At 49.2% G+C, this 206,413-nt stretch carries 177 protein-coding genes, 5 tRNA genes and 1 riboswitch; of the genes, 9 read left to right on the top strand and 173 right to left on the bottom strand.

Annotated features, from left to right (window positions below):
* Window positions 1-249 precede the first annotated feature (249 nt).
* A complete protein-coding gene (locus NTY76_07230; protein MCX5678882.1) occupies window positions 250-1,698 on the top strand; it encodes a recombinase family protein in 1,449 nt (482 codons plus the stop codon).
* Here NTY76_07230 and NTY76_07225 read toward each other — a convergent pair.
* From NTY76_07225 to NTY76_07035, 39 genes are all read right to left on the bottom strand, one after another.
* Window positions 1,684-1,773: transfer RNA gene (locus NTY76_07225), tRNA-Ser, on the bottom strand. The genes NTY76_07230 and NTY76_07225 overlap by 15 nt on opposite strands.
* A 7-nt stretch (window positions 1,774-1,780) precedes the next feature.
* Entirely contained in the window at window positions 1,781-2,437 is a 657-nt protein-coding gene (locus tag NTY76_07220) for a hypothetical protein (GenBank protein ID MCX5678881.1), read from the bottom strand.
* Window position 2,438: 1 nt separating this feature from the next.
* Window positions 2,439-3,716, bottom strand: coding sequence for a serine--tRNA ligase (gene serS / locus NTY76_07215; protein MCX5678880.1), 1,278 nt, complete (start codon window positions 3,714-3,716; stop codon window positions 2,439-2,441).
* 72 nt (window positions 3,717-3,788) lie between these two features.
* Window positions 3,789-5,168: an RtcB family protein gene (locus NTY76_07210; protein ID MCX5678879.1), complete on the bottom strand. Its 1,380-nt coding sequence runs from the start codon at window positions 5,166-5,168 to the stop codon at window positions 3,789-3,791.
* A 150-nt stretch (window positions 5,169-5,318) separates the two neighbouring features.
* Window positions 5,319-5,735 (bottom strand): archease, encoded by a 417-nt coding sequence (locus NTY76_07205; GenBank protein ID MCX5678878.1) that lies wholly within the window; start codon window positions 5,733-5,735, stop codon window positions 5,319-5,321.
* A 124-nt stretch (window positions 5,736-5,859) separates the two neighbouring features.
* The gene (locus NTY76_07200) at window positions 5,860-7,890 is read right to left on the bottom strand and encodes an ATP-dependent helicase (protein ID MCX5678877.1); all 2,031 of its coding nucleotides are present in this window, start codon (window positions 7,888-7,890) and stop codon (window positions 5,860-5,862) included.
* A 15-nt stretch (window positions 7,891-7,905) separates the two neighbouring features.
* On the bottom strand, window positions 7,906-8,292 hold the full coding sequence (locus NTY76_07195) for a hypothetical protein (protein ID MCX5678876.1): 387 nt from the start codon (window positions 8,290-8,292) through the stop codon (window positions 7,906-7,908).
* Between the two features lie 17 nt (window positions 8,293-8,309).
* A complete protein-coding gene (locus NTY76_07190) occupies window positions 8,310-8,819 on the bottom strand; it encodes a PilZ domain-containing protein (GenBank protein MCX5678875.1) in 510 nt (169 codons plus the stop codon).
* Window positions 8,820-8,823: 4 nt separating this feature from the next.
* Window positions 8,824-9,168, bottom strand: a complete 345-nt coding sequence (locus NTY76_07185; protein ID MCX5678874.1) for an exosortase system-associated protein, TIGR04073 family — start codon at window positions 9,166-9,168, stop codon at window positions 8,824-8,826.
* A gap of 46 nt (window positions 9,169-9,214) precedes the next feature.
* Window positions 9,215-9,847, bottom strand: coding sequence for a protein-L-isoaspartate(D-aspartate) O-methyltransferase (locus NTY76_07180; GenBank protein MCX5678873.1), 633 nt, complete (start codon window positions 9,845-9,847; stop codon window positions 9,215-9,217).
* Between the two features lie 20 nt (window positions 9,848-9,867).
* Complete coding sequence (locus NTY76_07175; protein ID MCX5678872.1) at window positions 9,868-10,803, bottom strand: cation diffusion facilitator family transporter; 936 nt, start codon at window positions 10,801-10,803, stop codon at window positions 9,868-9,870.
* 2 nt (window positions 10,804-10,805) lie between these two features.
* Window positions 10,806-11,846 carry a TIGR00730 family Rossman fold protein gene (locus tag NTY76_07170; GenBank protein MCX5678871.1) on the bottom strand — a complete coding sequence of 347 codons (1,041 nt, stop codon included), beginning with the start codon at window positions 11,844-11,846 and terminating at the stop codon, window positions 10,806-10,808.
* Window positions 11,847-12,626, bottom strand: a complete 780-nt coding sequence (locus tag NTY76_07165; protein ID MCX5678870.1) for a DUF4239 domain-containing protein — start codon at window positions 12,624-12,626, stop codon at window positions 11,847-11,849.
* Window positions 12,627-12,665: 39 nt separating this feature from the next.
* Complete coding sequence (locus tag NTY76_07160; GenBank protein MCX5678869.1) at window positions 12,666-13,772, bottom strand: ATP-binding protein; 1,107 nt, start codon at window positions 13,770-13,772, stop codon at window positions 12,666-12,668.
* 19 nt (window positions 13,773-13,791) lie between these two features.
* Complete coding sequence (locus tag NTY76_07155; protein ID MCX5678868.1) at window positions 13,792-14,598, bottom strand: class I SAM-dependent methyltransferase; 807 nt, start codon at window positions 14,596-14,598, stop codon at window positions 13,792-13,794.
* A 24-nt stretch (window positions 14,599-14,622) separates the two neighbouring features.
* Window positions 14,623-15,123: a nuclear transport factor 2 family protein gene (locus tag NTY76_07150; GenBank protein MCX5678867.1), complete on the bottom strand. Its 501-nt coding sequence runs from the start codon at window positions 15,121-15,123 to the stop codon at window positions 14,623-14,625.
* 60 nt (window positions 15,124-15,183) lie between these two features.
* Window positions 15,184-15,414 carry a BrnA antitoxin family protein gene (locus tag NTY76_07145; GenBank protein ID MCX5678866.1) on the bottom strand — a complete coding sequence of 77 codons (231 nt, stop codon included), beginning with the start codon at window positions 15,412-15,414 and terminating at the stop codon, window positions 15,184-15,186.
* A complete protein-coding gene (locus tag NTY76_07140; protein ID MCX5678865.1) occupies window positions 15,401-15,682 on the bottom strand; it encodes a BrnT family toxin in 282 nt (93 codons plus the stop codon). Before NTY76_07140 ends, NTY76_07145 begins: the two co-directional genes overlap by 14 nt.
* A gap of 450 nt (window positions 15,683-16,132) precedes the next feature.
* Window positions 16,133-16,756, bottom strand: a complete 624-nt coding sequence (locus tag NTY76_07135; GenBank protein ID MCX5678864.1) for a hypothetical protein — start codon at window positions 16,754-16,756, stop codon at window positions 16,133-16,135.
* Window positions 16,757-16,769: 13 nt separating this feature from the next.
* Window positions 16,770-17,567 carry a hypothetical protein gene (locus NTY76_07130; GenBank protein MCX5678863.1) on the bottom strand — a complete coding sequence of 266 codons (798 nt, stop codon included), beginning with the start codon at window positions 17,565-17,567 and terminating at the stop codon, window positions 16,770-16,772.
* A gap of 4 nt (window positions 17,568-17,571) precedes the next feature.
* On the bottom strand, window positions 17,572-30,099 hold the full coding sequence (locus NTY76_07125) for a cysteine peptidase family C39 domain-containing protein (GenBank protein MCX5678862.1): 12,528 nt from the start codon (window positions 30,097-30,099) through the stop codon (window positions 17,572-17,574).
* A gap of 224 nt (window positions 30,100-30,323) precedes the next feature.
* Window positions 30,324-34,229, bottom strand: coding sequence for a 4-alpha-glucanotransferase (locus tag NTY76_07120; GenBank protein ID MCX5678861.1), 3,906 nt, complete (start codon window positions 34,227-34,229; stop codon window positions 30,324-30,326).
* Between the two features lie 131 nt (window positions 34,230-34,360).
* Window positions 34,361-35,134 (bottom strand): sulfide-dependent adenosine diphosphate thiazole synthase, encoded by a 774-nt coding sequence (locus NTY76_07115; protein ID MCX5678860.1) that lies wholly within the window; start codon window positions 35,132-35,134, stop codon window positions 34,361-34,363.
* 162 nt (window positions 35,135-35,296) lie between these two features.
* Window positions 35,297-35,405: riboswitch (TPP riboswitch) on the bottom strand.
* Window positions 35,406-35,458: 53 nt separating this feature from the next.
* Entirely contained in the window at window positions 35,459-36,484 is a 1,026-nt protein-coding gene (gene pyk, locus NTY76_07110) for a pyruvate kinase (protein ID MCX5678859.1), read from the bottom strand.
* A gap of 11 nt (window positions 36,485-36,495) precedes the next feature.
* Window positions 36,496-36,900, bottom strand: a complete 405-nt coding sequence (locus NTY76_07105; protein ID MCX5678858.1) for a DoxX family protein — start codon at window positions 36,898-36,900, stop codon at window positions 36,496-36,498.
* Complete coding sequence (locus tag NTY76_07100) at window positions 36,897-38,102, bottom strand: FAD-dependent oxidoreductase (GenBank protein ID MCX5678857.1); 1,206 nt, start codon at window positions 38,100-38,102, stop codon at window positions 36,897-36,899. Before NTY76_07100 ends, NTY76_07105 begins: the two co-directional genes overlap by 4 nt.
* The gene (locus tag NTY76_07095) at window positions 38,081-38,968 is read right to left on the bottom strand and encodes a polyprenyl synthetase family protein (GenBank protein ID MCX5678856.1); all 888 of its coding nucleotides are present in this window, start codon (window positions 38,966-38,968) and stop codon (window positions 38,081-38,083) included. Before NTY76_07095 ends, NTY76_07100 begins: the two co-directional genes overlap by 22 nt.
* Window positions 38,965-39,876: a prenyltransferase gene (locus NTY76_07090; protein MCX5678855.1), complete on the bottom strand. Its 912-nt coding sequence runs from the start codon at window positions 39,874-39,876 to the stop codon at window positions 38,965-38,967. The genes NTY76_07095 and NTY76_07090 overlap by 4 nt, the downstream gene beginning before the upstream one ends.
* A gap of 1 nt (window position 39,877) precedes the next feature.
* On the bottom strand, window positions 39,878-40,690 hold the full coding sequence (locus NTY76_07085; protein MCX5678854.1) for a hypothetical protein: 813 nt from the start codon (window positions 40,688-40,690) through the stop codon (window positions 39,878-39,880).
* Window positions 40,690-41,415 (bottom strand): ABC transporter permease, encoded by a 726-nt coding sequence (locus tag NTY76_07080; GenBank protein MCX5678853.1) that lies wholly within the window; start codon window positions 41,413-41,415, stop codon window positions 40,690-40,692. Before NTY76_07080 ends, NTY76_07085 begins: the two co-directional genes overlap by 1 nt.
* A complete protein-coding gene (locus NTY76_07075) occupies window positions 41,408-42,148 on the bottom strand; it encodes an ABC transporter ATP-binding protein (GenBank protein ID MCX5678852.1) in 741 nt (246 codons plus the stop codon). Before NTY76_07075 ends, NTY76_07080 begins: the two co-directional genes overlap by 8 nt.
* Window positions 42,149-42,305: 157 nt before the next feature.
* A complete protein-coding gene (locus NTY76_07070; GenBank protein MCX5678851.1) occupies window positions 42,306-43,037 on the bottom strand; it encodes a metallophosphoesterase family protein in 732 nt (243 codons plus the stop codon).
* 22 nt (window positions 43,038-43,059) lie between these two features.
* Entirely contained in the window at window positions 43,060-43,482 is a 423-nt protein-coding gene (locus NTY76_07065) for a hypothetical protein (protein ID MCX5678850.1), read from the bottom strand.
* Window positions 43,483-43,550: 68 nt separating this feature from the next.
* Window positions 43,551-43,626, bottom strand: a tRNA-Lys gene (locus tag NTY76_07060).
* Window positions 43,627-43,646: 20 nt separating this feature from the next.
* Window positions 43,647-44,204 carry a ribosome recycling factor gene (gene frr / locus NTY76_07055; protein ID MCX5678849.1) on the bottom strand — a complete coding sequence of 186 codons (558 nt, stop codon included), beginning with the start codon at window positions 44,202-44,204 and terminating at the stop codon, window positions 43,647-43,649.
* 9 nt (window positions 44,205-44,213) lie between these two features.
* On the bottom strand, window positions 44,214-44,930 hold the full coding sequence (gene pyrH / locus NTY76_07050; protein MCX5678848.1) for a UMP kinase: 717 nt from the start codon (window positions 44,928-44,930) through the stop codon (window positions 44,214-44,216).
* A 32-nt stretch (window positions 44,931-44,962) separates the two neighbouring features.
* The gene (tsf, locus tag NTY76_07045; protein MCX5678847.1) at window positions 44,963-45,550 is read right to left on the bottom strand and encodes a translation elongation factor Ts; all 588 of its coding nucleotides are present in this window, start codon (window positions 45,548-45,550) and stop codon (window positions 44,963-44,965) included.
* Between the two features lie 24 nt (window positions 45,551-45,574).
* Window positions 45,575-46,450, bottom strand: a complete 876-nt coding sequence (gene rpsB, locus NTY76_07040) for a 30S ribosomal protein S2 (protein MCX5678846.1) — start codon at window positions 46,448-46,450, stop codon at window positions 45,575-45,577.
* Between the two features lie 104 nt (window positions 46,451-46,554).
* A complete protein-coding gene (locus NTY76_07035) occupies window positions 46,555-48,375 on the bottom strand; it encodes an ABC transporter ATP-binding protein (GenBank protein ID MCX5678845.1) in 1,821 nt (606 codons plus the stop codon).
* Window positions 48,376-48,472: 97 nt separating this feature from the next.
* On the opposite strand from NTY76_07035, the gene NTY76_07030 reads away from it, so the two are divergent.
* Together NTY76_07030 and lpxB are read left to right on the top strand one after the other, a co-directional pair.
* Entirely contained in the window at window positions 48,473-49,396 is a 924-nt protein-coding gene (locus NTY76_07030; protein MCX5678844.1) for a Gfo/Idh/MocA family oxidoreductase, read from the top strand.
* Complete coding sequence (lpxB, locus tag NTY76_07025; protein MCX5678843.1) at window positions 49,396-50,532, top strand: lipid-A-disaccharide synthase; 1,137 nt, start codon at window positions 49,396-49,398, stop codon at window positions 50,530-50,532. The genes NTY76_07030 and lpxB overlap by 1 nt, the downstream gene beginning before the upstream one ends.
* 7 nt (window positions 50,533-50,539) lie before the next feature.
* On the opposite strand, the gene NTY76_07020 is transcribed toward lpxB, so the two are convergent.
* From NTY76_07020 to hisG, 54 genes are all read right to left on the bottom strand, one after another.
* Window positions 50,540-52,366 (bottom strand): TonB-dependent receptor, encoded by a 1,827-nt coding sequence (locus tag NTY76_07020; protein ID MCX5678842.1) that lies wholly within the window; start codon window positions 52,364-52,366, stop codon window positions 50,540-50,542.
* Between the two features lie 98 nt (window positions 52,367-52,464).
* Entirely contained in the window at window positions 52,465-57,021 is a 4,557-nt protein-coding gene (locus NTY76_07015; protein ID MCX5678841.1) for a macro domain-containing protein, read from the bottom strand.
* Window positions 57,022-57,191: 170 nt separating this feature from the next.
* Window positions 57,192-58,040, bottom strand: coding sequence for an aminodeoxychorismate lyase (gene pabC / locus NTY76_07010; protein ID MCX5678840.1), 849 nt, complete (start codon window positions 58,038-58,040; stop codon window positions 57,192-57,194).
* The gene (gene pabB, locus NTY76_07005; protein MCX5678839.1) at window positions 58,037-59,425 is read right to left on the bottom strand and encodes an aminodeoxychorismate synthase component I; all 1,389 of its coding nucleotides are present in this window, start codon (window positions 59,423-59,425) and stop codon (window positions 58,037-58,039) included. Before pabB ends, pabC begins: the two co-directional genes overlap by 4 nt.
* Before the next feature lies 1 nt (window position 59,426).
* Entirely contained in the window at window positions 59,427-59,921 is a 495-nt protein-coding gene (locus tag NTY76_07000; protein MCX5678838.1) for a hydrogenase maturation protease, read from the bottom strand.
* Complete coding sequence (locus tag NTY76_06995) at window positions 59,911-60,528, bottom strand: 4Fe-4S dicluster domain-containing protein (GenBank protein MCX5678837.1); 618 nt, start codon at window positions 60,526-60,528, stop codon at window positions 59,911-59,913. The genes NTY76_07000 and NTY76_06995 overlap by 11 nt, the downstream gene beginning before the upstream one ends.
* Before the next feature lie 11 nt (window positions 60,529-60,539).
* Complete coding sequence (locus tag NTY76_06990; GenBank protein ID MCX5678836.1) at window positions 60,540-61,142, bottom strand: hypothetical protein; 603 nt, start codon at window positions 61,140-61,142, stop codon at window positions 60,540-60,542.
* 7 nt (window positions 61,143-61,149) lie between these two features.
* Window positions 61,150-61,485, bottom strand: a complete 336-nt coding sequence (gene mnhG / locus NTY76_06985; GenBank protein MCX5678835.1) for a monovalent cation/H(+) antiporter subunit G — start codon at window positions 61,483-61,485, stop codon at window positions 61,150-61,152.
* Window positions 61,478-61,837: a cation:proton antiporter gene (locus NTY76_06980; protein MCX5678834.1), complete on the bottom strand. Its 360-nt coding sequence runs from the start codon at window positions 61,835-61,837 to the stop codon at window positions 61,478-61,480. The genes mnhG and NTY76_06980 overlap by 8 nt, the downstream gene beginning before the upstream one ends.
* 4 nt (window positions 61,838-61,841) lie before the next feature.
* Window positions 61,842-62,348, bottom strand: coding sequence for a Na+/H+ antiporter subunit E (locus NTY76_06975; GenBank protein MCX5678833.1), 507 nt, complete (start codon window positions 62,346-62,348; stop codon window positions 61,842-61,844).
* A complete protein-coding gene (locus NTY76_06970; protein ID MCX5678832.1) occupies window positions 62,345-63,838 on the bottom strand; it encodes a proton-conducting transporter membrane subunit in 1,494 nt (497 codons plus the stop codon). The genes NTY76_06975 and NTY76_06970 overlap by 4 nt, the downstream gene beginning before the upstream one ends.
* A 2-nt stretch (window positions 63,839-63,840) precedes the next feature.
* A complete protein-coding gene (locus tag NTY76_06965; GenBank protein ID MCX5678831.1) occupies window positions 63,841-64,179 on the bottom strand; it encodes a sodium:proton antiporter in 339 nt (112 codons plus the stop codon).
* An 11-nt stretch (window positions 64,180-64,190) separates the two neighbouring features.
* The gene (locus NTY76_06960; protein ID MCX5678830.1) at window positions 64,191-64,601 is read right to left on the bottom strand and encodes a hypothetical protein; all 411 of its coding nucleotides are present in this window, start codon (window positions 64,599-64,601) and stop codon (window positions 64,191-64,193) included.
* On the bottom strand, window positions 64,588-65,124 hold the full coding sequence (locus tag NTY76_06955; GenBank protein ID MCX5678829.1) for a DUF4040 domain-containing protein: 537 nt from the start codon (window positions 65,122-65,124) through the stop codon (window positions 64,588-64,590). The genes NTY76_06960 and NTY76_06955 overlap by 14 nt, the downstream gene beginning before the upstream one ends.
* 10 nt (window positions 65,125-65,134) lie before the next feature.
* On the bottom strand, window positions 65,135-66,940 hold the full coding sequence (locus tag NTY76_06950; GenBank protein MCX5678828.1) for a proton-conducting transporter membrane subunit: 1,806 nt from the start codon (window positions 66,938-66,940) through the stop codon (window positions 65,135-65,137).
* Between the two features lie 4 nt (window positions 66,941-66,944).
* Entirely contained in the window at window positions 66,945-68,135 is a 1,191-nt protein-coding gene (locus NTY76_06945) for a nickel-dependent hydrogenase large subunit (GenBank protein MCX5678827.1), read from the bottom strand.
* Window positions 68,132-68,599 (bottom strand): NADH-quinone oxidoreductase subunit C, encoded by a 468-nt coding sequence (locus tag NTY76_06940; GenBank protein ID MCX5678826.1) that lies wholly within the window; start codon window positions 68,597-68,599, stop codon window positions 68,132-68,134. Before NTY76_06940 ends, NTY76_06945 begins: the two co-directional genes overlap by 4 nt.
* The gene (gene nuoB, locus NTY76_06935; GenBank protein ID MCX5678825.1) at window positions 68,596-69,033 is read right to left on the bottom strand and encodes an NADH-quinone oxidoreductase subunit NuoB; all 438 of its coding nucleotides are present in this window, start codon (window positions 69,031-69,033) and stop codon (window positions 68,596-68,598) included. Before nuoB ends, NTY76_06940 begins: the two co-directional genes overlap by 4 nt.
* Window position 69,034: 1 nt before the next feature.
* Window positions 69,035-69,973 (bottom strand): NADH-quinone oxidoreductase subunit H, encoded by a 939-nt coding sequence (locus tag NTY76_06930; protein ID MCX5678824.1) that lies wholly within the window; start codon window positions 69,971-69,973, stop codon window positions 69,035-69,037.
* A gap of 2 nt (window positions 69,974-69,975) precedes the next feature.
* Window positions 69,976-70,482, bottom strand: coding sequence for a 4Fe-4S dicluster domain-containing protein (locus NTY76_06925; protein ID MCX5678823.1), 507 nt, complete (start codon window positions 70,480-70,482; stop codon window positions 69,976-69,978).
* A 4-nt stretch (window positions 70,483-70,486) separates the two neighbouring features.
* The gene (locus NTY76_06920) at window positions 70,487-71,317 is read right to left on the bottom strand and encodes an FAD/NAD(P)-binding protein (GenBank protein MCX5678822.1); all 831 of its coding nucleotides are present in this window, start codon (window positions 71,315-71,317) and stop codon (window positions 70,487-70,489) included.
* Window positions 71,310-72,338: a 4Fe-4S dicluster domain-containing protein gene (locus NTY76_06915; GenBank protein ID MCX5678821.1), complete on the bottom strand. Its 1,029-nt coding sequence runs from the start codon at window positions 72,336-72,338 to the stop codon at window positions 71,310-71,312. The genes NTY76_06920 and NTY76_06915 overlap by 8 nt, the downstream gene beginning before the upstream one ends.
* 104 nt (window positions 72,339-72,442) lie before the next feature.
* Window positions 72,443-73,759 carry an AAA family ATPase gene (locus NTY76_06910; protein ID MCX5678820.1) on the bottom strand — a complete coding sequence of 439 codons (1,317 nt, stop codon included), beginning with the start codon at window positions 73,757-73,759 and terminating at the stop codon, window positions 72,443-72,445.
* On the bottom strand, window positions 73,738-74,256 hold the full coding sequence (locus NTY76_06905) for a DNA-deoxyinosine glycosylase (GenBank protein MCX5678819.1): 519 nt from the start codon (window positions 74,254-74,256) through the stop codon (window positions 73,738-73,740). The genes NTY76_06910 and NTY76_06905 overlap by 22 nt, the downstream gene beginning before the upstream one ends.
* A 3-nt stretch (window positions 74,257-74,259) precedes the next feature.
* Window positions 74,260-74,667 carry a 4Fe-4S binding protein gene (locus NTY76_06900; protein MCX5678818.1) on the bottom strand — a complete coding sequence of 136 codons (408 nt, stop codon included), beginning with the start codon at window positions 74,665-74,667 and terminating at the stop codon, window positions 74,260-74,262.
* A 563-nt stretch (window positions 74,668-75,230) separates the two neighbouring features.
* The gene (locus NTY76_06895) at window positions 75,231-75,953 is read right to left on the bottom strand and encodes a UPF0280 family protein (protein ID MCX5678817.1); all 723 of its coding nucleotides are present in this window, start codon (window positions 75,951-75,953) and stop codon (window positions 75,231-75,233) included.
* 3 nt (window positions 75,954-75,956) lie between these two features.
* Window positions 75,957-76,964 (bottom strand): hydrogenase expression/formation protein HypE, encoded by a 1,008-nt coding sequence (hypE, locus tag NTY76_06890; GenBank protein ID MCX5678816.1) that lies wholly within the window; start codon window positions 76,962-76,964, stop codon window positions 75,957-75,959.
* Window positions 76,961-78,043: a hydrogenase formation protein HypD gene (gene hypD / locus NTY76_06885; protein MCX5678815.1), complete on the bottom strand. Its 1,083-nt coding sequence runs from the start codon at window positions 78,041-78,043 to the stop codon at window positions 76,961-76,963. Before hypD ends, hypE begins: the two co-directional genes overlap by 4 nt.
* Entirely contained in the window at window positions 78,040-79,704 is a 1,665-nt protein-coding gene (locus NTY76_06880) for a hypothetical protein (protein ID MCX5678814.1), read from the bottom strand. The genes hypD and NTY76_06880 overlap by 4 nt, the downstream gene beginning before the upstream one ends.
* Window positions 79,705-79,714: 10 nt before the next feature.
* Window positions 79,715-79,921, bottom strand: a complete 207-nt coding sequence (locus tag NTY76_06875) for a HypC/HybG/HupF family hydrogenase formation chaperone (protein MCX5678813.1) — start codon at window positions 79,919-79,921, stop codon at window positions 79,715-79,717.
* The gene (locus NTY76_06870; GenBank protein MCX5678812.1) at window positions 79,912-81,042 is read right to left on the bottom strand and encodes a hypothetical protein; all 1,131 of its coding nucleotides are present in this window, start codon (window positions 81,040-81,042) and stop codon (window positions 79,912-79,914) included. The genes NTY76_06875 and NTY76_06870 overlap by 10 nt, the downstream gene beginning before the upstream one ends.
* Window positions 81,043-81,692: 650 nt before the next feature.
* Window positions 81,693-82,496, bottom strand: coding sequence for a UDP-2,3-diacylglucosamine diphosphatase LpxI (gene lpxI, locus NTY76_06865; protein MCX5678811.1), 804 nt, complete (start codon window positions 82,494-82,496; stop codon window positions 81,693-81,695).
* Between the two features lie 5 nt (window positions 82,497-82,501).
* On the bottom strand, window positions 82,502-82,972 hold the full coding sequence (fabZ, locus tag NTY76_06860) for a 3-hydroxyacyl-ACP dehydratase FabZ (GenBank protein MCX5678810.1): 471 nt from the start codon (window positions 82,970-82,972) through the stop codon (window positions 82,502-82,504).
* 2 nt (window positions 82,973-82,974) lie between these two features.
* Window positions 82,975-83,820 carry a UDP-3-O-acyl-N-acetylglucosamine deacetylase gene (lpxC, locus tag NTY76_06855; protein ID MCX5678809.1) on the bottom strand — a complete coding sequence of 282 codons (846 nt, stop codon included), beginning with the start codon at window positions 83,818-83,820 and terminating at the stop codon, window positions 82,975-82,977.
* 65 nt (window positions 83,821-83,885) lie between these two features.
* Window positions 83,886-84,389: an OmpH family outer membrane protein gene (locus NTY76_06850; GenBank protein MCX5678808.1), complete on the bottom strand. Its 504-nt coding sequence runs from the start codon at window positions 84,387-84,389 to the stop codon at window positions 83,886-83,888.
* A gap of 30 nt (window positions 84,390-84,419) precedes the next feature.
* Window positions 84,420-86,729: an outer membrane protein assembly factor BamA gene (gene bamA, locus NTY76_06845; protein ID MCX5678807.1), complete on the bottom strand. Its 2,310-nt coding sequence runs from the start codon at window positions 86,727-86,729 to the stop codon at window positions 84,420-84,422.
* Window positions 86,726-88,096: a replicative DNA helicase gene (gene dnaB, locus NTY76_06840; protein ID MCX5678806.1), complete on the bottom strand. Its 1,371-nt coding sequence runs from the start codon at window positions 88,094-88,096 to the stop codon at window positions 86,726-86,728. Before dnaB ends, bamA begins: the two co-directional genes overlap by 4 nt.
* A 6-nt stretch (window positions 88,097-88,102) precedes the next feature.
* Window positions 88,103-88,546: a 50S ribosomal protein L9 gene (gene rplI / locus NTY76_06835; protein MCX5678805.1), complete on the bottom strand. Its 444-nt coding sequence runs from the start codon at window positions 88,544-88,546 to the stop codon at window positions 88,103-88,105.
* A gap of 4 nt (window positions 88,547-88,550) precedes the next feature.
* Window positions 88,551-88,826 carry a 30S ribosomal protein S18 gene (rpsR, locus tag NTY76_06830; protein ID MCX5678804.1) on the bottom strand — a complete coding sequence of 92 codons (276 nt, stop codon included), beginning with the start codon at window positions 88,824-88,826 and terminating at the stop codon, window positions 88,551-88,553.
* An 88-nt stretch (window positions 88,827-88,914) separates the two neighbouring features.
* The gene (locus tag NTY76_06825) at window positions 88,915-89,394 is read right to left on the bottom strand and encodes a single-stranded DNA-binding protein (GenBank protein ID MCX5678803.1); all 480 of its coding nucleotides are present in this window, start codon (window positions 89,392-89,394) and stop codon (window positions 88,915-88,917) included.
* The gene (gene rpsF, locus NTY76_06820) at window positions 89,395-89,676 is read right to left on the bottom strand and encodes a 30S ribosomal protein S6 (GenBank protein MCX5678802.1); all 282 of its coding nucleotides are present in this window, start codon (window positions 89,674-89,676) and stop codon (window positions 89,395-89,397) included. It abuts the gene before it with no gap.
* Window positions 89,677-89,750: 74 nt separating this feature from the next.
* On the bottom strand, window positions 89,751-90,329 hold the full coding sequence (pth, locus tag NTY76_06815) for an aminoacyl-tRNA hydrolase (GenBank protein MCX5678801.1): 579 nt from the start codon (window positions 90,327-90,329) through the stop codon (window positions 89,751-89,753).
* Between the two features lie 9 nt (window positions 90,330-90,338).
* Window positions 90,339-91,061, bottom strand: coding sequence for a 50S ribosomal protein L25 (locus tag NTY76_06810; GenBank protein ID MCX5678800.1), 723 nt, complete (start codon window positions 91,059-91,061; stop codon window positions 90,339-90,341).
* Window positions 91,062-91,080: 19 nt separating this feature from the next.
* The gene (locus NTY76_06805) at window positions 91,081-92,022 is read right to left on the bottom strand and encodes a ribose-phosphate pyrophosphokinase (protein ID MCX5678799.1); all 942 of its coding nucleotides are present in this window, start codon (window positions 92,020-92,022) and stop codon (window positions 91,081-91,083) included.
* Window positions 91,991-93,292, bottom strand: a complete 1,302-nt coding sequence (locus NTY76_06800) for an NTP transferase domain-containing protein (GenBank protein MCX5678798.1) — start codon at window positions 93,290-93,292, stop codon at window positions 91,991-91,993. The genes NTY76_06805 and NTY76_06800 overlap by 32 nt, the downstream gene beginning before the upstream one ends.
* 86 nt (window positions 93,293-93,378) lie before the next feature.
* Window positions 93,379-93,452, bottom strand: a tRNA-Gln gene (locus NTY76_06795).
* A gap of 15 nt (window positions 93,453-93,467) precedes the next feature.
* Window positions 93,468-93,971, bottom strand: a complete 504-nt coding sequence (locus NTY76_06790; protein ID MCX5678797.1) for a septation protein SpoVG family protein — start codon at window positions 93,969-93,971, stop codon at window positions 93,468-93,470.
* A 39-nt stretch (window positions 93,972-94,010) separates the two neighbouring features.
* Entirely contained in the window at window positions 94,011-94,886 is an 876-nt protein-coding gene (ispE, locus tag NTY76_06785; GenBank protein MCX5678796.1) for a 4-(cytidine 5'-diphospho)-2-C-methyl-D-erythritol kinase, read from the bottom strand.
* A 1-nt stretch (window position 94,887) separates the two neighbouring features.
* Window positions 94,888-95,841, bottom strand: a complete 954-nt coding sequence (locus tag NTY76_06780) for a transketolase family protein (protein MCX5678795.1) — start codon at window positions 95,839-95,841, stop codon at window positions 94,888-94,890.
* A gap of 2 nt (window positions 95,842-95,843) precedes the next feature.
* Complete coding sequence (locus NTY76_06775; GenBank protein MCX5678794.1) at window positions 95,844-96,824, bottom strand: hypothetical protein; 981 nt, start codon at window positions 96,822-96,824, stop codon at window positions 95,844-95,846.
* On the bottom strand, window positions 96,821-98,539 hold the full coding sequence (locus tag NTY76_06770) for an AAA family ATPase (GenBank protein MCX5678793.1): 1,719 nt from the start codon (window positions 98,537-98,539) through the stop codon (window positions 96,821-96,823). Before NTY76_06770 ends, NTY76_06775 begins: the two co-directional genes overlap by 4 nt.
* Window positions 98,540-98,561: 22 nt before the next feature.
* On the bottom strand, window positions 98,562-99,398 hold the full coding sequence (locus NTY76_06765) for a transketolase (GenBank protein ID MCX5678792.1): 837 nt from the start codon (window positions 99,396-99,398) through the stop codon (window positions 98,562-98,564).
* A gap of 9 nt (window positions 99,399-99,407) precedes the next feature.
* Window positions 99,408-100,955, bottom strand: coding sequence for a tetratricopeptide repeat protein (locus NTY76_06760; GenBank protein MCX5678791.1), 1,548 nt, complete (start codon window positions 100,953-100,955; stop codon window positions 99,408-99,410).
* A 187-nt stretch (window positions 100,956-101,142) separates the two neighbouring features.
* Complete coding sequence (hisG, locus tag NTY76_06755; GenBank protein MCX5678790.1) at window positions 101,143-102,027, bottom strand: ATP phosphoribosyltransferase; 885 nt, start codon at window positions 102,025-102,027, stop codon at window positions 101,143-101,145.
* Window positions 102,028-102,155: 128 nt separating this feature from the next.
* Between hisG and NTY76_06750 the strand changes: the two genes are divergently transcribed.
* Window positions 102,156-103,169, top strand: a complete 1,014-nt coding sequence (locus NTY76_06750) for a peptidylprolyl isomerase (GenBank protein ID MCX5678789.1) — start codon at window positions 102,156-102,158, stop codon at window positions 103,167-103,169.
* Here NTY76_06750 and amrS read toward each other — a convergent pair.
* The 13 genes from amrS to purB form a co-directional block, all read right to left on the bottom strand.
* Window positions 103,166-104,017 carry an AmmeMemoRadiSam system radical SAM enzyme gene (gene amrS / locus NTY76_06745; GenBank protein MCX5678788.1) on the bottom strand — a complete coding sequence of 284 codons (852 nt, stop codon included), beginning with the start codon at window positions 104,015-104,017 and terminating at the stop codon, window positions 103,166-103,168. The two genes, NTY76_06750 and amrS, sit on opposite strands and share 4 nt — an antisense overlap.
* Before the next feature lie 65 nt (window positions 104,018-104,082).
* Window positions 104,083-104,532: a transcriptional regulator NrdR gene (gene nrdR / locus NTY76_06740; GenBank protein MCX5678787.1), complete on the bottom strand. Its 450-nt coding sequence runs from the start codon at window positions 104,530-104,532 to the stop codon at window positions 104,083-104,085.
* 13 nt (window positions 104,533-104,545) lie between these two features.
* The gene (locus NTY76_06735) at window positions 104,546-105,415 is read right to left on the bottom strand and encodes an SPFH/Band 7/PHB domain protein (GenBank protein MCX5678786.1); all 870 of its coding nucleotides are present in this window, start codon (window positions 105,413-105,415) and stop codon (window positions 104,546-104,548) included.
* 114 nt (window positions 105,416-105,529) lie between these two features.
* A complete protein-coding gene (locus tag NTY76_06730; protein ID MCX5678785.1) occupies window positions 105,530-106,012 on the bottom strand; it encodes a cytidine/deoxycytidylate deaminase family protein in 483 nt (160 codons plus the stop codon).
* The gene (locus tag NTY76_06725) at window positions 106,012-107,271 is read right to left on the bottom strand and encodes a serine hydroxymethyltransferase (GenBank protein ID MCX5678784.1); all 1,260 of its coding nucleotides are present in this window, start codon (window positions 107,269-107,271) and stop codon (window positions 106,012-106,014) included. Before NTY76_06725 ends, NTY76_06730 begins: the two co-directional genes overlap by 1 nt.
* 1 nt (window position 107,272) lies before the next feature.
* On the bottom strand, window positions 107,273-107,725 hold the full coding sequence (rpiB, locus tag NTY76_06720; protein ID MCX5678783.1) for a ribose 5-phosphate isomerase B: 453 nt from the start codon (window positions 107,723-107,725) through the stop codon (window positions 107,273-107,275).
* Window positions 107,722-108,186, bottom strand: a complete 465-nt coding sequence (locus NTY76_06715; GenBank protein MCX5678782.1) for a low molecular weight protein arginine phosphatase — start codon at window positions 108,184-108,186, stop codon at window positions 107,722-107,724. The genes rpiB and NTY76_06715 overlap by 4 nt, the downstream gene beginning before the upstream one ends.
* Window positions 108,183-108,806 (bottom strand): L-threonylcarbamoyladenylate synthase, encoded by a 624-nt coding sequence (locus NTY76_06710; protein MCX5678781.1) that lies wholly within the window; start codon window positions 108,804-108,806, stop codon window positions 108,183-108,185. Before NTY76_06710 ends, NTY76_06715 begins: the two co-directional genes overlap by 4 nt.
* Complete coding sequence (purE, locus tag NTY76_06705) at window positions 108,806-109,303, bottom strand: 5-(carboxyamino)imidazole ribonucleotide mutase (protein MCX5678780.1); 498 nt, start codon at window positions 109,301-109,303, stop codon at window positions 108,806-108,808. The genes NTY76_06710 and purE overlap by 1 nt, the downstream gene beginning before the upstream one ends.
* Window positions 109,304-109,309: 6 nt before the next feature.
* Window positions 109,310-110,605 (bottom strand): phosphoribosylamine--glycine ligase, encoded by a 1,296-nt coding sequence (gene purD / locus NTY76_06700; GenBank protein ID MCX5678779.1) that lies wholly within the window; start codon window positions 110,603-110,605, stop codon window positions 109,310-109,312.
* The gene (purM, locus tag NTY76_06695; protein MCX5678778.1) at window positions 110,602-111,591 is read right to left on the bottom strand and encodes a phosphoribosylformylglycinamidine cyclo-ligase; all 990 of its coding nucleotides are present in this window, start codon (window positions 111,589-111,591) and stop codon (window positions 110,602-110,604) included. The genes purD and purM overlap by 4 nt, the downstream gene beginning before the upstream one ends.
* A 21-nt stretch (window positions 111,592-111,612) precedes the next feature.
* The gene (locus tag NTY76_06690) at window positions 111,613-112,317 is read right to left on the bottom strand and encodes a phosphoribosylaminoimidazolesuccinocarboxamide synthase (protein MCX5678777.1); all 705 of its coding nucleotides are present in this window, start codon (window positions 112,315-112,317) and stop codon (window positions 111,613-111,615) included.
* Window positions 112,318-112,333: 16 nt separating this feature from the next.
* Window positions 112,334-113,626 (bottom strand): adenylosuccinate lyase, encoded by a 1,293-nt coding sequence (gene purB, locus NTY76_06685; protein MCX5678776.1) that lies wholly within the window; start codon window positions 113,624-113,626, stop codon window positions 112,334-112,336.
* Window positions 113,627-113,788: 162 nt separating this feature from the next.
* On the opposite strand from purB, the gene NTY76_06680 reads away from it, so the two are divergent.
* Window positions 113,789-115,243 (top strand): saccharopine dehydrogenase NADP-binding domain-containing protein, encoded by a 1,455-nt coding sequence (locus NTY76_06680; GenBank protein MCX5678775.1) that lies wholly within the window; start codon window positions 113,789-113,791, stop codon window positions 115,241-115,243.
* A 23-nt stretch (window positions 115,244-115,266) separates the two neighbouring features.
* Entirely contained in the window at window positions 115,267-116,418 is a 1,152-nt protein-coding gene (locus NTY76_06675) for a type III PLP-dependent enzyme (GenBank protein ID MCX5678774.1), read from the top strand.
* 433 nt (window positions 116,419-116,851) lie between these two features.
* Here the strand turns inward: NTY76_06675 and NTY76_06670 are convergent, their stop codons facing one another.
* From NTY76_06670 to rsxC, 17 genes are all read right to left on the bottom strand, one after another.
* Window positions 116,852-117,295: a group I intron-associated PD-(D/E)XK endonuclease gene (locus NTY76_06670; protein ID MCX5678773.1), complete on the bottom strand. Its 444-nt coding sequence runs from the start codon at window positions 117,293-117,295 to the stop codon at window positions 116,852-116,854.
* A gap of 103 nt (window positions 117,296-117,398) precedes the next feature.
* Entirely contained in the window at window positions 117,399-118,097 is a 699-nt protein-coding gene (locus tag NTY76_06665; GenBank protein MCX5678772.1) for a hypothetical protein, read from the bottom strand.
* Between the two features lie 96 nt (window positions 118,098-118,193).
* Entirely contained in the window at window positions 118,194-118,763 is a 570-nt protein-coding gene (locus NTY76_06660; GenBank protein ID MCX5678771.1) for an arginine decarboxylase, pyruvoyl-dependent, read from the bottom strand.
* Between the two features lie 12 nt (window positions 118,764-118,775).
* Complete coding sequence (gene speB / locus NTY76_06655; GenBank protein ID MCX5678770.1) at window positions 118,776-119,690, bottom strand: agmatinase; 915 nt, start codon at window positions 119,688-119,690, stop codon at window positions 118,776-118,778.
* 31 nt (window positions 119,691-119,721) lie between these two features.
* Window positions 119,722-119,997, bottom strand: a complete 276-nt coding sequence (locus NTY76_06650) for a septum formation initiator family protein (GenBank protein ID MCX5678769.1) — start codon at window positions 119,995-119,997, stop codon at window positions 119,722-119,724.
* 21 nt (window positions 119,998-120,018) lie between these two features.
* A complete protein-coding gene (gene eno, locus NTY76_06645; protein ID MCX5678768.1) occupies window positions 120,019-121,308 on the bottom strand; it encodes a phosphopyruvate hydratase in 1,290 nt (429 codons plus the stop codon).
* Entirely contained in the window at window positions 121,305-121,904 is a 600-nt protein-coding gene (gene purN, locus NTY76_06640) for a phosphoribosylglycinamide formyltransferase (GenBank protein ID MCX5678767.1), read from the bottom strand. Before purN ends, eno begins: the two co-directional genes overlap by 4 nt.
* 12 nt (window positions 121,905-121,916) lie before the next feature.
* Complete coding sequence (locus tag NTY76_06635; GenBank protein MCX5678766.1) at window positions 121,917-122,078, bottom strand: DUF5989 family protein; 162 nt, start codon at window positions 122,076-122,078, stop codon at window positions 121,917-121,919.
* Between the two features lie 15 nt (window positions 122,079-122,093).
* Window positions 122,094-122,516 carry an SxtJ family membrane protein gene (locus NTY76_06630; GenBank protein MCX5678765.1) on the bottom strand — a complete coding sequence of 141 codons (423 nt, stop codon included), beginning with the start codon at window positions 122,514-122,516 and terminating at the stop codon, window positions 122,094-122,096.
* Window positions 122,509-124,326: a carbamoyltransferase gene (locus NTY76_06625; GenBank protein ID MCX5678764.1), complete on the bottom strand. Its 1,818-nt coding sequence runs from the start codon at window positions 124,324-124,326 to the stop codon at window positions 122,509-122,511. The genes NTY76_06630 and NTY76_06625 overlap by 8 nt, the downstream gene beginning before the upstream one ends.
* A gap of 1 nt (window position 124,327) precedes the next feature.
* Window positions 124,328-124,645, bottom strand: coding sequence for a thioredoxin (gene trxA, locus NTY76_06620; protein ID MCX5678763.1), 318 nt, complete (start codon window positions 124,643-124,645; stop codon window positions 124,328-124,330).
* 4 nt (window positions 124,646-124,649) lie between these two features.
* Entirely contained in the window at window positions 124,650-125,450 is an 801-nt protein-coding gene (locus NTY76_06615) for an RnfABCDGE type electron transport complex subunit B (GenBank protein ID MCX5678762.1), read from the bottom strand.
* A 13-nt stretch (window positions 125,451-125,463) separates the two neighbouring features.
* Window positions 125,464-126,072 (bottom strand): RnfABCDGE type electron transport complex subunit A, encoded by a 609-nt coding sequence (locus NTY76_06610; GenBank protein MCX5678761.1) that lies wholly within the window; start codon window positions 126,070-126,072, stop codon window positions 125,464-125,466.
* A gap of 1 nt (window position 126,073) precedes the next feature.
* Window positions 126,074-126,667, bottom strand: coding sequence for an electron transport complex subunit E (locus tag NTY76_06605; protein ID MCX5678760.1), 594 nt, complete (start codon window positions 126,665-126,667; stop codon window positions 126,074-126,076).
* On the bottom strand, window positions 126,664-127,206 hold the full coding sequence (locus NTY76_06600; GenBank protein ID MCX5678759.1) for an RnfABCDGE type electron transport complex subunit G: 543 nt from the start codon (window positions 127,204-127,206) through the stop codon (window positions 126,664-126,666). Before NTY76_06600 ends, NTY76_06605 begins: the two co-directional genes overlap by 4 nt.
* A complete protein-coding gene (locus NTY76_06595) occupies window positions 127,203-128,165 on the bottom strand; it encodes an RnfABCDGE type electron transport complex subunit D (protein MCX5678758.1) in 963 nt (320 codons plus the stop codon). Before NTY76_06595 ends, NTY76_06600 begins: the two co-directional genes overlap by 4 nt.
* A gap of 61 nt (window positions 128,166-128,226) precedes the next feature.
* Window positions 128,227-129,585, bottom strand: coding sequence for an electron transport complex subunit RsxC (gene rsxC, locus NTY76_06590; GenBank protein MCX5678757.1), 1,359 nt, complete (start codon window positions 129,583-129,585; stop codon window positions 128,227-128,229).
* A gap of 93 nt (window positions 129,586-129,678) precedes the next feature.
* On the opposite strand from rsxC, the gene NTY76_06585 reads away from it, so the two are divergent.
* A complete protein-coding gene (locus tag NTY76_06585) occupies window positions 129,679-129,852 on the top strand; it encodes a hypothetical protein (GenBank protein ID MCX5678756.1) in 174 nt (57 codons plus the stop codon).
* Here the strand turns inward: NTY76_06585 and NTY76_06580 are convergent.
* The 10 genes from NTY76_06580 to NTY76_06535 all read right to left on the bottom strand — a co-directional run bounded on the left by NTY76_06580 (window position 129,839) and on the right by NTY76_06535 (window position 137,983).
* Window positions 129,839-131,110 carry an MFS transporter gene (locus NTY76_06580; protein ID MCX5678755.1) on the bottom strand — a complete coding sequence of 424 codons (1,272 nt, stop codon included), beginning with the start codon at window positions 131,108-131,110 and terminating at the stop codon, window positions 129,839-129,841. The genes NTY76_06585 and NTY76_06580 overlap by 14 nt on opposite strands.
* Before the next feature lie 33 nt (window positions 131,111-131,143).
* Window positions 131,144-131,219: transfer RNA gene (locus NTY76_06575), tRNA-Thr, on the bottom strand.
* An 82-nt stretch (window positions 131,220-131,301) separates the two neighbouring features.
* Complete coding sequence (locus tag NTY76_06570) at window positions 131,302-132,474, bottom strand: ATP-binding protein (protein ID MCX5678754.1); 1,173 nt, start codon at window positions 132,472-132,474, stop codon at window positions 131,302-131,304.
* 25 nt (window positions 132,475-132,499) lie between these two features.
* Window positions 132,500-132,670 carry a hypothetical protein gene (locus tag NTY76_06565; protein MCX5678753.1) on the bottom strand — a complete coding sequence of 57 codons (171 nt, stop codon included), beginning with the start codon at window positions 132,668-132,670 and terminating at the stop codon, window positions 132,500-132,502.
* 97 nt (window positions 132,671-132,767) lie between these two features.
* On the bottom strand, window positions 132,768-133,157 hold the full coding sequence (locus NTY76_06560; protein ID MCX5678752.1) for a response regulator: 390 nt from the start codon (window positions 133,155-133,157) through the stop codon (window positions 132,768-132,770).
* The gene (locus NTY76_06555; GenBank protein ID MCX5678751.1) at window positions 133,141-133,518 is read right to left on the bottom strand and encodes a response regulator; all 378 of its coding nucleotides are present in this window, start codon (window positions 133,516-133,518) and stop codon (window positions 133,141-133,143) included. The genes NTY76_06560 and NTY76_06555 overlap by 17 nt, the downstream gene beginning before the upstream one ends.
* Window positions 133,519-133,528: 10 nt before the next feature.
* Window positions 133,529-135,397 (bottom strand): sensor histidine kinase, encoded by a 1,869-nt coding sequence (locus tag NTY76_06550; protein MCX5678750.1) that lies wholly within the window; start codon window positions 135,395-135,397, stop codon window positions 133,529-133,531.
* A gap of 70 nt (window positions 135,398-135,467) precedes the next feature.
* A complete protein-coding gene (locus NTY76_06545) occupies window positions 135,468-135,827 on the bottom strand; it encodes a hypothetical protein (protein ID MCX5678749.1) in 360 nt (119 codons plus the stop codon).
* 102 nt (window positions 135,828-135,929) lie between these two features.
* The gene (locus NTY76_06540; protein ID MCX5678748.1) at window positions 135,930-137,600 is read right to left on the bottom strand and encodes a GH3 auxin-responsive promoter family protein; all 1,671 of its coding nucleotides are present in this window, start codon (window positions 137,598-137,600) and stop codon (window positions 135,930-135,932) included.
* A complete protein-coding gene (locus NTY76_06535; protein ID MCX5678747.1) occupies window positions 137,597-137,983 on the bottom strand; it encodes a hypothetical protein in 387 nt (128 codons plus the stop codon). The genes NTY76_06540 and NTY76_06535 overlap by 4 nt, the downstream gene beginning before the upstream one ends.
* A gap of 398 nt (window positions 137,984-138,381) precedes the next feature.
* On the opposite strand from NTY76_06535, the gene NTY76_06530 reads away from it, so the two are divergent.
* Complete coding sequence (locus NTY76_06530) at window positions 138,382-140,151, top strand: carbon starvation protein A (protein MCX5678746.1); 1,770 nt, start codon at window positions 138,382-138,384, stop codon at window positions 140,149-140,151.
* A 3-nt stretch (window positions 140,152-140,154) separates the two neighbouring features.
* Here the strand turns inward: NTY76_06530 and NTY76_06525 are convergent, their stop codons facing one another.
* The 23 genes from NTY76_06525 to NTY76_06415 all read right to left on the bottom strand — a co-directional run bounded on the left by NTY76_06525 (window position 140,155) and on the right by NTY76_06415 (window position 164,109).
* On the bottom strand, window positions 140,155-140,643 hold the full coding sequence (locus tag NTY76_06525) for a hypothetical protein (protein ID MCX5678745.1): 489 nt from the start codon (window positions 140,641-140,643) through the stop codon (window positions 140,155-140,157).
* 15 nt (window positions 140,644-140,658) lie between these two features.
* Window positions 140,659-141,411: a tRNA threonylcarbamoyladenosine dehydratase gene (locus tag NTY76_06520; GenBank protein ID MCX5678744.1), complete on the bottom strand. Its 753-nt coding sequence runs from the start codon at window positions 141,409-141,411 to the stop codon at window positions 140,659-140,661.
* Window positions 141,389-142,150, bottom strand: a complete 762-nt coding sequence (locus NTY76_06515) for a TatD family hydrolase (GenBank protein MCX5678743.1) — start codon at window positions 142,148-142,150, stop codon at window positions 141,389-141,391. Before NTY76_06515 ends, NTY76_06520 begins: the two co-directional genes overlap by 23 nt.
* A gap of 23 nt (window positions 142,151-142,173) precedes the next feature.
* Window positions 142,174-143,733: a serine hydrolase gene (locus NTY76_06510; GenBank protein ID MCX5678742.1), complete on the bottom strand. Its 1,560-nt coding sequence runs from the start codon at window positions 143,731-143,733 to the stop codon at window positions 142,174-142,176.
* Window positions 143,734-143,743: 10 nt separating this feature from the next.
* Complete coding sequence (locus NTY76_06505) at window positions 143,744-145,366, bottom strand: hypothetical protein (protein ID MCX5678741.1); 1,623 nt, start codon at window positions 145,364-145,366, stop codon at window positions 143,744-143,746.
* Window positions 145,367-145,382: 16 nt separating this feature from the next.
* Window positions 145,383-146,123, bottom strand: coding sequence for a ribonuclease Z (locus NTY76_06500; GenBank protein ID MCX5678740.1), 741 nt, complete (start codon window positions 146,121-146,123; stop codon window positions 145,383-145,385).
* Entirely contained in the window at window positions 146,120-147,250 is a 1,131-nt protein-coding gene (gene gguB / locus NTY76_06495) for a sugar ABC transporter permease (protein ID MCX5678739.1), read from the bottom strand. The genes NTY76_06500 and gguB overlap by 4 nt, the downstream gene beginning before the upstream one ends.
* The gene (gene gguA, locus NTY76_06490) at window positions 147,247-148,758 is read right to left on the bottom strand and encodes a sugar ABC transporter ATP-binding protein (GenBank protein MCX5678738.1); all 1,512 of its coding nucleotides are present in this window, start codon (window positions 148,756-148,758) and stop codon (window positions 147,247-147,249) included. The genes gguB and gguA overlap by 4 nt, the downstream gene beginning before the upstream one ends.
* A gap of 9 nt (window positions 148,759-148,767) precedes the next feature.
* Window positions 148,768-149,784: a sugar ABC transporter substrate-binding protein gene (chvE, locus tag NTY76_06485; protein MCX5678737.1), complete on the bottom strand. Its 1,017-nt coding sequence runs from the start codon at window positions 149,782-149,784 to the stop codon at window positions 148,768-148,770.
* A 24-nt stretch (window positions 149,785-149,808) separates the two neighbouring features.
* Complete coding sequence (locus tag NTY76_06480; protein ID MCX5678736.1) at window positions 149,809-151,386, bottom strand: carbohydrate porin; 1,578 nt, start codon at window positions 151,384-151,386, stop codon at window positions 149,809-149,811.
* Between the two features lie 33 nt (window positions 151,387-151,419).
* Entirely contained in the window at window positions 151,420-152,550 is a 1,131-nt protein-coding gene (locus NTY76_06475) for an ABC transporter permease (protein MCX5678735.1), read from the bottom strand.
* An 8-nt stretch (window positions 152,551-152,558) separates the two neighbouring features.
* The gene (locus NTY76_06470; protein ID MCX5678734.1) at window positions 152,559-153,689 is read right to left on the bottom strand and encodes an ABC transporter permease; all 1,131 of its coding nucleotides are present in this window, start codon (window positions 153,687-153,689) and stop codon (window positions 152,559-152,561) included.
* Window positions 153,686-154,654 (bottom strand): ABC transporter ATP-binding protein, encoded by a 969-nt coding sequence (locus NTY76_06465; protein ID MCX5678733.1) that lies wholly within the window; start codon window positions 154,652-154,654, stop codon window positions 153,686-153,688. Before NTY76_06465 ends, NTY76_06470 begins: the two co-directional genes overlap by 4 nt.
* Window positions 154,651-155,421 carry an ABC transporter ATP-binding protein gene (locus NTY76_06460; GenBank protein MCX5678732.1) on the bottom strand — a complete coding sequence of 257 codons (771 nt, stop codon included), beginning with the start codon at window positions 155,419-155,421 and terminating at the stop codon, window positions 154,651-154,653. Before NTY76_06460 ends, NTY76_06465 begins: the two co-directional genes overlap by 4 nt.
* Window positions 155,422-155,443: 22 nt before the next feature.
* Complete coding sequence (locus NTY76_06455) at window positions 155,444-156,334, bottom strand: efflux RND transporter periplasmic adaptor subunit (GenBank protein ID MCX5678731.1); 891 nt, start codon at window positions 156,332-156,334, stop codon at window positions 155,444-155,446.
* A complete protein-coding gene (locus NTY76_06450; GenBank protein MCX5678730.1) occupies window positions 156,318-157,685 on the bottom strand; it encodes a TolC family protein in 1,368 nt (455 codons plus the stop codon). Before NTY76_06450 ends, NTY76_06455 begins: the two co-directional genes overlap by 17 nt.
* A gap of 497 nt (window positions 157,686-158,182) precedes the next feature.
* A complete protein-coding gene (locus NTY76_06445; GenBank protein MCX5678729.1) occupies window positions 158,183-158,977 on the bottom strand; it encodes an FkbM family methyltransferase in 795 nt (264 codons plus the stop codon).
* Between the two features lie 205 nt (window positions 158,978-159,182).
* Window positions 159,183-160,361 (bottom strand): class I SAM-dependent rRNA methyltransferase, encoded by a 1,179-nt coding sequence (locus NTY76_06440; protein MCX5678728.1) that lies wholly within the window; start codon window positions 160,359-160,361, stop codon window positions 159,183-159,185.
* A 4-nt stretch (window positions 160,362-160,365) separates the two neighbouring features.
* A complete protein-coding gene (locus NTY76_06435; protein MCX5678727.1) occupies window positions 160,366-160,866 on the bottom strand; it encodes an NUDIX hydrolase in 501 nt (166 codons plus the stop codon).
* A gap of 62 nt (window positions 160,867-160,928) precedes the next feature.
* Window positions 160,929-161,003 (bottom strand) — tRNA-Phe (locus NTY76_06430).
* A gap of 58 nt (window positions 161,004-161,061) precedes the next feature.
* On the bottom strand, window positions 161,062-162,012 hold the full coding sequence (gene trxB / locus NTY76_06425) for a thioredoxin-disulfide reductase (GenBank protein MCX5678726.1): 951 nt from the start codon (window positions 162,010-162,012) through the stop codon (window positions 161,062-161,064).
* Between the two features lie 8 nt (window positions 162,013-162,020).
* Window positions 162,021-163,115, bottom strand: coding sequence for an LptF/LptG family permease (locus NTY76_06420; GenBank protein ID MCX5678725.1), 1,095 nt, complete (start codon window positions 163,113-163,115; stop codon window positions 162,021-162,023).
* Window positions 163,116-163,131: 16 nt separating this feature from the next.
* A complete protein-coding gene (locus NTY76_06415; protein ID MCX5678724.1) occupies window positions 163,132-164,109 on the bottom strand; it encodes a metallophosphoesterase in 978 nt (325 codons plus the stop codon).
* Window positions 164,110-164,193: 84 nt separating this feature from the next.
* Here NTY76_06415 and NTY76_06410 point away from each other — a divergent pair, with 84 nt between their 5' ends.
* Window positions 164,194-164,517, top strand: coding sequence for a hypothetical protein (locus NTY76_06410; protein MCX5678723.1), 324 nt, complete (start codon window positions 164,194-164,196; stop codon window positions 164,515-164,517).
* Window positions 164,518-164,586: 69 nt separating this feature from the next.
* Here the strand turns inward: NTY76_06410 and pilO are convergent, their stop codons facing one another.
* Genes pilO through NTY76_06325 form a run of 17 tightly spaced genes read right to left on the bottom strand, consistent with a single transcriptional unit; the run spans window position 164,587 to window position 206,283 of the window.
* Window positions 164,587-165,132 carry a type 4a pilus biogenesis protein PilO gene (gene pilO, locus NTY76_06405; protein MCX5678722.1) on the bottom strand — a complete coding sequence of 182 codons (546 nt, stop codon included), beginning with the start codon at window positions 165,130-165,132 and terminating at the stop codon, window positions 164,587-164,589.
* 12 nt (window positions 165,133-165,144) lie between these two features.
* A complete protein-coding gene (pilM, locus tag NTY76_06400; GenBank protein MCX5678721.1) occupies window positions 165,145-166,662 on the bottom strand; it encodes a pilus assembly protein PilM in 1,518 nt (505 codons plus the stop codon).
* Complete coding sequence (locus tag NTY76_06395) at window positions 166,659-167,687, bottom strand: type II secretion system protein GspK (GenBank protein ID MCX5678720.1); 1,029 nt, start codon at window positions 167,685-167,687, stop codon at window positions 166,659-166,661. Before NTY76_06395 ends, pilM begins: the two co-directional genes overlap by 4 nt.
* The gene (locus NTY76_06390; protein MCX5678719.1) at window positions 167,674-168,420 is read right to left on the bottom strand and encodes a type II secretion system protein; all 747 of its coding nucleotides are present in this window, start codon (window positions 168,418-168,420) and stop codon (window positions 167,674-167,676) included. Before NTY76_06390 ends, NTY76_06395 begins: the two co-directional genes overlap by 14 nt.
* The gene (locus NTY76_06385; GenBank protein MCX5678718.1) at window positions 168,407-168,910 is read right to left on the bottom strand and encodes a prepilin-type N-terminal cleavage/methylation domain-containing protein; all 504 of its coding nucleotides are present in this window, start codon (window positions 168,908-168,910) and stop codon (window positions 168,407-168,409) included. Before NTY76_06385 ends, NTY76_06390 begins: the two co-directional genes overlap by 14 nt.
* Window positions 168,885-169,304 (bottom strand): type II secretion system major pseudopilin GspG, encoded by a 420-nt coding sequence (gene gspG, locus NTY76_06380; GenBank protein MCX5678717.1) that lies wholly within the window; start codon window positions 169,302-169,304, stop codon window positions 168,885-168,887. Before gspG ends, NTY76_06385 begins: the two co-directional genes overlap by 26 nt.
* A 1-nt stretch (window position 169,305) precedes the next feature.
* The gene (locus NTY76_06375) at window positions 169,306-170,082 is read right to left on the bottom strand and encodes a peptidase MA family metallohydrolase (protein ID MCX5678716.1); all 777 of its coding nucleotides are present in this window, start codon (window positions 170,080-170,082) and stop codon (window positions 169,306-169,308) included.
* Window positions 170,079-171,344, bottom strand: coding sequence for a type II secretion system F family protein (locus NTY76_06370; protein ID MCX5678715.1), 1,266 nt, complete (start codon window positions 171,342-171,344; stop codon window positions 170,079-170,081). The genes NTY76_06375 and NTY76_06370 overlap by 4 nt, the downstream gene beginning before the upstream one ends.
* Window positions 171,345-171,357: 13 nt before the next feature.
* Window positions 171,358-173,064: an ATPase, T2SS/T4P/T4SS family gene (locus NTY76_06365; GenBank protein MCX5678714.1), complete on the bottom strand. Its 1,707-nt coding sequence runs from the start codon at window positions 173,062-173,064 to the stop codon at window positions 171,358-171,360.
* Window positions 173,065-173,103: 39 nt separating this feature from the next.
* Window positions 173,104-174,507: a F0F1 ATP synthase subunit beta gene (atpD, locus tag NTY76_06360; protein MCX5678713.1), complete on the bottom strand. Its 1,404-nt coding sequence runs from the start codon at window positions 174,505-174,507 to the stop codon at window positions 173,104-173,106.
* Between the two features lie 3 nt (window positions 174,508-174,510).
* Complete coding sequence (locus NTY76_06355) at window positions 174,511-175,398, bottom strand: F0F1 ATP synthase subunit gamma (protein MCX5678712.1); 888 nt, start codon at window positions 175,396-175,398, stop codon at window positions 174,511-174,513.
* Entirely contained in the window at window positions 175,395-176,897 is a 1,503-nt protein-coding gene (locus NTY76_06350) for a F0F1 ATP synthase subunit alpha (protein ID MCX5678711.1), read from the bottom strand. The genes NTY76_06355 and NTY76_06350 overlap by 4 nt, the downstream gene beginning before the upstream one ends.
* 14 nt (window positions 176,898-176,911) lie before the next feature.
* Window positions 176,912-177,124: an ATP synthase F0 subunit C gene (locus NTY76_06345; protein MCX5678710.1), complete on the bottom strand. Its 213-nt coding sequence runs from the start codon at window positions 177,122-177,124 to the stop codon at window positions 176,912-176,914.
* Window positions 177,125-177,136: 12 nt separating this feature from the next.
* A complete protein-coding gene (locus NTY76_06340) occupies window positions 177,137-177,853 on the bottom strand; it encodes a F0F1 ATP synthase subunit delta (protein MCX5678709.1) in 717 nt (238 codons plus the stop codon).
* 45 nt (window positions 177,854-177,898) lie between these two features.
* Window positions 177,899-178,132 carry a hypothetical protein gene (locus tag NTY76_06335; GenBank protein MCX5678708.1) on the bottom strand — a complete coding sequence of 78 codons (234 nt, stop codon included), beginning with the start codon at window positions 178,130-178,132 and terminating at the stop codon, window positions 177,899-177,901.
* Between the two features lie 11 nt (window positions 178,133-178,143).
* A complete protein-coding gene (locus NTY76_06330) occupies window positions 178,144-179,505 on the bottom strand; it encodes a hypothetical protein (protein MCX5678707.1) in 1,362 nt (453 codons plus the stop codon).
* Between the two features lie 21 nt (window positions 179,506-179,526).
* Window positions 179,527-206,283 (bottom strand): hypothetical protein, encoded by a 26,757-nt coding sequence (locus tag NTY76_06325; GenBank protein ID MCX5678706.1) that lies wholly within the window; start codon window positions 206,281-206,283, stop codon window positions 179,527-179,529.
* Window positions 206,284-206,413: the final 130 nt, after the last annotated feature.

Raw genomic sequence — 206,413 nt, 5'->3', positions numbered from 1 at the left:
CCGCCCCTTGTAGCTGTTGCACTACCTTGATTTACTACGGCGTGGTGATGGCGGGACGCCGAGCCGGCGGTTAACGGTTTAGGTTTTTTCTTCAGGGGTACCCCTGAAGATCGTTCGAACGCGGTGAAGCACACACCGCCAGTTTTGATAGGGAGCGTTCGATAGATATGGTCGGAAGGTACCTTCCGACGAAAAACTTATCCGGCTCAGCTTTAATATAAAGTTCGATGAAAGGAGCTTTGCCCTTATATGCGCTGCTACTTATACGCTCGTAAGTCCACTGACGATGAGGATAGGCAGATATTATCTATAGAAGCCCAGCTTGTTGAGTTACGACAGTATGCCGAGCGAGAGAAGATATGCGTTGTTAAGGAACTCATCGAGGCTAAGACCGCCAAGAAGCCAGGGCGCCCCATATTCAATGATATGCTAGCACAGATAGAGCGAGGGGCCGCTGACGGTATCCTCGCATGGCATCCCGATAGGCTCGCTCGCAACAGTGTCGATGGTGGGAAAATCATATATCTCGTAGACCAGGGCATTATCAAGGGCCTCCTCTTCCCTACTTATCGCTTCGATAATAACGCGCAAGGCAAATTTATGCTATCCATAGCTTTCGGGCAGAGTAAGTACTATATAGACGCACTATCGGAGAATATTAAGCGGGGCATGCGCTTGAAACTCAGCAAAGGTATCTGGCCGCAGTGGGCGCCCATAGGGTATCTGAACGATCCCAAGACACGTGGTATCATCAAAGACGAGGGCAAAGCTCCTTTCATAACGAAATCTTTCGCCCTATATGCTACCGGTAGATACACGCTCGCTGATATACGGGATAAGATAACCTCACTCGGCATGGCAGGCCGCTGCAGGAAAGGCCGCCCACTCTCAGCCAGCCAATATCAGCATATCCTGCAGAATCCTATCTACTACGGAGTGTTCAGATATAACGGTGAGAGTTACGAGGGAACTCACGAACCAATTATCACAAAGAAACTTTTTGACCAGTGTCAGGAAGTTATGGCTCGCAGGGGTAAACCCAAGAAAGCTGAAAGGTACTTTGTCTTTAGAGGGCTTATGAAATGCGGTGAGTGCGGGCGAATGATCACAGCAGAAACACAGAAAGGTTATACCTACTACAGATGCACCAAGCGACTGACTAACTGCACTCAGAAATACGTCCGAGAGGAAGAGCTCGCTACTCAGATACAGTCCATCCTTCAAAAAGTTTCTTTGTGTGATGATTGGACTACGAAGATTTTACGAGAGCTAGAGAAGGATAAGGCATGCGATGTCCAATCATCACGCCCCCAGCAGCAAAATATGCAAGACAATATTACAGATATAGATCGTAAGATAAACCGACTTATAGATGTATATCTAGAGGGTAACATCTCGCTCGAAGAGTATCAGCGAAAGAAAGAGGCATATCTGAATGAAAAGAAGGATTTACAGGAGGCTCTAAAGGATTTTGCTGCTGGGGGCGATAATTGGTTCGAACGGGCGAAAGATTTCGTAACCGATTTAAACAGAATAGGTTGCATGTTACGGGAAGGAAATCTCGAGTCACAGCGTGAATATCTCGAGAAAATCGGTTCGAACTTTATATTAAAGATGAGCCGGATAAGTTTTTCGTCGGAAGGTACCTTCCGACCATATCTATCGAACGCTCCCTATCAAAACTGGCGGAGGAGGTAGGATTCGAACCCACGGTGGGCTTGCGCCCACAACAGCTTTCAAGGCTGCCGCGATCGACCACTCTGCCACTCCTCCGCGAAACCTAAAAGAACAATTGCCTCACTATCGCGCCGTAGATCTCTTTCGAAAAGGTGAAGCTGTCCATAAAGAATTTCTTCGACGAGAACGATGGAAATAACAGGCTGAATAGCATTGCTATTATGACGATATTAAGAACATATACGGCGACTATCGAGAAGAAATACCCCGACTTCACCATGTCGGGCTGTCTCATCTTCATGACCTCGATCGTCATGACTATGTGAAGCGTCAATGTGAAGCCTATCGCGAATATGAAAGCGGCGCCGTTGATCTTATAGGAATAAGCGACCACGAAATACACCGCCATCAGGATTATCGCGTATATCGGGATGAAATACGGGCTCAGCTCGATCACGGCATTCGTCTTCGTCGTCGATACACTGCCGCCCTCTTCCGTGACCTTAAACGACTGGATCTTCCCGCCCATCACCCATGACGTTATCGCATGGACCGCTTCATGGCCCAGCACATAAAAGAACGTCGGCTTGTAAAATAATAGGTGCAATGCTATATATGAGCCCACGCCCCACATGAAATATTTCAATATGCCGGAGAGTTCGGTGACGGCGATGATGTTCACGTAGAACGCGCGGGTCACGGCGACCATTACAGGTATCGCGAGAATCCCTACAAGGAATTTAATGATTTTCTGCCACATGTTAGGCGCCTTTCTCTATCTTCTTTACCCCATCCATGTACGGCACAAGAGCCTCGGGGATATTTACGGTACCGTCCTCATTCTGATAATTCTCCAATATCGCCACAACGAGCCGGGCCAGCGCTACGCCCGAGCCGTTCAATGTATGCACGAACGCCGTCTTCTTAGTCTCCTTCTGCCTGTAGCGGATGTTCGCACGCCTGGCCTGAAAATCGGTGAAGCAGGAACAGCTCGAGACCTCCAGATAAGCGTCGACGCCCGCGGCATAGATCTCTATATCGTAACATTTCGCGGCGGCGAATGACATGTCGCCTGATGCCAGAAGCTTTACCCTGTAAGGGATCTTCAGTATCTGCAGGACCTCTTCGGCATCGGCTAGTAATTTCTCCAGCTCATCGAATGAAGTCTCAGGTTTCACGAATTTCACAAGCTCCACCTTATCGAACTGGTGCACTCTTATAAGGCCCTTCGTGTCTTTGCCATATGATCCGGCCTCGCGCCTAAAACAGGCCGAATAAGCTGTATAGCGTATCGGGAGCTTCTCTTCTTCCAGAATATCACCCGAATGAATATTGGTCACCGGCACCTCGGCTGTCGGGATTAAAAAAAGATCCTCGTCTTTCAATCTATACATATCCTCTTCCAGCTTTGGAAGCTGCCCCGTGCCTGTCATACTGCGCCTATTGACCAAAAACGGCGGGAAGACTTCCCTATAACCGTGTTTTTTGGTATGCAGATCGAGCATAAAGTTAATAAGCGCCCTCTCGAGCCTGGCGCCCGGCCCTGTGAATAGCACGAAATTCGATCCCGTTATCTTGGCTGCAACACCAAAACTTATTATATTCAATAATTCTGCTATCTCCATGTGGCTCTTAGGTTTAAAGCTAAATTTCGGGGTATCTCCCCATGATTTCACTATCTTATTGGCTTCCGGGCTGCCAATTGGGACCGATTTATCGGGTAAATTTGGGATTACATATAGTATTTTCTCTAATTTTTGGTCTAGTTCACCCACTTTTATGTCTAATTCGGCTATTTTTTGGGAAACAGCCTTCATTTTGTCAATAATCTCTTTAGGGTTCTTCTTTACCTTCATCAGCGCGGATATCTCATTATTGGCCTTATTGCGCTCGGCCTTCAGAGTCTCTACCTCTGTCATGAGTTTTCGGCGCTCTTCGTCTATAGCGAGGAGCTCATCAATATCGATCTTCTGGCCCTTACTCTTAATGCCTTCCTTGACCTGGTCCCTGTTCTCTCTTATGAATTTTAGATCTAGCATGGAGCTCCTTTAAAAATGGGGACTGTCCCAACGTGTTTTTTAAGCATGGAATGGGACTGTCCCCATTTTTTCTCATCCTTTTATTACACCTATCGGGCGCATACGGCATACTTTTTTCGATATACCGGCGCCATCCACGACACCCACAACCTGATTAATGTCCTTATAGGCTTCTGGGGCCTCTTCTGCCAATGTGCCTCTCCCGCTTGCCATTACTATTATACCTTTATTCTCAAGCTCTTTGGCAATAGACCTGCCTCTGCATGCGCTTACCGCAGCGGTTCGTGAGAGCCGTCTGCCTGCGCCGTGGCATGTCGAGTAAAATGTCTCCTCTGCGCCCTTCGTCCCTACCAGGAGATACGAGTTCCTGCCCATATCGCCCGGGATTATCACGGGCTGGCCTATCTCACTGTATTTTGCCGGAAGATCCGGATGCCCCGGAGGAAAGGCTCGCGTCGCGCCCTTCCTGTGAACGCACAAGGTCTTCTCTTTTCCGTCTATACTGTATTTCTCGAGCTTCGCAATGTTATGGGCCACATCGTATATAAGGTCCATGCCGAGATCTTTAGGCCCTCTGCGGAATACTTTCTCAAATACGCCTCTGGCCAAGTGCATCAGGCATTGCCTATTGGCCCAGGCGTAATTGGCCGCGCACTTCATCGCTCCTAGATATGCCTTGCCCTCTTCGGAGTTAACCGGCGCGCAGGCAAGCTGCCTGTCCGGCACGCTGATATTGTATTTCGCGAGGCACCTTATCATGCCCTTAGCGTATTCGTCACATACCTGATATCCGAGGCCGCGAGAACCCGAATGGATCATGAGCATTATCCGGCCTTTTTCGATGCCGAATACTGCCGCGGCGGCTTCATCGTATATCTCGTCGATAACCTGGACCTCGAGAAAATGGTTCCCTGAGCCGAGCGTTCCGGACTGGTGCAATCCGCGTTCATAGGCTCTATCGGATACAGCGTCCGGGTTAGCGCCCTTTATCGCGCCATGATCTTCGGTATATTCCAGGTCTTCCTTGACGCCGTAACCATGCGCCACCACCCACCCTGCACCTTCGGCTAGAAGCTTCCTCTCTTCCTTGGCGCTTATCTTAATATCACCCTTGGAGCCCACTCCCGCCGGTATATCATTATAAAGAGCAGTTACTAAATCCTTCAGCCTCGGCTTAACGTCTTTCTCTTCTAGGTTCGTCTTAACGAGCCTTACGCCGCAATTTATATCGAAGCCCACGCCGCCGGGCGAGATCACTCCGCCTTCTTCCACGTCCGTCGCTGCCACCCCGCCGATTGGGAAACCGTAGCCCCAATGAATGTCGGGCATCGCAAGCGAGTGTTTTACTATGCCAGGAAGAAATGCCACGTTCGAGACCTGGCCGAGCGATTTGTCGGAGACGATATCCTTTATCATCTCCTCGGAGGCGTATATCACTCCGTCGACACGCATCCCGCTCTTAGTGTTTCTCGGCAGGCGCCACCTGAACTGGTCGATCCGCTCGAGTAACCCCAGGGCGTTCATGCTTTGCTCCTCAGACTGGGAAAAGTAGGGACTGTCCCCGACCGTAATCTCACTGGGATAGGGACTGTCCCACTTTTCCTAAACATCAAAAATTATCTCTACCTCGCAGCCTTCGCCAGACTTCTTTATCTTCAGCCCGCTGTATGTCGCGGCTTTAATCTCTGTCTTCAGGCGGTTTCTATTAGCGCCTATGGGCCTGCCCGTGGCTTTTACCTTCAGGCGCTTTTCGGTCAATTCCTCGACCTTGAATTTAAAGAATATCAGCTGTTTTGTGTAAAAATTGTAAAGAAGCTCGTCGAGCCATGCTACCAGAAGCTCTTCCTGGTCCTCGGCCTCCAGTTCAAAAGTCTCTACGGTATCGCCGGAGAGATTCTCGAGATCGGCGATTATATCGAACATCGCGAATGCGGCGTTCTCGAATAATTCCTTCGGGTCTTTACCGTATACGCGCACGCCGATATCCGCTGTGTGCGGGAACTGCTCATAGCGTTTCATGTGGGTATTTTACACTCACTAAGGGGCGCTATCAAGAGAAAAGTAGGGATTAGGAAAAGTAGGGGAAAAGTTGGGACTGTCCCCGACCGTAATCTCACTCGGATAGGGACTGTCCCACTTTTCTCTAGTAATATCGGTCGATTACTCGCTTCAGGAGGGAGCTTTTATTGTAAGCGGGCATTATGCCATCACTATCGTCCAGGTCTATATCGGGGTCTTCTGTCGGCTCGAATATCACTTTCTGGTCGAGCCCTGCGAGGACATTGGCGGCGTCCAGAAAGCGGGATATCTTATTGAATTGAGTTATGCCGCCTCTCGAACCTTCGTGACTCATCGAGAGGAAGAGCCTGTTCTTTGCCCTCGTCACAGCGACATAGAAGAGGCGGCTCTCTTCCTCTATCTCTTCCTCGCGCTCCAGGGCAAAGCTCGAAGGCAATACTCCGTCGATAAGGCTTATCAGAAATACCGAATCCCATTCTAGGCCCTTCGAAGAGTGGATCGTAGAGAGCGTCAAAGGCTTCTCCTCATTCTTCGGTGTGGCCTCGACCTTCCATACGCTCCTGTCCGGCGGCTCTATCGCGAAATCCGCCAGGAGCTGTTCTAACTCGTCATAGCGCGCGGCTATTTGCCTTAAGGTCTCGAGATCGTTAATGCGGATATGCCAATCGTCGAACTTCTCCTTCATGAGCGGCAGATAATAGTCGAGCGAAATATCATAGAGCGAACCCGGGCTGAGCTTAGCGCTTGCGGCCGACTTAAGGAAGGACTTTAATTTCCAGAGATTCTTGGATGATTTACCGAACCTGTCACTACCCTCGAATGTCTTTCCTATCACGTCCTGTAAGGACGCCTTCGCCATTATATCTTCTGCGATCCTGTCGGCGGTCTTGGGCCCGATACCTTCGATCAAAGTCAATATCCTATGCCAGGCGATCTCGTCCTTTATGTTCAATACGATCTTCATATGCGCGAGAAGATCTTTGACATGAGCGGTCTCATAGAATTTAAGCCCGCCGAAGACCTGATAATCGATACCGTTCTTACTGAGCTCGGCCTGCAGAGGTATCGAGACGTACGCCGAACGAAATAGCACCGCCTGATGGTGCACATCGATACCCTCATCCCTCAGCTCTTTTATCTTATCCACTATCCACGCCGCCTCGTCGTAAACATTCTTAAAGAAACTCAATTTCGGCTTCTCTACGGTGTCGGTCCGGGTCGATCTCAGGCACTTCGAGTACTTATTGTCCATATTTGCCAGGACCGAGTTCGCGACATTGAGGATATCCTGGGTGCTTCTGTAATTGTCCTCGAGCTTTATTATTTTACAATCGTCGAACTTCTTGGGGAATTCCATTATATTCTTATGCGATGATCCCCGGAAACCGTATATCGACTGCGCGTCATCACCCACCACCATTATATTTTTATGCTCCTTCGCCAGAAGGTAAGCGATGTCACCCTGGAGCATATTCGTGTCCTGATATTCGTCGACCATCACGTACTTGTACTTTTCGGAAAGCTTTATGCGCGCCTCATCGACCTCGAGGAGCATCTTCAGATATACCAGGAGATCATCGTAGTCCATATAGTTCTTATGAATCTTATACGCGGCGTATTCTTTTCTCAAAAGATCGATCTCACCGGCGAACTCGAGAAAATGCGGGTAATCTTTTTCCAGGACCTGGGTAATCGAGAGGCCTTTATTGACGGTCATGCTGATCACGCTGCGCAGGGTGTCTTTCTTAGGCACCTTCTTATCCTTATTGACGAGGCCCACCTTCAGAGCGCACCTGTGGATCGCCTCTTCAGCGTCAGACTCGTCGAGTATCGAGAATAGATTGGAGAGGCCGAGGACCTTCGCGTACTTCTTCAGGGTCTTAAAAGCGAATGAGTGAAAGGTGCCGCCGTCGATGTGCCTGCAGCGGCTGTCGTGCTTGGTGGCGCGGGAGAGCATTTCATGGGATGCTTTTCTGGTGAATGTGAGAAGGAGGATCGATTCCGGCTTGATGCCGCTCTCCACCATGTGGAGGACGCGGTACTCGATGGCGCGCGTCTTACCGGAGCCCGCGCCGGCTATGACGAGGACGGGGCCGTTTATTGTGCTGACAGCTTCATACTGTGAGGGATTGAGTTTACGCCTTAGGTCTTCCACTTATATGATCAGATCTTACTTAAGTCTGGCCTTATTTTGCTGATAAAGTTTATCGCCGAGGAACTGGCGGGCGAGCTGGTCCTTATCCACGCCCTTCTGGACCCAGTCGTATTCCATGATGATCAATGTCTTCAGGACTATCGCGAGGTCGCGGCTCTTCATATCCGGGTGCTTAGCGTAGAACGCGTCGAGTTTCATGCAATATGATACGGGTGTTTGTTTGATCGTCACGCCGCCTTCTTTAGCGCCATTGATCAAAGCTGTGACAACCTGCACCCTGCTCTCTTTCGTCATCGCCAGATAATTGTTTCCTGTGGGCGCCGCGCCCGCGACATTGCCCCAGGCAAATACAAACGATGAAACCAGGAGAGTCATTACCATTAAACCTAATATTTTTTTCATCACATCGTCACCTTTCATTACCAATAAAGCCTGCGGAATCTGCTCGAATAGCGTTTTATCCATTCCTTCGAGGCTTTTTCCAGCGATATCTGCTTGCCGAGCTCGATGCTTCTTATATCACGGAATTCGCTGATCAAACAGAGTTGTTCAACCAATTTAACCTTATACGCGGCGCTGAGTTTTTGGAAAGCCGCGCCTATATTATACAGCTTCGTCTCTTTGTTCTTACTGCAGTGGGCGACCATTGCCCGCAGGTTAAATATCTTGTCCTGGAACGGCATCTCTATCAGAATAACCGAGCCTGCCTTCACGGGATGCTTCGCGGAGAATAATATCCCGCCTATACTTATGTCTATCGACGTCGAATGCGTCTTTTTACCTAACTCTTTGGCCTGGACCTTCTCATCCTTTGTGAGAGAGCCTTCTTTCACGACCTTGTAGTTAAGAGGAAAGCACATCTGATGACGGATGAATCTTCTTCTCTCGTCTACCGGAATCGCTTTTTCGAGTTTTTTAATATTCTTCATTTATTTAAAGGCTGTTTACCAGATTTTCGCCCACAAACTCAGGCTCTGTAAGTATGGGCATATAATCTTTCGGTATGGGAAAAGGGAAAGTTATCGTTTCATACACGCCTACCGCTAATCTCAAAGCGCTCATGCCGACACCTTTTATGATACCCCACGTAGCGGCCGCAAATACGCCGTCATTATCATTGGTTTCCTTAAACTGAAAATACAGTTCGGCGGGGAATGTAACCATATTGGACAGTCCGCGGCCCAATTTCTTCGCCGGATCGTTACAATATGCCGGCACAGCAAATGCAATCGTAAGCAAAGATATAATTAATATAATTAAAACAGTTCGTCTGGCCATAACTACCCCCTTTCGAGCTAAACTATATCACGAAACCGCGAGTAATTCAATGCTTTGAGGGCCGATGTATCATAGGGACAAATCTCACCGGCAACAAACTTTTCCTCTCAAATCCCGATTCTTTCCTGGTGATAAGGCACAGCTCCTGAAAGAAATCGCCGATGGGGACGACCATCCTGCCGCCCACATTAAGCTGGCCGGCGACCACATCCGGGATATCGGACGGCGCAGCGGTAATTATCACAGCGTCGAAAGGCGATTTTTCCGGCCAGCCCGCATAGCCGTCGCTTGATCTAAAATGGACATTCTTATAACCGAGATCGGATAAGCGTTTGGCTGCCGACAGGGAGAGCGCTTCGCTCACTTCTATCGTGTATACTTCCTTCACTATATCGGCGAGCACAGCCGCCTGATATCCGGAGCCTGTGCCTATTTCGAGGACCCGGTCGCCGGGTTTCAAGGCTGCGGCCTCTGTCATATACGCTACTATGTAAGGCTGTGAGATCGTCTGGCCGTGCCCTATCGGGAGCGGCTCGTCGGCATAAGCTATCGCCTGAAGATCGGAGGGAACAAATAGATGGCGCTCGACTTTGCGCATGGCCTCGAGCACTTTGGTATCGCTTACGCCTCTGGCAACGATCTGCTCGGCCACCATGTTGTCGCGTTTAGCTGTAAACATATTGTTATACCAGGTTTATTTTATAAATACGGGCAGGGCTTTTTGTCCTGTATCAGGCCGCAATTCTTAGCGCATGGTGTCATGGCGACCGTCACTTCACTATTGGGAACCCCCGAAGCGATATCCCCTTCGATCTTGGAGACGATCTCATGCGCTTTGGAAAACGGCATATCTTTGGGCAGGATTATTTTAACCTCTATGAACTTCTTATGGCCGGCTGTACGCGTCTTCAGGTCCTTAAAATTGCAGTAGCTCTCCGCATGCTGGGCGAGCCTCACCACGGCCTCCATCTTGCTCGGCTCCTCGATCGAGACGTCGAGTAGGTTCACGAAGGCCTGCTTTGCAAGCTTTAATGAAGGCAGGGATATCGCAAGGCTCACGAGTATGGTCACGGTGGGATCGATATACGGCTCTATGCCCGCATACGGACCGCTCTTTACCATTATCGTGACTATGAAAGCGCACGCGATGGCCGCCGATATGAACCCTTCCAGCGTATAGTGAACTCCTTCCGCCTTGACCGCCGGGGACGAGCTTTTACGGGCCAATTGAAATATAAAGAAAGCCCCTACAAAATTCAATGTCAGACTGAGCGTGCTAGACGCAAATCCTATCCATGGAAAGGTGACATGAGTGGGATGGAAGAACGTCGCGAACGCCTGAAAGGACATGATGACGGCTATCCCCATCAGGACTATACCCTCCATCGCCTCGCACACATGCTCGACCTTGCCGTAGCCGTAATTATGCAAAAGATCGGCGGGTTTCATCGAGAGCTTCAGCGAATTATATAGAATAACGGAGATGGTGAGCCCGACCACCGTTATTGCGAAATCCGTGGCGATCGCGAGCGACCTGACCACGATGAGCGCCGTGAGTTTAAAGATAAAGAGCACCACATTGAACCAAAGGCTGATGCCCGCGGCCCTCATCATGTACTGTTCTTTAGTGTTCATAATTAAGCGCTCCTGTTAATAATATGGATCATCTGATAGAGCCTGCCGTAGTCGCGCATATTGAAGCTCATTACGAGCCGGGGCAGGTCGACATACTCTCTGTTACGGATCTCTTTTTCCATCGGAGGTGAAAGCAGTATCTCGCCTTTTGTCAGGATATCCTTAAATTCTTTATTTAACAGCGCCAGGGTCTTCGCGGAGATCTCTCTATTCAGCCTTATCACGGTCCGGCCCGAAATGTATCTTATCGAGTGATATATCCTGTAAAAATCTTCAATGTATTTTACCGCCTCATCGACGGTTTTCATAATACGGAAGAGTTTAAGGTCCTCTTTTAAGATGAAGCCGTTCTTAAGCAAGTGATCCGTCACAAAACGTCTCCACGCGCTCCAATACGTCAAGCCCGGAGGCTCCATCAGGACTATCGGCCGGGGCTTGGATTTGCCGGTCTGGATCAGGGTGAGCATCTCAAACCCCTCATCATGCGTGCCGAACCCTCCGGGGAAAAGAGCAGTAGCGTCGGTCTCTTTTACAAAGATCAGCTTCCTGGTAAAGAAATATTTGAAATTGATTATTTTGTCTTTTTCATCAATATACGGATTCGGCTTCTGCTCGAATGGAAGCCTGATATTCAGCGCGAATTCCTTGCCCGCTGCGGCGCCTTTATTCCCCGCCTCCATGACCCCTGAGCCGGCTCCGGTCACGATCATGTAGCCTTTGGCTGTCAGCTTTCGCGTGAACTCCTCAGCCATTATGTATTCGGGCGATGTGCTCTTCGACCTTGCCGAACCGAAGATTATGACCTTCTTAACGTCTCTATAGGGAGCAAACACCTTAAAAGAATACCGTAATTCTTTAAGCGCGTTATTGACGAGCTTCAGATCCCCTTTATCACTCGATTCCTTCCCAAGCTTCACGGCAGTCGTGAGCATTTCGCGGATCAGATTTTCGGTCCCGACGGAGCTGTATTTCCTGGCGATCTCTTCTATTAAGCCGTCTATCGTCTTATTGCCGATCTCGTATTCTTTACATTTTCTTTTCATTTAATAACCTATAACCTGCTGGAACGTTTTCGGCTCTATGCGCACGCTTCCGGTGAACGGAAAGCTGAACGATAATATCGTAAGCAATATAAGCGCTATCAGCACGCTCAGTATAGAGGCCATTACCACATGGTTGATAAATTTATCCGAACCAAAAAAGAACGTGAAACTTATGGTCGTTATCGCGCCCACTATCAGGACAAACCATAATACCGGGTGCACGCCCTTCCTCGAATCCATAATGCGCAATCTTCTCATCTCGCGAAGGTCGTCGAGCTTACGCACCGATTCGGCAAAAAATATCTTCTCCTTCTCCGTCTTTGGTTCGTAGCTTTCGTAGAGCTTCCAGATGTTTCTCAATGTGGTGCGAGCTTTCATGTTCTCCTCGCCGCGGGCGAGAGATACCCATTCTTCATTTATAACAACGTCCACGTATTCCTTTATGAGAGAACGAGCCTCGTCTCCAAATGATTGCCCGAGAGCGCCGCTGGTCCTGTAAAGGTCCACCAGGCAATTGGCTTCTGTCTCTGTGTGTCCTTCGGCTCTATCGAAATTTTGCCATGCTATAACCACTACAAATGCCAGTAATACCGTATAGGCCAGCGCGATCGCGTTAAATATTGCGGCAGTCAGATCGTTGTGCGCCTTCAACATCTGGCGCGGAACAAACCGCCATATAATCTTAAGCCCTATTATGGACAACGCCACTGCAAGAAAAACCATAATCGCGCCCAAAGGGATTATGTGCACGTATAACAATATTCTCTGAACCAGCGGCATTAAGGCCTCCTTCGCAAGTTACTTGTATTATAACCCGAATCAGTTCCTGGGCAGAGTGAAAATAAATTTGCTGCCTTTACCGACTTCACTCTGGACCCAGATCTTTCCTTTGTGCAGTTTTATGATATCTTTGGCTATGGAAAGCCCCAGACCCGTACCTTCCTGCCTTTCCGCGGTAATACGCTCGAATTTATCGAATAATTTATTAAAATCTTTCTTCGCGATGCCCGGCCCGGTATCGGATATCTCGAACCGTATCTCTTTTCCTGTCCCTGAAAGCTTAACGGTTATACTGCCTCCGGAGGGCGTATATTTTACGGCATTGCTCAAAAGGTTGATAACGACTTCCGTCAGCCTGTCTTTATCGGCCCGGATAAGGCCCGCGGTTTTCGAGATATCTTTTTTCAGGGTAAGTTTCTTTTTGGAAATATCGGCACTATTGTCCACCGCTATCTCATCTATTAACGAACCCACATCCACATCCTCTTTATTCAGCTTCATCTTCCCCGCTTCGATCTTCGCGATATCCAGGAGATCGGTCACCAGCCTGATGAGCCGGAATGTATTCCGCCTCGTTATCTCGAGTATCTCTTTCTGCTTCGGCCCGACCTCTCCGGCCATGCCTTTAATGAGAATGGTCAGCGACTCCTTCATGATGCATAGAGGGTTTTTGAACTCGTGGGCCACATTGGCGACAAAGGCCGACTTTCTATCGTCCATCTCCTTTAAGAGTTCCTGCGCTTTCTTTATCGCGCTGATATCGTTGCCGACGCAGAGTATCTCTGTCGGGCGATCATCTTTATCGAGGACAGCGCTGTTAGTCCAGGATATCCACACCCGCCGGCCGCCGCGCAGCATGTTCTCATTCTCATTGCTGACGTACTTCGCGGGATTGAGCATGATATCGCTTATCATCGCCTTAAGATCGCGCCCGGCGCTGTCCGTAACAGGCGTTATCGTCCCGATCACGCTTTTGCCCATTATCTCGCTCTTCTTATATCCGAAAAATTTTTGCGCGAACTTATTTAAAAAGGTCACCCTGCCTTCCGTGTCCATGCGCAGGATGATGCTGTTAACGCCCTCGACGAGCCGGCGATACTTCTTTTCACTCTCTCTTAACGCGCTCTCCGCCTGTTTTTTACTCATAACGCCGGTTCCTTATGCGTCATTGCTTCTTTCTCGCTATCACAACGATCTCTCTGCCGCACCATTTTTTAGCGATAAGGCTCATGGGATTAACGGAAGGATCGATACATTCTATTTGGACATCGAAATCACTCAATAATTTACGCAGCATGCCGGGCGTAGTAATATTGACATGCATTTTCTTGTTAAGCTCTCCCCTGTCGGGAGCTATCCTGAATATTTTTTTAAAACCCGCCCATGCGCTGCCATTTTTATACTTTCCTCTTATTATCCTCAGAGGCCATTTTATTAAATTTGAAGGGATATCCACTATTCTTTTTAATGGAGAAAGGAATTTTTCATAATAATAATTAGGGGTCATCATTATCAGGCGGCCGTTATCTTTCAATATACTGCGTATTCTTTTAAACGCTTCTTTTAGCTGCCAGTCATGCATATGTTCGGCAACTTCGATCATGAATACAATATCATATTTATCCTTAAAATCAAATGTTCCTATATCGCCCACTTCGGCCTGGGCCAGTTTGCGCAAGTCGGGCGGAAGTCTGAGTATAACCTCTCTCGCCAGTGCTATGCCCTCTGCGCTATAATCGATACCCAGAATTTTAGCGCCTCGCTTAGCGCAGTAGTAAATCAATTCGCCGCGGCCGCATCCCAAATCCAGTATAGCGTCGCCTCTCTTTGGGTTTCCGTATTTTAGGGCTTTTTTGAATTTATCATGGATGTTGCTGTCGAGGCCTTTAGTCCATTCATTAAAACCCTCATTATCGGTCAAAAAATAATCTTTTGAATACAGCCCCGGGTCTACGATCGTCTTATCTGGCATCGATACTCCTAAGCGGATCCAAGTTTACTTATCACTATTTTTGGGCGTCAAAGGGGGAACGGTCACCGACTCATTGTAATGAACTACACGCCATATGCCGGACTGCTTCTGCCAAATCCAGGTTTCAGTAAGCATTTCCGTATAGCTCTCGCCGGATTTACCGACAGAGTCTGCCCTGCCTGTAGCGGTCCATACGGCGGCGTCAGCTCCCAGCACCTCCACTTTGGGCGCGTTCATACTGATCTTCATGGACTTGAGCTTACCATAGGCCTCGGCGAGGGTCCTCACCAGCTCCGCCTTGCTGTACGGTTTTGAGCCAAAAAAGAAGACCGCGTCCGGGTCGTCGCTCAAGACCGAAAGGGTCTTTGCCGCATCGAGCGTCTCCGCTGTACTAGTAACTCTATTCATTAGTTCGCAGATCGTTGCTTTTATCTCCTCTTTCGCCGTATCTGCTTGCTCACTAGAAAACGCCGGCATGATCAAGATAAGACAGAATACAAACACTAAAAACACGCTTCTTTTCATAGGCAGCTCCTTTTTCTTATTCTTTATTATAACCCAGACCCGTCCCTGCGACAATCCCATTTATGTATATCGTTCCACATATTTGTCCACCAGGAACCTCAGCATCTTCTGATACTTGGTGTTATACCTCTTAGCTTGCTGTTTGAAGAAGTCAACGCTCTTCTCGCTTAGCCGCAAAGTGACCATAATGGTCTGTTCCGGAACAGCCAATTCTTTAGGCGGCGGCAAGAAATCATCTACTCTCTTTAACTCGCCTATCGGCATATCCTGATCTGTCTTATGTTTTCTCATAATATCTTATCCCCTTTCTCCAGTAACCCGCACCGATCATCCTGATCTTACCGTTTCGATATGTAAATCGTATGGTTATGATTCTATCGCCTACTTTCCCTATACAGAAATATCTATCTTCACGTTCGCTATGTTTAGAATCGATAAATATCTTTCTCTTTGGGTCCTCAAATGCCTTGGCTGCGGTAATAAAATCTATGCGGTGCTTATAAACATTCACTCTTTCCTTCCTCGGATCCCATATGAAACTGCCATGCTCTTTAAGCATATTAAGGATACCTCATATATGTATTTTTGTCAATATAATTATAAATATAACACGCTTTTTGTATTAGATCAGGCGATTGCGTTTATACTCACCTATTATATAAGACGCTAAAATAGGCCAAATTGTTGCAAATTATTTTAAAATATATTAAGGAGGGGTAACAAAATGTGCGCACAAAAATGGGGCCATCCTGAAAAGGGGCACCCTACTAAATTATATCTTATAAATAGGGCGCTGCGCCCTATTTATTGAATTATAAAGGTTATAAGCACGGCACAAGCTATTCTGAAATAAAAAAGCAACTCTCTCGCTGAAGAGTTGCCCCCATATTCGTATCTTCCTATCTTCATCGACCATCCTTATTCGCTAAGACGGTTATCTCACTCCACAAATAGGGCGCTGCGCCCTATTTATTCTTATTCCCAATAAGTATATATCAGAGAATCTTGCCTATCGTGTAAAAAATAGCGAGTTTATCATCTTTTCAAAAATATCTTTATATAGATTATATTCTTGAGGAGGAGACTCAAAGGTCATCATTAAAAGATGCACACCTACCTGCACATATATGACAGTGACTCTCACGGCTTTCGATTCAAACTCAACTCGCAGGGCAGGCTGCCCAGAAACTTTTATATCCGATTGGGAAATAATAGTATTTCCTGCTTCTTTCAAACCTTCAACAAATTGCTTTTTGCTTTCTTTCCAATCCCTAATTCTTACCACAAGATCGGCAGTTTGTCCCAAAGCTGAGCTGGAAGACTCTCTGCTGGAAAAATAACCTACGTTATACAATAAACTCACGCCAACTTTATATTTGTCTGTATCATTTTTAATCGGCTCCTGGCTTAAAATGAGAGCCGGCATATTACCCGTAAGCTCTTCCCTAACATACCATTTTGCCGGATACTTGATTTCAAATGGAAAATTTATCTTCTGGGGAATAAAATCAACCAGGTTCACAGTATCGCCTTTTGGCTCTTGAACAGCATAGGAGGCGCTATCAGCGCAGTTACTGCAATTAACAGATACAATTGAAATCGCAAAAAAAATGAAAAGTATTTTTCCCACCATGCAAACCCCTCCTTTATTTTTTGTTCTGAGCGGCCTCTATAAATGCTATGGCACGGTTAGCTTCTCGTCTGTATTCCGGCTTCTTCTCAGCTATATTTTCTAACACGGGGATGGCTTTAGGATCTCCCAATGATGTTAGTCCTAAAATAACATTATCTTTCGCTGGACTTGATGATATCTCTAAATTATCAAAAAAATATTTTTCATACATAGGAATTATTTCCAGTGAGTGTGCCTTATAATAATGTAGGCATAAGGTGAAAACCCATGCTTTTTCCCAGCGACTGCCATTTTTTGCTAACTCTAAAATGAGTAGATAAGCTTTCTCTGATTGAACTGAAGATAAAGCCTGCAATATGGTTCGATATTCATCGATATCTTCGGACTTGGATTTGTCGTAAAAATTCAAATTCATCTGTTTGTATGCGTATGCTTTCCCCATAAAATGATCCATAGATTCTTTATCATCAAAATTCACTAATCGGAATATAGCCACGCGCTTAATATTCGAGCTTGCTTGACTATTCAAAATAGCTCTTAATGGCTTGATAGCTCTTTTTTCTTTTCGTTCGGTTAATATGACTGCTGCCGTAGAAAATCTTGGCTCATCGCTAAAAATGTTTAACTGCGACAGGAGGAAACTCGATGTTTTATTTTTCCATCCGTCGTACATGGCCTGATAATAATTTTCATGCGTAAACGCCATAAAGCTGTCACAAAACCATAAAACATGTTTTTGCAAAAGAAAAATATACCCTACTGATAATATCAAGCATAAAATTATAGTTAAAGCAATTAATTTTATTTTCATAATATTATTTTTTTATAAATTCTTTTATTACCTTTGTCATTGTAGACGGCTCGTCTTGCATTACACCGTCTTTGTAGATATTGAAATAATCTCCATCGGCCGTCGCGCCGTCAACCCAATAGTTAATGGCCCAGCTATGACGCGCATTAAAATCATATAGATTTACTTCTTTACTCACGTCATTTTTAATATAAACGTTTTCCCATGTATATTTATACCCATTGGGACACTGCTCCCAATAATTCTGGTTACCGCTCCAATTTGGGATATCACCTTCTGAATTTATTATCATTATATTGCGCAGGTCTATTCCATTCTCTGTGGCTATTTTATAAATAGCGTATGCTTCCGATCTCGGGGATATAAAAACATACTTATCGGCTTTTGCATATTTCATAGAACGTACAGCCGCATCAACCCCGGCGCTATGAGCAATAACAACGGTTTTGTTAACGCTATCCATGCCTAACATATCACTTATTTTTTGCACCATGCTCAAATCATTTACTGCCGTATTAATTCCCGGCACATACACGAATCTTGCGAGTCCGCTATTTATAACGCTACCCACCTCAATAGCCGCGTCATTAACAGACATTTCCCAAACCGAATTTTCGTAACCTATTTTTTGGAAAAAGCCTTCTATCGTGAAAGCATATTTCAAGTACTCTTCCGGCTTGAATACTTCCAAATTAAGCATATCAACGGCAGATATACCTTTCTCTGTGTCAATCAGCGTCCGTGTGTTTTTTGTATAACTTGTCACATCAAGCAATTCATTGCTTACATGATTGAAAATATTTACATCCAATTTTAAGCTGTTTAGCCATTCATTTCCAAGCGCTCCGCTTACGTTAATTAGTTTCTGAATGTCAGATCCTATGCTGTATTGTAACATAGTTTTTCCAGAATCATCGATAACCAACCCTATTTCCAAAGAAATTTTATCTATCTCAGCATCGCTATATCCTATCCGCTTCAGTATATCACGCTGCTCTTCCGTAAGCCAATTCATAGTGGTTGAAAGATATCGCACTGTTTCGCTGTTTTTAATACTTATGTCATACCCTATGGAAAATTCTTTTATATTAGCATCCACGTACTCCCCATCTTCGCTGTATATGTTCCAACCTCCAACATCCTTTGGCGTTATGGTAAGCAGGACGTCTCCACTATGTAAATCGCACACATCCGCATAAACCTGCAATCCATTATCTATGGTCTGACTCTCCCTTCGTATACCATCATAAGTCGTCGCGAGCTCTGCGTCGGTGAAACCCACTTTACCGTAAACGTCAACTCCGAGGTTACCAATGCCGAGAAATGATCCATCAGTTGTGGTTTCGCGCTTACCCACTAACTCGCTCACCTCTTCACCGCTTGGGAGTTTTATGGTTTCGAACATGCCACTGGAACCTATCAGATTGCCATTCTTGTCACGTATCTCTACAGTTTTATACGTCTTACCATTTATGGTTTCTGAATAAAATCGATTCTCGCCAAGAGCCTTGGCAAAGTATTGGCCAATGGACATACCAGATTGCACGATTGAATTGACAGCCACGCTATTAAAGAAGCTGGCTCCATATGTATTCAATGCCTCAACAAAGCCTTTCTCCGTCACTATCTTTGTGAAATCCTGTATCTGGGCTATATACGCTGCCTGCTGCCACGCATTTGAAGGATCGCCATAGCCCAGGAAGGTTAAGGCATTATCCGTATAGGTCTTAAATAGGCTCTGGAATATATCCTTACTATCGCCTGTGGCAGCCTGTATGCCCGCATTTATAGCCCCGGATATAGCCGAGAAGCCTATGTTGGCCAAAAGCGGATTCAGCCCCAACTCCTGCGTAGCGTAATTTATTCCGATTGAAGTAATCCCCTGCAACAACCCCTGCTGCACTCCACTCCATGCATCCTTCCAGTCGAATATTCCATCTGATCCATAACCTATATTAATACTTGACCGTATCCCCACCCCCGCCAAGTAGGATATTCGCGAATCGATACCGAGGAGTTCACCCACATCTGTTACACCAATATACGCACATTCGCTGTATATGTATGGTGAGATACTTTTTATAAGGTCCTGATATGATATTTCCCCTGTTCCGGTATATACGGAACCTCCTATAATAGAGCCAGCCATCATACCGGCGAGACTGGTGATGTTAGGATCGAGCTTTAAAGCAGTACCAAGTTGGTCGACGCCGGAAATAACACCGGACTGTAAAATACCACCGACAATCCCTATATTGGGATTGCCCAAACCAGCAATGGCTCCGGAAATCAATGCGCTGCCTATGCTTGCTAACGTCGGGTCAAGGCCCATACTCTTAAATAAATAGTTCGCACCGAGACTAACACCTTGCTCAATGATCCTTGTTCCTATGCTCAGAACTACATCTTTTACCGTTTCAGTAAATCCTGTGGTGCTCCATATTCTTGTCGCTATATCGGTAGCCGCTCCGGAAAGGCTTTGAAATATTTCCATCGGCGCACCAAAAACTTTGCCAAGGATCGGAATTGCCTGTCCTATAGAACTAAACGCACTGCTAAATGCGCTTCCTATCGATTGAAAAGCACCCCTCACCGCATCGAATATGTTCGGGAGCACTGTAGAACATATCGCGGAACCTACAGCATTTACAACCGACCAGACTACATCCATTAAAGTGCCTGTATGCACAACAAAAGATATGGTTTGCACTACAACATTGATACCTATTAATATGGCTCCTACAGAAGCAAGGGGTGTAAATAGAAGAATTGCGCCTATAGGCGCTATTATCCTCTGGAAGAAGTTGACAATGCCTCTCCAGAAGTCACTCCACCAGCCGCTTCCCCTTATATTCTTCTCCTGAGTTACATTTATCTCTTTGGAGGGATTGCTGGGCAGATCCTTATTATAGGAGAGCTCCTTCGACAGAGAATAGCCTCTCCATTTCTCCATGAATTCGGCCCTTGAAAGGGTCATCGCCTGGCCATTATGTCCGACGGTGAGGTCTATATAGGTAATGGTGCCGTCCGCGTCATTGATACTTGTCACTAGCACATAATGCTTACCGTCGATATGAACTATAACGCTATTTCTCGAAACCTGGTCCTTCAGGTCGTCATAGGATATCTTCTGGGAAGACAAGGTAAGGCCATTGGCTTCGGCGGCCTTCCGCATGGCATACATCGATATAAGAAGATCGCCTTCGGTGTCTTTAGTTATTACGCCCGTCAATATATCGACCTTAAGCGCATCTTTACCTATATCTTCGAAGGACTTTTCTATGCCGTTATCTTTCAGCATCGCAATAATAGTTTCAAAAGCGCTGTCCCCAAAGTGCAGGGATTGGCCGGAGAGCCAGGAAATAATGCCGGAGATTGCTTCGGTGCCTTCGGCACCTCGCAATGACGTAGCTACATCATCCAAGGTAAGGCCTAATGACGAGAGTATGGACTCTTTATCGGCATCGGATGCGGATAGATACTGGGCGAAGAAATCTGTAAGGCTCGTTATTATATTCTGCTTTCTAGCCTCCCGATCCGCATACTCCGGGAGATCCTTCAAATACTGGGTTATTTCAGAGGCAGTAAGCGGCCTTAATTCAGTCTTCGCGATATTCGCCCAATATAAGAGGTCTTCATCACCAGGATCCCGGCCCAGTATCTTTCTGTAATATTGATAAATCAACGGTGAAGATTCCTTTTGGACTATATCTCCCAGGATCTTGTTGTAGTCGTTATCGATAAGGTCCCACATCGCGGTCGAGGCGTCGAATTCTATTCGTGCCTTGGCAGAGGCGATTTGATTGTCTAAATCCGTGTAGGCGTCCTGAGTCTGCTGATGAAGACGTGTTTCATAATCGTCTATTTCCCTGAATGCTCTGTCAAACTCGGAGAGGTCATATACACCAGAATCATATTTAGCCTTTTCCTGGATTAAACGCGACCTTTCACTATCTATCTGTTTTTGAATATCCGCTGATTTGGCGAGTATATCGGCCCGGGCGGCGGCATCCGCCTTTACGAGCTTGGCAAGCGCCGCATCCTTCTGGGTAACTATCTCAGTCAGGGCTTTCTCGTAATTCTCTTCGAGCTTCTGCCGAGCGTCGACAAATTCAACCTTTATAATATTTTTGTCTTCATCATAAGTATAGGTAACTTGCGTAACTCCATTCTTATCGACAACTTTGGTGGCAAAACCTTCATCAAAATAAGTGATCGATTGACCTGCGGTTATTACCTCCACGGGAGTGTCGTTCCCTTGGTCATAGACGGTTATCACTTTCTGCGAGTCTGAGAGTTTAGAGGAAGGAAGATCCTGGGTGAGAGAATCCGTGTATGATGAGTCGAACTTAAGGAGCGCGAGGTCAACGGTGCCTTCAGAATTCGCCGGATCATAATCAGTTCTTACGCCGGCGGCGTCTTCGGTCCAGATCAAGACTCCTGATTTATTGTATGCAGAGGTGGTGTTATTTTCTTTCACTTTCACATAAGGATCCAGAGGGTTGTCAGAAACCTTAATATAGCTGATCGATATGCCATGAGTGCTATAGAGAAGTACCTTAGGCGTTACTGAAGGGTCGGCAGTTGACAGATTTATCTTATACTGGAAATATTTTTTACCAGGAGATAATATGTCGGATCCTTTAGAATCTGTCAGGCTTTCGGACCATTCGCTCCAAGTGGAATCGGGAATAGCCGTATCCCCCGTTCTCGTCTGGAACGCGATATTTGTGCCTTCGGGAAGTTCCTGGTTCCACGATATAGATCCAAGGTCAAGCGCATTAAGCTCTATCACGCCGGATTCGAAGGAACCTGATGATGGATAATCGTACGCTTTAATGTTAACGGTGGGCCTGGACGGTGTGGTATTGACTATGCCGGGGTTGCCGCTCGTATACTCTATCGTGGATTGGCCGATAATGGCCTGCATTTCATACAGGTTATATACAGAACATACGCAATCGCCGTTAAGTGACTGCCCTGTCATCATCATGCCCGTCACATTGGACCAACCGGTTGTATTGTTCACCTCTCCGGAATCACCGGCTCCTGCATAACTTGCTATGCAAGTCCACGATCCGTTAACGCATAGATAAACATTGGCATATGCGGGAAGGCCATAGCTGCCAAGCGAAGCCCTGTATCTGGCCTTTGAGATGTTACAACTTGGAAATGTCACAGCAGCGCTGCCGCCGGCCCCGTGAGAGCCGCTTATGCAAGTGCCGAAATTATCATCTGTGGTAGCGCCAGATCCGCCCGCTCCCGTCAGGCAGACATTGCCGGTGATAATGCCGGCGCTGCTTATTGCGTCGCATTTAATATTCACGCTGCCGGTAACGGACCCGGAAGAGCTGACATTGAAAACAGGGGTGCATATATCTAAGGAACCGCCGCAGAATACAGCGCCATTTACGGTGACTGTGTCCAGCACTTTTATTATGGTGTTGGGGCCGACTATTAAAGTCGTCCCTGGATCGATAATAAGCGATTCGAAGTTATATGTGCCTGCCTCGAGAGTCTCATTCGCGGTTACGTGCTTCACGCCGTCAGAACCTGTGCCGAACCGGAGTGAATCCTTCGAGAGCTGGAGATAGGTGGTGGAGCCATGTCCTAAAATGGATGCGCTGGTAAAAGATCCATCCTGGAATATCGATCTTGTCGTGTAATTTTCAGTGGTCTGTATGCCATATTCGTATTCCTTTTTAGAGCCTGCAGCCTCGGTGCTCTCGATCAGTCCGTATGAATAGTACTTTACGCTCTCGCCTGAGGCGGTTACTACGGTATCGATCTTCCCGTCTTTCACTATGTATGTACTGCCGTCTTTAGAATAGGTAAAATCCTTCGCGTTATTATCGGCATCGAAAGAAACGCTCTTAATTATGGTCCCGTCAGATCTGGTGGTCTTCGAGATCTGTCCCTGGCAATATTCCGTGGTCGTCCCGTCTATATTCGTGATCGCGGTGAGCTCCGATATGATAACTGAATCCTTCAAATACAGCTCTTTCTGAGTGCCGTTTAATAAATAATCGGGGATCTCGTCCGTGATAGCGCCCATGTAGTCGGGGTTAAAGATGAGGCTTGCCAGGCTGTTCTTATCACAATCGGATGTGACGCCGCCTTTAGACATCGTAGCGCAATATATGCCGGGCAGCTCGCTCGACCCGGATGGAGCACGGCTGTAACCAAATGTTATCGGGCTATTCTCTCCGAGCTTCAAAAGCGGCGTCACAGCCGGATTAGTAGTGGATAGATTAATTCTGTATTGGATATATTTGCCTGTCGGAGAGGTTATTTGAGAAGAGGCCGGACTGGTTAGTTTAGTCGACCACTCACTCCACGTAGAATCAGGCGTAGCCGTATCCCCTGTCCTCGTCTGAAATGTGATATTTGTGCCTTCAGGCAGTTCCTGGCTCCATGATATAGAGCCAAGGTCAAGCGCATTGAGCTCTATAACGCCGGATTCGAAGGAACTGGAAGATGGGTGATCGGATTGTTTGATACTGGCGATGGGCCTGGACTGTGTAGTATTAACTGTGCCGGGGCTGCCGCTAATATACTCTATCGTAGGGGTCCCAATAAAAGCCTGCATCTCGTATCCATAAGCTCTAGCCACACCTATAGTTGAATCCGTCTCGATATAATACTCAATGCCGGTAACATTATTCCAGGATCCGTTTATCGTAGCGACGCCTGTATTAAAACTGCCGGGGCACCTTCCCCAATAGTATGTCGGTGAGACTTGGGTCTTAACTCCGTCTATATAAAGATAGAGAATACCGTATCCCTGGCTATCTCCGCTTCCGCCGCCACCTGCTTGCCACTTTACAGAGCTAATGGTGCATGAAGGGAATGTTATGCGCGGCGAGAGCGCCCCAGAGCCCGGATTATAATCAAGGTAATGGGCCCAGCCGCTAAAACTATCGTCTCTATCCAATTCATTCGCGCCGTTACTAAGCGTTCCTGTTATCGAGGCGTTACCGGTTATAATACCGGCGTTATTTATTGTATTACACTTGATATTTACTGCGCCTGTGACGGATCCGGAAGCGCCTACATTGAAACTGGGGGCGTATATATCTAAAGAACCGCCGCAGAATATGGCGCCATTCACGGTAATTGTACCCAGCACCTTTATGATAGCGCCGGAAGCAATCGTTAAAGTCTTCCCCGCATCAATCATAAGCGATTCAAAGTTGTATGTGCCGGCTTCCAATGTCTCATTGGCGGTTACGTGCTTCACACCGTCGGTCCCGGTTCCGAACCGGAGCGAATCCTGAGATAGCGTGAGATAAGTGGTGGAATTTGAATTAAAAAGACTGACCTGGTTAAAATCACCATCCAAAAGCGCGGATGAACTGTTAAACACCTTACTGTCTTTCACGAAATATTGATATTCTGTCAGATCCCCGGCTTCTGTCTCAAACGATTTCACAAAACCGTTATCGTAATATACGGTCTTTACGCCATCCTTCGATAGCATCTCCCCTATCTTCCCCTCTTCCACCTTGTATGTAGCGCCGTCCTTAATATAGGTGAAGTTTCGCGGAGTATTATCGCTATAAAAGGTAATGTCTTTTATCACCGTGCCGTCGGATTTTGTGATCTCGATGATATTGCCGCTTAAGTCATACTTCGCCTTATTTCCCGATGGGAAATATACTTCTACATAACCTTCGTTCTTGCCGACATAGGTATAGGAATATTTCCGACCCTTGGAATCGATTATATAGGATAGTTTTTTATCTTTGGTGTAGGCCTGGACATTGCCATCCTCATCGCGAACGAGAGTAAGGCCGTCTTCATATGTATAAGTGTATGTGTAGAGAATTTCATTATTCCGGCATATCTCCGATTTAGTAAGATCTCCTGAGGTGCCATCATAATAATATCGTGTAATTAGCTTAGAGCCCGCTAATTCCTCGAGACTGATAAGCTTGCCTTCGAGATATGTCCTCTTCTCGCTTTTAGCGTTATCTAAGATCACTATATTATCGCCACTATAAGACCAGTCGTATACGGTGCCGTCTTCGAGCGTAACTTTGCGGATCTTCCCATCGCTGTAATCTGTTATATCGCCGGACGCGCTGATGGCTTGAAGGAGTTTCGCGTCATCGTAAAGGGCGAGGCTTCCGTCCGGATAAGATACGAGCGCGCTATCAAGCTCTCCGGAGTCGCGGAACGTCATATTCTTTAGCGTCGTGCCGTCGGCTTTCTGGATCTCTTTGACCTTGCCGTTTTCATATACGATCTTAGTCGCGTCATCGAGGCTTAAGCTCTTTATATTGCCGTATTTGTCGTAAATGCGTTTTATGCCGTCGCGGTCGACCGTTATCTCATCCACGTTACCAAGACCGCTTAAACGATAGCCATAAGAAGTCGTGCTGGAAGAGCTTAAAATATTATCTACCAGCCCGTCTCTATATGATATCTTCTCGCCACTGGGCTTCAGGATCTCTTTCAGGACTCTATTCTGATCATATTTTATCGTATCGAAATACGGGTTATTGTCCGGATCGCCAGCCGGCAGGCTTATTGAAAAATCCATATTCGGATTAACGGCATTTATGATATCAGTTCTTCCGTTTGGAAATACCATGGGGGCATCAGAGAGGAGCGCATACTCTGGTATCGCGCTATATGGGTCGTCGATAACGATATTCTTATTCCTTAAACGCGCTTCAGCGTCTTGATCGAGCATAATGCCGGCGGTGGTATTGTACTCGTACGTCTCCAGATGGTCGCACGCCTCTACATTCATATCACCGCCGGAGATACTGGCGTAAACTTGAGGATCCCACGACACGTTTTCTATCGTATATACGGGATCCGCCGGCGCAGTGAGCGCCTCATATATGTAAAACTTGAGCGTATTATTTTCGATCTTGGTCTTAAGGGTGTAGGCGGTATTATCTTTAATTTTGATATTTAACGGGATAGTGGTATTGGTGTACTTATAGGTCTTATAGTCATAGTGATATGCCCACAGAGTAAGAGTATTATTATAGTAATTTAAATATAGCGAATCGCTGGATGAGGATGAGTAACCGTAAACACCGTAGTAAAGCGATTTATAAGCGGCATTCGAATCAAATGTGAATGTGGCCGTATGTATCGGACTATTCTTTAACGGATTATTATAATCCGTCGATACACTCTTCGAGTTAGTATAAGTTCCGCTTGAAGTCGGGTCAAAAATAATATTAGCGTTACTGCCGCTTAATGAGAAACGCGGGTTCCAGTTCGAATTAGCTATCGTATAGACGGGATCGGACGGTCGGCCTTCGGACGCTTCATACAGGTATATATTAATGCCATTCTGGCTCCATGCAAATTCTATGCTATAAACGACATTCCTATTTACAGTTATATTCAGTTCTTTATTATCACTTACGGTCTTCCTGGTCTTGTAATCATAATAGTAATAATATAGGGTTGGTTTTTGGCCGTAGATATTTAATGAAAGGCTCACAGACTTATCGTTGTAGTTATAATAGTAAGCGCTCATGTAGATCGAGGAGTATGTTTTTAAACTGTCCAATTTAAACGAGGCCTTTATGGCGGGGTTTATGGAAGCCGGTATGTAATTATTAGAATAAATGCTCTGATAAAGGTTAGATTTGTCATATGATACTCTTTTATATACCTGGAGATTGCCGTTTTCATTTACGGCATAATCGTAGTATACGACTTTTCCATCGGGAATGGCCGCGGATTTGAGCTTGCCCTGGAAGGCCCCGGAATCGTAATATGTGTAGCCGGTGCCGTCCGGAAAGCGGGGAGTTATAGATATGACGTTACCTGAAGCGTCGTATTCATATGCCGCGATCTCACCATTCGCTTTTGTCTCGGTCAAGAGTTTATTATACGCATCATATATCTTTTTTGTGCCGTCTTCCAGGGCGAGCTTCTTCCCTATCACCTCTCTCGCGTCATCGTATATATAGGTAAGGAGGGCCTTGTCCGCGTAGCTATTGCGCTCAAGTAAGGTCCCATCTGCATCGCCATATTTATACACTTCCAGGTTATCGTACGCCTCGACATTCATCCGGCCGCCGCTTATCGTCGAATAGACTTGCGGGTTCCAGACGGCGTTCTCGATAGTATAGATGGGATCGCCCGGCGCGGTACCTTTCTCGTAGATATAAAGTTTTAGAACATTGTCTTCCATCTTTGTCTGCATGACATAGGTCGCGCCCTTATTAAAGGCGACATTTACGGGAATAGTCTTATTTGTGTACTGGTAGGTCTTGTAGTCGTAGTGATAGACGCTTAAGCTCGGAGTATTATTGTAATAATTAAAGTATATAGAATCGTAAGAAGCGCTGTTGTTGCCATAAACACTATAATATAAGGACCTGGAGGCGGCATTCTGGTCGAAGGTGAATTCAGCGGCGTACATAGGGCCGCCCTTTAGCGGATTATTATAATCCGTGGAGACGCTTTCGCTTCCTGTGTATGTGCCGCTCGAGGAAGGGTCTAGTGTTAAATGGGCGTTGCTGCCGCTTAAGGAGAAAACCGGGTTCCATTTATTATCGGCTATCGTGTATAGAGCAGTCCCGGGCCTCGTTCCGGAGGATTTATACAGATATATATTAACACCCGTAGAGGTCCATATATATTCTACGGTGTAATCCGTGTCTTTATTTATGGTTATATCCAGCTGCTTATAGTCGTAAACATATTGTTTGGTTTTGTAATTATAGGAATAGTAATAGAGATAGGGTTTTTCATTGTAGAAGCTTAAAGAGAGGCTTACCGATTTATCATTGTAGTTATAATAGGACGCGCTCGCATAGGCGGAAGAATATGTCTTGTCGCTGTCTAAATTAAAACTCGCTTTAAGCGTGGGATTTGTAGTGTAATTTACGTTGTCGGTAGCATAATAGCTTTTGTAGGATGAGCTCTTGTCATATGACGTTCTTTTGTAAACGACGAGATCACCTTCAGGCGTTATCTTATAGTCGTAAATGATGCTTTTGCCGTCAGGGGACACCTCCTTCTGAAGCTTCCCGGCAAATTTGCCGCTTTGATAATATTCATAAGCAGTGCCGTCAGTAAGGATTGTTTTTATCAGGCTCTTATTATCGTTATATTCCTTAATGGTGCCGTCACTTAATGTGAAGGTCGATCCCGCATAAACGGCAAGGGGTGAATAGTGATGCTTTATGGCCCCCTCACTGTCGCTGAAACTTTCCAGGACCCAGGCGGAGTTATATTTCCATGTCCTATCGCCGTTTGTTATGGTGACGCCGAGCGTCTCTTCGTCCTTCGTGTAAGTGTATGTTTCTACGGCGGAGGAGCCGTCGTCTATCTCGATGGTAGCGTTTACGATATCCCCTGCCTCATTAATCCGGTCGTAACGATACGTGGTCCTGACGCCATTTACATCATTTACTTCTTTGACCCTTTTATTCTCGACCAGAATGGACCGGAGCGTCGGGTTATCTTTATATATTATATTTCCGGAGACCAGGTTACCGGAAGAATCAAGCTCGAAGTTTCTTAATATGGTGCCATCTGAGAGCTCTATCTCCGTGATATTATTATCTTCAAGCCGGAATGTATTCCCTTCGCCGTCTCTTATCTCCTTCAATTTAACGGTGTACACCGTCTCTCCGTCAATGGCATCTTCGCTCTTCTCATAAATGTATATCTTCCCATCTTCGGTAATGACTTTCGAAAGAATGCCGTTATCGGTATCGTCGTTTTTATCGCTATCGTATTCAATTACTTTCCCGGTATTAAATTCGACTCTTATAAGCGCGCCGTTTTTGTCATAAAAAGATGATTTTTCAGAATCTTTAAGCTTTGTTTCAATGATATTATTGTCATTATCTACAGAGTAAAAATAGTCGACAACATTTCCTTCCGGATTGTCAGGGTCCGGATAGGTCGCCCTCGTGATCAGTTCACCACTGTATTCGAAGACCGTGCCATCGGGTTTTGTTAGCCTGGCCACTTTACCGTTTGCGACGATCTCATTGGTATCATCCTTATATGTTATATTCGCGGCGATAAGCTCGTTATTCTCGCCTATTACGAGATCACGTAATACCGTACCGTCTTTCTTCTCAATGGAACTTATCGCGCCATCCGCATAATGCACGATATCGCCATCTCCTGTAGTCACGGAAAGTATCGCGCCGTCGCCTTCAGGCGCATTCGCAGCTTCCTCTATTATAGTGGAAGATGAGGTTGCCCCGGCCTGGCCGGAAGAGGCCGATTTCGGGCCCTGTAATTCTATAGAGTTATCGGAGGATTCTTTTGTATTGCCGGAGATATTGTTTGCGGTTTGGGCCTGCGAATTGATGGTATCTTCCACATCCTGCTTCTGGGTTATCATGCTCTGGCTGGCCGTCTGCTGATTTTGAAGATAGTCGGGCGCAAAGGTTTGGGATTGTTCTTGATTCAAGTTTTCGAGGGTGGTGGCTGCCAGATCACCGGCCCATAAGATCTGCTGCCATAGAAAAGAAAAGGCTATGGCGAGCGCCATAGCCTTAAAAGGTGCTTTAGTCTTCAGTGTGGTTATCATGTCCTGTCTCACTTTTCATTGCAAGACAAGCATACCACATTATTTACTTTTTGTCAAGAATAATTTGATTATTTATCAAATCGGCCATTTAGGCATTAAAAAGCCCGTCTATCGTAAATCGTCTTAATTTATCCGATAGACGGGCGAACTTCTTTGACGCTCATAAGCGTCTTAACTAAAGTATAGCACGGTTTATAGGAAAAACAAGGGGTGCGGCTAAACAATTATGCGGCTTGCGCGAATTTCCGGGCCGCCTCATGGAGAAGCTCCAGCCTCTCGCGCTCCACTATGCCGCTGACTTTGCCTATAGCATCTATTATCTTCTTAACTATGTCCGTTATATCGAATGTAGTGACGTTATACAAATCCGTATCAGGATCGCCATTAACTTTAAAGTAATAATACCTTGCCGTTTTGGCCTTTATTCTTGCCTCAATGATTGTGTCAGCATAAATTATTCTTTCATCATCAGGTTTATTTTGATTTAACTCGTCGATCAACGCCCTCTCCTTGTCATTGGTAGCTATTACCGCCACTTTCATACCGGATTTAACTAATTTCGGTAAGAGCACCCCCAAGCCATTAGCGAAGGTGACGTTTTCTGAAAATATAAATGCTGTTTTATCTTGTTCGAGGATTCTATTATTATTGCGAGGAAGGCTGGATAGATATTTAATGAATTCGGCGGCATTGAATTTATTCCCATCATTTAGCCATTCCTGCGGAAGCGCCCCTATAACTTCTTTTGTGGCACTGGCCGGCTTCGGGAAATAACCGAGGTGCTCCATTTTTAAAAGTTCTTCCACCGGCGGCGCCCGCCACGACCAGTTATGCGGCCCTACTTCGCCAGGTACATTTACTTGCGCATCTCTTTCTCCCACTATTGTCTGCAAAGTGAGGCAATAAAAACTCTCCCTTTCCATTGCCGCGATAACTTGCTCTTCCATATGGTTTGCGTCTTCGGAAACCGGTTGAATGCCGTGCACATCTAAAAAGTCTCTCACCTGACCGCGGTCCCCATCATGCAATCCGTCATAACGCTCGGCAAATGTGGCCGGCGTGTCATGTGTCGCGTCCACGACCATGGTATGGGGCCTATTAGCCATATGTTTTTGCCGCCAGCCAACGGGATTATATAAAAATAGATTCGGCAGTTCCAGCGAGAGGTTATCTATCATCTCCCTTATAATATGGTCTCTATAGCCTATATCTTCGCCGATAAGCAGTATATTTTCTTCTTCGGCTGCTTTTGCCAGGTGGCGGAGGATCTTCTCGCCCATCGCAGCCCCTGCTTCCAGAGATTCAGGATAAAATTTTCCTGTCTTAGGATGCTGGCCGACATCTATAAGCCACTCCGAGCACAAACCGAGCAGATGATCTATTCTTATTCCATCATAGAATCGCGCCATATATCTTATGCGCTTCTCCCAGAATCCGATCACTTTATAGTAGTTTTCGTCCCATCTGTAAGGATGCGTTCCCCAATTTTGTCCGTCGGGAGCTATGGGCTCGGCAGGCGCGCCTGCGTTCTTGGCCATATCGAAGATATCCTGATTCACCCAGACATCCGCGCTATTAGGCGCAGGATATATAGGCGCATCGCCTATAATAAATTTGTTTTTCTCGCGGGAATACGCGCGTACCTTCTGCCAGCGTGAGTAATATAGCCACTGGAGATATTGATAAAATAGGATCTCTTTCTTATTTTTTTGACTATACGCCTTAAGCGCTTCAGCATCCCTTTCCTTATATTGACGATCCCACTCCCACCATGCCCGGCCGTTGTGATAATTTAATAAGGAGTGGAAGAGAGAGTAATCTTCTATCCAGTCTTTATTCTCTTTCACGTAAGCATTGAATCCCGAATTATCGCCTAGGGCGATGCCGGGATACAACTTCTCAAATTCCTGGCGCAGACAATATTCTTTATACGGCACGATAATCGCGTAGTCTATTTTCTGGGCGGATAGAGCGGAGTTTAACTTTTTTGCCATATCCGCATCGGCGGACATCTTCACAAACTCTTTCTGATAATTACTCATTTCTTTAGCTGAAATAAGTTCGTCGAGAGGGAGATAACAGATAGCGTTATTGGCAAATAAGCTTATGCTGACATATGGGCAGGAATCGGTCGGATTTATCTGTGTGGTCGGCAGCTGCACAAGAAAATCGGCGTCCTGCTTCGACATGAAATCGATGAAAGATTCAAGCCACTTCAGATCGCCAATCCCCTGGTCGCCTTGCCGCTTCCCAGAAAAGAGAGGGCAGAGTATCCCGCCCATCTGCCTCTTTAACCACCAGTCCGGCGCCGCTTTGGTTCCGACTACCTTGGATAGCTGCACCGGCCCTTCAGGCACTCGAATGCCGGTGAGGCTGTCGAATCCGCCTATCTTTAGCCCTTCCCGGCCGACCTTGAACTGCATATATCCTCTGATCGTTCCGGTTTTTATAAACCCTCTTATTATCTTCTTGGCCTCTTCGGCTTTTTCAGCCGTAAACTGCCATATGCCCTCCCGCTCCAGGAAACTCTTCAGGTGAGCGCTTCCACGGGCAGATATCGCGACAAGATTGGCTCCGGGCCCGCCGGCGCCCAGAGGCATGATAGCTATCCCCTCTTTCCTGGCTTTCTGCACGAGAACGCCTGTGCCTTCGTAAGTATAAAAACTTGTATTCTTCGCTATTGTCTCATAGTCTTGCGCGCCTTCTGCCCTGCGCTCGTCCATCTTATTTATTACATTCCTTACCACATCGTAGAACTCATAATATTCGTTCGATCTATCAAAAACCTTCGGCGCAAAATATTTTTTCACATATTCTGGCGCATCTCTACCGAGATGATGATCTATCACCAGGCCCATCCATCGGCGGCACAGTTCATCCCTGATATCAACATATCTATTCACGGCAGTTACCGCATCTTCGAATTTCCCTTCCTGCAGAGCCTTTGTGTACTGCCCGGCGAGCGCTATCTTCTGCTGATGCAGTCTTAAACCTTCCGCATCGTTATACCTCAATAAGTCGGTCCACATATAATTGATCAGGGATGCCGTCCGCTTGACCTTAGGTTCGCCGTTCTCGAATTCTTTTCCGGCCTGCACGAGGAACATGTGATCCTCGATCGCGCTAAGCTGACCCTCGGATAGAAATGGCACTGAAAGCGCAGCATAAGGATTAACCAACTCACCCGCATTGTCGGTCAGGCCCGAAAGCCATAAATGCCTGTAAGCGCCTCCGAGCATACAGCAAAGATGTCCCTGACCGCCCGTCAATCCTTTAAATTCATTATTTTCAAGCTTCACTGCGAGGCTGAATATATCTGCCTGCGATAGATTAGCGCCGCTTAACATACTCGCGGCGGCTATCAGAGCGACATTAAATACATTGGACGACTCCATACCGCCGGCTAAAGCCATCGCGTCAGTATCCGCGCAGATTATGCGTATACCGCCGAGGCCGAATACGTTCCGGAATATAAACGCAGGTCCGTCCTTTTGGCCGTTCGGCGTCGTCTCCCATGGTGTATCCTCAGTGGCAGTATTAAGTTTGACGCCGCCTTTAACCCTGTAGGGCTTCTCCTGGGTAATGCCATAGTCCGGAGCTACGTATTCGATCACATCACTATCATCTTTGTCCGGCAGAAGCTCAAACTGTACCGTAACACTGAATTCGCTGGCAAGGGTTGGAGTGGAGGGGATCTGTTCTATTAATACACTACCCTGGGGCGTAAGTTTTATCTGGAATTCCGGCAAATCAAGAGATGAGCCGGGGCCGTCAACGCCTCTGAGATGGCCCTTAATAAAGAGCTTCGTGCCTCGCGGCATATTTTTTAAAAGCGCCCGCACTTCTTCTGCAGAACGCGTTGTATTAATAAGGGTGGTGTCCAAAGACTTACCCTGGACGAAGTTGAGCTTTGGGTTAAATATAACTGCGCCGGGCTGATCGATTTTAATGATCGGCAATTTGAGCGCAAATTCTGGCTGAAATGGCTCACTTGCCGGTTTCTGCTGGACAGCAAGCCGCTCTTCCATCATGCCCTGCATCGCTTTGTAGACTTCTGGATTTCCGACGATAGGAGCGAGGATATCTGTGTTGGCTAGGACAACTATGTTCGTGCAGAATAGGCACACCATGCCTATTGCTATAACTTTTAGTGATATGCTATGCGTGGTTCTATAGGCAAACATGTGTGATAAATTTTACCACACATGTTTGTTAAATTAATAGAAAGAAAGCTGTCTTTTTCCTACCTAACATTTTTGAACTACAGTAACTTGATCAGGTCTTTAGCCACCTTCCTGCCGGAGAGGAGCATGCCTCCGAATATCGGGCCCATTCTCGGTCCGCCGAATACCGCGTTGGCGGCCATGCCGCAGACGTAGAAGCCCGGTGCGGCTTCCTTGGAATTCTTCAATGTCATATTTTCGGCGACATCCGCCCACATAGAGCCCTCGCCCATGATCTTGCCTGTCTTGGTCTTAAGGCTTATGCCGGACTTTCTCTCGATGATGCGCGCGACTTCGGTGGCGTGGCCCGTAGCATCTACGACATATTTCGCCCTCATCGTGATGGGGTCCACGTGAAGCTTTGCCATCTCGACTGCCGTCCAGTTCAGGACGAGCCCGCATACCCTCTTCTGTCTGATCATGATGTCTTCGGCACTTATAAGATTGAAGATCTGGGCGCCGGCCTTTACCGTCTTCGAACAGATGGTGGACACCGCTTCGATCGAATCCGACAGATAGTAATCGCTGTCATACTTCCGAGTCCTGACGCCGAGCTCATCCAGGATCTCTTTAGCCTCTTCCTGGACAACTATCTCATTGAACATTATGCCGCCGCCCCACATGCCGCCGCCCACCGACAGCTTTCTCTCGAACATGACGACGTGCTTCTTCGCCTTCGCCAGATAGTATGCGCAGACCATGCCTGCCGGCCCGGCGCCCACGATGGCCACATCGACGTCCAGAGCCTTTATAAGCTTGTCATTATAGGTCTCTATTATCGCCTTAGAAATCTTGATCTCATCCAGTTTCATGCCTGCCTCCTAGTTTATTCAGCCATATTGTCGGCTAAGTGCCGATATCTCTGATATCGGCCTAGTTTATTCAGCCGCATTACAGGCTAAGTGCCGATGTCTCTGACATCGGCCTTTTGGTTTGATGCAATAAAAAACCCCCATGCCGTGAGCACAAGGGTATATAAAATTACTTCTACTCCCTACGCTGGCATTATCCAGGTCAGGTTCATCGGGTAATCCGCTCTAGCGGAACTCTCAGGCCGTAACGCGACCTCCCCTATATGTCATAGATCAGATATTAACCATCTACAGTAATCAGTATAAATCGCGGATGGGCCGATGTCAAGCCTTACTAATTTGGTGCTTCTCGGTGAAAGTGATTATTTTGTTCATCATGTCAACACATTCCGACGGATATAAGCCGACGGCGGTTTCCCCGGAGAGCATCACGTAGTCCGAGCCGTCCAATATGGCGTTAGCGACGTCGGAGACCTCAGCTCTCGTAGGACGACGGTTTTCGGTCATGCTCTCAAGCATCTGCGTAGCGGTGATCACAAATTTCTTCATCCTGTTGCACCTTTTTATTATCTCTTTCTGCATTATGGGCACTTCGTATATCGGAATGGAGACACCCATATCGCCTCTTGCGACCATGATCCCTTCGCAGACATCGATTATCTTATCGATATTCCTGATGCCTTCCCAATTCTCTATCTTCGCGATAATTCGGAACTTATTGGAGTTACTTTTAAGATATTGCCTTAAGGCGAGAATGTCGTCCGCGCTTCTCACAAAAGACTGGGCGATAAAATCGATCTTATTCTCCACACAAAAATCGAGATGCGCTTTATCCTTCGAAGTGAGTCCCTTAAAATCGATCCGGACATCCGGCATATTAACACCCTTATGCTCCTTAAGCACCCCCGGGATTATTACCTTCGTCTTCAGCCTATTCTTTTCGCAAATCTCGGCCATAAGAGCAATATTACCGTCATCGATATAGATATGCTGGCCCTTTCCTATCCTATTTAAAGAGCCCACATAATCGAATGGTATTAGATCGCCTTCTCCTAATATATTCTCCTGGGTCAACCAGATGGTCTGGGCTTTCTTTATCTGAATGGGCTTGCCGCCTTTAAGCCTGCCGAGACGTATGCGATAGCCCTCCAGATCTCCCAATATCCTTATATGCCGGCGATATTTCCTATTAAGTTCCCTTACCAGGCGTATCCGCGACAGATGTTCCGGTAGGCTGCCGTGAGAAAAATTCAGCCTCACCACATCCATCCCGGCACGCATCATCTTCAGTAGAACGCCCGCCTTACTTGAGGCGGGACCTAAGGTGCATATTATCTTAGTCTTTGTCATTTATGGAAGCCTTAGAATTTATTGAATATCGAAAACTTGCCGGCGCCCGTTATTACGAGAGAGAGCGTCACCATGAGTATCAGGAACGGGTATTCGAAACCTCCCTGCGCGGCGAATAGCCCCTTCGGGCCGTGGACCTTCACTATGGCCACGATCATTGATATGCTTATTAAAGCCGCTCCTACTCTCGGCAATACCCCGAGCAGCGTGAATATACCTCCCGATAACTCCGAGAGCGCGAGAATCCACGCCCAGACGATCGGCGGATTGAAACCCAGGCTTTGCACCATTCCGACGAGGCCCTGGACTCCCTGACCCCCGAAGGCTCCAAATGTCTTCTGCATGCCATGCCCGATGAATATAACGCCTATACCGATCCTCAATAAGAGAATAGCTATATCAGATAAAGCGCTCATTGTACCCTCCCTCTCTTTTTGACGGCCGACCCGGCCATTTTCGCTGTCAGGTCCTTCACTATTCCGAACATATTCTTCCATTCCGACCTGTAGATACACATACAATAGTGAAGCAGATAACCTAAAAGGCCGTGAACCCTCCTACCCAACACTATACCCGTGGCCTTTCCGTGAGCCATCGGTATAAGGTATCCGAGATCTACTGCCCTGTATTCGATGAGCCGTTTATTCGAGATAGATCTTACGATATTTTCAGCGGCGACTTTACCCTGGCCCATGGAGAACATGACCGCCATCCTGATCGCCAGGGCAGTATCGTTATCCTGAAAATTCGCGGTATCTCCCGCTACAAATATATTGTCATACTTTGGTTCCTTTATCTTCAGAGTAGGTGTGACTTTTATCCTGGTCCTTTCCTTCTCCGCCTTAAGGCCGTCGAGATAAGGCGATAGTTTTACGCCCGCCGTCCACAAACAGATATCCGCCTTTATCGAGCGGCCGGATTCAAGGTTTACGGTACGGCCGTCATAGCTCTTTAGGGAATCTCCGCAGATCATGATGACTCCCAAGCCTTCCAACTCTTTGTGCGCCTCTTTGCGCATCCATTCAGGGACAGCCATGAGTATATCCGGCGCTTTCTCGACCATCGTCACATGACAGCGCACCGTTCCTTCTCTGCGAAAAAGCCATCTTATATTAGTGGCGCTTTCAATACCCGTATAACCGCCGCCGATCACAACGACATCGACTTCCCCCTTCTTCGAGGCGATAGCTGAGAGCTCTTCCTTTATATTTAACGCGTCGGCTATCGTATCGACCTTACGGCAGGAGGCCTGAACAAGCTGATTATTGAAAAAATTCGTGCATGAGCCCGTGGATATAATAAGATATTCGTAATTTATATTCTGGACACCTATGCTGACCATCTTTCTTTCAGGGTCGAGCGCATCGATCCTCCCCTTTATGAAGGAGCATCCATACTGCGATGCCAATTCACTATTAGAGCTCCGCAGCCTTGCGGGATCCAGCCAGCCGCCGATCAGGTCGGGCAGCATCGGGATAAATTCAAAATCATCCTTTTCATCGATAAGGATGATCTCATAGCCGTATTTGACCAGCGTGCCCCTATATCTGTTCAGGCGGCGAAAGGCGCTGGTGCCTGCGAACCCGCTTCCCGCTATTACAATATTCTTCTTCTGCATAATTTATCTTCTTCCGCCTCATCAAGCATCTCCTGCGCGAGGGCGCAGCAATCGGAGATAACCCCGTAACGCTTCATGAGCTCCTTTATCTTCTTAAAGTCCGCCGGGCAGGCCTTCGAGCCCTTTAGCTTCTTTATGATAAAACTTCTTTCGCTTCTGGAACACCTCTTAAGTAAATATATAAGCGGAAGGGTGATCACTCCTTCTCTGAAATCGTTAAATCTTCCTTTGCCGCCGTTATGGCCGAAATAATCGCTGCAATCATCCAGTATCTGATACGCAGACCCCACCTTTAAACCGAACTTATACGCCCTTTCCGCAAGCGGGCTCTCCCTATCCTTCAGGATGAGGCCTGTTTTACATGCCGCCCCGAAGAGGGTTCCCGACTTCTTTTCTATTATGGAAAGATATTCTTCCTCGGTCAATGATACATCTCCGCGCCGATACTGCTCCTCTATCTCGCCCTTGAGAGTCTCGGAGAGTGAGCGCGTCATCTCCTCCCAGATGCGGGGGTTCCCTGCCTCCGCAAGCATGGAAAAGCTCTCGGAAAAAAGATAATCCCCGTAAAGGATGCTTAAAGGTATTCCCCGCTTTACATGAAGGGCCTGACGGCCGCGGCGCATGGGAGAAGCGTCCAGGACGTCATCGTGGATGAGAGTAGCGGCATGCAGGAGCTCTATCGCCGAAGCTATCTTTACGGCATCGTTTCCGTAGCTTTGCGAAAAATTAAAGAATAGTCCGGCCCTGAGCCGTTTTCCGGCGTCTAGAGAAGCATCCTCGAACAGGCCCCGCAAAGCGGGACCCCTTCTATCCACTATCTCCCTGATCTTTTTATTTACGGCCCCTAAGGCCCGGGCGGTTTTCATAATTTGACCAACAATGTCAATATCATCGCGGCTCCTACAATGGTATGAAGCGCTATGGTAAGCATGCTGGCATGTATAAAGTCATTCATGCCGCTTACCCTGTCTTTCAATATAAGCGTGACCTTTACGCCTATAGCGTAGAATAATATTATGAGAGCTGAGATATGCGGGATATTGCCGGATAACACATTTACTATAAGAGTCAGGGCGGAAAGGATAATAAGAAAAGCGTATATTATATATCCTCTCTCCCGGCCTACGATATATACAAGATTATGCTTTCCGGCGGCTACGTCGGAATGATAGTCGGGAACCTCGTTACAGACAATGATGGCGCCGACGAGAAAAGATATCGGCAGCGATACAAGAAATGCGCCAATCGTGAAAGTCCCGGTAAATAGATAGAAACTTCCCATGACCAGTAATACGCCGAAGAGAAGAAATATATCCAATTCACCGAGCCTATTATAAGACAGGCGCAGAGGCGGAGCCGTATATTCGAATGCCAGGATCGCGGCTATTAACATAAATAGCGGGAAGACAGGATCCTCCGTAATAATGTATATACCCATGCCGCATAAAAACGCGAGCGCCGTAAAGAATAACGAGAGCGACAGGACATCCGAAGAATTCAAAAGGCCCTTCTGGATAACCCTTGAGCCGCCGAAAAACGGGCTCTCTTTGCCGCTCATATTATCCGCTCCGGACTTATAGTCGAAATAATCGTTAAAGAGATTCCCCGCAAGATGCATGGAACCGACGCCTAAAAACGCCAAGATAAACCTCGCCGGGGATACATTGTGGCCCAGCCTGAACGCGTAGAAGGCCCCTATCAGGAAAGGCATCAGGCTGGCGGGAAGAAAATTCGCTCTCGCGGCCTTTATCGCGTATTTAATTTTTTGTTCCATGCTATAATTGCCTTCTTAACCTGGTTATCTTCTCCAGCATAGCCTTATTCGGCCGGAGAGCGAATATCTCCTTATACACTTTAAGCGCTTCGACGTACCTTCCCTCTTTTTCATACAGGCTGCCCAGGAGATCAAGGGCAAAATATCTATCGCTCATAGAATAGCTGTCTTTGGTATTATTGGGATATTGCCCCATCGCCCACAGTTTTCTTGCCCTGTCGAGATAGGTGATAGCGTCACCTGATTTTCCGGTCTTGAAATAGAGATTGCCTATGGCGGCGGATATCGCGGCGCTCGTCGGATTGGCCTTGAGCCCCTTCTTCATAAAGTCCATGCTCTCGAGCGGCTTATCCATCCTCTGTAGCCAGTAACCGCCGAGCACGTAACCTCTTATATCATTCGGATCGAACGCCACCTCCACGTAAAACCACGGCAGGGCCTCCTTCTCTTCGGCGGGCTTCAGATGCGAATCCTCTGTAACCTTTACCGCGGAATATATCTTCTGGAAGAAATCTTTCTTTACCGCAAGCCCAGCCCGTCCATCTTCATGGTGGTGCTCTTCCACCGATGTAAACGGCGACTCATTTTCATGATAAGCCATCGCTTTAAGAAAAGGCAGCCCGCGGTGGTGATACTCTTCGGCCTTCATAAAGGCCCAGTCGCCGATAACGCCCCTCAAGCCCCCGAATATTCTCTCTATGATGTCCTGCTCTTCATTCGTCCGAAGGGTATTATGCTGGAAATAGTAATTCAGGGGTACGGTGGAGACGTAGAGAATAATGATAGATATCGGCAGGATCATAGCTCTTCTCATTACAGGTCCCGTTTTTTAAATACCAGGCAAGCGGAAAATAAAAATATGGAGGTGTAAATCGCCGCGTAGGCCCCGAGGAAAAGAAGCACCCATCCTGGCACAAGGTCCCATGTATGTACTATCTTCTCTTTTATATCGAATAGTTCCGGGTGCGGCAGATATATATATCCGGGGAGCGAGGCGCCGAACCAATTGGTCGACAGGTAAATGATAAGCGACAATCCGACGTTCGCGGCGGCGCTTAGGAAGAGCGATAATAATATCGTGAGAGCCGTAAAAAATGACAATAGGAAAATATGCAGAAGATACCCTTCGGCGAGAAGGAGCGACGGAGATGAAAAGTCGCCCCGTAACAAGGATGAGACGATGAAGACCGCGTAGAATAGCGTAAAACTTATTACGGAGACGAGTAGAACGCCCGCAAATTTACCTATTAAAAATACGGCGCGCGAAACAGGGCGAGCCAGGATCGGATATATGGTCTTCGATTCCACCTCCTGAGGGACCTGGCGCGAGGCGAAGGTCACGGCGATTATCACCGAAAAGATATATGCGAGCGATATCCCTATCTCCTTAAAATATCTCTGAAATCCCTGTTCTCCGCCGAATGATATCAGGCCCGCGTAAATGATCATCACTATAAGAAGGACGAATATAAGGTAAAAATCCTTCCGCCTTAAAAGCTCCTTTATTACGCATCCGCTTAAGATGATGATCTTACGCATCTTCGCCTATGATCCTCATGAAATAGGTCTCCAGGCTGTGGTCGCCCTTTTCATCAAGCAGCTTCCTTAACGGCCCCTGCTTCAACACTTTGCCGTCTCTCATCACGCAGACGGTGTCGCATATGAGTTCAGCTTCCGAAAGTTCATGCGACGACAGGAGTATCGTCTTATTCTGCTTTTTAAGCTTCTTTAATATATTTCTTGTATGGCTCCTGCCCAGCGGGTCAAGCCCCGAAAACGGTTCATCCAGGATCAGGAATTCCGGGTCATGCAGAAGCGCCTGCGCGATATTGAGCCGTTCCTGCATGCCTTTGGAAAATGTGCTGACAAGATCGTCCCGCTCGGTCTTGAGGCCCACCAGTTCCAGTGTGCTGTCTATCTTATCCCTGAGCAAGGTTTTCTTCATCCCGGAAAGAGCGCCCAAGGCGCCCAGTATTTCCCCCGGTGTCATAAACCAGTAATAGTTCGCGACCTCCGGCATATAGCCGAGCTTTGAGCGTATGCCTCCGGAGAACGAAGATCCGCCGAATATCGAGATAGCGCCTTCCTCGATACCGATCAGGCCTATTATCGACTTTATCAGGGTCGTCTTGCCGGCTCCGTTAGGGCCGAGCAGGCCAAAGATCTCTCCCTTATGTATCTCCAGATCCAGTCCGCGCAGAACGGTCTTTTTATCTTTAAAGCCGCGGCTGTATGAGACGGTTAGTCCGGATATCTTTAATGTAGTTTCCATAATGAATGCCCGCGTGCATATATTCAGTAGGTTAGCTTATTGAACCGCCCTCTAGCCATATGATAACATAGAGGGCGGGTAAAGTAAAATATTGACGTTTGATCAAAATGCCGGGAGATTTTTAAACCATAAGCAGGCTGTGAGCTTCATGGCCTGCTTATTCTTTCACTATTCTTTTTATGGCTATATTTATCGAGGCATCTCCATGGAGAGATAACTTAAGATAATTGTGCGCCTTAAGTTCTTCTCTCGGCAGATCATAAATCATGGCCGCTCCCCCGCCGGCAGTGATAAATATATTATAACCGTCGAGCCGATAATTGTAATACCCGTGTATATGGGCGCATATAATACATTCTATCTTTTCTTTATGAGCGTCAAGAACTCTTCGCAACTTCCCCCACTCATCGGCGCCCATACAGCTGCGGTTAAAGCTGACCGGCGGCGGAATATGAAAAAGTATGATAAATCTTTTTTCCTTATATTTTTCTAATTCTTCTTTCAAAAACTTCAAATCTCTTTCCTGAAAATGCGCCTTCGAATTATCCAGGAAGAGGCATGCGGCGTGATCGAATATGAGAGCGTAAGAAGACCGTCCAAAATATCCGGCATAACCCGGAATATCATGGTTGCCGCACAGCGCGAATGCCGGAGCAGTCAGGCGTTCATTACAAAAAGTTATAAACTCATCAAATTGCGGATTCTTTCCTGAAAACGCGATATCCCCCATGATAAAGAAGAGGCTGGCCTTAATGCGCAATATCTCGTCGAATATTTTTTTACTATCTTCGTTAAAACCGGTGCATCCCACATCGCCTAATACGACGATCTCCTTTATCCCTTTCAGCCGCAATTCTTTCTTATCGACACGCTGTAAAGATGTCTTCAAATTATATCCTTCTGATTGAAAATTATTTCTTTATCACCTTAAAGGATGCTGTGCTTCGTCTGCTCTTCTGCATGCCGTCATAGACCTGTCTCAGGGACCAGGTATATACTTCGCCGTCGCTGAAGGTATCCGACTTTACGCTGAACTCATAGGTATTCGGATCGACCTCTTTCTTCATAAGGAGTGACTTTTCCAGCATATCGTATCCTTTATACAACCTGAAGTCGTAATATTTTCTGAATCCGCGCCTGGCCTCATGCGAACTCCACTTAAACTCCAGGCCTGTCTTGCCCGTCAGGTCGACCTTCTCGGTTGTGGGGGATATCAGGGTGGGTTCGGGCGTAAAATCACCATCGTGGCCGGCATGTTCGATCCCGCCTCCCATGGCCGGGCCGGGGAGCAATAATGATAAAACAATCATTATCAATATCGCTGTATCTCGCACGATCTCCTTCCTATTGAAAATTTTAAGAAAGGCCATCTATAGTTTTACCTACAGATGGCCTTACAACATGGTGAGCCGCGCAGGACTCGAACCTGCCACAACCACATTAAAAGTGTGGTGCTCTACCTGATGAGCTAGCGGCCCTAAAGATTTTTGGGATTAAATTATCCCTGGATATCTTTCTCTTTTGCGGCGAGGATCGTGTCTATCTCTTTGATGTATTTATCGGTGAGCTTCTGGATATCTTCATGAGCTTTAAACCTGTCATCTTCGGTGATCGCCTTGTCCTTCTCGAGTTTCTTGATCGTCTCCAGAGCCGCATGCCTTCCGGTCCTTATCGATATATGGCCGTCCTCGGCTATTTTTTTTAGCACCTTATCCAGTTCGGAACGTCTTTCCTGAGTTAGCGGCGGCATGGCCAATCTTATAACTTTACCATCATTGGTCGGCGCTATGCCCAAATCGGACTTCAGGATCGCCTTCTCGATATCTACCAGCGAGTTCTTGTCCCATGGCTGGATCATCACCAGGCGCGCATCCGGAGTCGTCACCGCCGCCAGCTGCTTTAGAGGCGTGATAGCTCCGTAGTAATCGACCTTTATGCCATCGACAAGCGCGCTGGACGCTCTCCCGGTCCTTACCGCCGAAAAATCCCGCTGAGTGGCTTCCACTGTCTTCTTCATTTTCGATTCAGCATCATGCAAAACTTCTTTAACTGTCATGGCCTCACCTCACCCCTTTACGATAGTGCCTATCTTCTCACCCAATATGACTTTTTTAATATTACCTTCCTTGAAAAGGTTCAATACGATTATCGGCAGCTTATTATCCATGCAGAGACTTATCGCGGTCGCATCCATCACCTTCAACCCCTTCTTCAGGACATCTATGTAGCGCAGGCTGTCGTATTTACGGGCCCTCTTATTTTTAATGGGATCGGATGAATAGACGCCGTCGACTTTTGTGGCTTTGAGAATAACTTCAGCGCCTATTTCTATCGCGCGGAGGGCAGCTGTAGTATCTGTGGTAAAATACGGGTTACCGGTGCCTCCTACAAATATCACGACACGCCCCTTCTCCATGTGTCTTATTGCGCGTCTTCTTATGAAAGGCTCCGCCATCTGCTGCATCTGTATCGCCGTTTGGACGCGGGTGAAGACGCCGTTCTTCTCAAGGGCATCCTGCAGGGCCAATCCGTTAATAACCGTGGCAAGCATACCCATATAATCGGCGCTTACCCTGTCGATACCTTTAGCGGAGCCCACCACTCCTCTGAAGATATTGCCGCCGCCTATAACTATAGCGACATCGACGCCGAGCGCGCGAACCTCTTTTATCTGCTTAGCTATAGCGCTGGTCACATCGCAATCTATGCCATAGCCAAGGCGGCCCTGCAAAGCTTCGCCGCTCAGTTTTATAACCACTCTCTTAAATATGGGTTTTGTCATTTTACTATGTATGTGTGGGACGTAATCGGAAACTACTTCAACTCTTCGCCTACCTGATACCTCACAAACCGGCGCACTATTATATTCTCGCCTATCTTGGCGATCATCGACGTAAGCATATCTTTCACCTTCATGCCGGAATCTTTGATGAAAGGCTGTTCCAGGAGGCAGGCATCCTCGTAAAACTTCGCAAGCTTGCCTTCGACGATCTTGTCGATCGCCCCGGCGGGCTTGCCTGTGAGCTGCGCCTTGATTATCTCCGTCTCTTTCTTCACCGCCTCGGCCGGGACATCTTCCTTCTTAACATAGATAGGGTTGAATGCCGCCACCTGCATCGCTAGATCCTTGACGAAAGCCTTGAAATCATCGTTCCTGGCCACAAAGTCGGATTCGCAGTTCACCTCGACGAGCACTCCGATCTTGCCGCCCATATGTATATAGCTCTCGACCTTCCCCTCTTTGGCCGAGCGCCCGACTTTCTTCGAGGCGAGCGCCACTCCCTGCTTCCGCAATACTTCTACCGCTTTATCCACATCACCGCCGGCCTCCTGAAGCGCCTTCTGGCATGCGACGATGCCGGCATTGGTCTTTTCCCTCAATTTCTTGATAGCCTCTGTCATAAATTACTATATCTCCCTCAAAATTTATTTAATAATCTTCTTCTTTTTCTTTATAGGGATATTCTTCGGAAGCTCTTCGTCCTCTTTAAGTTTTATATCCCCTTCGACTATCTCCTCGACCTTCTCATCGACGACTTTTATATCTTCACCTTCGGCCTCTTCTTCAGCGGCTTCGGCCGCGGCGTCTTCTATGGCTTTTTTTACTCCGGCCTTGAATGCCTCCTTGCCCGCAAGGACAGCATCGGCCATGATGCCCGTCACCAGCTTGATCGAACGTATGGCATCGTCGTTACCCGGTATAACATATTTGATATTGTCCGGGTCGGAGTTAGTGTCCACGAGAGCCACTATCGGTATCTTAAGAGTGACCGCCTCTTTTACGGCGATATCCTCTTTCTTAGCATCGACCATGAAGACGGCCTTGGGCAGCTTATCCATATTCCTTATGCCTTCGAGGTTCTTATTGAGCTTCAAAAGCTCCTTGTTCAGCGCCGAAACCTCTTTTTTGGAAAGCTTCGCCATCGTGCCGTCTTCTTTCATCCTCTCGATATCGAAAAGCCTCTTTATGCTCTTTTTTATCGTCTGGAAGTTGGTAAGCATTCCGCCCAGCCATCTGTGATGCACATAGAACATGCCGCATCTGGAGGCCTCTTCTTTTATTATATCCTGCGCCTGCTTCTTGGTGCCGACGAATAGTATATAACCGCCGCTTGAAGCGATGCTCTTCAGGAAATCGCAGGCTTTCAGTATCAGGTTTTGGGTCTTCTCAAGGTCTATTATATAGATCCCGTTTTTAGAACCGAAGATGTACTTCTTCATCTTCGGATTCCACCTCTTAGTTTCATGTCCGAAATGCACACCCGCCTCTAATAAGCTCTTCATCAGTGTAGATTCAACCATATTAGTCTTAATTCACCCTCCCTTTTTCTACGTTTATCTAATCTTACCCTATTTTCAAAGCTAGGATATTATAGAGGTTTGCCCTCTCTTTTTCAAGGATTTATTTAAATTATATTATCCTTAAACTGCATATCGTAAAGCCGCTTGTAAAGGCCGCCTTTTTTAATTAATTCATCGTGCGCGCCAAACTCTATGATTCGGCCACTATCCATTACATAGATAGTGCTAGCATGCTTTATTGTGCTAAGCCTATGAGCCACAACAAATACCGTTCTTCCGGACATCATCCTGTCTATCGCTTCCTGCACCAGCATCTCGCTCTCCGTATCAAGCTGCGATGTGGCCTCATCAAGTATAAGTATCGGAGGGTCTTTAAATACGGCTCTGGCTATAGCCAGCCTCTGCTTTTCTCCCCCCGATAGCCTGAAACCTCTTTCGCCGACTACCGTGCTGTAGCCCTGAGGCATCTTCATTATGAAATTGTGCGCATTGGCTATCTTTGCGGCCTTCGTGATCTCTTCTATATTATCGCTTCCTGAGCCATAGGATATGTTAGCGGCTACTGTATCATTAAATAATATCGTCTCCTGCGTCACTATACCTATCTGCCCCATAAGGGATTTAACCGCGCAATCGCGTACATCTATGCCGTCTATCAGGATCCGGCCTCCGGTAACATCGTAAAAACGGGGGAGGAGGTTCAATATGGTGGTCTTCCCCACTCCGCTGGGGCCCACAAATGCCGCGACATTGCCCACAGGGACATTGAAACTTATGCCCTTAAGGACATCTTTATCGTCATATTTGAAACGGACATCCTTAAACTCGACGCCCTTGTTGATCCTGGGCAGTTTTACCGCGCCAGCCTTCTCCTGGACGGATGGTTCAGTGTCCAGAACATCGAATATCCTGTCGGCGGCAGCCATGGCCTGCTGGTTTATGGTATATACGTTGGTCAGGCGCTTCATCGGCCGCATTAAAGATAACATGGCCGCGAGAAACGTTACAAATGCGCCTGCCGAAAGAGCGCCGGAGACTATCTGTTTGCCTGCCATTAACATGATTATCGCTATGCATAGTATCCCGACGAATTCGGTAATGGGGCTCACCACCGTCATCCTCTTTACGGACTTCATCGAAAGCTTGTAGAAAGTCTGATTCTGGTTCTCGAATTTTTTAGCTTCGTAATCCTCCATAGAGAAGGCCTTGACGACCCTGATGCCGGATATGGTTTCATGCAGGGTGGTCGTTATGTCGGCTATCTTTTCCTGAGACTGCCTCGAAATAGACTTAAGGCGCTTCCCGATCTTAACTACGGGGTAAATCACAAGCGCGAATAACAAAAGGCTTATCCAGATCAACGTCCATGGAATGGAAAAATATACCTTTATGGCCAGAAGCATCACGGTGTATATAACAAGCTGTATAGGCTGATAGATCAGGTCCGTAAGCCCCGTCGAGATCGAATCTCTTACGATGGCCGAATCATTGGTGATACGCGCCATCAGCTTCCCAGTAGAATTCCTGGAGTAGAAATCCATAGAAAGGGTAAGTATCTTTTTATATATGATGTTCTTTATGTCCCTTATCACACGCTGGGCTACGTCGTTCATCAGGTATGTCTGGCAAAATTCGAAGAAACTCTTAAGGAGCCACAGGATCACTATAATAATGGTCATACTGCTCAAAAGCTGTGAGGCGCTCATCGAGTTCACTTTATCGATGAGGGTTTGCAGGAGCCCGGGTATAGGCACCCCTCCCGGTATGGATATCTTCTTGCCCGATATGACGTTATCCACAAGAGGTATTATCATGCCTATGGAAACACCGCTTAAGGCAGATGTGGCCACCATGCACACCCCTGCCGCGGCAAGCACCCAGGCATGCGGAAAGACGAATCTTATTAATCTGCGGTATTTATCCATATATTATCTATTTTCACGGTATATTATCACAGCGTTTTTGCCTTGTCGAGGGAAATCGCTTGATACGTATTTTGCTACATGTTATAATTATATTTCTATGGAGACGATAAGGGTGGGTGTGGTGGGGGTCGGGCATCTGGGCTCCATACATGCCAAGATGTACTCAAGTCTGGATAGCGTAAAACTGGCGGGGGTCTGCGACTGCAATATAGAGCGGGCTCTTGAGGTCGGAAAACGCTTTAAGGTCGCCAGTTACTCCGATTATGAGGAATTATTCGATAAAGTGGACGCCGCCAGCATAGCCGTTCCCACAAGCCTCCATTATAATGTGGCCAAGGATTTCCTGCGGCACGGCATACACGTATTGATAGAAAAACCTATCACCAAAACACTCTCTGAGGCGGACGAACTCATAGAGATAGCCGAACAGAATAAGCTTATCCTGCAGGTGGGACATATAGAGCGTTTTAACTCCGCAGTGCTCGCGCTAGAGCCGTACATAAACAGGCCCAAGTTCATAGAGTGCCAGAGGCTGGGGCCCTTTCACTCAAGGGTAAAAGACGTCGGCGTCGTGCTGGACCTCATGATACACGATATAGATATAGTCCTTGGCCTGATACAGCAGGATGTCGTAAGTATAGAGGCTGTCGGGCTTTCCACGATATCGAATTTCGAGGATGTGGCGAACGTCCGGCTGATGTTCCAGGACGGCACTATCGCGGATATCACCGCGAGCCGCGTAACAAAGGACGTGGTCCGGAAGATGCGCATATTCCAGGAAGAGTCCTACCTCTCCCTCGACTATGTCACTCAGGACGTGATGTTATTCGAGAAGACCGGCGAGAAGATAGTGCAGAAGAAGATAAAGATCAGAAAGAAGAATCCCCTCAAGAAAGAGTTGAAATCCTTCATCGATCGCGTCCATACCGGAAAACGGCCCATAGTATCGGGCGTCGAAGGAAGACGTGCGCTCGCGGTAGCGTTAGAGATAATAAAGAAGATAACTCCGGTCAAACAATAATGGCCAATAAAAAGATCCTCATAGTCGCCGGCGAACCTTCCGGGGACCTCCATGCCTCGAATCTCGTAAAAGACCTTAAGTCCCTCGATCCCACACTGCAATTTTATGGCATCGGAGGAGAGCTTTCGAAGAAGGCCGGTGTCGACATAGTATTCGACATAACCAAGCTCGCGCTCATCGGCGTGATCGAGGTGCTAAAACACATATTCGTCGTAAAGAAAGCGCACGATGTATTGATCGCCAGATGCAACCGTGACCGGCCTGACATCGCCATCCTCGTCGACTATCCAGGGTTTAATCTCAGGTTAGCAAAAGAGCTGGCTGAAAAAGGAATCCCGGTGGTTTACTACATAAGTCCTCAGGTCTGGGCGTGGGGCCGGAAGAGGGTCTACGCTATAAAAAAATATGTCAAAAAGATGCTGGTCTTCTTTAAGTTCGAGGAAGATCTGTATAAACAATACGGTATCGACGCGAAATTCGTAGGACACCCTCTCGTGGACGTAGTAAAGGTCACAGCATCCAAAGACGAGGTATACAAAAAATATTCACTTTCGAAGGATAAGAAGACGATCGCCCTATTACCGGGCTCAAGGGAACTCGAGATAAAGATCCTGCTGCCGATAATAGCCAGGGCCGCTCGGCTCATGAGCGGCAAAATGGACGATGTGCAATTTATAATATCGAAACATCCGCACCTGGACCTTTCGATCTACGAGACCGCCTTGAAAGGCACATCGTTCGATCACAGATTCGTCGAGGGCGACACGCATAATATCGTGGGAGCCGCTGACTTTGCCGTCGTAGCCTCAGGCACAGCTACGCTTGAGACGGGAATGCTCGGGACGCCCTTAATAGTCGTGTACAAAACCGCCTTCATAACGTCTCTCTTCTACTATAGCGTAGTCGATATCCATTTTCTCGGCCTCGTCAATATAGTAGCCGGAAAAGAGGTGGCGCCGGAGCTCCTGCAATACTGCGTGACGCCGGAAAATATCGCCGACAAGGTCATCGGGGCGCTATCCGACCCTGCCGGACTTGCCAGCACACGTAAAGAGCTCGCCGCGGTGAAGTCGTCCCTCGGCCCCGGCGGAGCAAGCATGCGCGCCGCCAAAGCCATCCTGCTGCTACTGGGTTAACGAATATTCAAAATTCCAGAGAGACTCCGGATTTGATCCATCTGCCCGGCATCGGAATACCGGATTGTTCGGTATAGTCCACGCCGAATAAATTAGAAACCTCTATATAGGCGTTAAATGATACTTTCCCTTTACGAACTATCTCTTTCGATATCTTCGTGTCCACAACGATAAAATCCGGTACACCCACCCTCTTCTTATAATTCAATATCCAGGAATTCTTAAATCCCGATGCTTCCAGCTCCACGCCGGCCGAGAGATGCTCTTTCAGGTAATCGAGCGCGTATTTGGAAAGATAATCATGTTTCGCGAATATATCGAGCATAGTATTTGTTACATACACTTTTTTAACCGGAATGCCTTCATAAATCTTCTCCGGAAGCACAGAGAAAGAGAGCTCCAGGCCATTGGCTTTCGCGGTGCCAATGTTGGTTGCCTGCCATGGATCATTCGTAGAAAACCGTATCCAGTCTATAGTGTTAAAAGAGTCTCTATGGAAATATGCGGCATCGATGGAATATGCCTCGTAATTAAATTCCGCGCCCGTCTCATACGACCAGGAGCTCTCTGAGGATAGAGACGATCTGCCTCTATTGGCCGCGTCATTGTAATATAGGTCGGTAAATGTGGGTATCCGGTACGCTCGGCCTATGGAGCCGCGCAGCGTAACGTGTTCAAGCATTTTATAATTCGCGCTTATGGTCGGCGAGGCCTCCCACCCAAAATCACCGTAATAGTCCTCCCTGAATCCGACATTCAGATGCAGGTTTTCTGTGAGGTGCGGGGCGATCTCCATATAGAATCCGTCTTTGGTGCGGCTATGTGTCTCGAGGTTTGTCGAATCTATGGTGTCGCGCGATAATTCATAACCCCATGATACATCAGAGAACGCGTTTTCGAGCGAGAAGTTCAATTCTCCGCCGTAGCTATAAGTGGTGCTGTAGTTCGTCTGCCATCCGGTGCGGTTCTGGTCGAGCACAAATTTATCCCCGTGCCTTCGCAGGAAGAGCTTGGGCTCTATACTTAAAGCCCCGGCCTCGGTTTTACCTTCGATCTTGAAGAACCTGGTATCGGTGCGCTCGTATTCATTAGGAAAGAGATTCGAATAGAAACTGTCGGCTCCGAAATCCTTATTCAGATAACCGAAGAGAAAATTATACACTCCTATGCCGGTCTCGACCAGCGTGCTGTTTGTAAGAGACAATATGTCGAACTGGGTCTGCGGCATATATCCCGTGGACCGGCTCTGTTCAAAAGAAAAGCGGTTCTTAACAGGACCCACCGGTGTCGTAACCGAAAGACCGCCGTTGAAATAGTCATTAGAACCGCCCTCCGCGTACACCGTTACTTTTTTTTCATCCGTGGGTTTTTTGGTTATGACGTTTATGGCGCCGCCAAACGCGTTTGCGCCGTATAGACTGGAGGCGGGGCCCTTCAATATCTCTATCGTATCCACATCCATCATCGTAATTGGAATATCCATGCTGAAATGGCCGGTCTGCGGGTCGTTCACATTTATGCCGTCTATCAACACGATATTCTGCTCGAACGTGGCTCCCCTGATATTAACATCAGCTTGCACATTCTCAGGCCCCCTGCGCCTGATATCGATGCCGCCAATCTCTCCGATTAGATCAGGTATGGCGTTATCATAAACCGAACTCTCAAGGGCCTCCTGGTCCAGTATCGTTAGAGATCTCGAATTTTCGCTTAAAGTGGTAGCCAGGCGGGAAGGCGTAACGACTATCTTTTCCAGTTTCTGCGTCTCCTCGGCGGCGCATGCTGTAACGGATATGAAGAATATTATAAGAACGCGGCAGATTATTCGCAGCATGATTAGCATAATAACAGAGGGGCGGGCTATTGTCAACCGCTTAATAACTAGTGGTTTACAATATTATGTTAAAAATAGGGACTGTCCCTATTTTTTAATTACGCTGACGTGTAGGCCTTTTTAGCCAGTTCGTATAGTTTCCTAAGCTGTCCAGCATCAAGTTTGGTAGCTTTAGGCAGAATATAGATTATTCTATTCTTTATCATGTCTTGCAATTCGCCTGGGCTTTTTGACTCACCTGATATCGCATCATAGAAATTCTTGATGGCAGTTAAATCGGCATTAAGATATGCCATCATATTCAAGGTTATAGCTTCGAATACGGGCAGATAATCACCTTCTCTTAATAAATCATCTATTGCCGAAATCCATGCCCTGCCTTCTCCTTCTATAAGGTAGTATAATTTATTCTCTACGCTGGCTTTTTTAGCACAAATGAACGCATTATTGAGTTTTAGCTTTCCTTCTTTATTAAGATCGTTTACCATAGCCGTAAGATCTTTTGCGCTTGATCTTTTTACCATAAGATTAGGAAAGAGGGGTTTTTCGCTAGCATCTTTCATGTCTCGAATCTCATCGATAGCATGATATATCGGCATGATTTGCGCCTTTTGTGATTCTCCTATGTCGTTTTCAATCCCTATGAAAAAGAGCTGATCGGGATGATCGGCTAATATTTTGGTAAGATTAAATTCAAACTCTTTGGCGCGGACAGGCAGATCTTCGGAAATTCGAACAAAACTATCGGCAGCTTCTATATGCTTCTCATCTATGCCTTCTTTGGCTGATAATACCGCTGGATTTACTTTTTGCGGCTTTAACAGCTTGATCACTGTTAAGGCGCCCTGCTCCATATCCACAGCTTGCAATTCAAATATTTTTTTATCGAAAATAATCTTTTGGAGAATATCTTTTACCATATTCCAGTCTTCGGACTTATATTCATATGAGGGAAGTTGACAGCCTCTCGCCTTATAATATTTCTCGAGGCGGGTGTAAAATTGGCTGTATAAACTCTCTGGTGATGCGCGTGACAAATCTATCTTTTCAAAATCTTCCAGTGACTCTTTCCATGTCATAGGCATATGACAGAATACGGCACCGCCACTTTTTAAAACTCTGTGAAATTCTTTTAAATTTCGAAGAAAAAGCAAAAAAGCTCTTATCTCATCGGGATATTTGTCATCTTTTTCATTACGCCCGAAGGGGGGATCAGCGATAATTTTATCGACAGAGGAATCCGGCAATGCCATATAGGCGGAATCCTGTTTTAAAATAGTAATATCTCTTAAAATAGGCCTTAATGTTTGGGGTAAAAAATCAAATAAATGTTTTACTCCTTCAAGGTTTTTATTTATCGCGTAGGTTTTTTCCCCTTCTTCAGGCGTTCCATATTTTATGTCCGCGGCGATAATGGTTTTGGGCGCCATTTCCAAACTCAGGAAGCTAAGGATACCGCCAGAGCCACTGAAAGCATCCAGAATAACATCCCCCTTCTGTAAATTCGCGGCTCTTAATATATAATATATACTACTGTTATTTGTGACGTAAAGTACGGAATCCTCATCTTTTTCAATAATTATTTCATTTTGTTTTTTCACATACCAGTATCTGGGCCGGGAAAGGGCGCCATTGAATAACACGATCCTCGCAATTGCCTGAGCAAGAGCCGCTTTACTAGCATCCAAACGTTGCTTCGATTCATCTTCCACGCCTTGATGACTTGCTGCGCTCTTTCCGGCCAGTAGGTCGCTATAGAGTCGAAGTGCGTCAAGATACCCCCGCTTGCTTAAGTTATATTGCTTTCTATAAATATCGAATATCTTGCTGGATTGCATCTGTCCACCGGCTATTTTTTCGTCTTCTGTTCGCAGATGCGAAAGCATTGTCTTTAATAGCAAGCGCTGTTGTAACATTGCACCTATTTCTCCTGCACGTTCTTCCGACAAAACAGGGAAGAGCTTTCTTTCCATCGCGTCAAAATCTATTTCGAAATCACCTTTTTCTTTAACATCGTTATATGACACTGTCGATGTTGTTTCGGAATAATTAACTGGGAAAGGACCCGGTAATTCAAAAGGTTCGGAAGACAAACGGTCATATCGTTCATCGTCTGTCCAAAAATGTTTCGCGTAAATTTCCTCAAGCATTATCAAGGACTTCTCAGCAGCCGGCATTTTCCCATACTTTGTCCCCAGCTCATTTAAAATATCCATCGAATCATGTTTTAATTCTTTTCCCGACCATTCATCGATATCCCGAAAAAACAAAAGCGCAGCCTTAAGACGGGTTAATCTAAAAATACTGTCGCCCGGCATTTGCTTCGGGTTCGCGTATAAGAATTGATATTCCATAAAATTCAGAAAAGCAAGGTATGCCAATTCTTCCTGCCCATCGGCTATATGTTTCTTCATTTCCGCGATAGCCCCGCCGAGCATGGCCGAATATTCTATTACGGTTCGCAAGCTTACTTGCCAATCTAATTCGGCGGCCGCCTTACTGCCCGCAACTTGTTGGTCTAAATGATTTAATGCTCTCTCTTTTAACAGCGAATCCGGTTTTAATATTTTCGAAACTGTCTGTCCGTCTTTATCAAGATCGAATCTGTTATCCCTCCCTAATCTTTGGGCCGCATATGCCTTGTCCTGGGCGCGCCTGATCGCTTCCTGGCGCGCATGTTCTACATAAATACCCTCGACAAAGTCATCTTCTTCGATTCGCGCCGTTTGCACGAGCGGTATCATTACCATCTCGTAAGGGCTCGTATAGCTTCCGCCTGAACTAAGTGTCGATTGCTTAAAATGCTGCCGGTACCATTCCTTACCGGCCTCCCTGAAACAATCGACGTTAACAATGGCAAACCAGCCTGCTTCTAATCCGAGAGATGAGTAACCCTCTTCGGTCGGCGAACTTTCAGCGATCCATATTTTTGATTTTGACTTTAAATAACCCTGCTCCCGCCAAAGCCCTCCCTTGATTCTCCCCCTGACTACGTCAGGCATTTCAGAAATTCGCGCTATTTCGAATATTTCATTATTGGGCAGATAAACCTGATACTTTAGCGCTAAATTCAAAATAGTAAACATTTTCGGCGTAACAGATGGCCATTGGCTCTCAGATATGTGGGAATCAAAATTTGGATATATTTGCCGCGCTAATTCAATAATTGGCCTTACATCCGCCTTACCATCTCTTGCCATCACTTTTACTATTTCGATTGTCTTGTTTTTTAGAGAAGCTGATTTTAATTTAATTTCAGCTTGCTCCGGCGATATATTCTTTGCGGATTCCGCAAGCTTCATCAGTTCCTGTCTGAACGGCGCCACAGCGGGAGCGTCAGAAAGCACTATCTTAATATCTCTTAAGCTTGTTTCCGGGTTCTCTGCCAGGAATTCCCTGATTCCAGCGTACATCGATCTTGCCGATGTATTAAAATCCATTCGTAACGCACCCGCGCCAAGAGCAGGAAATGTTATTGATTGAACTTTTCTTTTACTGGCTTCTATCAGGGCATTCTTAGTCGAAGCTCTGATACTTTCTTCGGTCGGATAACTCCATGGCCGGCCACTATGGATTATAGCGCTGATAACATATTTCCATCCGGCTGCAGTCTGTATATTTCCAAGAGGGGCCGCATACACATCCCCTACTCTAAAGGCGCTCTTTCCTGTCACAGCTTCTGGTGATGGGAACACTTCACCTTCGTTCTCATACCCTATGACTCTACTAATTGCGCCGGTAACACCTATCCCGACATTCATGATATTATTAATTCCCGGAACAACCGCTTCAGCAGGCACTTGCGTGATATCGCCTTGAAGGATACCGATGGTTGCGCTGCCAATTCTTATTTGACCCGCGGATATTTTGTTTAATGCTTGACCCGCTCCAATTGCAGGCATTTCACTGACTTTCTCATTTATAAATTCCCGCAAATCTTTCTTTAGAGCAAACACCTCATCCTTCCCAAATATATCAGACTGAATCTCATTATATACAGCCCTGTGGTCGTCTCTTTCGGTTATTATGCCTTTTTCGGGAACGCATTCATGAAATATATATTGGGCGATTAAACGCGCGGCGAGGCCTACATCTGGAAAATGTTTTTCTTCAACCCATTCCATAAAATCAAGCGATAAACCACAATACTCCTGAAAATTAAATCCCAGCAAATAATCTTCGGGACCCATAATATCAGCGTTATATAAATAGAGTCTTTGTGAAAGCCTATTCCGCAAATCGATTAAATTATCCAGAGCCCCTTCGAATCTTTTCCGATGTATGTCGCGGACCTGGGCTTTATCTTCAACGCATCTATCTATGGCCAGCTGTATCCTTTTATATATTATTTTCTCAATAGCCGTACGTTCCACCATGCCATCCGGTGCCGGAAAAACTATTCTAGGCGGTAATGCCCCTTCCGCTAATTTCAATAACGGGATACCGTTTCCGATAGCTCCCGGCTTAGCTGTTCCGGCAACAGCTTTTTTGACATCGGCGCTTCTTGCAGGATCTATATCACCTGATACAACTGGGGCAGCAAGCGTATTATTGGAAGAATTTGACGAGATTTGACCAGCAGAAACCTGACCTGTAATAAAGGTTGCGGCCAAAACAATGGATACTAATCTGATAGATATGGAAGATCTTGTCATAATTTTACAGTATTTATGCTCCTGATATTGGATTAAGTTAGTTTAATAGAAATGTATTAATATTATTGTATATTATAAGATGATTATGTCAAAACAAATTATCTTACTTTTTTATACCCTAATTTTTAAGGGTCCTTCTCCGATTGGTAGAGGACCCGGTCCTTATTTTATTATTTTATCTGGTTTTGATAGGAGATGCGCAGGAGATTTGTCACATGCCCGGGGATACCCGCACCGATCGGTTTACGGTCGATCTTCGTGACAGGCAGGACCTCGGCAAGTGAATTAGTGAGGAATATTTCGTCCGAATTCATTAACTCTTTAGGTGAGAGGCTCTTCTCTATAACTCTAAAGCCCAGTTTCTTTGCAATTTTTATTATAACGGCCCTTGTGACGCCGGGCAGCGCTCCATCCGTGATAAGCGGGGTCACGATGGCATTCCTTTTAACGATAAAGATATTGCTCGTCACGGCCTCTACTATGCGGCCTTTCGTATTAAGGATGATCGCTTCTTCGCATCCGCTCTTCTTTGCCTCGAATCGCGCCATGATATAGTTCAGATAATTAAGGCTCTTTACGCCGGCTAACGGCGAAAGGTCGTTCTGTCTCGTGCTTACAATGTGTGCGCTTATACCTTTCTCGAACATCCAATCCGGGTAGCGGTCGAATTCTTTCGCTATAATGACCACGCTTGGCTTAAACACATCCTTATGCTCTACGCCGAATCTACCTTCTCCCCTGGTTATTGTAAGGCGGATATAGGCGTTCTTAAGATTATTGACGCCGAGCAGTCTGTATATCTCTTTCTTCAGATAACTATTCGAATAAGGAGACTTTATCCCTGTTGTCTTCAGGCTTCGCGCGAGCCTGCCGAGATGCTCATCTATCTTGGAGACTACGCCGGCGTAACTGCGCATCGACTCGAATACGCCGTCGCCGTACATAAAGCCTCTGTCGAATATCGAAACTCGCGCTTTATCCATGTCGAATAGTTTTTTATTTATCCAGACTTTTTTCATACGAAGACTGGCTCCCTATTTTTCGATCCCGCATTAAGCGCCTGCATGAGCCCCGCAGCCTTATGAAGCGTCTCTTCATATTCTTCCTCGGGCTCAGAATCGGCCACGATGCCACCGCCCACCTGAAAATAGACGTCTTTACCCTTTACTATGAAGGTCCTTATCACTATCGACGTATCCATATTCCCGTCGAAACCTATATATCCGATAGCGCCGGTGTAGGCAAACCTTCTCACACTTTCCAGCTCATCTATTATCTCCATCGAGCGTATCTTCGGCGCGCCTGTTATAGAGCCTCCCGGAAATGTAGCAGCCAAACAATCGACGGCATCCATGTTTTGTTTGAGAGTGCCCGCCACCGTAGATACCATATGGAAGACATTGGCATACTTTTCGATTATCATGGATTCCGCAGGATGAACCGAACCGTATTTACATACTCTTCCCAGGTCGTTACGCTCCAGGTCCACTATCATTATGTGCTCGGCCATATCCTTAGGGCTATTCTTTAATTCTATCTCCAGCGCTTTGTCGCTTGCGGCGGATCGCCCGCGCGGCCTCGTTCCCTTTATAGGACGGGCCTCAATATAATCTCCCCGCTTTAATAAAAACCTCTCAGGTGATGAGCTAAGAAACTTTACATCACCAAAATTTAAGTACGCCCCGAACGGCGCCGGACTGCAGGCCCTGAGCCTCACATATAGATCGAACGGATCTCCGAAGAGCTCTGCCTGAAACCTCTGGGAAATATTGACCTGATATATATCTCCCTTCCTGATATATTCTTTTGCCTTCCTGACAGCCTCGATATACGACTGTTTTGAAAAATTGGATCTCAAGTTTCGATATGTTGCGCTACCGGCGGGGGGGCATACCATATCTTTTAAATTTACTGAAGGCCTTTTTGATATGCCGAGATTTGAGGCATAACAACGCTTCTTCAGATTATCATATATTATTATGGAATCGTAAAAACCGAGAATGCAGTCGGGCAGCTTAAGATCGTCTTTCGCTGTGCCGGGTAGATCCTCTATAAAGCTCTTCAGGTCGTAAGAGAAATATCCGACGGCGCCCCCGATAAACGGGAGCTCTTTCGAATAATTGACGGCCTTATATTTTTTCAATAGCTTCTTCAGGACCAGAAATGGATTTGCCTTCAGCTCTTCTGTCCGGCCATCGTGCTCTAAAATTACATAATCGCCTTTAGATTTTAATACCAGAAACGGATCGCATCCGATGAATGAGAAGCGGCCGAGTTTTTTGGGATCGCACGTGCTGTCCAGGAAAAAGCTATATGGACGGCGCCTTATCGATCTGAATATATCGAGCGGTTCCGACGGGTCAGGTATCTCTTCTATAACGCGTTTCGGTATGGCATGCGGCATATCAGGTTAAGGTTTCTAAAATAACGCCCGTCAGTGCTTCGAGCCCCTTAAGCACCTCTTCGCTCAACGGGATCCCTAAAGACGTATTTTTGGGCTGAACGGATATTATGAAGATATTAAGGTCTTCCCTGCCCATCTTCAGAAGGTCTATGAAGAGCCTGGGAGACGGGCTGTGAGTGGAGAAACTGATATTCACGATATTATCTACGTCGAGAACTCTGGAGGCGCCCGGCTCGAGAGACATATCAGCGGCATCCACGAGTATAAGCGTGTCGCACAGGCTCTTAAGCATCGGGAATATATAGTTCTCAGGCGCCGTACCGCAATCGAAGAGGCCCGCGTTGACGTTGCGGGCCTTTAATAATTCGATGAGCTTCGGGCCCAGCCCGTCATCGCCGCGCATTATATTGCCTATGCCGGCTATCGTGACCCTGCCCTTTATCCGGTTATTTAGTTCCGCTTTTAGATCGTGGAGTTCGGGTTTACTATCGTTCAATGGTCGTTACCCTTCTGCATTTTGAGCAGAGGATCTTGATCCTGTCGGATCTTAAGACATATTCTTTAGCACCTTGAGCGACATCTTCGGCAAATCCCATCCCTTTAAGGGACGATATGAATAGAGTGGGGTTCGAGAACGCGAGCGGGCCGAGTTTTTTGGCGATCCAGGCCAGGTGGGCCTTAGCGGTAATGACATCGCCGCATATTTCACATAACGCCAGCTCTTTTTCATCGGTAGCCGAGATCATCGAGGCGCGGTCGAAACCCGCAAGATCGAACTCGGTGGTATGCTTTATACCGGGTGGGACATCCTCACGCGTGGTGCAAAGAGCGCTGCACTGGCCGCAGTAATGGCACTCGTCCAGATGCAGCATCATCTTCCTTGTAGCCTTATTTTTAGTAACGACATCCCGGAATTCGATTGCCCTCACCGGACATACGGCGGCGCAGGCGGTGCAGGCTATGCAGCCTTCATTCGAATATTCCGGCTTTCCGCGAAATCTCTTCGCGGGGTGATGCGGCTCCGAAGGATAATCGGAGGTGTAGGGCCCTTTCACAAGCGCGATGATCGCCTCTTTCAATTCCCTCAGCTTAGGATACTTCATATATTACCGCCTTAGAATAATTTAACGATTGCCGAAGCGTGCCGCGCCAGGTTACCGGTGAAATCCAGCATGTCGAAATACATGTTGGCCGCTATCGGCGTGCATATACCCCTTACAAGACGTTCCATATGTTCTTCCCTGTAGCGCTGGACAAGCGCCTTGACCTGGAATCCATTATCCACCACGCGGTCCTTTAATTCCTCGCTCCTGCCTTTCAAAAAGGTGCGCATCATATCGGCGGACTTTTTCATAACGCCATATGTCTCATTGAACTGCGCCACGCCCAGGTCGCTAAAAAGGAGGTGCTCGGCGTTCTTTATCTCGATCCTCTCCACCAGGTTCGCGGCCTCATCGCCCATCCTCTCAAGCGTCTCGGTAACCTGCTCCAAAATAACGAGCTCTTTCTTCTCTTTATCGGATTTGGCTGACTTCGAAAGATCGAGCACATTCTGGGTGAGGGACTTCTCCATCTCATTGAGCTCCCTCTCCCGCTCCATCGCGCCGGTCAGAAATTCGGTCTTATGCTCCATAAATCCCTTCTCCACAAACTCCAGCATCTGATAAGCCTTATCCGCCATAACTATGACCTGTTCGCGTATCTCTTCTTTATTCATAGTCACCTCACCCGATTTTATCCATATCCTTACCGTACTCGTCAACGACCGTACCCGCCCAGGGTTTCACGCCGGAGCGGTATGCCGCTCTCGCAAGCGCATGGGCAGAGACCGGAGCGGTAAGTATTATGAATATGAGACAGAGCAGCGCTTTTATGCCGGTGGCGGAAAGCCCTTTAAAGCATACCAGCCCTAAGAGTATACCGCACGTACCGAGAGTAATACACTTGGTCGCGGCCTGAAGGCGATTATAGACATCAGGAAAGCGTATCAGCCCCAGGCATCCGAAAAAATCGAATATAAGCCCGACAACGATCAATATAATGCCTGCTGTATTATTCATCGAAATCTTTTCCTTCCAGGTATTTGGATAGGGCCATTATACCGATAAAACTCTGAAGCGCCCACGCTATGCCTATATCCAGATACCAATCCCTCCCGGTAGCGATGCTTAATAGCGCGCAAAATCCCACGATCAGAATGCCCAGTATATCTATCGCCACGACCCTGTCCGGAGCCGTCGGGCCCCGCATAACCCTGTATAAGCACAGGCTTGCGGAAACCAGTAGCCATAAAAACGCGCGGCCCAGGAATCCCGACTGCCACCTGAGGCTCGATCCGATCGGACAGAAGAGTATGACGGCCGTAACTATGATAATGGCTATCAGCCCCGCAAAGTAGTGAAGCCTCTTCATAAATTTATTCGAATATCCTCTTTAGTATATTTTCAAATTTATCTACTATCTTAAGCCTGCCGCGGTCTTCCTTCACACATAACATATGTACATAGAGGTAACCCTGTTCCTTATCCACATCGACGCTTGTCGTACCGGGAGTGAGCGTTATGGAGTTTGCCAGGAATGTCAGGCCTATATCGCTCTTGAGGGCGACTTTGACTTTTATCGTGCCGGGGGATATGGGAAGATCCGGATGTATAACCCTGTAAGCGACATCGATATTAGCCTTAAAGCATTCCCATAGGAAGACAAAGATGTAATAGATGAACCACCCCAGACATGCCAGACGCCCTAAAAAAGTTATAGCTCTTCTCTCTTTGGCGCTCCCTACATGCATGATATCGCTCGTCATGAATGTAACAAATAATGAAACCAGGACGCCTGATATAATATTTTTCGCGTCGGGCGGCCACGATAGCAGCATCCATACAGCGAACCAGAGAATAAATAGAATACCGTTAAATATCATTTAATCGCTCCAAGCATCATATCCGCGTAAGCCCTTCCGTTTACGAGGACCGAGACCGCGCCGTCAATCAATATCTTTTTAACATCCGGAAGAAGCGCAAGCGGCGCAAAGAGCACTATAAGGGCCATGGCAATGACACCGGCCTTCATCGCCGGATGGATCTTATTCACGAAACCTGCGGCATCCGCTTTGACTCCGAAAAGGACGCCCGTCATCGAGACAAAATAATAAGCCAGTGTCATAACGCTTACCAGAACGGCGATGAGGGCAAGAAACGGATGGCCCGCCTGGATACAGGCGAATATTATTATGAGCTTCGACCAGAACCCGCCGAATGGCGGCACGCCTGAGATCGATAGAGCTCCCAAAAGCGTCGTATAGCCGGTAACCGGCGCGTTTTTAACCACACCCGATATCCTGCTAAGCTCCCTGGTCCCTGTCATGTGTTCTATCGAGCCTGAATTCAGGAACAGAAGAGATTTGACCGCACTATGGTTAAATAGGTGGAAGATCGCCCCGACGAACGCGAGCGGCGTAGCCACTCCCAACGCCAGAGAGATATATCCTATCTGGCTCACTGTAGAATACGCGAAGATTTTTTTAATATCCGACTGGCCGAACGCGAGTATGGCCCCGACGATCATAGAGAGCACGCCAAGCGCAATGAGTATCTGGCAGATCTCGGCGCTCATACCGAAGACGCTGAAGAATATCCTCGCTATGGCATATATACCGAGGGCTTTTATCAGGACGCCCGACAGCATCGCGGATACCGGTGCCGGAGCAGATGAGTGCGCATACGCAAGCCATGCGTGGAATGGCACCAGCGCCGCTTTAAGGCCGAAGCCCATAAGAAAGAGCACACTGATAAATTGTATGGTCCGCACCTGGGGCAGCGTCGATATCACAGAAGCCATATCCATCATATTAAGCGTCGAAGTGTAGCCATAGAGGAAGGCTATGCCCAGCAATATGAACGCGGAGGCGACGGTGCCCATTATCGCATACTTGAATGAGGCCTCGAGTTCCTCCGCCCCTGTGCCGAACGCCACAAGGAAGTACGCCGCTATAGCCGCGATCTCCATAAATACATACAGGTTGAATATATCTGAAGCTATCAGGACACCGTTTATTCCGGAGATCATCATGAAGAATAACGCATAGAATTTCCATTTGTCGGTATACTTCTTCATGTAGCCGGACGAATAGACGATCACAAAGAGCGCGACCGAGTTCACGGTGACGAGCATGAAGGCCGAGAGGCCGTCGACGACAAAAGCTATCCCTGCCGGCGGCATGAAACCCGACATCCTATGGACAAGAACGGAGCCCGCAGGTATTGCCACCTTCATCAATGTTAATATGGACAGCACCGGAAGTGAAATAGCCACAAGGATAGCAAAAACGTCCCTGATGCGCTCGTCCGTCCTTGATATAAGCGTCATTATGAACGCTGCAGCAAGAGGTATTATTAGAAAAAATGGTGCCATCGCTATCCTTTTAGCCTGTTTATCTTCGTTATGTCAAATGTGCCGTATCTCTCATAGATCCTTATCGCGACAGCCACCAGCATCAGCGTAACGGAAAGGCTGATCACGATCGCTGTAAGCGCCACCGACTGCGGCAGGGGATCGACCATATTGGTAACCATCTGGTCGCGCGCGAATATCGGCGAGCGGCCATGAGTGCGATAGCCCACCAGGACGAAGAAGAGATTGATGGCATATTCCATGATACCTATACCTATGATTATCTTTATAATATTCCTCTTCCTGACAACGCAGAATAGCCCTATCGCAAAGAGGACCAGACATAAGAAATATGTGATCATATCTTAATTCCCTACTCCGCTTGTTTATCCGTTTTTGAAGCCAGCACCAACGCTACGAATATGGCAAAAAGCCCCGCGCCCACAATGACCATCTCGCAAAGAGGCAGAACAAATTCATTCTTAAATATCCATTTCGGATATCCCAGCATGACCCCGCATAAAAATAAGAGTACCGCGGCAGCCATGGTTATCCGCAAGGTATAAGCATGCAGCCATTTCAGAGATATCTCCTTGCCGAAAGCGAGCATTATATGGACGAGCGCGAGCGCCATTATAACTCCTCCGACAAACCCGCCGCCGGGAGCTATATGGCCGTTCAACGTTATATATATGCCGTATAGGAGGATGAAACCGAGCGTAAGCTTCGTCACCGCCTTTACTATCAGCGTCATCCCCTTCTCAGGTGATTTAACGGGATTCATATTTAGCGTCTTCCCTTCGCCAGATTTTACGCGCAACGGTCAGAACGCCGACAACTGCCGTAAAGAGCGCCGCAGCCTCGCCGAGCGTATCGATCGCGCGGTAATTAAGCGTTATCGCCGCTATAACATTTTGGATCCCCGTCCTCGCCTGAGCCTGGCTCAAATATTCCTGTGATACCCTCATAAGCGGGCTGCCGAACTTATGTATGCCGGCAAATGAAAAATACGCGAAGGCCAGGAAGACCGCCAGAAAAATAACCGTGGAGACCGTATTAAAGGCCCATCTGCCTGACGTGCTGAAAGGAAGGTCCTTTCTTATGGTAGCGCGGATAAGTATTATCAGGCTGAGGATCTCGACGACGAGCTGCATGATGGCCAGGTCGGGCGCCTTCATTACAAGGAATGCCATCGATAGTCCTATGCCGACCGCCCCCACCGCTATAACGCTCGAGAGAAGGTCCTTAACCGCGACCGCGATCACAGCCGCTGCTATCATGAATAACAGTAAAAGATTTATCTCCACTTGATATCCTCTATCTTACTACTAGAAACAGAAACATCGCTATCATGCCCAGGAAACACCAGACCAGATAAGTCGGCAGCACTCCGTTATGCAGGCGCCGGAGCGGCGCTGTGAAAAAGTTAACCGCTTTAAGGCCGACGTTATAAAGATCCAGATTCCCGGACTCTTCTTCCTTATATATCCTGCCTATGGGCGCTATATCTTTTATCGTATTATAAAACTCCGTTCCGGAGATGCGGGGCAATTTTTCCGAAGGCGTCCCGCCCACGAAGTTATCGACAACCCGGAAGCTTCCGGACTTCAACAGCCAATATATAAAGAGACCCAATACCAATCCCGCTAAGATAAGCACCGTGGCGAGTATCGAGCCCCACGTCCCTATATATGCTAAGCTCCCTGCTATGGAAGGCACTATGAATAACGGGATCGGCAGCTGGAAAGCGAATACGCCGAAGAGGACGCATATCGCGGCCAGCATAAGCATCGGAATATACATCGACGGCGAGACTTCACGGACATCCTTAACACCGTCCGAGCAGCGCCCCAGGAAGGCCGCATGCAGAAGCTTCATGAAACTTGCTATCGTGAGCGCGCTTCCGAACATTGCCGCGCTTAGCCACACCACCCAGAGTTTACCGCCGGATCCGGCAGATTCGATAATACCCTGATATATCATCCACTTGGAGACGAAGCCGTTGAACGGCGGTATGCCCGATATGGAAAGCGACGCTACAAGACAAGCTATAAACGTCAGCGGCATGAATTTCGCAAGTCCGCCCAGCTTATCAAGGTCCATAGTCTTCGTTCTCTTTTCTACTGCGCCGGCTGTAAGGAAAAGGCAGGATTTATAGATCGCGTTATTGAGCATGTGAAAAAGTCCGCCCGCAATACCTACCGCCGTGCCGGTGCCTATGCCGAGGATCATGTATCCTACCTGAGAAACAGCATGATATCCGAGCAGCCTCTTATAATTATGCTGAACTAGCGCCATCATTACAGCCATTATTATCGTGAATGCCCCTACCATCACGAGCACAAGGTTAGACGCTTTCGTCGTGATAAAGAGATCAAGTGACGCACGCGCGAGAAGGTATATACCCAGTAGCTTATCGAGCGAAGCCGGCAGGTACGCGGATACGGAAGCTGCTGCATCCTCTGCCACATCGGGAAGCCATGAGTGGAACGGCATCGCTCCCGCCTTCGCGAAACTCGCCATCACTATCGAAAAATACGCGATGTAGGTAAGCGCGTTTGTCATAGGAAGACGCACCTTATCCATCGAGAGAGTCCCCGTGACAGACCATATCAGCGCTATACCTAATATCATTACAGCGTCTGTCCCGCCGATGATGACGAGCGCCTTGCGGCTTGAGAGGGCCGCTTCTTGCGTCCCCTCCAGGTTGACCAGCAAGTAGAGCATCAACGCCAGAAATCCCCAGAAGACGATCATGACAATAAAGTTATTGGCGAATAAGACACCCAATGACGCGCCCAATGTCATCAAGAGATAACCGAAATATCTGCCGAACAATCTCTCCGTAAAACCGAACGAATATACCGTTATAAGAAAGGCAAATAAGCTGACCGCCATAGCGATGAAAGCGGAGAGATTATCGGCGCGTAAGATGACCGCGTCGAGACAATACCAGCTGACCGGTTTTTTAATGAAAATGTGTATACTGCCGGCAAGGCAGGCGGCCGTGACGATACCCGCCAAAAGTTTCGCGGCAGTCTTAAACCTGTCAGTCGCAGCGAGGGCGAGAAAACCTGCCGCGATCGGCGCCGTTACCAGTATTAAAAGCGGGTTGTTGAACATTCTCTTATTTTACCCCGAGCTTTTCTTTTATCCTGCGCGTCTTCTCCTGCGAAAGCCTGATCAGATCTTCTGCTTTCAGCAGCTCTTTATCATTTGTATCCACGATAGCCATTCTCTCCGTACAGCAATAGCAAGGGTCTATCGACGCCATTATTATAGTGGCGTCCGATACCGTCTGGCCCACGACCGTCTCCCTGAATGTCGGAAAGTTCATATAGGTTGGGGCGCGGATCTTGTGGCGGACAGGCGAGTTTGTGCCGTCGCACTTTACATAATGGAAACATTCGCCTCTCGGGGCTTCTATCACTCCGATGCCCTCGCCCGGCGTTATATCCTTCGGTTTCGAATCTATCGGGCCCTCCGGCATCTTATCGAGGCACTGTCTCACGATACTGGCGGATTCGAACATCTCGAGTATCCTCACTACCGCCTTAGCGAAAACGTCGCCTTCGTCTTGCGTGATAACGTTCCATTTCAATTTACTGTATACGCCATACGGATGGTCGCGCCTTACGTCTATGTCGACGCCTGAGGCCCTGGCCACCGGGCCAAGGGCTGAATACTCTATCGCGGCTTCTCTCGTCAGTATCCCGACGCCTTTTAACCGCGCGTGGAGGACGGGATCATCCAGGATCGCGCCCTTCAGCATATCCAGCTGTTTTAAAAATTCATCGAGCCTGGTCAATATGTAAGATACGTGCTCCTTTTCAATATCGCGCCTGACCCCGCCGACTTTGTGCATAGCGTAATTCTGGCGGTTGCCGGTTATGGTCTCCATGATATCGCATATCGGCTCCCTGTACTTCCACCCCCACATAAATACCGTATTATATCCGATGAAGTGGCCCGCTAATCCCAGCCACAGCATATGCGAATGTATCCTCTCGAGCTCCTGCGTGATCGTCCTTATGTATAGCGCTCTTTCGGGCACCTCGATATTACAGATGTCCTCTATCGCCTGAGCGCAAGCGATCGGATGGCTCGAAGAACATATCCCGCATATCCTCTCCACTATGAAGAGCGACTGGTCGAAGCTCTTCGACTCCGAAATCTTCTCTATGCCGCGGTGATTATAGCCGATCCTGACATCTACGTCGACCACAGTCTCGCCGTCCACGATGAGTTTCCAGAACTCCGGCTCTTCCTGGAGCGGATGGTATGGTCCTACAGGTATCGTCGATCTATTATCGCTCATGCTTTCCTCGAATCTCTCTTAGGCACAACGAAGCTCTTCCTCATCGGATAAACGCCTTTCGGCCAATCGTCGGGCAAGAGGAGCGTCCTCAGGTCCTCGTTACCTTCAAATTCCACGCCGAATAGCTCATGTATCTCCCTCTCTATCCACCACGCCGCCTTAGTGACATGGGTGATGGTATCGATGGACGGGCTGTCTTTATCATTCAATATTGCCCTTACCGATATTATTACGCCGGAGGGATCGTACGCGAAGTGGTAGAGTATCTCTATTCTGTCGAAATCATCCACCGCGCTGGCTATATTGAACCGAAGGCCGAGTTCTTTAAATATGTATCCGGCCATATCCACTATATCCTTAGGATATATGTCGAGATATGCCCTCTTCGAGGACTTCTTCTCCGTCTTCAGCACCCTGTCGCCAAAATGGTCGTTTATATTCTTCAGGATATCGTCTATCGTCATATTTTTTTGGCCTTATTCGATTTTATCTTACTTATCAATTTGACAAGTGCCGCAATGGTTGCCTCAGGCTTCGGAGGGCACCCAGGTATATACGCATCGACCGGTATTATTTCGTCGAGAGGAGCGCCTGTATTATAGCTGTCTTTAAATAAGCCTCTTGAACACCCGCAGGCGCCGTACACTATAACGAAGCCGGGCTTGGGCATCTGCTCATATAATTTCTTTATAATAGGTATCGTCAGGCGATTGGCGCTCCCGGTGCAGAGCATAGCGTCCGCATGCTTTATGCTGCCGACCAGCGTCACCCCGAAACGCTCCAGATCGAAACGCGGCGTAAGGCTGTCGATGATCTCTATATCGCAGTTATTGCAGCTCCCGCTCGATACATGGAATATATTTATCGATCTTGTAAGTATGTTCTCTTTTAGTCCCATTCTATCTTCCTATAAGCGCCAGCGCCACCGATAAAAGAGCCCCCACTGTTACTGTGCCCCAAAAAAACTTCACCGCATGGTCTATCCTGACGCGGGGATTCGTATTCTTTATCACAATGATCAATACCAGTATCGATACGTACTCTACCACGGTCTTGAGCAGGCCTCCAAGGCTTAACTTTATGCCGCCAAAATAGAGTGTTATCAAAATAACGGGGATGACAAATAAGAGCATTGCTTTAGCCAATTTGAATATGGCGAGCGCCTTACCTGAGTATTCTATGTATGGCCCCGACATGATCTCCGTTTCGGCCTCGGGCATATCGAACGGGACAAAACCGAGTTTCGCCTGCACACATAGGAGCATTACAAAGAATGCTATGAACCCCGATGGGCTCGCAAAGATATCCCCATGCATGCGCTGGTATGTAATGATCTCGCCCAGCCTTATCGCGTAACCGCTCTTAATGATTACCGTCACCAACGTCAATATAAACGGCAGCTCATATGAGAGCATCAGCTTCATCTCTCTGGAGGCTCCCAGGGAAGCTACGGAGTTCGCCGACGAGAAACCTCCGAGCATAAGCGCGACAGGCGGTATAAGTAAAAGATAGATGACGACTATGATATCCCCGATGAAACCCGTTATGGGAAAAATGTTCGCTACAAGGACTACCGTAGATACGAGAGTCGTAGCGGCGAGGGCCAAAACGGGCATCCCTAAGAACATGACCTTCGATACACCCTCGGGTATCAGCGTCTCCTTATATAACCCCAGCTTCGCTATATCGAGAAAGTTCTGATACCACGGCGGACCGGATCTCCACTGAAGCCTGGCCGTGACTTTCCTGTCAACCCAGCCCACAAGGAGCCCCATGATTCCGGAGAATAATAACCCCGGAAATACCAGAAAAGCTAATATATATAACAATGCGTCCATATCTATTGTTTTTTCTTCGGGAGCTCGAGGACCCGCTCCCATTTATAGTTCGTCTTGATCAATAAGTATTCCGATGCCTTAAATATGTTCTCTTCCTTGTTCTCCTCGAACTCGCCGTATTTTATTCCGCCGTGACTGCACGACTGCAGGCATACAGGATACTCGTCCGCCCTCAGCCTGCCCAAACAGTAATCGCAGCGTGATGCCACCAGCGGTATCGTCTCCGGATATATGACTCCGAACGGACAGGCCCTGGAACAGGATTTGCAGGAGGTGCAGCGCATCAGATAGCGCTTTATCATATTGTACTCTTTCTGCAATTCCAGCGCTTCCCACGGGCATGAGGCCACGCACGGGGCATCGTCGCACCTGCGGCAGACGATAGCGAAATGTCCGAATTCACGCAGGGACGTTATACCGTTATTGCCGGGATGCTGTATATAACTGCAGAGCATCCCGCATTCATCGCATCCGGAGCATGCATCCAAATCTATGAGTAGTCTCTTCATATGGTCAATCCCAAATATTAGGGAGCCCTTTTATCTTGTCATAAGAAAATACGGGGCCGTCCTTGCAGGCGTAGTATGGCCCTATCCTGCAATGGCCGCATTTACCGATCCCGCATGACATATTCTTTTCCATCGAAAGGTATATCTGGCTGTCCTTGAACCCGAGGTCCAAAAGTTTGAATGTGGCAAACTTCATCATTATGGGCGGGCCGCACACTATCGCGACAGCGTTATTTACGTCCAGCCCCTCGGTCTTAAGTATAGTGGTGACCAGTCCGACATGGCCGTTCCATGACGGGTCTCCGACGTCGCAGCTGACCATGATGTCGACGTGGCCCGCCTTAGTCTTCCAGGAATCTATTTCGCCCTTATAAACTATATCGCTCGGCGACCTGGCGCCGTATCTTAAGATTATCTTCTTATAATCGTTCACGTCGTTGAATAACGCATATAGCAGTGCTCTCAGTGGCGCCAAGCCCACGCCGCCGCCTACTATGAATACCTCTTTGCCTTTGAATACATCCAGAGGGTACTTCGCGCCATACGGCCCGCGCAGGCCTATTACATCGCCCGCCTTCGCCTGGTGCAGGAGTTTTGTGACACGGCCGGCGCTCATTATCGTGAAATCAAGCGTCTCCTTAAAATTATGGTTCGAGGACGGAGTAAACGGCGCCTCTCCTATGCCCGGAAGCGTCACTTCCATGAACTGCCCGGCCCTGAAAGAGATGTCGGCGCGTGGCCTCAGAGTGAACGTCTTTATGTTCGACGTCTCATCGGTCACCTTCAGCACTTCCGCGTCGATAAACGCGTATGGATTCTTCGCGCAGCTAATCATGCGGAGGTTTGCTCCATTTTCCCACTACCAGGCCTTTCAAGACTTCCCTTATATCTATATCTCCCGGGCACGCTTCGATACAGCGGCCGCAGCCCGTGCACGCGAAATAGTTCAGCACTTCCGGAAAGAATTCGAACTTCTTATCGAACCTGTTGCGCAGGCGCTCATGCAGATGCCTCCTGGGATTATGATTTCCGGCCACTCTGGCGAACGTACCGTAAAGACAGGCGTCCCAGGACCTGAAACGCTTCGCTCCGGAGGTATCTTTCTCGTCGGATAGCAGAAAACAGTGACATGTCGGGCAGACCAGATTGCATGCCCCGCACTCCACGCAGGTCGACGCCATATCCTTCCAGAATTCCGTCAGGTCATAATTTTTCTTTACCGTCCCTTTGATCTGTGAGGTGTTCTGAGTGCCTCTCTTATCTATGAAGCCCTGCACCTGCTTCGACACTCTGTCGCGGAGCGTCTGCCTTATATCTACCATGTGTAAAGACGGATTCTTAAAGAATGGCCTGAAATCATCGACTATCTTCTGTCCCTTCGGGCTAGCGGCCTCTACAAGGAAATGGTTATCTATGGCCGATAGCGAAAGGTCGAAGAACTTTCTCGGGTAGGGGGCGCCGTCCATCGCGATGCAGAAACATGTCTCCTTGGCGTAAGTGCAATCGACAGCTATGATAGTCGTATTATTCCTATTCTCCGTATAGAACGGGTCCTCGACGTCTCCGCCCTGGAAAACGAAATCCTGCAAAACAAGGCTTGAGAGGTCGCATGCCTTTACTCCGGCTATTATGAGGGGTTTTTTATCCTTGCCGCAAGGGGTCATCTTCTCTCTCGCGGGATTGATAAACGATTTGAACGGCTGGCTCTGCCTGATACCACCGAGCTCAATGACATCCTCTTTTTTGGGATCAAAGTCGCCGAAATGCAGCCTCTCGCCTTTCACATACGGCACGACAACCCTATTCTTCGCGGCAAGCCGGCCGAAGAGGTCGGAGAGGTCTTTTTTGGATATCATATATAGATTATTATGCATATAATTTATTTGATTAAGAGAATATATTGTAGACCAATAACAAACTCCAGTCAAGGCGGAATTATGCCTGTTTTGCCGGGAAATTACTAAAGTAAAGAGGCAAAACGGTCTTTGAATTCGTAGATGCGAGGATCGAATATAATGTCGCTGTCCATTACCGGGCGCCTAAGCCTTATGCCCTCCAGGCGGGTGCATCTGCTGAGTGCCACGTATAATTGGCCGTGGGTGAACGCGCCGTTTCCCAGGTCGAGTATAACCTTATCGAACGTCTGCCCCTGGCTCTTATGAATCGTTATGGCCCAGGCCAGCTTAATGGGATATTGCTCAAATGTCCCCACGATCTCGTCTTCTATCTTGTCCTCATCTTCATTATAACTATATTCGATCTTCTGCCATTTCACTACCGGAATAGAGCATAGGCGCCCTTTGATATCGACCGTTATCGAATCGTCCGACAGGGCGAATATTCTGGCAAGCGTGCCGTTCACCCATTGCCGTGCGGGATCGTTCTTTATCAATATCACCTGCGCGCCCTTCTTTAACTTTAAGGCTCCGTCCGTCGGATACGCGGACTCGTCGAATTTACCGGAGGCGATCGCTTCATATATAAATTCTCTCCCGGGAAGCTTCGCCAACCTGTCGCGGTTAATCGAGTTCGCCAGGACATTCGTAGTCGTCAGGATCACCGTATCATCTTTCGCTGAAAATGAGGCATCTCTCTGGACCCTCGCGTTTAATGTGTCGAGATCTTCCTCGGTATGTTCCTTGTTCCTGACCCTGTTCAATAGCTCCATAAAACTGTCGTCTTTTTGCCTGTATATCGTGGAGAGTTCGATGGGTTTTACATAAAAATCGTTAAAGACTTTGGCGCTGAAAAAATACGGGCTCGAGTATCGTTCTTCCAAAAGCGCCTTCGCCTCCTGTTCGACTACGGGACAGAGTTGGAAGAGGTCTCCGAAAAACACCATCTGGACCCCTCCGAACGGCTTCCTCATCTCGTCGCGATTGATCCGTAAAGCGTAATCGATCCCGTCCATCAGGTCCGCGCGAACCATCGACACTTCGTCTATTATCACCATATCGAGATTTCCTACCAGGCTCTTATCGCGCAAGCGCCGTATCGTCTCCTTCTGGATGACCCGCGGAGGGAACTTAAAGAAAGAATGGATGGTCTGGCCGTTGATGTTGACGGCGGCAACGCCTGTCGGGGCCAGGACTATCACCTTCTTACCCGTGTGGGCCTTGAAATATTTGAGAAGCGTCGATTTGCCTGTGCCCGCCTTGCCTGTGATGAATAGAGAGTCGCTTGTATTCTCCATAAGGTCAAAAGCCGCCCGGAATTCGGCATTTACATCCAGGTCCGCTGGAAGATCGTCTTTTATTATCTCTTGCTCGGACAACACTTATTATTTATCCTTATTATTTTTTCCCATTCGGATTTTTTAGATCCCAGAGATTGCCCCGCGTTGGCGGGGCTTGTAGATGGCAAGCATTCACACGGCACTTTTAAGGCCGGATATCGTCTTTTAAAAAGGCTGTATGCTTTTTTACCTCCTAAGAATACGGCTTTAATATTCGGGTATTTTATTAACAGCCCGGCGATATCATTTAATGCCGGGCCCCTTATCATGCTGTCCTGTGTGCCTTCCAGGTAACAGGACCCTACTATATCCCAAAGACCTATCTTATGCTTCTTCAGTAATGCTTTCTTCCGCCTATAGGTAACGGGCGTTCTCTCGCCCACAACTCCGGCGATAATCTCCCAGAAATAATTACGGGGATGGGCGTAGTATTCTCTCTTCTCTCTCGATATTATGCTCGGGAAAGAACCCAGGACCAGCACCCTTGATGAACGATCGACGATCGGCGGTAATCCTTTAAGCGGCGCCTTCTTAGCCATGATCTATAGCTTGACCATCATGGCTCTGGGGGGGCAGGCTTTTACGCAGAGTTCGCAGGCTATACATTTCTCGGGATCGAATATCACCTTCATCGTCTTCTTGTCCGTATACAGCGCTTCGGACGGGCATATCGTAACGCATGCGCCGCAGTGAGTGCATCTGTCTTCGTCCCTGGTCACATCCTGGGAAAGAGGCTGTATCTTTACGCCGAGCAATGTAAGATATTTTATGCCCGCGGCGTAATTTTCCTTCTTTCCCTTCAGCTCCAGTACCATGACGCCCTCTTCCTGCGGCGTGATCTTGGCCTGCAGTATATTGAAGACCAGGTCATAGTCCTTAACGAGCTTATATACGATAGGCTGGCCAACGTTGTCATGCTTAAATGTCAAAACGATCTTCTTGGATACCATGGTAACCTCCTATGTTAACAGTCAATAATATCTACGGCGAAAATATCCTTCGGATGCTTACTACCTATCCGCCTCTCCTGCAGCATCGAAACTTCTGTGGTAAGCCTTTCGCTTGTCGCAGATTTACATTAGGCATGTAAATCTGCTGTTGTAAAATCTTGATGGCCAATGAACCTGCCTATAGATAAATAACCGTATTTTGCAGTTTCATTGTCCTGGTATATCGCCTAGAAGTATCAAGATTTTACGAAAGTCGCTCCAGGCTTCCCTCAGAAGTTCCGCTGCCTGAGGATATCATCTGGGGCATCACACATGATATTTTCGCCTCCGCTCCCTGCCCCAATCTCACTCTCTGCTCACCCCACCAGTAAATTTTTCGGCCTCGTCAGATGGCGGAACTTTCGGGCGATGCTGGAGCGACTTTCTAAAATTTCGATACCTATAGGCGGTATAGGCTTCATCATCGAAATTTTAGCAACAGCGAGCGAGGAAGCCTATTCCGAGCGAGCGGCAAGCGGAAGCATTGACCGAAAGTAAACGCCGGATTGCTGCCGCCGAAAAATCTACTCTATCAGTTTTATATCCCCCCAGCTCCCCATCTTATCCTTCATTATAACCAAAACCCCTGTTATGCCTTTTATCGACTTCGCGAAATTTATGGCCTTCTCTATGTCGCCGGGAGCTTTTAAGATATTTCCCGTAGCCGTAGCTACCGCATCCGCCAGAGAGGCCTCTTCTGATATTATAACAACTGCATCCGATTTTCCAAAGCTTAAAGAATGGCTGACCGTGCCGCTCGAAGTACAGACGCCGAGGCCGTTATCTCCGGGGGCAACCTCCAGGGCGATCTTTCCGGTGAATGGTGAGGAGGCGCCTGCATAAATACCTATCACGGTCTTCTTGTCCGTCTTCATAAATATATCGCCGCCGTTCTCGACTATCACCTCACCGGAGTATTTCAATAGTTCTCTGCCGACCATCTCCGCTACAGCTCCGGCCACGGCCGCCATCGGGCCGACGCCGGCCCTGAAGGCGGCATCCGCCATCATTTTAACAATAGCGGGAGCGTCGGGCCTGACATCGACAGGCGCAAGCGACGTTAAAAAGGACCGGTCCATCTTTATATAATTCTCCAGGTCCTGTCTAAAGGTCAATACCGCGGCCCTTGCCTGAGCCTCTAAAACTTTCGAGGCAGAGATAGCCAGATCGGTCTCTTTTTCGATGACCTCGAAAGGGACGAGCCCTTTAGGCTCAACCCATCTTCTGTATGTTCGCGCTTTGTACATAATTCAACAGATCCTGGGTAATTGTTCTCCCGAAAGCATATCGAGGATCCTCTTGCCGCCGGATATCGTATTAAGGTGAACTCTCCCCGAATGATCACCGGTTACATTTCCTATTATCTTAGCTCCACGGCCGCACTTTTCGGAACGTAATGCCTTTAATATCCGCGGCCCATCTTCTTTCGCGGCTATTATGATCACTCTGCCCTCACACGCAAGATATAACGGGTCGAATCCGAGGAGTTCACAGGCCTGCCGCACGCCTTCGGCGACCGGCACTTTCGCCTCTTCTACCGCGATACCCGATTTCGCGCCCGACGCTATTTCGTTCAACGTAGTCGCCAGTCCTCCCCTGGTGGGATCGCGCATAAAACGCACCTTCTTTGACGCGCGTAATACCTTACTGATTAATTTGTCGAGAGGGGCCGAATCGCTCCTGATCATAGTATTGAATTCTATGCCCTCCCTCTTCGAGATCACGCTTATCGCGTGATCGCCTATGGGGCCGCTCACTATTACGGAGTCGCCTGTCATTATATTATCAGTCGAAAGCTTATCGTAATATACCTCTCCTATGCCGCTGGTGTTAATAAATATCCTGTCGCACGCGCCCTTCTCAACCACTTTCGTGTCGCCTGTAACGATCTGGACGCCTGTTTTCCGGGCGGCCTCAGCCATCGAGCGGACTATTTTCTCTAATACGCTTGTCTCAAGGCCCTCTTCAATTACCGCTCCGACAGAAATATAGAGCGGCCGGGCTCCGCACACAGACAGGTCATTGACGGTGCCGTAGATCGCCAGGCTGCCTATGTCCCCTCCGGGGAAAAATATCGGGTTCACTACATATGAGTCGGTAGTGAAAGCTATCTTCTTATTCCCGATATTCAATATGGCAGAATCTTTCTTCTCTCTTAAGATAGGGCCGGAGAATTCCTTCATAAATACGGAATCTATAAGCTTGTGCATCTCCCTGCCGCCCGCGCCATGGCTCAAAGTTATCTTATCCATAATCATCTTCTTCCGTATTTATAGTAGGCGGCGCATGTGCCTTCGGACGAAACCATGCATGAGCCGACGGGGTTATCCGGAGTGCACCTCTTACCGAAGAGCCTGCACTCGAGCGGCGTCTTTACGCCTTTCAGGACCATATTGCAGATACATACCTTGTTCTCATGCGCGGGCGTTACCTTGACCTTAAATTTCAACGCCGCGTCAAAGCCGGAGAATTCCCTTCTTATCTTAAGGCCGCTATCCTTCACTTCGCCTATACCCCGCCATACGGAGGAGCACTTCTCGAAGACCATGCCCGTCATGCTGCGAGCCAGGCGGTTTCCGAGCGGAGTGATTATTCTCTTATATTGTATCTCGACCCTGGGCTTACTCTGATTCACAAGCATGAGTATTGCTTGTAATATATCTACGGGCTCGAATCCCGCCGCGACGCATCCGGTATTATATTCTTTCGCGAGAAACTCGTAAGGTTTCATGCCCGTTATCGCGCTCACATGGCCGGGCAGTAAAAATCCGTCGATGCCGTGCCTTGAGTCCGCCACAAGCCAGCGGAGCGCTTCGGGCATAGTCTTGTGGGCGCATAATACGGAATAATTACCGATGCCTTGCCTGGCCGCGGTAATGATGGACGCCCCCACTGTCGGAACAGTCGTCTCGAATCCCACGCCGAGAAAAACCACTTCTTTCCCGGGGTTTCTCTTCGCTATATCCAGAGCGTCGTCGGTGGAATAGACCATCCTTACATCCCTGCCGGCGGCCTTTTCTTTGTAGAGGCTTGAACGCGAGCCCGGCACACGCATCATATCCCCGAACGTAGTTATGATGACATCGGGTAATCTCGCGATAGCGATAGTGCGGTCCATATACTCGACAGGCGTAACGCAGACCGGGCACCCCGGCCCCGAGATCAGCTTTATGTTGGGCTCGAGGAGATCGCGGAGGCCGAATCTGAATACGGCCATAGTATGCGTCCCGCACACTTCCATGAACTTGTATTCACGGCCATGGCTAGCGGCAGCGCGTATACGATCCGCCAGCCTATGTACGAGTGAGCTATCCCTGAATTCGTCTATATATTTCACTTCTTCTCCAGCGTCATAGGATTAAATCTATTCTTCGCGAATATGTACCAGGCGCAGCAGGATGCAAATCCTTTGGCGGTGTCCACCCAGTCATATCCTCCGGTCTTATTGAGCGTATACGCAAGCGTCCTGGTGCTCTTACCGGCGATGCGTTTATCGAATAAGAGCACGTCCAGCTGATTCGCGTAGAAGTATCCTCGTTCCGGCTCTCCGAAGGCCATAAAGGCGCACGCCATATGGCCGGTGCCGTCGACCCAGATATTGTTCACCTCTATATCGGGGCCGTGAAAAAATCCCATTATCCTGCCGCTCTTATAATCCAGTATCTTCCTGTACCGGAGATCGTATTCCGGAATATTCAGAAAATCCTTATACTCCGCCCCCATCCCGAGCACGCGCCATGTGTAATTATCTAAAGCGAGATTATCACCCTTCACGTTCTCGTCGATCCATATCTTTAACTTATCCGCATATAGGTCCTCGCCGCAAAGCTTAAAGGCCGCGTAACAGTCTATATTCGCTTCCGGGTGGCCGTAACTCTCATGAAGCTTCTTATCGCCGTCGCGCCAGCCGTGCTGTATATAGCCCCCGCTTCCTTCGTCCTTGTAAAAGAATACCAACAGGTCTTTAATAAGTTTTATTATAGTCGCATATCTATCAGAATGATACTCTCTCTCGTAGCATTTGTATGCTATCAGGAGCCATGCCATGTCGCCTATCCATCTGTCCGCGGGGCCCGGATTATGGTAGGCCCTCGTGCCGGGTGTATCATTCAACGCTACAAACTGATAGAACCCCCGCGCCTGGCCCTTGTAGAAAAAATTCTGCAGGGATATATCATCGTTATTTATTCTGGTAGCGTTCGCGTAAAAATCAAGTATCCGCTCGGCCCTTTCGCGTTCGCCCTTCAATATGAAGGCCATGGCGACGACGCTGTTATTGAACGTCTGGGCCATATTATCTTCCATCGACGGTACCAATATCTTGTCGGGAGACGACTTATCCTGTATCTGTTTTAAATATTCGAGGACAAGGGGATCTTCCTGCGCGAGAGCCGCGGCGCGGCGCTCTTTAAAGCCGATGCCCGGAAGATCCCTGTCCGGATCGAGGACCGGTCCGCCAGGGGCAAAACTGGCCTCCAGGCCGGGCTTACCCGGTCCTATCTCGTCGAGCTGGATGCTCCCGGAGCCTTTACCGGATATAGCGAGCTCAAATGTGACTATCTGGTCGAGTTTATCGTCCCCGCCCCACCAATAGTCCGTATTACCGGGGTAAAGCACGATTTCGGTCCATTCGCCGTATTTACCGAGCGGGACCTTCTTGCCGAATATGGAGCCGTCGGCGTCTATGAATTTCATCTCGAGGTCATCCGGAGAGACCGCTTTAATAAGGAATGTTACGGGCGTATCCTTATCGATGCGGCCTATAACCACTTTGGATAATACAACCCACCCGCCCCTGTTATTAAGAGTATAATCCGCTTTGAGAATGTTGCTATTTTCGCCGCGAAACGAAGTCAATTTGACGGAACATCCGCTATCGGCATTAGTCGACCACTTCGCAGTGTCGTCCCACTTCTCCCGCGGCGCGTCGGCGGCAGCGGCAGACGCCAGAATCGCCGAAAATAGTAAAGTAGTTATAAGACCGGTGCCTCTTCTCATTCGCCCGCCTTTACAGCTCTTTAAGTATCTTTATAGTCTTTTTAGCTTCCTCGGGCTTTACCTTCTCTATCGCGAATCCGGCATGTAATAGGATATAGTCTCCCGCTTTTACGCCTTTCAACAGCATAAAATTGGCCTTACGTTTCAACGCGCCGGAGGCAACTATACCCTCATCGCCGTCGATCTTCAGGACTTTCATCGGTATTGCTAAGCACATGATCCCCTCGCATTCGCGATAGCTAACTGCCCTATCGGTATTCCGTAATCATTTGTATTAACGTCGGAGTTGATGTAAACATCAAATTTATTCTTACTTAAAAGAAGCGCGGTTCTTTTTGTAAGATATTTATTCTGAAAGACACCGCCCGATAATACTATTTTGCGCAACTTGAATTCTTTTCTCAATAAGGATGCTGTGCCAACTACCATTTCCGCTACAGTGTTGTGAAATTTTGCCGACATAATGCTTCTATCTCTCTTTTTGCGCAGGTCGCTTACAATTCCTTTAACCAGGCCGGAAGTCTCGATAATACGCATACCATTCTCAGATTTTATGCCGAACTTATAACAATCCTCGTTAACCTGAGAAGCTATCTTCTCCAGATCTATTGGAAGTTCAGCCTCAAAAGATGCAGTACCCTTATGCAATATTAGACTGGCTGCAGCGTCAAAAAGCCTGCCTGCGCTCGATGTAAGGGGTGAGTTTATATCGTTATCTATCATCTTCCTGATTATAGATAACCGTTTTTCTCCGGGCCTGGCCATGATATCTAAACCCTGCTTTAAAAAGTTCCTGCCGAAAGTTTTGTAAAGATAGCTTGCGGCCATGCGCCACGGTTCTCTTATCGCCGCTTCGCCGCCGGGCATCGGCATATACTCTAAATGGGCCGCTCTCTGAAACTCTTTCAGCCCTCCGACGAAAAACTCGCCGCCCCATATACGGCCATCCCAGCCGTATCCCGTCCCATCGAACGCCGCACCGATCACATCTGTTCCTATCGAATGTTCGACGATCGCGCTCGCTATATGAGCCTCGTGATGCTGAATATGACGCAAGTCCGTCGTCGCGAGCTTAAGCGCATGCATAGCGGCGAACCGGCCGGAAAAATAATCCGGATGACGGTCGCAAACAATGACTTTGGGCCTTATGCCCAGCCTCTTTTCACAAGCGCATATCGAGGCCTCGTACGCCCCCAGATTATCCGGATCGCTTAATGAGCCGAACCCCTCGATAAGATACGCCTTATTGCCTTTCGCGAGCGCAAACGCGCCCTTCAGGTCCGCTCCGCAGGCGAGTATCGGCTTCTCGATCTTAAATGGCAGTTCAATGATCTTCATATAGGAATATTATAGCGGAGAGCCTCTATAGTAACAAGGGCGAATAGTAACCTGCGAATCCTCAACTAGTCAAGACCTGACCCGAAGTTATGGTTCGCACTGAAAATATTTCCCATAATCTCTAGCTACAGGGCCGGTCTTTTGGGCCTTTTAGGGACAGGTACAAATCCTATCTCAGACCTGTCCCCTTACTACACTCCCTTTATTCATTCGGGGTATATTGTAAAAACGGGAGGGGACAGGTCTAATCTTAATTTTGTACCTGTCCCTATTCCCCCTTCAATTCGCCGCTTCATAAAGCCATGATGTACGTCAAACAGTAAGAATCTACGCTTGCTGCGATATTTTCGCCTCCGTTCACCACTTAACCTGGCAAATCTAACCAGGTTAGAAATCACTGTTCCAGTCTCACTCTCTACTCACCCCACTAGGAGATTATCGGCTTCGCCGGATGGTGATTACCTTGGTGGCCCGATTAGAGCGGCTGTATTCATTTTACGGGTGACGCAAGATCCAGCCTTGAGGGGCGTAGCGCAGGATGGGTTTAATATAGATACCCGTCTTGCTATTCATTATATTGTAAACCCTGCGCAAGCACCGAAAGGCGATCTTGCGGCAGGACCCGGAAAATGATATTGCAGCCGAAAGATCTAGATCACTATGATGGATAAACCTTTTTCGTTGGCGAGGGCGATTATCTCCGCCTTATCTATAAGGAATGTCTTATCTGCCTCTATCGCGAGGGCTGTGCCTCCGGCTTTTATGATGGCCTCGACGGTCTCGAGGCCCACGAGCGGGATATCGAATCTCATGTCCTGGTGCGGCCTTGCTGCCTTTACTACGACGAACCCCCTCTTCGACAGGCTGCCGGCCCGGGCTATCGTCTCGTCCGTGCCCTCTATGGCTTCGACCGCTATGACCGTCTTATTCTTTACTATAACTGTCTGCCCTATATCGAGCCTGGCGAGCTCGCTCGCGGCGGCCTTCGCGTAATCTATATCGACGGACTCCTCGCTGGTGGGAGGCCTCCTGGTGATGACGCCCCTGGGCGGCATAAGGTCTTTCAAGTATGGGGTGGGATCCATAACCTCGATTCCCATCTTGCCCATGAACTCAGAAGCTTTCTTCAGGATCGAATAGTCCCGATTATCGTTGAGCTTGCCCAGCAAGGCCTTAGTGTCCGCGTCGAACCCTTCGGGGTTCTTAAAGAAGAGGTCCTTCCGGAGCTTTCCCAGCATAACGATCTTATTGATGCGGTTCGTCACGAGCGCGAATACCATCTTCTGAAAAGCCGCGAGCTCAAACCAGACGAACTTATCCACATGTCCGTCGATCTCCATCGAGGTTATACCCTTGATCCCGATACCTATGACTTTATCGCCCCGGGCTCTCGCGGCATCCGCGAATATGATAGGAAGCTTCCCGGCGCCGGCGACTACACCTATGTTTGCCATATAATTTATTTTACCTTATCAGGCGAAACGAACGCGAACATCATCTCGGCCTCCGCCACCACTTCACCGTCGACCTTGGCGACGCCGCGGCATTGCAGGATGTTCATCCTCATCTTAACGAACTCCAGTTCCATCCTCAGCGTATCGCCGGGCACCACCGGTTTGCGGAATTTCGCTTTATTGATGGCGAGAAAATAGGCAAGCTTGCCGATATTCTCCTTGTAATTAAGGGCGCCTACGCCGCCTGTCTGGGCCAGGGCCTCTATTATAAGGACTCCCGGCATTACGGGCTGTCCAGGAAAATGGCCCTGGAAGAACTGCTCGTTTATCGTAACATTCTTTATGCCGACGACCCCCTTTTCGGTAACCTCGAGTATCCTATCGACCAGTAAGAACGGATAACGGTGGGGGAGTATCTTCTGTATTACATTAATATCCAGGATCTTACCTGTCGTGTCCTGTACTTCATTTCCCATGGCTATTCTCCCTTTAGAGATTTCAATTTATCTACTAACTCCATATTAAGTTTATGCCCGCTCTTTATAGCGACCACATGCCCTTTAATGGGCATACCAGCGAGATACAGATCCCCGATAAGATCGAGCACCTTATGCCTTACAGGCTCGTCGTTAAACCGGAGCTTATTATTTATCGGCCCCTTAGGGCCCATCACCAGCGTATTTTCGTAATTGGCTCCCTTACCGAGGCCCCTTTTTAAAAGCTCCGCCGCTTCGATTTCGGAACAGAATGTCCTGGCGGACGCTATCTCGTTCTCGAAAGTTTTTTCATCTATGACAGCGCTGTAAAATTGCGCTCCGATGCCGGGGTAGGAGAGTGTGTACGAAACTTTAAAACGATCATCCGGAAATACGGCAAGGATCGAATCGCCCGAGGCGCACCAGACCGGATTTTTAACATCGAGCATCTTTTTTGGAGAGCCCTGTTCGATTACACCTGAACGCTTAATGGCCTCCAGGAACGCCTTGGCGCTGCCGTCGGCTCCCGGAAGCTCGACATTATCCGTCTCGATAATTATATTATCTATGCCGGCGCCCGATAGCGCCGCCAATAGATGTTCCGTCGTCTGGATCTGTAAGGGCCCGAAGCCTAAAGTCGTCCTGCGTTCCTGCGTCAAGGCCCCCTGCAGGCTCCCGATGGACTGCACGTTAAGGAGAGGCTTATTGGCCAGGTCCACTCTTATAAAATTTATCCCGCTATCGGCGGGCGAGCTCTTCAGCGTCAGCGACACTTTATTGCCGGTTTGCAACCCTATACCTTCGATGGCAACCGTCTTATCGATGGTCCTTTGCCTTATGAAACTCATGCTTCTCCTTAAAACACGAAGCCTGCTTTTCGGCGCAGGCTTCGTTAATTTTAATCTTATACCTGTTACTTGTTGAGTCTGGAAAGAATCTCGTTAGTTAAATCGTACTCCGTACTTCCATAAAGAAGCATGCGCGAATTCAAGATAAAGTCATATCCCGTTGCCTTGGAATAATCGGCAACCACCTTCTCTATCTCTTTAAGTATGACGCCGAGCATATCATTTCTCTCTTTTATAAGCGCGTCTCTGGTAGTCCTGTCAAAATCCTGGAGGGCCTTTATCTTATTATCTATGACCGTCTGTTTCTCGGCTTTTGCCTTCTCAGAAAGAAGCGCCTGCTCGTCCTTAAGTTTTCTGAGTTCCTCGACCATATTCGCACGATCGGCCTCTTTAGCCTTGCCCTTGGCCTCTAAATCCTTTTCGGAATCTTTAGTCTTCTTATATTCATCAAAGACCTTGGCCAGGTCCACATAGCCGATCTTATACTCTTTCGCGTATGCCCGGCTCACGCCGAAAAACATTCCGCACACGAAAACCGCCGCCACCGCCAAAACGATAATCTTCTTCATCTTACTCCTCCCTTTTCGTTTAAGTTAAAGTTAAAATCCTCTGCTCATACTGAAGTAAAACTCTCCGGTTTTCTCGTCATCGAAATTCGATACGAGCGGCCAACCGTAATCCAGCTTTATCGGCCCCACGGGCGTCTTCACTCTGACGCCTATTCCGGCGCCGTATTTATAACCGGCTCCCACTAAAAAATCGTCGGCTTTTGCCCAGACATTGCCTACATCAAAGAAGACAGCGCCTTTAACGATCTTTTCATAAACGGGGAATGTTACCTCGGCATTGGCCACAGCTATGGAATCGCCTCCTATGGGCTGGTTGGAACCCGGATCCCTGGGGCCTATTCTTCTCTCTTTATATCCGCGGATAGTGTTAGCGCCGCCGGCGAAGAACCTTTCATATATAGGCACATCATCCGTGCTGCCGTAAGCGCCGCCTACACCTCCACGGGCCTTGAGCTCCAGAACAACCTTTTCAAAGAAAGAATGATAGTACGCCGCCGTGGCTGTACCCTTAACATATTCCTTGTCCCCGAAGAATATTCCGCCCGCGTCTTCTATTGAGCCATTTGCTATAAAACCTTTCGTCGGAACATATATATTATCGCGCGTATCATATGTCAGGTCAAAGGTCAGGCTGGATATTAAATTGGAACCCACTTCCTTGCTGAGATCCTGCGAGGCATCGTCCGCCAGGTTAGATATCTTGACATCCTCCAATCTGTATGTCAGGAGTCCCCTTATCTCATCCGTAAAATCCTTGCCCAGCCTGAGGTCTCCGCCCGTTCTCACTTCATCATACGCCCAGCCTATATCATTCTTCCTGTCATGCGCGGCCCTGTATAGATCGAAACCGAACGCGTACGGCAGACCGAATATCCATGGATCGGTCCAGCTTATATTAAAATCGCTGCGCACCATACCGAGCTCCGCCTTGATGGTCAGGTTCTGGCCGCCTCCGGTAAACGTCGGGAAGTTTAATATATCGAAATTCCTCTGCGTTATCTCGACAAAGCCGACCAGCTGATCCACTGAGCTATATCCGCCGCCAAATGAGAACTCGCCGGTCTTCGTCTCTTTTACCGTAACTATGAGGTTCTGTATATCGGGTGTTTCTGTAGGCTCGGTATCGAAAGATACGTTCTCGAAGTACCCCAGATTATAGAGCCGCTCCTTCGAACGCTTTATCCTGTCTCCACTGAACTTCTCGCCCGGATATATCCTGAGCTCTCTCCTCACCACCAGCTCCCTGGTCTTCATGTTCCCGCGTATATCGATCTTTCCGACATATACGGGCTCTTTACCGTCTATATTGAAGACAACATCTATGTTGCCCGTCGATTGATTTAGATTTCTCTCGACGTCTATAACGGCGTTCATATAGCCGTAATTATAATATAGCTGCTTTATCTCTGAAGAATCCTGCCTCAGGGCCCTATTCGAGAAAGATTTACCCGACTTCATCGTTATCTTTGAGCGGATCTCTTTTTCGGGCAGCACAAGGTTACCTTTAACGATTATGTCTCCGACCATATACTGTTTGTTTTCCTTGATATTTATAACGATCTTTAGCGTCTGGCCGTCAGCGCTATATTGAAGGTCGGGAGCAACTTCGGTATCCAGATAACCTATGTCGTCATACAATGATCTTATCCTGTCCAGGTCCTCCTGGAGAACCTCATCCTTGAATACGCCCGGGTTAAACAGCCATGCCGGCTTGGTCGACAGGATCTTCTTTATATCGTTTGTCTTTATAGCCTTATTTCCGGCTATAACTATGCTCGTCACCTTGACCTTGGTCTTCTCGTCCACCACTATGGTCACGCGGGCCTTACCCGTATCCTTGTCGGCATTGATCTCGTATTTGACCTCCGTGAACGGGTAGCCTTTCTTGGAATAGAAGTCCTTTATCTCAGCGACATCCTGCGCTAGCACCGCCAGGTTCAGCATTTCGTTGGGCTTTGACTTCATCAGCGACTTCAGCTTAGAGGCGTTGAACGCGGCATTGCCTTTAAAATCTATGTCCTCGATGACCGATTTCTCCTCCACCAGGAATACCACAACCAATCCGTTTGCCTCTTCCTTGACATCTACGGAGACATCCGTAAAATAGTCCGTCGCGTAGAGCCTCTTCAGGTCCTCGTTTATGACTTCCTGGTTAAACGCATCTCCAGCCCTGGTCTTTATCTTGGAGAGTATGATCTCGCTGCTTATCGCTTTATTATTCTCTACCTTAACCGCGGCTATGGTCTTGCCTTCCGTAGATTGAGCGTGGGCAGGTCCTGAAACCATAGAAAATAAGAGAGCGAAGATGACCGACGCGCAAGCTAACCCGTTTGATTTCATACCCTCTCCATTTCCGCTTCGATAAACTCTTCGCCTCTTGACGTCATATTTTCGAATCTCATGTACTCACCCAGGAATGTAAGGTTGAAGTTTCCCGTTGGACCGTTTCTCTGCTTCGCTATAATGATCTCCGCTATGCCTTTATTCTCTTCTGTGGGATTATAATACCATTCCCTCAAAAGAAGTATTACGAGATCCGCGTCCTGCTCTATCGCGCCTGATTCCCTAAGGTCGGAAAGCTGCGGCCTGTGATCCTGACGCTGCTCTACGGCGCGCGAAAGCTGGCTTATCGCTATCAATGGGGTGTCCAGCTCTCTTGCCAGCGCCTTAAGCGACCTGGATATTTCGGATATCTCCTGCTGCCTGTTATCGGCTCTGGTATGGCCCTGCATAAGCTGGAGATAATCCAGGACTATAAGTTTTACATCGAACTGGGACTTCAGCCGCCTTGCTTTGGCGCGCAGCTCCAGGACGGATATGCCCGGCGTATCGTCTATGTAGATAGGCGCCTCGGATAATTTTCCGGCCGCGCTCACCAGCTTCGGCCAATCCGCCTGAGAGAGAAAACCTGTCCTGACCTTATGGGCGTCTACCCTGGCATGCGAACAGAGCATTCTCTGGACGAGCTGCTCCTTCGACATTTCCAGGCTGAAGAAGGCGACCGGCGCGCGCTCCACTACCGCGGCATGCTCGGCTATGCATAGCGCCAGCGCGCTCTTGCCCATGGAGGGACGCGCCGCCAGCACTATAAGATCCGACGGCTGCAACCCTGCCGTCTTTATATCGAGATCCCTGAACCCGGTCGATATGCCCGTTACGTTCTGTTTGCGCTGGTATAAACTGTCTATGGTCTCGATGGAACTCTTAATGATATCCCTTAAGGGTATGAACTTCTTCTCAACTTTGTTGGATGAGACTTCGAAGATCAGCTGCTCGGCCTTATCGACGAGAGAATCCACGTCCTTGGAGGTATCGTAACATTCGCCGACTATCTGCGTAGCCGTATTGATAAGGTTGCGCAGGATCATTTTCTCTTTTACGATCTTTGCGTAATGTATGAAATTTGCCGCAGTGGGGACACTCGATGCCAGGCTGGATACATAATCGGGACCGCCCGCGTCTTCGAGCGAATTTGTCTTCTTCAGTTCTTCTATAACTGTTATAAGATCGACGCCCCTGTTATCGTCGAAGAGTTTTATTATAGCGGCGTATATCCTGCGGTTAGCATCCTTATAGAAACAACCCGCGTTCAACATCTCTATAGCCTGCGGGATCACTTCTTTATCAAGGAGCATCGCGCCCAGCACAGCCATCTCCGCGTCTATGCTCTGAGGCGGTATCTTTTCAATAATATCTTGGTTAGGCATCTTACCTTACTTTTTTACTATCCACACCCTTAAAGCCGCTTTTACCAGCGGATGGACCTTGGCAGTTACCTGATATACGCCCAGTTTCTTTATCGGCTCTTCGATCAGGATATCTTTTTTATCTATCTCTACCCCTTCGTCCTTCAATCTGTCTGAAATCATATCTCCGGTCACGGAACCGAAAAGCTTGTCCTCTTCTCCGGCTTCCATAGATATGGTGAGGGAGAGATTTGAGAGCCTATTGGCAACTGCCCTGGCGGCCTCAACTTTCCGCTCATTCTCCAGGTCCTCTTTCTTCTTGCGCGCCTCTAACAGCTTCATATTTCCGGGCGTGGCGGCTTTTGCTTTATTATTAGGAAGAAGGAAATTTCTGGCATACCCCTCTTTCACATTAACGACATCTCCCGCATGCCCGAGTTTATCTACGTCCTGTGTCAGTATGAGCTTCATAGGCTTAATCCGCCACAAACGGCAATAACGCCAGCTCGCGGGCTTTCTTAATGGCCTTGGCAAGCTGTCTCTGGTGCCTTGCGCAGCTTCCGGATATCCTGGACGGCACTATCTTGCCTCTCTCCGTCAGGAACCTCTGGAACTTCTGATATTCGAGATAATCTATGTTCTTTACTTTGTCGCCGCAGAACCTGCAAGGCCTCTTCTTATAAACTTTCTTCTTCAGGCCATCTTTTTTGAGAGGCTTCTTTCTTTCCGGTTTATTAAACGGTTTAAACATCGTTTCTCCTAGTTTATTCAGCCTTATTGCAGGCTAAGTGCCGATATCTCTGATATCGGCCTTCTTTATCGCTTTAGTGTATACTTTATCAGAATGGCGCTTCTTCGTCCGCGCCGCTCGGGGCCTTGCCGGGCTCGGACTGCGGCATGGCGCCCTCATCATTCAGGTCTATTGTACCCATCTCTTCCGGGACCGGGGCGGTCTGTTTACCTGCGGATGCGGGCGCGCCCTGTTTAGCGCCCGCTCTTAAAAACTGTATATTATCGGCTATCACCTCGACCGTATTGCGCTTCTGGCCGTCCTGAGTCTGCCAGTCTCTTGACTGCAATCGCCCCTCTACGAATACCGGGCTGCCCTTCGAGAGGTACTCCCCGCAGACCTCCGCCCTGCGCCCCCAGACTACGATGCGTATAAACGAGGACTGTTCCTTCTTCTCTCCGGTCTGTGTGGTATAGAAACGGTTTACGCCCAGCGTGAAAGTGGCGACGGCTGATCCGCTCGGGATATACCGGAGTTCCGGGTCCCTGGTGAGGTTTCCTATTAATAATACTTTGTTAAGGCTTGCCATTTATCTCCTTGTCACCATCAGCCTCAATATTTCAGCGTTCATCTTGCACGCGCCTTCGAGCTTGGCCACGGCATCGGACGGCGCCTCGAAATCGAGCTTATAATAATACGCTTCTTTGAATTTATTGATCGGGTAGGAAAGAGGCCTCTTGCCCCATGTGTCTTCCTTCTTCACATTTCCGCCATTTTTGACCACTAAATCGCCGATAACCTTATATGCGGCCTTCAGGTCGTCTTCCTTAATATCCGGCTTTAGTATGAATATTCCCTCATAATTGTTCATTCTCTTATCTTTCCTTTCGATCCTTCGGTAATTTTCAATTTAGGTTACCATAATATATACAATAAATCAACCATTTAGGAGGTGCCCACTTTTCTCCTATTGTACTTGTTCATAGCCATATCGATACCGTCTGTGAGCATCGATGATACTGCCTCCTCGGCCAGCCTTATAACGTGGGTGACATTACGCAGGAGCCTTCTTTTAAACGGGCTCAGCACATATCTGGTGATATCGCCCTTATGCACTTCTGTGGCTATGCCGACCTTAAGACGGGCGAAATCATCCCTCTTGAGAACATGCGTTATGGACCCCAGGCCCTTATGGCCGCCCGATGAGCCTTGCTTCTTAAGCCTGATCTTTCCAAGCTCGAGGTTGATATCGTCGCATACTACCAGCATATCCTCGACATTGCTCTTGTAGCGCGTCATAATCTCGCCGACCGCGTTACCGGAAAGATTCATAAAAGTCTGCGGAAGCGCAAGCACCACATCCTCGCCTTCGATCTTGCCGCGGCCAATAAGAGAGAAATGAAGCTTCTCTTTTATCTTTATCTTATTATCCTTGGCCAGTTTTTCTACAACGGCGAAGCCTATATTATGCTTTGTCCCTTTGTACTCCGCTCCGGGATTGCCGAGGCCGATTATGAATTTCATCTTTTGCCGTTATTCTTTCTTGGCCTCTTTTGGAGCTTCCTTAGGAGCTTCCGCTGGAGCTGCGCCAGGCGCGCCTTCGGCCTCTTCCTCTTCCTTCTTCTTCCTTATGAGTTCGGGCTCCTCAGCGCCTTCTGCCGGCACCTCTTCCTTCGGCACTTCCACCTTAGGCGCCTTCACTATCATAGTGATGAGCTCGGGGTCGTTCAAAAACTTAACGCCCTCCGGAGGCACTATATCTTTCACATGGAGCGACTCTCCCAGCTTAAGATTGGAGACATCGACCTCTATCTTTTCCGGTATATCTGTAGGCAGACACTCCACCTGTATTTCCCACATGATGTGCTCGAGTATTCCGCCATCTACTTTGACTCCGATCGGATCGCCTTTGGAGGAGAGCGGCACATTGATCTTCAGGGTCTCTGTGAGCGATATCTCGTTAAAATCGACATGCAGGATCCCGTCCCTTATCGGTTCCCTCTGGATCTCTTTTATCAGAACGGTCTTGTCTTTTATAGCGCTTTTACCGCCCGATACCTTGAGCGTTATCAGCACGTTCTCGCCCGCTTTTGTATGCAGAGCTTCAGCTAGTTCGCCTATCGGGACCTGAATACTGGTGGCGCCTTCGCCGGATCTGTAAACATTCGCCGGGACCAATCCTTTGGCGCGCAGATCCTTCGCAACTCTTTTACCTGTCTCTGTTCGAACATGGGCTTTTATTATCACTTTTTCCATATTACCGCATTCTCCTTATCTAATCGAACAACACACTGATGGATTTTTCATTATGGATCCTCATTATAGCTTCTCCCAGCAGGGAAGCAACCGATAGGACCTTTATCCGCGGGATCATCTTCTCCTTCGGAATCGGTATGGTATCTGTTACCACAAGCTCTTTGATCTGTGAATCTTTCAATCTCTCTACCGCAGGACCGGCGAGCACCGGATGCGTAATACTGGCGTAGACTTCAAGAGCGCCCGCCTTCTTCAGGGCGGCCACCGCTTCGACGAGGGATCCAGCTGTAGCGACCATGTCATCTATTATGACAACATTCTTGCCCGCAACGTCTCCCATGATATGCATTGCCTCCGCCTGTTTATCGTTGATGCGCCTTTTATCGACTATCGCGAGATCGCAATGCATCTTCTTGGCATATGCCCTGGCGGTCTTAATTCCGCCGACATCCGGCGAGACTATTACCATATTTTTATCCAGCTCAAGTTCCTTTATGTAATCGGCAAATATGGTGAACGCGTACAGATGATCCAGCGGGATATCGAAAAATCCCTGGATCTGTCCGGCGTGCAAGTCCACCGTGAGTATCCTGTCCGCTCCGGCGACGGTTAAGACATTCGCGACGAGCTTCGCGGTTATCGGCACCCTGGGCTGATCTTTTCTATCCTGCCGCGCGTATCCGAAGTAAGGCAGGACCGCCGTTATCCGCTGGGCGGAGGCCCTCTTCAGCGCGTCGATCATTATCAATAGCTCCATCAGATTATCGTTCGAAGGGCATGATGTGGATTGGATCACGAATACATCATGGCCTCGCACATTCTCATTGATCTTGACGCGTATTTCACCGTCGGAAAATTTATCCACCGACGCGTCTCCCAGCTCGATCTTCAGAAATTTGCAGATCTTGAGCGCAAGGTCCTTATTGGCGTTACCGCTGAATATTAATAAGCCGTTTTTCATCTGACTCCCTCCTTGCTTTCCCCGATCTCTTTTCTAAAATTTTCGCCGGGACACCTACCACCGTCTTGCCGTCAGGCACATTGCGCCCTCTTAAGACAACGCAGCCCGCTCCGACCGTCGCGTTCTTTCCTATCGTTATAGGAGCTATCAATACCGAACTGACACCTATAAACGCATTGTCTTTTACGACCGTCTTGTTTTTATTCTTTCCGTCGTAATTTGCTGTAATGGTCCCGGCGCCTATGTTCACCTTCCTGCCAAGCGAGGTGTCTCCGAGGTACGTGTGATGTTTCACCCTGCAACCGTCGCCTATCTTCGTCCTGACAAGCTCAACGAAATTTCCCACCATGACATCCTGGCCTACTCTGACATTAGCCGTCAACCTGGCGAATGGGCCTATGTGGCAGCGCTTCCCGATCTTTACATTGGGCCCGATAAATGTATTGGGATGTATTATAGTATCCTGGCCTATCTTCGCGTCCGGATATATCGTAGTAGTAAGGGGGTCTTCGACAGTTACGCCGCTTAACATCATTTCATCGATGATCTTGTTCTTCAGGAACCGGGTCGCCTCCGCAAGATCTTTCCGTGAATTTATGCCGATCATCTCATCGGCATCTGTAAGTGTAACGGACTCTACCACCTTGCCTGCCTTGTTCAATATTTCAATGGTGTCCGTAAGAAATAATTCCTTTTTTCGCTGGTCCGGCTTTATATGTTTAAGCGCGCCGAATAAGTCTTTTGCCTTGAAACAGTAAGTCCCCACATTCACTTCGTCTATGGTTTTCTCGAAATCGCTGGCGCCTATCTCTTCGGCTATCTTCACTATGTCTCCGGACGAGCCCCTGACTATCCTGCCATACTCTGCCGGATCCTTAAGTCTTATCGTAGTCAGAGTGGCGCTTGAGCCGGAGGCCCTATGCTTTGAGATGAGCTTCTTTATCGTTTCACTCGTCACCAGCGGCGTATCGCCGCAAATAACGATAACATTACCACTGTAGCTGCCCAGAAGTTTTTTTGCTGTCTGGACAGCGTCGCCGGAACCGAGAAGCTTCTTCTGGATAACGATCTTAGTATCTATCGTTTTACGTAAGTCGTCGCTGCCGTACCCGGCCACTGTAATAATACGGGTGATGCCCGCATTCTTGAGTGAATCCAGCACGTACGAGATTATCGGCTTACCGAATATATTATGCAGGACTTTCGGAGTTTCCGACTTCATCCTGGTCCCGCGGCCTGCCGCGAGCACTATCGCAACTGTATCTTTCAATTTACTGTCCTTGTTTGTTCTATCTGGTTCCTCAGCTCGGCGCGGCCTCGCTTCGAATCCTAGCACAGTTACTACGGTCTAACTACTGGCTGCCCAGCTAGGATTCGAACCTAGACAATCAGATCCAAAATCTGATGTGCTACCATTACACCACCGGGCAATAATGTATGGCCCTTTACAGTTCTATATCCTCGTCTTCCACCGTTACGGACGGCTTTGCCGGGGCGGAAGATTGCGGAGCAGATGATGCCGGCGAAGCTTGAGCATGCGCCGAATGTGATTGCGCGGCAGAAGGCGACTTCTTCTCTTTGTCGAACGCCTCCAAAACCTTCTTCTGTATATAATCTCTGCACTCCGCTGTTATCGGGTGCGCTATATCCTTATGCTCGGACTCTCTCGGCATACCCTCGGCTCCGGGGGCCGGCATCTTATGCTCGGTCATCGGAAGGGCGGCGCCGCAATTATTGCAGTGCTTTGACCTTACCACATTCCTGAAATTACATTTCGGGCAAGGTTCTTTCAGTTTTCTGGACGGCATCGCGACAAACAATCCCTTGGTGCCTTCTATGACTTTGACGTTCCTTACCACAAACATGTTGTCGAATGTCAGCGTCGCGTAAGCCTTTAATTTCTTATCCTGCCCCTCTTTCATAAAAATTTTAACTTCAGTGATCTCCATTGCGTACTCCTCAAGTTTGTGATCAGATCTGCCTCTGCTTTACATCCTGGTCCAAGCGATGAATACCTGCCAGCGCTTTCTTGAACGCTCCGGCACGCTATTTAACAGCCTATTCTTAACCTCTATCGCCTCCTTTCCGGTCCTGCATAGACAAAATACGCTTGGCCCGCTTCCCGAAACCATAGCTTTCCTGCCCAGTAGTGAAGAGGCCAAGCATCTTATAACCTTGCCGACAACCGGTCTTTTCGCCGTTACGATCGTCTCTAAGTCGTTGCGTAGCAACCCTTCGAAGCCATCCCAATCCTTAGGGAGTGTAATTCTATCATCGCGGTGGCTGTTTGTCAAGCGCCTCGAGAGATCGAGCGCCTGATAGATATCTTTAGTGGCCACCTTAAAACCGGGATATATGATTATATGATATAATTTCGTATTTAAATTGGACTTTTCAAGCCTATCGCCTATGCCTCTGCCTATAGCAAAAGGCGCGTCAAACATAAAAAATGGCACATCTGCGCCGAGTTTTGCTCCTAATCGTATCAATTTATCCTTACTTATATTAAGCTTGAAGAGCTTATTAATGCCTGTTAACACCGCGGCTGCGTCAGAGCTGCCCCCTCCAAGGCCGGCGGCTATCGGAATTCTCTTCTTTATATGGATCTTAACGCCCATATCTGCCTTAGCGGTCTTCAAGATAAGCTCGGCCGCTTTATAAGCTATATTATCCTGAGGCCTATCGGTAACATGCCGATCGCATGTGACAATTATCCCTTTATCTATTCTGGATATCTTTATTCGGTCGGCAAGCGATATGCGTTCGAAGAGAGTAAAGAGGTTATGGTAGGAATCCTTGCGTTTATTTAAAACTTTAAGGACCAGATTTACCTTAGCCGGCGCTGTCAGTTCGATGGAGTTCATACTACTTCTTCATACTTAGGGCTTCCTTAGCGGCGAGGACTATGTTATTTGGTGTCAGTCCGAAATGTTTGAAGAGCTCGCCGGGATCGCCCGAGACGCCGAACCTGTCCTGTACGCCCACCATCTTCATCGGCACCGGACAGGCCTGGATGACGACCTCGGCTATAGCCGAGCCCAATCCGCCGAGCACCGTATGCTCCTCCACTGTGACTATCGCGCCCGTCTCATATGCCGCGCTTATAATGGCGTCTTTGTCTATCGGTTTCGGCGTATGAAGGTTCACAAGGCGCGCGCTTATCCCTTCTTTCTCCAGCTCATTGCATGCAAGCATCGCCTCATAGACCATCTGGCCGCAGGCGAATATCGTTATATCCTTGCCCGCCTTAAGTATATTGGCCTTGCCGATCTTAAACGAATTCCCTTCTTTTGTTATCACCGGTATTGGCGCCCTGCCAAACCTCAAATAAACCGGTCCTTTTATCTTAGCCGCCTCGACCGTCGCTTTCTGGGCCTCGAGCGCGTCGCACGGCACGACTACCGTCATATTCGGAAGTATCCTCATTAACGCTATCTCTTCTAATGCCTGGTGCGTCGCGCCATCCGGGCCGACCGATATTCCCGCATGAGTTCCTACGATCTTCACGCCCAGATTCATATAGGCTATAGACACTCTTATCTGGTCCCATGCCCTGCCTGAGGCGAACACGCCGAACGTGCAGGCAAAAGGTATCTTGCCCATCAGGGCAAGCCCCGCGGCGGTACCGAACATATCCTGCTCGGCGACGCCCATGCCGAAGAAGCGTTCGGGGTAATCTTTCTGGAACCATGCCGCCCTGGTAGATTCCGTGAGATCGGCCGAGAGCACTACGACGTCCTTGTTCTCTTTGCCTAATTGCAATAGCCCCCGCCCGAACCCGTCCCTCGTAGGGACCATCTTCATCTTTTCTTCAGCCATTTTTAATTCACCATCTCCTCGAATTTAAGCTTTCTGGTCCTGTATTTTTCCAGAGCATCCCTGGATATCTTTAAATCTCTTCCGTCGGCCTGATTCACGATCTCAATGTGGTCGAAAGCATTGAATGTGTAACCATGCGTCACCTCTAGCATAACTTTTAAAATCGCTTTGATAAAATCGTCATAAATATGCGCGGCTTCAGTCTCTTTGAGGTCACGCGGAGCGGCCAAAAATTCTATTTTGAAATAAGGCTTATCCGGAAGCGCGTGATAAGTCCCTTTTATCGCCTTAAGCGTAAAGCCGGCTGCCAGGGTCTTATCATCCCTGAATTCCATCTTAACGCGGCCGACGATCTCTTCCGCCAGAAATTCCGGCAATGTTATGTCTTTTATGTAGAACCGGCCGTTCCAGTAACCTATGTCGCCCAAACCCGCCGGCTCGGAACGGAAGAAGTCGTTCATCACCTGATCCTGCCACTTCGGATCGAGGCCCATCTTCTGGAAGACCTCTTTTATCGAGCGCTCTTTCTGGGACTGAGGATTGAGCCTCATATCTATGATCATCCTCTTCCCGAATTCGCCTCTTGAGATATCCCCGAGAAAGACCCTCTTGACGTCGTCCACATACTTGATTATTATGACCTGGATCTCGGGGACACGCACGTCATGCGCTATTATGCAGTAAAAATCATAATTAGCGTCGGTGGAAAGCACTACGCGCGTGACGCTCATTATAACGTCATTCAGTTTTTCGGTGGCCGAGGGCGTAAGCGAGAACGTGAAATCCATAAGGTCGTCGAGCGGCATGTATATGGCCACCGTCTTGCCGGAGGTCCTCACCTTGACATCGATATTATATTCGTTTTTGCAGAGCCTTATTATCGACTCTTTAAGCTTCTCCTTGGGATAGGTCGGAGCGCATCCTGCCATAGAGACTATCAGGACCGCGATCGCGAAAAAATATCCCGCCCACCGGAATTTCATACACCCTTAAACATACCGAATTTGCCGTACTCCTTAAAGATCGCGTCTATCTCGTCGTAATCGAGCTCTTCTTTGTCCAGAAGCTCTTTAGCGAACCTGTCAAGGATCACCCGCTCCTTGGTAAGCAGGTCTTCGACGTCTTTCAGGCATTGCTGGAATAGCTTACTGGTCTCCGCGTTCAGTTCTTCTTTAACCTTTTCAGATATCTGGGACTCAGGGATTACCGTGTAGTCGCCGAGAAAACTCTTATCGGCCATCCCATATCTCCAGACCATATTATGCGCGATCGCCATAGCCTGCTTAAAATCCATCGCAACGCCGCTCGAAGTGGTGCCGAATTTCATCTTCTCGGCAACGTATCCTGCCAGATCAGCCTTTATGTCGGCCAATAACCTGTTCTTATCATGAGTGAATACTTCCTCCCTCGGCTGGTGATGAACCACACCGAGTGTGCCGCGCCTGGGTATGATCGACGCTTTAAAGACGTCGTCCGTCGGATGCAGTATATAAAGGACGACGAGATGCCCGGCCTCATGATAGGCGGTCTTCTCTCTTTCCTTCGGCGTTATATTCAATTTATGCTTCAGCCCCAGGTCCACCCTCTCCATGGCCTCGGATATATCATTGAGCGTTATGCTGTCGCGTTTTTCTCTTGTGGCGATAAGAGCGGCCTCCCTGATTATATTCTCTATATCCGCGGGCGACTTATATACAGCTTTTCTGGCAAGGCGCGCCACATCTATCGCCGGATCGTGCAGGATCTTGCCCAGATAATACGTAAACAGTTTTTCTCTGTCGTCCAGCGTCGGGAGATCTATATAAAGCTTTCTGTCGAATCTTCCGGGCCGCAGGAGCGCCCTGTCGAGGTTATCCTCGGGGGAGTTCGTCGCGCCTATAACTATGATATTCTGCTCGGGGGCCATTTCGCCCGACTTCAACTCTCTCTCCTGAAGGCCGTCCATCTCCGCCAGAAGCTGGTTCTGCGTGGAGTTCGTCTCTTCTGTACCGCCGAAAGCCGAAAAGACCCTCTTTCTCGCTATAGCGTCAAGCTCGTCTATGAATATAATACAGCCGCCATTACCGTAAGCCAGCTCACGCGCTTTCTTAAATAGCTCCCTCACTCTTGACGCGCCGACTCCGACGAAGACCTCGACGAATTCGCTTCCGGACATCGCCAGGAACGGCAGTCCCGTCTCCGTCGCGACGGCCTTTGCCAGATAGGTCTTGCCGCAGCCCGGGGGCCCCAGCATGAGAATGCCCCGCAGGATCTTGCCGCCTATCTTTTTAACGCGCGTCCGGTCTTTGATCAGCTCTACAACCTCTCTTGCTTCAGCCTTAACGTTATCCATCCCTATAACGTCGGACCATTTAACATTGACCAACTCGCCTCTGATGCTGGACTTCTTGCCGCTCTTGGAGAAACCTCTTCCCAGGACCGTTGAATAAAAGTAGACGAATATAGCGGCGTTCACCCCGACCAGCAATATCTGCATCGGGAGCTGAGCCAGGGTGAGCTTCATGTAGAATGACTCGAGAGACATCATTCCCCATACGGCGAGCCTGACTAAAGCATATACAGCTATTATTATCGCGTATTTGGCCCAGTTGAACTTAAATAGCATCCTGAATTTGCGGGAAAAGATAAGCCCTCCCCCGAGCGTCAATAAAATGGCCAGATACAACAAAAGCTCTATCGTAACGAAATATTTCATCATAACCTCCGGAAGTAGTGTACGCTTATTTTAACTGTTTTAAAGCCTTATCCAATTCCAGGACCGCCCTCTCGTACTCTTCTTTGTTAGGAGCGATCCCGTGCCATTCCGCCTTATTCTCGATGAAAGAGACGCCCTTGCCCTTTACAGTGTGCGCTATTATCATCGTGGGCTTTCCCTTCGTTTTTTCCGCTTCATCAAAGGCATCCATCAAGCTCTTAATATCATGGCCGTTTGTTTCTATAGCGTTCCAGCCGAAGTCCTGCCATTTGTGTTTATACGCGCCAGGGTCTTTTATATCGCAGCAGAAACCGTCTATCTGCAGTTTATTATAATCTATTATACCGCATATATTATCAAGTTTGTAGTGAGCGGCTGTCATCGCGGCTTCCCAGATCTGGCCCTCGTTAGTTTCGCCGTCGCCCATTAAACAATATACCCTTATATCAAGTCCATCCATACGCGAAGCGAGCGCGATACCGTCGGCTATCGATAAACCTTGGCCGAGAGAACCGCTCGATATCTCCACACCGGCCAGGCCCATCTGCGGGTGCCCCTGCAGGGGGCTGCCGAATTTTCGTAAGGTCCATAACAGGTCCTTGGAAAAATATCCCTTATGAGCCAGCACAGTGTAAAGGGCAGGACAAGCATGGCCTTTTGAGAGCAAAAACCTGTCGCGCTCTTTCCATTTAGGATCGGACGGATTGTTCTTCAATTTGTAATAATATAAGGCAACCAATATATCTACAATGGAAAGGCTTCCCCCGGTATGCCCTGAACCGGCCATCATAAGCATCTTCAGGATATCTTTCCTTATCTCTATCGCCTTCTTCTCGAGCTCTGTAATGTCTGGTCGTTTCATTTTTCTATTTTATCTTCCTTTTAATCCCCTTGCGGGGAGGCTTCGCACTTTCTCTCTGACCTTATCCTGTTTCGGATCAAATTTCAATGACTTACTCCACTCTTCCCGCGCTCTATCGCGCAGTCCTTTCTTAAAATATATGTCACCGAGATGGTCCCTTATCACCGGATCATCGGGATCTGTTTTGAGCGCCTTCTCGATCTGAAGGAGGGCCTCATCCGTCATGCCCTTTTTAAAGAGAACCCATCCGAGAGAATCCAGGAACGCGCCGTTCTCCGGATCCAGCGCAACCGCTTTTCTGGTCAGCTCCAAGGCCTCGTCAAGCTCGACGCCTTCCTCGGCAAACATATAGCCGAGATAATTATAAGCGTCGGCAAATTCCGGATCGAGCCTGATGGCGTCCCTTAAATGCTTTACCGCCATCTCTTTCTCGTTTATACTCTCGTAAAAAGATCCCAGATAAAAATGCGCTCCGGCATTATCCGGCGAGGCCTCAAGCGCGGTATTATAATATTTGAGCGCGCGGGCTTTATCACCCGCGAGCGCGTAGGAATATCCGAGCGCGAGATAAACATCGGCTTCTTTCAGGCCCAGCTTTACAGCGGCTTCCAGGACCGCCGTAGCCTCATCCAACTTCTTCTCGATAATATAAATATTGGCCCGTTCGATATAAGCGTAAGCGTCTTTAGGGTCCAGTTTCGAGATAGTCTCGTATTGCCGGAGAGCCTCATCGTACCGTTTCACTCTAAGGAATAGACCCCCGAGATGACGGTAGATGACTATATTCGACGGATCTATCTCCAGCGCTTTTTCAAAATTGAGGATCGCGCCGTCAAGATCTTTCTTCAGTTCGTACATGGCGCCCAGGCCTATATACGCCTCCAGATATTCCGGATTCAGCTGTACCGCCTGGTTTAAAGCCTCTATCCCCTTGTCGGTCTTACCCATCCTCGAGTATATCACGCCGAGGTTAAAATATAACAGGTCCGACTCCTTATCCTTATCGATAAGCTTTTCATAGACGCTTGCCGCGTCCGCCATCCTTTCCTGAAGCACATAGATATCTGCCAAAGAGCTGAGAGCCCACATCGAATCAGGGGCGAGGCGCATGACCTCCTGATATTCCTTCCGGGCATCTTCGTACTTATTTAACGATGTGTAGATAAGCGCCGCTATAAAAAACGGTTTCGCATCCGCCGGGTCCAGCGACTTGGCGGCCTTCAATTCCTCTAGAGCTTTCTTAGTATCCTTTAGCAGGAAATAATCGGCCGCAAGGCGCGTGTGAACGTAACTTATATCCGGCTCGAGAAGAACGGCCGCTTCAAATTCTTTAATGGCTTCCGCGCTCTTGAGCTCATTATCATAAATAATGCCCATCGTATAATGGGCAAGCGATTTCGCGAAACCCGTCGAGGAACGCCCCTCGGAAGCCCGCGGGCCTATCGAGAAAGAGCGGCTTCGTGAATATATATCCGCTACCGCATCCAGATTCTTTATCGCGAATGCCGATAGAGCAACCGCCGCGGCTAAAGTAAACAGGGCTTTACGTGAAAACAATTTTTACACTCTTATTCGGTAATTAACCCAATCAGAAAGGGCGGGACTCTACCCGCCCTTTCTAACGGGGTTTATTTTTTCTTATGGCGATCTCTTCTCATTCTCTTTTTTCTCTTATGCTTCGCCATCTTGGCTCTTTTGCGTTTTCTACCGCAAGGCATTTCGTGATCACCCCCTAACGGTCGATTTAATATATGACTTTATTAAGCGGGTATTCGATAATGCCTTCCGCGCCCGCTCTCTTTAAGTCAGGTATAAGATGCTTGACCACCTTCTCGTCTATTATGGTCTCGACATCTACCCAGTCCGGATCCGTAAGGTTTGCTATAGTGGGCTTCTTCATCGCCGGTAGAAGGCTGAGCACCGCCTTCAGATTTCTCTTGGCGACGTTCATCTTTAAGCCCACCTTATCTTCGGCGAGTATCGCGCCCTTCAGAAGAAGGGCCAGATTCTCTATCTTATTCCGCTTCCATGGGTTCATCCAGCTCTTGCGATTGGCTATGAGCTGTGTGGTGGACTCGCAAATGGTGGCCACCTCTCTCAGTTTATTGGCCCTTAAGGACGATCCCGTCTCGGTGACCTCAACTATAGCGTCTACACCCATTATGGCCTTAACCTCTGTCGCCCCCCAGCTGAATTCCACCCGCGCCTTGACTTTGTTCTTCTTAAGGTATCTCTTCGTAACTCCGACGAGCTCGGTCGCCACGGACTTGCCGTTCAGGTCCTTTACACTATTTATCTTCGAAGCTTCCGGAACCGCCAGCACCCATCTCACCGGGCGCATCGACTGTTTCGAATATATAAGCTCGGCAACCCTTACCACGTCCGAACCGTTCTCCAGTATCCAGTCATTACCTGTTATACCGACATCGAGGATCCCGTCCTCGACATATCTGGCCATCTCCTGGGCCCTAAAGAGCACGCATTCTATTTCGCTGTCATCGATTGACGGGAAATAGGACCTCTCGCTGATATTGACGTAAAAACCCGCCTTCCTGAACATCTTCACAGTGGAATCCTGCAGGCTTCCCTTGGGCAGGCCGAGTTTAAGCTTAGTCTTCGTCTGTTTCATATAATTTCCTATTTTGATTAATTCTACATAATACGGATATAAAAGTCAAGGTAAGTTCGTCCCGTCTTTTATCTTGAAGAAAGGGGCGAAATAAAATATAATCGTATCCAACCGATAAGGAGAAACAGATGCTTAAGCTATTCAGGCATAAAAATGTGGCTAAAATAGTGCTTTGGGGACTTTTGATACTCATACTCCCCGCGTTCGTCCTATGGGGCACAGGCGCAGGCGGAGGATCAAAAGATAAGGGGCCCAAATTTGTCGGGCTCATCGATGGCAAAAAGATATCTTTCGGCGACTTCGCGGAAAGCATTGCCGCAATAAGGTGCCAGATAATATTGAATTATTTCAACCAGCCGAAAGTTATGGATACATTTTTGAAGTCAAACGCTTTTCTCGGAAAACTCGCGTGGGACAGGTTGATCATGGCCAAAGAAGCCCGGAAGGCAAAGATGAAGGTCTCAAATGCTGAAGTTATAAATTTTATACGGAGCCAGCCTTTATTCCTAAGAGGCGGTTATTTCGATGACAGGATGTACGGCTATATACTGAGAAACAATATGGCCCTTGAACCGAGAATGTTCGAAGAGATGATGAGGGGTAACCTCGAGATCCAGAAATTTAACGACCGGCTCACTAAAGATATCAAAGTGACCGACCAGGAGATCGCGGAGTCATACGGAAAAATAAACGACAAACTCAAGATCTCCTATATCGATTTTCCCGCAGCGCCGGCTGCCGGCGAAGGGTACAGTAAACTTAAAGACCTTATGGCAAAAGAAAAATTGAGCTTTGAAGCGGCCGCGGCAAAACTTGCCCTCAATGTTAAAGAATCCGCATTCTTCTCCAAAGGCGAAACTATCGAAGGTATCGGAGAGGTCGGCCCCTTGATAGAGACCGCAAGCACGCTAAAACCTGATGAAGTTTCCACCCCTATCGAAATGGAGAAAGGCGCGATAATATTCAGGGTTTCCGGAAGAGAGAAGTTCGATGAAGAGAAATTCAAGAAAGAAAAAGATGGTTATTCGAAAAAACTTATCGAATTAAAGAAGACACGATATATCGAAAACTGGCTGAGAGGCCTCGAAAAGGCCAGCACGGTCAATATAGACTTTAAGGATTACGATAAGTATTACCGTTAGACATTGCCCAGATACACATATTTCAGGCTGGCCATGGCTATCTCCCGCGCGCGTTCCAGCGTCTTCACTGGTGTGGGCGGAAGTTTCATTTTGTAGCAGGGGAAATATCTCGACAAGTGTAGCGGGGTTTCGGGGCCGACATTATCGCGGATCCATTCCGCCTCTTTCCTCATCTCTTCATCCGAATCGTTTAATCCCGGTATGATCAACGTAGTAAGCTCTACATGGCAATCGCGGCTAGCGCGCTTTATAACCTCGAGCACCTTCTCGAGCCTCCCTCCGCATATCTTCCTGTAAAAACCCTCATTGAATGCCTTCAGGTCTATGTTCATCGCGTCTATATAGGGAAGCATCGCCTCCAGAGGCTCCATGTTCACATAGCCGTTCGTTACGAGGACGTTCTCTAAATTACTGCTCTTCGCCAGTTTTGCCGTTTCGAAGACAAACTCATACCAGATAAAGGGTTCATTGTATGTATAAGCTATTCCGAACGAGCTGCTCTCCTTTGCCCTGGTTACCGCTTCTTCCGAAGTAATGCCATCTGTGCGCGCGTCGGGATCCTGGGATATCTGCCAGTTTTGGCAAAAGTCGCAGTGAAAATTACAACCTTTTGTGCCGATTGAAAATATATATTCTCCGGGATGGTAATGGTAGAGGGGTTTCTTCTCTATGGGATCGAGCGAGGCGGAGGTTATTCTGCCGTATATCTCGGAATAGAGGGTACCGTCCCTATTTACTCGCACGCCGCAAGCGCCCCGTTTATCGGGCGCTATTACGCATTCTGTAGGGCAAAGGTGGCAGTGGACTTTACCAGACCCGAGCTTTTCATAGTAGAGCGCCTCTTTCAAGGAAGCCCCCTCCAAGTTTATTCAGCCGAATTGCAGGCTAAGTGCCGATGTCTCCGACATCGGCCCTATTTCAAAAATCGTTTAAGCTCTTTCATGAATTGGCCCACATCCCTGAACTGCCTGTAGACCGAAGCGAACCTGACGTATGCTATCTCATCGAGCTCGTGCAGCTTCTGCATGACCAGCTCGCCTATTTCGCGCGACGCGACCTCGCGGTCGTGCTTGCGTTCGATATATTTCTCTATATCATCCACGAGCTTCTCGATGCGCTTCATGCTCACGGGGCGCTTTTCGCAGGCCACGAGTATGCCCTTTATCAGCTTCTCGCGCTCGAAACCTTCGCGCCGGCCATCCTTCTTTATGACCATGAGCGGCACGCGCTCCACATACTCATATGTCGTGAAACGTTTCTTACATTTCAGGCACTCGCGCCGGCGCCGCACGCTTGAGCCGTTCCTGGCCACGCGCGAATCGATCACTCCGTCGTTCCTGTTACCGCAATAGGGACATCGCATAACTCACTCGATTCTATTCTTTTGCGGGCTTCTTTACAGGTAGTACGCCCGCGAGCTCGCTGACGACGTTCACCAGGTCGGAGCCGGACGGGACTATGATCTTCGTGTTATTCTGGAGCGCCTTCTCCATCGCCTCCAGCTTCCTTAATAGCTGCGCGTTCCCGATGAAATATTTCTCGGCCGCCTCGTTGACCAACGCTATGGCCTTGGCCTCGCCTTCAGCGTCCAGTATCCTCGCCTGCCTTATGCCCTCGGCTTTCTTGATCTCCGCTCTCTTTGTGCCGTCGGCGAATGTCTCAGCCGCAGTCGCGAAATCCACGGCCGCTATCTTCTCATTCTCCGCCTTTACCACTTTATTCATCGTCTCCTGTACATCCTTCGGCGGATCTATCTCTTTGAGTTCGGTCCTTACTATATCTATCCCCCAGCTGGCGGTCTCGGCCGTGAGCGTTCTCAATAATTCTTTATTTATCCTGTCCCTCTCGCTATTCGCGGATTTCAGGGTCAGGGTGCCTATTATATTCCTTAAGGTCGTCCTGGCCAGATTAACTATCTGGTATTCGTAATTATTTACATTATACTGGGACTTTTTTACATTTTCCTCGTCCTGTTTTACCTTGAAATACACCTGAGCATCGACTCTCGCGTTCAGGTTATCGAACGTTATTATCTCCTGAGGCTCCGCGTTCATCATCTGCTCGGTAGTGTTGACAAGATACATCTTGGATATCCCCGGCATTATCCAATGAAATCCGGGTTGGGCAAATCCGGCGTATTTACCGAGCACTTCTATGAGCCCGCGGCGCGTAGGTCTCACGATCCTTATTCCCATTAGAAATATCACCGCAAAAGCCACGCCTACTAGAAATATAATACCTCTCATAACTGCCTCCTAGTTTATTCAGCCGTATTGTCGGCTAAGTGCCGATATCTCTGATATCGGCCTAGTTTATTCAGCCGTATTGCAGGCTAAGTGCCGATGTCTCTGACATCGGCCTTATAACTGCTTTACCACCCGAATCTTTATCTTCGCCTCACGGAGCAGGTCCTTAGACATCTTATCGGGGTAATCGCCGCATATCACGATCTCTTTAATACCGGCATTTATGATCATCTTAGCGCATATGACGCACGGCTGTGTAGTGGAGTAGAGAGAAGCGTCTTTAACGCTCGTCCCGTGGAGCGCGGCCTGCAGGAACGCATTCTGCTCCGCATGCAGCCCTCGACAGAGCTCATGACGCTCGCCGGAAGGCACGTTCAATTTTTCGCGTATGCACCCGACCTCGGCGCAGTGGCGTATCTTCGACGGCACTCCGTTGTAACCTGTCGCAAGTATCCTCTTGTCTTTTACGAGAACAGCGCCCACCCGGCGCCTTAAACAGGTGCTCCTTCGCGATATAAGATCCGCGATCTCCAGAAAATATTCATCCCATGTCGGCCTGACGGCTGCCGGTCTTAAGCTGCGCGTTCTCTTCTCCATTATCGCTCCATGGCCTTTAGCCTATTTTTATACAGGGGGAATTCATCCACCAGGCGTTTTACCTCTTTACGGACCTTCACTATAACGCTCTCGTCGCTGGGAGCCGATAAGACCTGATCGATCAGATGAGCTATCGTCTCCATCTCGGGTTCCTTCATGCCGCGCGTAGTGACAGCAGGCGTGCCGATACGCACTCCGCTTGCGATAAAAGGCGACTTCGTATCATAGGGTATCAGATTCTTATTAACGGTGATGCCGGCCTTGTCCAGGACGGTCGCGGCTTCCTTGCCCGTGATATTCTTGTTCGTGAGATCCACGAGAAAGAGATGGGTATCCGTACCGCCGGCCACTATCCGATATCCCAGCTTCGCCATCTCTCCGGAGAGCGTCTTGGAGTTCTTAAGTATCTGCTGCTGGTAAACTTTGAATTCCGGAGCAAGCGCCTCTTTAAAGCACACCGCTTTGGCCGCGATCACATGCATCAGCGGACCGCCCTGGAGGCCCGGGAATACCTCTGAGTCGATCTTCTTGGCAAATTCTTTTCTGCACATGACAAAACCGCCGCGCGGGCCGCGCAGCGTCTTGTGCGTCGTCGAGGTAACGAATTCGGCGTAATTAATGGGATTCTGATGGAGCCCCGCCGCCACGGGTCCCGCTATATGGGCGATATCCACGAATAGGAACGCCCCGACAGAATCCGCTATCTGCCGGAATCGTTTAAAATCAAGCGTCCTCGGGTAGGCCGAGGCGCCGGCAAGTATCATCCTGGGTCTATGCTCTTTCGCGAGAGCCTCTATCTGATCGTAATCGAGCATCTCTGTTTTGCGGTCTACGCCATAAGGCACCATCTTATAAAACTTGCCGGAAAAATTGTGGGGGTGGCCGTGCGACAGATGGCCTCCGCAGGCGAGATCCATCGCCAGGACCGTATCTCCGGGGTTGAGCATCGCGAAATATATGACCATATTGGCCTGAGTGCCGGAATGCGGCTGCACGTTAACGTGCTCGGCGCCGAATAGCTTTTTCGCGCGCTCTATCGCCAGCTCTTCCACTATATCTACGTTATGACAGCCGTTATACCATCTGGCATGAGGATAGCCTTCGGCGTATTTATTGGTGAGGGTAGAGCCCTGGGCCTCAAGGACTTCCTCGCTGACAAAGTTCTCGCTCGCTATCAATTCCAGGTTCCCGTTCTGGCGCTTCGTCTCGTCGAGAATGGCCCTGTAGATCTCGGGATCTCTCTTCTTTAAACCGTCCATTTTAATGCCCCTTTATTTTTGACTCTATATCTTTTATCTGTTTCACGCGCCTGGCGTGGCGTTCTTCGGAATGTTTTGCGGCAAGCCATGCCTTTAATATCTCTTTGGCCTTGGCGAGATCCATATAGTTTGACCCGAGCGCCAGCACATTAACGTCATTATGTTCCTTCGCCGACTTCGCCATCTCGACATCGTAACAGGCCGCCGCGCGCACGCCGTGGACCTTATTCGCTATAATCACCATGCCTATAGCGGTCTTGCATATCAGCACTCCGCGCGCGGCCTTTCCTTCACCCACAGCTTTGGCGACCTCAAAACCTATCAGAGGATAATCACAAGGATCCTTAGAGTGCGCGCCAAAATCGATCACTTCATAGCCTTCGCCCTTCATAAACTTTATCAGGCCCTCTTTCAATTCATAACCGCCATGGTCACTGCCGATTGCGATTTTCATAATTTTCCCACGAACCTTTCTATTTCCCTTTTTATCTCGTCCCGGATGATCCTGTATTCTTCGACATGTTTCCCTATCGGATCGTCAATGCCGTGACCCCTGGAATTAAACGCGTGCGAACTTCCGTATTCCTTTAATAGATACGTCTTGGATCTGGCCGCCGGCGCAAGGGCTAATATCTCATCTTTATGCGCGTCTTCCATCGCAAGGATAAGGTCGGCCTTCTTTATCATATCCACCGTGATATTCTTGGTCCTGAAACCTGAAACGTCAACGCCCTCTTCCTTCATGACCTCAATAGTCTCTTCGGACGGAGAGAGGCCGTTCAATGCCCTTATGCCGGCCGAGTGCGCCTCGATCTCTTTCTTGCCCAGCTCATCGAGACGCTTGCGTAAAATGGCCTCTGCCATTACAGAGCGGCATGTGTTACCCGTGCAAACGAATAATACGGACTTTTTCATCTGGAATTTAATACCTTCCGCAACATCCTGGAACTTATCGCTCCCTCTCTCAATATCGCGGGAGGAGACACGGTCATATCTATAACTGTAGACTCTATGCCGACCTTTGTGCGCCCGGCGTCCAGGACTATGTCTATCTTGCCATCCAGGTCCTTTAACGCGCCTCTGGCGCTAGTCGGAGGCTTTCTGCCGCTTATATTGGCGCTGGGCGCTGCCACCGGTACGCCCGAAGCCGATATCAGCTCGAGAGCCGCAGTATTCGCCGGCATCCTGAAGCCCACAGATTTTCCGCCCTTCGAATTCAATATTATCGTAAGGGGCCCCGGCCAGAATTTTTTAATGAGCCGGCCCACGGTTCCAGTGACGCGGCACCCCATCTTCTTTATGAGCCCCACATCCGCTATATGGACCGTGAAAGGCTTACCGCGCGAACGCGACTTGATCCTGTACAGCTTCTTTATCGCCTTATCGTCCAGCATGTTCACGGCGAGGCCGTATACCGTCTCCGTAGGGAAAGCCACTATGCCGCCGCTTCGGATGACCCCCGCGCTGTAGGCGATCACATCTTTATCCGGTTTATCAGGATCTATCTTTATTACCAGCGTCCTGGACGAAACCATTAAAATTTCAGGCTCGAGTTCTTCTTCCGCACATTATCGGCCAGGGACCTTTTAAATTTCGCCAGACCCTTTTCGATCCTGGCGTCGCTTAAGCTTAATATCTCCAGCGCAAGTATAGCGGCATTCTTCGCGCCGGTCTTCCCTATGGTCACGGCGGCGACGGGAATGCCCGATGGCATCTGGACTATCGAAAACAATGAATCTATACCCTTTAATTCTTTCGTCTCCATCGGGACGCCTATTACCGGCAGCGTCGTGAGGCTCGCTATGACTCCCGCCAGGTGGGCCGCGCCGCCCGCGCCCGCGATTATGACCTTAAAACCGCTCTTGCGCGCCGAACGCGCAAACTTAGCCGTATCTTCAGGCGAGCGGTGCGCCGACAGGATCTTTACAGTGTATGATATCCTGTTCTCCTTCAGCACCTTCACCGCCTCGCTCATAACGCTTAAGTCAGAATCGCTTCCCATTATTATCGCTACAAGCGGCCTCTTTTTCATATATGGTCATCTCCTTATTCTAACGGCTTTGGAAGCAATATCGGTGCGATAGTGCATCCTGTCAAAATGTACGGTCCTGACGGCTTCATAACAACGGCCTATGGCGGATTCATAATCGCCGCCTAGCGCCGTGATATTTAATACACGCCCCCCCGTGGTAATAAAGAGGCTTTTGCCGTCGGTGGCGCGTTTACCCAATTTCGTGCCGGCGTGGAACACGACTATATCTTTCATCCCGGAAACCTGGTCCAGGCCCTTTATCTCCATACCTTTCGCGTAGTCTCCCGGATAACCGCCCGAGACTGCCACCACAGAAACGCACGGCCTCGGATCCCATTCCAGCTTGTAAGAGCCGAGATTCCCGTCGACTGCTCTCTCGATCAGCTCTACCAGGTCCGACTTAAGCCTCGGCATAATAGCCTGGGTCTCGGGGTCCCCGAAACGAACATTGAACTCCAGCGCATAGGGCCCTTTATCGGTGATCATGATACCGGCATACAAGGCGCCTTTATACGGTTTGCCTTCACGCGCCAGATAGCTTATCACAGGATTGATCACCGTATCCATTATCTTCTTAAACAGGTCATCCGTAATTATAGGCGCCGGAGAATACGCTCCCATACCTCCGGTGTTTGGCCCCTTGTCACCGTCAAATACTCTCTTATGGTCCTGGCTAGAAGCAAGCGCGGCGACATTATTTCCGTCGGACACAACTATTATAGACGCCTCTTCGCCGGCCAGGCAATCTTCGATTATCACTTTATCGCCGGAAGAGCCAAAGGCCCTGTCGACCATTATTGTCTTTAAAGCGGCCTTCGCGTCCGCGATCGTCTTACAGACCATCACGCCTTTACCCGCGGCAAGGCCATCCGCCTTTATAACGACCGGCGCGCCCTTTGCCGTCAGATAATCGAGCGCGTCCTCATATTTATCGAAAATTTTAAAGTCCGCCGTTGGGACTCCGAGTTTCTTCATTAACTCTTTAGCGAAGACCTTACTGCCTTCAAGCCGCGCAAGCTCTTTTGTCGGGCCGAATATCTTTAAGCCCGCTTTTTGGAAAAGATCCGCGATACCCGCCACAAGGGGCGCTTCGGGACCGACTACCGTCAGGTCTATCTTATTGGTTCTCGCAAAATTCAAAAGGGCGTTAATGTCATCCGCTTTTATGTTGACGCTCTCCGCTATGCCGGACATTCCGTCGCTTCCGGGGGAGGCATATAGCTTTTCACATTTCGGGCTTTTGGCTATCTTCCAGGCAAGCGCATGCTCTCTTCCGCCGGAACCGATTAAGAGGATCCTCATAATATCTCTACTTTTCCGTCGCCCTTCAGGACTCTTCCTATAACGTGGGACCTCAATCCGGTATTGCCAAGCGACGCCTGCGCCTTATCGACGGACTGCCGGTCTACTACGAGGACCATGCCTATTCCCATATTGAGTGCCCTGTACATCTCCCTGTCATCTATGCCGCCCCTCTTCTTTATCAGGTCGAATATCCAGGGCGTCTTCCAGGAATCTTTCGATATTTCGATGGCCATGCCCGACGGTATTATTCTCGGGATCTTATCATAGAACGCGCCGCCCGTTATATTGGCTATACCCTTTATCTTCACTTTCCCGGCAAGCGCAAGCACATGTCTGGCATAAAGCCGTGTGGGTTTAAGCAGTTCCCTGGAATATAATTTCAGCTCTTTTTGACTCAACACTTTACGGACAAGAGAATATCCGTTCGAGTGCAGGCCGCTTGACTCCAGCCCCAGGACCACATCGCCCGGCCTGGTCCCTGTGCCGTCGATCACGTCCTTCTTATCCACAATGCCCACTCCAAATCCGGCCAGATCATACTCGTCCTCAGCATACATGCCCGGCATCTCCGCTGTCTCGCCGCCGACGAGCGCATAGCCCGCCTCTTTACAGCCAACTGAGATACCTTTAACAACGTCCTTCAGCACGTTCGAGCGGATCTTGCCGGTCGCGATATAATCGAGAAAGAATAATCCTCTGGCGCCCGAACACAGGATATCGTTCACGCTCATAGCGACAAGGTCTATTCCGACCGTGTCATGTTTATCGGCAAGGAACGCTATCTTAAGTTTTGTGCCTACGCCGTCGGTGGAGGAGACAAGGAGAGGGTCCCTGAACTTTCTGAAATCGGGCCTGAATAGCGCACCGAAAGATCCGATACCGCTCATTACGCCCTTTATCTTCGTGGCGGCGGCAAAGCGCTTGTAGTCCGTCACAAGCTTATTAGCCTTATCAATATCTACTCCCGCTGTCTTATAAGTGATCCGCTTCATAATCCCCTTCGCTTACTCCATTACTCTACGGAGGACTTCCTGATACGCTTCCTCGACGTTGCCCATGTCGCGGCGGAACCGGTCCTTATCGAGCTTCTCTTTCGTCGTCTTGTCCCAGAGCCTGCATGTATCGGGCGATATCTCGTCCGCCAGTATTATACTATTTTTATAGCGGCCGAATTCGAGCTTAAAATCTACGAGGATCAGCCCTTTCGAATCGAAGAACTTCTTCAGCTCATCATTTATCTTGAACGAATATTTATCGATCGTCTTAAGCTCCTTATCGGTAGCTATCCCGAGCGCCTTCACATGATACTCATTTATCAGCGGATCATGTAATTTATCTTCTTTATAATGATATTCTAGGACGGGCTCTTTTAGTATAATGCCCTCTTCTATCCCTAACAGCCTCGACATCCCGCCGGCGACTATATTCCTCATAGTCACTTCTATCGGCACTATCTTCACCCTTTTGACGAGCATATCGCGGTCGTTGAGCCTCTTCACGAAATGCGTGGGCACGCCCTTCTTCTCGAGGAGAGCGAATATCTTTTCTGAAAGCTTGTTATTAATCACCCCTTTATTCATTATGGTGCCGCGCTTCGTGGCATCGAATGCCGTAGCATCGTCCTTGAACTCCTGGATCAGAAGGTCAGGATCTTTTGTCTCGAATAACTTTTTGGCCTTGCCTTCATAGATCTGCTTTAATTTTTCCATAACCCTCCGCTGCCGTTCAAATTCCCACCCGCCTGAATATCTTATCCACATTCTTCACGTGATATCTGAAATCAAATATATCCTCTATCTCACCCATTGACAGTATCGAGCGGATACCTTCATCATTTAAGAGGGCCTCTTTAAAGGTCTTGTTATCGCGCTTGGCGACAAATGCTACCGCCTGGACCTTGTCATAAGCCTCATTCCTGGTGAGGCCTTTATTTATCAGCTCCAAAAGAAGCTTTCCGGAGAATACGATGCCGCCCGATTTATTCATATTCTCCAGCATCCTGTCCGCGTTCACGACAAGGTGAGCCGTTATGTCTATGAACTTGTTCAGCATATAGTCCAGAAGCACCGTAGAGTCCGGGAGGATGATCCTCTCCGCGGAAGAGTGCGATATGTCGCGTTCATGCCATAGCACCATATCCTCCATGGCCGCCATGGAATTGGCGCGCAGGACCCGCGCGAGCCCGGCGATGCGTTCGCAGGTGATCGGATTCTTCTTGTGCGGCATCGCGCTCGAGCCTTTCTGGCCCTTGGAGAAATACTCCTCCACCTCTCCTATTTCGGTATGCTGCAGGTTCCTGAATTCCGTAGCGAACTTTTCGAGAGAGGTCCCCGTGATAGCGATGACTGTCAGGAATTCCGCGTGACGGTCGCGCTGCAGTATCTGGGTGGAGATACGGGCGGGTTTAAGCCTGAGCTTCTTACAGACGTATGCTTCGACCAACGGGTCTATGTTGGCATAGGTCCCGACGGCGCCCGATATTTTTCCGACGCTTACTATGTCGCGCGCTCTTTTCAGCCTGTCCAGGTTGCGGCCCATCTCATCGTAGTAGAGCGCCATCTTCAGGCCGAACGTCATCGGCTCCGCATGCACCGAATGGGTGCGGCCTATCATAAGCGTCTTCTTGTGGCGGTGCGCCTTGCCTCTTAAGATGCGCATCAGCTTCTTCACATCGTCGATCAGAATATCGCAGGCGCCTTGCATCTGTGCGGATAAGGCGGTATCCAGCACATCGCTGGAGGTGAGCCCCATATGTATGTATTTAGCGTCTTCTCCTACGTATTCGGATACGCATTTTATAAAGGCGATCACGTCGTGGTTGGTCGAGGCCTCTATATCCTTTATCCTCTCTACATCGAACCGCGCCTTCCTCCGTATCTCGGCTAAAGACGCTTTCGGGATCCTGCCGAGCCGGGCCTGCGCCTCGCAGGCGAATATCTCTACGTCGAGCATCTTTTGGAAGCGGCTCTCATCACTCCATATCGCGGCCATCCTTGGCAATGAATATCTCTCTATCATATTGTCCCTTTTTGTTTTAGATATAATATTTTATAGTATAAAAATTAGCGTGTCAATTAAAGAAAACAGCCGTATTCGCTATTGACATAGCGGCGCTTATCAATGTAAAATGTAGCGCATATAAATCTATTCATTGATATTTTTAAAATTATCTAAGGGGGAATGATGATAGAGTTCGGAAACAAAGTTCTTGTGATAGGTTATGGCTCTGTTTCAAAATGCACGCTGCCGATCCTGTTTAAACATATCAAAATTCCTTACGCAAATGTCACCGTTATAGATTTCGCCGATCATACCGGCGCCATCAAAGAGTGGACCGATAAGGGTGTGAAGTATTTCCGGACAAAGATCACTCCTATGAACATGGCCCAGGAGTTCGCAAAACACGTCGGGACAGGCGGCCTTATCATAGACCTGGCCTGGAACATCGGCTGCACCGATATCCTTACATGGTGCCATGACAACAAGGTGCTGTATGTAAATACCTCCGTCGAGGATTGGGATCCATACGCGGATATACACGAAAAGACGCCTCTTCAGAAATCCCTCTATTACAGGCAGATGGTGATCCGCGATATGGCGTCTAAATGGAACGGCGATGCCACAACAGCGGTCGTAGACCACGGGGCGAACCCGGGACTGATATCGCATTTTACGAAGAAGGGCCTTGTCGATATCGCCGGCAGGGCGGTAAAGGATAAGACGACTCCGAAAGGGTCCGTAAAAGCTCTCGAGAAATATCTCGAGGGCGATGACTTCGCTCATCTGGCGATGGAGCTTGGCGTCAAGACCATTCACTGCAGTGAGCGCGATACCCAGATAGCCAACAAACCTAAAGAGGTCGATGAGTTCGTAGGCACATGGTCCATCGAAGGATTAAGGGAGGAGGGCATATCCCCTGCCGAAATGGGGTGGGGCACCCATGAAAAAAAGCTTCCCGCCCTTGCCCATATTCCGCACTACGGGCCTAAGAATCAGATATTCCTGGCGCAGATGGGAATAAATACCTGGGTGAGGTCCTGGATACCTCATGAGGAAATAATCGGAATGGTCATACGGCATGGTGAGGCATTCGGGATATCCGACCGCCTCACCGTATGGAAAGATGAAAAGGCCGTTTACAGGCCGACCGTCCACTATGCGTATATGCCGTGTCATGAGACGATCTCGTCTCTGCATGAACTTCGCGCCAGGAACTATGAGCTCCAGCCGAAATGGAGGATCATGAACGATGAGATAGTCTGCGGCGATGACATACTCGGCGCCCTGCTGATGGGGCACAAGTATAATTCATGGTGGACGGGAAGCGTGCTCTCGATCGATGAATCGAGGCGCCTCGTCCCCCACCAGAACGCCACCACAATGCAGGTAGCGATAGGCGTTGTATCCGCCGTCATGTGGATGATAGGCAATCCGAAAAAGAGCATCTGCATACCCGACGATCTTCCGCACAAATTCGTGCTTAATATAGCGGAACCATACCTGGGCAAGCTGGTCTCGGAGGCTTCCGATTGGACGCCGCTATCGAACTACCAGGTATTCTTTAAAGAAAATAAAGCGGCCCAGCTTGACGTTAAAAACATCTGGTGTTTCCAGAATTTCCTGTTTAAACCATAACAGACTTAAGGATGGATATTAAGATGGCAAAAGGATCTACCCGATATATAAACAGCCTTAAAAGGATCGCTGAAAAACACGGCACGCCCGTATTCATTGTGGACCATGAAAAGATAAGGCAGAATTACAGAGAATTTACAGAGAGCCTGCCCCGTGTCCAGGCATACTATGCCGTTAAGGCCAATTCCCTTCCTGAGATCGTAAAGACCCTCTATAAGATGGGCGCCAGCTTCGACGTGGCATCCTTCCCGGAGTTCATGATCGTCTATGATAATATAAAAAATCTGCCGGCCAAGAAGCGCCAGGACTTCATCTGGGATAAGATCATCTACGCAAATACCATAAAGCAGATCGAGACACTTCACAAGCTCGACCAGTTCAAGCCGCTGGTAACTTATGATAATATTATGGAATTGCGCAAGATAAAAATTCATTGCCCTCATGCGGGGCTGTGCCTGAGAATAAGAGTGCCTAACACGGGCTCGATGGTGGAGCTATCCTCTAAATTCGGGGCTCATCCCGGCGAAGCGGTCGATCTGATCCTGGAGGCGTTCAAGGCGGGCCTAGTCGTCGAGGGCATCAGCTTCCATGTCGGAAGCCAGTGCAATAATTTCGAGAACTACATGCAGGCGCTGCAGCTTTCCGCATCCATATTCAAAGAATCGGAGTCGCGCGGCCATAAAATAAAGATACTCGATATCGGAGGGGGTTTCCCGGTCCGTTACAACAATAAGTCAAAGTCCTTTAAGATTTTGGCCAAAATGCTGAATACTGAGATAGAGAGGCTCTTCCCCGAAGATATTGAGATACTGGCAGAGCCGGGGCGGTTCATGATAGCCACCGCCGCCACTCTGGTAGCCAAAGTAATAGGCAAGGCCGTCCGCGACGGAAAGAAATGTTACTATATCGACGACGGCATCTATCACACCTTCTCGGGAGTCATATTCGACCACTGCACATATCCGATAAAGGCATTCAAGGACGGCGAGAAGAAGGTCTCGGCCGTATTCGGGCCGACCTGCGACGCGCTCGATACGATCTCGATAGCTGAAGAGCTTCCGGAGCTGGAGATAGGCGACCTTGTCTATGCCGAGAATATAGGAGCGTACTCTCACGCCTCAAGCACTTACTTCAACGGCTTCCCTCCCGCCAAAGTTATACATATCAACAAATAACTTCCAATTTAAAGGGATGAGATCTTAAGAGAAGGGAAATGTTTTCCATCCTCTTATGTAAAGTAATGCTTGCCGTTTTGACCGATATTCCTTTAAGGAAAAGGGATACATTAAAGGGGAAAACCTTAGGTTTTCCCCTTTAAAAATTGAGGCCTCACAAGACCTGCTGAGTAGTTAGCTCAGGGGTCGTAGTGAGGCCGAAATTTGGTAGCGGGGGTCCGATTCGAACGGACGACCTTTGGGTTATGCATACTACTTCAGCTTTCGCTGCTCTACAGATCATCCTGTAGATTCGTAGTCCGGACTATGCCTTCATCCTATTTTCTAGGATGCCTGCCGTCTAGTCTCTACACCTTCTATGAACCCTTAATGATGAATAGTTCATAGCTTGGCTCGGCGTTACCATTTCAGGCTTCACCGAATTTGACAGGTTTCATTCAGCCGTCTCCGGCTGAACAGCCCACGCGGATAACAAATCCCATCTCTCTCTATACATCGCCGATCGAGGTTTACGTTGCCGCTTCACATTTTCCACTAATGTAATACCACTCTTGTACGTGGAAAAAGCGGACAGCGGAATTACGTAAAACACACTCAATTTGTCAATGTATACTATTGCAAAGTCAAAGTCGTTATCGCCATAATATGCGCGACGCATATTTCGGCGATTCGTCTTTGTTCTGCGGGTGTCAACCGTATAACTGCCGTTATAGTGCCACGCACTTTTTACTTGTATCCGGATAAGCCTCCCGTTTACATCGACCGCCAAATCGTACGGCAATCGATCGCCTACTGGCTTTAATACCCGGAAACCCTTTTTCAAAAGCGCGGTTACAACAGCAGACTCTGCAATATCAGCTTTGAGCTTTGTATCCATATTGAGCCCAACGAGCTACCAGGCTGCTCCACCCCGCAATATGACTCGATTATACAGCATCCGCCGTCAATTGCAAGCTTAAAGTTTATCGGTATTTTTTGTATTATTGGGTTTGTGTCTTCGGCAAAGGTTTGGCCTTGCCGTCGCTTATCAATAAACTGTTAACGCCGCTAACGGCGGCGACCCCTTTGCCCGCTTCGGGGAAATTGCTGGCATAGAAATCCATAGCCAGGATGTATTTATTGATATCCACGCTTATGTCTGTTTTATATTCCTCGTTTAATTGCTTCACATATTCGAGTAAAAACATAACTTTTTGGAGCCTGATGAGCTTGTTCCAGTCCAGTATATTCAATTCGTATCCGTTCCACCTCGACTTCTCTTTGGGGAAGAACCACACATCTATGCGCTCCCCCTCTCTGTATTCATACTTTGAGCCCTTGTTTTCGGGCGACGGAACATAGCTTCTATCCCATCCGGTCACCTTGCCGGAGGTGGTATAGATAGTTATCGTGTCATTTGGATTGTTGGATGTGATGTCCCGATAGATCAGCCATCCTTTATTAAGGACATAATTGGGCGCGAACTTGCGATTCCATTCCTGGAGGATATCTTCCAGGTCCTCCTTTTTCATCCCTACATAGATGGTGCCTCGCGGCGTGACAAGTTCAGCGGATTTTTCTTGCGATGCGGATGAGGGGTCTTCGTCTACAGCCTTGACCGCCCCATATTCGAAGAATACTTGCGAGATGATTATGACACCTAAAACAAGCCCTAATAACTGCCCTATTATTTTCTTCATGGCTGCCCCCTTTCGCTGCGAAGAGCGCCACTATTAAATCAATCTCCATCCCTTACATAAATATTATACCATCTTTATCGAAAATACGGCTAATAATTAGAATAAAAAGACGGCGGCGGCGATGACGGTGGAGTAATTGCCGTCCGAGCCGATGACCGCGGACTGGGTGGTGTTCGAGGTGCGGACTATCTTATCGCTCAGCTGGTAGATGGCCTTGTTCTCGTCCCATGACTTATCCTCGTCGAATTCGAGACCGAGCGTGGACGCTAACATTTCCACCGCGAGATCTTCGGCGAGGTCGCCGGAGACTTTCTCATTCTGCCCGAACGCGTGATGTTCACTGAGATAGCCATACGCGTTACGGTCCGCCGGGACCGCGCAGCCTATGCTGGCGGCGATAAGCCGGTGCGGCTCATTGCCCGTGCACCTGGACATGACAGCGAATGTGATCATGCCCGGGTACAACTCCTTAAGCCCTTCGTTCTTGGGTATCACCTTGCATCCGGGAGGCAATATGCTCGATACATGGACGAGGTTGCACTTTTCTATGCCGGCGTCACGGAGCGCGAACTCGAAACTCCTGAGCTCCGCCTTATGGGTGCCGACGCCTTTGGTGAAGAATATCTTCTTCGGCACCAGCAGGTTATTCCGGGGAGTGAGTATCATATTTATCCTTAACTATTTCTTGGCCGGGAATATATAGCCCAAGAGCCTGTATATAAGTTTCGCGGCCAGAAAGTCCGAGGCTATATTGCCCTTTATCGGGCACAATTCGACGACATCGAAACCGACGACCTTCTTGTCTTTAGTGACCTCTCTCAATAACGACAATGTCTCATACCAGCCGAACCCGCCCGGCTCAGGAGTGCCTGTGGCGGGAACAAGCGCCGGATCGAATACGTCAAGATCGATCGTGATATAGACATTCTCGCTCAAGGCATTCGAAACCGCGTCTTTCCATAGAGGCATCTCGAGAATATCATAGACGCTGATGGCCTTTACTTTGCCGTTCGCGCCTCCGGACAGATACTCCCTATCTTCTTTCGACATACTCCTGGTGCCAGCCTGCACTATAGGGCACATCTCCGAGATCCGTCTTGCGACACAGCCGTGATTGAACCTGGATCCGAAATATACATCCCTTAGATCGTAATGGGCATCGAGCTGCAGCACCGATATGGTGGGATATATTTCCTTAAAAGCCTTTACCGCGCCGACCGACACGGTGTGCTCTCCTCCCAGCATCATGGGAAACTTGCCGGCCTTCAATAATTCCAGGGTCTGGGCATAAACTTTATCGACCATATTTTCGGGAGAGAGGTCCTGTATGGCAAGAGGTTCCATCGTGTGTATGCCTATCTTGAACGTCTCCTGATTCAGCTCATCATCGAAGCGCTCCATATACCTGGATGCGTCGATTATGGCTGCAGGACCGTTCACAGCGCCGTGAATATATGTGGTGGTCTTGTCATACGGAGCCTGAAGAATAACGGCCTTGGACTTCTTAAAACTGGAATACTCATCCTCAAGGGCCAGATAATTTTTAAGCTGTACATCCGCAGATACCGGTAATGTGGTATTTTTTTCTTCCATATATCCTCAGGTCGGGCCTTTTTAATTAAAGTTATCGTTTGGGCGACATGTCTTTCAACACTATCTCGCCTTTTCGCACAACGCCGAGCTTTTCGCGGGCGCTCTTCTCTATATACGTTATATCGGTCTCGAGCCGCGCCTTCTCCTCTTCCAGGCGCTTATTTTCGCTCTTCAGGAACTTAATACGCTCGTCGAGCCTCTTATTTTTATAATTCAATTCCTGATATCTGGCGAACGACGGCAAAAATATTATAATAAGCACCACTATTACAAGCAATACTTTTGTCTTGTACGCTTTTTTCGCCATTCTACTGCACCCTGCCGTCTATTAGGCGAGCGAAGGAGGCCATATCGCTTTACCATATACGGCCTTTTTGCCGAGGTCCTCTTCTATCCTTAAGAGCTCGTTATATTTACATATCCTGTCGGTCCTGCAGACGGAGCCGGTCTTTATCTGCCCTGTATTCATGGCTACGACAAGATGCGCTATCGTCGTATCCTCTGTCTCGCCGCTCCGATGAGAGACGACCGCGGTATAACCATGCTTTTTGGCGAGATCCATTGTGTCGAGCGTTTCCGACAGGGTCCCGATCTGGTTCACCTTGATCAGTATCGAGTTCGCGACTTTCTTCTCTATGCCCATTCTGAGGCGTTTGACGTTCGTTACGAATAGATCGTCGCCGACGAGCTGGATCTTACCGCCGAGCCTGTCGGTCAGGCCCTTCCAGCCGTCCCAATCGTCTTCGGCCAGGCCGTCCTCGATAGAGACTATAGGATATTCGGAAACCCAACGGGCGTAAAACTCGATCATATCCTTCGAGGAGTTCTCCACTTTCGGCTCCGCCTCCAGTATGTATTTCCCGTTCTCGTAGAAAGAGCTGGAAGCCGGATCGAGCGCTATAGAGATATCTTTGCCTGCCTTGTATCCCGCCTTATCTATAGCCGCGAGAATAGCTTCGACGGCCTCTTCGTTCGACTTCAGATTCGGCGCAAACCCGCCTTCATCCCCTACGGAGGTAGAAAGCTTCTTGTCATGCAGTATCTTCTTCAGGCTATGAAATACCTCCGCGCCCCATCTTAAGGCCTCCTTGAAAGAGCCGGCGCCTATCGGCATTATCATAAACTCCTGAAGATCCACATTATTGTCGGCATGCGAGCCGCCGTTCAATATATTCATCATCGGTATCGGAAGCATATGGGCCTTGGTTCCGCCTATATATTTATATAGAGGCATACCTTTTGAGACGCTTGCGGCCTTCGCGACCGCCAGAGAGACGCCGAGGATCGCGTTCGCTCCGAGCCTGCCTTTATTAGGCGTGCCGTCTAGATCTATCATGAGCTGGTCGATCTCGCCCTGTTTCAGCGCGTCCTTTCCCTTAACCGCCTTACTTATCTCGCCGTTCACGTTCGATACCGCCATCCGGACCCCTTTGCCGGAATACCTGGCCTTATCGCCGTCCCTGAGCTCAACCGCCTCATGCTCGCCGGTGGATGCGCCGCTCGGCACAGCCGCCCTTCCGAAAGAACCGTCCTGCAAAACTACATCGACCTCGACGGTCGGATTTCCTCTTGAGTCCAGTATCTCCCTGCCAATGGTGCTCTTAATGCCTGTCTTCATTTTACTCTGACTCTCCTTCCCTCTGTTTTCAGTCTCCCAGCGGCAAATAACCTTATCGCTTCCGGGTATAGCCTGTGTTCCTCTTTATGGACGCGTTCCAAAAGCGTCTCCTCATTATCATCATCATTTATATCGACCGGCTTCTGCAATATTATCGGACCGTCGTCAAGTTTTTCATTAACGAAATGGACCGTGACACCGGTCACCTTCGCTCCATGCTCCAAAGCGTCCTTTATTGCATGCGTTCCTTTAAACGACGGTAAGAGCGCCGGGTGGATATTGATTATCCTGTCCCTGTACTCCCGGATAAAATACGGGCTGAGTAGCCTCATATATCCAGCGAGCACTACAAGGGCAACGTTCCTCTTCTTTAAATGCCTAATGATCTCTTTATCGAAATCTTCCCGCGACTTAAAATCCTTAACATTCAGAAGGAGCGTCTCTATGCCGGCCTCTTTGGCCCGGATGAGCGCGCGGGCATCCTTTTTATCGCTTATGACTATCGCGATCTCAACGGGTACATATCCTGACTTCACGCTATCGATAATAGCCTGCAGGTTGGTACCGCTGCCTGAGCACAGAACCGCGATCTTCATTCGGTATCCTTATCAGAAGAGCGTATAAATAAACGGGGCCACGGCGCTGCCTTCCGTAAGCACTATGACGAGCCCCAGAAGGACAAGCATTATAACTATGGGCAGGAGCCACCATTTTTTACGCTCTTTCATGAATCCCCAGAACTCTTTCAATATGCCTATCTTCACTGCCATAACCCTCTCTAGCCTTTAATACTGGTTTTTGTAACTCTCTTTAGCCTTTACCAAGGCGGAACGTTCGCGCCAATACGACGGACAGCTCTTTGATATGCGCTCGTCCAATACGTCTTTACCAAAAAGTTTCATCAATACCCCTATGGGGGTTAGAATAACGTAAAATAGCGCCGTAAGGATCACGCGGCTCATAAAAAAACCTATCACCGCCGAGAAGGCCATCCAGACTTTCTGAAAAGGCTTTAACGGCGCAGGGGCCGCCGCGCCAAAACCTATAAAGATAAGGCCGGATATGAGAAAATAGACGCCGGATCCTTTACCGCGCCATAGCGCGAGGCCTGAGATAAGCAGAAGGACCGCGCCTATCGTCAGGCCGAATTCGCGCAGTTCTTTTCTGCCGCTTTTTATATTCCTGATATCTTCGAGAACGCTAATCAAGTTCGTACTCTTTCAGCCAATCAGTATCCCTGTCGGAAAGCTTCTGATGCTTTTTATCGAGCAGGACATTGCCGATGATCAGATAGTCCATATTGGTGCGCATAAAACACCGGAATGCATCCTCCGGGCTTTCCACTATCGGCTCTCCCCTCACATTGAAAGAGGTATTTATTATAACAGGGCAGCCGTATTTTTCATAAAACTTTTTTATCATGCCGTAATATAAAGGATTCAAGTTTTCGCCGACCGTCTGGACGCGGGCCGAATAGTCCACATGCGTGACAGCAGGTATCTCGCTCCTTACCACATTCAATTTATCGATCCCGAATAATGATTCTTCCCTCTCGGTCATAGCGCGCCTTTTGGATTCTTTTACGGGGGCGACCAGCAGCATATATGGGCTCTTTATATTCAATTCGAAATATTCCGCCGCCTTCTCCTCCAGGACGGATGGGGCAAACGGCCTGAAGCTCTCCCTGAACTTTATCTTGAGATTCATCGTCTCCTGCATCTTGGCGCTTCGGGCATCTCCTATTATACTGCGGGCGCCGAGCGCGCGAGGACCGAATTCCATCCTGCCTTCGAACCATCCGATGACCTTCTCCTGGGCCAGCAGGTCCGCTATTCTTTCCGGGACCTCGCCCTGCGCAAGCTTTGTATAAGGTATCTCCTTCTCCTTCAGGAATTTTTCGACCTCACCATCGCTGTAATGCGACCCAAGGAGAGACGCTTTCATAAAATCGTTCTTATCATCGGCTTTTCGTTCGTTGCCCAGATATTGATACCATACGAAGAGCGCGGCCCCAAGCGCGGCCCCGGCGTCGCCCGCCGCGGGCTGTATCCAGATCTCCTTGAAAGGCGTCTCGCGAATGATGCGGCCGTTCGCGACGCAGTTCAACGCCACACCGCCGGCGAGAACGAGATATTTCTTGCCGGTGACTCTATGTATATGTTTAGCTGTCCTTATCAGCACCTCCTCCGTCACCTGCTGGATAGACGCGGCCAGGTCCATCTCCCTGGCGGTTATCTTGGATTCCCGCTTTCTCGGAAGGCCGCCGAACAACTTATGAAATTTATCATTGGTCATCGTAAGCCCGGCGCAGTAATTAAAATACTTCATGTTGAGCTTGAACGAGCCGTCCTCTTTAATATCCATGAGCTCATTCAATATAAGGTCTTTATATACCGGCTTGCCATAAGGAGCAAGCCCCATCACTTTATACTCGCCCGAATTCACTTTGAAACCGGTATAATAGGTAAACGCGGAGTAGAGAAGCCCCAGGGAGTGCGGGAACCGTATCTCGGCCTTGAGCGATAAGGTATTGTCTTCTCCTACGCCGAAGCTCGCGGTAGTCCACTCTCCGACGCCGTCCATCGTAAGCACGGCCGCCTCCCTGTAAGGGGATGGGAAGAACGCGCTCGCGGCATGCGACTCATGGTGCTCGGGGAAGAGTATCTCCCCATCATACCCCAGCTCTTCCTTTATCATCTCCTTCATCCATAGCTTCTTCTTTATCCATAGAGGGACCGCTTTTATGAACGAACGCAGGCCCAATGGCGCATACGCCAGGTACGTCTCGAGGATCCTTTCGAATTTTACAAAAGGCTTGTCGTAAAAGGAAACGTAATTTATATCTTTAATGGTTATTCCGGCTTCGCGCAGGCAGTATGACACTGCGTTGGATGGGAAGGAATGGTCGTGCCGCTTCCTGGTAAAGCGCTCTTCCTGAGCCGCGGCGATTATATCTCCATCTTTTACTAAAGCGGCTGCCGAGTCATGGTAGAAACAAGATATTCCCAATATGTACATCTTAACCCATCAGCGATTGTATCTTCGATTCTATGGCTGCCTTTGAATTAATTCCTACCAAGCGGGCGACCTCTTCCCCGTCCTTGAAGAGGAGAAGCGTCGGTATGTTCAATACGGCAAGATCCGTAGCCAGGGCCGGGCTCTCATCGACATTGCATTTGGAGACGCTGACTCTGCCTTTAAGTTCTTCCGCAAGCTTCTCCACGGTAGGCGCGAGCATTTTGCACGGCATGCACCACGGGGCCCAGAAATCGACCAGGACCAGTTTATCGGACTTCAATACCTCTTTATTAAAATTCTCAACCGTTATCTCCAGCATCTTCCTATCCTCTCTTTACTATTACTTTTGTCGGGCAAACCTCAAAACATTTCCCTATGTTCTTGCACTTGAGCGGGTCTATCTTTGACAGGTTAGATTCTACCTTGACAGCGCCAACCGGGCAAGCTTTTTCGCAGCGGAGGCACGCTATGCAGCCGGATTTACATACCTTGGCCGTCGCGGCACCCGCGTCGGTGGAACTGCATTTCACGTAATAATTGCAGGCCTCCGGTATGACCGCGTACAGGTTCTTCGGGCAGGCCTTAACGCACTTACCGCATGAAGTGCATATTTTAGCATCGACTACAGGGACGCCGTCAACGCCCATCTTTATCGCGCCGAACGGGCACTCGTCTACGCAATCTCCCAGGCCCAGGCACCCGAAGCTGCAGGCCTTATGGCCCCCGAAAAGAAGTGTGGCCGCTTTACAGCTCTTTATTCCCCTGTACGTATATTTATCATTGGCGCGGGAGCCGCCGTTACAGAAGACCGTCGCCACTGTGCGCGTCTTCTCTTCGTGAGAGAGCCCGAGGAGTTCGGCGATCGACCTGCGTGCCTCTTCGTTACTGACAACACATCCTGCGGGAATCGCCTCTCCTTTTACAAGGGCCTCCGCGAATCCGGCGCACCCGGCTTTTCCGCACGCGCCGCAATTCGATCCGGGCAGCATAGAGAGTAATTTAAATACCTTCGGGTCTATCTCTATCCCGAATATCTTGAGCGCGTATGCCAATCCCACACCGAAGATAAGTCCCAGCGCCGCCATCGCGGCGACCGGAGTGATTATCTTTGCGATCATTACCATGCGTTTGTCCTGTTTATATTTTAAACCCGCTGAAACCTAAGAATGCCATCGACATAAGGCTCGCTATTATGAATGTTATAGGCACATCCTTCATGCTGCGCGGCACATCCGCGTATTCCAGCCTCTCCCTTATCCCCGACATGATGAACATCGCCAGCGTATAGCCTGCGCCCGCGCCGAAACCTTGGACGAGCGCCTTCATGAAACTTCCCGGCACGGCATGGCCATGAAGAAAAAATGTGTCGGTATTCAGGACCGCCACGCCAAAGACCGCGCAATTTACCGTTATGAGCGGCAGGTATATGCCGAAGATCTTATATAAAGCGGGAGCCTTCTTCTGTATGACTATCTCGGTGAACTGGACGAATGAGGCGATCACCAGGATAAAACTTATAGTTCTGAGATATTCCAGATTATACGGCAGCAGGATATAATTATATATGAGCCATGTGATCAGCGAAGCCATGGTCGTGACGAACGTCACCGCAATGCCCATTGAGACGGATGGCCCCGTATTCTTCGAGACCCCTATGAATGAACAGAGCCCCAGAAAACGGGAGAGTATAAAATTATTTATGAATACCGTGCTGATTATTATAGTTATGTAGCTGGCGAGATCCACGCTATTTTACCCATTTCATAGTAAGATAATTTATAAGCGCTATCAATACGCCTATCGTCAGGAGCGCGCCGGGAGCGAGTATCATAAATAGCGGCGGCTCGAAGCTCCTGTTTATCGCAAATCCGAGGATGGTGCCGTTTCCAAGCGATTCTCTTATGGCCGAGATAAGCGTAAGCGCCCATGTAAATCCTATCCCCATCCCCAGGGCGTCAAGAATGGACTTAAGCGGCGGCTCTTTAGACGAGAACGCCTCCGCGCGGCCCAGAACTATGCAGTTCACGACTATAAGCGGGACGAACATCCCCAGCGAGCGCGAGAGCGCCGGCGCATACGCCTTCATGAAAAGGTCGGCTATCGTCACAAATGTCGCGATGATAACTATAAAGCACGGTATCCGCACCTTCTCCGGCACGATATTTCTGACAAGCGATACGAAGATATTGGAACCGACCAGGACGAATGTGGCGGCCGTACCCATCCCTATGCCGTTAGATACGCTCGTCGATACCGCAAGCGTCGGACAGAGCCCGAGGACGATCCTGAAAGTGGGATTCTCCCTCCAGAGGCCTTTTACAAATTCACCCATCATCTTCATCGCGGGCGTTTCTCCATGAATTCGGCGACCGTCTTCCTTATGGCGTCCGTGACGGCTTTCGACGATATCGTGGCGCCGGCTATAGCGTCGATATCTTTATTCACCGCCACCGCGGCGGCGGGCTTACCTTTGAACTGTTTTAAAAAATAAGGTTCGTCCTCTCCTGGTCGCACCTCATTTATCTTCGAGCCCAGGCCCGGAGTCTCCTGATTTTCCAGGATGCGCACGCCCTTTATCGTGCCGAGGGTATCGATACCGACTATAATGCGCATATAGCCGCCGTAGCCCGAACCTGTCACCTTAACGCAATATCCAATAAGGGCGGTCCTTTTCAAAGCCTCGAAATATTCTATCTCGCCGGCCGTATCTTTCTTAAAGAAATCGGCTTCCGGCATTACGGTCTTAAGCGCGGCTTCTTCCTCGGCGTTCATGGCGGCGTCTATCCTCGGCTTGGTAACCTCGTAAGTGACCGCAAGCACAAGCGTCGCCGCAAGGCATATGACGCCCAGTATGAGGCCGAACTTCACCATCTGGTTCATTCTCTCCTCCATCCGAACCATTTCGGAAATGTGTACCTGTCTATTATCGGCGTGGCCGCATTCATGATAAGGATCGCGTACGAAACGCCTTCCGGATATCCGGCGAATTTTCTGATCAAAAATGTCAGGACCCCGCAGAGCGTCCCAAAGATCAGTTTACCCCGCGAGCTTAAAGGGCTCGTAACATAATCAGTAGCCATGAAGAACGCGCCCAATATGAGCCCGCCCGCCAGAGTAAAGAATAGCGCGTCGCCGGTAAATAGTCCGGCTCTGCCGTTAAATATCCAGCTCATCAGCGCGACAGTCGCGATGAAAGTAACCGGTATATGCCAGCTGATATATTTCTTTATCAATAGATAAGCCGCCCCGGCCAGCAGTGCTATGACACATACCTCGCCGATACAGCCTCCTCTATTTCCGATCAGGAGATCACAATAGGAGGAGCTCTTCATGACAAAGGCTTCCCCCTCTTTATATAACGCCAGAGGCGTCGCGCCTGCCACAGCATCCGCCCTCCATCGAGGAAGCTGCCACGTCGTCATGTATAAAGGCCACGATATCATCAGAAACGCTCTTCCCGCGAGAGCCGGGTTAAATATATTATGTCCGAGCCCGCCGAAGGCCTGTTTCCCTATCGCTATCGCGAAGAACGAGCCGGCCATAGGTAACCACAGAGGTGACTGTGGCGGCAGGTTGTACGCCAGGAGGAGCCCCGTAAGCACCGCGCTTCCGTCCCACACAGCGCCCATATCCTTCTTTCTGACGGCAAGCGTCAGCGCTTCCGTGATGACTGCTGTCGCTATGCTTGTGATTATCACGAATAGGGAATTCATTCCGAAAATGAATATCCCTGCCAGCCCCGCAGGCAGCAGGGAAAGCGTCACCGCCCACATTATGCGTTTCGTGGAAACCTTATCCTTTATATGGGGCCCTATCGACACTATTAACGAGTCGCTCATTTCGATTTCCTAGGTTATTCAGCCGTATCGCAGGCTAAGTGCCGATGTCCCTGACATCGGCCTATACTGTCTGGATCTTTGCTTTGCCGAACTTCAAATAATCCAAGAGCGGTATCTTGGCCGGGCATGTGTAAGCGCACGAGCCGCATTCATAACAATACGCTATCCCGAGGCTCTTTGCATCCTGAAACTGCTCCTTCTTGACACGGTACATAAGGGTAGTGGGAACGAGCCCTATGGGGCAGGCGTCCACGCAGCGGCCGCACCTTATACAGACGCCCTCTTCATTAGAGTCTATCTCATCCTTTGTCAGGAAGACCACACCGCCGGCGCCTTTCGATATTGGTATATCCATAGAGTACTGGGCGAGGCCCATCATCGGGCCGCCTATTATTACCTTCTTCGGCTCTTTCGTAAACCCGCCGAAGACATCCTTCAGGTCGCTCAATAAGGTCCCTGTCCTGACCCATGTGTTGACCGGCTCCTTGACGCATGAGCCGGTTATCGTGATGGCCCTTTCGATCAGCGGCTTTCTCAGATAGACCGATTCATATATGGCGTATGCCGTGCCTACATTGTTGGCAATGCACCCTACGTCCATAGGAAGGCCCCCTGCCGGCACTATTCTGTTCAGTATAGCTTTTATGATCTGCTTTTCGGCGCCTTGAGGATATTTCTCATTCAATACCGCGAGCTTCGGCGTCCAGCCCCGGCCCAGGCCGGTCCACTCGGCGAATTTGTGGCCGTATAATTTTAGCGCTCTCTCCATGGCGTAAATGGCCGACATCTTATTATTCTCGATAGCTATATAGGCCCGCCTGACTCCCAGTATCTTCACTATTATTCCAAGACCCTTCAATATCCCCTCTGTCTTCTCCAGCATCAGGCGGTGATCGCAGGTGAGATACGGCTCGCATTCCGCGCCGTTCAATATTACGGTGTCTATCTTCTTATTGCCCGGCGGGGACAATTTTACATCCGTAGGAAACGCGGCGCCGCCGAGGCCCACCACGCCGGCATCGCGTATAAGCTTGAGAAGCTCTTCTTTGGATAAAAAATTTACGTCGGAAGCGGCCGTCACCACCCTGAAATCCTGATCCTCATCCACGCCGGCCTCGATCACTACCGAGAGCACTCTGGCCTGATTGTATGTGGGAAGATAAGCGATCTTCGTAATTTTACCCGCTATGGAGGCATGTACAGCGCTCGAGATATAACCGGAAGGCTCACCTATAAGGTCCCCTACCTTTACATTCATGCCCACGGAGACTACGGCTTGGGCCGGAGATCCGATATGCTGTGAAAGCGGAAGCGTGACTCTCTTGGGGATAAAAGATTTCTTAATGGGCCTGTCCGAGGCGAGACTTTTAAACGTGAGCGGATGAACCCCGCCCTGAAACCTGTATCGCATGGAAGCCATTATACATTATGGGTAAAAAATATTCCACGAAAAATATCCTCTATTGACAATTATTACGAGATGCTGTATTTTAGAATGCAGGAGGAATGAAAAATGGCCCAGCCCAAGATCAATTGCTGCGAAATGTGTCAGGTATACTGGACATGCGAGACGAAATGGTACAGGGGCGAAAAGGGCGCGGAGAACATCTGCTGCCCGATCTGTAACTACTATAAGGTCTGCCTGGACAAAGCGGCGAATAAAAACAGCATTTCTAAGAGCAAGTAGTCTCGTCTCCGAATTTAACTGATATACCGATTATCCCGCACAGAGTAAATACTGTCCCTACCGCAACAAGTATCCAGAACCTGTCCACGAATTTTGCCGCATACGCGGCCACGAACATGAATACCAGGAACGCGAGATGTATCACGCCCTCCAGTGAACTGAATATCCTTCCCCTTGCATCCCCGGGTATGGTCTCATGAGTGAGAGTGTTCATCGAGACCATTATCGGGCTGACCATGACGCCCAGGAGCCCGGCAAGAAACCCGGCGAGAAATATATTCGGGATCCTGTTAACAGCTATCGCAAAGGCTATTATCGATATGCCTGTCAGGGCAAAACTTAAATTTATCACCTTCCTCTTCTCGGCCTTCTGCCCCAATTTACCGTATAAGACGGTCCCCAGGAACAGCCCGCATACAAGATACGTCCCAAGAAACCCCAAATGCCTGGTCGATGTCCCGAAAGCGTTCTGCACAAATACGATGATGACGCACGATATGGCCCCCATGCCGGCGAGAAGAAGAGAAGACACATAGATCACGAACCGCATATTGCTGTGTTTGGTCAATAGCGTCAACCCTTCTTTTATTTCATGGACCAGGGATCTTTTAAGAGAATTCTTAAGGGCCTCTCCGGTGGCTTTAAGATCCTCTCTCACATCATGCCCCTTACCGTCTTTCATCGCGATCATGGCTATCAGGACGGCCGATACGAAAAATGTGGCACTGTCTATATAGAAACCTCCTATGGCCCCCACGTATCTTATATTCACTATGAAGCCCGCGACCAGGAGGCCTACGACATTGCCTATTAAGTGCGTCGTATCCTGCAGAGTATTGGCCACCAAAAGCTTATCCTTGGTTACAAGATCCGGTATTATCGCCATCTTCGAAGGGATAAAGAAGCGCGAGATGGAAAATGCCAGAAATATGACCAGGTAGATCGGCAGGATCTGTTTCGTTATTATGAATAGCGGTATAGCAAGGACCAGGGCTCCTCTTAAAACGTCTGAGATTATCATCACGTTCTTCCGGTCGAGCCTGTCGACCCAGACGCCGGCTATCGGGCCGACTATGAAGACGGGTATAATGGTAAACGATATTAGCTTGGCGAGAGCAACTTCGGAGCCGGGGTTCCGCTGATAGACAAGCGCGACAAGGGCCATCTGGTTAAGCCGGTCGCCGAAGTTCGAGACGAGCTGTCCCAGCCATAGAAACAGGAAATTGCGGTTAGATAATACTTCCCTGAAGCGGGCCAATAGCAGACTCCTGCACCGACAGTTATACCATAGTGGAGCCCACGAGTGGATTCGAACCACCGACCTGCGGTTTACGAAACCGCTGCTCTGCCAACTGAGCTACATGGGCTTCAATGTCGCTTATTTTATCGAATACGGCCGGTTTAGGCAAGACAAATGGTCTTTGCGGGGCTTGCCTAAACGGTATTTCATCATTTCGCGAGCGGCAGCATTATCTTTACGGTGGTGCCCTTGCCCTCTTCGCTTTCTATAAGTAGTTTGCCATTATGCCTATCGATAATCGTCTTTACTATTACGAGCCCCAACCCCGTCCCCTTCCCCGGGCGTTTTGTAGTAAAGAACGGCTCGAACATATTCGCTAATGTCTCTTTCGACATTCCGCTTCCGTTATCGATAACGCTGATAACGCCGAATCCTTCTGAAGCGTCCGTCTTTATAGCGATCTTACCGCCTTCTTGCGACGCCTCTATAGCGTTCTTTACTATGTTGAAGATGACCTGATGCATCTGGTTTTTGTTGACATTGACGCGGATATCCTCGGTGCTCAATTCAGCCGTTATCTCCATCTTGATCAAAGAGGACTGCAGCTTAAATAATGACATGATCTCGCCGACCAGGCCGTTAAGACCCATATTATAAACTTTAAATGAAGACGGACGTAAATATTGCAATATACCCTCCAGAATATCATTGGCCCGCAGTGTCGATTTTTTTATCATCACTATGTTGGCCTTTATATTCTCGTCGCTATTTGCCAGCTTCGTCTCAAGATACTCCGCCCCGCCCAGTATCAGCGATAAAGGGTTCTTAACCTCGTGGGAGATGCCTAACGAAAACCGTCCTAAGGCCGCCTCTTTTTCGGACTGTATCAGCTCATTCTGCGTCTCTTTCAATTTACTGTACGCTTCCTGGAGTGCACCTTGCGCCTTCTTACGGCTGGCGACTTCATTCCACAGAAGCAGATTAGATTTTGAAAGCTCTTCTGTCCGCTCTTTGACCTTAGCCTCTAACTCATTATATGCTCTTTCCAGCAGCTCTTTGCTCTTTTGTATCCTGTCGCTTAACACGCTTATAAAAAACCCCATAAATATAAACATGAAGGACCGGATGCTGTCATGCAGAATTGCCTGTGGGCTTTTATCGACTGAAAAACGGACAATTAATAACTGGATTGCCAGGAAAACGGCCACCAGAACACCTCTTCTTCCCCACCACATGGCCGATAAAATAATGGGAATATAGAAGAGATGAGTGTAAATAACATCCGTTTTAACCACTATCAGGAAATAGCATGTGAGCGCGAAGGCGGCTATCAGAAGGCCTGCCATTACCGTTATCTTAAATTTTTCTTCCAGGTTACGCATAAACCATTCCCCGAATCTGCCTACATCACTTAACTGCCAGCACAGCATGCCTTTGTTTTATACTCTGCCTCTTTCTACGGAACTTATTCAATACCTCTGTGTTAATAGCCTGTAGATCGACTGTCTTGCCGGCGGCTTTCAGTTTCTTAACTATCTTCCTTACCTCGAGCCTTCTGGCCTTCTTTCTCGCTGCCACTGTTTTCCTTTTTTTTCTTTGATTGAATCCCTGAACAACATCTTCCTGCCAGCATCTTGAAGTTCCCACCATTGACCTCCATTTTTTGCGCTGCGCTTTAACACCTACATATATATTTCTTTATCTGGTCCACGAAGGTACGCGTGTCTATCGGTTTAGCCACGTATTCTTTAAAGCCTGACGCCTTCAGATCGTTCATGTTCTTTCCTATGATATCAGCGGTAACAAAGATAATCGGGATAGCGCCGGTCTCCTTATCCTGACGCAATATTTTTGCCAGTTCTATACCGAGCATATCGGGAAGGCGCAGATCCATGACTATCGCATCGGGTTTCTCTCTCCGGGCTAATATAAGCCCGCTCTCGGCATCCTCAGCCTCCAGGACTTCCAGGCCGGCCTGCTCCAGGAGATCTTTCTCGAGTATGCGGTTCATCTCGTTATCCTCGATGATCAATATCCTGGTTTTTATCCTATCTATGTTTTGCATCCAGAACTTTCCTTACCATTTTAATAACCTCACCTATGCGGAGAGACTTGGACATGAACAGGCGGCCGCCGATCTGTCCTGTTTCCACCTGGCTTTCTTCCGCAGTAATGGCGCTCGTTAAAAATATTATGGGTATATTTTTAGTATCATCATTCTCTAATAAACGCTGAGCAGTCTCCGCGCCGTCCGGCGGAGGCATTATTAAATCGAGGAGTATTAAATCGGGGTATTCTTCTACGGCAAGCCTCATACAGTCCAGGCCATTATCGGCAAGCAATACTTCAAATCCTTCCGCGGATAAGATATCACCGTACAGCTTTCGTACCCTATCCTCATCATCCACAATTAAAATTTTCGCCATTGCTATCTCTCTATGCTTTTATTTTTTTAATGGCTTTAGCGGGTATGACGAACTTAAACACAGCGCCGGCCTTCAGCCCTTTCGATTCCGCCCATATTTTTCCGCCATGCAGTTCAACCAATTTTCTGGAGAGCGCCAGGCCCAACCCCGTGCCTTCTGCCGTTTTAACATCCGGAGTCTTAATGCTGGTGAATGCCTCAAAAATCTTTTCAAGGTTTTCCGGCGCTATACCTACGCCCGTATCCCATACCTCTATCTCGATATTCGTGCCTGAGCTCTTAGCCTTAATGCCTACCTTACCGTCTTTTGGAGTAAATTTTACCGCGTTCGAGAGAAGGTTATAGACTATCTGTTTTAACTTTCGTTCATCGGCATCGATATTGCCGATCTTCTCGTCCGCTTCCACGGACAACTCGATATTCTTTTTAAATGCCATCTCTTTCACAAGTATCAAAGCTTCCCTTAATAAATCTTTCAGCGATAAAGTGGTTATCATAAGCTCTGCCTTCGCCGCTTCCATCTTAGCAAGATCCAGGACATCATTTATAAGCGACAATAGATGCCTTCCGCCGCCCAATACATAATTAATGTAATCCTTCTGTTTCTTGTTGAGCGTTCCATAAGTTTCCATGGATAGCACTTCGGAAAAACCGATAATGGAGTTAAGCGGAGTCCTTAGCTCATGCGACATATTGGCCAAAAACTCGGACTTTACCTGCAGGGCATGCTTTACTTCGCCGGAAGACCTCCTTAGCGCCTTATTCAGCTCCTCAAGTTCAGAAGTCCGTCCTTTCAGGTCCTCGGTCATCTTGTCGAACGCCCTGGAGAGCTGCCCTATTTCGTCTCCGGCCGAGGTCCCAACTTTATGATTAAGATCGCCGGTGCCGATAACCTCTATTCCTTTACGCAACTGGTAGATAGGACGCGTAATAGCCCCGGCAACGGCCGTGCCTATCAACCAGGCCGCTATGGGTGTAAAAAACAGTATCGCCGCGCATATAAGTAATATTCTCCCAAGCGGCGCGAAGATCTCTCCGGTGCCGATCTCCGTAAGAAGCGACCATTTCGTTTCGGGTATAAAGTCGTGTAATCCCAGTGTCATCTCTCCCATATAGTTCCTGAAGGCGCTCACCGGCGCGCATATCTCTTCGTTGCCCGCGTGAAGAGCGCACAGCCTGAAATTTTCGGTATCGACTTTCAATTTTAAGAATGTGTCTTTCTTAAAACGGGAGGGGGTGACCATATAACCGTCTTTATTCACAATATATATTTCGCCGGTCTTGCCCATGCCGGTCGCATCCGTGGTTATTTTATTTAGTTCATCTAATTTGACCTTCGCGATGAGCACCCCGCGCAGCTCTCCTGTGTCGGAATCCGTTATAGGCGCGGATACGCCAAATAGAGGCATAGAGTAATTCTCGGAGTAATAGGCGTCTTTAAAATAAACGCCTTGCCGGCCTTCGGTGAAGTAGTCCTCCGCGCTTCTATTTTTGCCTATGCTCATCCGGTCGCTGGAGACAACCACATTTCCGGACGTATCCAGGACCATAAACTCATGTATGGAGGGGTTGGCCTCTTTCGTCCTCTTAAGCCTCGTCATCGCCCGTTCAAAAGCTTCGCTTCTCTTCGGATCATCCTTAGCGGTCTCCAGGAAAACTTCCAGTATAGCGCTCTGGGAGAATTCCAGGACCGACATCCTGACCATCTTGATATAGGTCTTTATATGGTTCTCTCTCGATTTCGCCGTCACCTCCAAACGCGCGATTATCTCGTTTCTGAGACTATTTTTGGATGTCGTATAAAAAACAAGGGTGGTAATAGTGATGAGGATGATGATTGTCGCAAGGAAAGAGAGATTAATTTTAGCGGCTATTTTCATATTTTGTCTGGTTAGTAAATAGGGACACGCCTTCTTATTACAAAGCGGCCGTGTCCCTATTTATTGAGAGCTACTTCAGCTCTTGAACTTTTGTGGCTTTTCCGCCCTCTTTTGAAACTTCAACTGCCACCTTTTTACCTTTAAGCTGGTTCAGGGTAAGGACGTTAAATGCGCTATCAAGACACTTCACCGTATTATCCATCGGTATTATCTTAGTAGTGCCGTTATCCTCGGCCAATACAAGGGAATTAGCAGTCTTTCCGCCGCCAAGGCTCTTCTCGACAACAGACGTTATCTTGCCGACCATGACGCCCCCCGTCTCTACCACAGCACCTACCGGTTCGGTAGCCTTTGGCTTATCGCCTTCCATGGCATAACATATAGATGCCGCTAATACAAGCGCCACGGCAACCATCATGAACTTCTTCATCTAAATCACCTCCCTTTTTATGAATTTGCTTTATAAATTCCGCGTGTTTAATAACAATTGTAACCGTGCCCGGTATATCTGTCAATGGAAAAAAGCCTGTCTCTACTCCTCCCCGGGCAAGGCAAAGATCTCTTCAGTCATAACGAAATTTTCCAGAAATCCGCCGGAAAGGACAAGCCTGGGCATCTTGAACTGTGTATCGTGCGCCCCATCTCTTACCCGTGTCATCCTGTAACGCTCAAACTCTCCCGGGCTGATAACCCTAAGGGACGGGAAAGCGATGAGCTGCTGCTTTCTCAGGTCGTCATATTCGCTATTTTGAAAGCGGAGGGTCTTTTCGATAGAGACGAGAAGCGCGCGTTTCTCGCCTTGAGACGGCGTCCCTTCGAACTCGATCAGGAAGACATAGCGCGGTATCTCTCCCGTAACTGCCGAAGCGGAAAAAGACCGTATCGCGGTCTTATGTTTCGCCACCGAACCGGTCACTGCTTCCTCTATATGGGATTCGTACACTTTCTCTCCGGTTATCGATACGACATTGTGGCCTTTCTGTATGAACTCTATTATCGGCGTCTTATTGAAGAAACCCTTAACGCATACGATATCATCGATATTATAGCGATAAAGGCCCCCCGCGGTGGTAACTATAAGCAGATACTCTCTTCCTGTCTCCAGTTCATCGCACAGCAATACCCTCTTCTGAGCTTTATCCAGGTCCTCCCTGGGAATAAATTCATAGAAGTTGGTCTGCACCGCGAGCGCTCCGCCGGCGCCGGAGTCGCTCATCGGCACCGAGCTCCGCGCTTCAGTGGAAAGACAGCCAAAATCACGTACGGCCACGTTTCCGAAATAATCAGGAAGTCTGGAGAGGTAGCCCTTCACTGTCCCGCCCTTCCAGCACTCAATAAGATCGAGATGTGGCCAAAAATCTTTGGGCAGGAGCTTCCCTTGTTTATTCAGAAGCGCCTTAAGCTCGCTTGCCCTGCGGGGGTTAGGTTTAAGGGAGCCCTCTATCGCCCGGCGGATATCGGGAGCGATCTCCAGACCTTCATCCAGCGTACCGCGTTCAATATCATCGATTATGCCGTTCTGCAGCGCCGGTATCTTTTGGCAAAGAAGGGTAAGCGTGCTTGGATTTAATGTCGCTATAGTGGTGATGTTATGTTCGATCGCGATGCGCAGGATGCAGTAGTAGCGCGCGTCGTAGCTATCGATATAGAACAGCTCATAGGGCAATACGTAAAGGCGCTTTATAACCTCCGGTAGATTATTATAAGCATGGCCGTCCTCCGGACCGTAGGGAATGCCTGCATCGGTATGATTTTTTATCTCCGGGCTTATAATGCCGAGTATCCTGCCATCGAATATTTTCGGATGGTCTTTAGTCAGATAGTATGCCCATATATTCATCAGGTCGGATTTACGGGCCTGTGAATACTTCGTGACCGGTATAAATTTCGGTTCTCCGGTGGAGCCGCTGGTGATGCCGAAGAAGTTTACCTTATCCGCGGTCAGGACGCCGCTCGCGCCTTTCTTCATCCTGTCTATATACGGTTTTATAGCCGCGTAATCGCTTAAGGGAAGGCGCGCGCGAAAATCCTCTATTGATTTTATCGCGGAGAAATTATATTTGGAGGCATACTCGGTGCGCATATTGCGGGAAAGGTATTTCAATAGCACCCGCTCCTGGGCTTTAATAGGATCCGTAGTGGCTTTCTCAAACGCTTTTGCCCTGGAGGTCAGGCCCTTCATTATAAGACTTGTAAGATTCATCGGGCTGCTGACCCCTCCGCATTATCTTTACGGGGCTTGCCTGACGCTAAATCGCCCTCCTGCCATCTTTCGGACAGTTTCTTGTATGCCGCCTCGCGCTCTCCCTCAAGCTCCTCTATCTTACTCTGGATCTCTTCATATTCCGGATTGACGCCGCGTTTATATTTCGCCTGGTTCTTTTTCAGGGTGCCGGCCTGGGTTTCCAGGACATTCATAATCTGCATCAGCTCGTCCTGTCTCATATTATTGTAATCAAACCGCGGCTCTTTCGCGGTATCCTGTTCCGATACCGCAGGTCCCGCGGCAAGCGCCATCGCAATACAGATTACAGATATCATCTTAATAGTCTTCAAGGAAATCCCATCCTTCTCTATTGTCCGCATATTGTATCATCTTTTGCCCTTCCGGTCTACCAGGGGCTTATAGCGATGCCATAGCAACCTCTGCCTAGACCTGGTTATATGGGTTCCTGTTCCAATCTCACTCTCTACTCACCCCACCGGGAGATTTTTCGGCCTTACCTAGCAGGACGCATGAGCAGGAATTTTTTAGGGGTGACGCTCTTTCCAGCCTTTTTTCGAATAAGAGGCGGTACGTAGTGGGGCTTGTCACGATCGACTAGTTCTACGCGCAAGAGTCGGACACAGCCTCGAATAGGAAAAAAGGCGAAAGAGCGGCAGGACCCCTAAAAAATTCATGGGTAACAGCACCCTGCTTGTGCACTGCGACCGAAAAATCTGCCCTTGACATTGAAAGCCTTTTAAATTATCGTAATATAATTATGCACGCCCTGACACTTCTCATTATCGCGCTACTGGTATTCGCCCTGGCATACCGTTTCTACGCGAAGTTCCTTATGGCCAAGGTGCTCGTCGCAAATGACGAGGCGAAAACACCCGCTCACACATTCAAAGACGGCCGCGACTATCATCCCACAAACAGGTTCGTGCTCTTCGGCCACCATTTCGCCGCCATCTCGGGCGCCGGTCCCCTGGTCGGGCCGGTCCTGGCGGCGCAGTTCGGTTTCCTGCCGGGGTTTCTCTGGATATTGATAGGCGCCGTACTCGGCGGCGCCGTCCACGACACGGTCATACTCTTCGCTTCGGTGCGGACCAAGGGGCTTTCGCTCACCCGCCTCGCGCGCAAATACGTCAGTAAAACCGCGGGGTTTGTTACCGGATTCGCGATACTCTTCATTATAATCACGGCTCTCGCAGGCCTGGCGCTAGTCGTGGTAAACGCGCTTAACGAGAGCGCATGGGCCACATTCGCCATAGCCATGACGATCCCCGTAGCATTCTTCGTCGCGTTATATATGTACAGGCTCAGGCCCGGCAAAGTCATAGAGGCCTCTCTGATCGGCGTGACGCTCGTGATCCTCGGCGTAGTTTTAGGGGAGCCTCTGGCCAGGTCGGGATTCGGCCATTTCTTCCTGTTCTCAAAACCGGCGCTTTCTATAATGCTGCCTATTTACGGATTGATAGCGTCCATATTGCCGGTATGGCTGCTTCTCTGCCCGAGGGATTATTTAAGCTCATACATGAAGATCGGCACGATCTTGCTTCTGGCGCTCGGCATCTTCATAGTCAACCCTCAGCTTCGTATGCCGGCGATAACCCCTTACATCCACGGAGGCGGGCCCGTGATACCGGGAAAAGTATGGCCGTTCGTATGCATTACAGTAGCCTGCGGCGCGATCAGCGGATTTCATTCTCTCGTAGCCTCAGGCACCACCCCGAAGATGATCAACAAGGAGTCCGACATCCGCATGATCGGGTTCGGGGCGATGCTCACGGAAGCGGTCGTTTCGTTAATGGCGCTCATCGCCGCCACCGTACTGATACCGGCCGATTATTTTGCCATCAATGTGCCCGTAGATGTATTCCATAAAATGGGGCTCAGTATTTCACAGCTCCCGCAGATAGAGCAGATGACGGGCGAGGTCCTGTCGGGGCGCACCGGAGGGGCGGTGTCACTCGCCGCGGGGATGTCGCTGATACTTTCATCGATACCCGGCATGAAGCACCTTATGGGATACTGGTATCACTTCGCTATAATGTTCGAAGCGCTCTTTATACTGACTACAGTTGACACCGGAACGCGCGTGGCGCGTTATATCGTCGATGAACTGATAAAGACCGCGAGTCCCAGATGGAACAGCCGGAGGCTGTGGACGATAATTTTAAGCGGCGGGATAATCAGCTTTCTCTGGGGTTACCTGGTCTATAATGGAGATATCACTACTATCTGGCCGATGTTCGGAGTGGCGAACCAGCTCCTGGCGACGCTGGCGCTATCGGTCGGGACGGTATATATATTGAAACACTCTAAGAGATGGTACTACGGCCTCATAACATTCGTTCCGGCGATATTCATGTTCGTGACAACGATCGTTGCCGGGATTATGAATGTCATCGATAATTACCTGCCCAAGCATAACTTTCAGGGAAACATGAACGCGGCGCTCTCGATAATAATGATCGCGCTCGTAGTGGTAATATTTCTGGAGTCCTTGAAGAAGATCTACCGTATACGCCGGGAGATATCGTAGCCTTCATGCGGCAAATGGATTGACTAGAGGCTCTACCCTGACTTCCTTTAAGTCCTTACCCTGCCAGACAAACATAAACTTAATAATATATCCGCCCTTGCTTTCGACCGACAGGACTTGAGCATACTCCGAATCAGAAGACGGATGGGACGGTTTCGTGGAGATCTTTACTCCGACGCGCTCACCGCCGCTATATGCGTACTGGATCTCGATAGGAACGCCTTCTTTTGTGGTGACCGTAAACGCCTTGATTCCTTCATTTATAGAATTCCGGGGGAATATATCCATATTTTCGATTTCGGGGCTCGCCGAACCCGAAGCGTAATCTGCCGTGACAACAAGGTCCTCTCCTTCGGCCGTCTTAATATCATAACTGACTTTAGATTCTGTGATATCGATTACATTATCTGCTTTGATATTACCTTGCGCATACGACATGCCGGCAAAAACCAGGCCCAAGACCGCTGCGATAATGCTGAATATTTTCTTCATCTTACTCCCCTTATGTTAATTTCCTTTTCCTTTGAATCCGCCGCACAGCGTCTCTATGGCCTTATGGGCGATGACGAGGCCGAATATGCCGGTTATCGTAGGAAGGCTGCCGAGCTTTGACCGCTTCCGCCCTCTCGCGTAATCATCTTCCCCGAGAGCGTTTTCACCGCCGATGGCCGATAGGTTCCTCGTCTCCGCCGAATAGACGCAGGTTATTCCGCTCGTGATATTCTCTCTCTTTAATTTAATTCTCAGGCGTTTTGCCAAAGGGCAGTGTGTCGTATCACGAAGATCCGCTATCCTGATCGCTAAAGGATCCACTCTCGTTGCCGCGCCCATTGACGAGATGACGGGTATATTCTTCATATGGCAGGTTTTAAGCACCTGCGATTTCGGGCCCAGCGAATCTATGGCATCTATCACGATATCCGGCCTGTTATCGAGTATCGAGTCTATCGTCTTATCGTCGGCAAAAACCTCCAGCGATTCCACTTTACACGCGGGATTGATCGCAAGCACCCTCTCCCTGGCGAGCTCTACTTTTGGCCTGCCGATAGTGGACTTAAGCGCCAGCAGATGGCGGTTCAGGTTACTCGCTTTTACCTTATCGAAATCCACCAGCCTTAAGGCCCCTACCCCGGCGCGAGCCAATGCTTCGACACAGTAGCTGCCGACGGCACCGATGCCTATGACCGTTACGGAGCTATTATGTAGTTTCTGGAGCTTGTCTTTGCCGAGAAGGAGCTCAATGCAAAAAAACTGTCCCATTATCCCATACCTTTTGCTCGAATGTTACCTCATCCAGCTTTTTGAGCCGGGCGGCCATGCCATACAGCGAGCGCAGCCACTCAAAATATTTTGACACATCCGGCTTATCCGCGGACCCGGAATCCGGAGTATATGGATAATCGGTCTCAAGTAAAATTCTGTCGACCGGCGTTACGTCAAAGGATGCGCGGTGTTTCAGGGCCCTCTCATAAAGAAGCCGCGGAGAAAATGAGATGTACCCGCCGAGCTTAATAAGTTCGACCGCTATCTCGGGCGAACCGGAAAACCAGTGGACCATAAAAAGGAGCTTTTTATCCTTCCGCATCCTGATCTCTTCCAAAAGAGCGTCCCATGCCTGTACGCAGTGTACGGTGAACGGTTTTTTAAATTCAACCGCTATGTCCAGCTGCCGCGTAAAGATTTCGCGCTGCCTGACTAAGCTTACATCTACCTTAGCGCCGTCGAGGCCTATCTCCCCTATGCGCGATCCGGGCAAAGCGAGATACTCGATAAGCGCCTTATCCCACCCCTCGACCGTCTTATCGATATGCCATGGATGCACACCGAAAAAAGGGATGATGTTACTGTGGGAACCGGCCAGCTTCATAACTTCGGGCCAATCCCGAGGGTAAGTGCCATTGCAGAAAAAACGGCCCACCCCGTGGCCGGCGGCTCCGGCGGATATCTTAATTGCCTCTTCCGGGCAATCTTGCAGATGTATGTGAGCGTCCTGCAGCATACGGAATTGCTTTTCCCCCGCTCTTATTTACCGGCTATTTTTCGGAACACTCCGCAGCCGTCGGCGTCGAACGCCTGCACTGTAAGGGATTCCGCGAACCCATCCGGTCCTATATCAAACCTTACCAGGCCGGCGTACTCCGGCGCGATATAGACATTCCACGACGCGGTAAAAGTATCGCGGTCAAAATGCGATAAGGCCATATGCGTCTTCTTTGGCCCGGCGGTCACGATCAGGGCTCCGTCTTTCTGTGAAACAGCGACCGTGCCGTATATGTCATTTGAATAGCTTCCTGTGTATCTTTCGGCCGGTAATGCCGGCGTCTCTTTAGCAGGCGGCTTCGGAAGAGCGGCCCTCTCATCTTCCAGAGATTTGGAAGCTCTCTTAAGCTCCTCCTTACTCCAGTCGCGCTTGCGGGCGCCGAAATACATATCGAAGAAACGCGACGCAAGTGACTCAGGCAATGACGTCTCGTCCAGGTTCGACAGCACGACTATGCCTATCTTCGCTTTAGGAACAAATGCGATCATCGTCTTCGCGCCGCTCGTCCCGCCGTTATGCCATATGATCGGATACGGATTATATTCGCGGTAGACCCATCCCTGACAATAATATTGACGGGGGCTTCCATTTTCAGAAGGGATTATCGTCTTCGGCGTCTGCATATACTTTATGCTATCCGCCTTTATCAGCTGCTTCGAACCGAATGAACCGCCATTCATCTGAAGTGAGATCCACTTCGCGATATCCTTCACGTTTGAATTTATGCCTCCGGCCGGAGCATCGGTATAGACCCAGTCCATATATTTCCAGTCCATCGGAAGCATGACTATCTTATCTCCGGCCAGGTGATGAAGAGAAGCGACATTTTTGCCATTTTTGAGCGATGACATATCCGTCGAACTGGACTTCATTCCCAGCGGCTCAAAAATACGTTCTTTTACATTATCCTCCCAGCTCTTCCCCGTCTCTTTCCTGACGAGCTCGGCTGCCACGAGAAACAGGCCGTTTTGATAGGCGTATGCCGAACGAAAGCTTGTAACGGGTTTTACAAATCTGATCATGTCGATTACATGAGAGCGGTCGAACCCCAGGGTGGCCACGGTATCGCCGGCATGTTCGGGCATGCCGCTTCGCTGGGCCATAAGATCGGTAACGGTAAACTGCCTCGTGACCCATGGGTCGTACATGACAAAACCGCTAAGATGGTTCATTACCGGGTCGTCCCATCCGATCTTCCCTTCATCAACAAGCATCCCGACCAGCAAAGCGGTAAACGCTTTGGACGTGGAGCCGATCTGAAAGACAGTATCGGTAGTGACGGGGTCCTTTGAACCGAGCGTCTTTACGCCAAATGCCTTCTCATAAATAACATCTTTACCCTTCACTATCGCTATGGCCATGCCGGGCACCTTCCATTCGGCCATGCTTTTCCTGGCATACGTTTCAAATTCCGGGAGAATTGCCTTCAAGCGCTTTATATCGGGCACTTCGGCCGATTTGGACGCGGCGGCAAATATCGAAGTCTGCGGCAGGATCGAGAGGGCCGCGCATAATATAATAAAAATCAGCTTTGACCTCATGATCCCTCCATTATTGATCTTTAAGGCCCTTGATCAGGTCTTTCAATTTCGGAAATTTGCCTGAGGAGATGCCGGCGGATCCTGGATCCGCGGAGCTCTCGGATGCCTTTTGAATAAAACCGGCTACAGCATCCCCTGCCTTCTGCACAGCGACCTTTGTGCCTATGTATTTCATGTCCGGGATCGCTTTAAAACCGTTTTCGCCGATCTTGAAGGATAGCGGGAATTCGACTATGCCCTGGCTGTCCGTTATATATTTCATCTCCGGCGCCGCTTTTAGCATAGCGGCTGAGACATCCTGCGCAAATCGTATCACACCGCTGCCTGAAATATCCCCGGTCAGCGAGGATTTCGCCTCGCCGCGCAAATCAAACGTATCAGTCCGTAGGTCTAAATTCGGCATCATCACGTAACCTTCTTCTATCGTATATGACTGGCGAAGCGGTTCGATCACAGTGTCGTTATTCGCAAAAGCCTGCTGGATCGGCTCGGGCACATACCCCCTGGCCATATCGCTCAGGCCGGGAAATAGTGTAAGCGAGCCGAGCGTCTGGTTCAGAATGTTGGTATTCATCACAACGCCTCTATCCAGATAGAACTCACCGCCTCCGGAGAGCGTCTTCGAGATATCCGGCCATGAGAGGCCCGACATGGAGCCGTCGAACGTAAGGCGCATATTGCCGTCCATGTTCTGCTTCCGCGCCAATACCTTAGATATGAAAGATTTTACGCCCCGCACTTCTACGGCCGCCCGGAAAGTTGTTTTCGGCAAAACGAAGATATCGTCGGATTTCCCGCTCAGGGTTAAAGAGCCTTCGGCGAGCTCCGCGGAGAAAGAATTTACGGTGGCGCTGTTACCTTCGGCGGAAACCGACAAATTTATATTATCCACAGGCGCTTTTAACGACACTATAACTATCTTTCCGCGGGAAAGCGATATATCCGCGGAAAGTTTCGAAATCTTACCTTTCGAAAATTCGAGTTCCCTGATCTTAACTGCCAGCTCGCCGGCGAGGCCTGGTGCGAGCCCCAGTTTTTGCAGGACCGGAAATGCCTTTTCAAGTTCGTTATGATCGATTGCGGCCAAATCGGCCTTTATATCGCAATCTCTTATAAATGGCGAGCCTGAAACAAAGCCGCCTGCGGTGCCTGAGAGCAGCATATTCTGGTCAGCGCTTACGGGGGCCATCTTAACGGTAAAACGCATCGCTCCCGCGTCGGAGATATTATTGATTTTAGCCTCGATCTTGCGAATAGTGATATCCGATGCGGGTTCCGTCGCCATATCCTGAAACCGGATCGTTCCATTATATATATCTAACGAAGAGATCGGCACCCTGCGCATCAGGAGGGCCGCCGGCTCCACCAGGGCATTGGCGCTATCAAATGTCAATGAGGCCGTCCGGTTTCCTACGGGTTTCGTATACATCTTGAAATCCTCGACCCCTAAGAGGATGCCGTTCTTCCATTTCAGGGAAAGACGGCCTATCTCTACCTTATTGCCAGTCATCCGCTCAAGCCGGGATATAATAAATCCTTTATAAGGAGCGATATCAAACGTCGCTACGAATATTCCTATTCCGGCTAACGCGACGATCAGGATAACCGATATGCCAATCAATACCTTCTTCATAACTTTTCCTTATTGATCATATGGTAATTTCGGTGCCGTCATTAGCGGCAATCGTGCCGGGGAATATCTTCTTTGCGGAGTCTTCGGCTTTTTTTCTATTCTCGAACGCTGGATATTTACCCGGATCAAAATGGAAGAGCGCCAATTTTTTTGCCGAAGCGTTTAACGCGGCCTTCGCGGCGGCCTCGGGTGTCAGATGAAACAAGTTCCGCGATTTGTCGCCCGGCGCCATCGCGCATTCGGTAATCAACAGGTCCGCTTCGGAAGCAAGGCGACCCAGGTTCCGGCACTCGCCGGTATCCGTGCAGTAGGCGATTGTCCTGCCTCGAAAGCCTATCCTATAGCCGTAACAAGGCACGGCATGCCGCAGTTTTCTCATCTCAAAATCGAAGGGAAAGCGCTCTCTTCCTTCCAGGGCATGAAAACGCAATTTCGTATTCAGGAGAAACGGCGGTGATGTGAAAGGCCTCTTCAGGAATCCGTGCAAAAGCTTAACGGCATTTCGGGGGGCGTATATATCGATGCCTTGCGCAATCCGGAATAGCGGCAAAGTATGGAGGCCAAACAGATGGTCGAGGTGCAGATGGCTTATAAAGAGGAATACCGGCTTATCCGATGTAATGATATCCCTCGCCTTCTGGAACCCGGAACCGGCATCGAAGATTATATAATGCGCGTCTGTCTCGGCCAGGACACATGATGTATTGCCTGTCGCCGTATCATACCATCCGTTCGTACCGAGAAATGAGATCTTCACGTTTTCTTTCTTGTAGCTATATCGACCCATACCGCCAAGAGGAGTATCATACCCTTAATTATATACTGATAAGTGATATTGGTATCCATCAGGCTCATACCGTTGTCGAGGCTCGCCATTATGAGCGCGCCGATCACCGAACCCCATATGGTCCCCTCTCCGCCCATGAGACTTGTGCCTCCTATAACCGCGGCCGCTATTACATCTAGCTCCATCCCTTGTCCGGCGGATGTCGTCGCGGCATTCAACCGCGCCGTAAGGACCATCCCTCCGACCGCGGTGAGCGCGCCGAATATAACATACAGCATCATAACCCTCTTCTGTATATTGATACCGGAGAGCGAAGCGGCGTCGGGATTGCCTCCGATGGCATAGAGATGACGGCCGAATACCGTCTGGCGGGACATGAAATTAAATAACGCTGCCAGGGCCATTACAAGTATCACCGCGTACGGAATGCCTCTATTCTCGACAAGGATCATGAAGAACGCGACGATCGCCGCGCATACGGCCGCCGTCTTGACCGCGAAGAACGGAAATTTCTGCACCGAAAAACCGACTTTTGCTCTTCTTCCCCGCTTAAAGAAGCCGATGATGACATACAGGCAAATTACCGCAAGTCCAATCCATACGCTTATATGAGGCGATATGTAGTTCTGGCCTATTCCTTTAAAGCCCGCGGAAAGAGGAGCTATCGTCGCTCCGCCTGTTATGCCGAGAACGGCCCCGCGAAATATCATCATGCTGGCCAGTGTGACTATAAATGCCGGCACAAGCCGATACGCTATCCAGAAACCGTGCCATGCGCCTATCGCCAGGCCGGTGACCAGCGCCGCCGTAATTGCCGTCCAGGCGGGAAGGCCCATCCTTACGTTAAGGTACGCGGCTACGGCTCCGGCGAGCGCGGCAACGGAACCTACCGACAGGTCGATATTCCGTGTCACGATAACGAGCGTCATCCCGATCGTGATAATGGCGACTGCCGCCGTCTGTAAGAAGAGGTTCGAAAGATTGCGCGGGCTTATAAATACGCCCTGGGTCATGATCGAAAAGATCAGCCATATCCCTATAAGCGCTATAAGCATCGTGTACTTACGAATATTCTGCATAAATGATATCTTCATCATTCTCCTCCGGTAGCGTAGTGCATTATCTTTTCCTGCGTCGCCTCTTTCGCCGGCAGGTCCCCGGTGAAACGGCCCTCATGCATAACGAGTATGCGGTCGCAGATCCCGAGCACTTCGGGAAGGTCCGACGATATAACTATCACCGCGACTCCCTTATCGACAAGCTCGTTTATGATATTATATATTTCGACTTTCGCTCCGACGTCGATGCCGCGCGTCGGCTCATCAAGTATCAGCACTTTGGGCATCGTCATAAGCCACTTGCCCAGCACCACCTTCTGCTGGTTTCCGCCGCTCAAGTTCCCGGCCTTCTGCTCTATCGACGGTGTCTTGATCTTAAGCTCAGCCGTATAGCGCTCGGCGCTCCGGATCTCATCTATGACGTTCACGACGGTATATCTGGATATCCTGTCGAGCGAGGCAAGGGATATATTCTTGCGTATATCCTCATCGAGAACCAGGCCGTAGCGCTTCCTATCCTCCGAGGCAAGGCTTATTCCGGAGGCGATGGTCGAACCGGCGTCTTTCAGCTCCAACTCTTTGCCTTCCAGGAATATCTGCCCCTTGACCTTCCTTCCCCAGAAGCGGAAGAAGCTCATGACGAGCTCTGTGCGTCCGGCGCCTATCAGGCCCGCCATGCCGAGGACCTCGCCGCGCCGCAGGCTGAAACTGACGTCGGCTATCGTCTTATTGATGTCGGGATCGTAAACGGTCCAGTCCTTCACTTCGAGAACGACATCTCCCGGAACACGGGATTTCTTCGGATATATATTGCTGACTTCGCGGCCCACCATCAGGGCTATCAGCTTATTCTCGTCGAGATCCTTCCTGTCATGAGTGGCCACGGTGCGGCCGTCCCTCAATATCGTGATCCTGTCCGCTATATCTAAAACTTCTTTCAGGCGGTGCGAGATATATATGCAGGTGACTCCGATCGAGCGCAGTTCTTTCAGTATCTTCAGGAGTTTCGCGCTCTCTCCTTCCGAGAGGGCCGCCGTGGGCTCGTCCAGTACCAGTATCCGCGCGGACTTAGAGAGCGCTTTCGCGATGGCGACAAGCTGCTGCTCGCCCACGCCGAGATATGATATCGGAAATTCAGGATTTACGTTGAGCCCCACCTTCTTCAGGACCTCCTCCGCCAGCTTATAGGACGCGTCCCAGTCGATAACGCCGTTCCTGGCGATCTCGCCGCCGAGGCAGATATTCTCCACTATCGAAAGCTGCTTTACCAGGGCCAGCTCCTGATAAATGATCGCGATGCCTGAGTGCTCGCTCTCCTTGGTGCTCTTAAAGCGCTTCTCCGTGTCATCTATCTCTATCTTGCCGCTGTAGGTGCCGCCCGGATAAACGCCGCTCAGGATCTTCATCAGCGTGGACTTGCCCGCGCCGTTCTCTCCTACGAGCGCGTGTATCTCGCCGGGCTTGACGCTGAATGTGACGTTATCCAGGGCCTTTACGCCGGGGAAATCCTTGGTGATACCTATCATCCGTAAAATATATTCGCTCATAAGCTCTGCCTACTTCTTGCCGGTGTCTTTAATTTTTATAAAACCGCTTTTTATCAGGACATCGTCGATATTCGACTTGTCCACTACTACGGGCTTAAGCAATATCGAGGGCACGTCTTTCTTCCGGTTATTGACCGTCGAAGTCGCGCTGGGATCCTCGCCCTTTACCATTTTTACTGCCGCGTGTATCGCTTCGGCAGCCTGCTCTTTCGTATTCTTGAATACCGTCATTGTCTGGGTGCCTTTAAGGATCCTCTCGGCGGCCGTATCCTCGGCGTCCTGGCCCGTAACCGGCACCTTGCCCGCTAACCCGACCTGCTCGAGCGCCTGTATTATGCCTCCGGCCGTGTTATCGTTAGGAGCGACGATCGCGTCTATCTTATTATTGTTGGCGGTCAAGGCGTTTTGCATCAGGTTCATCGCGATCGTGGGCTGCCAATCGGTTATCCACTGGTCCATGACTATTTTAACGTCTCCTTTATCGACAAACGGCTTTATCGCCGACAACGCGCCATCCCTGTAAAGCTTGGCATTATTGTCCGTCGGCGCTCCGGCGAATACCGCATAATTGCCTTTCGGCACGAGCTTTGTAAGATATTCGCCCATCAGCCGGCCGACCTCGAAATTATCGAACGATACATATAGATCGACATCTGCGTCAAGAACAAGACGGTCATAGGATATGACTTTTAAGCCCGCGGCCTTCGCGTTATCGACAATGGCGGCGGCCGACGTGGCGTCATGCGGAGCAAGTATCAGTATGTCTATCCCCGCGGCTATCAGGTTCTCGCACTGCGACATCTGTTTTGACGCATCGTTGTCGCAGACCTGCATGCGCAGGTCTATACCTTCGGCTTTAGCGACATCTTTCATCTTCTGCGCGTCCCTGACCCAGCGTTCATCACGCTGCGTCGGGAGAGAGACTCCGATCTTTATCTTTTTGGGCGCTTCTTGCGCGCAATACGCTGGAAACACGAATGATAACGCCACCAGTACCGTGACCAGACCGCTGATGCATTTTTTCATGGTCCCCCCTTTATAATATTTAATTTACCACCAGTTTTCGCACTGGATACCGTAATTCATGCCTTCGGTCTGCGTAAGGAACGCGTCTCCTCCGAGCGCGGGATTACCCTTGAAAGCGTCGCCCCACTTGGCATAAGTGGCGAAGAGCCTGAACTCCGGACGGCTGTTGAATATGGTGCCCGGCGAAATACGTATGCCGGCCGTAAATTTAAAGAGAGCCGTATCGTAATCCTGCTGTGGACTATTAATATAATCCATGCCCGGCTCAACTTCAATCCCAAAATGCTTGGTCAGCATATAGATGGGCCTCATACCAAAGCTCACCCAGGTCTCTCCTGTCTTACTCGTAGTGCCGTAATCCGTGTACTGATAAACTCCCACGACCTGCGCGCTCAGTTTAGGCGTGAACTGGCGGTTAAACATATCGGTAAGGCGTATCCTCCATGACTTCCTGTCATCAAAGCCGGATGGTATATTAGCGCCCGCCGAAAGAGAGGTGTTCGAACCGCATCCGAACTGCGCGCCAAACTGGTTATTATTCAACTCTCCCGGCATATAGTGCATGAAACCCACATCCACTCCGCCCATACTCGGATATTTCAAATTGGTATTAGCGGTATCTATACCGCCCTTCAGATAGCCGCCGTTTACCCAGAACATGCCTTTGCCGTACGGCACCTCGACGTCGCCCAGTTTAAAATTTATATTGCTCTTGGAAAGCCTTCCCTGGTGGGTCGACAGATTGATATCATTGGAGGCATAACCTATAAATGTAACGTCTAGCTTGCCTATATTACAGTCTATATCCTCGAGCCCTCCGCCGTAGCCGGACATGTCATACCACCAGAAATCGATTATATCGAGTTCGGGCAACCGGCAGAAACGCTGGCCCGCCCAGACCTTTACGCCGGGATCCCAATCCAGAAAATGTCCCATCCGCGCGTACATCTCGCGCAGAACAACTTCATTATTTATATCCCAGGTCTGGTTCTGCTGTGTCTGATAGGCGACACGTATCTGCGTCTCGATCGTGACGCCTTCGGGATCGGGGTTCCAGTTCCTGTTCAGGAATACAGTTTCGATGTAGGTCTCCTGCTCGTTACCAAGCCTGTACTTCGCGGGCGCGACCGTCGTGGGCGAAGTAGGCGCCTGGAAGGCCTGCATATGCCCTCCCTTAGAATTTACGCCGTAGCCGGACCGGAAGTATCCGTGGAACTCGAGGCCCTTGGTGATATAGTTAGGCAGGTAATCGGGTTGTTTGATGAGGACTTCCTGCGAATCGAGAGCCGATTCTACGCTGGCCTTCTTCAGGACATCCAATGTGGCTTCTTTGGACATCTGTTTCACTTCGGGCGCTGTCTCTTCCTTGACCTGCTCCTTGACCGCGGAGGCTATCGCAGGGCAAGCGGCCTCCACAACACTTGTAGGCACTTCCCTGTGCTCGGCCACCCTGGCCTCAAGCGCGGAGATGCGCTCCTTCATGACCGCAAGCTCTCTCTTGAGAGCCGCAACGTCATCGTCGGTGCTTTGCGCGAAAACCCGCGCGCCTGCGCACAGAAAGACCGCTGCCGTCAGCGCCATTATAAAGATCGCTTTTTTCATCGAAATCCTCCGGGTTAATAGTATTAAAACAGCTTATCCGAGCCTTTTCTGGAAGCGCAGTGAACTCATGGTTATAACGATAACTCCTATAACAAGGAGCGCCAGCATCTCGTCCCATAGCACTTCTATACCTACGCCTTTTAAAAATATATACCTTACTATAGTAAGGTAATATCTCTGCGGATTGAGATATGTTAGATACTGTATTATCTGCGGCATATTGGCGATCGGATAGGCAAACCCGGAGAGCAGAGTGGCGGGAAAATTGAAAAGGAAGACCGACATCATCGCTTCCTGCTGGGTCGCGCACATGGTGGAAAGGAATAGCCCCGCCCCCAGCGTCGTTAAAAGATACAGGATGGTGCATATGAAGAGGAGTGGTATACTGCCGCGCAGCGGCACATGAAACCACAGGACGCCGACGAGCGTTATAAGCGTCACCTGGACGAGCGCTATCACGCCGAACGGCAGTATCTTTCCGACGATAAGCTCGACGGGCCTGATCGGGCTCACTATGAGCTGTTCCATCGTGCCTATCTCCTTCTCCCTAACGATCGCCATTGCCGACAGGAGAAGCGACATTATGGTCACGATCAGTACTATCACGCCCGGCAGATAATAATTCCGCGACTCCAGATTCTCATTGAACCATCGCCTGTCGCGCAAATCCACGTATGGAAGGTTATGTTCGCCGCCCAGATATACCTGGGACCGTTCATACAGGACCCTGAGGTTGTAATTCGTAATGATCGAATTGGCGTAGCCCAGTATTATGGAGGCGGCGTTTGAATCCGTTCCGTCGACCACCAATTGCACTTCCGCGGGATTATTGCCGACAAGGTCGCGTGAAAATCCCGCGTTGAACTTCAGGACGGCCAATACCCTCGATTTATCGATGAGCGCGTTAACCTGTGATTCTTCCCTGACGTAATGCTTTATGTCGAAATATTGGGAGTAGGAGAAATCGTGGATGAGCGCCCGGGATTCTTTCGTATTATCGATATCATAGACGGCTATGGGCACGTGCGTGATATCCATCGTAGCCGCGTATCCGAAAACGAGCACCTGGATGAGCGGCGAAACAAATATCACCATCCGCATCCTCGGGTCGCGGAAGATCTGCAGAAACTCTTTTTTTAATATCGCCAGGACTCTGTCAAGCATATGGGTATTTACACTATCTTCTTTTTAAATTTCTTTATGGCCGCACCGGTGGCCAGATAAGTAAAGAGCAATAGACACAAGGTCTCGAACCATAGGTCGGCTATCCCGACGCCCTTCAGGTATATGCCGCGCAATATAGTGATAAAATATCTCGCGGGAATAAAATAGGTGAACGCCTGGACTATCTTAGGCATATTGAATATCTCGTACGTGAAACCCGAGAGAAGAAACGTCGGCAGGAATGATACGAGTAGCGCCATCTGGCTCGCCATGAGCTGATTTTTGGCCACGGTGGATATATAGATACCGAGCGCAAGCGCTCCCGTTAAAAACACCGAGCTCAATATAAAGAGGAGAAAAACATTGCCCCGCAGCGGAACGTCAAAAACGAACTTGCCCATAAAAACAGCTATCCCCAGATCTAAAAGGCCTATCGCGAAATAGGGAATGAATTTGCCGACAATAAGTTCAGCGGGCCTTACGGGCGTAGATATCAGCTGTTCCATCGTGCCGCGTTCCCATTCCCGGGCGACCGTCAGTGACGTAAGCAGCGCCGCTATGATCATCATGATTATGGCAATGAGCCCGGGGACGATGAAGTTCTTGGATTCGAAATCCTGGTTGAACCATATTCGCGGCCGGAAGTCGAGCGTGCTAACGGAGGGCGCTCCGGCCTTTGCCAGTGCATTTGTGATGACATTAACATTATACGCGGAAGTGATCGCGGTCACGTAGCCGAGCGCTATCTGGGCCGTATTCGAATCGCTGCCGTCCAGGATCAGCTGGACAGGGGCCTTTTGGCCGGAATTAAGGTAATGTGAAAAATCTTTGCATATCACCATCCCTATCATCGCGCGGCCGTAATTTATGTCCCGCTCTAAATCACGGTAATTATCATAGTAGGCATTGATGCTGAAATATATCGAATTTTTGAAGTTCAGCAGGAAGTCTACGGATTCTTTGGATTTATCCTGGTCCCATACGACCATTGGTACATGGTCGATATCGAGGGAGAGCGCGTACCCGAAGAGCACTATCAATATGACCGGAATGGCTATCCCGAGGCCCAGGCTCCGGGGATCGCGCCATATCTGGATGAACTCTTTACCGGCGATGGCCTTCACTCTTCTTAAATTCACTTGGAGGGATGCTCCTTATCGTACGCTTCGATGGATGAGACAAAGACATCTTCCAGCGAGGGCGTGATCTTCCGGATATCGTAATCCGCCAGACCGCCTTCGGCGAAGATCTCTTTTATGGCCGGGATAGCAGTGAGTGAATCTTCGACCACCGCGTGTATCTTCGTGCTAAAGAGCGCCGACTCCTTGACGCCTTTCGCTGTTTGGACCTTATCGACCCAATCCTCCGCGACCGGCACGATCACCTCGAGTACTTCGTCCTTCATGACCTTGGTCTTCATCTCCTGCGGTGTTCCCATCGCGATCATATTGCCTTTATAGATCAACGTCATCCTGTCGCAATTCTCCGCTTCATCCATATAATGCGTAGTTACGAATACGGTGACCCCGCGCTTCGCCATATCTTTTATTATGCCCCAGAAATTTGCCCTCGTTATGGGATCAACACCGGACGTCGGCTCATCGAGGAATATTATCTTCGGCTCGTGTATTATCGCGCAGCCGAGGGCCAGGCGCTGTTTCCATCCGCCGGAGAGGGTCCTGGTGAGCGAGGTCCTGAACTCCTCTATCCCCGCCATCTTGATTATGCTCTCTTCCCGCGCTTGCCGCGTCGCCCTGGGGATCGTGTATATGCCGCCGTAAAAGTCGATATTCTCTTCTACGGTAAGGTCATCGTATAGGGAAAATTTCTGGGACATGTAGCCGATATTCTGTTTTATCTCTTCCTGCTCTTTTATTATGTCGAAACCGCCGACCGTACCAGAGCCTGAGGTGGGAGTGAGTATTCCGCAGAGCATCCGTATGGTTGTGGACTTTCCCGCGCCGTTAGGGCCCAGGAAACCGAAGATCTCGCCGCGTTTTATCTCGAAGCTGATCTTATTGACCGCCGTAAAATTCCCGAATGTCTTCTCAAGGCTGGAGACGCTTACGGCAATATCGGATTTCGTGTCGGGTACAAGGCTCATCCTGCACCCTCTTTCTTTGCAGGAAAGCTATGAAGGGTATGCGACTCATATTCATTTACTATGGCTATAAAAGCCTGCTCAAGCGTAGAGACTCCCAGCTCCTTCTTTATGGCTTCCGGCGTATCGCATCTCAATAATTGCCCTTTATGCAGGAGCCCCACCCTCTTACATCTCTCCGCCTCATCGAGATACGACGTCGAATAGAGTATCGTAACCTTCTCTTTCAATAATTGATGGAGTATGCGCCAGAAGTCGCGGCGCGACACAGGATCGACGCCGTTGGTCGGCTCGTCCAGGAAGAGCACTTTGGGGGTGTGTATCAGGGCGCAGGCCAGGCCCAGCTTCTGTTTCATACCGCCGGAGAGTTTACCTGCGAGGCGTTCTTTGAACGGCGTCAGATTGCTGAAACCCAGCAACTCTTCTGTCTTCTTCGGCCGATCGCTTTCGGATACGCCGAAAAGGTCCGCGTAGAAATTTATATTTTCGAGCACGGTCAGGTCCTCGTAAAGGCCGAACCGCTGGGACATGTAGGCGATGTTATCTTTAAGTTCTTCCGCCTCTTTCTGGATATGTTTACCGTAGACCCATCCCTCACCCGAGGTGGGATCGAGGATACCTGTGAGGAGCCGCATAGTGGTCGTCTTGCCGGCGCCGTCGGGGCCGACGAGGCCGAATATCTCGCCTTCCGGAATATCGAGATTCAACCCGTTCACCGCGGTCATGTCATTGAACTTACGCGTGAGGTTGACGGCTTTTATTACTGACATTTCACCTTGTTAGATAGAGTTTTTACTCGACATCTATATACGCGTCCGCGGGCATCCCTGGCTTCAGGTCGAGGCTTGAATTATCGACCTTGACCTTTATCCTGTAGACGTACTTCACTCTCTCCTTTGTGGTCTGTATATATTTTGGGGTGAATTCCGTCTGCTGCGATATGAACGATATCCAGCCGTTATATTTTTTATGCGGATATGCGTCGATCTTCACATGTGCTTTCTGGTTTAATTTTATCCTTCCGAGGTCCTTCTCATCCACATATGCGCTCACCCAGATGTCATTCAGGTCGATCGCCGTAAAGACGGGCCCGGCTATCTGGATATTCTCGCCGGCAAGCGCGCTCTTAACCGTTATATAGCCGTTGAGCGGCGATGCCAGGTCTCCCCAGGTCAGGTTGAGTTCGGCAAGCGCCAGGGACGCGTTCAGTTTATCAACGTTGGCCTTGTCGGTATCGGCCTTCGTCTTTGCCGCGTCCCGCTGCTGAGCCGAGACGGCGCCTTCCTTGTAAAGGTTTTCCGCGCGCACATACTCAAACCTGTCAAATTCGTATTGCGCCTCCGCCAGCTTCACCGCGGCCGCCGCTTCGTCGCGTTGCTGTATAAGAGGAGTTTTGTCGAGCCGCGCCAGGCAATCGCCCACCTTGATCACATTACCTTCATCGGCCAGCAGTTCCTGGATAAGGCCTGCGACTCTGAAGGATATCTTGACCTCATTGCCTTCGATATTGCCGGAGACCTTTATAGTGCGCAGGCCCTCGATGCCGGTAATGGCCTTGTAAATAAAAATGCCGCCGGCCACCAGGGCCGTGATCGCCAAAAGTGACAGCGCCAGGTTCTTCCTTCTCTTTTTTACCGCGCCGGGACTCTTGTCCTTTAACTTCTCTTTAATATCCAGTGCCATAATTCTCCTCTCCGGAATATAAGCGGCCCATTACCCTGTTGACCTGGGCCTTCGCCATAAGATAATCGTAAATTCCCTGGGCCAGATTCTGCTCCACCTGCGCCAGGGATGTCTGTGAATCCAGAACATCCAGGTTTATTCCCACTCCGTTGTCGAAACGCACATTCGCGAGCCTCAGGGCCTCTGTCGCCTCGATAACGCTGTCTTTTTGCGAGTCGATAACGGTCTTCGATTCTTTCAGGTTAAGGCATGCCTGCTTTATATCGACCGCAACCTGGTCGGTGACATCCTCTTTGGCCAGGCGCGCCTGGTTATACTGCGCCTTGGCCTGGTCGACTTTCGCTTTCGTCGCGAAACCGTCGAAAAGAGCGATCGATGCCTGCGCGCCTATGTTCCACAGGCTATGCCTGGGGTTGATCATATTAGTGGCACTATCGGATTGGAAGGTGTAATTGGCCGACGCGCTGATCTGGGGAAGCCAGCCGGCCTTCGCGTATTCGATCGCCCACCTATTGATATCTATGCCGAGGAGTTTCAATATTATCTGCGGGTTACGGCCATAAGCTTCCTTCAAAAACGCGTCTTCTGTGATTTCGATAAGCTTGTAATCAAGTTTCCCGTCAATGGCTATGGGCTCTGACATTTTTATCACGAGAAGTTTTTTGAAGTCGGCCATTATCAGGTCTATCGCGTTCTGCGCGCTTATAAGCTGCGGCATCAGCTTCGATACCTGCACCTTGGACTGCAGGACATCGAATTTTGAGGCCGTACCCTGATCAAACATCGTTTTAGTATGTTCATAATGGGCCTCGGCCTGATCGACAAGCTCCTGCGCTATGCGCAACGTATCGTAACCCAGGAGAAGCCCGTAAAAGAGCCTCCTGGTCTCAAACTCGACGTCGAGTTTAGCGGCGCGGAGCGTCTCTTCCTGGACCTTGAGAGTCAGCTTGGATTGTTTTAAACTGGCTATGTCGGCGCCGCCGTTATATATGGATTCCTTCGCGGAAAGAGTGACGAGATTATTATTCTTAAAGCCATAGTACACGCCGGGATCTTTTCTGGAGTTGGCCGACGGCTGTACTAATGTTGGGACGGAGTCATTAAGCGTATAGCTATAGCCCGCTCCCACCTGAGGCAGGAAGGCGCTTTTAGCGTACATGATGCCCGCCCTGGCATAATCAACCTGCTCTTCCTGTATCTGGATGGAGCGGTTATTCATGATGGCGGTGCGAATGGAATCTTTTAATGTGAAAGTTCTGATGTCGACGGTTTTAGAGGCTTCTTCGCAATAGAGGCGAGGGAGCGCGGGCGTAAACAGCAATATGGAGATGATTAATATCTTTTTAATCATTATTGGATATGATTATATCAAATACGTTTTCCCCGCACAAGCGAAAATATCCTTCACTACGGCAAAAATATCCTTCGGGTCTTTCATGGTTTATGAATTTTTTAGGGGTCCTGCCGCTCTTTCGCCTTTTTTCCTATTCGAGGCTGTGTCCGACTCTTGCACGTAGAACTAGTCGATCGTGGCAAGCCCCACTACGTACCGCCTCTTATTCGAAAAAAGGCTGGAAAGAGCGTCACCCCTAAAAAATTCCCGCTACCGCATTATACGCCAGGATATTTTCGCCTCCGCTCCCCTAAGAGATTTTTCGGCCTCTGCGAGATGGCAGGGAACTTTTGGCACTTTGCTGGAGCGACTTTCTAAAATTTCGATACCTATAGGCGGTACAGGCTTCACCATCGAAATTTTAGCAACAGCGAGCGAGGAAGCCTATTCCGAGCGAGCGGCAAGCGGAAGCAAGGTGCCGAAAGTTTCCTGCCTTCGCGTTGCAGCCGAAAAATCTATTTACTTGCGTAGGTAGTGAGGTGTCCGGGATGAGAGGTCTCGGGATTATAGCCGAGCTGGGTCAGCATCTTTTCGAGTTCAAGGAAGGACTTCCTACCGTCTATTTTGTGGTACGAGGCGATCGCGATTTTGACGTCTCCGGAGCCAAGGGTCTTCACGGCTCCTTTTATAAACTCAAGCTCCGCACCCTCTATATCCGCCTTAATGAAATTCACATGCGTAACCTCAAGCCTGGCAAGTTCGTTATCGAGGCTCACGACCGGCGTATCCACCGCGCCTGCGATATTTTCGGCGAACATGAATGAATAGCCTTTTATATTATCTCCGACGAATTTCATGACACCGTCCTTACTCCACAGCCCCTTATTTACCGTTATAACATTCTTTAAACCGTTAAGCTCGATATTGGTGAGCAGTTTTTTATATATTCCGGCATCCGGCTCGAACGCGATAACCTTACCCGACGCTCCCACGGCCACACCGGCGTATAATGTAAATTCTCCTATATACGCGCCGCAATCTATCACAGTGTCGCCCGGTTTCAAAGAATATTTAGCCAGATACCCTTTAAGCGAGCGTTTCAATTCATCCGTCATATTTTCGTATGAGCTGAACGTAACGCCTTCGTCGAATTTATATTCGAAATGCCCGTCCTTATAATAAACGCGGAAATTATTCTCTTTGAAATGCTTCCTGTTATAGTAAAGGCTATAGTAAGAGCTCTTCAATCTCTCTTTTATCGTCCCTTCCGGCAGGAGCCGCGACAGGACCTGATTTAGCTTAGCGCACATATCTTTATTCCTCTGTAGTAGTTCTTTATTCTTTAGTTCTTTAGGGACAGGTACAAATCTTATCTCAGACCTGTCCCCCTACCCCACCCCGCCCTCCATTTTTTTATTCATTCGGGTTATATTGTAAGAATGGGAGGGGACAGGTCTAATCTTAATTTTGTACCTGTCCCTATCTTCCTCCAGTGGGGCCCTAAGGGTAAGGGGGTCAACTCACCTTGAGAAAATACCCCTTCAGGTATTCGGTTTCCGGGATCGATCGCACTATCGGGTGATCCTCCGCCTGATGACATCTCTTCAATATGGTGAACTCCCTTCTCGCCTCGGAGGCGGCCTCTTTCAAAAGGGCGGAAAACGCTTCATTCGGCATATTATGGGAACATGAAAAGGTCGCAAGCACACCTTCTTTGTTAAGACATTTTATCGCCATGTAATTCAACTCTTTATAGCCCTTCGAAGCGCTCGCGAGCGAATGGCGTGTTTTAAGAAAGGACGGAGGATCGACGATTATGACATCAAATTTCTTTCCGGAGATGAAGGTCTTCTTTAGATATTCAAAGGCATCGGCTTTTACAAATTCTATTTTGTCGGCTGCATTGTTCAGGATGGCGTTTCTATGGCCGGTTTTCAGCCAGTCCTCTTTTATATCGACTGCTGTTGCGCTGGCGGCGCCGGAAAGCGCCGCATGGATCGAAAATCCCCCTATATACGAAAATAGGTCCAGAACGCTCTTGCCTTTCGATATCGTATGCATGGCAAGCCTGGATGAACGCTGATCGAGATAAAATCCGGTCTTATGCCCCTCGTATATGTCGACAACAAATTTGGCTTTCCCTTCGGATATCGTGATATATCTATTGCCCTTATCGCCATGCCAGCTCTTTACGACCTTCAGGCCTTCGCGCTTCCTGAAGGGCCCGTCGCTCTTCTCATATACATACCGCGCGCCGGTGTTTCTCCTGATGGCCGCGGCGATCGCTTCTATGAATCGCTCCATACCGAGCGTCAATATCTGGAATACTGCCGTATCCGCGTAGATATCGACTATAAGCCCGGGGAGGCCGTCGGCCTCGCTGAATACAGCGCGATAGGCGTTCGTCCGCTGTCTCAGAGGCACCCTTCTGGCCACGGCCTCTTTTATCTTCCGGTCGATAAACGCGTCGTCTATGGGTTCGTCTTTAAATGTGAGCAGCCTTACTGTAATCTCGGAGGTGGGGTTATAATAGCCGCGGCCCGCGAATTTATTATCGGAAGTCCATACGCTCACTACGCTTCCGCCTTTTATCGGCTCTGCCGGATGTAACAATTGGCCTTTGTATATCCAGGGATGGTTTGGCCGCAATATTCCGTTTCGGCCGCTTCTCAATTTTACCGAATTCTCTTTCATAATATTATAACCACCCGCAGAAGGCCAGCGCCGCTATCGTCTTTGCGTCAACGATCTTGCCGGATTTAAATAGCTTCTTTATTTGCGCCCGCGTGAGGACCTCGGCTTCTATCACTTCATCTTCCTCGGGGGCACGTTCTTCCCTCTTCAGGCCCTCCGCCTTATATATAAATATCTTCTCCGTGGAATACCCCGGTACGGGATAGATAGCGCCCAGAAGCTTAAATTTACCGGCCGAATAACCAGTCTCTTCCACTATCTCCCGTCGAGCGCATGATAGAGGCACTTCATTCTTACCGAGCGTGCCCGCCGGCAATTCATAGATGTATTTTCCGATGACGGGCCTGAGCTGCTTCAGCATTATGACTTTGCCGCCGGTCAGAAACGGCACGATAAGCGCTGCCCCGGGATGCCGGACCATCTCGTAAGTGGCGAGGTACCCATGCGGCAGCCTCACCTTCTTAACAAACACTTTTAATAATTTTCCCTTGAAGACAGTTTTCATGTTTTTCCTTGTTCCAATCTCACTCTCTACCCGCCCCCTAGCAGATTTTTCGGACAATAAAATGGTGCCGAGGGCGTGAGTCGAACACGCCACGCCTGCCTTTTCAGGGCAGCGCTCTACCGCTGAGCTACCTCGGCACAATATATTCCAAAATATCGAAATCTAAACTAACATGAATGGCGGGCTTAGTCAATATCATTTGTACTCGACGCCCTTCAGGCGCTCCACATAATGCTGGGCGCTGAAAGCGGCCGTCGCGCCGTCGCCGCAGGCCGTCACGACCTGCCTTAATAGCTTCCTGCGCACGTCGCCGCAGGCAAATATGCCGTCTATGGACGTCTTCATATCGTCATCGCAGATTATATAGCCTTTATCATCCATCCCGATGATGCCTTTAAAGCTTTCCGAGTTCGGCGCCATGCCTATCAGGACAAATACACCGCTGACTTTGATCGAATCGGTGCCTCCCGTCCTGACATCCTTTATTTCTACGGCCTCGCACTTCCTGGATCCTGATATACTGACCGCTACAGAATTAAAACGGACTTCTATCTTACTATTCGCGCCTACCCGCTCCTGAAGTATCTTTGTGCCCCTGAACCGGTCACGGCGGTGGATTATTGTAACCTTATCCGCGAACCTGGTGAGGAATAGCGCGTCCTCCAGGGCCGTATCCCCGCCCCCTATCACCGCCACTTCCTTCCCCTTAAAGAGCGGCCCATCGCATGTGGCGCAATACGACACGCCTCTGCCGGTAAGCTCTTTCTCACCCGGCACGCCGAGAGAATTCCATCTGGCTCCGGTCGACACTATCAGTGAGAGCGCCTCGAGCTTCATTCCATCGGTAAACTCTACCGAGAAAGCCTCGTTCTCTTTCTTCTTAAGGATCACGCCGGAGGCTTCCGCCTGCCTCACCTCAAGTCCAAAATGGCCCGCCTGCCTGGACATCAAGTCGGCAAGCTCCGGGCCTTTTATGCCTTCGGGAAAGCCGGGAAAATTCTCTATCGTGTCCGTTATCAGCACCTGGCCGCCGCACACCATTTTTTCTATCATGACCGTCTTCATCCTGGCGCGGGACGCATAGAGCCCTGCCGTAAGGCCCGCCGGGCCTCCGCCGATTATCGCTATATCATACATTTCCGGCATCTCTCATCCTACTTTCTGGCTGTCCAGATGAATAGTATCAGCCCTATACTGAAAAATACAATGTTAGGCAGCGCCGCGGCCAGCATCGGCGGTATCTTGGAGGTCGCGGCAACGACTATCATGCCTGAAAAAGCGGCCCAGTAGACCCCGAATAGAACGGACCCCAGGACAAATCCTACGGATTTTTCGCTGCGCTCCGTCTTCACTCCCAGAGGTATGCCTATCAGCGCGAATATCAGCGTCGCGATCGATATATTTATCTTCTTATATATCTCGACGCGAAGCGGCGTCGGATCGATCTTCTGGTCGACGCAATTCTTTATCTCCGCGTTGAGCTCATTTATAGTCATCTCCCTGGTCTTCTTCTGTATCTTCTCATTTTTGAATACCTTACTGAGGTCGAGCGACATGAAGTATGTCTTGAAATTGAGTTTATAGAAACTGTCGGGGTCGGTCGGAGAAGGCTCCTCGCTGGTCCCGTTATACAGCTTAAGCTCTATAAGATTTTTTGCCGGTATAGAGTTGATCTCGCCCGCCTCCGCTACTATAGTGCGCGTGGGCTTCCCTTCCTGCGGCTGGTATATCCTTATGTTCTTCAGCTTATTGCCTTTTATTTCATGGATGAATATTATATAGTTCTCGAAACCCCTGATAAAAGTGCCTTCCTCCAGGGCCGCCGCCGGGGAGCGTATCCCTATCTCCTTTATCACCCGCCGCGAAGCGAATGAAGCGTTGGGCGATATCTGGTCGTTCAGAAAGAACGCGAAGAAACTGCACAGCACCCCGACCATGATGATGGGTATCGATACGCGGAATAGCGATACGCCGCTGGCCTTCATCGCGGTCAGCTCGCCGTCGGCCGAGAGCCGTCCGAAGGAGAGTATCGAGGCCGTAAGGACCGCTATCGGCAAAGTGAAGCTCAGGAGCCATGGGATCAGGTATATGAAAAGCTTTAATATCGATAACGGATCGACGCCTTTATTGATGATATAATTGGCGAGTGTGATAATGTTGCCCACCAGGAATACAAAGGTGAATACCACCAGCGTCAGGAAGAATGAGTGGAAGAACTCTTTTAATATGTAATCTCTTAATATTCTCATCGTTTAGGCGGTGGGGTTAAAACAGAAATCCGTCCCTAAGGAAAACTCTTTTCAGGCAATAGAACGCTTCTTTCCACATATAGTACGTGACGGATTCCCAGAACGGCGGGAAGACTTTTCTGACTTCATAATCAACATAGTCACCGTACACCCTGACCACTACATAATGTAAAAATCCTCCCTCCGATTCCGGTATCTGCGTGAGCATACCGGCGCCGCCGGATGTTACATAGCGCACTCCCCCGAAAACACTCTCTCTGAACATATGTTCGTGTCCGGAGAATACGATATCCACCCCGTATTTCTGGCAAAGTTTCATTATCCTGTATGACCAGGGGCCCAGTTCGGGCCTGAACCATGATTGCTGATAAAGGGAGATGGGCGACTTATGCATGAATATAAACTTGTGTTTGTAAGCGGAGGCCTTGGCCAGCTCTTCATCGAGCCATTCAAATTGTTTCTGAGAAATATCCGTGATCTTATTATCCAGTATAATAAAGTATGAGTTTCGATCGACAAATGAGAAATCAGCGCTTCCTATGTGTTTATTGAACCTGCGCCAGCCACCATTCTGGTAGTCATGATTGCCCATCACGCTTACCACCGGCCACTTTAGCATCGAGCGCAGGCGGTCGTACATAATGTAATCGGACTCTTTTCCCTTCGAGAACGTGACATCGCCCATGTTAGCCGCGAAATCTATCGGCAGCTTCTTAAAGCGATCCTCTCTGTTCATGGTCCGTATGAGTTTAAGGAAAGCGCTGTCATCGAATATGAAGCCCGCGTGATTATCCCCGAAGACGATGAAACCGAAATATTCCCCCTTGTTCTTCTTCAGCTTTTCGGCAATTTCCGCGTTAGTAGGCTGGCGGACGTCTTTTTTCAGGTATAACGATACCATCGGAGTGAGCGAATAAAGAGATATCGCTATAATAGTGATCACCAGGATTTGGAAGGCGCGTTTCATTTTATTGATTTTACACGCCATTTTCACATTTTTCAACAATATTCGCCTCCGTTCCCCTTATAGCGAGTTTTATGATATACTTTAGATGTGAGGATACCGTAAGGAGGATATATGAATATATTTAATATATTGAAAAAAAGTGTCTTTATAATAGCTTTAGCCCTGCTTTTATGCGCAGGCATCGGGGCTGGAAACGGTGTATGCGGGGATGAGAGTGACGAGGCTAAAATCCTGACAAAAGAAGAACAGGTAAGCAGCACGGCTGAAAGCGTAAAGAACTTCCGCTGCCCGGTTTCAGACGATGATATCGATAAGGCCAACTGCATCAAAATCGAATATAAGGGCAAGATCTACAATCTGTGCTGTGACGCGTGCGCAAAGCATTTCATAAAACACCCGGAAAAATTCTCGCAGATAGCTACGTCACCGCGGTAAAAACGGCCAAGGGGACACTTCCCCTATTGGCACAGGACCCGGTCCTTATATCGCTTATATCGAAACGGTTTATATTGAGATCTTGGTCACAAGGAGGGACGCTTTTATAGCGGATAATTCTTTGTCTTTAAGACCGATACGGAGTTTCACCGCTCTCAATAACTGCGCGGAGCTATTCAGGTCGTGCAGGAAAGTGATGACCTGTTCCATGCTGCCTTCCACTTCCACCTCGATAGCGTACTCTTTGTAAAAATCGGCCCGCTTCGGAGCCTGCGGCTTTATATCGACCAGGCTGACGCTGGATGAACGCGCCAGGCCCTCTATCTCCCCGAGTATATTTGCCACATCTTCTTCGTCCGAGACGGAGCTCTTCTTCACATAATTTTTATACTTCTTATACTCTCTTTCGATGATATCCTTATTATTCATATTACGCAGGTCGCGGCTCAATTTTTTCTCGCTGAATTTTATCTCCTGGTCTATACGCTGGATCCTGTTGCCTATGGGGCTTATGACGAGCCTGTCGATGAGCATAAGCGCTATGACTACGATGGCCGCCATCAGCCCTATCTTTTCCTTCTTCGATAATTTATAAAAAAATTCCATATTGATCATGTTCGGTTCCCGTTATTTTTGATAAGTGCAGGATATCTCAAACTCCGCGAATTCGGTATCCTTATCTTTCTTGGTCGTCGTGTATGTGGTCTTGACATTCTCGAGCATATCCGATTCTTCGAGCTTCTTGACATATTTAAATACGTCCGACATCGCGAGGCCCCCGCCCTTCAGAACCACCGTCTGTTTTTCGTCTATATTTATATCCGTAAGATATATCTCTTTAGGGGTGATCTTGTATATCTCATTTATCACCTCTATCGAAGAACCGCGGGAATCCAGGCGTTTCTCCACCAGGCTGATCACCGCCCGCATCTTTTCGATATCATCCGCGTCCGCGCCTATCTTTGTCGCCATGCGTTTCAGCTTCGATAGATACGCGTTCTTATTATAAATATCCGTCAGGCACAGGAACGACAGCATTGTAACGATCGATGCTATCAATATCCCCATTACGGTAAGCTGTTTCCTCTTCGTGTCCATCAGATGCTGGACCTTCTGCTCGCCGGTCGTGAGATCGATCTGCGGCTCCTTGTCGGTCATCGACACCCCGAGAAGCTGGGTCAGCGAAACGTACCTGAAATTCTCGGCCCGCAAAGCTTCGATGCTATTTCTCGCGCGGATATCGCTAAGCTGGTCTATGCCCTCAATGGGGAGCCCGATGCCGGCGCTCAAGACAATATCCAGCCCTTTTATATTCGCTCCCGCGCCGCTCAAAAACATCTTTACTATCTTTACGTTCTTTTCCTCGCTCTGGTGCCGTTCGAAGGACCGTTTCAATTCCTCCGCAAACTTATCCCGCCACTCGTCCGAGTCCTGCATGAGGTGATTTGCGCCTATGAATATGTTTCTGGTAAAGACCATCTTCCCTCTGCGTATAACTATGAAATCCGAATAGTTGGAATCTATATCCACCACTACCACACCTTGAGAATCATCCAGTTTTAAGCGCGGCATGTGAATGGTGGTAAACCAGTTGAAAACTCCCTCGGAAGATATGGCGACCCTCTTTATGTCCAGGCCGGCCTTTACAAGCGTATCCGTGCGTTCGTTGATGATATTGCGCGCCGCTATGACCAGCATAACCTTGGCATATCCGGCGGCGCCGATCTCTATTATCTTATGCGACGACACTATCTCTTCCTTCGAATAGGGCGTCTGTTTACCCACCTGCAGATTGATCATATCATTTATCTCTTTGGGATCCGTGGCGGGCAGGTCCAGCATGCGCACGGTGACCAGATGGCGCGGGATATAGGCTACCACATGCTGCCTGTCAAGCTTGAGGTCCTTGAAGATATCGTCTATGGCGAGCGCTACTCCGCCTTTGATCTCAGCCAGCTTGGTGAGGCTGATCTGGTAGATGAACTCGTTACCCCTGGCGGGGCTCTTCTGGGATATCTTCAGCCAGTCGTTCCCTATCTCCACCGCGACGGCGCCGGCCTTAAAATCAAATTTCATGAATTTCATATTTCGCGGAAAGCGCGGTATCTTTATATTATTTATGAAACTTTTTATGCCGCCGATCATTCTTCTCTCCAGTACTTTATTATCTTATCATTTCTGTCGTACACGAACGTTATCGTCTCCGATCGCCCCGAGCTCCCGAGCGAACCCTTAACGGTGCCTCTGAAATTATCGGATTTCACGCCGAGCATCGCCGAGGCGCTGATGAGGCTGGCGCCGCCATCACTGGCGCCCGCCTTGTTCAACACACCCGCTATCGCCGAAACATTCGTAAAGACATTGTCCGGAATCTCTCCCTCTTTTTTTGAATTTCGTCCGGAACGGAAGCTTACTATGCTTTCGGAGGCCTCCTTAGTTAAGCCGAGGACCTCCAGCACCCGCGCGTCCGCGGTATTGACATTAACTGTGCCATTGCCGTATATCGTAATAATATCCTTCACCTTATCGAAACTTTCCCGCGTCACTCCCGCTACAAGGAGAAGCTCTTCTATGGCCTCAAAAGGGCCATTTTTGCAATGATAGGGATCGCCGAGCGACTGGTAATAGTCGTCTTCCTTACCGTCCTTATGAAGCGAGTCGTCCTTGTCGACCCAATCCAGTATACAATCCGCTATACCGTCTGCTTCCTTCGACTCAACCCCGGCCATCTTCTCAAATAAATTCTTCAGGACGTCATGCGGGGCCTTATTTATATTGATCTTGCTCTCCTCGTCTATAAGGCCGTACTGCGGCTTGGATTCGCCCGCCTGGGCGGCGCTGGTCCCCTTGCCGGCGGAGGGGCCCGGCGGCTCCGGCCTTATAACGCTGAACTTACCGCCGCCAAAGGACACATTATTGAAAGCCGCGTCGTTGTTGCCCCATGAGTCATACAGGCTATCGTACGTTTCGGTTTCATCGTTCTCGACCTCGAAGATCGCCCTCTGGACCCCGGCGCGCGCGATATAATACATCCTGGTATTGGCCGATAACCTGCTTGAAAACTCCATCTGCGGCCGGACATATGAATTTATGGCCACGGCAAGCATCGCCATAAAGAACAGGCTCCACAGGACCACGATAAGGACGCTCCCTCTTCTATTTCTTCTCACTCGCCGCCCCTGTCGCGTTCGCCGTTTTAGACTTTGCCTTTATCTTCGCGAGGTTCAATGATACGGCCGTCGGCAAAAATACGGCCCTGTTCAGCGTAATAGTCCTGCCGTTCTCCTTATAGCTTATTTCAATCTTGACCCCCAGAGGGATGTTCTCTTCTCTGTCTTTAAGGAGCACGTCGCCGGTCGCGACCCCCTCCTCTTTCTTCTTCTTTATCTTTTCGGTCTTATCCCATGAACTCGCCCAGTTGTAAGATTCCGATTCCGGATCGTAGGTATAATATTTGAAATTCACATCCTCTATCTCCGCCAAGGGCAGAATGTCGCCTGGCGGGGAACTTTCTTTTTTGACGGCATAAGAATATCTTTTCACTTCTCTGGAGAGGGCCCTTTTCCTCATCCTATCGTCGAGATAGTACGAGATCGAGCCCAGCGACTCCTCGGGCAAGCCCTTATCGTTGAATGCCCTTATGAGGCCGGGAAAGGCCATCTTCCTGGAGCTGCCGATGAAGTCTATGCCGGTGTAACAGAATGTGTCTCTCAGGTCCCTCTCCATCTTCTCCATCGCGACGAGCACATCCGTTTTGGCCGCGGTCTGGCCCTCTATCCTGTAAAAAATATTCATCCCGCCGGAAAAAGTCGAGACTATGGTTAATCCTATTATCGCCAGTATGCCCGCCGCCAGCATCATCTCCACCAGCGTAAAGCCTTTGGCCCCGTCAGCGCGCGGCACTGCTGTTCTCCATGTACGTTATCACGCTTACTTTATTCGACGGGCTCCGTTCGTGGTTCACGACGGTAAGCTTGACCTCGTTTAAGGAATAGACCTCTTTTTCCGGCTTCTTCTCCCCCGATGCGGGCGTTTCTTTCGGTTTCTTTATCTCGAGGCCGGCATCCTTCACTTCTTCGCTCCATTCCCATTTATCCGACTGCGTCGTGTCCATCTTTATACCGGATGAAGAGTTTAACTCGCCGGATGACTCGCCCGGCGACGTCCCCTTTCCGGTGATAGCCTTCTCCTCGATAAGGCCCATGACTGACTTCAATAGGCAACCCGCGTCTATATTATACTGCGCCCTTTCGATGGCGCTTACCGATGTAGAATAGGCCCGAAGGACGCTGACCGTCCCTACGGCTAAAATGGAGATGGCCATCAGCGTTTCGAGAAGCGTGAACCCGCGTCTTGAGCCGGATACCCTATTTCCAATTCTTGATATCATCATCCGTTTCTTCCAAGCCGTCTTTGCCTACCGAATAGAGATCATAGGTCGTTTTATTATGACTGCCCGGGCATTTATATTTATAAGGGTTGCCCCAGGGATCCGCAGGTATGGTTTCAAGATATGGGCCGTTCCAGTTGCTGGGAACGGGCGCGGAGGATGGAGAAGAGGCCAGGGCGGCCAGGCCCTGCTCCGTGGTGGGGAAATTCCCGTTATCAAGCTCGTATAACTTCAGCGCCATCGATATGTTTGAACCGATATCCGCTTTCGCGACGGCTTTTTTAGCCTGTTCCGTACGTCCGCTTAAGCGCGGCACGACCATCGACGCCAGCGCCACTATTATTACCACGACTATCATAAGTTCAATAAGGGTGAAGCCTTTTTTTCTTCCCGTCATCTTATTCTCCTCCGTAGTACTTTATCCATCCTTTTTCCAGTTCGTTTATATTCCGTATTGAATCGGTATAAGCGAATGACAGCGCCTCGTCTATGCTCTTTCCATCGCGCAGACTCCGGCAGAATTGCGCGAATCTCGTCGGGCCGTACTTCTCTATAAGATAGCCTACCAGCGTGACCGCCTGGGCGTAAAGTTTGGCGGAGAGAGCAAAATCATTCTCGCTGCTCGAATTGAAGCGCATCAATTCGGTCAGGGGTATGAATTCTTTTTTGGCGACAAGGCTCCTGACCATATAAATCGCCCGCTGGCGCTTGTTGGTCTCCTCCCACTGAGCAATGCCCTCATCCAGCCACAGAGGGACCTCCCCTTTAAACCCTACAAAATCCCTGAATATGAGATGGCCCAGCTCGTGAGGCAGTAATATGTCAAAGAATCCCTGGCTCCATCTGTAGCTTATTATCGTCCGTTCATTATATATCGCGGTCCCGTAAATCCATGGCTTCTTACCGGTGGCCTTTAAAAAATCTTCCCGGTTTTTGTAAATATATATCTTCGCCCTGTTATCCCATTGCCAGAAATTATCATATCTTGAATAACCCAGGTCCGAGGCTATCTTCTCGTAATATTTCTCGGCCTGCGTCAGCGTCTCCTGCGCGAAGGCTGGATCCTCGATATAAAATATCTCGAAATGCTCACCCTTTAACTCCTGCCAATTCTCGGCCCGCGCCCCCGGGCACAGGAGGAGAAGGAATAGACATACCTTCAGCGCCAAGCTCATCCGCCCATCCCCCCCATATTCAATATAGGAAGGAGCATCGCGAATACGATGAAGCCGACAAATCCCCCGACGATCAGTATCAGCAGGGGCTCTATCATCGATGTCATGACCTTTATGGTCTGTTCCACTTCCTTTTCATATGAGGCGGCTATCTCGGCGAGCGATTCCTCCAGTCTCCCGCCTTCCTCGCCTACCGCTATCATATTTATCGTGAACTCCGGGAACACTCCTGTGCGCCTGAAACTTTCCGATATCGTGCAGCCCTGGTTAACGATAACCGCGGATGCTTGCGCCAGTTGCGTCTTCAGCGCCTGATTATCCAGCGTCTTAGCCGCGAGATCGAGGCTCTCATAGACGGGTATGCCGTTTTTAAGCAGGAGCCCCAGCGACCTGGCAAATCGCGCTATCTCGGATGTCTTTATAAATTTATTGATAAAAGGCACGCGCAGGCAGAACATGTCGAGCATAAACTTCTTCCTACTTCCGGGTTTATTTCTGAAGATTACCGCGATCACGAAAACGATGCCTATTACAAATACATACCAGTAACTGGACATAAATTTGCTGGTCGCGATCAATAGCTTCGTAGGCAGCGGCAGCTCCTGTTTCATATTCTCGAATAATTTCAGCAGCTTGGGCAGAAAATACGTGAACATCATAAATATCGTCCCTATACCGACCGCGACAACGACCATCGGATAGGCAAGGGCCGACTGTATCTTGCGCTTCATCTCCTGCTCTTTCTCGCGGTATTCCGCCAGCTTATACAGCACTTCGTCGAGAGAACCGCTCTTCTCTCCGGCCTTTATCATATTTACGGTAAGGTTATTAAAGAGATTAGGGTATTTGCTCATCGCCGCGGAGAGCAGCTCTCCCTGCTTTATCTTGAGCTCCAGGTCGCCGGCCACCGCCTTAAGCGACTTATTCTTAGTCTGCCGCGCTATCAGGGATAAGGCGCGCAGGAGAGGAATGCTCGATTTTATCAGGCTGGCCAGCTGCCACATGAAGGTGTCCATATCATGCGCGCCGACTTTCACTGAAGAGAGGCCCTGTTCTTTATTAGCGGCGACTGGCGGAGCTTCCGGCTTGGCGCGCTCAGGCGCCCTTGGCGTCGCCGACGGCGGTCTTAATTCAACCACCTTGATGGGAAAGAACCCCATAGCCTCTATCATGACGACGGCCTTATCCTCAGATTCGGCCTCTATCTCGCTTTTTACTATTTCGGTCGGGCCTTTTTTTGCGGTATAACTGTATATCGGCATCAGTAGATTTTTGTTATCCTTCCAGCTGTGTCACTCTCAATACCTCTTCCGGCGTGGTTACGCCCGCCACCACCTTGTCCCATCCATCCTGCTTTAAGGTATGCATCCCGAGCTGCGTGGCTTTATCTTTTATGATATGCGCCGGCGATTTAGTTAAAATAAGGTCCTTGATCTCATCCTTTATCAATAAGATCTCATATATGGCCGCCCTGCCTACGTAACCGGTGCCGCCGCAGGCCTTGCAGCCTTTACCTCTATATACAACAGTGTTGTGATTCGAGTCGAATCCCTCGATCTTCAACTGATCGTTTTTAAAACCCAGCTCTGCCAGCGTCACTTTCTCCTTGCAAGCAGCGCATATGACCCTGACGAGCCTCTGCGCGATAAAAGCTATAACGGAAGAGGCCACCAGATACGGCTCTATGCCTATATCAACTAAACGGGTCACGCCGCTTGCCGCGTCGTTTGTATGGAGCGTGGAGAATACCAGGTGCCCCGTGAGGGCCGTCTGGATAGTGATCTCGGCGGTCTCCAGGTCCCTGACCTCTCCGACCATCATCACGTCCGGGTCGTGCCTCAGCATGCTCCTGAGCATCTTGGCGAATGTAAGGTCTATCTTCGCGTTGACCTGCGTCTGCGAGATGCCGCCCAATTCATATTCGATCGGGTCCTCGATGGTAAGGATCTTTCTTTCCCGCGAGTTCAGCTTGCTGAGACAGGCGTACAGGGTGGTGGTCTTGCCGCTGCCCGTCGGGCCCGTGACAAAGATTATGCCGTGCGATTTTTTCAGCAGCTGCTCGATGATGCTCCTGTCGTTATGGGACATACCCAGATCCGCGATATTGAAAAGCATCGTGGTGGGCAGGACCCTTATGACTATATTCTCGCCGTAGAGCGTCGGCATTATCGACACGCGCAGCTCATATTCGCTCTTTCCTATCTTCACCTTCGCGCGGCCGTCCTGAGGCAGCCTGCGTTCGACGATATCGAGGCCCGACATGACCTTTATCCTGGAGACGATCGCCGGATGGAGATATTTTATCTTCTCGCTGACCGGCGTATCATACAGTATGCCGTCTATCCTGTAACGCAGGACCAGTTCACCCCTGAAATGTTCAAAATGTATATCCGTCGCCCTGTCCGTTATGGCTTCCTGCAATATCTGGTTCACCAGCTTTATCACCGAAGCCGATTCCGCCAGTTTTTCGAGGTCCTCTACTTTTTCTTCTCCCGCGGTGGATGTCTCTCCGGCGGGACGCACATCATCGGATAATATACGGTCTATCGTCTCCGCTCCTACCCCGTAATATTTCTTTATCGCCTCCATTATATCCGCGGACGTAGCCAGGACCTTCTCCACTTTGAACCCGAGGTGCGTCTCCAGGTCGTCGATCGGCCACATATCGAACGGATTGGATATGGCGGCCGTAAGGATATTGCCGTCGAGGCTTATCGGCATTATCTTATAGTGCCAGACAAATTTGGCGGGCACATTCTTCAGGACCTTATCATCAATATCTTTCATCTTCAGCTCGACGAACGGGATACCCTGCTGTTTCGCCAGGATCTGAAGCATATCTCTCTCCGCAACGAAACCCATCCTGATCAATATCTGCCCCAGGGCCTCCTTCGTCCTCTGCTGCTCCGCAAGAGCGGTATTGAGTTCCTCCTGCGTTATTATTCCCTTCTCGACTAAAATATCTCCCAATCGTAACGCCATTGTTCGTCTCCTGTTTCAGCTTTCAGCTTTTTCTGAAAGCTACTTCAGCGCGTCGGCTATTTTGCCTATGAAATAAAACCTGTGATCCGGAACATTGTCCAATTTACCGCTCACTATCTTCTCGCACCCCTCCAGTGTATCCTCCAGAGGCACATATTCGCCTTTTTTCCCTGTGTAGCTTTCTGCCACGGAAAAAGGCTGCGTCATAAAATTTTCCAGCTTCTTGGCCCTGTCATACAGCGTCCTGTCGGTCTTCGAAAGCTCCTCTATACCCACCACGGGCACGATCTTCTTCAACTCTTTATATTTGGTGAATATCTTCATGATCTCCTGCGTTATATTGAAATGTTCCCGCCCTACGATCGAAGAATCGAGATTGCTGCAGGACGAAAGCAGCGGGTCTATCGAAGGATGGAGCCTCAGCTGGCTCCTCTCTCTGGACAGGACTATGATGGAATTGAGATAACTGAATATCGTTACTACCGCCGGATCCGTCAGGTCATCCGCGGGAACGTACACCGTTTCTATGGCGGTGATGGAGCCGCCCTCCATCGAGCGTATCCTCTCCTGGAAAGCGCTGACCTCCGACGCCAGCGTTGGCTGATAGCCGGTCTCGGACGGCACCCGCCCCAGAAGGGTGGATATCTCGGCGCCCGCCTGGACAAACCTGTACACGTTATCTATGAAGAAGAGCACGTCGTTATTCTGCTCCTGCAGATATTCCGCCAGCGTTACACCCGTAAACGCTATGCCGAATTTCGCGCCCGGCGGCTCGTTCATCTGTCCGAAAGCGAACATGATCTTGTTCAGCATATTCTGTTTTTCAAATTCCAGATACAGCTCATTTCCTTCCCTTATTCTTTCTCCCGCTCCGGTGAATACGCAGACGCCTTTGTGTTTTGTTATGACGTTATGTATGAGCTCCAGCATAAGGACCGTTTTGCCCAATCCGGCGCCGCCTATCACACCGGTCTTTGAACCCTTGACCATAGGAAAAAGGAGATCTATCATTTTAATGCCTGTCTCTAAAATCTGCGGCTCCTGGCTCATAAGCCTGACAGGGTTAATATATGTCCTGGATATATCTTTTTCGCTTAAGCGAGTCTCCTTCGAGTCTATATTTCCCTTGTTATCGATCGGCTCTCCGGTGACATTGATGATACGGCCGAATAGGCCTGGACCTATGGGAACCTGCAATGGCGTGCCTGTGGATTCGACTTCCGAATTACGCCTGAGGTTAAGTGTGGAACTGAACGATATGCACCTGGCAATGTTATTCTCAAGATGCTCGGCCACCGCGAGAAGGATCGTCCTGCCGTCGAAGGCGCTGACCTTGACGATCTCATTGATGGCCGGAAGGTCCTCCAGGGTCTTGAATACCACATCCACCACAGGCCCCTGGGCCGCTACCACGATTCCTTTTGTTTTATTATTGTTCTTCATAATTTATACTTTAAGATTCAGCGCTGCGGATACCTCTTTGGCCTTCCGCTTTATGATAATCTGCGAGGAAAATAGTTCTCTGGTATTTTTGTCTATGACTTCATGATAAGCGTGAAAATACTGGGCTCTGAGCCGTTTCTGTTTTTCGGCGAGCTCCTGGCCGCTCCGCTCGAGGTGGGCGCCTCTCGCGGCGAACTCTGAAAGCTTGCTGTCTTCGAGAAGCTCCATCAGTTTTTGTTCGATAAATTCCTCGGCGAGGTATTCTATTATGCCCTCCGCCGGCGATTCTACTATCACCTGCTGATCGTATCCCGGGCCTTGCGCCTGCGGCGAAAAGAAGGCAGTGAGGGGAAGAAGCTCCACGGCTTCCACTTTCTGGATCATGAATGAGATCGGGTTAGGATAGTAAACGGACACCCTGCCGAAACGGTCTTCAGCGATGCCTCGCATGATATAATTCTTCAGCTCCACGGCGACGGTATGTCTCGCTTCGGCGTCGGCGGCGTTTTTAAACGCGGTAAATTTTCTTCCCATATCTTTCAGATACCTTACCCCCGACTCTCCTACTACGATAATCTCAGCGGATTCGGGGCCTCCTTTCATGATCGCGGCGTCCACGACCTGAAAATTCAGGTCCCCCATAAAGCCCTCGTCGGAGGTTATCGATACGATCGCCCTCTTCTCTGTCTTTGGGTTTATTAACTTGTGCGGGGCCTGCCTGATATCCACCATCTGAAAAAAACCGTTCAAAAGCTGGGTGAACCGGATAAACCTGCTCCTCTTCTTCTGAAGGGACCGGAATTGAGAAATCGCTATATTCTTCATCACTTCGAGAAGGCCCATGAATTCGGTATTGAAGAGGAGGTCCTCTTTTATCTCCCGCGCCTTCATTCCGCGGCCTCGGCTGCGGAGATGGGCGCGGTTTCACCCTCGGATGCCCACAACTTATGGTTAAAATTCATTATACATTTTTTAATAGCTTCCCTGTCCTCGGCCGTCATCTCGGCGCCTTTTTCCATGTTCTCAACCACTGCCGGAATATCCTGCCTGGCGAAAGCTAATATATTTTTTTTGAAATAGTCGCACTTTTCGTTCGACAGGATATCGAGCGCCCCGGTCTCAAGCGCGAAATACAGGATAAGCTGCTCCGCCAGAGATGACGGGCTGTTCTTATCCTGCATGAAGATCCTTTCGATCTTCTCGCCGTGCTTCAGGCGGCCGGTCATATCTTCGGAGATACCCGACTTCAATCTCGTGGTCTTCAGAAGCTCCCTGTACTGGACATATTTTAAACTGAGGTTCTTCGTCAATTCCCTTAAGGTCTTCGACTGTACCCTGCTGCCGATACGCGAGACGGAGAGCCCTATGTCTATCGCGGGCTTGAACCCCTCTCCGAATAACGCGGAGTTAAGGTATATCTGCCCGTCCGTCATTGAGATCAGGTTCGTCGGTATAAACCCGGAGATATCGCCCTGCAGGGTATCCGCTATCGAGAGGAATGTCATGGAGCCGCCGCCGTTATGTGACGACAGGCGGGCGCCTCTCTCCATAAGCTGAGCGTGCAGGTAAAATATATCTCCCGGATAAGCCTCTCTGCCGGGCGGCCTTTCCAGGAGAAGGGACAACTCTCTGTATGCCCACGCATGTTTGGTAAGGTCATCAAAAACGATAAGGACATTCTTGCCCGCGTACATGAAGTATTCGCCCAACGCCGCGGCGGCGTAGGGGGCGAGATACTGCTCTCCGATAGAAGAAGAAGCGAGAGCCGCCACAACTATCATATAATCGAGGGCGTCCTTCTCTTTAAAAGTGCCTACGACCTTTTCAAACGAGGCGTAGTCACGGCCCACACAGCAATATATGCATATGACATCTTTACCCTTCTGGTTCAATATAGCGTCGACGGCTATCGATGTCTTACCCGTCATTCTATCGCCTATGATAAGCTGTCTTTGTCCTTTACCTATGGGTATGGTGGCATCGACTATCCTTATCCCGGTGACCAGCATTTCATTGACAGGCTCTCTATCGAGGACCGCCGGCGCGTCCCTGAATATATAGGCAAAAGAATCCTCCTTGACGTATCCCTTCCCGTCCAGGCCCTCGCATAGCGGGTTTACGATACGGCCCAAAAAATTATTTCCCACCGGTATCTTAAAGGACTCTTCCCTGGAATAGACTTCATTGCCGGCTTTTAATGTCTTCGAAATTCCTAAAAGCAGCACCAGGACTTCGTTTTCATTGAAACCCATCACAAAACCTTTAGTGCCGTCTGTAAACGTCACCAGCTGACCCAGCATGCAGTTGTGAAGGCCTTCTATCGTGACGATAGATTTCTTGATCTCCTTTATGCGCCCGATCTCCCCTATGGATACAGATTCAGTCTTCATTATAGCGGTTTGCCTTACCTCCCAAATAACTGGAACAATACCAGAAGAGCGATCACCGCGATGGCTTCGGCAAATACCAGGGAAACTATCATCGCGCTTAATATCTTCGGAGCGGATGACGGGTTCCTTCCCAAAGCGTTTATCGAGGCAAAGCCTATGGCCGCGATGACCGCTGAGGGCCCGAGTATCGTAACGAACATCACCAGAATTATTATAAGATTTCGCATATCAGCGCCTCTCTAAAATTCCAACTCCCTCTCGACCTGTTTAAGCCTGTTATTCAGGCTCCCGTCTATTAAAATGGTGCCCAGCTTGATAAGGACGCCCGCTACAAGCTGGCTGTCTTCTGTTTCATATAAAGGGATCTGGTATCCGAGGCTATCGTGTATAAGAGACTCCACCACGAGCTTATCGTTTTTCGATAAAGGATACGCCGAAACGATCTCCCCCTTCTCGATTTTGGACTTAAAGGCCGTCTTCTCGGTATTCCTTATCTTATCTATCACATCCCTGACTAATTCCTTATGCATCATCTCCTGGACCTCCGGAGAAAGGACTTCCTTAAAAACCCGCGAGGCAAGGAGAGGCGCCTTCTTACGCATCTCTTCGCCGATCTCTTCGCGGATCTTCTCTTTGGCATTGAAAGCGGATTTCACTATCTGCTCGGCATCCTCTTTGGCCTTGCTCAATATCTTCTTCTTTAATTCCTCGATCTCTTCTTCCGCTTTAATACGGAATGCCCGCGTCTTCTGTTCCGCTTCGGCGATCTTTTCGCTGTAAGCATCCTGCGCTTCGTCGATCTTTTGCTGCAGCTCTCTCTGCTTCACCGCGGTCTCTTCCTTGATCTTCCGCAAGCGGAGCATCTCTTTGGCGGATTCGGAATATAACAATTTCCTCAACACAAAGACGATAGCGATGAAGGTCACTATCTGGACTACGACTAGTTGGAATACCATTTATGACTCCTTGTTACAGCTATCAGTTTTTTGCTGAAAGCTGCTCTAATCTGACTCTACTATCGCCACCAGCTCATCGCCGGACATCCTGACCGCGCCGCTGGTTACCGGTATCTCTATATCCCAGTTAATCACAATATTTCCCTGACGCAAAAGGCTCACGATCGCCTTATGCATCTCCAGAATTTCAAACTCACCGGTAGCCCCGGGCAAAAAAACGCTCCAGGCCTCACCATCGAACAATACTTTATTGGGAGTTACGATTGTGGCTTTAAACATTACAGCCTTTATTATTTCTTCCCCGCCCTCTTCAGTTGAATATACCATACCGCGAAGAAAAATGCGGCAATAATTCCTATGAAACCGATTATTACAAAAATTACCTTCCAGGTGGTGGCAACCGTAGGGGCCTGCCCCCTGAAGATGGATTTAGCTATCAGGTCCAACCCTTTATAGCCCTTGGCCCTTCTTGCCAGCGGCCCTCCTCCGCCTTCTTCCGGCCACTTCACCGTAACGCCGGCAGTCACACCTCTCTGGCTGACAAGCTTTTCCAGTTCGGCTATCATCTTTTTAACGTCCCGCAGTAACTTTACATTATCGCGGTAATAGGCTATATGTTCCATGGCCGAAACCTTGGCGGCTTGAGTCCTGACTATATCGTCAATATTGGCGCTGACCTTATCCGCGGAGACCTGCGCTTGCTTTAAATAGTCGGTGCCCTGGAGAAGCAGCATTATATTATCGGTATGCGACCTGAGCGCTTCCAATTCTGTATCTGATATATTCCATATGTCTCTTATCTTTACTACATACTCCTTGGACTGCTCCGGGCCCAGCTCCAAATCGTCCTGGTAAAGGTAAAAGCATTGTTTATCAAAATCGTAGGCCATATTAAGGCCGTTTCTGTCCATTATATATCTGGGGCTTATTTCGGCCGGCAGGGAATATCTTACCGGCGTGATCTGTTTTGTTTTTGTCGATGGGTTAACCGCCTTTATTTTTAATTCGATAATATCTTTGTCGCTCGAGAGAGATTCCCCCCTTAAAGGAATCGCGAGGGTGGTAGGTATCTGGACCCTGTCCTCTACGACGCCGCCCGCGTCAAGGACCAGGTTTTCGAGCATGCCTATATTTTCTTTGACCTCGCTCAGGACCACCTCATTCTCATAGTACTGGTTTATACGCTCCCGCGTATTCGCGCCGGCCGTTTTCTCTTCCGTGATCATGGTGTCCAGCTGTTTGATAATATTTTTAGAGAGTTCGGCGCCGGCTTTGAAATGCTTTGTATCCTTCAGCCTTTTCACCAACATATCCGTGTGGCTCTTTAAATTATCCAGGTCTTTTTCCGGGATGCCCCAGACATCGCGGATCGCTATCTCGAGGACCTTCCTCTCCGACGCTTCGAGCGTCACGGTGCCGGCAAGGTAATAATTGCCCTTGTCAAAATCATATTTCATCTCCAGCTTGCCTATATCGATAACCTGTTCCGGGCCGATACCCTTAGGAAGGTCGTACCTTATGGGTGAGGTCTGTCTATCTGTCGGGGATGGGTTGACAATGGCTATCTTCAGCTTAACATCCGCGTAACCCGCGCTTGAGATGAAAATAAGCAGCAATAATATGCCTATGATTTTCATTCTTCGTCTTGTCATATATAAATCCTCGTTTTTAGATTACCCTTGCTCGAACCAGCCCTCGACGATCGGTTTATTATTCGTGGTTTCAATCATCTTGGTCAAAACTTTAACCAGCGCGGTCAGCTCCTCTACCCTGTTGTTAAGATTAGTCATGTCCGAAGCGGACTTGCCGCCGGCGCCCGTACCCGTGCCGGTGGCCTTCCCTATAGTCGAGACAACGACCGTGCTCTGTCCGTCGTATATACGACGCTCTGTGCTGTAAACGCTTCCCGCGTCATTATACTCCGCGACCGTGACCGCGCCCTCGCTGACAGAGACCTTCGTGCGATAAGTGCCGGGCGGATAATTTTTGGAATAAAGACCCGGCCGCGGCGCGCCCGGCGTGCCCTGCATAATGATCGAACCGCTCTCTGTCGTACTCACCGGGGCGGCCGTGCTCGCGATTATAGTAGTGGTGCCGCCGGATACCGCTGTAGCGGTGCCGCCGCCGGAAGATGCTGTAGTGGCGCCGCCATCGAATGATGTGGTCGCGGGAGCGGCAGGGGTTGAAGTTATCACGGTGGTGTTCTGGGATATCTTACTGAGGCTGCTCTTCATAAGTTCGAGCTGGTTCGACAGCTCCTTCAGCGACGCGGCTTGAGCCTTCATATCACCCACGCTCTTAACTATATTTTCGATCTCATTAGCGACATTCTGCGCGTTCGTCCTGGCGTTCTTCGCGTCCGCGGAGACCGTGGTAAGGTTCAGGCTGTCCACGGTAGTGTTAAGGCCGTTAACCTTTCCGAATATAGTGGTGGCGGCCTTCGTATCGACTGAACTTCCCAGCAACCCTTCGATAGCTTTCTGCCTCGTATAGACTTTCGACACAGCATCACCGACGGCATCTACGGATTCCTGCACACCCGCGCCAGCGGTATATAGCGCCTTGATAGTTAAGGTCATGCTGTCCTTGGAATTTTTGGTGCTCTCCGAACATGCGGCTGTGAATTCGCCTGCTCCCCAATCTTCTTTGGCAGTAACCTCGTATTCGTATATACCTGTGTTGCTTATCTCTTTCATCTTCACACCATTATAGTCCGGTAGAATGGTGCCATCTTCCTTATATATAGTCATTGTAGGAACCAGTCCGCTCGCTGTGCGGTATCTTATCTTTATCGAGTCGTCAGCCCTTAAGACCGTATTACGCGTGAGCATCTCGCTCATGACTCCTTTTGCCAATTCAGACACAACCTTCGTCGGCAAGGTAGTGTTCACGCCTTCCAGGATAGATGCCGCCGAACTCTGGACATTAGTGACCTGTGAGCCAACATTGGAAACGTTAGCGTTAGCGGCGGCCACCTGAGTGCCCACCGTCTCCACTTTAGCGCCGACCTCGGCAGCCTTAGTATCCACTCTGGTGCTGACAGCCGCTACCGCAGTCTGCGTTTTGGCTATTTCGCCGACCACCGTTTGGCCGGCGGCCACACCCAACTGGGTTATTATCTGTTTAGTCAGTTTCTGGCTGACCGTCACGGTAAACGTCGTGCCGCCTTCATATGTGCTTCCGTAAACGCCGTCGGTGCCAAGGCCGCCATAACTTATCTTGCATTTTACGAAATACGTCTTTCCGGCTTCCAGCGCCTTGCCGAATAAATTAGACGGGCCTTTGGACAGCAGGATGTTGTCTACTGTAGTTTTATAGGTGGCGCCGATGGTCGAATAATTGCCATCGGAGTCGGGATTAGGATCGGGAGCGCCTATATTTATCACGTTGAGCGCTGTCTCATTAGGCTCATAAGCCTCGATCGTGGCGGGGCCCATCTTATTTACGTCATTATTCACTATCAGCTTGCCGCGCCGTTCCAGCCATATCCTGATCGCCAGCGACTCATTATCTTCATCGTAGGCAAAACTCGACATTACACGATAGTCCGCCGTAGCTTCAGTGAGGCTGGTCATATACTCCGTCCAGTTAATAACATTGTCATATTTGCCGTCAGAGGCGTCACTCGCTACGCTGACAGCCTTCTCCGGGCTCAAGGTAACATACTTATCCAGATTGTAGATGAAGGTATATGTCCCATAAGGAAGAGATATCATAAATGGGTACGGCGGCGCCGGCGTAGTCTCAGGTATCTTGTCTACGCCATTAGTATCTTTAACGGTAAAAGTAAACCCGGTTAGCGTAGTCGCGTTGGTTGTATCCTTCACCGTTATATAAATTTTGTACTCTTTATCAAGGGTGACCTGGTCGGACTCCGGCGTAGAAATACCTCCGGCGGAAGCTGTCACGGTAAAATATTTAGGATATGCCGCGTCGGCGGGAGCGCGAACAGCATAATGATCGAAGGTGGCTACCCCTCCGTTGGCCGTGGCCTTATTGGAAGCACCGGGAGAGAGCGATAAGCCGTCTGGAATACTCACTGTTATCTCCCTGTCATCCGAAGCGGTATTGCCGTAAGCGTCGATTACCGCGACGATGAATGCTTTCCATGGGGCGTCGGCTACCGCTTTAACTGCCGGCTTGGTGCTCCAGGAGAGCTGGGAGCCGGTGCCGCCTCTGACTGTAACCATCAGCCTGCCCTGGCCGGTGGAACTGGAAACCACCTGGTGGCCCAAATACGCGGCCGAGGCCAAGATGGTGGCGGTCTCTGCCTTATATAGATACATAGTGATCGTAGATGTGCTGACGCCGGAGGCAAAGTATATACTCGTCGGTTCGCCGAATGCTTTACCGGATCCGGTATAATCTGTGCAGGTTGGCCCATAGTCCCTGTCCGACTGCACTACGGAAGCGCCCGAAAATATAACCCTCGTCCCTACCCCGTGATCATCAAAATCCTTATCTATATTATTATTCTTGTCTTTGGCCGTAATTGTTATATTCTTGGGCGTGCCGGCATCCATATTAGAGTCGCCGTTTATCACAAGGTTGGTAGCTACTACATCAATGGCTGAACCGGCGGTAACCGGGTCAACCACGTCCGCGAACACTGAAGTGCCCGCGTCATTAAGAGTTATATCGTCACGGGCATTGATCGTAAATCCAAGGATCTTTCCATCCGCTCCGGCGGGCAGTGAGTTCTTGATGGTAATGCTGAGCGTATATGTCCTATTGGCGTTATTCGGCACAGTATATATATTCGCGGTTCCCGTGCCGAAGGTGATAGCGTTCGCTTCTATAGCGCCGGCTATTTCAACTGTGCCGTCGCTCAGGACCGCGTCTTTTATGTATTGTGTCCAGTCAAGCGCCTCATAAGCGTCTGAACGATTGATCACGATCTTCTTTATCAGTCCGACCAGGCCGTCAGTGCCCGCGTCAGTGATCTTAAACGCGAATACCGCCGTTTTATCGGTGCTCGCGTTTGCTATGGATGAGACTGTGGGATTGGCGGATACCGCGGAAACGGTCAGGTCCGTGCCCGCGACCACATTTATTCCATTAGAATAGATATCGGCAATGTATGGATAACCTGATACTGACGCCTGGGCCCTGAGATATATTATTTCAGGGTAAGTATAGTTCACGCCTGTGAATGTCGCCACACCGCCTGACGTAGCTACAAAAAGGCCGCTGGCTGGACGGAGTACACCATTGATAACCGACGTATAAGAGTCGCGGGTAGTAGAGGCCTTTAACGTTATCTGGCCAGGGGTATTTACGCAGATATTTCCATACTGGTCAGAGATGGCTACACATGGCTGTTGTCCCAGCGTCTGATTAGCTAAACAGGATGTGGACGGTTGCTGGGTAAATCTGATCCTGTTCGGCACAGCCGGGCGCACGACGATACTATTGGACGGGGTTCCGGCGCTTAACCCGGTAACGCTTGGAGCTATCTTAATAGTCTGCGCGTAATAGAGCGTGGCGCTAAGCGGCGTGGTCGAGCGGCCGCTTGTGAAGTCGACCGGGTTGGTGTAAGCATCGGTGCCGGTTTCAGGGCCGTTAACTATCCCGGAATTGCCTGTCGCGGCATCGACCAGCGGCCAGCCGATGGTCTTGCCGGTACCGTTATAGGCCGGCGCAAGGTTTGCCCCATCGCAGATATTCGAGTACAGGTCCACCGCGTCCAGGGTCGTATCAAAATTAAAGGCTGTGCCCGCGGTCTGGGGGCTGAGAATATTATCATGGAATTTCAGATGGTGCGCGGCGCCGTGTTTTACCGTTAAACTTAAAGGAGTCGGCGTAGTGATGCCTGAGGTCGCTGTGATCTGCGCTGCTTCGGCCTTATATGGCGTAAATATGGTGGTTGCCGCGCCATTGGCGAAACTTATGCTTGTGCTCTGGCCAAACGCCACGGGTGTGCCTGTTATGTTAGCGCCTACGGCTTCACTGCCGTGGCCCGAACAGGTCGGCGCCGTGCCCAGCGCTGCGCTCGAGGGAGACGGAGAGACGGTGGCACCGGAGAATGTTACATTAAAAGTGGCATTCAAATCGGTTTTCACGTTATCATATATATCACGGGCTTTTATGCTGAGCGTCCTTGGCTCACCTACTGTCATCGGGTCCGTATTTGCCGCGGTAACTGTAAAGTGATGCAGGCTTTCCGGCATAACAGTGAAGCCGGTGATGGAACCGACCCGATGGTCAGCATCCAATCTGACATCTGTAGTGGTAGCTGCAATGTTAGCGGTTCCAGTTACGGAGCTTTTGAAATAGAACGTCGCTGTACTGCTTCCGCCCGGAACGGTCATCGTAGTGATCGGAGCGCTCGTACACGCGGCATCGCTGTAAAACGCCCCCAGAGACGGAGTGGCGGTAATATTAAATGCCATAGGTGTTGTGGCAATGGTGCTCGCGTTATCGTAGGTATCCTTAATATTTATACTGAACGTGGCGACAATACCCGCATTCACGGACGCCGGGCCGTCCAAAACCGCCTTATAAGCCGGCGATGGGGCAGCGGTGGCAGTGAAATCAGCCGGCGTTAAATTCGAGTAAGTCGCCCTGACCTCATAAGCGTCAGTTCCCGCTATCATTCCCAATGTGAATAGGATCTGAGGTACCTGAGCCTTGCCTTCCGCGTCAGTGACAGCCGTAGAGCTTGACAGGAAAGAGCCCGCGCCGGTGGGTTGGGCCTTTATCGCGAAGTTTATGGTCTCACCCGCGATAGGCTGAGGGATAGTCTCGCTATCTAAAAGCTGGACCACAAGAGCGAGCGGCAGCTGAGTGGCCACAACCGCCGACTGGTGATTGCCGCCAAATATGTATAGTGTCGCCGGGACGCGGGCGGAGGCGCTGAAGGTAACGGGAGATCCGGCAAGCGAGCCGGATGTTGCCGTTACCTGATATGTGCCTTTAGCGTTGCCCAGAGTAAGATGAGTGGAAGCCTGGCCGTTTGAGCCGGTAGAAGTCGTGGGTGTATCCAAACCGGCGTGAGTTGTTGTGCCGGCAGGCTCGCTCGATACCGCGAAAGTTACGGCTGTGCCGGAATTAACGGGGTTGCCGTAAAGATCGCGAACGATAGCCGCTAAAGGATTGGACAATGCGCGCCCTCCCAATCCGCTCTGGTTGTTGCCTGCGGCTAGCCCTATACTGTTTGCCGTGGTGCTGTCCACCGTCACCGCGCAGGGGAAGACGCCGTATGGCGGCGGAGTTTTATTATAATCCGCTGCCCTGAGGTTTTCCGTGCCTTTGGCATAAGCAGTTAAGGCAACCGCGGTACCTGTTAAATTATATGACTGGCCCGCTACGAAATTTATTGAAGTAGGGGCGCCAAAGGTTACCTTAGTCGTGGTTCCTATCGTGGGGGTATAACCGTTTATCGAGCTCAATCCCGAGAAGATAAGGCTCTTCACGCCGGCATAGTCTATGTCTATATTCTTATTGCTATCAGTGGCCCTTACCTGGAGATAAGACGCGATGCCCGCGATAACGTTGATCGCGGCATTATTAGGCGGGGTCTGATCCACGATCTCAAAATTCGATACATTCACCGTGATCTGCCCGACAACAGGCGTTATCTTCCCGCTGTCTGTCGTCATCCTCGACGATACGCCCATATCTACACCGATGAGCGACTCATTCGTAGTGAAATTGTAGCCCTGTTTGTCCGTGGCGGTCAACTTCGAGGGTTTCATATAGATCTTTACCGTATATTCTATCTCGCCGCCATCCGGTATCGTACCGTCGGCCGCTATTGCGCCCAGGGTCGAATCGCTGCGGGCATCAGGTTCGTTTCCGAAAACGATATAAGTGGTGGAGCCGTCAACCTCGAAACCTGAGGGCCCGGCAACAAAAGTAACCTGATGGTCTCCCCCGTTATTCGCCCTTAATTCCGCCCAGGCGATATCGGTCGACGCGCTCGGCTGGGCCGTGCCGGTAATGGCTATCTTTATTCTGTCTATCAGAGTAGGAGTCCCGTCATCACCGGCGTCTTTAATCTTAAATTTCAGGACAGTGAACTTCTCGGTCTCGATGTCATTCGTAGGAATGAGCGGGAAGCTTGCCTGCGGCTGGGCGGCAGCCTCCACTGTAGTGGACACGCCTGAGCTAAGCTCGATAGCCCCGGAATAGGCGCCGGCAAGATTACCGGAACTTGCATATATATATATCGTCTCCGCGATGTTGTATTTAACCCCGGCGAATACCGCTTCTCCGTCTACCGCGGCCAACGGGTTAGAAGTCGCCGATAACGTGCCGGCGGCAGGATTAAAAAATATTCCGGCGGTCGACGCGTTAATCTGGATTTCATCCGTATCCGCGGTCCGGTTGCCGTATTGGTCCCTGATGACTACGACGGGCTGCTGGGTTAAAGCGCTATTGATAATGCCGGTGGCGGACGGCTGTGTGGTGAAGACCAGCTTAGCCTTCACATCCGGATTAACGGTTACCGTCAGGGAATAATTATCGGCGGTGGTAATAGCGCCAACGGTCGCTTTTATCAGCACCACCTCTTTCTTATACAGGGTAATAGTGCTTGTGCCTCTTCCGTTTGTGAAGGCGATCGTGGTGCCGGTACCAAAAACTATAGACACGTTATTCTTGTCTTTGGCTTTAGGCGCGATTTGATCCGCGGAAAGCCCGGCGTCTGAGAAGACCACCGTCTTGTCCCCTGTGTAAGCCGGGGTGCGGTAACCAAGGTTATCATACGCCTTTATGACTATATCCTTAAAGGTTCCGGCTGTCAGTGTCGTTGCGGTCGCATAGGATGATGTTGTGACGTAGAACTGGGCGGCGACGACGGAGTTGGCGGTATAGCTCGCGGCATTCGTCGCCGGGATGGCGGCCAGTGCGTTGGCTAAAGTCGCTTTGTCCCGCACACCGCTTTCCGTAGCGATAACTAAATATGAGGATGAGCGCGCCTTGGCTATATTGGCGTCGTCCACCAGCGCGTTAAAATCTTTCGTGGTAAGCTTGATGCGCAGCTTCATGTTGTTAGTCGAGCCTATAGCATAGCCGCCCGCCAGCATATTGTCATACGGGTCCTCGATATAAGTATTGTTCGACGCGGCTAAAGTATAAGCATGGCCCGAGTCATCCTGTATCGTGAATTTCGTCTGATCGAATGAGCTTATGGCGACAGGTTCGTTAAAGGTCATCTCCACCATATGCGTATTCATATCCAGCGTCCAGCTCGACAACCCCGGAGCCGTGATATCCGTCGTATAGTTCGTGACATTCATCGCCAAAGATCCGGTGATAGCTGTTATAGGGTTATTATACAGATCCATAAAGGCTGCCGAGGTGATGCTGAGGCAACTGCTGTTCTGGGCTTTCGCGAGATTAGCGGTAGCCTTAATCGTATTTCTGTCCGTATCGGATAACGTGATCGTGATAGCCGTGCCGTTTGAGCTTGCGGTAGTGCTGTCGGTTAATGTATAGGAAGCGCTCGGTGAAGCAATTGTGTTCTGTATCGTTATGCCTGTAGCGGCAAGGCTGGCGGCGGTTATACCGGCGTTGAAATTAAGCGTAAGAGTTCCGGCATTCATATTCAGGTCCCAGCTCGTCACGCTGGCGGCAGTGATAACGCTTCCGGCGATCCCGGTCAAGCTGTCGATAGAAGCATCCGCGGAAGTTCTGGTGGCGATAGAATACGTCCCTGTAGTGCAAGGGGCAGTCGGGTTCTTTATGTTAGTGAGAATGATCGACTTGGCTCCCGCGCCCGCGGATGTGCCGCCCGATCTGGTAATGATGGCCGATGGGCCTTCCACTGATACTGAGAAATTTCCATCTATGCCTGTCGGGGCGCCGGAGACTGCCGTGGCGCCGCCGGAATTAAACGTAAAGTTGCTGGGGAGGGTAACTACGATCTTGCCGTTATTCGGAATAGGGTTTACCGTGGTAAAGTTCACCGTTACATTGCCGCTTACCCCCGCGACCAATGATGCCGGCAGGACACTGGCATTAGTGAGCGTGCCGGTGCACACCCAGTTGATATTATTTCCGGAGTCCTTGGAATTAGCGGCGGAGATAAGATTAGAAGCGTTAGAATCCATAACATCCGTATAGACAGGCGTAACTGTGGAGCCTGAGGCATTAGCCAGGTTCCATCTCGTCCCGGGCGCGGAGCTCCTTAATGTGACCATGTTCGATGTGCCGGTGCCGGCGAAGCTCAGTAAGCTGTTGGCGGGCGCGCTGATGGTCTTGCCCGCGGCAATGGTATATGTCCCGGGATTAAAGGTCATGATATTAAGGGCCGGGATATCGGAATTAATGGCACAGGTCCCGGAGAGCGTCACCGTCGAGGCGACGGGAGCGAACGCGCCGCCCGAGAGATTGATATTACCGCCGGTTATTGCTATGGTCGAGTTTGCGGCGTCGAATGTCCCTCCGGACAATGTAAACGGCCCGTTTACGTTAACAGCCTGTCCTCCGCAGTTAAATACGCCGTCTGCCTGAGCGTAGCCGCCCGACCCGGCAGTAACTGTGCCGGCCTGGGTGATGGTTCCCGTGTAACCGCTCAGGATATTAATGCTCTTTACATTTGCCGCGGCATTTATAGTGCAAGCTCCCTTATGGTCGCCTGTAAATAGGATCTCCGCCGTTCCGGTCGTCGTGGGAACACTGACCGTGCTCCAGGCGGTGGCGTCGGACCAGTTCTTAGCGCCATCGGCGATCCAGATCGCAGCGCCGCCTGTGCTAAAGGTCCAGTTAAGGTTATGCTGTGTACTGCCGATACAGGCTGTGGCGGCGATAGTATTGCCGGAACTCGCGTCGGAGTCTTTAACATCCAGATAGCTCATGAATGTGGCTGTGGCCGCGGGCGCGACATTTATGTTCCAGTAGGAACCGGTGCTAGTACTGCGTAATAGCATCTTGCTCGATCCGCCGGTGAGGCTTATGTTATTGGCTATCTTTACGGTCTTGCCTGCCTCAAAGTTGAGTGTCTTGCCTGCCGCCGTAGAGGTCAGGTTGTAGAAAGGCATAGTATTAATGTTAGGGCCGGATTTTAGACCATATAAGGTGGCGGCGCCGGTGCCGATATAGTGGAAGGTGGAGGTCCCGGCATTCAAATTCGAAGCGCTGTTCCCTTCTCCTTCCGGCTGCCAGTCTCCGGAAATGTTCCATGTGGATGAATTAAGATTTACGGTATGGCTGCCGGCATTATTCGGAATGATACCAAAGGATGTTACATTTACCGTGCCCGATCCGGAGTTAAATGTAACGGCTCCTTGAGCGCAATCTTTACCTAAATATATGAGCCCCGGAGTAGAGCTGTAAAGATTATAATTATTCGCGCCGTCATTCAGGCTAAAGGTGGTTGCAGGGAGCCCTGCATCCGCGTAGATATTTAAACTGCCCGCCGCGGTGATATCTCCTGCCAGTTTATAGCTGATAACTCCTTGAGGTTGATCGACGCTATTATTAAACTGAGCGTAAGCTTCTACTTGCGCTGTGCCATAGTTACCTGCCGGGATAGTTACAGTGATAGGCTCCGCTACTCCATCCATTGCGCCGGGAGCCGGTGGAGCAAAGCGGATAATCGCGTTATTACTGATCGTGGAACTATTCAAAGCTAAGGAATCGCTATCGTTGTTACGCAAGGTTAAAGCTACCTGATCGGTGCCGTTACGAGTGAGTGTGCCGCCGCCTAAGATGAGGGTATTTAGGACCGGTATATCATCACTTAAGACAGGCGGAGTAAGCTTGGGAGTTAGGATAGAACAGACGCCACGGCCGTATAAGAATGAGCTTGTGCCTAAACCGGTCCAGGTAATGCCATCAGAGGAGTAGGCAATGGAGTTAATGCTACCTCCTACAGCCACGAACTTGGAGCCGTTCCAGGCAATGCCATGGCCATAGGGTGAGAATATACTGTAGCCTAAACCGGTCCAGGTAATACCATCGGAAGAGTAGGCAATGGTGTTGTTACCTTCTCCTACAGCCACGAACTTGGAGCCGTTCCAGCAGACACCATGGCTATAGGGTGAGAATATGCCTGCGCCTAAGCCTGTCCAGATAATGCCGTCAGAGGAGTAGGCAATGGAGTTAATGCTACCTCCTACAGCCACGAACTTGGAGCCGTTCCAGCAGACGTTATAGCCATATGAGAATATGCTTGTACCTAAACCTGTCCAGATGATGCCGTCTGAAGAGTAGGCAATGGAGTTGGTGCCTTGCCCTACCGCCACGAACTTGGAGCCGTTCCAGCAGACGCCACGGCCGTTGGTTGAGAATACGCTATGAACGGTCACTCCTGTCCAGATGATGCCGTCTGAAGAGTAGGCAATGGAGTTGGTGCCTTGCCCTACCGCCACGAACTTGGAGCCGTTCCAGCAGACGCCATAGCTGTAGCTTGATAATATGCCTGCGCCTAAGCCTGTCCATGTGATTCCGTCGGAAGAATAGGCAATGGTGTTGGCGCCGTTACCTACCGCCACCCAGATATTCTTGGAAGGGTCACGAGCAACTGTGGTGGTCTTCCCGTTTGCCGCGGCTGAGAGGTTATAGAAGCTTGTAGTATTCGGGCTGGTCTTTATAGTGCCTGTGTCTGTAAGGTTAACTGTTGAAGTGCCCGGATTAAGTACGATGTTATTGCCTGAAGTATCCCAGTCCCCTGCTACATTCCAGGTGGATGAATTAAGATTTAAGATATGTGAGCCGCTATTATTAGTGGAAGGAACGAGCCCTGTAAGTGAATTAAGAGCTACCGTACCTGTCCCTGAGTTAAGAGTAATATTGCCATTGGTAACTTCATCCTTACCTAATATAAGTCCGGAAGAAGCAAGATTATAGCTATTAGAGCCATCATATAGGTTAAAGATGGTTGCAGGCAGGCCCACATCCGCATAGATGTTTAGGCTAGCCGCCGAGGTAATACTGCCTCCTAACCGATACGTGAGGGCTCCTTGAGGCTGTGTAATGCTTCCATTACGCTTGGTATAGGCTTCGATCCTGGCTCCGCTGTAGGCACCTCCTGGTATATTGACAATCGTATCACTTGCACCGGCTACAGGAGCGTATCTTATGATCGCGTTATTACTGATGGTGGAACCGCCTAATGTTACTGTAGGAGTAGCGCTAGTTAATGTTAAAGCTACTACGTCGGTGCCGTTACGAGTGAGTGTGCCACCACCTAATGTGAGGGCATTTGAGACTTTTATGTCATCGCTTAGGATGGGTGGAGTAAGTTTAGGGGCAGGAGAAGAGGCGATAGCATATCCATCACCTGAGAATATCCCGGACACGGTCGCTGCCGTCCAGATAATGCCATCGGAAGAATAGGCAACGGAGGTGCCACCGCCGCTGTAACCTACCGCTACAAAGCGATTTCCGTTCCAGGCGATATTGGTGCCATAGATTGAGAATATGTTTGTGCTTACAGTACCCAGACCTGTCCAATTAATGCCATCGGAGGAATAGGCAATGGAATTGGTGCCGCTTCCCGTGGCTACGAAGCGGGTGCCGTTCCAGGCGACACTTGTGCCGTTATTTGAGAATACGCTTGTACCTAAACCTATCCAATTAATGCCGTCGGAGGAATAGGCAATGGAATTGGTGCCGCTTCCCGTGGCTACGAAGCGGGTGCCGTTCCAGGCAAGACCGCGGCCGTTGGACGAAAATACGCTTGTACCTAAGCCGGTCCAGGTGATTCCGTCAGAGGAATAAGCAAGGGTGTTATTCGTACCATTGCCTACTGCTACGAAGCGGTTTCCGTTCCAGGCGATATTGGTGCCATAGATTGAGAATATGTTTGTGCTTATTGTGCCTAAACCTGTCCAGATAATACCGTCAGAAGAATAGGCAATGGAATTGATGCCACCGCCTACTCCTACCCAACGGGTGCCGTTCCAGGCGATGCCGTAGCCTCGGGTTGAAAATATGTTTTTTGAGTTAGGCGCTGCTATCCATGTAACACCATCAGAAGAATAGGCGATAGAATTGGAAGTACTACCCATTGCTACAAAGCGGGTGCCGTTCCAGGCGATACCTTGACAAGCCTGATCCAGTATACTTGCCAAACTTGATGATTTGGTCCAGTTAACTCCTTCATTAACAGAGTAAGCAGCGCTATTAGGGTTATAACCTCCTGCCACCCATATATTCTTAGAAGGATCCCGGGCAATTGTCGTAGTCTTGCCTGAGGCGGCGGCTGAGAGGTTATAGAAAGTAGTAACGCTGGGACAAGCCTTAACCGTGCCGTCTCCTGTAAGAGTAACGGTTGATGTGCCGGGGTTAACCGTAATGTTGCCTCCTGAAGAATCCCAGTTACCTGAGATGGTCCAGATACTTCCTGTTCCTAAATTCAATGCGCGGGCTAAGGCTCCTGTGGAGGTGAAGTTCGCCGCGTTTACATTATAGGTAGCGGCGTTAAATGTGCCTTGGGTTACAGTGAGGGCTGTTGTAACCGTGATATTTTTAGCCAAAGTAAGGGTGCCGGTGTAACCCGTATCTAAAGTGAGGCTATTAACTGACGTATTAACCACTCCCGTATCGAAACTGCAATTTGAGGTTGAGGTGGTGTTAAAATAGACGTTGTCGCCCAAGGTCGGCACAATTCCCGTGGACCAGTTAGTCGGCGTCGACCACTTGCCATCGCCTGAGGCATTGAGCCAGTAATTATTACCCGAGGCGCCAAAATACCAGTTGGTGTTATTGCTAACATTTGTAGAATTATAAGCGACAATACCTTTCCCGATCGAAGCATCGGAATCTTTGACGCTTAAGTAATTCATGCCGGTGGCTGTGCCCGCGACATTTAAATTAGCGGTAGTGCCTGCTACGGTAGAGTTTAAGGTCAGGAGATTAGCGCCCATCCCGGTTCCGGCAAGAGTTAAGTTATTCGCTACCGTTACGGTCTTCCCTGCTTCAAAGTTAATGGTCTTGCCTGCAACGGTCGAGGTTAATTTATAGAACGGCGCTGTATTGTTTAGGCTTAACGCGTCAAAGGACGTATCATCGCTTGTGAGCGCGCGGATAGTTGCGGCATTGGTACCGGTAAACACTATTGTTGATGTGCCAGGCTTTACCGAAGCATAACGGAAATCGACATTACCTGCTACATTAACTGTGCTTGAGCCAAAATCAAAATAACCGTGGCTAGGGCTGCCTGATTGGTTGACATACATATTTCCGCCTATTGTATGCGTGCCAGTTTTAAAAAGAATTTGACCATAATAAACGGTATTCCCCAAGTATAAATTTCCGTCTACAGTAAGATTTTTGCCGTTAGTATCTAAGATGGCAGTTGCGCCAGAAGAACCGCTGTAAATAGAAAGATATCCACCGATATGCCAATTATCAGTCATAGTTAAAGTAGCAGTATGCCAATAAAAGTTTACGCTTGAAGTTGTAGTCAAAGCGCCCTGGCTTCTGTTACCACTTAGATCGATATCTATAGTAGAAGAAATAACTGAGCCTGCGCCTTGAGCGATGAAATCATTAGGGGGATAATAAAATACTATTGTTGATCCTCCTGTAACAACAGCGTTATTCCCCAGAATGAGACCTTTCGTCCAAATATCACTTGTTAAAGTCGCGGTAACTCCGGCTCCCACCTCAAAGGTTTTATTAAATATATTACCGCCGTTAGCATTTTTAATATTACCGTTGGCTGTCATCTTCCAGTTGCCATTGGAATATAAACGGTTTCCTTCGTTGACAATAGAAGCATTCACAAAATTTACATTTCTGCCGTTATCATTCAGTGCGCCGCCGTTCGTATTAATATTGATGGAACCGGTAACAGTTAAATCCTGCCCTGAAGTTGAGCTTAAGATAACTGTGCCGGTATAGCCGGTATCAAGGGTGAGGTTAGCAACCGTAACTGCCTGGTTAACCGAGCAGTTTGAGGTTGGGCTTGAACCTGAGACAACATTAAATATGACTGAGTCTGTCGAAACCGGCACAGCGCCCGTGGACCAGTTAGCAGCCGTGGACCATAAGCCGTCGCCGGAGGCATTGGTCCAGTAAACGATACCGACTGTACCGCCGATCCAATTATGATTCAAGCTGTAAGTGTCGATAGTGGAGTCGTAGGCAAGGATCTTCTTTCCACTGGTGGCGTCGGAATCTTTGACAACAAGATATTGCATACTCACGGCTGAGCCTTGAAGATTCAGGCTAGCGGGCGTACCTAAGGCGGTGCTCTGGAAATAGAGAGGGCTGCCTGAATTCTGGCCCTGCAATCTCAAGGTCCCTGCTATCTGGAGCGTGCTTCCGGCATTAACTTTGATAACCTTATCCACTAAGCCGCCGCTGGGTGTGTAAAGGTTATAAAGCGGCGTCGAAGGAGTGGCGGTTTTTGAACCATAGATTGTGGTGGCGCCGGTGCCGGTGATATTAACAGTGGATGTGCCAGGGACTACGCTTAGAGCGCTTGAGGTACCGCTGGTCTGGCTCTCAGGACACCAGTCACCGGAGATATTCCAGGTGGAGCTATTCATATTGAGTGTGTGAGCTCCTGCGTTATCAGCGACTATGCTTGAGAGAGGTGTAGCGGCTAAGGTTACCGCGCCTGCGCCTGAATTAAAGGTAACTGCGCCTCGAGCGCAGTCTTTACCTAAATAGAGGAGTCCGGGAGTGGCGGTATAGAGATTGTAGCTATTTAAGCCAAAGGTGGTGGAGAGGTTAGAGTCGGCGTAAATGTTTAAGCTGTTTGCCCCCGCGATATTTCCCGCTAACTGATAGCTGATAGGTCCTTGAGGCTGATCGACAGCATTATTAGTCTGGACATAGGCTTCTAATTGAGCGGTGCCATAGTCGCCTCCTGGGATAGAGACGGTCTTAGCGCTTGTGGCGTTAGCCAAAGGAGCAAAGCGGATAATAGCGTTATTGCTGATTGTGGAGTTATTTAAGACTAAGAAATTGCCGGTGTCCTTACGTAAGGTTAAGGCCACCTGGTCGGTGCCGTTACGAGTGAGTGTGCCGCCGCCTAAGGTGAGGGTGTTCAGGACAGGGATGTCGTCGCTTAAGATGGGCGGAGTGAGCTTCGGGGCGGAGCTGGAGCAAACACTACGACCATAGTATGAGAATATGCTTGAGCCTAAGCCGGTCCAGATAATACCATCGGAGGAGTAAGCGATAGAGTTAGTGCCGCCTGCATATCCTACGGCTACAAACTTAGAGCCGTTCCAGCAGACACCATTGCCTTGACTTAAGAATACGGCTTGGCCTGTCCAGATAATACCATCGGAAGAGTATCCAAGGGAGTTGGTGCCTCCACCAGTTGCTATGAAACGCGTGCCGTTCCAGGCGACGCCGTAACCAATTCCTGTCGAAAATATGCTTGTGCCTAAACCGGTCCAAGTAATTCCATCGGAAGAATAGGCAATGGAATTAGTACCCGGAGAGGTAGTGCCATAGCCTACTGCAACGAAACGCGTGCCGTTCCAGGCGACGCCATTGCCGGCGGTTGAAAATACGCTTGTGCCTAAACCGGTCCAAGTAATTCCATCGGAAGAGTAAGCAATGGAATTAGTGCCGCTGCCCACTGATACAAAACAGGTGCCGTTCCAGGCGACGCCATAGCCGGCGGTTGAAAATACGCTTGTGCCTAAACCGGTCCAAGTAGTACCGTCAGAAGAGTAGGCGAGGAAGTTAACGCCGCCGCCTCCTGCTACGAAACGGGTGCCGTTCCAGGCAATGCCATAACCTCGGGTTGAGAATATGCTTGTGCCTAAGCCTGTCCAGTTGATGCCATCAGAGGAATAGGCAAGGGTGTTAGTGCCTTGGCCTACGACAATGAACTTAGAGCCATTCCAACAAGCACCATAGCCGTTGATCGCGAATATATTTATGCCCAAACCTACCCAGTTAATACCATCATAAGAATAAGCAAGAGAGTTGGTGCCTTGGCCTGCCGCCACCCATATATTCTTAGAAGGATCTCTGGCGACTGTAGTGGTCTTCCCTGATGCCGCGCAGGATAAGTTATAGAAGCTTGTAGTGTTCGGGCTGGTCTTTAGTGTACCTGAGCCTGTAAGGTTAACGGTTGAGGTGCTTGGATTAAGTATGATGTTATTGCCTGATGTATCCCAGTCCCCTGCCACATTCCAGGTGGATGTATTGAGGTTTAATGTGTGTAGACCGCTATTATTAGTGGAAGGCACTAAGTTTGTAAGTGAGGCAAGAGCTACTGTGCCGCTTCCAGAGTTAAATGTAATAGTGCCGTTAGTTACTTCATCCTTACCTATTGTAAGGGATGTGGAGGTGAGGTTATAGTTACTGGCGCCATTTACTAAGCTGAATGTAGTGCTAGGTAGTCCTACATCTGCGTAGATGTTTAGATTAGCTGCTGAGGTGATACTGCCCCCTAATTTGTATGTTATAGACCCTTGAGGCTGGGTAACACCATAATTAGTCTTAGAATAAGCTTCTATCTTGGCGCCTGAGTAAGCGCCTCCGGGGATAGTGACGGTGGTAGCGCCTGAAGTGGCCACAGGGGCATATCTAATAATAGCGCTATTACTGATAGTGGAAGAGCCTAATGTTAATGTAGGAGTATTGCTCGTTAAGGATAAGGCTACCTGGTCGGTGCTGTTACGAGTGAGTGTGCCGCCGTTTAGTGTAAGACCATTTGTGATCTTTATGCCATCGCTAAGGATGGGTGGAGTGAGTTTGGGGGCAAGGCAAGAGGCAACGCCAACACCATTGACTGAGAATATGCTTGTGCCGGTTACTCCAGTCCAGGTAATGCCATCGGAAGAGTAGGCAATATTGTTAGTGCCTAAGCCTATTGCTACAAAGCTAGTGCCGTTCCAGGCAACGCTGTTGCCGTGGGATGATAATCCGCTATAGCCGAGTCCTGTCCAGGTGATGCCGTCAGAAGAGTAAGCGATGGAATTGGTGCCCCAACCTACTGCGACGAAGCGGGTGCCGTTCCAGGCGACGCCGCGGCCAGAAGTTGAGAATATGCTTGTGCCTAAACCTATCCATATAATACCGTCAGAAGAGTAAGCTAGGGAGTTGGTGCCTTGGCCTACTGCGACGAAGCGGGTGCCGTTCCAGGCAATGTTCATGCCGTAATCTGAGAATATACTTTTGCCGGTCACCCCAGTCCATGTAATCCCATCGGGGGAATAGGTAATGGAGTTGGTGCCATAGCCTACTGCGACGAAGCGTGTGCCGTTCCAGGCAACGCCATCGCCAAAGACTGAGAATATGCTTGAGCTTAAGCCTGTCCAGGTAATCCCATTAGAGGAGTAGGCAATTGTATTAGTGCCTTCTCCTACAGCCACAAACTTGGTGCCGTTCCAACAGATGCCAAGGCCTTGGGTTGAGAATATACTTGTGCCTAGGCCAGTCCAGATAATACCGTCATAAGAGTGGGCAAGGGAGTTGGTGCCATAGCCCGTTGCTACGAAGTGGGTGCCGTTCCAGGCAGCGCCGTAACCATTGCCTGAGAATATACTTGAGCCCAAGCCTGTCCAATTAGTACCATCAGAAGAGTAGGCAAGAGTGTTAGCGCCAACGCCAGTCGCCACCCATATATTCTTCGACGGATCCCGGGCAATCGTCGTAGTCTTGCCTGACGCGGCCGCTGAGAGGTTATAGAAAGTAGTGACACTGGGACAGGCTTTAACTGTGCCGGTTCCTGTAAGAGTAACTGTTGAAGTACCGGGGTTAACTGTGATGTTACCTCCTGATGAGTCCCAGTTGCCTGCAATGGTCCAAGTACTCCCTGTTCCTAAGTTTAGTGTACGAGCTAAGGCTCCTGTGGAAGTGAAGTTAGCGGCGTTTACATTATAGGTAGCGGCGTCAAATGTCCCCTGGGTCACTTTAAGTGTTCCGGTGACTGTAATACCTTGCGCTAAGGTCAGGGTACCGGTGTAATTTGTATCTAAGGTAAGGCTTGCGACTGTCGTATTGGTCGCTCCTGTATCGAAACTGCAGTCTGAAGTTGAGGTCGTGTTGAAATAAACATTGTCGCCCGAGACCGGCACAATGCCTGTGGACCAGTTAGCGGGTGTGGACCACAAGCCGTCGCCGGAGGCATTGAGCCAGTAATTATTACCGGCGGTGCCAAAGAACCAGTTGGTATTGTTGCTAACATTTGTGGAGTTATAAGTGATGATACCTTTCCCGCCTGAAGCATTGGAGTCCTTAACACTCAGGTAGTTCATACCGGTGGCTGTGCCTAAAATATTCAGGTTAGCTGCAGTGCCCGCGGTAGTAGAGTTTAAGGTTAAGAGGTTACCGCTTGCACCGGCAAGGCTTAGATTATTGGCTACTGTTACGGTCTTGCCTGCCTCAAATTTAATGATCTTGCTTGCCGCGCTTGAGGCTAAATTATAGAACGGCGCTGTGTTCAATACCGGAGTGTCTAAGATGGTGTCTTTATAGGCATAGTCAACTATTGAATAAATCGTGGCGGCAGTAGTGCCGGTAAGATTTACGGTTGAAGTTCCGGGAGTTACTGAGGCGCACCTAAAGTCAAGGTTCCCCCCTACGTTTACCGTGCTTTGGCCAAAGTCAAAGTAGCCATGGGTGTAGCAGGTTGAAGGAGTGTTTCCGTTCATAACAAATATTTTGCCTCCGATAGTGTGGGTACCGTTCTTAAACAGAATTTTTCCGAGAAAATCGTTGGCATACGAAGAGTCACTATTTCCTAATTGTAAGTCACCGCCTACAGTAAGATTTTTGCCGTTAGTGTCCAGGGTCATCATTCCGGTTGTGCCAAAACTTGATGAACCAAATACCATAAGGTATCCACCAATATTCCAATCTCCGGTCATGGTCAAAGTACGGTTAGCGCCCCAGGTAATCTTTACAGGTCCGGATGTAGTCAGAGCGCCCTGGTTCATGTCACCTGGACAAATCTCTAAAGTCGCAGAAATAGTTGCTCCGGTACCCTGGGTAATAAAATTATTGGTTGTAGGCACAATTATCATATAATAACCGGTAAGCACGGAATTATTTCCAAGGATAAGGTTTCTTATGTTAACAGTGCAATTTGTCAACAAATTCGCGGTAACTCCGGCTGCCAGCTCAAGGCTATTAATTTTAGAACTATCTTGAGGGCCAAAAATAGTTCCGCTGGAAATCATTTTCCAATTACCCGTAGAAGTAAGATGCACGGGCGTGTTTTCATAAGCAATAGAGACATTCTTGAAATTAACTGTTCGTCCATTATCTACTAGCGTACCGCTGTTGGTACTAATGGTAATAGAGCCTGTAACGGTTAAATCCTGTCCTGACGTTGCGCTTAAAGTCACTGTGCCGGTGTATCCTGTGTCCATAGTGAGGTTTGTAACCGTCGCTGCTTGGTTAACCGAGCAGGGTGTGGTCGAGGTAGCGTTGAATACGACTGAGTCTGTCGAAACCGGCACAGCTCCTGTGGACCAGTTAGCCGCGGTGGACCATAAGCCGTCGCCAGAGGCATTGGTCCAATAGACATTACCGACAATGCCGTTAACCCAGTTATGATTCAAGCTGTAGGTGTCAATAGTGGAAGAACACGCGAGAATCTTCTTCCCGCCCGAAGCATTGGAGTCTGTGACATTAAGGTATTGCATATTGGCGGTCGAGCCTAGAACGTTAAGATTAGCTGCAGTTCCTGCGGTAGTGCTTTGGAAATTAAGCGGGCTGCTCTCGCCCTGTCCCCGCAATCCCAGAATACCGGCTATCTGAAGTGTGCTTCCGGCATTGACCTTGATAGTTTTGTCAGTTAAGCCGCCGACAGGAGTATACAGGTTATTAAACGGTGTCGAAGGAGTAGCGGTCTTTGAGCCATAGATTGTGGTAGTGCCGGTGCCGGTGATATTGACAGTGGATGTGCTGGGGGCTACACTGAGTGAGCTGGAGGTGCCGCTTGTCAGACCTTCAGGACACCAGTCACCGGAGATATTCCAGGTGGAAGAGTTCATATTGAGCGTGTGGCTTCCGGCGTTATCCGCGACTATGCTTGAGAGAGGTGTTGCGGCTAAGGTTACCGCGCCTGCACCTGAATTAAAGGTAACTGCGCCTTGAGCACAGTCTTTACCTAAATAGAGGAGCCCTGGAGTAGCGGTATAAAGATTGTAGCTATTTAAGCCAAAGGTTGTGGAGAGATTAGAGTCAGCGTAGATATTTAAGCTGTTTGCCCCCGCGATATTTCCCGCTAGTTGATAGCTGATAGCTCCTTGAGGCTGGGCTACAGCGTTATTAGTCTGGACATAGGCTTCTACTTGAGCTGTGCCGTAGTCGCCTCCGGGGATAGAGACAGTCTTAGGACTTGAGGCGTTAGCCAGAGGAGCGAAGCGGATAATAGCATTATTACTGATCGTGGAGTTATTTAACACTAAGAAATTGCCGGTGTCCTTACGTAATGTTAAGGCTACCTGGTCGGTGCCGTTACGGGTGAGTGTGCCGCCGCCTAAGGTGAGGGTATTCAAGACCGGTATGTCATCGCTTAGGACGGGTGGAGTAAGTTTAGGAGCAGGGCAAGAGCCGATGCTGTAGCCATAGCTTGAGAATACACTTGTGCCTAAACCTGTCCAGGTGATGCCATCTGAAGAGTAGGCAATGCAGTTGGTGCCAGTGCCTACTGTTACGAAACGGGTGCCGTTCCAGGCAACATCGTAGCCATTGACTGAGAATATGCTTTTACCTAAACCGGTCCAGGTAATGCCATCGGAAGAGTAGGTAATGGAGTTGGTGCCACTACCCACTGCCACGAAACGGGTGCCGTTCCAAGCAATGCCGGTACCACTGCTTGAAAATATGCTTGTGCCAAGGCCTGTCCAAGTAATGCCATCGAAGGAGTAAGCAATGGAGTTGTTGGTGCCGCTGCCCGTTGCTACGAAGCGGGTGCCGTTCCAGGCAATGCCGTAGCCATAGGCTGAGAATATGCTTGTGGTAGTCACCCCAGTCCAATTAGTACCGTCGGAGGAGTAAGCAATGGAGTTAGCGCCAGTGCCTACTGTTACGAAACGGGTGCCGTTCCAGGCAACGTAGCGGCCAGTGCCGGAGAATATGCTTGAGCCAAGGCCTGTCCAATTAATCCCATTGGAAGAATAAGCAAGGGAGTCGGCGCCAGCGCCTGTTGCTACGAAACGGGTGCCGTTCCAGGCAACGCCTCGGCCACGGTATGATAATATACTTGTGCCTAAGCCTACCCAGGTAATACCATCAGAAGAGTAGGCAAGAGAGTTGGTGCCTTCGCCTGCCGCTACCCACATATTCTTAGAAGGGTCCCGGGCAACTGTTGTGGTCTTACCTGTGACCGCGCAGGATAGGTTATAGAAGCTTGTGGTAGAGGGGTTAGTCTTAAGTATACCGTTATCGGTAAGGTTAACAGTTGAGGTGCTTGGATTAAGTATAATGTTATTGCCTGAGGTATCCCAGTCCCCTGCCACATTCCAGGTGGATGTGTTAAGGTTAAGAGTGTGTAAGCCGCTATTATTAGTGGAAGGAACGAGGTTTGTAAGTGACGGTAGAGCTACTGTGCCACTTCCTGAATTAAATGTGACAGATCCGTTAGTTACTTCATCTTTACCTAATGTAAGGCTATTAGAGGTAAGGTTATAATTATTAGAGCCATTTACTAAGCTGAATGTAGTGGCTGGTAGCCCTACATCAGCGTAGATGTTTAGATTGGCTAATGAGGTGATGCTCCCCCCTAACTGATATGTGACAGCTCCTTGGGGCTGGGCGACGCTATAATTAAGCTTAGTATAGGCTTCGATCTTAGCTCCGCTGTAGGCGCCTCCTGGGATAGTGACAGTGGTAGCGCCTGAGCCTGCTGCGGGAGCGTATCTGATAATTGTGCCGCTACTAATCGTAGAGCCTCCTAATGTTACTGTAGGGGTGGCGCTAGTTAAGGTTAAGGCTATCTGGTCGGTGCCGTTACGAGTGAGTGTACCTCCACCTAATGTGAGGTTATTTGAGACCTTTATGTCATCTGATAGGATAGGTGGAACGAGTTTGGGGGCTGGGATGGAGCAAACGCCGTAGCCGACTGCCATTGGGACTCCACCGCTTGTCCAGGTGATCCCATCAGTTGAATAGGCGCTGCCAGGGCTTTGCCCGCCAGCGACGAACTTAGAACCATTCCAGCAGATGCCGCCTCCGAAGGTTATGAATATACTTGAGCCTAAGCCTACCCAGGTAATACCATCAGAAGAGTAGGCAATGGTATTGGTGCCAGCGCCTGTTGCTATAATACGGGTGCCGTTCCAGGCGACGCCCCAGCCATAGCTTGAGAATATGCTTGTGCCTAAGCCTACCCAGGTAATACCGTCAGAGGAATAGGCAAGAGTACTATTGCCAGAACCTGTTGCTATAAAGCGAGTGCCGTTCCAGGCAACGCTTTTGCCATAGCTTGAGAATATACTTGTGCCCAAGCCTGTCCAGTTAATGCCATCAGAGGAGTAGGCAATGGTATTAGTTCCGTCTCCTACAGCAACGAACTTAGAGCCGTTCCAGCAGATGTCGGCGCCGTTTGCGTTGATTGAAAATATGTTTGTACTGCCTGGAGCGGCTGCCCAGGCAATGCCATCATAAGAGTAGGCAATGGTATTAGCGCCATGCCCTACAGCTACGAACTTAGAGCCGTTCCAGCAGACGCCAAAGGCGCCATTACCTGAGAATATACTTGTGCCCAAGCCTGTCCAGGTAATCCCGTTAGTAGAGTAGGCAATGGAACTAGGGCCAGTACCTACCGCCACGAACTTAGAACCATTCCCGCAGATGTTATGGACGGTGGTAAGGCATGTGTTTGTGCCCAAGCCTGTCCAAGTAATCCCGTCAGAAGAGTAGGCAAAGTAGTTATTAACGCCCCATCCCCCCGCCACCCACATATTCTTAGAAGGATCCCGGGCAATAGTAGTGGTCATGCCTGATGCGGCCGCTGAGAGGTTATAGAAAGTAGTAACGCTGGGACAGGCTTTAACTGTGCCGTCTCCGGTGAGAGTAACGGTTGAGGTACCTGGATTAACCGTAATATTACCGCCTGAAGAGTCCCAGTTACCTGATATGGTCCAGGTACTCCCTGTCCCTAAGTTAAGTGTTCGAGCCAATATTCCTGTGGAAGTGAAGTTAGCGGCATTTACATTATAGGTAGCGGCGTCAAATGTGCCTTGGGTTACTTTAAGCGTTCCGGTGACCGTAATACCTTGCGCTAAGGTCAGAGTGCCGGTATAGCCTGTGTCCAGAGTGAGGCTAGCGACTGTGGTATTAGCCACCCCTGTATCGAAACTGCAGTTTGAAGCTGAGGCGGAGTTAAGCACAACATTGTCAGCCGAAGTTGGCACGCTACCGGTGGACCAGTTAGCGGCAGTGGACCACTTGCCGTCGCCTGAGTTATTAACCCAATAATTACTGCCGGCGGCGCCAAAGAACCAGTTGGTATTATTACTAACATTGGTCGAATTAGATGCGACGATACCCTTGCCGCTCGAAGCGTCGGAATCCTTGACACTTAAGTAATTCATGCCGGTAACTGTAGCGCCGCTCGCGACATTTAGTTTCGCGGCAGTGCCGGAAGTGGTAGAGTTTAAGGTTAAGAGATTGATGCCTGTTCCGGTTCCGGCAAGGTTTAGGTTATTGGCTATCGTTACGGTCTTCCCTGCTTCAAATTTAACGGTCTTCCCTGCTACGGTTGAGGTTAATTTATAGAACGGCGCTGTATTCAATACCGCATTATCTAAGGTAGCGTCTTTATAAGTATAATCCACAATACTATAGATATTGGCAGTGGTAGCGCCGGTAAGGTTTACAGTTGATGTTCCGGGAGTAACTGAGGCGTATCTAAAGTCAAGGTTCCCCCCTACATTCACCGTGCTTGAGCCAAAGTCAATGTAGCCGTGGGTGTATTGGCCTTGGCCAAGGATATATACATCACCTGTAATTGTATGATTTCCGGTTTTAAAGAGGATTTTGCCAAGTTGTTGATTGGCATAATTGACGGCTCCGTTTGATATAGCTAAATCGCCTGTTATAGTTAAGTTATTTCCGTTGGTATCAATGGTAACTACGGAGCCAGTCGCGTTGGTTCCCCATATCGTCAACGTGCCAATATTCCAATCCCCAGTCATGGTCAAAATTTTATTGTTGCTATCACGAAGGAAAACAGCCCCGGAAACATTCAAGGCGCCTTGGTTTATATTACTGGTTATACCAGTTATATGAATTGGCAAAGAAATATTTGAGCCTGTGCCCTGAGTAATAAAATTATCTGCCGTGGGAGATATCCAAAGACGATAGCTTGTATTTCCGGTAATTGTAGCATTACTGCCAAGAATAACTTTCCTCACACTTATGCTATTGGTTAAGGTCGCGGTAACTCCGCTTGCCAATTCAAGGCTATTAAAAGCTTCGGGATAATAAGCCGATATATTTCCGCTGGCTGTTTGCTTCCAGTTGCCAGTAGAATTCAGGTGATTACTTTCAGAAACAATTGCAACATTCTTAAAGTTCACTACTCTGCCGTTGTCAACAAGTATGCCGCCGTTGGTGTTAATGGCGATAGAGTTAGTTACGGTAAGATCTTGTCCTGAAGTTGCACCTAAGGTAACCGTGCCGGTGTAACCTGTGTCAAGAGTGAGGTTGGTGACCGTAGCTGCCTGGTTAACTGAACAGTTTGTGGTCGAGGTAGCATTGAACACAACTGAGTCTGTTGTCTGTGGAATAACACCGGTTGACCAGTTAGCTGCCGTGGACCATTTGCCATCACCTGAAGCGTTGGTCCAGTAGACATTACCGGCAGTACCGTTAAACCAGTTATGATTTAAACTGTAGGTGTCAATAGTGGAAGAATATGCAAGAATTGCCTTCCCGCCTGAAGCATTAGAATCTGTGACATTAAGATATTGCATGTTGGCAGTTGAGCCTGTGACGTTAAGGTTAGCTGCTGTGCCTGCGGTGGTGCTTTGGAAATTAAGCTTATTGTCTGTGCTCTGCCCCTGTAATCTCAGGATACCGGCTATCTGAAGTGTGCTTCCTGCATTGACACTGATAGTCTTACCGGTTAAGCCGCCGACAGATGTGTAGAGGTTATAAAGCGGCGTCGATGGAGTGGCGGTCTTTGAGCCGTAGATCGTTGTAGCGCCGGTGCCGGTAATATTAAGAGTGGATGTGCCAGGGACTACGCTGAGTGAACTGGATGTATCACTAATTAGGCCTTCAGGACGCCAGTCGCCGGAGATATTCCAGGTGGAAGAGTTCATATTGAGCGTGTGAGTGCCTGCGTTATCCGCTACTATGCTTGAGAGAGGTGTTGCGGCTAAGGTTACCGCGCCTGCGCCTGAATTAAAGGTAACTGGCCCTTGAGCGCAGTCTTTACCTAAATAGAGTAATCCGGGAGTGGCGGTATAGAGGCTGTAGCTGTTTAAGCCAAAGGTGGTGGAGAGATTAGAGTCGGCGTAGATGTTTAAACTGCTTGCCCCTGCTATATTCCCCACTAGCTGATAACTGATAGCTCCTTGAGGCTGGGCGACAGCGTTATTAGTCTGGACATAGGCTTCTACTTGAGCGGTGCCATAGTCACCTCCTGGGATAGAGACAGTCTTAGGGGTAGAGGCGTTAGCCAAGGGAGCGAATCTAATAATAGCGTTATTACTGATCGTGGAGTTATTTAACACTAAGAAATTGCCGGTGTCCTTACGCAATGTTAAGGCTACCTGGTCGGTGCCGTTACGGGTGAGCGTGCCGCCACCTAAGGTGAGGGTGTTTAATACCGGGATGTCATCGCTTAGGACGGGCGAAGTAAGCTCGGGAGTAAGGCAAGAGGCAATGCCGTAGCCAGCGGAGAATATACTTGTGCCTAGGCCTGTCCAGGTAACGCCATCAGTTGAGTATGCAAGAGTGTTTATGCCTGCGCCTGCTGCTACGAAACGGGTGCCGTTCCAGGCAGCGCCGTAACCATTGCCTGAGAATATGGTTGCACCACAACCTGTCCAAATAATACCATTGGAAGAGTAGGCAAGGGTGTTAGTGCCGCCACCTCCTGCTACAAAGCGGGTGCCGTTCCAGGCAGCGCCGTTGCCAATGGTTGATAATACGCTTGTACCTAAGCCTGTCCAGGTGATGCCATCAGAAGAGTAAGCAAGGGTGTTAGTACCGTAGCCTGTTGCGACGAAGCGGGTGCCGTTCCAACAGACGCCTGAGCCATAGCTTGAGAATATGCTTGAGCCTAATCCGGTCCAGGTGATGCCATCGGAAGAATAGGCAATGGAGTTAGGGGCATAGCCTACTGCTACGAAACGGGTGCCGTTCCAGGCAGCGCCTTGGCCTCGGCTAGAATACATACTTGAGCCTAATCCGGTCCAGGTAATACCATCAGAGGAATAGGCAATGGAGTTAGTGCCATGGCCTACTGCTACGAAACGGGTGCCGTTCCAGGCGATGCTGTTGCCAGTGGTTGAGAATATGCTCGTGCCCAAACCTATCCAGGTAATACCATCAGAGGAGTAGGCAAGGGAGTTATTACCGGTGCCCACCGCCACCCACACATTCTTAGAAGGATCCCTGGCAACTGTAGTGGTCTTCCCTGATGCCGCGCAGGAGAGGTTGTAGAAGCTTGTAGTGTTCGGGCTGGTTTTGAGTATTCCGTTATCTGTGAGATTAACTGTTGAGGTGCTT

It is taken from the genome of Candidatus Omnitrophota bacterium (genome assembly GCA_026387175.1).
GTDB lineage: Bacteria > Omnitrophota > Gorgyraeia > 2-01-FULL-45-10 > 2-01-FULL-45-10 > CAIMPC01.
This window is presented reverse-complemented; position numbering and strand designations above follow the sequence as displayed.

Excerpts from the sequence above, each read along its gene's own strand:
- NTY76_07230 (MCX5678882.1), top strand. The coding sequence starts at position 250 with ATGCGCTGCTACTTATACGCTCGTAAGTCCACTGACGATGAGGATAGG.
- NTY76_07220 (MCX5678881.1), bottom strand. The coding sequence starts at position 2,437 with ATGTGGCAGAAAATCATTAAATTCCTTGTAGGGATTCTCGCGATACCT.
- serS (MCX5678880.1), bottom strand. The coding sequence starts at position 3,716 with ATGCTAGATCTAAAATTCATAAGAGAGAACAGGGACCAGGTCAAGGAA.
- NTY76_07210 (MCX5678879.1), bottom strand. The coding sequence starts at position 5,168 with ATGCGTGTCGACGGAGTGATATACGCCTCCGAGGAGATGATAAAGGAT.
- NTY76_07205 (MCX5678878.1), bottom strand. The coding sequence starts at position 5,735 with ATGAAACGCTATGAGCAGTTCCCGCACACAGCGGATATCGGCGTGCGC.
- NTY76_07195 (MCX5678876.1), bottom strand. The coding sequence starts at position 8,292 with ATGAAAAAAATATTAGGTTTAATGGTAATGACTCTCCTGGTTTCATCG.
- NTY76_07190 (MCX5678875.1), bottom strand. The coding sequence starts at position 8,819 with ATGAAGAATATTAAAAAACTCGAAAAAGCGATTCCGGTAGACGAGAGA.
- NTY76_07185 (MCX5678874.1), bottom strand. The coding sequence starts at position 9,168 with ATGGCCAGACGAACTGTTTTAATTATATTAATTATATCTTTGCTTACG.
- NTY76_07180 (MCX5678873.1), bottom strand. The coding sequence starts at position 9,847 with ATGTTTACAGCTAAACGCGACAACATGGTGGCCGAGCAGATCGTTGCC.
- NTY76_07175 (MCX5678872.1), bottom strand. The coding sequence starts at position 10,803 with ATGAACACTAAAGAACAGTACATGATGAGGGCCGCGGGCATCAGCCTT.
- NTY76_07170 (MCX5678871.1), bottom strand. The coding sequence starts at position 11,846 with ATGAAAAGAAAATGTAAAGAATACGAGATCGGCAATAAGACGATAGAC.
- NTY76_07165 (MCX5678870.1), bottom strand. The coding sequence starts at position 12,626 with ATGCCGCTGGTTCAGAGAATATTGTTATACGTGCACATAATCCCTTTG.
- NTY76_07160 (MCX5678869.1), bottom strand. The coding sequence starts at position 13,772 with ATGAGTAAAAAACAGGCGGAGAGCGCGTTAAGAGAGAGTGAAAAGAAG.
- NTY76_07155 (MCX5678868.1), bottom strand. The coding sequence starts at position 14,598 with ATGCCAGATAAGACGATCGTAGACCCGGGGCTGTATTCAAAAGATTAT.
- NTY76_07150 (MCX5678867.1), bottom strand. The coding sequence starts at position 15,123 with ATGAAAAGAAGCGTGTTTTTAGTGTTTGTATTCTGTCTTATCTTGATC.
- NTY76_07145 (MCX5678866.1), bottom strand. The coding sequence starts at position 15,414 with ATGAGAAAACATAAGACAGATCAGGATATGCCGATAGGCGAGTTAAAG.
- NTY76_07140 (MCX5678865.1), bottom strand. The coding sequence starts at position 15,682 with ATGCTTAAAGAGCATGGCAGTTTCATATGGGATCCGAGGAAGGAAAGA.
- NTY76_07135 (MCX5678864.1), bottom strand. The coding sequence starts at position 16,756 with ATGGTGGGAAAAATACTTTTCATTTTTTTTGCGATTTCAATTGTATCT.
- NTY76_07130 (MCX5678863.1), bottom strand. The coding sequence starts at position 17,567 with ATGAAAATAAAATTAATTGCTTTAACTATAATTTTATGCTTGATATTA.
- NTY76_07125 (MCX5678862.1), bottom strand. The coding sequence starts at position 30,099 with ATGATAACCACACTGAAGACTAAAGCACCTTTTAAGGCTATGGCGCTC.
- NTY76_07120 (MCX5678861.1), bottom strand. The coding sequence starts at position 34,229 with ATGGTGTGCCTATTCTGCACGAACATAGTTGTCCTAGCCAACACAGAT.
- NTY76_07115 (MCX5678860.1), bottom strand. The coding sequence starts at position 35,134 with ATGAAACTGGATGAGATCAAGATTTCTAAGGCGATAATAGAGACCTAT.
- pyk (MCX5678859.1), bottom strand. The coding sequence starts at position 36,484 with ATGACAAAGACTAAGATAATATGCACCTTAGGTCCCGCCTCAAGTAAG.
- NTY76_07105 (MCX5678858.1), bottom strand. The coding sequence starts at position 36,900 with ATGAGCGCTTTATCTGATATAGCTATTCTCTTATTGAGGATCGGTATA.
- NTY76_07100 (MCX5678857.1), bottom strand. The coding sequence starts at position 38,102 with ATGCAGAAGAAGAATATTGTAATAGCGGGAAGCGGGTTCGCAGGCACC.
- NTY76_07095 (MCX5678856.1), bottom strand. The coding sequence starts at position 38,968 with ATGAAAACCGCCCGGGCCTTAGGGGCCGTAAATAAAAAGATCAGGGAG.
- NTY76_07090 (MCX5678855.1), bottom strand. The coding sequence starts at position 39,876 with ATGGAACAAAAAATTAAATACGCGATAAAGGCCGCGAGAGCGAATTTT.
- NTY76_07085 (MCX5678854.1), bottom strand. The coding sequence starts at position 40,690 with ATGAGAAGAGCTATGATCCTGCCGATATCTATCATTATTCTCTACGTC.
- NTY76_07080 (MCX5678853.1), bottom strand. The coding sequence starts at position 41,415 with ATGCGTAAGATCATCATCTTAAGCGGATGCGTAATAAAGGAGCTTTTA.
- NTY76_07075 (MCX5678852.1), bottom strand. The coding sequence starts at position 42,148 with ATGGAAACTACATTAAAGATATCCGGACTAACCGTCTCATACAGCCGC.
- frr (MCX5678849.1), bottom strand. The coding sequence starts at position 44,204 with ATGACAGTTAAAGAAGTTTTGCATGATGCTGAATCGAAAATGAAGAAG.
- pyrH (MCX5678848.1), bottom strand. The coding sequence starts at position 44,930 with ATGACAAAACCCATATTTAAGAGAGTGGTTATAAAACTGAGCGGCGAA.
- tsf (MCX5678847.1), bottom strand. The coding sequence starts at position 45,550 with ATGACAGAGGCTATCAAGAAATTGAGGGAAAAGACCAATGCCGGCATC.
- rpsB (MCX5678846.1), bottom strand. The coding sequence starts at position 46,450 with ATGGTTGAATCTACACTGATGAAGAGCTTATTAGAGGCGGGTGTGCAT.
- NTY76_07035 (MCX5678845.1), bottom strand. The coding sequence starts at position 48,375 with ATGGATAAATACCGCAGATTAATAAGATTCGTCTTTCCGCATGCCTGG.
- NTY76_07030 (MCX5678844.1), top strand. The coding sequence starts at position 48,473 with ATGGAGACGATAAGGGTGGGTGTGGTGGGGGTCGGGCATCTGGGCTCC.
- lpxB (MCX5678843.1), top strand. The coding sequence starts at position 49,396 with ATGGCCAATAAAAAGATCCTCATAGTCGCCGGCGAACCTTCCGGGGAC.
- NTY76_07020 (MCX5678842.1), bottom strand. The coding sequence starts at position 52,366 with ATGCTGCGAATAATCTGCCGCGTTCTTATAATATTCTTCATATCCGTT.
- NTY76_07015 (MCX5678841.1), bottom strand. The coding sequence starts at position 57,021 with ATGACAAGATCTTCCATATCTATCAGATTAGTATCCATTGTTTTGGCC.
- pabC (MCX5678840.1), bottom strand. The coding sequence starts at position 58,040 with ATGAAAAAAGTCTGGATAAATAAAAAACTATTCGACATGGATAAAGCG.
- pabB (MCX5678839.1), bottom strand. The coding sequence starts at position 59,425 with ATGCCGCATGCCATACCGAAACGCGTTATAGAAGAGATACCTGACCCG.
- NTY76_06995 (MCX5678837.1), bottom strand. The coding sequence starts at position 60,528 with ATGAAGTATCCTAAGCTGAGGGAATTGAAAGAGGCGATCATCGCGCTT.
- NTY76_06990 (MCX5678836.1), bottom strand. The coding sequence starts at position 61,142 with ATGAATAAAGAAGAGATACGCGAACAGGTCATAGTTATGGCGGATAAG.
- mnhG (MCX5678835.1), bottom strand. The coding sequence starts at position 61,485 with ATGAATAATACAGCAGGCATTATATTGATCGTTGTCGGGCTTATATTC.
- NTY76_06980 (MCX5678834.1), bottom strand. The coding sequence starts at position 61,837 with ATGAAGAGGCTTCACTACTTTGCGGGGCTGATAGCCATTATCATAGTT.
- NTY76_06975 (MCX5678833.1), bottom strand. The coding sequence starts at position 62,348 with ATGATATTTAACGGTATTCTATTTATTCTCTGGTTCGCTGTATGGATG.
- NTY76_06970 (MCX5678832.1), bottom strand. The coding sequence starts at position 63,838 with ATGGCACCATTTTTTCTAATAATACCTCTTGCTGCAGCGTTCATAATG.
- NTY76_06965 (MCX5678831.1), bottom strand. The coding sequence starts at position 64,179 with ATGATCACATATTTCTTATGTCTGGTCCTCTTTGCGATAGGGCTATTC.
- NTY76_06960 (MCX5678830.1), bottom strand. The coding sequence starts at position 64,601 with ATGAATCCCGTTAAATCACCTGAGAAGGGGATGACGCTGATAGTAAAG.
- NTY76_06950 (MCX5678828.1), bottom strand. The coding sequence starts at position 66,940 with ATGTTCAACAACCCGCTTTTAATACTGGTAACGGCGCCGATCGCGGCA.
- NTY76_06945 (MCX5678827.1), bottom strand. The coding sequence starts at position 68,135 with ATGAGCGATAATAGATCGACGATACCTGTAGGACCATACCATCCGCTC.
- NTY76_06940 (MCX5678826.1), bottom strand. The coding sequence starts at position 68,599 with ATGACGATAGACGATATCCTGAAGAATATAAACGACCATTTTGGCGAC.
- nuoB (MCX5678825.1), bottom strand. The coding sequence starts at position 69,033 with ATGGGACTAAAAGAGAACATACTTACAAGATCGATAAATATATTCCAT.
- NTY76_06930 (MCX5678824.1), bottom strand. The coding sequence starts at position 69,973 with ATGGACGCATTGTTATATATATTAGCTTTTCTGGTATTTCCGGGGTTA.
- NTY76_06925 (MCX5678823.1), bottom strand. The coding sequence starts at position 70,482 with ATGAAGAGACTACTCATAGATTTGGATGCATGCTCCGGATGCGATGAA.
- NTY76_06920 (MCX5678822.1), bottom strand. The coding sequence starts at position 71,317 with ATGATTAGCTGCGCGAAGAATCCATACGCGTTTATCGACGCGGAAGTG.
- NTY76_06915 (MCX5678821.1), bottom strand. The coding sequence starts at position 72,338 with ATGATATCCAAAAAAGACCTCTCCGACCTCTTCGGCCGGCTTGCCGCG.
- NTY76_06905 (MCX5678819.1), bottom strand. The coding sequence starts at position 74,256 with ATGGCTAAGAAGGCGCCGCTTAAAGGATTACCGCCGATCGTCGATCGT.
- NTY76_06900 (MCX5678818.1), bottom strand. The coding sequence starts at position 74,667 with ATGGTATCCAAGAAGATCGTTTTGACATTTAAGCATGACAACGTTGGC.
- NTY76_06895 (MCX5678817.1), bottom strand. The coding sequence starts at position 75,953 with ATGTACAAAGCGCGAACATACAGAAGATGGGTTGAGCCTAAAGGGCTC.
- hypE (MCX5678816.1), bottom strand. The coding sequence starts at position 76,964 with ATGATTATGGATAAGATAACTTTGAGCCATGGCGCGGGCGGCAGGGAG.
- NTY76_06880 (MCX5678814.1), bottom strand. The coding sequence starts at position 79,704 with ATGAGAAGAGGCACCGGTCTTATAACTACTTTACTATTTTCGGCGATT.
- NTY76_06875 (MCX5678813.1), bottom strand. The coding sequence starts at position 79,921 with ATGTGCTTAGCAATACCGATGAAAGTCCTGAAGATCGACGGCGATGAG.
- NTY76_06870 (MCX5678812.1), bottom strand. The coding sequence starts at position 81,042 with ATGAAGATCATTGAACTGCCATTTAAGATCGAGAAGCCGATACTCGCC.
- lpxI (MCX5678811.1), bottom strand. The coding sequence starts at position 82,496 with ATGGCAAACATAGGTGTAGTCGCCGGCGCCGGGAAGCTTCCTATCATA.
- fabZ (MCX5678810.1), bottom strand. The coding sequence starts at position 82,972 with ATGGGAAATGAAGTACAGGACACGACAGGTAAGATCCTGGATATTAAT.
- lpxC (MCX5678809.1), bottom strand. The coding sequence starts at position 83,820 with ATGAGTTTCATAAGGCAAAGGACCATCGATAAGACGGTTGCCATCGAA.
- NTY76_06850 (MCX5678808.1), bottom strand. The coding sequence starts at position 84,389 with ATGAAGAAGATTATCGTTTTGGCGGTGGCGGCGGTTTTCGTGTGCGGA.
- bamA (MCX5678807.1), bottom strand. The coding sequence starts at position 86,729 with ATGAAATCAAACGGGTTAGCTTGCGCGTCGGTCATCTTCGCTCTCTTA.
- dnaB (MCX5678806.1), bottom strand. The coding sequence starts at position 88,096 with ATGCCTAACCAAGATATTATTGAAAAGATACCGCCTCAGAGCATAGAC.
- rplI (MCX5678805.1), bottom strand. The coding sequence starts at position 88,546 with ATGAAGCTCATACTGACACAGGACGTAGATAAACTCGGGCATGCGGGA.
- rpsR (MCX5678804.1), bottom strand. The coding sequence starts at position 88,826 with ATGTTTAAACCGTTTAATAAACCGGAAAGAAAGAAGCCTCTCAAAAAA.
- NTY76_06825 (MCX5678803.1), bottom strand. The coding sequence starts at position 89,394 with ATGGCAAGCCTTAACAAAGTATTATTAATAGGAAACCTCACCAGGGAC.
- rpsF (MCX5678802.1), bottom strand. The coding sequence starts at position 89,676 with ATGAACAATTATGAGGGAATATTCATACTAAAGCCGGATATTAAGGAA.
- pth (MCX5678801.1), bottom strand. The coding sequence starts at position 90,329 with ATGAAATTCATAATCGGCCTCGGCAATCCCGGAGCGGAGTACAAAGGG.
- NTY76_06810 (MCX5678800.1), bottom strand. The coding sequence starts at position 91,061 with ATGGAAAAAGTGATAATAAAAGCCCATGTTCGAACAGAGACAGGTAAA.
- NTY76_06805 (MCX5678799.1), bottom strand. The coding sequence starts at position 92,022 with ATGAAAAACGGCTTATTAATATTCAGCGGTAACGCCAATAAGGACCTT.
- NTY76_06790 (MCX5678797.1), bottom strand. The coding sequence starts at position 93,971 with ATGGAGATCACTGAAGTTAAAATTTTTATGAAAGAGGGGCAGGATAAG.
- ispE (MCX5678796.1), bottom strand. The coding sequence starts at position 94,886 with ATGAACTCCATCGAACTGACAGCGCCGGCTAAGGTAAATCTGGTCCTT.
- NTY76_06780 (MCX5678795.1), bottom strand. The coding sequence starts at position 95,841 with ATGGCTGAAGAAAAGATGAAGATGGTCCCTACGAGGGACGGGTTCGGG.
- NTY76_06775 (MCX5678794.1), bottom strand. The coding sequence starts at position 96,824 with ATGAAATTCCGGTGGGCGGGATATTTTTTCGCGATCGCGGTCCTGATA.
- NTY76_06770 (MCX5678793.1), bottom strand. The coding sequence starts at position 98,539 with ATGATGAAATATTTCGTTACGATAGAGCTTTTGTTGTATCTGGCCATT.
- NTY76_06765 (MCX5678792.1), bottom strand. The coding sequence starts at position 99,398 with ATGAAACGACCAGACATTACAGAGCTCGAGAAGAAGGCGATAGAGATA.
- hisG (MCX5678790.1), bottom strand. The coding sequence starts at position 102,027 with ATGAAACAGACGAAGACTAAGCTTAAACTCGGCCTGCCCAAGGGAAGC.
- NTY76_06750 (MCX5678789.1), top strand. The coding sequence starts at position 102,156 with ATGCTTAAGCTATTCAGGCATAAAAATGTGGCTAAAATAGTGCTTTGG.
- nrdR (MCX5678787.1), bottom strand. The coding sequence starts at position 104,532 with ATGCGATGTCCCTATTGCGGTAACAGGAACGACGGAGTGATCGATTCG.
- NTY76_06735 (MCX5678786.1), bottom strand. The coding sequence starts at position 105,415 with ATGAGAGGTATTATATTTCTAGTAGGCGTGGCTTTTGCGGTGATATTT.
- NTY76_06730 (MCX5678785.1), bottom strand. The coding sequence starts at position 106,012 with ATGGAGAAGAGAACGCGCAGCTTAAGACCGGCAGCCGTCAGGCCGACA.
- NTY76_06725 (MCX5678784.1), bottom strand. The coding sequence starts at position 107,271 with ATGGACGGTTTAAAGAAGAGAGATCCCGAGATCTACAGGGCCATTCTC.
- rpiB (MCX5678783.1), bottom strand. The coding sequence starts at position 107,725 with ATGAAAATCGCAATCGGCAGTGACCATGGCGGTTATGAATTGAAAGAG.
- NTY76_06715 (MCX5678782.1), bottom strand. The coding sequence starts at position 108,186 with ATGAAAAAGTCCGTATTATTCGTTTGCACGGGTAACACATGCCGCTCT.
- NTY76_06710 (MCX5678781.1), bottom strand. The coding sequence starts at position 108,806 with ATGGTTTCGTCCAGGACGCTGGTAATAAAGATAGATCCTGATAAACCG.
- purE (MCX5678780.1), bottom strand. The coding sequence starts at position 109,303 with ATGAAAAAGAGGCCGCTTGTAGCGATAATAATGGGAAGCGATTCTGAC.
- purD (MCX5678779.1), bottom strand. The coding sequence starts at position 110,605 with ATGAGGATCCTCTTAATCGGTTCCGGCGGAAGAGAGCATGCGCTTGCC.
- NTY76_06690 (MCX5678777.1), bottom strand. The coding sequence starts at position 112,317 with ATGGAAAAATTAAAGCAGATCTATGAAGGCAAGGCCAAAAAGTTATTC.
- purB (MCX5678776.1), bottom strand. The coding sequence starts at position 113,626 with ATGATAGAGAGATATTCATTGCCAAGGATGGCCGCGATATGGAGTGAT.
- NTY76_06680 (MCX5678775.1), top strand. The coding sequence starts at position 113,789 with ATGATGATAGAGTTCGGAAACAAAGTTCTTGTGATAGGTTATGGCTCT.
- NTY76_06675 (MCX5678774.1), top strand. The coding sequence starts at position 115,267 with ATGGCAAAAGGATCTACCCGATATATAAACAGCCTTAAAAGGATCGCT.
- NTY76_06670 (MCX5678773.1), bottom strand. The coding sequence starts at position 117,295 with ATGGATACAAAGCTCAAAGCTGATATTGCAGAGTCTGCTGTTGTAACC.
- NTY76_06665 (MCX5678772.1), bottom strand. The coding sequence starts at position 118,097 with ATGAAGAAAATAATAGGGCAGTTATTAGGGCTTGTTTTAGGTGTCATA.
- NTY76_06660 (MCX5678771.1), bottom strand. The coding sequence starts at position 118,763 with ATGATACTCACTCCCCGGAATAACCTGCTGGTGCCGAAGAAGATATTC.
- speB (MCX5678770.1), bottom strand. The coding sequence starts at position 119,690 with ATGGAAGAAAAAAATACCACATTACCGGTATCTGCGGATGTACAGCTT.
- NTY76_06650 (MCX5678769.1), bottom strand. The coding sequence starts at position 119,997 with ATGGCGAAAAAAGCGTACAAGACAAAAGTATTGCTTGTAATAGTGGTG.
- eno (MCX5678768.1), bottom strand. The coding sequence starts at position 121,308 with ATGAAGACAGGCATTAAGAGCACCATTGGCAGGGAGATACTGGACTCA.
- purN (MCX5678767.1), bottom strand. The coding sequence starts at position 121,904 with ATGAAGATCGCGGTTCTGTGCTCAGGCAGCGGTACCAACCTGCAGGCT.
- NTY76_06635 (MCX5678766.1), bottom strand. The coding sequence starts at position 122,078 with ATGGCAGTGAAGATAGGCATATTGAAAGAGTTCTGGGGATTCATGAAA.
- NTY76_06625 (MCX5678764.1), bottom strand. The coding sequence starts at position 124,326 with ATGTACATATTGGGAATATCTTGTTTCTACCATGACTCGGCAGCCGCT.
- trxA (MCX5678763.1), bottom strand. The coding sequence starts at position 124,645 with ATGCTGGAGATAACGGTTGAGAATTTTAATAAAGAGGTATTGAAGTCC.
- NTY76_06615 (MCX5678762.1), bottom strand. The coding sequence starts at position 125,450 with ATGGTAATGATCGCAAAGATAATCACTCCGGTCGCCGCGATGGCGGCG.
- NTY76_06605 (MCX5678760.1), bottom strand. The coding sequence starts at position 126,667 with ATGAAGATGATGGGTGAATTTGTAAAAGGCCTCTGGAGGGAGAATCCC.
- NTY76_06600 (MCX5678759.1), bottom strand. The coding sequence starts at position 127,206 with ATGAACCAGATGGTGAAGTTCGGCCTCATACTGGGCGTCATATGCCTT.
- NTY76_06595 (MCX5678758.1), bottom strand. The coding sequence starts at position 128,165 with ATGAGCGACTCGTTAATAGTGTCGATAGGGCCCCATATAAAGGATAAG.
- rsxC (MCX5678757.1), bottom strand. The coding sequence starts at position 129,585 with ATGGCTTCCATGCGATACAGGTTTCAGGGCGGGGTTCATCCGCTCACG.
- NTY76_06585 (MCX5678756.1), top strand. The coding sequence starts at position 129,679 with ATGGCCCAGCCCAAGATCAATTGCTGCGAAATGTGTCAGGTATACTGG.
- NTY76_06570 (MCX5678754.1), bottom strand. The coding sequence starts at position 132,474 with ATGCGTAACCTGGAAGAAAAATTTAAGATAACGGTAATGGCAGGCCTT.
- NTY76_06560 (MCX5678752.1), bottom strand. The coding sequence starts at position 133,157 with ATGCAAAACATAGATAGGATAAAAACCAGGATATTGATCATCGAGGAT.
- NTY76_06555 (MCX5678751.1), bottom strand. The coding sequence starts at position 133,518 with ATGGCGAAAATTTTAATTGTGGATGATGAGGATAGGGTACGAAAGCTG.
- NTY76_06550 (MCX5678750.1), bottom strand. The coding sequence starts at position 135,397 with ATGAAAATAGCCGCTAAAATTAATCTCTCTTTCCTTGCGACAATCATC.
- NTY76_06545 (MCX5678749.1), bottom strand. The coding sequence starts at position 135,827 with ATGAAGAAGTTCATGATGGTTGCCGTGGCGCTTGTATTAGCGGCATCT.
- NTY76_06540 (MCX5678748.1), bottom strand. The coding sequence starts at position 137,600 with ATGAATCTTACAAGTCTTATAATGAAGGGCCTGACCTCCAGGGCAAAA.
- NTY76_06535 (MCX5678747.1), bottom strand. The coding sequence starts at position 137,983 with ATGCGGACAATAGAGAAGGATGGGATTTCCTTGAAGACTATTAAGATG.
- NTY76_06530 (MCX5678746.1), top strand. The coding sequence starts at position 138,382 with ATGCACGCCCTGACACTTCTCATTATCGCGCTACTGGTATTCGCCCTG.
- NTY76_06525 (MCX5678745.1), bottom strand. The coding sequence starts at position 140,643 with ATGAAGAAAATATTCAGCATTATCGCAGCGGTCTTGGGCCTGGTTTTT.
- NTY76_06520 (MCX5678744.1), bottom strand. The coding sequence starts at position 141,411 with ATGGGACAGTTTTTTTGCATTGAGCTCCTTCTCGGCAAAGACAAGCTC.
- NTY76_06515 (MCX5678743.1), bottom strand. The coding sequence starts at position 142,150 with ATGCTGCAGGACGCTCACATACATCTGCAAGATTGCCCGGAAGAGGCA.
- NTY76_06510 (MCX5678742.1), bottom strand. The coding sequence starts at position 143,733 with ATGAGGTCAAAGCTGATTTTTATTATATTATGCGCGGCCCTCTCGATC.
- NTY76_06505 (MCX5678741.1), bottom strand. The coding sequence starts at position 145,366 with ATGAAGAAGGTATTGATTGGCATATCGGTTATCCTGATCGTCGCGTTA.
- gguB (MCX5678739.1), bottom strand. The coding sequence starts at position 147,250 with ATGATGAAGATATCATTTATGCAGAATATTCGTAAGTACACGATGCTT.
- gguA (MCX5678738.1), bottom strand. The coding sequence starts at position 148,758 with ATGAGCGAATATATTTTACGGATGATAGGTATCACCAAGGATTTCCCC.
- chvE (MCX5678737.1), bottom strand. The coding sequence starts at position 149,784 with ATGAAAAAATGCATCAGCGGTCTGGTCACGGTACTGGTGGCGTTATCA.
- NTY76_06480 (MCX5678736.1), bottom strand. The coding sequence starts at position 151,386 with ATGAAAAAAGCGATCTTTATAATGGCGCTGACGGCAGCGGTCTTTCTG.
- NTY76_06475 (MCX5678735.1), bottom strand. The coding sequence starts at position 152,550 with ATGCTTGACAGAGTCCTGGCGATATTAAAAAAAGAGTTTCTGCAGATC.
- NTY76_06465 (MCX5678733.1), bottom strand. The coding sequence starts at position 154,654 with ATGAGCCTTGTACCCGACACGAAATCCGATATTGCCGTAAGCGTCTCC.
- NTY76_06460 (MCX5678732.1), bottom strand. The coding sequence starts at position 155,421 with ATGTCAGTAATAAAAGCCGTCAACCTCACGCGTAAGTTCAATGACATG.
- NTY76_06455 (MCX5678731.1), bottom strand. The coding sequence starts at position 156,334 with ATGGCACTGGATATTAAAGAGAAGTTAAAGGACAAGAGTCCCGGCGCG.
- NTY76_06450 (MCX5678730.1), bottom strand. The coding sequence starts at position 157,685 with ATGATTAAAAAGATATTAATCATCTCCATATTGCTGTTTACGCCCGCG.
- NTY76_06445 (MCX5678729.1), bottom strand. The coding sequence starts at position 158,977 with ATGTGCGCTAAGCTAAATCAGGTCCTGTCGCGGCTCCTGCCGGAAGGG.
- NTY76_06440 (MCX5678728.1), bottom strand. The coding sequence starts at position 160,361 with ATGAAAGAGAATTCGGTAAAATTGAGAAGCGGCCGAAACGGAATATTG.
- NTY76_06435 (MCX5678727.1), bottom strand. The coding sequence starts at position 160,866 with ATGAAAACTGTCTTCAAGGGAAAATTATTAAAAGTGTTTGTTAAGAAG.
- trxB (MCX5678726.1), bottom strand. The coding sequence starts at position 162,012 with ATGCCGGAAATGTATGATATAGCGATAATCGGCGGAGGCCCGGCGGGC.
- NTY76_06420 (MCX5678725.1), bottom strand. The coding sequence starts at position 163,115 with ATGAGAATATTAAGAGATTACATATTAAAAGAGTTCTTCCACTCATTC.
- NTY76_06410 (MCX5678723.1), top strand. The coding sequence starts at position 164,194 with ATGAATATATTTAATATATTGAAAAAAAGTGTCTTTATAATAGCTTTA.
- pilO (MCX5678722.1), bottom strand. The coding sequence starts at position 165,132 with ATGATCAATATGGAATTTTTTTATAAATTATCGAAGAAGGAAAAGATA.
- pilM (MCX5678721.1), bottom strand. The coding sequence starts at position 166,662 with ATGATCGGCGGCATAAAAAGTTTCATAAATAATATAAAGATACCGCGC.
- NTY76_06385 (MCX5678718.1), bottom strand. The coding sequence starts at position 168,910 with ATGATGATATCAAGAATTGGAAATAGGGTATCCGGCTCAAGACGCGGG.
- gspG (MCX5678717.1), bottom strand. The coding sequence starts at position 169,304 with ATGACGGGAAGAAAAAAAGGCTTCACCCTTATTGAACTTATGATAGTC.
- NTY76_06375 (MCX5678716.1), bottom strand. The coding sequence starts at position 170,082 with ATGAGCTTGGCGCTGAAGGTATGTCTATTCCTTCTCCTCCTGTGCCCG.
- NTY76_06370 (MCX5678715.1), bottom strand. The coding sequence starts at position 171,344 with ATGCCGATATACAGTTATACCGCAAAAAAAGGCCCGACCGAAATAGTA.
- NTY76_06365 (MCX5678714.1), bottom strand. The coding sequence starts at position 173,064 with ATGGCGTTACGATTGGGAGATATTTTAGTCGAGAAGGGAATAATAACG.
- atpD (MCX5678713.1), bottom strand. The coding sequence starts at position 174,507 with ATGAAGAACAATAATAAAACAAAAGGAATCGTGGTAGCGGCCCAGGGG.
- NTY76_06355 (MCX5678712.1), bottom strand. The coding sequence starts at position 175,398 with ATGAAGGCGCGGGAGATAAAAGAGGACCTCCTCTTCAATACCGAATTC.
- NTY76_06350 (MCX5678711.1), bottom strand. The coding sequence starts at position 176,897 with ATGAAGACTGAATCTGTATCCATAGGGGAGATCGGGCGCATAAAGGAG.
- NTY76_06345 (MCX5678710.1), bottom strand. The coding sequence starts at position 177,124 with ATGCGAAATCTTATAATAATTCTGGTGATGTTCGTTACGATACTCGGG.
- NTY76_06340 (MCX5678709.1), bottom strand. The coding sequence starts at position 177,853 with ATGGTATTCCAACTAGTCGTAGTCCAGATAGTGACCTTCATCGCTATC.
- NTY76_06335 (MCX5678708.1), bottom strand. The coding sequence starts at position 178,132 with ATGTTTAAAGCCACAATCGTAACTCCCAATAAAGTATTGTTCGATGGT.
- NTY76_06330 (MCX5678707.1), bottom strand. The coding sequence starts at position 179,505 with ATGACAAGACGAAGAATGAAAATCATAGGCATATTATTGCTGCTTATT.